Source organism: Campylobacter concisus (assembly GCF_003048835.2).
Taxonomy (GTDB): domain Bacteria; phylum Campylobacterota; class Campylobacteria; order Campylobacterales; family Campylobacteraceae; genus Campylobacter_A; species Campylobacter_A concisus_D.
Map to the genome: position 1 here is coordinate 1,724,553 of NZ_CP060705.1, position 230,686 is coordinate 1,955,238.

At 40.1% G+C, this 230,686-nt stretch carries 227 protein-coding genes, 9 tRNA genes, 3 rRNA genes and 4 pseudogenes (1 of these 243 running past the window's edge); 85 read left to right on the forward strand and 158 right to left on the reverse strand.

From position 1 onward, the window contains the following. Positions 1 to 77 precede the first annotated feature (77 nt). From CVT08_RS08670 to CVT08_RS08695, 6 genes are read right to left on the reverse strand one after another with little or no spacing between them, the layout of a single operon-like run. Positions 78 to 1,154 carry an epoxyqueuosine reductase QueH gene (locus CVT08_RS08670; RefSeq protein WP_107855753.1) on the reverse strand — a complete coding sequence of 359 codons (1,077 nt, stop codon included), beginning with the start codon at positions 1,152 to 1,154 and terminating at the stop codon, positions 78 to 80. A 26-nt stretch (positions 1,155 to 1,180) separates the two neighbouring features. Further along, the gene (locus tag CVT08_RS08675; protein ID WP_107860945.1) at positions 1,181 to 1,930 is read right to left on the reverse strand and encodes an ATP-binding cassette domain-containing protein; all 750 of its coding nucleotides are present in this window, start codon (positions 1,928 to 1,930) and stop codon (positions 1,181 to 1,183) included. Continuing rightward, a complete protein-coding gene (locus CVT08_RS08680; protein WP_107855751.1) occupies positions 1,927 to 2,607 on the reverse strand; it encodes an ATP-binding cassette domain-containing protein in 681 nt (226 codons plus the stop codon). The genes CVT08_RS08675 and CVT08_RS08680 overlap by 4 nt, the downstream gene beginning before the upstream one ends. Continuing rightward, positions 2,604 to 3,404, reverse strand: a complete 801-nt coding sequence (locus CVT08_RS08685) for an ABC transporter permease (RefSeq protein WP_107855750.1) — start codon at positions 3,402 to 3,404, stop codon at positions 2,604 to 2,606. Before CVT08_RS08685 ends, CVT08_RS08680 begins: the two co-directional genes overlap by 4 nt. After that, complete coding sequence (locus CVT08_RS08690; RefSeq protein WP_107855749.1) at positions 3,401 to 4,339, reverse strand: ABC transporter permease; 939 nt, start codon at positions 4,337 to 4,339, stop codon at positions 3,401 to 3,403. Before CVT08_RS08690 ends, CVT08_RS08685 begins: the two co-directional genes overlap by 4 nt. Before the next feature lie 12 nt (positions 4,340 to 4,351). Next, complete coding sequence (locus CVT08_RS08695; protein ID WP_107855748.1) at positions 4,352 to 5,884, reverse strand: ABC transporter substrate-binding protein; 1,533 nt, start codon at positions 5,882 to 5,884, stop codon at positions 4,352 to 4,354. A gap of 175 nt (positions 5,885 to 6,059) precedes the next feature. Here CVT08_RS08695 and CVT08_RS08700 point away from each other — a divergent pair, with 175 nt between their 5' ends. Continuing rightward, positions 6,060 to 9,380 (forward strand): DUF748 domain-containing protein, encoded by a 3,321-nt coding sequence (locus CVT08_RS08700; RefSeq protein WP_107855885.1) that lies wholly within the window; start codon positions 6,060 to 6,062, stop codon positions 9,378 to 9,380. Here the strand turns inward: CVT08_RS08700 and CVT08_RS08705 are convergent. Continuing rightward, positions 9,377 to 9,781 carry a hypothetical protein gene (locus CVT08_RS08705; RefSeq protein WP_103598422.1) on the reverse strand — a complete coding sequence of 135 codons (405 nt, stop codon included), beginning with the start codon at positions 9,779 to 9,781 and terminating at the stop codon, positions 9,377 to 9,379. The genes CVT08_RS08700 and CVT08_RS08705 overlap by 4 nt on opposite strands. Before the next feature lie 113 nt (positions 9,782 to 9,894). Here CVT08_RS08705 and CVT08_RS08710 point away from each other — a divergent pair, with 113 nt between their 5' ends. From CVT08_RS08710 to CVT08_RS08750, 9 genes are all read left to right on the forward strand, one after another. Further along, positions 9,895 to 10,098 carry a tautomerase family protein gene (locus tag CVT08_RS08710; RefSeq protein ID WP_107804964.1) on the forward strand — a complete coding sequence of 68 codons (204 nt, stop codon included), beginning with the start codon at positions 9,895 to 9,897 and terminating at the stop codon, positions 10,096 to 10,098. Next, on the forward strand, positions 10,095 to 10,592 hold the full coding sequence (bcp, locus tag CVT08_RS08715; protein ID WP_107855747.1) for a thioredoxin-dependent thiol peroxidase: 498 nt from the start codon (positions 10,095 to 10,097) through the stop codon (positions 10,590 to 10,592). Before CVT08_RS08710 ends, bcp begins: the two co-directional genes overlap by 4 nt. Positions 10,593 to 10,600: 8 nt before the next feature. Next, positions 10,601 to 12,319, forward strand: a complete 1,719-nt coding sequence (locus tag CVT08_RS08720) for a phosphoethanolamine transferase (protein ID WP_107855746.1) — start codon at positions 10,601 to 10,603, stop codon at positions 12,317 to 12,319. Positions 12,320 to 12,351: 32 nt separating this feature from the next. Next, positions 12,352 to 12,993 (forward strand): thiol:disulfide interchange protein DsbA/DsbL, encoded by a 642-nt coding sequence (locus CVT08_RS08725; RefSeq protein WP_087581387.1) that lies wholly within the window; start codon positions 12,352 to 12,354, stop codon positions 12,991 to 12,993. A 100-nt stretch (positions 12,994 to 13,093) separates the two neighbouring features. Further along, a complete protein-coding gene (locus CVT08_RS08730) occupies positions 13,094 to 14,008 on the forward strand; it encodes a branched-chain amino acid transaminase (protein WP_002939975.1) in 915 nt (304 codons plus the stop codon). Positions 14,009 to 14,024: 16 nt separating this feature from the next. Beyond that, complete coding sequence (locus CVT08_RS08735) at positions 14,025 to 15,137, forward strand: prohibitin family protein (protein ID WP_021088100.1); 1,113 nt, start codon at positions 14,025 to 14,027, stop codon at positions 15,135 to 15,137. 2 nt (positions 15,138 to 15,139) lie between these two features. After that, positions 15,140 to 15,874 (forward strand): bifunctional phosphoribosyl-AMP cyclohydrolase/phosphoribosyl-ATP diphosphatase HisIE, encoded by a 735-nt coding sequence (gene hisIE, locus CVT08_RS08740; protein ID WP_107855745.1) that lies wholly within the window; start codon positions 15,140 to 15,142, stop codon positions 15,872 to 15,874. Then, positions 15,864 to 16,394: a DUF2393 family protein gene (locus CVT08_RS08745; RefSeq protein ID WP_107855744.1), complete on the forward strand. Its 531-nt coding sequence runs from the start codon at positions 15,864 to 15,866 to the stop codon at positions 16,392 to 16,394. The genes hisIE and CVT08_RS08745 overlap by 11 nt, the downstream gene beginning before the upstream one ends. Next, positions 16,394 to 16,945 (forward strand): DUF2393 family protein, encoded by a 552-nt coding sequence (locus CVT08_RS08750; protein ID WP_103558977.1) that lies wholly within the window; start codon positions 16,394 to 16,396, stop codon positions 16,943 to 16,945. Before CVT08_RS08745 ends, CVT08_RS08750 begins: the two co-directional genes overlap by 1 nt. A 157-nt stretch (positions 16,946 to 17,102) precedes the next feature. Here the strand turns inward: CVT08_RS08750 and CVT08_RS08755 are convergent, their stop codons facing one another. From CVT08_RS08755 to CVT08_RS08765, 3 genes are all read right to left on the reverse strand, one after another. Continuing rightward, entirely contained in the window at positions 17,103 to 18,434 is a 1,332-nt protein-coding gene (locus CVT08_RS08755) for an acetyl-CoA carboxylase biotin carboxylase subunit (protein ID WP_004317853.1), read from the reverse strand. Continuing rightward, on the reverse strand, positions 18,434 to 18,886 hold the full coding sequence (gene accB, locus CVT08_RS08760; RefSeq protein ID WP_107855743.1) for an acetyl-CoA carboxylase biotin carboxyl carrier protein: 453 nt from the start codon (positions 18,884 to 18,886) through the stop codon (positions 18,434 to 18,436). Before accB ends, CVT08_RS08755 begins: the two co-directional genes overlap by 1 nt. 183 nt (positions 18,887 to 19,069) lie before the next feature. Further along, positions 19,070 to 19,234, reverse strand: a complete 165-nt coding sequence (locus CVT08_RS08765) for a hypothetical protein (RefSeq protein WP_196381002.1) — start codon at positions 19,232 to 19,234, stop codon at positions 19,070 to 19,072. Between the two features lie 234 nt (positions 19,235 to 19,468). On the opposite strand from CVT08_RS08765, the gene CVT08_RS08770 reads away from it, so the two are divergent. The 11 genes and pseudogenes from CVT08_RS08770 to CVT08_RS10280 all read left to right on the forward strand — a co-directional run. Continuing rightward, positions 19,469 to 20,557, forward strand: a complete 1,089-nt coding sequence (locus CVT08_RS08770; RefSeq protein ID WP_107855742.1) for a nicotinate phosphoribosyltransferase — start codon at positions 19,469 to 19,471, stop codon at positions 20,555 to 20,557. An 8-nt stretch (positions 20,558 to 20,565) separates the two neighbouring features. Beyond that, positions 20,566 to 21,051 (forward strand): chemotaxis protein, encoded by a 486-nt coding sequence (locus CVT08_RS08775; RefSeq protein ID WP_107855741.1) that lies wholly within the window; start codon positions 20,566 to 20,568, stop codon positions 21,049 to 21,051. Between the two features lie 124 nt (positions 21,052 to 21,175). Then, positions 21,176 to 21,991, forward strand: coding sequence for a menaquinone biosynthesis family protein (locus CVT08_RS08780; RefSeq protein WP_230855980.1), 816 nt, complete (start codon positions 21,176 to 21,178; stop codon positions 21,989 to 21,991). Beyond that, positions 21,988 to 22,257 carry a flagellar biosynthesis protein FliQ gene (fliQ, locus tag CVT08_RS08785; protein ID WP_223154231.1) on the forward strand — a complete coding sequence of 90 codons (270 nt, stop codon included), beginning with the start codon at positions 21,988 to 21,990 and terminating at the stop codon, positions 22,255 to 22,257. The genes CVT08_RS08780 and fliQ overlap by 4 nt, the downstream gene beginning before the upstream one ends. After that, complete coding sequence (locus CVT08_RS08790) at positions 22,254 to 23,051, forward strand: UDP-N-acetylmuramate dehydrogenase (RefSeq protein ID WP_107855739.1); 798 nt, start codon at positions 22,254 to 22,256, stop codon at positions 23,049 to 23,051. Before fliQ ends, CVT08_RS08790 begins: the two co-directional genes overlap by 4 nt. An 8-nt stretch (positions 23,052 to 23,059) precedes the next feature. Continuing rightward, a complete protein-coding gene (locus CVT08_RS08795) occupies positions 23,060 to 23,548 on the forward strand; it encodes an addiction module antitoxin (protein WP_107855738.1) in 489 nt (162 codons plus the stop codon). Positions 23,549 to 23,610: 62 nt separating this feature from the next. Beyond that, the gene (recA, locus tag CVT08_RS08800) at positions 23,611 to 24,708 is read left to right on the forward strand and encodes a recombinase RecA (RefSeq protein WP_107855737.1); all 1,098 of its coding nucleotides are present in this window, start codon (positions 23,611 to 23,613) and stop codon (positions 24,706 to 24,708) included. Beyond that, positions 24,708 to 25,958 (forward strand): phosphopyruvate hydratase, encoded by a 1,251-nt coding sequence (gene eno / locus CVT08_RS08805; RefSeq protein ID WP_107855736.1) that lies wholly within the window; start codon positions 24,708 to 24,710, stop codon positions 25,956 to 25,958. The genes recA and eno overlap by 1 nt, the downstream gene beginning before the upstream one ends. A 104-nt stretch (positions 25,959 to 26,062) precedes the next feature. Continuing rightward, positions 26,063 to 26,245 carry a hypothetical protein gene (locus CVT08_RS10375; protein ID WP_178140078.1) on the forward strand — a complete coding sequence of 61 codons (183 nt, stop codon included), beginning with the start codon at positions 26,063 to 26,065 and terminating at the stop codon, positions 26,243 to 26,245. A gap of 5 nt (positions 26,246 to 26,250) precedes the next feature. Then, positions 26,251 to 27,111, forward strand: coding sequence for an AMIN domain-containing protein (locus tag CVT08_RS08815; protein ID WP_107855735.1), 861 nt, complete (start codon positions 26,251 to 26,253; stop codon positions 27,109 to 27,111). Positions 27,112 to 27,185: 74 nt separating this feature from the next. Beyond that, a pseudogene (locus tag CVT08_RS10280) lies at positions 27,186 to 27,287 on the forward strand (tyrosine-type recombinase/integrase); the annotation flags it as partial. A 216-nt stretch (positions 27,288 to 27,503) separates the two neighbouring features. Here CVT08_RS10280 and CVT08_RS08820 read toward each other — a convergent pair. The 6 genes from CVT08_RS08820 to mobA form a co-directional block, all read right to left on the reverse strand. Continuing rightward, a complete protein-coding gene (locus tag CVT08_RS08820) occupies positions 27,504 to 30,494 on the reverse strand; it encodes a molybdopterin dinucleotide binding domain-containing protein (RefSeq protein ID WP_107855734.1) in 2,991 nt (996 codons plus the stop codon). A 12-nt stretch (positions 30,495 to 30,506) separates the two neighbouring features. After that, positions 30,507 to 31,244: a 4Fe-4S dicluster domain-containing protein gene (locus tag CVT08_RS08825; protein ID WP_107855733.1), complete on the reverse strand. Its 738-nt coding sequence runs from the start codon at positions 31,242 to 31,244 to the stop codon at positions 30,507 to 30,509. A 183-nt stretch (positions 31,245 to 31,427) separates the two neighbouring features. Then, the gene (locus tag CVT08_RS08830; protein ID WP_107855732.1) at positions 31,428 to 32,558 is read right to left on the reverse strand and encodes a glycerate kinase family protein; all 1,131 of its coding nucleotides are present in this window, start codon (positions 32,556 to 32,558) and stop codon (positions 31,428 to 31,430) included. Further along, the gene (locus CVT08_RS08835; protein ID WP_107855731.1) at positions 32,555 to 33,949 is read right to left on the reverse strand and encodes a GntP family permease; all 1,395 of its coding nucleotides are present in this window, start codon (positions 33,947 to 33,949) and stop codon (positions 32,555 to 32,557) included. The genes CVT08_RS08830 and CVT08_RS08835 overlap by 4 nt, the downstream gene beginning before the upstream one ends. A gap of 165 nt (positions 33,950 to 34,114) precedes the next feature. Beyond that, the gene (locus tag CVT08_RS08840; RefSeq protein WP_107855730.1) at positions 34,115 to 35,083 is read right to left on the reverse strand and encodes a phospholipase A; all 969 of its coding nucleotides are present in this window, start codon (positions 35,081 to 35,083) and stop codon (positions 34,115 to 34,117) included. Continuing rightward, positions 35,076 to 35,651: a molybdenum cofactor guanylyltransferase gene (gene mobA, locus CVT08_RS08845; protein WP_107855729.1), complete on the reverse strand. Its 576-nt coding sequence runs from the start codon at positions 35,649 to 35,651 to the stop codon at positions 35,076 to 35,078. The genes CVT08_RS08840 and mobA overlap by 8 nt, the downstream gene beginning before the upstream one ends. Positions 35,652 to 35,864: 213 nt before the next feature. Between mobA and CVT08_RS08850 the strand changes: the two genes are divergently transcribed. Then, positions 35,865 to 36,122, forward strand: coding sequence for a SemiSWEET family transporter (locus tag CVT08_RS08850; protein ID WP_107855728.1), 258 nt, complete (start codon positions 35,865 to 35,867; stop codon positions 36,120 to 36,122). A gap of 291 nt (positions 36,123 to 36,413) precedes the next feature. Here CVT08_RS08850 and leuC read toward each other — a convergent pair whose 3' ends face one another. After that, on the reverse strand, positions 36,414 to 37,679 hold the full coding sequence (gene leuC / locus CVT08_RS08855) for a 3-isopropylmalate dehydratase large subunit (RefSeq protein ID WP_107855727.1): 1,266 nt from the start codon (positions 37,677 to 37,679) through the stop codon (positions 36,414 to 36,416). A 555-nt stretch (positions 37,680 to 38,234) separates the two neighbouring features. Between leuC and CVT08_RS10525 the strand changes: the two are divergent. The 4 genes and pseudogenes from CVT08_RS10525 to CVT08_RS08870 all read left to right on the forward strand — a co-directional run. Further along, positions 38,235 to 38,765 (forward strand): annotated as a pseudogene (locus tag CVT08_RS10525) (cache domain-containing protein); the annotation flags it as partial. A gap of 759 nt (positions 38,766 to 39,524) precedes the next feature. Beyond that, on the forward strand, positions 39,525 to 40,049 hold the full coding sequence (locus CVT08_RS10530; RefSeq protein ID WP_103575376.1) for a methyl-accepting chemotaxis protein: 525 nt from the start codon (positions 39,525 to 39,527) through the stop codon (positions 40,047 to 40,049). A 74-nt stretch (positions 40,050 to 40,123) separates the two neighbouring features. After that, positions 40,124 to 41,446: an NFACT RNA binding domain-containing protein gene (locus tag CVT08_RS08865; protein ID WP_107855725.1), complete on the forward strand. Its 1,323-nt coding sequence runs from the start codon at positions 40,124 to 40,126 to the stop codon at positions 41,444 to 41,446. Between the two features lie 2 nt (positions 41,447 to 41,448). Further along, positions 41,449 to 41,790, forward strand: a complete 342-nt coding sequence (locus CVT08_RS08870; RefSeq protein ID WP_107855724.1) for a hypothetical protein — start codon at positions 41,449 to 41,451, stop codon at positions 41,788 to 41,790. A 120-nt stretch (positions 41,791 to 41,910) separates the two neighbouring features. Here CVT08_RS08870 and CVT08_RS08875 read toward each other — a convergent pair. Continuing rightward, positions 41,911 to 42,008 (reverse strand) — tRNA-Sec (locus CVT08_RS08875). A gap of 75 nt (positions 42,009 to 42,083) precedes the next feature. Here CVT08_RS08875 and CVT08_RS08880 point away from each other — a divergent pair. Continuing rightward, positions 42,084 to 42,659: a BON domain-containing protein gene (locus CVT08_RS08880; protein WP_107855723.1), complete on the forward strand. Its 576-nt coding sequence runs from the start codon at positions 42,084 to 42,086 to the stop codon at positions 42,657 to 42,659. Between the two features lie 2 nt (positions 42,660 to 42,661). Here the strand turns inward: CVT08_RS08880 and CVT08_RS08885 are convergent, their stop codons facing one another. Genes CVT08_RS08885 through CVT08_RS08895 form a run of 3 tightly spaced genes read right to left on the reverse strand, consistent with a single transcriptional unit; the run spans position 42,662 to position 46,433 of the window. Further along, positions 42,662 to 45,112 carry an efflux RND transporter permease subunit gene (locus tag CVT08_RS08885; protein WP_107855722.1) on the reverse strand — a complete coding sequence of 817 codons (2,451 nt, stop codon included), beginning with the start codon at positions 45,110 to 45,112 and terminating at the stop codon, positions 42,662 to 42,664. Then, positions 45,112 to 45,714 (reverse strand): ABC transporter substrate-binding protein, encoded by a 603-nt coding sequence (locus CVT08_RS08890; RefSeq protein WP_107855721.1) that lies wholly within the window; start codon positions 45,712 to 45,714, stop codon positions 45,112 to 45,114. The genes CVT08_RS08885 and CVT08_RS08890 overlap by 1 nt, the downstream gene beginning before the upstream one ends. 2 nt (positions 45,715 to 45,716) lie before the next feature. Next, a complete protein-coding gene (locus tag CVT08_RS08895; RefSeq protein ID WP_107855720.1) occupies positions 45,717 to 46,433 on the reverse strand; it encodes an MlaA family lipoprotein in 717 nt (238 codons plus the stop codon). Between the two features lie 156 nt (positions 46,434 to 46,589). On the opposite strand from CVT08_RS08895, the gene CVT08_RS08900 reads away from it, so the two are divergent. The 8 genes from CVT08_RS08900 to CVT08_RS08935 are packed head-to-tail and all read left to right on the forward strand — an operon-like array spanning position 46,590 to position 52,614. After that, positions 46,590 to 47,372, forward strand: a complete 783-nt coding sequence (locus CVT08_RS08900) for a TOBE domain-containing protein (protein ID WP_107714340.1) — start codon at positions 46,590 to 46,592, stop codon at positions 47,370 to 47,372. Next, positions 47,373 to 48,128, forward strand: coding sequence for a molybdate ABC transporter substrate-binding protein (gene modA / locus CVT08_RS08905; RefSeq protein ID WP_107855719.1), 756 nt, complete (start codon positions 47,373 to 47,375; stop codon positions 48,126 to 48,128). It begins immediately after the preceding gene. Further along, positions 48,125 to 48,514, forward strand: a complete 390-nt coding sequence (locus tag CVT08_RS08910; RefSeq protein WP_107855718.1) for a TOBE domain-containing protein — start codon at positions 48,125 to 48,127, stop codon at positions 48,512 to 48,514. The genes modA and CVT08_RS08910 overlap by 4 nt, the downstream gene beginning before the upstream one ends. Before the next feature lie 2 nt (positions 48,515 to 48,516). Next, on the forward strand, positions 48,517 to 49,374 hold the full coding sequence (locus CVT08_RS08915; protein WP_107855717.1) for a sulfate/molybdate ABC transporter ATP-binding protein: 858 nt from the start codon (positions 48,517 to 48,519) through the stop codon (positions 49,372 to 49,374). Continuing rightward, the gene (gene modB, locus CVT08_RS08920; protein ID WP_107855716.1) at positions 49,371 to 50,048 is read left to right on the forward strand and encodes a molybdate ABC transporter permease subunit; all 678 of its coding nucleotides are present in this window, start codon (positions 49,371 to 49,373) and stop codon (positions 50,046 to 50,048) included. The genes CVT08_RS08915 and modB overlap by 4 nt, the downstream gene beginning before the upstream one ends. Before the next feature lie 36 nt (positions 50,049 to 50,084). Continuing rightward, positions 50,085 to 50,582 carry a redoxin family protein gene (locus tag CVT08_RS08925; RefSeq protein ID WP_107855715.1) on the forward strand — a complete coding sequence of 166 codons (498 nt, stop codon included), beginning with the start codon at positions 50,085 to 50,087 and terminating at the stop codon, positions 50,580 to 50,582. Positions 50,583 to 50,591: 9 nt separating this feature from the next. After that, the gene (locus CVT08_RS08930; protein WP_107855714.1) at positions 50,592 to 52,148 is read left to right on the forward strand and encodes a class I SAM-dependent methyltransferase; all 1,557 of its coding nucleotides are present in this window, start codon (positions 50,592 to 50,594) and stop codon (positions 52,146 to 52,148) included. 1 nt (position 52,149) lies between these two features. Continuing rightward, positions 52,150 to 52,614, forward strand: coding sequence for a damage-inducible protein (locus CVT08_RS08935; RefSeq protein ID WP_107855713.1), 465 nt, complete (start codon positions 52,150 to 52,152; stop codon positions 52,612 to 52,614). Between the two features lie 2 nt (positions 52,615 to 52,616). Here the strand turns inward: CVT08_RS08935 and CVT08_RS08940 are convergent, their stop codons facing one another. Genes CVT08_RS08940 through CVT08_RS08950 form a run of 3 tightly spaced genes read right to left on the reverse strand, consistent with a single transcriptional unit; the run spans position 52,617 to position 55,872 of the window. Then, positions 52,617 to 53,432, reverse strand: a complete 816-nt coding sequence (locus CVT08_RS08940; RefSeq protein WP_107855712.1) for a 3'(2'),5'-bisphosphate nucleotidase CysQ family protein — start codon at positions 53,430 to 53,432, stop codon at positions 52,617 to 52,619. Then, entirely contained in the window at positions 53,429 to 54,706 is a 1,278-nt protein-coding gene (locus CVT08_RS08945) for a citrate synthase (RefSeq protein WP_107855711.1), read from the reverse strand. The genes CVT08_RS08940 and CVT08_RS08945 overlap by 4 nt, the downstream gene beginning before the upstream one ends. A 2-nt stretch (positions 54,707 to 54,708) precedes the next feature. After that, positions 54,709 to 55,872, reverse strand: a complete 1,164-nt coding sequence (locus CVT08_RS08950; protein ID WP_107855710.1) for a cation:proton antiporter — start codon at positions 55,870 to 55,872, stop codon at positions 54,709 to 54,711. Between the two features lie 115 nt (positions 55,873 to 55,987). Here CVT08_RS08950 and CVT08_RS08955 point away from each other — a divergent pair, with 115 nt between their 5' ends. Both CVT08_RS08955 and CVT08_RS08960 read left to right on the forward strand, forming a co-directional pair. After that, a complete protein-coding gene (locus CVT08_RS08955; protein WP_107855709.1) occupies positions 55,988 to 56,470 on the forward strand; it encodes a hypothetical protein in 483 nt (160 codons plus the stop codon). A gap of 8 nt (positions 56,471 to 56,478) precedes the next feature. After that, a complete protein-coding gene (locus CVT08_RS08960) occupies positions 56,479 to 56,643 on the forward strand; it encodes a hypothetical protein (protein WP_159070999.1) in 165 nt (54 codons plus the stop codon). 386 nt (positions 56,644 to 57,029) lie between these two features. On the opposite strand, the gene crcB is transcribed toward CVT08_RS08960, so the two are convergent. The 4 genes from crcB to topA form a co-directional block, all read right to left on the reverse strand. Continuing rightward, positions 57,030 to 57,383, reverse strand: a complete 354-nt coding sequence (gene crcB / locus CVT08_RS08965; protein ID WP_107855708.1) for a fluoride efflux transporter CrcB — start codon at positions 57,381 to 57,383, stop codon at positions 57,030 to 57,032. Then, positions 57,383 to 58,222 (reverse strand): biotin synthase, encoded by an 840-nt coding sequence (locus CVT08_RS08970; RefSeq protein WP_107855707.1) that lies wholly within the window; start codon positions 58,220 to 58,222, stop codon positions 57,383 to 57,385. Before CVT08_RS08970 ends, crcB begins: the two co-directional genes overlap by 1 nt. A 568-nt stretch (positions 58,223 to 58,790) precedes the next feature. Then, entirely contained in the window at positions 58,791 to 59,540 is a 750-nt protein-coding gene (locus CVT08_RS08975) for a hypothetical protein (RefSeq protein WP_107855706.1), read from the reverse strand. A 62-nt stretch (positions 59,541 to 59,602) separates the two neighbouring features. After that, positions 59,603 to 61,717, reverse strand: coding sequence for a type I DNA topoisomerase (topA, locus tag CVT08_RS08980; protein WP_107855705.1), 2,115 nt, complete (start codon positions 61,715 to 61,717; stop codon positions 59,603 to 59,605). A gap of 123 nt (positions 61,718 to 61,840) precedes the next feature. Between topA and CVT08_RS08985 the strand changes: the two genes are divergently transcribed. The 3 genes from CVT08_RS08985 to CVT08_RS08995 all read left to right on the forward strand — a co-directional run bounded on the left by CVT08_RS08985 (position 61,841) and on the right by CVT08_RS08995 (position 64,065). Further along, complete coding sequence (locus tag CVT08_RS08985; RefSeq protein WP_103598651.1) at positions 61,841 to 62,086, forward strand: AbrB/MazE/SpoVT family DNA-binding domain-containing protein; 246 nt, start codon at positions 61,841 to 61,843, stop codon at positions 62,084 to 62,086. After that, on the forward strand, positions 62,086 to 62,397 hold the full coding sequence (locus CVT08_RS08990; protein WP_107855884.1) for a type II toxin-antitoxin system PemK/MazF family toxin: 312 nt from the start codon (positions 62,086 to 62,088) through the stop codon (positions 62,395 to 62,397). Before CVT08_RS08985 ends, CVT08_RS08990 begins: the two co-directional genes overlap by 1 nt. Before the next feature lie 99 nt (positions 62,398 to 62,496). Continuing rightward, a complete protein-coding gene (locus CVT08_RS08995) occupies positions 62,497 to 64,065 on the forward strand; it encodes a flagellin B (protein WP_107855704.1) in 1,569 nt (522 codons plus the stop codon). A 242-nt stretch (positions 64,066 to 64,307) separates the two neighbouring features. On the opposite strand, the gene CVT08_RS09000 is transcribed toward CVT08_RS08995, so the two are convergent. The 8 genes from CVT08_RS09000 to dcd form a co-directional block, all read right to left on the reverse strand. Next, positions 64,308 to 66,296: a motility associated factor glycosyltransferase family protein gene (locus tag CVT08_RS09000; RefSeq protein ID WP_107855703.1), complete on the reverse strand. Its 1,989-nt coding sequence runs from the start codon at positions 66,294 to 66,296 to the stop codon at positions 64,308 to 64,310. Positions 66,297 to 66,305: 9 nt separating this feature from the next. After that, entirely contained in the window at positions 66,306 to 67,334 is a 1,029-nt protein-coding gene (gene pseI, locus CVT08_RS09005) for a pseudaminic acid synthase (RefSeq protein WP_103598648.1), read from the reverse strand. A 3-nt stretch (positions 67,335 to 67,337) separates the two neighbouring features. Further along, positions 67,338 to 67,796 (reverse strand): UDP-4-amino-4,6-dideoxy-N-acetyl-beta-L-altrosamine N-acetyltransferase, encoded by a 459-nt coding sequence (gene pseH, locus CVT08_RS09010; RefSeq protein ID WP_103598656.1) that lies wholly within the window; start codon positions 67,794 to 67,796, stop codon positions 67,338 to 67,340. Continuing rightward, positions 67,781 to 68,653 carry a UDP-2,4-diacetamido-2,4,6-trideoxy-beta-L-altropyranose hydrolase gene (pseG, locus tag CVT08_RS09015; RefSeq protein WP_107855702.1) on the reverse strand — a complete coding sequence of 291 codons (873 nt, stop codon included), beginning with the start codon at positions 68,651 to 68,653 and terminating at the stop codon, positions 67,781 to 67,783. The genes pseH and pseG overlap by 16 nt, the downstream gene beginning before the upstream one ends. Continuing rightward, complete coding sequence (gene pseF, locus CVT08_RS09020) at positions 68,654 to 69,334, reverse strand: pseudaminic acid cytidylyltransferase (RefSeq protein WP_103598646.1); 681 nt, start codon at positions 69,332 to 69,334, stop codon at positions 68,654 to 68,656. Positions 69,335 to 69,336: 2 nt separating this feature from the next. After that, positions 69,337 to 70,449, reverse strand: coding sequence for a UDP-4-amino-4,6-dideoxy-N-acetyl-beta-L-altrosamine transaminase (gene pseC, locus CVT08_RS09025; protein WP_107855701.1), 1,113 nt, complete (start codon positions 70,447 to 70,449; stop codon positions 69,337 to 69,339). Then, positions 70,446 to 71,441: a UDP-N-acetylglucosamine 4,6-dehydratase (inverting) gene (pseB, locus tag CVT08_RS09030; protein WP_107855700.1), complete on the reverse strand. Its 996-nt coding sequence runs from the start codon at positions 71,439 to 71,441 to the stop codon at positions 70,446 to 70,448. The genes pseC and pseB overlap by 4 nt, the downstream gene beginning before the upstream one ends. A gap of 215 nt (positions 71,442 to 71,656) precedes the next feature. After that, positions 71,657 to 72,217: a dCTP deaminase gene (gene dcd, locus CVT08_RS09035; protein WP_021092836.1), complete on the reverse strand. Its 561-nt coding sequence runs from the start codon at positions 72,215 to 72,217 to the stop codon at positions 71,657 to 71,659. A gap of 113 nt (positions 72,218 to 72,330) precedes the next feature. Here dcd and CVT08_RS09040 point away from each other — a divergent pair, with 113 nt between their 5' ends. Further along, a complete protein-coding gene (locus CVT08_RS09040; protein WP_107855699.1) occupies positions 72,331 to 73,173 on the forward strand; it encodes a DUF3737 family protein in 843 nt (280 codons plus the stop codon). 20 nt (positions 73,174 to 73,193) lie between these two features. Further along, a complete protein-coding gene (locus tag CVT08_RS09045; protein WP_107855698.1) occupies positions 73,194 to 73,754 on the forward strand; it encodes a YcxB family protein in 561 nt (186 codons plus the stop codon). A 77-nt stretch (positions 73,755 to 73,831) separates the two neighbouring features. On the opposite strand, the gene CVT08_RS09050 is transcribed toward CVT08_RS09045, so the two are convergent. The 7 genes from CVT08_RS09050 to CVT08_RS09080 form a co-directional block, all read right to left on the reverse strand. Further along, on the reverse strand, positions 73,832 to 74,641 hold the full coding sequence (locus tag CVT08_RS09050; RefSeq protein ID WP_159070998.1) for an SU10 major capsid protein: 810 nt from the start codon (positions 74,639 to 74,641) through the stop codon (positions 73,832 to 73,834). A gap of 530 nt (positions 74,642 to 75,171) precedes the next feature. Next, a 5S ribosomal RNA gene (rrf, locus tag CVT08_RS09055) occupies positions 75,172 to 75,290 on the reverse strand. A 133-nt stretch (positions 75,291 to 75,423) separates the two neighbouring features. Then, positions 75,424 to 78,328 (reverse strand): 23S ribosomal RNA (locus CVT08_RS09060). Between the two features lie 434 nt (positions 78,329 to 78,762). Continuing rightward, positions 78,763 to 78,838 (reverse strand) — tRNA-Ala (locus CVT08_RS09065). Between the two features lie 12 nt (positions 78,839 to 78,850). Then, positions 78,851 to 78,927, reverse strand: a tRNA-Ile gene (locus CVT08_RS09070). A gap of 94 nt (positions 78,928 to 79,021) precedes the next feature. After that, positions 79,022 to 80,532, reverse strand: a 16S ribosomal RNA gene (locus tag CVT08_RS09075). Together the 16S, 23S and 5S rRNA genes with 2 tRNA genes alongside form the textbook arrangement of a ribosomal RNA operon. A gap of 464 nt (positions 80,533 to 80,996) precedes the next feature. After that, positions 80,997 to 81,371, reverse strand: coding sequence for a RidA family protein (locus tag CVT08_RS09080; RefSeq protein ID WP_107856891.1), 375 nt, complete (start codon positions 81,369 to 81,371; stop codon positions 80,997 to 80,999). A 95-nt stretch (positions 81,372 to 81,466) separates the two neighbouring features. Here CVT08_RS09080 and CVT08_RS09085 point away from each other — a divergent pair, with 95 nt between their 5' ends. Then, positions 81,467 to 81,940: a cysteine permease gene (locus CVT08_RS09085; RefSeq protein WP_107856914.1), complete on the forward strand. Its 474-nt coding sequence runs from the start codon at positions 81,467 to 81,469 to the stop codon at positions 81,938 to 81,940. On the opposite strand, the gene CVT08_RS09090 is transcribed toward CVT08_RS09085, so the two are convergent. The 3 genes from CVT08_RS09090 to CVT08_RS09100 are packed head-to-tail and all read right to left on the reverse strand — an operon-like array spanning position 81,918 to position 83,916. Then, positions 81,918 to 82,457 (reverse strand): L-cystine-binding protein TcyA, encoded by a 540-nt coding sequence (locus CVT08_RS09090; protein ID WP_107856892.1) that lies wholly within the window; start codon positions 82,455 to 82,457, stop codon positions 81,918 to 81,920. The genes CVT08_RS09085 and CVT08_RS09090 overlap by 23 nt on opposite strands. Before the next feature lie 43 nt (positions 82,458 to 82,500). Next, the gene (locus CVT08_RS09095; RefSeq protein WP_021092611.1) at positions 82,501 to 83,061 is read right to left on the reverse strand and encodes a Fe-S-containing hydro-lyase; all 561 of its coding nucleotides are present in this window, start codon (positions 83,059 to 83,061) and stop codon (positions 82,501 to 82,503) included. Between the two features lie 9 nt (positions 83,062 to 83,070). After that, a complete protein-coding gene (locus CVT08_RS09100; RefSeq protein ID WP_107856893.1) occupies positions 83,071 to 83,916 on the reverse strand; it encodes a fumarate hydratase in 846 nt (281 codons plus the stop codon). A 157-nt stretch (positions 83,917 to 84,073) separates the two neighbouring features. On the opposite strand from CVT08_RS09100, the gene CVT08_RS09105 reads away from it, so the two are divergent. From CVT08_RS09105 to CVT08_RS09120, 4 genes are all read left to right on the forward strand, one after another. Next, positions 84,074 to 84,637 (forward strand): LemA family protein, encoded by a 564-nt coding sequence (locus CVT08_RS09105; protein ID WP_107856894.1) that lies wholly within the window; start codon positions 84,074 to 84,076, stop codon positions 84,635 to 84,637. A gap of 10 nt (positions 84,638 to 84,647) precedes the next feature. Continuing rightward, a complete protein-coding gene (locus CVT08_RS09110; protein ID WP_107856895.1) occupies positions 84,648 to 85,538 on the forward strand; it encodes a DUF3137 domain-containing protein in 891 nt (296 codons plus the stop codon). Between the two features lie 6 nt (positions 85,539 to 85,544). Next, positions 85,545 to 86,201, forward strand: coding sequence for a sugar transporter (locus tag CVT08_RS09115; protein WP_107856896.1), 657 nt, complete (start codon positions 85,545 to 85,547; stop codon positions 86,199 to 86,201). Positions 86,202 to 86,271: 70 nt separating this feature from the next. Continuing rightward, a complete protein-coding gene (locus CVT08_RS09120; RefSeq protein ID WP_159071002.1) occupies positions 86,272 to 86,409 on the forward strand; it encodes a hypothetical protein in 138 nt (45 codons plus the stop codon). 228 nt (positions 86,410 to 86,637) lie between these two features. Here CVT08_RS09120 and CVT08_RS09125 read toward each other — a convergent pair whose 3' ends face one another. Beyond that, a complete protein-coding gene (locus tag CVT08_RS09125; RefSeq protein WP_103559186.1) occupies positions 86,638 to 87,978 on the reverse strand; it encodes a hemolysin family protein in 1,341 nt (446 codons plus the stop codon). Positions 87,979 to 88,149: 171 nt separating this feature from the next. Between CVT08_RS09125 and CVT08_RS09130 the strand changes: the two genes are divergently transcribed. Continuing rightward, positions 88,150 to 89,463, forward strand: coding sequence for a sodium-dependent transporter (locus CVT08_RS09130; RefSeq protein ID WP_107856897.1), 1,314 nt, complete (start codon positions 88,150 to 88,152; stop codon positions 89,461 to 89,463). 39 nt (positions 89,464 to 89,502) lie between these two features. Here CVT08_RS09130 and CVT08_RS09135 read toward each other — a convergent pair whose 3' ends face one another. Then, positions 89,503 to 89,949, reverse strand: a complete 447-nt coding sequence (locus tag CVT08_RS09135; protein WP_107856898.1) for a DUF411 domain-containing protein — start codon at positions 89,947 to 89,949, stop codon at positions 89,503 to 89,505. 109 nt (positions 89,950 to 90,058) lie between these two features. Between CVT08_RS09135 and CVT08_RS09140 the strand changes: the two genes are divergently transcribed. The 5 genes from CVT08_RS09140 to CVT08_RS09160 all read left to right on the forward strand — a co-directional run bounded on the left by CVT08_RS09140 (position 90,059) and on the right by CVT08_RS09160 (position 93,212). Continuing rightward, positions 90,059 to 91,027, forward strand: coding sequence for a putative transporter (locus tag CVT08_RS09140; protein ID WP_107856899.1), 969 nt, complete (start codon positions 90,059 to 90,061; stop codon positions 91,025 to 91,027). Between the two features lie 410 nt (positions 91,028 to 91,437). Further along, positions 91,438 to 92,241: a M48 family metallopeptidase gene (locus tag CVT08_RS09145; RefSeq protein WP_107856900.1), complete on the forward strand. Its 804-nt coding sequence runs from the start codon at positions 91,438 to 91,440 to the stop codon at positions 92,239 to 92,241. A 2-nt stretch (positions 92,242 to 92,243) separates the two neighbouring features. Then, positions 92,244 to 92,726, forward strand: a complete 483-nt coding sequence (locus CVT08_RS09150; RefSeq protein WP_107856901.1) for a GNAT family N-acetyltransferase — start codon at positions 92,244 to 92,246, stop codon at positions 92,724 to 92,726. A 43-nt stretch (positions 92,727 to 92,769) separates the two neighbouring features. After that, a tRNA-Ser gene (locus CVT08_RS09155) sits at positions 92,770 to 92,857 on the forward strand. A gap of 37 nt (positions 92,858 to 92,894) precedes the next feature. Then, on the forward strand, positions 92,895 to 93,212 hold the full coding sequence (locus CVT08_RS09160) for a hypothetical protein (RefSeq protein WP_230855932.1): 318 nt from the start codon (positions 92,895 to 92,897) through the stop codon (positions 93,210 to 93,212). On the opposite strand, the gene CVT08_RS09165 is transcribed toward CVT08_RS09160, so the two are convergent. The 14 genes and pseudogenes from CVT08_RS09165 to CVT08_RS09230 form a co-directional block, all read right to left on the reverse strand. Beyond that, the gene (locus tag CVT08_RS09165) at positions 93,209 to 93,721 is read right to left on the reverse strand and encodes a chemotaxis protein (protein WP_107856902.1); all 513 of its coding nucleotides are present in this window, start codon (positions 93,719 to 93,721) and stop codon (positions 93,209 to 93,211) included. The two genes, CVT08_RS09160 and CVT08_RS09165, sit on opposite strands and share 4 nt — an antisense overlap. A gap of 96 nt (positions 93,722 to 93,817) precedes the next feature. After that, positions 93,818 to 95,933: pseudogene (locus tag CVT08_RS09170) on the reverse strand (TonB-dependent siderophore receptor). Beyond that, on the reverse strand, positions 95,930 to 97,012 hold the full coding sequence (locus CVT08_RS09175) for a PepSY-associated TM helix domain-containing protein (RefSeq protein WP_107856903.1): 1,083 nt from the start codon (positions 97,010 to 97,012) through the stop codon (positions 95,930 to 95,932). Before CVT08_RS09175 ends, CVT08_RS09170 begins: the two are co-directional and overlap by 4 nt. 613 nt (positions 97,013 to 97,625) lie before the next feature. Further along, positions 97,626 to 98,033: a tetratricopeptide repeat protein gene (locus CVT08_RS09180; protein ID WP_012140531.1), complete on the reverse strand. Its 408-nt coding sequence runs from the start codon at positions 98,031 to 98,033 to the stop codon at positions 97,626 to 97,628. Between the two features lie 133 nt (positions 98,034 to 98,166). Next, the gene (locus CVT08_RS09185) at positions 98,167 to 98,994 is read right to left on the reverse strand and encodes an ABC transporter permease (RefSeq protein WP_107856904.1); all 828 of its coding nucleotides are present in this window, start codon (positions 98,992 to 98,994) and stop codon (positions 98,167 to 98,169) included. Beyond that, positions 98,987 to 99,640, reverse strand: a complete 654-nt coding sequence (locus tag CVT08_RS09190; RefSeq protein WP_107856905.1) for an ABC transporter ATP-binding protein — start codon at positions 99,638 to 99,640, stop codon at positions 98,987 to 98,989. Before CVT08_RS09190 ends, CVT08_RS09185 begins: the two co-directional genes overlap by 8 nt. Before the next feature lie 9 nt (positions 99,641 to 99,649). Continuing rightward, positions 99,650 to 100,549 carry a NapH/MauN family ferredoxin-type protein gene (locus CVT08_RS09195; RefSeq protein WP_107856906.1) on the reverse strand — a complete coding sequence of 300 codons (900 nt, stop codon included), beginning with the start codon at positions 100,547 to 100,549 and terminating at the stop codon, positions 99,650 to 99,652. A gap of 2 nt (positions 100,550 to 100,551) precedes the next feature. Then, the gene (locus CVT08_RS09200) at positions 100,552 to 101,013 is read right to left on the reverse strand and encodes a c-type cytochrome (protein ID WP_107856907.1); all 462 of its coding nucleotides are present in this window, start codon (positions 101,011 to 101,013) and stop codon (positions 100,552 to 100,554) included. After that, positions 101,010 to 101,561, reverse strand: coding sequence for a c-type cytochrome (locus tag CVT08_RS09205; RefSeq protein ID WP_107856908.1), 552 nt, complete (start codon positions 101,559 to 101,561; stop codon positions 101,010 to 101,012). The genes CVT08_RS09200 and CVT08_RS09205 overlap by 4 nt, the downstream gene beginning before the upstream one ends. Beyond that, complete coding sequence (locus CVT08_RS09210; RefSeq protein WP_107856909.1) at positions 101,558 to 102,235, reverse strand: 4Fe-4S dicluster domain-containing protein; 678 nt, start codon at positions 102,233 to 102,235, stop codon at positions 101,558 to 101,560. Before CVT08_RS09210 ends, CVT08_RS09205 begins: the two co-directional genes overlap by 4 nt. Beyond that, positions 102,228 to 103,484, reverse strand: a complete 1,257-nt coding sequence (gene nosD, locus CVT08_RS09215) for a nitrous oxide reductase family maturation protein NosD (protein ID WP_107856910.1) — start codon at positions 103,482 to 103,484, stop codon at positions 102,228 to 102,230. The genes CVT08_RS09210 and nosD overlap by 8 nt, the downstream gene beginning before the upstream one ends. Continuing rightward, entirely contained in the window at positions 103,477 to 104,232 is a 756-nt protein-coding gene (locus CVT08_RS09220) for a cytochrome C (protein WP_107856911.1), read from the reverse strand. Before CVT08_RS09220 ends, nosD begins: the two co-directional genes overlap by 8 nt. Before the next feature lie 81 nt (positions 104,233 to 104,313). Continuing rightward, entirely contained in the window at positions 104,314 to 106,902 is a 2,589-nt protein-coding gene (gene nosZ, locus CVT08_RS09225) for a Sec-dependent nitrous-oxide reductase (protein ID WP_107856912.1), read from the reverse strand. A gap of 12 nt (positions 106,903 to 106,914) precedes the next feature. Continuing rightward, on the reverse strand, positions 106,915 to 107,733 hold the full coding sequence (locus tag CVT08_RS09230; protein WP_107856913.1) for an ATP-dependent protease: 819 nt from the start codon (positions 107,731 to 107,733) through the stop codon (positions 106,915 to 106,917). Positions 107,734 to 108,151: 418 nt separating this feature from the next. On the opposite strand from CVT08_RS09230, the gene moaC reads away from it, so the two are divergent. From moaC to CVT08_RS09245, 3 genes are read left to right on the forward strand one after another with little or no spacing between them, the layout of a single operon-like run. After that, positions 108,152 to 108,628, forward strand: coding sequence for a cyclic pyranopterin monophosphate synthase MoaC (gene moaC / locus CVT08_RS09235; protein WP_181001873.1), 477 nt, complete (start codon positions 108,152 to 108,154; stop codon positions 108,626 to 108,628). Then, entirely contained in the window at positions 108,603 to 108,869 is a 267-nt protein-coding gene (locus CVT08_RS09240) for an HP0495 family protein (protein WP_103567945.1), read from the forward strand. Before moaC ends, CVT08_RS09240 begins: the two co-directional genes overlap by 26 nt. A 9-nt stretch (positions 108,870 to 108,878) precedes the next feature. Further along, positions 108,879 to 110,117: a hypothetical protein gene (locus tag CVT08_RS09245; protein WP_107856738.1), complete on the forward strand. Its 1,239-nt coding sequence runs from the start codon at positions 108,879 to 108,881 to the stop codon at positions 110,115 to 110,117. A gap of 68 nt (positions 110,118 to 110,185) precedes the next feature. Here CVT08_RS09245 and CVT08_RS09250 read toward each other — a convergent pair whose 3' ends face one another. The 43 genes from CVT08_RS09250 to rpsJ form a co-directional block, all read right to left on the reverse strand. Continuing rightward, the gene (locus CVT08_RS09250) at positions 110,186 to 110,980 is read right to left on the reverse strand and encodes an undecaprenyl-diphosphate phosphatase (protein WP_107856737.1); all 795 of its coding nucleotides are present in this window, start codon (positions 110,978 to 110,980) and stop codon (positions 110,186 to 110,188) included. 58 nt (positions 110,981 to 111,038) lie between these two features. Further along, positions 111,039 to 112,949: a transketolase gene (gene tkt / locus CVT08_RS09255; RefSeq protein ID WP_107856736.1), complete on the reverse strand. Its 1,911-nt coding sequence runs from the start codon at positions 112,947 to 112,949 to the stop codon at positions 111,039 to 111,041. A gap of 107 nt (positions 112,950 to 113,056) precedes the next feature. After that, positions 113,057 to 113,956: a polyprenyl synthetase family protein gene (locus CVT08_RS09260; protein WP_107856735.1), complete on the reverse strand. Its 900-nt coding sequence runs from the start codon at positions 113,954 to 113,956 to the stop codon at positions 113,057 to 113,059. Further along, positions 113,953 to 115,062 carry a DUF7488 domain-containing protein gene (locus CVT08_RS09265; RefSeq protein WP_107856734.1) on the reverse strand — a complete coding sequence of 370 codons (1,110 nt, stop codon included), beginning with the start codon at positions 115,060 to 115,062 and terminating at the stop codon, positions 113,953 to 113,955. Before CVT08_RS09265 ends, CVT08_RS09260 begins: the two co-directional genes overlap by 4 nt. Then, entirely contained in the window at positions 115,059 to 115,373 is a 315-nt protein-coding gene (locus CVT08_RS09270; protein ID WP_107856733.1) for a YbaB/EbfC family nucleoid-associated protein, read from the reverse strand. Before CVT08_RS09270 ends, CVT08_RS09265 begins: the two co-directional genes overlap by 4 nt. A 3-nt stretch (positions 115,374 to 115,376) precedes the next feature. Continuing rightward, positions 115,377 to 115,724, reverse strand: a complete 348-nt coding sequence (gene panD / locus CVT08_RS09275) for an aspartate 1-decarboxylase (RefSeq protein WP_002941539.1) — start codon at positions 115,722 to 115,724, stop codon at positions 115,377 to 115,379. A gap of 2 nt (positions 115,725 to 115,726) precedes the next feature. After that, on the reverse strand, positions 115,727 to 117,010 hold the full coding sequence (locus CVT08_RS09280; protein WP_107856732.1) for a UDP-N-acetylmuramoyl-L-alanyl-D-glutamate--2,6-diaminopimelate ligase: 1,284 nt from the start codon (positions 117,008 to 117,010) through the stop codon (positions 115,727 to 115,729). Beyond that, positions 116,988 to 117,542, reverse strand: coding sequence for a histidine kinase (locus CVT08_RS09285; RefSeq protein ID WP_103574239.1), 555 nt, complete (start codon positions 117,540 to 117,542; stop codon positions 116,988 to 116,990). The genes CVT08_RS09280 and CVT08_RS09285 overlap by 23 nt, the downstream gene beginning before the upstream one ends. Continuing rightward, positions 117,529 to 117,804, reverse strand: a complete 276-nt coding sequence (locus CVT08_RS09290; RefSeq protein ID WP_103574238.1) for a NifU family protein — start codon at positions 117,802 to 117,804, stop codon at positions 117,529 to 117,531. The genes CVT08_RS09285 and CVT08_RS09290 overlap by 14 nt, the downstream gene beginning before the upstream one ends. A 136-nt stretch (positions 117,805 to 117,940) precedes the next feature. Further along, the gene (locus tag CVT08_RS09295) at positions 117,941 to 118,861 is read right to left on the reverse strand and encodes an ABC transporter substrate-binding protein (RefSeq protein ID WP_103647834.1); all 921 of its coding nucleotides are present in this window, start codon (positions 118,859 to 118,861) and stop codon (positions 117,941 to 117,943) included. A 74-nt stretch (positions 118,862 to 118,935) separates the two neighbouring features. Next, positions 118,936 to 119,628, reverse strand: coding sequence for an ABC transporter ATP-binding protein (locus CVT08_RS09300; protein WP_103647835.1), 693 nt, complete (start codon positions 119,626 to 119,628; stop codon positions 118,936 to 118,938). After that, the gene (locus CVT08_RS09305; protein ID WP_107856731.1) at positions 119,625 to 120,374 is read right to left on the reverse strand and encodes an ABC transporter permease; all 750 of its coding nucleotides are present in this window, start codon (positions 120,372 to 120,374) and stop codon (positions 119,625 to 119,627) included. Before CVT08_RS09305 ends, CVT08_RS09300 begins: the two co-directional genes overlap by 4 nt. Beyond that, on the reverse strand, positions 120,371 to 120,982 hold the full coding sequence (locus CVT08_RS09310) for a hypothetical protein (RefSeq protein WP_103647837.1): 612 nt from the start codon (positions 120,980 to 120,982) through the stop codon (positions 120,371 to 120,373). The genes CVT08_RS09305 and CVT08_RS09310 overlap by 4 nt, the downstream gene beginning before the upstream one ends. Positions 120,983 to 121,086: 104 nt before the next feature. Further along, entirely contained in the window at positions 121,087 to 122,073 is a 987-nt protein-coding gene (locus CVT08_RS09315) for a hypothetical protein (RefSeq protein WP_107856730.1), read from the reverse strand. A gap of 862 nt (positions 122,074 to 122,935) precedes the next feature. Continuing rightward, positions 122,936 to 123,292, reverse strand: a complete 357-nt coding sequence (gene rplQ / locus CVT08_RS09320) for a 50S ribosomal protein L17 (RefSeq protein WP_002941584.1) — start codon at positions 123,290 to 123,292, stop codon at positions 122,936 to 122,938. An 11-nt stretch (positions 123,293 to 123,303) separates the two neighbouring features. After that, positions 123,304 to 124,320 carry a DNA-directed RNA polymerase subunit alpha gene (locus tag CVT08_RS09325; RefSeq protein ID WP_021087222.1) on the reverse strand — a complete coding sequence of 339 codons (1,017 nt, stop codon included), beginning with the start codon at positions 124,318 to 124,320 and terminating at the stop codon, positions 123,304 to 123,306. Positions 124,321 to 124,334: 14 nt separating this feature from the next. Beyond that, on the reverse strand, positions 124,335 to 124,961 hold the full coding sequence (rpsD, locus tag CVT08_RS09330) for a 30S ribosomal protein S4 (protein ID WP_002941501.1): 627 nt from the start codon (positions 124,959 to 124,961) through the stop codon (positions 124,335 to 124,337). Positions 124,962 to 124,986: 25 nt separating this feature from the next. After that, positions 124,987 to 125,379 carry a 30S ribosomal protein S11 gene (gene rpsK, locus CVT08_RS09335; RefSeq protein ID WP_002941551.1) on the reverse strand — a complete coding sequence of 131 codons (393 nt, stop codon included), beginning with the start codon at positions 125,377 to 125,379 and terminating at the stop codon, positions 124,987 to 124,989. 22 nt (positions 125,380 to 125,401) lie between these two features. Beyond that, complete coding sequence (gene rpsM / locus CVT08_RS09340; protein WP_002941610.1) at positions 125,402 to 125,770, reverse strand: 30S ribosomal protein S13; 369 nt, start codon at positions 125,768 to 125,770, stop codon at positions 125,402 to 125,404. 3 nt (positions 125,771 to 125,773) lie between these two features. Then, on the reverse strand, positions 125,774 to 125,887 hold the full coding sequence (gene rpmJ, locus CVT08_RS09345) for a 50S ribosomal protein L36 (protein WP_002941545.1): 114 nt from the start codon (positions 125,885 to 125,887) through the stop codon (positions 125,774 to 125,776). Positions 125,888 to 126,076: 189 nt separating this feature from the next. Continuing rightward, positions 126,077 to 126,295 carry a translation initiation factor IF-1 gene (infA, locus tag CVT08_RS09350; protein ID WP_002848031.1) on the reverse strand — a complete coding sequence of 73 codons (219 nt, stop codon included), beginning with the start codon at positions 126,293 to 126,295 and terminating at the stop codon, positions 126,077 to 126,079. A 33-nt stretch (positions 126,296 to 126,328) separates the two neighbouring features. Next, positions 126,329 to 127,087, reverse strand: coding sequence for a type I methionyl aminopeptidase (map, locus tag CVT08_RS09355; protein ID WP_107856729.1), 759 nt, complete (start codon positions 127,085 to 127,087; stop codon positions 126,329 to 126,331). 1 nt (position 127,088) lies between these two features. Continuing rightward, positions 127,089 to 128,351 (reverse strand): preprotein translocase subunit SecY, encoded by a 1,263-nt coding sequence (gene secY / locus CVT08_RS09360; RefSeq protein ID WP_009295263.1) that lies wholly within the window; start codon positions 128,349 to 128,351, stop codon positions 127,089 to 127,091. After that, complete coding sequence (gene rplO, locus CVT08_RS09365) at positions 128,351 to 128,752, reverse strand: 50S ribosomal protein L15 (RefSeq protein WP_002941506.1); 402 nt, start codon at positions 128,750 to 128,752, stop codon at positions 128,351 to 128,353. The genes secY and rplO overlap by 1 nt, the downstream gene beginning before the upstream one ends. A 15-nt stretch (positions 128,753 to 128,767) precedes the next feature. Further along, positions 128,768 to 129,211, reverse strand: a complete 444-nt coding sequence (gene rpsE, locus CVT08_RS09370) for a 30S ribosomal protein S5 (RefSeq protein ID WP_002941646.1) — start codon at positions 129,209 to 129,211, stop codon at positions 128,768 to 128,770. Between the two features lie 15 nt (positions 129,212 to 129,226). Then, positions 129,227 to 129,583 carry a 50S ribosomal protein L18 gene (gene rplR, locus CVT08_RS09375; protein ID WP_107856728.1) on the reverse strand — a complete coding sequence of 119 codons (357 nt, stop codon included), beginning with the start codon at positions 129,581 to 129,583 and terminating at the stop codon, positions 129,227 to 129,229. Between the two features lie 10 nt (positions 129,584 to 129,593). Beyond that, positions 129,594 to 130,130, reverse strand: a complete 537-nt coding sequence (rplF, locus tag CVT08_RS09380) for a 50S ribosomal protein L6 (RefSeq protein ID WP_107856727.1) — start codon at positions 130,128 to 130,130, stop codon at positions 129,594 to 129,596. A 178-nt stretch (positions 130,131 to 130,308) separates the two neighbouring features. Continuing rightward, positions 130,309 to 130,704: a 30S ribosomal protein S8 gene (rpsH, locus tag CVT08_RS09385; RefSeq protein WP_035169968.1), complete on the reverse strand. Its 396-nt coding sequence runs from the start codon at positions 130,702 to 130,704 to the stop codon at positions 130,309 to 130,311. Positions 130,705 to 130,713: 9 nt separating this feature from the next. Then, the gene (locus CVT08_RS09390; protein WP_002941532.1) at positions 130,714 to 130,899 is read right to left on the reverse strand and encodes a type Z 30S ribosomal protein S14; all 186 of its coding nucleotides are present in this window, start codon (positions 130,897 to 130,899) and stop codon (positions 130,714 to 130,716) included. A gap of 1 nt (position 130,900) precedes the next feature. Next, the gene (gene rplE / locus CVT08_RS09395) at positions 130,901 to 131,446 is read right to left on the reverse strand and encodes a 50S ribosomal protein L5 (RefSeq protein WP_002941643.1); all 546 of its coding nucleotides are present in this window, start codon (positions 131,444 to 131,446) and stop codon (positions 130,901 to 130,903) included. Between the two features lie 5 nt (positions 131,447 to 131,451). Further along, a complete protein-coding gene (gene rplX, locus CVT08_RS09400) occupies positions 131,452 to 131,688 on the reverse strand; it encodes a 50S ribosomal protein L24 (RefSeq protein ID WP_009295260.1) in 237 nt (78 codons plus the stop codon). Beyond that, positions 131,688 to 132,056 (reverse strand): 50S ribosomal protein L14, encoded by a 369-nt coding sequence (rplN, locus tag CVT08_RS09405; protein ID WP_002941516.1) that lies wholly within the window; start codon positions 132,054 to 132,056, stop codon positions 131,688 to 131,690. Before rplN ends, rplX begins: the two co-directional genes overlap by 1 nt. Next, positions 132,056 to 132,307, reverse strand: a complete 252-nt coding sequence (rpsQ, locus tag CVT08_RS09410; RefSeq protein ID WP_002941511.1) for a 30S ribosomal protein S17 — start codon at positions 132,305 to 132,307, stop codon at positions 132,056 to 132,058. Before rpsQ ends, rplN begins: the two co-directional genes overlap by 1 nt. A gap of 1 nt (position 132,308) precedes the next feature. Then, the gene (rpmC, locus tag CVT08_RS09415; RefSeq protein WP_002941625.1) at positions 132,309 to 132,503 is read right to left on the reverse strand and encodes a 50S ribosomal protein L29; all 195 of its coding nucleotides are present in this window, start codon (positions 132,501 to 132,503) and stop codon (positions 132,309 to 132,311) included. Then, positions 132,490 to 132,915: a 50S ribosomal protein L16 gene (gene rplP, locus CVT08_RS09420; RefSeq protein ID WP_002941572.1), complete on the reverse strand. Its 426-nt coding sequence runs from the start codon at positions 132,913 to 132,915 to the stop codon at positions 132,490 to 132,492. Before rplP ends, rpmC begins: the two co-directional genes overlap by 14 nt. Positions 132,916 to 132,917: 2 nt before the next feature. Further along, the gene (gene rpsC, locus CVT08_RS09425) at positions 132,918 to 133,616 is read right to left on the reverse strand and encodes a 30S ribosomal protein S3 (RefSeq protein WP_002941650.1); all 699 of its coding nucleotides are present in this window, start codon (positions 133,614 to 133,616) and stop codon (positions 132,918 to 132,920) included. A gap of 1 nt (position 133,617) precedes the next feature. Next, positions 133,618 to 133,950 (reverse strand): 50S ribosomal protein L22, encoded by a 333-nt coding sequence (rplV, locus tag CVT08_RS09430; RefSeq protein ID WP_009295259.1) that lies wholly within the window; start codon positions 133,948 to 133,950, stop codon positions 133,618 to 133,620. A gap of 11 nt (positions 133,951 to 133,961) precedes the next feature. Further along, the gene (gene rpsS / locus CVT08_RS09435; protein ID WP_002941639.1) at positions 133,962 to 134,243 is read right to left on the reverse strand and encodes a 30S ribosomal protein S19; all 282 of its coding nucleotides are present in this window, start codon (positions 134,241 to 134,243) and stop codon (positions 133,962 to 133,964) included. A gap of 2 nt (positions 134,244 to 134,245) precedes the next feature. Beyond that, positions 134,246 to 135,079 carry a 50S ribosomal protein L2 gene (rplB, locus tag CVT08_RS09440; RefSeq protein WP_107856726.1) on the reverse strand — a complete coding sequence of 278 codons (834 nt, stop codon included), beginning with the start codon at positions 135,077 to 135,079 and terminating at the stop codon, positions 134,246 to 134,248. A 1-nt stretch (position 135,080) separates the two neighbouring features. Further along, positions 135,081 to 135,362, reverse strand: coding sequence for a 50S ribosomal protein L23 (locus CVT08_RS09445; RefSeq protein ID WP_002941535.1), 282 nt, complete (start codon positions 135,360 to 135,362; stop codon positions 135,081 to 135,083). A gap of 1 nt (position 135,363) precedes the next feature. After that, positions 135,364 to 135,978 (reverse strand): 50S ribosomal protein L4, encoded by a 615-nt coding sequence (gene rplD / locus CVT08_RS09450; RefSeq protein WP_021089209.1) that lies wholly within the window; start codon positions 135,976 to 135,978, stop codon positions 135,364 to 135,366. After that, positions 135,975 to 136,553 carry a 50S ribosomal protein L3 gene (rplC, locus tag CVT08_RS09455; RefSeq protein WP_002941563.1) on the reverse strand — a complete coding sequence of 193 codons (579 nt, stop codon included), beginning with the start codon at positions 136,551 to 136,553 and terminating at the stop codon, positions 135,975 to 135,977. The genes rplD and rplC overlap by 4 nt, the downstream gene beginning before the upstream one ends. Before the next feature lie 20 nt (positions 136,554 to 136,573). Next, positions 136,574 to 136,882 (reverse strand): 30S ribosomal protein S10, encoded by a 309-nt coding sequence (gene rpsJ / locus CVT08_RS09460; RefSeq protein WP_009295257.1) that lies wholly within the window; start codon positions 136,880 to 136,882, stop codon positions 136,574 to 136,576. A 353-nt stretch (positions 136,883 to 137,235) separates the two neighbouring features. Here rpsJ and CVT08_RS09465 point away from each other — a divergent pair, with 353 nt between their 5' ends. From CVT08_RS09465 to CVT08_RS09475, 3 genes are all read left to right on the forward strand, one after another. Beyond that, positions 137,236 to 138,330 carry an ATP-binding protein gene (locus CVT08_RS09465; RefSeq protein ID WP_107856725.1) on the forward strand — a complete coding sequence of 365 codons (1,095 nt, stop codon included), beginning with the start codon at positions 137,236 to 137,238 and terminating at the stop codon, positions 138,328 to 138,330. 79 nt (positions 138,331 to 138,409) lie between these two features. After that, on the forward strand, positions 138,410 to 139,264 hold the full coding sequence (locus CVT08_RS09470; protein ID WP_107856724.1) for an S-adenosylmethionine tRNA ribosyltransferase: 855 nt from the start codon (positions 138,410 to 138,412) through the stop codon (positions 139,262 to 139,264). Beyond that, on the forward strand, positions 139,264 to 139,818 hold the full coding sequence (locus CVT08_RS09475) for a ribonuclease HII (protein WP_107856723.1): 555 nt from the start codon (positions 139,264 to 139,266) through the stop codon (positions 139,816 to 139,818). The genes CVT08_RS09470 and CVT08_RS09475 overlap by 1 nt, the downstream gene beginning before the upstream one ends. Here the strand turns inward: CVT08_RS09475 and CVT08_RS09480 are convergent. The 6 genes from CVT08_RS09480 to CVT08_RS09505 all read right to left on the reverse strand — a co-directional run bounded on the left by CVT08_RS09480 (position 139,810) and on the right by CVT08_RS09505 (position 144,456). Then, complete coding sequence (locus CVT08_RS09480) at positions 139,810 to 141,387, reverse strand: DUF4153 domain-containing protein (RefSeq protein WP_107856722.1); 1,578 nt, start codon at positions 141,385 to 141,387, stop codon at positions 139,810 to 139,812. The two genes, CVT08_RS09475 and CVT08_RS09480, sit on opposite strands and share 9 nt — an antisense overlap. Positions 141,388 to 141,480: 93 nt before the next feature. Beyond that, a complete protein-coding gene (gene frr, locus CVT08_RS09485; RefSeq protein WP_021087228.1) occupies positions 141,481 to 142,038 on the reverse strand; it encodes a ribosome recycling factor in 558 nt (185 codons plus the stop codon). Beyond that, positions 142,028 to 142,987: a polysaccharide deacetylase family protein gene (locus tag CVT08_RS09490; RefSeq protein WP_107856721.1), complete on the reverse strand. Its 960-nt coding sequence runs from the start codon at positions 142,985 to 142,987 to the stop codon at positions 142,028 to 142,030. Before CVT08_RS09490 ends, frr begins: the two co-directional genes overlap by 11 nt. Before the next feature lie 2 nt (positions 142,988 to 142,989). Then, entirely contained in the window at positions 142,990 to 143,319 is a 330-nt protein-coding gene (secG, locus tag CVT08_RS09495; RefSeq protein ID WP_002941549.1) for a preprotein translocase subunit SecG, read from the reverse strand. 62 nt (positions 143,320 to 143,381) lie between these two features. After that, positions 143,382 to 143,765, reverse strand: a complete 384-nt coding sequence (locus CVT08_RS09500) for a thiamine-phosphate pyrophosphorylase (protein ID WP_107856720.1) — start codon at positions 143,763 to 143,765, stop codon at positions 143,382 to 143,384. Next, positions 143,758 to 144,456, reverse strand: coding sequence for a Bax inhibitor-1/YccA family protein (locus CVT08_RS09505; RefSeq protein WP_002941542.1), 699 nt, complete (start codon positions 144,454 to 144,456; stop codon positions 143,758 to 143,760). The genes CVT08_RS09500 and CVT08_RS09505 overlap by 8 nt, the downstream gene beginning before the upstream one ends. Positions 144,457 to 144,627: 171 nt before the next feature. Between CVT08_RS09505 and CVT08_RS09510 the strand changes: the two genes are divergently transcribed. From CVT08_RS09510 to CVT08_RS09530, 5 genes are read left to right on the forward strand one after another with little or no spacing between them, the layout of a single operon-like run. After that, positions 144,628 to 145,272, forward strand: coding sequence for a carbonic anhydrase (locus CVT08_RS09510; protein WP_021086289.1), 645 nt, complete (start codon positions 144,628 to 144,630; stop codon positions 145,270 to 145,272). After that, entirely contained in the window at positions 145,265 to 147,109 is a 1,845-nt protein-coding gene (locus tag CVT08_RS09515; protein ID WP_107856719.1) for a mechanosensitive ion channel domain-containing protein, read from the forward strand. The genes CVT08_RS09510 and CVT08_RS09515 overlap by 8 nt, the downstream gene beginning before the upstream one ends. 10 nt (positions 147,110 to 147,119) lie before the next feature. Continuing rightward, complete coding sequence (locus CVT08_RS09520) at positions 147,120 to 147,278, forward strand: hypothetical protein (RefSeq protein ID WP_002941615.1); 159 nt, start codon at positions 147,120 to 147,122, stop codon at positions 147,276 to 147,278. Between the two features lie 45 nt (positions 147,279 to 147,323). Next, complete coding sequence (locus CVT08_RS09525; RefSeq protein WP_103557782.1) at positions 147,324 to 148,418, forward strand: GGDEF domain-containing protein; 1,095 nt, start codon at positions 147,324 to 147,326, stop codon at positions 148,416 to 148,418. Beyond that, the gene (locus CVT08_RS09530) at positions 148,411 to 149,460 is read left to right on the forward strand and encodes a GGDEF domain-containing protein (protein WP_107856718.1); all 1,050 of its coding nucleotides are present in this window, start codon (positions 148,411 to 148,413) and stop codon (positions 149,458 to 149,460) included. Before CVT08_RS09525 ends, CVT08_RS09530 begins: the two co-directional genes overlap by 8 nt. Before the next feature lie 25 nt (positions 149,461 to 149,485). Here the strand turns inward: CVT08_RS09530 and CVT08_RS09535 are convergent, their stop codons facing one another. Genes CVT08_RS09535 through CVT08_RS09545 form a run of 3 tightly spaced genes read right to left on the reverse strand, consistent with a single transcriptional unit; the run spans position 149,486 to position 152,315 of the window. After that, positions 149,486 to 150,769 carry a TRAP transporter large permease gene (locus CVT08_RS09535; protein WP_107856717.1) on the reverse strand — a complete coding sequence of 428 codons (1,284 nt, stop codon included), beginning with the start codon at positions 150,767 to 150,769 and terminating at the stop codon, positions 149,486 to 149,488. Positions 150,770 to 150,780: 11 nt separating this feature from the next. After that, on the reverse strand, positions 150,781 to 151,323 hold the full coding sequence (locus tag CVT08_RS09540; RefSeq protein WP_107856716.1) for a TRAP transporter small permease: 543 nt from the start codon (positions 151,321 to 151,323) through the stop codon (positions 150,781 to 150,783). Then, on the reverse strand, positions 151,323 to 152,315 hold the full coding sequence (locus tag CVT08_RS09545; RefSeq protein ID WP_021089263.1) for a DctP family TRAP transporter solute-binding subunit: 993 nt from the start codon (positions 152,313 to 152,315) through the stop codon (positions 151,323 to 151,325). The genes CVT08_RS09540 and CVT08_RS09545 overlap by 1 nt, the downstream gene beginning before the upstream one ends. A 476-nt stretch (positions 152,316 to 152,791) precedes the next feature. On the opposite strand from CVT08_RS09545, the gene sodB reads away from it, so the two are divergent. Then, a complete protein-coding gene (sodB, locus tag CVT08_RS09550) occupies positions 152,792 to 153,409 on the forward strand; it encodes a superoxide dismutase [Fe] (RefSeq protein ID WP_103557778.1) in 618 nt (205 codons plus the stop codon). A 744-nt stretch (positions 153,410 to 154,153) separates the two neighbouring features. Here sodB and CVT08_RS09555 read toward each other — a convergent pair. Next, complete coding sequence (locus CVT08_RS09555; RefSeq protein WP_107856541.1) at positions 154,154 to 155,320, reverse strand: MalY/PatB family protein; 1,167 nt, start codon at positions 155,318 to 155,320, stop codon at positions 154,154 to 154,156. Positions 155,321 to 155,408: 88 nt separating this feature from the next. Here CVT08_RS09555 and CVT08_RS09560 point away from each other — a divergent pair, with 88 nt between their 5' ends. The 3 genes from CVT08_RS09560 to tpx all read left to right on the forward strand — a co-directional run bounded on the left by CVT08_RS09560 (position 155,409) and on the right by tpx (position 157,765). Beyond that, positions 155,409 to 155,864: a DIP1984 family protein gene (locus tag CVT08_RS09560; protein WP_021089206.1), complete on the forward strand. Its 456-nt coding sequence runs from the start codon at positions 155,409 to 155,411 to the stop codon at positions 155,862 to 155,864. Between the two features lie 218 nt (positions 155,865 to 156,082). Further along, the gene (locus CVT08_RS09565; protein WP_107856542.1) at positions 156,083 to 157,225 is read left to right on the forward strand and encodes a trans-sulfuration enzyme family protein; all 1,143 of its coding nucleotides are present in this window, start codon (positions 156,083 to 156,085) and stop codon (positions 157,223 to 157,225) included. Between the two features lie 9 nt (positions 157,226 to 157,234). Next, positions 157,235 to 157,765 carry a thiol peroxidase gene (tpx, locus tag CVT08_RS09570; protein ID WP_107856543.1) on the forward strand — a complete coding sequence of 177 codons (531 nt, stop codon included), beginning with the start codon at positions 157,235 to 157,237 and terminating at the stop codon, positions 157,763 to 157,765. Between the two features lie 6 nt (positions 157,766 to 157,771). Here the strand turns inward: tpx and CVT08_RS09575 are convergent, their stop codons facing one another. The 7 genes from CVT08_RS09575 to CVT08_RS09600 all read right to left on the reverse strand — a co-directional run bounded on the left by CVT08_RS09575 (position 157,772) and on the right by CVT08_RS09600 (position 160,435). Further along, positions 157,772 to 159,469 carry a nuclease-related domain-containing DEAD/DEAH box helicase gene (locus CVT08_RS09575; protein ID WP_230855933.1) on the reverse strand — a complete coding sequence of 566 codons (1,698 nt, stop codon included), beginning with the start codon at positions 159,467 to 159,469 and terminating at the stop codon, positions 157,772 to 157,774. Then, a complete protein-coding gene (locus CVT08_RS10285; protein WP_230855934.1) occupies positions 159,430 to 159,639 on the reverse strand; it encodes a hypothetical protein in 210 nt (69 codons plus the stop codon). The genes CVT08_RS09575 and CVT08_RS10285 overlap by 40 nt, the downstream gene beginning before the upstream one ends. Positions 159,640 to 159,849: 210 nt before the next feature. After that, positions 159,850 to 159,939 (reverse strand) — tRNA-Ser (locus CVT08_RS09580). A gap of 57 nt (positions 159,940 to 159,996) precedes the next feature. Further along, positions 159,997 to 160,152 (reverse strand): hypothetical protein, encoded by a 156-nt coding sequence (locus CVT08_RS09585; RefSeq protein ID WP_009295236.1) that lies wholly within the window; start codon positions 160,150 to 160,152, stop codon positions 159,997 to 159,999. 31 nt (positions 160,153 to 160,183) lie between these two features. After that, positions 160,184 to 160,257: transfer RNA gene (locus CVT08_RS09590), tRNA-Cys, on the reverse strand. A 7-nt stretch (positions 160,258 to 160,264) separates the two neighbouring features. Further along, positions 160,265 to 160,351 (reverse strand) — tRNA-Leu (locus CVT08_RS09595). 9 nt (positions 160,352 to 160,360) lie between these two features. Then, positions 160,361 to 160,435, reverse strand: a tRNA-Gly gene (locus tag CVT08_RS09600). Between the two features lie 103 nt (positions 160,436 to 160,538). Between CVT08_RS09600 and CVT08_RS09605 the strand changes: the two genes are divergently transcribed. The 7 genes from CVT08_RS09605 (at position 160,539) to CVT08_RS09635 (ending at position 165,700) form a co-directional block, all read left to right on the forward strand. After that, a tRNA-Ala gene (locus CVT08_RS09605) sits at positions 160,539 to 160,614 on the forward strand. 102 nt (positions 160,615 to 160,716) lie between these two features. Next, the gene (locus tag CVT08_RS09610; protein WP_107856544.1) at positions 160,717 to 161,457 is read left to right on the forward strand and encodes a spore coat protein; all 741 of its coding nucleotides are present in this window, start codon (positions 160,717 to 160,719) and stop codon (positions 161,455 to 161,457) included. 82 nt (positions 161,458 to 161,539) lie between these two features. Continuing rightward, entirely contained in the window at positions 161,540 to 162,664 is a 1,125-nt protein-coding gene (locus CVT08_RS09615) for a PepSY-associated TM helix domain-containing protein (protein ID WP_107856545.1), read from the forward strand. Between the two features lie 71 nt (positions 162,665 to 162,735). Next, positions 162,736 to 163,758 carry a ribonucleotide-diphosphate reductase subunit beta gene (locus CVT08_RS09620; protein WP_009494790.1) on the forward strand — a complete coding sequence of 341 codons (1,023 nt, stop codon included), beginning with the start codon at positions 162,736 to 162,738 and terminating at the stop codon, positions 163,756 to 163,758. Then, complete coding sequence (locus tag CVT08_RS09625; RefSeq protein ID WP_107856546.1) at positions 163,745 to 164,239, forward strand: hypothetical protein; 495 nt, start codon at positions 163,745 to 163,747, stop codon at positions 164,237 to 164,239. Before CVT08_RS09620 ends, CVT08_RS09625 begins: the two co-directional genes overlap by 14 nt. Beyond that, positions 164,240 to 165,007: a carbon-nitrogen hydrolase family protein gene (locus CVT08_RS09630; RefSeq protein WP_107856547.1), complete on the forward strand. Its 768-nt coding sequence runs from the start codon at positions 164,240 to 164,242 to the stop codon at positions 165,005 to 165,007. It abuts the gene before it with no gap. Positions 165,008 to 165,067: 60 nt separating this feature from the next. Then, positions 165,068 to 165,700 (forward strand): protein-L-isoaspartate(D-aspartate) O-methyltransferase, encoded by a 633-nt coding sequence (locus CVT08_RS09635; RefSeq protein ID WP_107856548.1) that lies wholly within the window; start codon positions 165,068 to 165,070, stop codon positions 165,698 to 165,700. Between the two features lie 17 nt (positions 165,701 to 165,717). Here CVT08_RS09635 and CVT08_RS09640 read toward each other — a convergent pair whose 3' ends face one another. Together CVT08_RS09640 and CVT08_RS09645 are read right to left on the reverse strand one after the other, a co-directional pair. Continuing rightward, complete coding sequence (locus CVT08_RS09640) at positions 165,718 to 166,200, reverse strand: hypothetical protein (protein WP_107856549.1); 483 nt, start codon at positions 166,198 to 166,200, stop codon at positions 165,718 to 165,720. A gap of 120 nt (positions 166,201 to 166,320) precedes the next feature. Next, on the reverse strand, positions 166,321 to 166,905 hold the full coding sequence (locus CVT08_RS09645) for a hypothetical protein (RefSeq protein WP_107856550.1): 585 nt from the start codon (positions 166,903 to 166,905) through the stop codon (positions 166,321 to 166,323). A 169-nt stretch (positions 166,906 to 167,074) separates the two neighbouring features. Here CVT08_RS09645 and CVT08_RS09650 point away from each other — a divergent pair, with 169 nt between their 5' ends. Next, positions 167,075 to 167,293 (forward strand): hypothetical protein, encoded by a 219-nt coding sequence (locus CVT08_RS09650; protein WP_103574159.1) that lies wholly within the window; start codon positions 167,075 to 167,077, stop codon positions 167,291 to 167,293. A gap of 24 nt (positions 167,294 to 167,317) precedes the next feature. On the opposite strand, the gene CVT08_RS09655 is transcribed toward CVT08_RS09650, so the two are convergent. The 5 genes from CVT08_RS09655 to CVT08_RS09675 form a co-directional block, all read right to left on the reverse strand. Beyond that, positions 167,318 to 167,701 (reverse strand): hypothetical protein, encoded by a 384-nt coding sequence (locus tag CVT08_RS09655; RefSeq protein WP_108700401.1) that lies wholly within the window; start codon positions 167,699 to 167,701, stop codon positions 167,318 to 167,320. Positions 167,702 to 167,806: 105 nt separating this feature from the next. Continuing rightward, entirely contained in the window at positions 167,807 to 168,397 is a 591-nt protein-coding gene (locus CVT08_RS09660; RefSeq protein WP_230855935.1) for a hypothetical protein, read from the reverse strand. A 206-nt stretch (positions 168,398 to 168,603) separates the two neighbouring features. Next, positions 168,604 to 170,178, reverse strand: a complete 1,575-nt coding sequence (gene recJ, locus CVT08_RS09665) for a single-stranded-DNA-specific exonuclease RecJ (protein WP_107856552.1) — start codon at positions 170,176 to 170,178, stop codon at positions 168,604 to 168,606. Between the two features lie 289 nt (positions 170,179 to 170,467). Continuing rightward, on the reverse strand, positions 170,468 to 171,073 hold the full coding sequence (locus tag CVT08_RS09670) for an outer membrane beta-barrel protein (RefSeq protein ID WP_107856553.1): 606 nt from the start codon (positions 171,071 to 171,073) through the stop codon (positions 170,468 to 170,470). A 160-nt stretch (positions 171,074 to 171,233) separates the two neighbouring features. After that, positions 171,234 to 172,868, reverse strand: coding sequence for a CTP synthase (locus tag CVT08_RS09675; RefSeq protein WP_107856554.1), 1,635 nt, complete (start codon positions 172,866 to 172,868; stop codon positions 171,234 to 171,236). 126 nt (positions 172,869 to 172,994) lie between these two features. On the opposite strand from CVT08_RS09675, the gene CVT08_RS09680 reads away from it, so the two are divergent. From CVT08_RS09680 to CVT08_RS09695, 4 genes are all read left to right on the forward strand, one after another. Further along, a complete protein-coding gene (locus tag CVT08_RS09680) occupies positions 172,995 to 173,210 on the forward strand; it encodes a DUF4492 domain-containing protein (protein WP_009295224.1) in 216 nt (71 codons plus the stop codon). Position 173,211: 1 nt separating this feature from the next. Continuing rightward, on the forward strand, positions 173,212 to 174,747 hold the full coding sequence (locus CVT08_RS09685; protein WP_107856555.1) for a cytochrome ubiquinol oxidase subunit I: 1,536 nt from the start codon (positions 173,212 to 173,214) through the stop codon (positions 174,745 to 174,747). Then, positions 174,740 to 175,864: a cytochrome d ubiquinol oxidase subunit II gene (locus tag CVT08_RS09690; RefSeq protein ID WP_107856556.1), complete on the forward strand. Its 1,125-nt coding sequence runs from the start codon at positions 174,740 to 174,742 to the stop codon at positions 175,862 to 175,864. Before CVT08_RS09685 ends, CVT08_RS09690 begins: the two co-directional genes overlap by 8 nt. 265 nt (positions 175,865 to 176,129) lie before the next feature. Continuing rightward, complete coding sequence (locus tag CVT08_RS09695; protein WP_107856557.1) at positions 176,130 to 177,896, forward strand: aryl-sulfate sulfotransferase; 1,767 nt, start codon at positions 176,130 to 176,132, stop codon at positions 177,894 to 177,896. 38 nt (positions 177,897 to 177,934) lie between these two features. Here the strand turns inward: CVT08_RS09695 and CVT08_RS09700 are convergent, their stop codons facing one another. The 6 genes from CVT08_RS09700 to CVT08_RS09725 form a co-directional block, all read right to left on the reverse strand. Beyond that, positions 177,935 to 178,288 (reverse strand): hypothetical protein, encoded by a 354-nt coding sequence (locus CVT08_RS09700; protein ID WP_021086308.1) that lies wholly within the window; start codon positions 178,286 to 178,288, stop codon positions 177,935 to 177,937. 69 nt (positions 178,289 to 178,357) lie between these two features. Then, positions 178,358 to 186,037: an Ig-like domain-containing protein gene (locus CVT08_RS09705; protein ID WP_230855936.1), complete on the reverse strand. Its 7,680-nt coding sequence runs from the start codon at positions 186,035 to 186,037 to the stop codon at positions 178,358 to 178,360. Between the two features lie 166 nt (positions 186,038 to 186,203). Next, positions 186,204 to 189,563, reverse strand: a complete 3,360-nt coding sequence (locus tag CVT08_RS09710) for a retention module-containing protein (protein ID WP_196381004.1) — start codon at positions 189,561 to 189,563, stop codon at positions 186,204 to 186,206. A 315-nt stretch (positions 189,564 to 189,878) separates the two neighbouring features. Continuing rightward, positions 189,879 to 194,318: a hypothetical protein gene (locus tag CVT08_RS09715; protein ID WP_196381005.1), complete on the reverse strand. Its 4,440-nt coding sequence runs from the start codon at positions 194,316 to 194,318 to the stop codon at positions 189,879 to 189,881. 159 nt (positions 194,319 to 194,477) lie between these two features. Next, positions 194,478 to 195,884, reverse strand: coding sequence for a hypothetical protein (locus CVT08_RS09720; protein WP_107856559.1), 1,407 nt, complete (start codon positions 195,882 to 195,884; stop codon positions 194,478 to 194,480). A gap of 173 nt (positions 195,885 to 196,057) precedes the next feature. Then, the gene (locus CVT08_RS09725; RefSeq protein WP_107856560.1) at positions 196,058 to 199,270 is read right to left on the reverse strand and encodes a retention module-containing protein; all 3,213 of its coding nucleotides are present in this window, start codon (positions 199,268 to 199,270) and stop codon (positions 196,058 to 196,060) included. A 361-nt stretch (positions 199,271 to 199,631) separates the two neighbouring features. On the opposite strand from CVT08_RS09725, the gene CVT08_RS09730 reads away from it, so the two are divergent. Next, positions 199,632 to 200,666 carry a type II asparaginase gene (locus CVT08_RS09730; RefSeq protein WP_107856561.1) on the forward strand — a complete coding sequence of 345 codons (1,035 nt, stop codon included), beginning with the start codon at positions 199,632 to 199,634 and terminating at the stop codon, positions 200,664 to 200,666. 92 nt (positions 200,667 to 200,758) lie between these two features. Further along, the gene (gene ilvD, locus CVT08_RS09735) at positions 200,759 to 202,432 is read left to right on the forward strand and encodes a dihydroxy-acid dehydratase (RefSeq protein ID WP_107856562.1); all 1,674 of its coding nucleotides are present in this window, start codon (positions 200,759 to 200,761) and stop codon (positions 202,430 to 202,432) included. A gap of 55 nt (positions 202,433 to 202,487) precedes the next feature. Here the strand turns inward: ilvD and CVT08_RS09740 are convergent, their stop codons facing one another. From CVT08_RS09740 to CVT08_RS09790, 11 genes are all read right to left on the reverse strand, one after another. Continuing rightward, positions 202,488 to 203,222 (reverse strand): hydroxymethylpyrimidine/phosphomethylpyrimidine kinase, encoded by a 735-nt coding sequence (locus CVT08_RS09740; protein WP_107856563.1) that lies wholly within the window; start codon positions 203,220 to 203,222, stop codon positions 202,488 to 202,490. Between the two features lie 84 nt (positions 203,223 to 203,306). Continuing rightward, the gene (locus CVT08_RS09745) at positions 203,307 to 203,843 is read right to left on the reverse strand and encodes a hypothetical protein (protein WP_107856564.1); all 537 of its coding nucleotides are present in this window, start codon (positions 203,841 to 203,843) and stop codon (positions 203,307 to 203,309) included. A gap of 149 nt (positions 203,844 to 203,992) precedes the next feature. After that, positions 203,993 to 208,147: an Ig-like domain-containing protein gene (locus CVT08_RS09750; RefSeq protein WP_107856565.1), complete on the reverse strand. Its 4,155-nt coding sequence runs from the start codon at positions 208,145 to 208,147 to the stop codon at positions 203,993 to 203,995. Between the two features lie 130 nt (positions 208,148 to 208,277). Then, positions 208,278 to 211,187 (reverse strand): retention module-containing protein, encoded by a 2,910-nt coding sequence (locus tag CVT08_RS10335; protein WP_159070990.1) that lies wholly within the window; start codon positions 211,185 to 211,187, stop codon positions 208,278 to 208,280. 270 nt (positions 211,188 to 211,457) lie between these two features. Then, complete coding sequence (locus tag CVT08_RS09760) at positions 211,458 to 211,640, reverse strand: hypothetical protein (RefSeq protein ID WP_107860949.1); 183 nt, start codon at positions 211,638 to 211,640, stop codon at positions 211,458 to 211,460. 60 nt (positions 211,641 to 211,700) lie between these two features. Beyond that, positions 211,701 to 212,390 carry a response regulator transcription factor gene (locus CVT08_RS09765; protein ID WP_107856982.1) on the reverse strand — a complete coding sequence of 230 codons (690 nt, stop codon included), beginning with the start codon at positions 212,388 to 212,390 and terminating at the stop codon, positions 211,701 to 211,703. Between the two features lie 3 nt (positions 212,391 to 212,393). Continuing rightward, complete coding sequence (locus tag CVT08_RS09770; protein WP_107856981.1) at positions 212,394 to 214,043, reverse strand: sensor histidine kinase; 1,650 nt, start codon at positions 214,041 to 214,043, stop codon at positions 212,394 to 212,396. 47 nt (positions 214,044 to 214,090) lie between these two features. Beyond that, positions 214,091 to 214,711, reverse strand: a complete 621-nt coding sequence (gene dsbI / locus CVT08_RS09775; protein WP_087583319.1) for a protein-disulfide oxidoreductase DsbI — start codon at positions 214,709 to 214,711, stop codon at positions 214,091 to 214,093. 8 nt (positions 214,712 to 214,719) lie between these two features. After that, positions 214,720 to 215,376 (reverse strand): thiol:disulfide interchange protein DsbA/DsbL, encoded by a 657-nt coding sequence (locus tag CVT08_RS09780; RefSeq protein ID WP_107856980.1) that lies wholly within the window; start codon positions 215,374 to 215,376, stop codon positions 214,720 to 214,722. Between the two features lie 143 nt (positions 215,377 to 215,519). After that, on the reverse strand, positions 215,520 to 215,789 hold the full coding sequence (locus CVT08_RS09785; RefSeq protein WP_107856979.1) for a type II toxin-antitoxin system YafQ family toxin: 270 nt from the start codon (positions 215,787 to 215,789) through the stop codon (positions 215,520 to 215,522). Continuing rightward, a complete protein-coding gene (locus CVT08_RS09790) occupies positions 215,782 to 215,979 on the reverse strand; it encodes a hypothetical protein (RefSeq protein WP_012140635.1) in 198 nt (65 codons plus the stop codon). The genes CVT08_RS09785 and CVT08_RS09790 overlap by 8 nt, the downstream gene beginning before the upstream one ends. 136 nt (positions 215,980 to 216,115) lie before the next feature. Here CVT08_RS09790 and CVT08_RS09795 point away from each other — a divergent pair, with 136 nt between their 5' ends. Then, positions 216,116 to 216,760: a ferritin family protein gene (locus CVT08_RS09795; RefSeq protein ID WP_107856978.1), complete on the forward strand. Its 645-nt coding sequence runs from the start codon at positions 216,116 to 216,118 to the stop codon at positions 216,758 to 216,760. 111 nt (positions 216,761 to 216,871) lie between these two features. Then, positions 216,872 to 217,162 carry a DUF5339 domain-containing protein gene (locus CVT08_RS09800; RefSeq protein ID WP_002940734.1) on the forward strand — a complete coding sequence of 97 codons (291 nt, stop codon included), beginning with the start codon at positions 216,872 to 216,874 and terminating at the stop codon, positions 217,160 to 217,162. 38 nt (positions 217,163 to 217,200) lie between these two features. Here the strand turns inward: CVT08_RS09800 and CVT08_RS09805 are convergent, their stop codons facing one another. The 11 genes and pseudogenes from CVT08_RS09805 to CVT08_RS09855 all read right to left on the reverse strand — a co-directional run bounded on the left by CVT08_RS09805 (position 217,201) and on the right by CVT08_RS09855 (position 226,141). Continuing rightward, entirely contained in the window at positions 217,201 to 217,389 is a 189-nt protein-coding gene (locus CVT08_RS09805) for a DUF2798 domain-containing protein (protein WP_103567131.1), read from the reverse strand. Positions 217,390 to 217,445: 56 nt separating this feature from the next. Next, the gene (locus CVT08_RS09810; protein WP_230855937.1) at positions 217,446 to 217,619 is read right to left on the reverse strand and encodes a tannase/feruloyl esterase family alpha/beta hydrolase; all 174 of its coding nucleotides are present in this window, start codon (positions 217,617 to 217,619) and stop codon (positions 217,446 to 217,448) included. 19 nt (positions 217,620 to 217,638) lie between these two features. After that, the gene (locus tag CVT08_RS10340; RefSeq protein ID WP_265094279.1) at positions 217,639 to 217,767 is read right to left on the reverse strand and encodes a hypothetical protein; all 129 of its coding nucleotides are present in this window, start codon (positions 217,765 to 217,767) and stop codon (positions 217,639 to 217,641) included. 7 nt (positions 217,768 to 217,774) lie between these two features. Further along, positions 217,775 to 218,455, reverse strand: a complete 681-nt coding sequence (locus tag CVT08_RS09815; RefSeq protein WP_107856976.1) for a putative quinol monooxygenase — start codon at positions 218,453 to 218,455, stop codon at positions 217,775 to 217,777. 45 nt (positions 218,456 to 218,500) lie between these two features. After that, positions 218,501 to 218,923, reverse strand: a complete 423-nt coding sequence (locus CVT08_RS09820) for a hypothetical protein (protein WP_225724096.1) — start codon at positions 218,921 to 218,923, stop codon at positions 218,501 to 218,503. Positions 218,924 to 218,938: 15 nt separating this feature from the next. Continuing rightward, entirely contained in the window at positions 218,939 to 220,375 is a 1,437-nt protein-coding gene (locus tag CVT08_RS09825) for a subtype B tannase (protein ID WP_107856975.1), read from the reverse strand. 39 nt (positions 220,376 to 220,414) lie between these two features. Next, positions 220,415 to 221,185 (reverse strand): SDR family NAD(P)-dependent oxidoreductase, encoded by a 771-nt coding sequence (locus tag CVT08_RS09830; RefSeq protein ID WP_107856974.1) that lies wholly within the window; start codon positions 221,183 to 221,185, stop codon positions 220,415 to 220,417. Continuing rightward, a complete protein-coding gene (locus tag CVT08_RS09835) occupies positions 221,182 to 221,823 on the reverse strand; it encodes an NAD(P)H-binding protein (RefSeq protein WP_107856973.1) in 642 nt (213 codons plus the stop codon). The genes CVT08_RS09830 and CVT08_RS09835 overlap by 4 nt, the downstream gene beginning before the upstream one ends. 29 nt (positions 221,824 to 221,852) lie before the next feature. Further along, positions 221,853 to 222,998, reverse strand: a complete 1,146-nt coding sequence (locus CVT08_RS09840; protein ID WP_107856972.1) for an iron-containing alcohol dehydrogenase — start codon at positions 222,996 to 222,998, stop codon at positions 221,853 to 221,855. 84 nt (positions 222,999 to 223,082) lie between these two features. Continuing rightward, positions 223,083 to 223,757, reverse strand: a complete 675-nt coding sequence (locus tag CVT08_RS09845) for an anaerobic ribonucleoside-triphosphate reductase activating protein (protein ID WP_107856971.1) — start codon at positions 223,755 to 223,757, stop codon at positions 223,083 to 223,085. Positions 223,758 to 223,858: 101 nt separating this feature from the next. Then, positions 223,859 to 226,141, reverse strand: a pseudogene (locus CVT08_RS09855) (ribonucleoside triphosphate reductase). A 328-nt stretch (positions 226,142 to 226,469) separates the two neighbouring features. Here CVT08_RS09855 and CVT08_RS09860 point away from each other — a divergent pair. Next, positions 226,470 to 228,455: an AAA family ATPase gene (locus CVT08_RS09860; protein ID WP_107856312.1), complete on the forward strand. Its 1,986-nt coding sequence runs from the start codon at positions 226,470 to 226,472 to the stop codon at positions 228,453 to 228,455. Positions 228,456 to 228,488: 33 nt separating this feature from the next. On the opposite strand, the gene CVT08_RS09865 is transcribed toward CVT08_RS09860, so the two are convergent. Further along, on the reverse strand, positions 228,489 to 230,686 hold the 3' portion of the coding sequence (locus tag CVT08_RS09865; RefSeq protein ID WP_107856313.1) for a ribonucleoside-diphosphate reductase subunit alpha. Its footprint extends 178 nt past the window's final position; only the last 2,198 of its 2,376 coding nucleotides appear in the window; the start codon falls outside the window, past its right edge; the stop codon is at positions 228,489 to 228,491.

Genomic DNA, 230,686 nt, shown 5'->3' on the forward strand with positions numbered 1-230,686 from the left:
TGTAACAAATTTATACTAAGAAAAAAATTATTAGCCTCTTTTAAAATCTCTGAAATTTAGCCTTAATAGGTCTAAATTTAGCCCTCTAAAACCAAAATTTCTTCGCTGTCGTTGTAAAAAACAGCCTTTGCGTAAATTTCATAGCTGCCCTTTTTGACCTCGTCTAGGATGATGATAGGATTTTGTGAAAACTCCCCGCTTATATTGCGGCGAAATTTCATCTCCGCTCTAAGCTCAAGCGGCTTTTTACAAAGCTCATCAACGCTTTTAAATTTGCTATTTGTAAATTTATTAAAGCGCTCTATACTCATAAATATCGTGCCCTCTTTTAGCTCATCGTCCATTTCGCAGTCAAGCTCCACATTTAGCTTTAAGCTCTCTCTTTTAAAGCCAGAGTAGAGCACAAAGTAGCTTGGCACCACGGCGCTTTGAAATTTTACGCTTGCGCGCAAAAGGCGGTAGTTTAAAAATCGCCTTCTAAAAAGGTGAAATTTCTCACCTCTCGCCTCGCACTCACGCACCTTTTTGTAAAGCGCAAGCCTAGCTTCTATGCTTCCATAAAGTGCTCTTGCGTGTAGTTCGCTCATTAGCTCACTTTGGGGCAAATTTTGCGAGTCACGCTGTTTTTTTAGCGCAAAGACGCAGCCGCAGTAGTTTTGGTGATAGAGCTTGTCTTTTTTAGCGAGGATAAACTGCTCGCTTGTGCCGCCATTTTTTCTATAATCAACCGCAACCACCTCCAAATTTGAGCCAGCCACCGCCTCATCAAGCGCCTTTTTAAGTTGAGAAAAGTCCTTTTTTGGGCTCATCAAAAGTGTCGTTGTGATCTTGCCTAGACCTAGTTCAAGCGCCTTTTTAGCAGAGTCTTTCATGCGAAAATCAAAGCAGTATTCGCACCTTTTGCCCTTTTCTGGTTCATCTTCAAGTCCTTTTGTGCCACCAAGCCACGCTTCGTAGTCGTATTCGCCACATATTAGCTTGATGCCTAGCTTCTCGCAGCTTCGCTTCACGTCCTCAAAACGCAGTAAAAATTCACTATATGGATGTATGTTTGGATCGTAAAAATAGCCTACTATTCGCTCATTTGGGTAATCTTTTCGTAGACGCCCTAAAAAGTAGTGGCTATCGACTGAGCAGCAGATATGAACTAGCAAATTTGACCTTTTTTGCTTGCATTATATCAAAGTTTGCCCTCATAAAATTTAGCCGCGTCGAGGTATTTTTTAAGGACATTTTGGCTTGTGATATCCTCAAATTTACCCCACGCCACTTGCTTGCCAGATTCGATTATTAGCACCTTTTGCGCTATCTTCATCGCACTTAAAATATCGTGCGTTATGAAAATTATGCTGATCTTTTCATCTAGGCTTAAAAGCAAATTTATGATCTTTTGCTTTGTTACGTTGTCAAGTCCGCTTATTATCTCGTCGCAGATTAAAATTTTTGGTTTTGAAAGAAGTGCGAGCAATATCCCAACCCTTGTCGCCTCACCGCCACTTAGTTGTGATGGATATTTGCCTAAAATTTCATCTTTTAAATTTAAATTTCCCATTAGCTCTTTAAGCTCATTTTCGCCAAAGCTAAGCTTAAGATATGATCTTACATGAGCGATCGCGGTTTTTACTTTTAGCGCTGGATTTAGGGCTTGTTTTTGGTTTTGCAAGATATATCTGATATCTTTTTTTAGCTCATTTTTGTCCGTGATCTCTTCATTATTTATATAAATTTTGCCCCCACTTTTTGGCTCGCTAAATGATATAAGCTTTGCAAGCGTGCTTTTGCCACTGCCACTTTGCCCCAAAATGGCTAAATTTTCGCCATCATCAAGCTCGCAACTTACCCCCTCTAAAAGGTGCAAAACTTCAGCTCTAGCGTTAAAATGCTCCTTAAAGCTTAAACTTTTTGAGACGTTTTCAAGCCTGATTTTCACGCATTTTCCTTTAAATTTAACCGCCCATCTCTCATCTGCCAAATTTCATCACTAAGATAGCTTGTCAGCGCCTCATCGTGCGAGATAAAGATGACGCTCATCTTGCCCTTTAAACTCTCTAAGATGCCCGCCACGTGGCTACCGCTAATGCTATCAAGCCCGCTTGTTATCTCGTCGCAGATTAGGATTTTTGGCTTTAAGCAAAGCGCAAGAGCGATCTGCACACGGCTCGCCTCGCCGCCACTTAGCTCGTATGAGTATTTGTGCCAGATGAGATTTGCATTATCTAGCCCAAACTCCCTAAAATAAGCAAATGCAAGCTCTTTATTTGATTTATTATCGCCACCAAGATAGGCGTTAAAGTGATCACCCACGTTTAAGAGCGGATGAAGGCTTGCAACTGAGTTTTGAAAGATGAGCGCAGCGACCTTTTTTCGGTGCTCTTTTAGCTCATTTTGGCTAAGTTTTAAGATATCTTTTTTATAAATGCTAAATTTATCCGCCCTCACTCTAAAATCATCATCAAAAAGCCTTATTAAACTCTTTGCAAAGAGCGATTTGCCACTGCCACTTGCACCCGTGATACCTATAAATTTACCCTCGCTCATGCTAAAATCAAGCTCACGCAAAAGCTTTTTATCCTTATAAAAAACGTTTAAATTTTTAATCTCTATCATATTTTTATATTGCCATTTTTTGAATTTGACGTGATGATCGAGGTTGCAAGGATGAGCAAAAAGAGCGTCACGCCAGGGAAAAGCACCATCCACCAAGAGCCCAGAAAAAGCGCCTCTTTGCTCTCATTTAGCATGATGCCAAGGCTTATTTTATTTGCGTCGCTACCCACGCCAAAAAAGCCAAGCGTGGCCTCCATGACGACCGCGTTTATCGCGTTTATGCCAAAGATGCTAATTATTAAATGCTTTAAATTTGGCAAAATTTCAAAGCAGATAAGGCTAAATTTACTAGCCCCGTTTATCACGGCTTGCTCGGCGTAGTCGCACTTTTTACTAAGTCTTAAATTTTGCATAAAAACTTTTGCGCCCTGCATAAAGGAGCAAATGGCGATGATAAAAGAGGTTATGAGCAGATCTCCGCTACTAAATGAGCTAAAAAGCATGATAAAAACGATGTTTGGGATACTTAAAAAGGCATCAAGTCCCTTGTCAAAAAGGCTCTCGCAAATCCTGCTCTTGCTTGTGCCAAAATACGCGTAGATGAGCGAGAAAAGCGTCGTTAAAAAGCCAGCTAAAAGCAAGATAAGAAGCGAGTTTTTAAGCGCGTAGGCCACTCTTATGAGATTGTCCCTGCCTAGGATGTCAGTGCCAAAGATATGCTCGCTACTTGGGGCTAAATTTACCGCCATAAAATCAGTGAAATTTGGCTCAAATTTAGAAAAAAATGGCGTCACAAAGGCAAATGTGACAAGCACCAAAAAGACAAAACAGGCTAAGAAAAATATGACTTTTCTCATAAATTTCTCTTATCTGCCAAGATAGCGAAAATTTTAGCCAGTAAATTTGCAAAAACGACAAAAACAGCCGTTAGCAAAATGGTCGCAAGTGCGACTGGATAGTCTTTAGCGATGACTGCATCAAGGCTAAGTTTGCCTATGCCCGGAAATGAAAAAATGCTCTCAATAACATATGAGCCAGCAAAAACGCCAGCCACAAGGGTTGCGAAATAATAGACTATATCGGTGCTTGCGTGCTTTATGGCAAAGAGATAAATTTTGCCCCGTCCCAAACCTCTAGCGTGAGCTGTCTGGATAAAGTCAGCATTTAGGCTTTGATTTAGCCTGTCTCTTACAAATTTCACGTTTGCGCCAAGGTGTGGCAAGATGATGGCAAGCGTTGGCAAGATGATAAATTTAGCCCCTACTCCGCTAGATCCTAGCTCGTTTGCGCCAGAGCTTGGCAGCACGTTTAGATAGACGCTAAAGATAGCTATTAGCACTAGTGCTACGTAAAAATGCGGCAATGAAGCTAGTAAAAAGGAGCTAAAATTTATAAAGATATCGGCAAATTTATTTTTATAAATGGCACTTAAAAGCCCCAAAAAAAATGACAAAAAAACTATCAGAAAAAACGAAGCAAAAAATAAGATAAGCGAGTTTAAAAGCCTCTCTTTAATGAGTAAAAAAACGCTTGCTCCACTTACAAAGCTAGTGCCAAAGTCCCCAGTGACAAAGTGAGCCAGCCACCTAAAATACTGCACAAAAAAGCCATCTTTTAGCCCCAAATTTTCTAAAATTTGCTCTTTTACAGCCACGCTCACCGCCTCACTTCGCAAAAACATCGCGTCAGTGACATTGCCTGGCAAAAAATATATGAGCAAAAATAGAAAAAATGAGATAAAAAACAGCAACCCAAGGCTTGAGATCGCTGTTTTTAAAATGGCTCTAAACAAAGTTTTTATCCACTATTTTACTTGCCACTCTCTTATGTTCCATAAAAATCCAGCCCCATGGTGGCCTAAAATTTGCGTCTTTATGCCTGAAATTTTGTTGTTAAAAACGAGCGGATAGTCAAGATAGGCTATAAAAATGTAAGGTGGATTTTCAAAAAGCGCTTTTAGAAATTCTTTGTAGTATTTTTTCCTAAGCTCCACGTCCTTTGTATATCTCGCGTTTTTTAAGGCAAGATCGACGTTTGCGTCCTTGTAGTGGCTAAAGTTCCAGCCATTTTCATTGACATCGATGTCGGCAAATCCGCCAAAAATTCTATATGTGTGAAAGTCTGGATCAAATGGGCTTCCCCAGCCGATCACGAAGCTATCTACCTTGCTTATGCTAAAGGCTGTTCTTGGCTTTGCGTAGGCTTTGGCTCTCACGCCAAATTTCTCAAACTCGCTGCTTAAAATTTTAGCTAGATTGATCCTTAAAACATCGTTATTAAAGGCGTAGATATCAAAGCCAAGCTCTTTGCCGTCCTTTTCAAAAAAGCCAGCCTTGTTTTTCTTAAAGCCGCTCTTTTCAAGTAGCTCCCTAGCCTTTGCAGGGTCGTAGCTAAATTTAAACTCGCTGTCATTTGCAAAGCTTTTTTCTATCGGATTATTCGCTACGCTTGCATATCCGTGAAATAAGCTTTTAACGATCTCATCTTTATTTACGGCGTAGTTTAGGGCTATCCTTACATTTTTATCTTGAAAAAGAGGATCTTCAAAGTTAAACATCAAAGCCCTATAATCCGCGCTTTTAAATTTAAGCAAGCTAAGTTTTTTATCATCTTTTATGAAATTTACCCCTGTTGGAGAGATGAGTGCGACGTCGATCTCACCGCTTTTTAGGCCCACAAGTCTTAAATTTTCATCGCCAACAATTTTAAAAAATACCTTTTTGATCTTTGGCTCGCCTTTATAAAATTTCTCATTTGCCGCAAATTCCAAGCTCTCATCCTTTTTCCATTTTACAAGCTTGTATGCACCAGTGCCGATAGGCGCGTCGTTAAATTTATCAGTTGCGATATCTTTACCCTTTAAAATGTGCTCAGGCAAAACGCCAAAGCTAAGCGCGTCAAGAAACGGCGGAAATGGCTCGCTAAGCGTGATCTTAACTTTATAATCACCCAAAATTTCAACGCTTTCTACCACCTCGTAGTTTGAGATAGCAGGGGCGTTTAGCTTCTTATCTTGAGCCGCTTCGATGGTAAATTTAACGTCCTTTGCGCTAAATTTCACCCCATCATGCCAAAACGCATCATCTCTTAGCTCAAAAATATACTCCAATCCATCATCACTCACCTGCCAAGACTTCGCAAGCTCAGGCACAAGCGCACTATTTTCATCGTGGCTCGTAAGTCCCGAGAAAACTAGCGAAAGCGTAGGATCGTGGTCCTCGTCATAAAGTGGGTTTATGCGAGGTGTTTGCTCCTCGATAGCGACTACAACAGCATTTTCATTTGCATAAGTAAAGGCAGAAAATAACAAAAACAATAAAGCCAAAAATCTCTTCATCACTCGCTCCTTTGTTTAAAAAATATTTGACGAATGGTAATACGAAATGCATAAAAGTATTATTAAGATAAATGTAAATTTAATGTATAGAAAATTTGAAATTTCTAACTATCTTTTAACCTTTTTTAAAGTAAAATCAGGGCTTATTTTAGCTGACAAAAAGGTAAATTTCAAAATGGATAAAAAGAAAAAAATAGCTCTGATCACTGGCATCTGCGTAGTTTCACTTTTGCTTATCTACACGCTACTTGGCTTTTTTGGTCTGCCTTATGCTATCAAAAATATCGCGCCAAAGTACCTAAAAGACTACAACGCAACGCTTTTTGTAAGTGATGCTAAATTTAATCCCTTTACCTTCGAGCTAAACGCTACAAATGCCGAGCTAAACACCACTTCGCCGCTTTTTAGCACGAAGCAGATCGACCTTAAACTAAAACCATTTTCTATCTTTAAAAAGCTAGTTGAGATAGACATTTTTAGGCTAGATGAGCCAAAAGTAAAGATCGCAAGAGACAAAAAGGCAAATTTTAACTTTAGCAATTTTATAAGCGAGGACAACGCAACTAGCGAAGATAACAGCACTAGCTCGATAAATTTCGCACTAAATAACGCAAAAATCATCAAAGGCTCATTTTCGTATAGTGATCAAAATTTAACAAAGCCATTTAACGTAAGTTTTGATGATATAAACTACGAGCTTAGCTCGCTAAATACAAAGAAAAATAGCGCAGGTAGTCACATATTTGACTCAAACTCAAGCCTGGCACACAAGATCGATCTAAATGGCGATATCAAGCTAAATCCACTAAAAATAGAGGGTAACGTCAGCATAAAGGACTTTAGCATAAAGCCAGTTGCGATAAGCTTCATCGACAATGACACGTTAAATCTCAAAAATGCCATTATAAACTTAAAGATAAACTACGCTTTAAATGCCGACGAGAACGCAACTAAGATAAATTTAAAAGATGGCTTTTTAAATGTAAAAGGGCTAAATTTAAACGAGGGCGAAAATAAATTAAGCCTTGGCGAGCTAGAGCTTCCAAAATTTGACATTGATAGCAAGATAGCGGATAAAACGGAGGCTGCGCTAAATTTAAGCGCTATAAATTTAAATGACATCTCTTTTAAAAGTGCTATCGCTGCGAGCGTAAAATCACTAAATTTAAATGAGATCTCGCTGCTTGCAAATTTAAATGAAAAAAGCGAACTAAACGCCACAGCCAAGCTAAAAAGCGTAGGTGCAAACGCTTTAAAAATAGATGAAGCAGATAGGAATTTAGCAAATTTAAAAGATATAAACGCTTCAAATTTAAATCTAAATTTAGTAAATAACAAAACCGCCCTAACGCTTGAAAAAATAGCACTAAACGGCATCAACGCGCCACTTAGCAAAAGTGCAAATGCAAATGTAGCAAGCGCTGGCGTGACAAATACAAGCTTTACAATGGATGGCAACAAGAGCCTTGCGAGCCTTGATGAGCTAAACATAAAAAACATAGAGCTTAAAGCAAAAAATAAAGATATAGCAAGCGTTGCTGATGTGGCGATAAAGAGCATAAGCTTTGATCTTTTAAAAATGGCTCTAAATATCGCTAGTGTCGATGTTAATAAGCCTAAATTTACTTCAGAACTAAACGACAATGGTCTAAGTGCTGTAAGTGAGCTAGGATTTGGCGAGCAGAGCACAAAACCTGCAAAAGCGGCAAAACACACTAAAAAAGTAGAGAAAAAGGTTGAAAATAAAAGCACTTCAAAAAGCAAAGAAAATGAGTTTAAATTTGATGTAAAAAATATAAGTGTAAATAACGCAGACATCATTTTAACGCATCTTTTTGAAGGCGAGAAGATCGCTCATAAATTTGATAATCTTTTTGTAAAAGTAGCAAATTTAAGTAGTGATTTTAGCAAGCCATTTGACGCAAAAGTGGCGATGAAGAGCTCGCAAAAGCTAAATTTGGATGTTGATTCGAAGATAAAGATCGAGCCACTTGATGTAAGCGCTAAAATCAAGCTAAATGATACAAATTTACCAAAGTATTTTGCCTATGCAAAGCCCTTTTTAGAGGCCGATCTAGCTAGTGGACAGCTCGAAAGTAGCGCTGAGATAAGCTACGCAAAAGATATCAAAGCAGACGCAAAAGTTAGCATAAAAGACATAAGGCTAAATGGCAAAAAAGCTGAAAAACTAATCGCCTTTAAAAGCCTAGATCTTGAAAAAATTTCATTTGCCAAAAATGACCTTGCCATAAGCGGAGTGAGCTTAAATTCGCCATTTATCAAGGCTCATCTAAGCAAAGAGCGTAAATTTAACCTATCTCAGATCGTAAAAGAGGATAAAAATAAAGCTAAAACTGAGGCAAAACCTGAGACCAAAAAAATAGCTAGCAAAAAAGAGGGCGAGCTAAAATTTAGCGTGAAAAATTTCTCTCTAAAAAATGGCGAGGTTGATTTCTCGGACGCATCGCTATTTATGCCATTTGCCACAACGATCTCAAAGCTAAATGGCAAGCTCACCGACATCGATAAAAAGCGCCCAAGCTCAGGCGAGTTTCAAGGTGTGGTTGGCAAAAATGGCTTTGCTCAGATCACTGCAAAGCTCTTTCCATTTGAGCTAAAGCAAAATACTGATATAAAGCTTGATTTTAAAGATATCGATCTAGTTAACGTGACACCTTATAGCGGGCAGTTTGTGGGCTATAAGATCAAAAAAGGCAAGCTAAATTTAAACCTAAACTATAGCGTCACCGACTCAAAACTAAATGGCTCAAATTTTATAAATTTTGACTCACTTACACTTGGAGAGAAGGTTGAGTCAAAAGATGCTGTAAATTTACCACTTTCACTTGCTATCTCGATACTTAGCGATCAAAATAATCAAATAAACATCGATCTGCCAGTTGAGGGAAATTTAGACGATCCTGACTTTAAATATGGCGGCGTCATCTGGGCTGCAGTGAAAAAGCTCTTTGCCGACATCACGCTAGCTCCATTTAGATTTTTAGGCAACGCCCTAGGACTTGGCAACAAAGATCTTAGCTCTATTGATTTTCTTGCAGGAAGTAGCGAGCTTATAAGCTCAGAAGCTCCTAAGATAGCTGATTTTATAAAGCTAACTGGCTCAAAACCTAAAATGAAGCTTAGTATAACGCCAACATACTCAAAACTCGATGAGAGCTTTTATAAAAACAAAAAACTAGATCAAAAGATCAATCAAATCATCGCTTCAAGCGGCAAAGACTACATCGCGGTTTTAAATGAGCTTGTGCCAAATTTAAAAGATAGAAGCGAAAAAGCCTTAAGAGAAGAGGCGCTAAAGGGCATCGAGGTCGATAAAGCAAAGCTAGTAGAGCTTGCAAATGAGCGTGCAAATGCGGTAAAAGAGGCACTTATAAAAGCTGGGCTTGAGGCTGGCCGCATAAATATGAACGATGCAACAAGCTCAGAGCCTAAGCAAAACACCTACACAAGCGTACTAATGGGAGTGGCGAACTAAATTTCATTTATTTCGCTGCTTCTTGCATTATAGACAAACCAGCTAAGAAGCATAAGCATCATAAATGCGCCAAAAATAAGGCTTGCGTAAAAATATAAGTTAAAATCAGCTCCGAGCAAATTTGCGTTGTGAAGGGCGATCATGACGCCAGCTAAAGCGATTAAGTAGCCAATTAGCTTGATGATGAAAATTTTTGGATTTACAATGATCAGCAAAAGGCCGCAAAGTATGATGCCAAGGGCTATTTGTAAATTTGAAACGTCAGCTTGAGCGCTTGAGCTAAGTGTTAAAAAGCCAGCTAAAAGTGCCATTAGTATCATTAAAACTGCATAAACCGCCCTGCTTCGTCCAAAGCCATACATAAAGCAAACAAAGCCCTTATTTTGCCTGTTATAATCCATTTTCGCTCCTTTTGGAAGTTTGCTTATTTTAATGCCAAATTCTTAAATAACGGCTTTAATCTGAAATTTCACTCATTTTGGCTAATATTTTGCATCTTAAAAAAGGAGTAAAAATGCCTTATGTTAATATCAAAATAGCAGGCCCAGAGCCGACAAAAGAGCAGAAAGATCAAGTATTTCAAGAGGTGACAGATACGCTTGTGAGGGTGCTTGGCAAGAAAAAAGAGGCGGTTATGATATTTTTAGAAACTCACGATGCTGGCAATATCGGCGTAGCAGGCGAGAGCGTAGAAGATAAGAGAAAGGGGATAAAATGAGCGAATTTAGTAAAGCGGACTTGGAAAGAAAGATAACACTTGAGGTTGGCGACAAGGCGCCAGAGTTTGAAGCGCTAAATCAAGACGGCGTAAAGGTCGCACTAAAGGACTTTATAGACAAAAACGTGGTTCTTTACTTCTACCCAAAGGACAACACTCCTGGCTGCACGACTGAGGCTTGCGAATTTAGCGCAAACTACGATCAGTTCATCAAAAATGACACCGTTATCATCGGCGTTAGTCCAGATAGCATGAAGTCGCATGCGGGCTTTATCGCAAAGCAAAATTTAAAGCACATCCTCTTAAGCGATGAGGATAAAGAAATTTCAAAGCTTTATGGCGTTTGGCAGGTCAAGAAAAACTACGGCAAAGAGTATCTTGGCATCGTTAGAAGCACCTTTGTGATCGGTAAAGACGGCAAGATAGCTAAAATTTACAAAAGTGTAAAAGCCAAAGACCACGCCGCAAAAGTGCTAGCTGATCTTGTGAAGTAAGGTAAAAAATGACTAATTTTTTTAACACGCTTATAAAAAGTCCATTTATAAATATATTTGTGGTTACAACGGTTGTGATGTTTGTCGCGAGTGTCTATAAAATTTACTTTTTTGAAGGCACTGACCGCATAGCTCTTATGCATATGGTAAGAAGTTTTACTACTATATTTTTATTAAATTTAGTCATAACTCACCTCATATACCTTATAACTCGTAGGCTTTTTAAGGGTGTTTATCTATTTTATGCGCTAATTATTTTTGTGCTATGCTTTATAAACTTTTTTACCCTAACAAGCCTAAAAACAGATATAAATATAGCAATAATCGATAGTGTAGTACATACAAATCCCAATGAGGCTAGTGAATTTTTTCAGACCTTTTTTGAGGTTAAATATCTGGTCATTGCCATACTACTAACTATCATTTTTTATGTGATGTTAAGATATAAAAAGGCTAATTTTAAGGATCTTGGTAGAAAAACTATCGTTATATTATCAGTTATTTATCTAGCTTTTGTAGCCATATTTTTTACCACATCAGTAATGAAATTAAAGTCAAACAAAGCAGATAAAACTATAAGTAAACTTTCAGAACATATCCTCATAAACTATGTCTTTATAGCTCAAAAATATCTTTTAGATGATAGCTTTTTAATTAGTAATAAAAAAATATTAGAGGACTACGACGAGTCTAAAAAAGCAAATCAAAATATAAAGACGGAGCACCAAGTGGCAAATATAGTCTTTATAATAGGCGAAAGCCTGCAAAGAAACGAGATGAGTGTTTATGGATTTGGCTTGCCAACTACACCGAATTTAACAGCGCTAAAACAAAGTGGCAATGCAATCATATACACAAATACTATCTCCCCAGATACTTATACAAACGGCTCTCTTGCCAAAGTTTTAAATTTTTCAAACTATGAAAGTAAAGAGCCTTGGAGCAAGAGCTTAAATATAGTTGATATGTTTAGTTTATCAGGATATAAAACATCTTGGATAAGCAATCAAGAAGGTGTAAGTGCTACCATATTATCGCCACACGCAAGTGTCGCTAAAAGATGTGACACTATATTTTTCTCAGATAAATTTGCTGCAGACTGGAACTATGCCGGTAAAAGTACAGACGGGGTACTCCTGCCTATAATTTTAAAAGAAAAACAAAACACCAATGGGCTGAATTTTTACACTATTCATTTAATAGGAAATCATTTCAAATATAAGTTTAGATATCCGAAAGAATTTAATAAATTTAGTGAAAATGATTTAAAAGCCAATCTAAACGACAAACAAAAACAGATTGTTGCACAATACTTAAATAGCGTACTCTATAATGACCACATAATAAACGAAATTTACAAATTTTTTAAGGACGATGAAACCTTAATAGTTTACCTTTCAGACCATGGTGAGACATTATTTAAAAAAGACAATGTATTAGAACACGGCATAACAAACCGCTTTGTTTTAGAAATTCCACTCATTTTTATAGGTACTGATAAATTTAAAGCAAGATATCCTGAAATTTGGCAAAAACTTGAAAATGCAAAAGATTATAAATTTATGAGCGATGACATCATTCATACTTTTGCTGATATTATTGGCGTAAAACCACTTGAATACAATGCCTCAAGAAGCCTAATAAGTGGTGAATTTAACGCAAGTAGAAAGCGTCTAATAAACGGCGTTGATTACGAAAGTATCAAAGACGTAAAACCACAATGGTAAAATTTGTCATAACAAAATTTAAAGGAGAAAAGATGAAGCTTATAAAAATGCTAATTTTAAGTGCGTTTTTTGCGCTAAATTTATCAGCACTGACTGAAGGCGTTGAGTATCAAACTCTAGCAAAACCGCTTAACGTGCCTAAAAACTCAGTCGTCAAGGTCTTTAGCTACGACTGCCCTCACTGCTATAAATTTGACCGAACTATCACAAGAAAGCTGATGGCAAAGCTTGATGGGGTCAAATTTATCCCATATCACCTAAGCACCAAAGGCAAGCTTGGCGAGACTACAAGTAAAATTTTCGCCGCTCTTATATCGATAGATGAGGCAAATGGGACTGATCTGCTAAGCGATGAGTCTAAATTTAAGCAAGCTAAATTTGCGATCTACAAAGCAAGGCACGATGAAAAAGATGACTTTAATGACGGCAAAGACAAGCAAAGATTTATCGATCTAGCGCTAAATGCGGCTCACGTGAGTAAAGACGAGTATGAAAAAGCGCTAAGCTCAGAGCGCGCAAAAGAGCTTTTAAACGAGTGGTTTGCCTCTTATGACGTAGCAAGTATCAGCGGTGTGCCAGCCTTTGTGGTAAGCGGCAAGTATCTGATAAATTTAAGCGCAGCATCGTCGATCGATGAGATGGCAAAGACGATAAAAGAGCTTTTAGATAAGTAACTTTAGCCTAAAATTTACGGACATTTTGGGCTTAGAAATGTAAATTTAAAGCAATTTTAGATAAACTCGGATCAAATTTCTAAAAAAGAAAGGTTTAATTATGAACGCTTCAGAATTCATCTGGATGGATGGAAAACTAGTAAAATGGGACGATGCAAAAGTACACGTTCTAACTCACTCTTTGCACTACGCTAATGCTGTATTTGAGGGCACAAGAGCTTATAAAACAAAAAAAGGTCTAGCTATTTTTAGACTCAAAGACCACACAAAAAGACTTTTAAGATCAGCAAAAATGACCGTTTTAAACGTGCCTTACACAGAAGAAGAGCTTGAAAAAGCGCAGATCGAACTACTTCGCGCAAACAAATATAACAGCAACGTCTATATCCGCCCACTTATCTTTTTAGGATACGGCGTGATGGGCGTAGCACACACAAAAGCACCGGTTCAAACTGCTATCGCTTCATGGGAATGGGGTGCTTACCTTGGCGATGAGGGTCTAGAAAAAGGCATCAGGGTTAAAATTTCAAGCTTTGCCAAACTAGCTCCTGCTGCTCAAATGAACAGAGCAAAAGCTAGCTCAAACTACTTAAGCTCTCAAATGGCAAACTACGAAGCAAAAGAGGCTGGATACGACGAGGCGCTACTTCTTGATAGCGAGGGCTTTGTAGCTGAGGGGCCAGGTGAGTGCTTCTTCATTGTTGAAAATGGCGCATTGATCACTCCACCAAATGACAACAGCCTACTTAGCATCACTCAAGATACAGTCATAAGACTTGCTCACGATCTTGACATCGAAGTAAGAAGAGAGCGCATCACAAGAGATCAGGCATACACAGCTGACGAGGCGTTTTTCACAGGTACGGCAGCCGAAGTAACACCGATAAATAGCATAGATAATCGCATCATCGGCAATGGTGCTAGAGGCGAAGTGACAAAGAGACTACAAAAAGCTTACTTTGACGTAGTTTATGGTCTAAACAAAAAATACGAATCATTTTTAACATATATTTAAGATTTAAAGGAACGAAATGCCCGCTGATTTAAATGATTATTTCAACAAAAAAAAGCCAGGTAATGACAATAGGGGCTCAGGTCAAAATAATGACAAAGAGCCACCTTTTAAAAAGGATTTTAAAATGCCAAATATACCAAGCGGCTTTGGCAAATTTGGTGCGCTAGCCTACATCATAATCGCCATTATCGCGATCCTTGCTATCACTCAGCCATTTAAAGTGATACACTCAGGCGAGGTCGGCATCAAAGCCACAGCGGGTAAATATGAGCCAAATCCTCTGCAACCAGGCTTTCACTTCTTTTTGCCATTTATCCAAAATATCATCGTAGTTGATACTAGAGTTAGGATCATCAACTACACTTCAGGCGAAGATATGGGCGAGAGCTTGCAAAAGTCTTATCAAGGAGCTGGAATTTTACGCAAAAACTCTATCTCAGTTTTGGACGCTAGAAATTTACCAGTTAGCATCGATATCACCGTGCAATACCGTCTAAATCCAGAAAATGCACCACAAACTATCGCATCTTGGGGTCTTAGCTGGGAGAGCAAGATCGTTGATCCTGTCGTGCGCGACGTGGTTCGCAGCATCGCTGGTAAATACACAGCCGAAGAGCTACCAACTAAGAGAAACGACCTAGCAAGGCAGATAGATGAGGGCATAAGAAAAGACATTGACTCACAGCCAAACAAGCCAGTCGAGCTCCTAACAGTGCAGCTTCGTGAGATCATCTTGCCTTCAAAGGTAAAAGAGCAGATCGAGCGTGTCCAGATCGCTAAACAAGAGGCTGAGAGGACAAAATACGAGGTTGAGCGTGCAAATCAAGAGGCTCTAAAACAAGCTGCCCTCGCAGAAGGTACTGCAAAAGCTGCTATCATCGAGGCAAAGGGTAAGGCTGATGCTATCAAGATAGAGGCTGACGCGACTGCGTATGCAAACAAAGAGATCGCAAAAAGTGTTGATCAAAATTTACTAAATTTAAAACAGATCGAGACACAAAATAGATTTAACGACGCTCTTAAAGAGAATAAAGATGCCAAAATTTTCTTAACCCCTGGTGGAGCTGTGCCAAATATCTGGCTAGATGCAAAAGATAGGGCAAAAGCTAGCTCAGTTAGCGAAAGGTAAAAATGAATAGCGTAGCAAAAAGTATAGACTGGCAAAAGGTTGGTGGATTGCTCCCGGTGGTGGTTTGTGATCACGCTACAAACGAGGTTTTGATGCTTGCTTATATGAACGAAGAAGCACTAAGCTTAACTCTATCTAGCCGCTACGCTCACTATTTTTCACGCACTAAAAATAGAATTTGGAAAAAAGGCGAAGAGAGTGGCAACACGCAAGAGATCAAGGCTGCATTTTTAGACTGCGACAACGACACCTTGCTTTTAAAAGTCGTTCAAAAGGAAGGCGCTGCTTGTCACACTGGGGCAAGGTCTTGCTTTTTTAACGAGATAAATTTAGAAAATTTAGAAATTTCAGATGAAAAAAGCGAGGTTAAAAAGCCAAGTTACGGCGTCATTGACGAGCTTTATCACGTTATAGAAGATAGAAAACTAAATGCAGATCCGCAAACTTCATACGTGGCAAGTCTTTTTAAAAAGGGTGAAAATCAAATTCTAAAAAAAGTTGGCGAGGAGGCTACAGAGCTTGTCATGGCGGCAAAAGAGCTTAGTTTTGCCAAGCAGACAAAACAAGATGAGCAAAAGGCAAAAAATGACCTCATATATGAAGCAGCTGATCTTTGCTTTCACGCGCTTGTGGCACTTTCAGCCCACAACATACATCCAGATGCCGTCAAAAACGAGCTTGCAAGACGTTTTGGCATGAGTGGCATCGAAGAAAAAAGATCGCGAGATGTTAAATAGCATCAAGCACAACATACTTTTCATACTTCAAAACGCCAAACTTATCGACTTTCTAGCCTATGGTTGGGTGTTTTTAGCATTTATATTTATCGTGCTTTTAGGAATTTTTGTTGCAATAAAATCATGGTGGCAGATAGGATTTTTATTTATCCTAGCTGGTTTTTTGGGACTTTTTGCAGGTAACTACTACGCAAACAAATATATAAATGAGAGCTTAAGACCTGTTAGCATAAGCAAAATAAACACAAAACAGCTTCAATATGTCGATGCGTTGATGGTTGATTTTAACATCACAAATAACTCAAACTACACATTAAACGTTTGCAAAATCGAGCTTGGCTTCTACCTTGGCTCAAAACAAAGCACGAGAAATTTTCTAAATTCACTCAATCCTTTTGCTAAAAAACGTATCATTTTAAATGAAGCGCTTTTGCCAAAGCAGAGTAAGCAGATAAGAGGATTTGTCAATGACTTTGCCTTCATTGACTACAATATCACCAAAAAAGCGGAGTGTTTTTGATGAGCTCAAACTACTTTACCATCGTTCATATCATCGTGCTTTTCGCGATCGCACTACTTTCTATTTTATTTCTTGTGCTCTCACTTAGAGCTGAGCGAAAGCTATTTTTATCGCTACTTTTTACAAATATTTTGGTCTCAACCACGCTTGCCATTTTTTTGATGCTAGTTCTTGATAAATACACCAAAAAAGGCATAGTCGAGGGCGTAAAAAGCGAGCGAGTGTTAAGAAATGAAAGCATCGTCTTTCGAGGTCAAGTAAGAAATGTCGGCAAATTTACCATTAGCAAATGCACTCTTACAATTAAGCTTATTAATCAGCCGCTAAATAAAAATGATCTTGGTGGCGAAGCGCTATTTAAACCAAGTGGGCTCTCATTTTTCTCATGGGTTTTTGGAGGCGATGAGGACGAGAGACCAAACACTGTTGCATACAAATTTGACGTAGCTCAAAATTTACCAAAGCAAAAAGCGGTGCCATTTACCGTAACTATGCCCTATCCGCCATATTTTAAAAATGGTATGAATATCACAAAACTTAGTTGCTACTAATAAATTTAGATAAATTCTTAGTATTTATTGCATTTTGTAGTTACAAACTGGCCAAATTTCTCTTAAATTTAAAAAGTTTAATACCTAAAAATTTGGCTTATATATAAAATAAAAAATTTTAAACCATTGCCTTATGGCTTTGGTTTAAAATTTAGTTTTAATGTCTTGAAAGATAGTTTGTATCGTAGTTGTTGCTTAAAAAGTCTTTATTTTCCATCATGGCGATGTGAAAATCTTTTGTTGTTTTTATGCCACTTATTATTAGCTGATCAAGAGCTACTTTCATCTTGTGAATGGCTCTATTTCTATCTGTGTCCCAAACTACGAGCTTGCCGATCATGCTGTCATAATACGGCGGTATAGAGTAGTCTTGATAGATGTGACTATCCATTCTCACGTTGCGGCCACCTGGACAGACATATTTTGTGATCTTGCCAGGGCACGGAGTAAAGGTGTTTGGATCCTCAGCTGTGATTCTGCACTCGATCGCATGGCCTTTTAGCTCGATGCTTTTTTGTGACGGTAGCTTTTCACCCTCAGCCACTTTTATCATAAGCTCGATGATATCAAGCCCACTTACCATTTCGCTAACTGTGTGCTCGACTTGAAGCCTTGTGTTCATCTCGATAAAGTAAAAGTCTAAATTTTTATCAACCAAAAACTCAAACGTACCAGCTCCCTCGTAGCCGATCGCTTTTGCCGCTTTTATGGCAGTTTCATGTAGCCTCTCTCTTGTTTTTTCATCAAGCAAGATGGCTGGACTCTCTTCGATCAGCTTTTGGTGACGGCGCTGCATAGAGCAGTCGCGCTCACCTATGTGAAGCACGTTGCCGTGGCTATCGCCGATGATTTGAACCTCGATGTGGCGTGGATTTAGGATATATTTTTCCATATACATTGTGCCATCGCCAAATGCACTCATCGCCTCACTCTCAGCAGACCAAAATGCTTTTTCTAAATCAGCCTCTTTTTCAACCACGCGCATACCGCGTCCGCCGCCGCCTGCAGCAGCTTTTAGTATGACAGGATAGCCTATCTTTTTAGCTAGCTCTTTTGCTGCTTTTGTGTCAGCCACAGCGCCGTCTGAGCCAGGGATGACTGGCACGCCAGCTCTTTGCATGACCTGTTTTGCCTTACTCTTGTCACTCATCAAAGCCATCGCAGCAACGCTTGGTCCAATGAATTTGATCTTGTGATGTGAGCAAATTTCAACAAAATTTTGATTTTCACTTAAAAAGCCATAACCTGGGAAGATAGCGTCTGCTTCGCTGATCTCAGCTGCGCTTATGATAGCTGGGATATTTAGGTAGCTATCGCTTGAGCGCTCTTTACCGATACAAATAGCCACGTCAGCGTATTTTACGTAAAGCGCGTCTTTGTCAGCAGTTGAATAAACTACAACAGCTTCTTTACCCATCTCCTTTATCGTTCGCAAAGCACGAAGAGCGATCTCACCGCGGTTTGCGATTAAAATTCTCTTTAATTCCATTAATTTTTCTCCACGCCAAATAACGGCAATCCAAACTCAACTGGCTGTCCGTCAGAGACTAGCATCTCAGTGATCTGGCAGTCAAACTCAGCCTCGATCTCGTTCATGATCTTCATAGCTTCGATGATGCCCACTACATCGCCTTTTCTCACTCTTTGACCTACTTTTACAAATGGTGCAGCGCCTGGGCTTGGAGCAGCGTAGAAAGTACCTACCATAGGAGATTTTATGCTATCTTTTGGCGAATTTGCAGCTGGTTTTACCTCTGAGCTAACGACAACATTTACAGGTGTTGGCGTTGGAGCTGCTGCTTGTGCCACTGGCTTCGCAGGCGCGCAATAATCTGCAAATTTCTCTAGCTCGACTTCAAAATCACCACTTTTTATCTTGATATGATTCATCTCCATACCATTAAAAAATTCGATAAGTTCTTTTATGTCTTCTTTTTTCATAGAAAAGTCTCCTAAATTTTTAATAAGCGCTTAATTGTAGCGAAATTTCATAAATTTAATTTTTAGCTGGCACAAATTTTGTGCTAAATCCTACTTTTTTCTAGCAAATTTATAACCCAAAACAAAATAAAACTAAGCATAACCAAAACAAGGCTTAAAGTGAGTGCCTGATCGCTTCTGCCATCATAGACTGCGTTCGTAGATAGCAAGTGAGATGGTGTCTGTTTCGCATATGATATTGCCACCTAAAATGAGCGTTATACCAACCTTGCCAAGCCCTCGCGAGAGCGCTAGGATAAAGGCTGCTGCCACAATATTTGCTGGGACGTAAAGTGCTTTATCTATCAAGACAAAACTACCAAATTCATCCTTGTACGCGTTTAGCTCAGTTTGATTGATAAAGTCAGCATCAACTTCGCCGCTTAATATATAGGTAACGACCTGTGTTACGCCAGCAACTGCTAAAATTTTATCCTTTAGCTCGCCCTCTAAATTTTGCTTTTTGCATAAAATTCACTAGCTCTTTTGCCTGCGCCAAATTTCGCTAAAATGGTATAATCTCGCAAAAACAAAAGGATAGACATGAACGAACTTGAGCTAAAGATGCAAGGCAAGATAGAGAGGCTAACAGATAAGACTTTTAGGCTAGATCCAAGGATCGGCGAGGGCTATTTCACAGCGAAATACTTTCTAAAAGTAAATGAGATAATTAAGCAAAACCTGCCTAATCAGCACGTGACGATGCAGTTTTTCCAAAGGCGTGATGATATCGTGCTTTGCGGTATCGACGAAGTTTTAGCGATAGTCAATAAATTTGCCAAAAATCCAAGCGAGCTTGAAATTTACGCGCTTGATGATGGCGATATCATAAATGCAAACGAGCCAGTTTTAAAGATAAGCGGCAAGTATGAAAATTTCGGCTTTTTAGAAAACGTGATCGACGCGACGCTTACTAGAAGAAGCTGCGTGGCGACAAACTCTAGAGACGTGATAAGAGCGGCAAATGGCAAGGTCGTCTTTAGCATGGCAGACAGACAAGACGACATCTGCACGCAGCCAGGCGACGGATATGCCTCATTTATCGGCGGCATCAAAAAGGTCGCCACAGACGCTCAGGGCGAGCTTACAGGGCTAAAAGGTGGCGGCACCATGCCTCATGCGCTCATTCAAATGTGCGGCGGAGACGTGGTGAAGGCTTGTCAAATTTATGCCAAAACCTTTGAAAACGAGCAGATCACGGCACTAGTTGATTATAACAACGATGTGATAACAGACGCACTAAAGGCTGCAAATGCCCTAAAGGAGAGACTTGGCGCGGTTAGAGTGGATACTAGTAAAAATTTGATAGATAGGTATTTTGAGGACAAAGATACGAGCAAATTTGACCCGCATGGCGTTTGCAAGGAGCTTATATTTGCTCTAAGAGAGGCGCTTGATAAAGCTGGCTTTAAGCACGTTAAAATAGTCGTTAGCTCAGGCTTTAACCCGCAAAAAATGAGCGAATTTGAGAAATTTAACACCCCAGTTGATATTTACGGCGTGGGAAGCTATCTTGTTAAAAATGATATTTGTGGCTTTACAGGCGATCTAGTCGAGCTAAACGGCAAAAATGAAGCTAAATTTGGCAGGAAAAATTTCGCTTCAGATAGGCTAAAAAGAGTGAAATTTTAGGAGAAGAAATGAAATTTATAAAAATTTTAACGTTTCTAGCGCTTTTGCTGACCGCCTGCTCCGCGGCAAACTACGCTAATGCCTTTGAAAAGGTTGGTATCCTTGAGGACGGCGTTTATCGCTTTAGTCAAAATGGTATCGGTGTCAAAAAAGACCTACTTGTAAAGGTGATCTCAGTGCAACATGCGGACAACTCACGCAAAAAGATCATCTCCATGCTAAATATCCCTAAAAAGTCTAAAATTACAGACTTTAAAACAAGCGATGCAGGCGTGATAGTCTGGCCATTTTACGAGTTTGATGGCAAATTTATAACGACAATAATCGTTGAAAATATAAAAAAAGAAGATAGCGATCAAAAGCTGATTAAGATGCTTGAACTTAAGCATCCGTTTTACTCAACGCTCCAAGCTCGAAGAAAAGGGGCTAAAGACGCCATAGACGTGAAATACGTGCTAAATTTCAAAGAGGCAAAGCTGGTAAAATCGTTTTAAAACCGCCCTTAAAACTTTATTTTAAATAAATTTCATTAAAATGGCGTAATCAAAAAAAGGATCATCTTTGCATAATCTAAAAACTATAAACGTCGCTCACTCGCCGGACGCTGACGATATTTTCATGTATGCTGCGGTCAAATTTGGCTGGGTTAGCAGTAAAAATTTAGCCTTTACATCAAAGGCGCTTGATATAGAAACGCTAAACGAAGAGGCGCTAAAAGGCACTTATGAGGCTACGGCGATCAGCTTTGCACTCTATCCTAAAATTTGCGATGAATTTGCACTTTTACGCTGCGCGGTGAGCTTTGGCAACGGATATGGTCCAAAGCTTATCAAGCTAAAAGATAAGCAGCTAAAGCGAAATTTCAAGGTCGCACTCTCTGGCAAAAACACGACAAATGCCCTGCTCTTTCGCATAGCCTACCCAGAGGCAAGGATCGTTTATAAAAATTTCTTAGAGATCGAAAATGCCGTGCTTAGCGGCGAGGTCGATGCTGGCGTGCTCATACATGAAAGTATCTTAAATTTCTCTGACAAGCTCTGCGTCGAGCGTGAAATTTGGGATATCTGGAGCGAGCTAAACGGCGAAAATTTACCGCTTCCACTTGGCGGTATGGCGCTTAGACGAAGTCTGCCGATAACTGACGCCATCGAGTGCGAGAGAGTGCTTAGCGAGGCCGTTAGGATCGCCACTTCGCACAAGCCATTTTTATCTCACATGCTAATGGAGCGAAATTTAATAAGAGTTGGCAAAGACGAGCTTAAAGCGTATCTAAATTTATATGCAAATGACGAGTCCATCAGCATGAACGAAACGCAGCTAAAAGCGCTAAATAAGCTCTATCAAATAGGCTATGATAAAGGCTTTTTTGAAAAGCCAATCGACGTAAACGACTACCTAATCCCAACTGAATACAACGAAGCAAGGTTTAGCTGATGCAAAGTACGCTTGTCTCGCTTGGAGTTGAAACCTTTAAGATCGCCCTTTATATCAGCCTTCCGATGCTGCTAAGCGGACTAATCGCTGGTCTTATCATCTCCATCTTTCAAGCGACCACGCAGATAAACGAAACCACGCTAAGCTTCGTGCCAAAGATCTTGCTAGTCGTCGTTGTCATCATATTTTTGATGCCTTGGATGATCTCGATGATGGTTGAATTTACCACTCGTATGCTTGATTTTATACCGGAATTTATCCAGTGACGAGGCTTGTTGATTTTTCTAAATTTACCTCTGTTAGGATCGGTGGCGTGCATGAAATTTTCGAGGTTGATAGCCTTGAAGATCTAAGCTCGCCTCACTTTTTAGGCTCTGTGATGATAGGTGGGGGCAACAACTTGCTTATCTCGCCAAATCCCCCAAAAATGGCGATGCTTGGCAAGAGCTTTGACTACATAAATTTAGAAATTTGTGATGAAAAAATTTGCCTTGAGATAGGTGCTGCGACAAAATCAGCTAAAATTTATAACTTCTGCAAACAAAACAATATAGCCGGCCTTGAGTTTTTAAAAAACATCCCTGGCACGCTTGGCGGACTTATCAAGATGAATGCTGGGCTGCTTAAATTTAGCATAAGCGACAATCTCACACATGTGCGTCTGGCTCGTGGCTGGGTGAGCAAAGATGAGATAAGCTTTAGCTACCGCCACAGCGGCATAGATGAGGCCATTTTGGGAGCTAAATTTAAGCTTCAAAGCGGCTTTGACGCGAGCATATCTGAAGCTATAAGCGCAAAAAGAGCAAATCAACCAAAAGGAGCTAGCTTTGGCAGCTGTTTTGTAAATCCAGATGGGCACTTTGCAGGGGCATTGATTGAAGCGGTGGGGCTAAAGGGGTATGCGATCGGCGGAGCGAAATTTAGCGAAGAGCACGCAAATTTTTTGATAAATTTTAACCACGCAAGCTTTGAAGACGCCACAAATCTTATAAATTTAGCAAAGGCTAGGGTTTTAGAGAAATTTGGCGTAGAGCTTAAGACTGAAGTTTGCATTTTATAAGGATAGTGATGAGTGAGTTTTTGAGCGAAGTTTTTACCCTTTCACTTTTGTTTATAGCTATCGGTTTTTACGCCATTTATAGGGCTAAAAAGGCACAAAGCGAGCATGAGAAAAATGTGGCTGATTACGATAAAAATCTGCTAAATTTCGCCAGAATTTTAGGCGTAAAAGATCATATCGACCTAGTTAAATTTGATGAAATTTTAGCGCAGGCCTTAAAAGAAAAACTAATTTTTAAATTTAATAAATCTACTACCAAAGAGGAATTTATCTCTTTTATAAAAGATGAAAATTTTAAAACCAAACCCCAAATTTCACAAAATCATATCGATGAAGCTTTTTTAAATCTTTGCGCAAGCTCGCTTATAGAGCCGCTTAAGCTTGCGATACTAAAAAATGAAGATCAAATTTATGGATTTTTGTTTGAAAAAGAGCAGCTTTTTGCTCTTATTGATAGCGCTGCGCTGCTTGGCGAAAATATTATAATTTGCGAGTAAATCAAGTAAAATTCATCTCTTTTTAGATAAAATCAAGTCAAATTTCAACTATAAGGTAAAAAATGGCAAAAGAAAAAGATAGTGACAAAAAAATAGCTATCCCAGAGAGCGAAGCGGACAAGAAAAAGGCGCTCGAGCTTGCGCTAAAGCAGATCGATAAAGCTTTTGGCAAGGGCACGCTTTTAAGACTTGGCGACAAAGAGGTTGAGGCGATCGAGTCGATACCGACTGGCTCGCTAGGACTTGATCTGGCTCTTGGCATAGGCGGCGTTCCAAAAGGCAGGATCATCGAGATCTACGGACCAGAGAGCTCTGGTAAGACCACGCTCACACTTCACATCATCGCTGAAGCACAAAAAGCTGGCGGAATTTGTGCGTTTGTCGATGCAGAGCACGCACTAGACGTAAAATACGCTTCAAATTTAGGCGTAAATACCGACAACCTTTACGTCTCTCAGCCAGACTTTGGCGAGCAGGCACTTGAGATCGTTGAGACACTTGCAAGAAGCGGTGCGATCGATCTTATCGTAGTTGATAGCGTTGCTGCACTTACTCCAAAGAGCGAGATAGACGGCGATATGGGCGATCAGCATGTTGGTTTGCAAGCAAGGCTTATGAGCCAGGCGCTTAGAAAGCTAACTGGAATTTTAAGCAAGATGAAGACAACTGTTATCTTCATCAACCAAATTCGTATGAAGATCGGTATGATGGGATATGGCACGCCAGAGACCACAACTGGAGGTAATGCACTTAAATTTTACTCATCTGTAAGAATAGACGTAAGAAAGATAGCTACACTTAAACAAAATGACGAGCCTATCGGCAACCGCACAAAAGCAAAAGTCGTTAAAAACAAGGTGGCACCTCCATTTAAAGTGGCTGAATTTGACATCATGTTTGGCGAGGGTGTGAGCAAAGAGGGCGAGATCATCGACTATGGCGTAAAACTAGACATCATCGACAAATCAGGCGCGTGGTTTAGCTACAAGGCCGAAAAACTAGGTCAAGGTAGAGAAAACGCCAAAGCCTACCTAAAAGAGCACCCAGAAATTTCTGACGAGATAGTAGCGGCGATAAAAGGCTCAATGGGGATAGATCACCTAATAAGCAGCAGCGCAAAAGACGAAGACGACGACACAAACGAAGCAGGAGATGAATAATGGTATTTATTGAAGATGTAGAAGCTCACGAGGTTTTAGACAGCAGAGGCAACCCAACAGTCCGCGCAACAGTTAGACTAAGCGACGGCACCGAGGCAAGCGCGATCGTACCAAGCGGTGCAAGCACTGGCAAGCGTGAGGCGCTCGAGCTTCGCGACAAAGACGAGAGATATGCTGGCAAAGGCGTTTTAAAGGCTATTTCAAACGTAAATGAAAAGATCGCAGAAGCAGTGATAGGACTTGATGCTTACAACCAAAAAGCAGTCGATGCGGAGATGCTTGAGCTTGATGGCACGCACAACTACTCAAATTTAGGCGCAAACGCTGTCCTTGGCGTATCTATGGCGGTAGCTCGCGCAGCTGCAAAGAGCCTAAATATCCCACTCTACCGCTATCTTGGCGGTGCAAACGCTAGCATCTTGCCAGTGCCGATGTTTAACATCATAAATGGCGGCGCGCACGCAAATAATAGCGTTGATTTTCAAGAATTTATGATCATGCCATTTGGCTTTAGCACATTTAGCGAGGCGCTAAGAGCTGCAACTGAAATTTACCACAAGCTAAAATCTATCCTAAACGCAGCTGGACACAGCACAGCTGTCGGCGACGAGGGCGGTTTTGCTCCAAATTTAAAAGACAACGAAGAGCCACTAAAGCTCATATCACAAGCCGTAAAAGAGGCTGGATATGAGCTAGGCAGCCAGATAAAACTAGCCCTTGACGTCGCTTCAAGCGAGCTTTACAAAGACGGCAAATACGAGCTTGAAGGCAAGAAATTTAGCAGCGACGAGCTCATTAGCTACTATGAAAAACTTTGCGAAAAATATCCGATATTTTCTATCGAAGATGGTCTTAGTGAGGATGACTGGAGTGGCTGGGCCGAGCTTACAAAAAGGCTTGGTAGCAAGGTGCAGCTAGTTGGCGACGACCTATTTGTTACAAATGAGAAAATTTTACGCGAAGGCATCGAGAAAAAGATCGCAAATGCGATCCTCATCAAGCCAAATCAAATAGGCTCAGTCACGCAAACTATGCAAACTGTCCGCCTTGCTCAAAGAAATGGCTACCGCTGCATAATGAGCCACAGAAGCGGCGAGAGCGAAGATGCGTTTATCGCTGACTTCGCAGTCGCACTAAACACTGGCGAGATAAAGACGGGTGCCACTTCAAGAAGCGAGCGCAACGCGAAATACAACCGCTTGCTTGAGATCGAGCTTGAGGCGGGTGAGTTTTTAGGGGATAATATTTGAGCGAAATTTTAGATGAATATGGCAAAGAAGATGGCATATTTCATAAAATCATAAAATTTGTTCGGCCGACATTACGCTACGTCATAGCCACCATTTGCGTGGCTATGTTTGCCTTTTACGTGGGCAACATGATGTTTGGCAAACGCTCACTTGATGTCATGCTAAGCCTTCAGAGCAAAAAAGAGAGGCTTAGCGAAGACGTGGAAATTTTAAAAAAGATGAATGCACGTCTGCAAAAAGATTATTTTGAACTACAAGGCCTTGAGCCAGACTCTAATAAAAAGTAGGAACGATGAAGAAAATTTGGTTAGTTTTATCTATATTTACAGCGAGCTTATGCGCTAGAGAAAACCCATTTATGCCTATTAGCGAGCTAAACACAAGCGTTATGACGACAAATGTCGTAGAGAAATATGACAGTTTCAACTCGCTCTCGTTTAAATTTCCAAGCGATGCGATGCTTTTGCTTGATGTCACCATAAGATACAGAGCAAATGACGGCAGCATAAAAGAAAAAAGACTAACCGATATAAACAAAACTATCGACTGGAACGATGAATTTGCCCTAAGCAAGATGAAAAATCCAGAACCAGTCGCAGCTAAAAAACTAGATGTTTCTGTCACGATGGCGGATGTACCAGCTCAAAAGGTTAGCACGCCGGTGATAATAGAAAAAAATGAGACTAAAATTTCAAACAAAGATAGAAATAAAAGCTCAGATGTGCCAACTCCAAACGTCGTGGTGATCGACCTTGGCACAAAAAAAGCAAAAGAGCCTGCTAAACCTGAGCAAAAGGTAGTCGAAGTAAAAATTGAGCCTACTACAAAGCCTGTTCAAGAGACAAAAAGCAGCGAAAAAGAGGTTAAATTTTTAGGATTTATCAGCTTTTTAACACATGAAAAAGAGCTAAATATCATCACAAAAGCTAAAAATTTAAAACATTTTGCTTACGAGAAAAATAAGATCGTACTTGACTTTGCAAAACCTCCAAGAAGCTTTAAAACTAGAAATTTAAAGCTTGAAAACAATACTTTTAAAAACGTCATAATCGGTTGGCATGACAAGTATTTCAGAGTGGTTTTAGAGCTTGATAAGATGCATAAATATAAGCTTGAAGCCGTTGGAAATGGATATGTGCTTAAGCTTTTATAGTTTTTGATGTTTAAATAGCCTGCCTTTTAAATTTCTCTTGGTCGTAATCAGAAAAAAGCTTAACACTAGTGTAAGAAGTCCTTGGGTATGCAAGCCTAAACACCTCACGAATTTACACGCACTTTGATAGTGATAAGCTAAAACTTGCTGCCAAAGTGGCTGAGGACTTGGCAAATGAGAACGCTCAAAGCAAACTAGCAATATTAAATTTAACCAATACAAAATTTAAAACATCAAATTTAACTATGAAGCCGTATAAATATGTGAGAATTTTTAGCTTATAAGCAGTCTAAAAGCTTGCCCTGCATATAAATTTACGCCGCACGAGCAAAAAGCCGTACGAAAATGAAATTTGGCGAGCAAATTTTACTCTGCTCGCCAAATTTATCAAACTAGCCTATCTTTCTTATCTTTGCAGGCAGTGCTTGTCTAGCACAAGTACCCACCAGCCAGTCATTTAGGCTAAATTCGCCATTTCTTTTTGGATCAAGAAGTCCAAGCTTGTTGTGATTGACCCCTTTTTCTAAATTTGCTATCCCAAAAGCTGGCTTTCCATCGACGATGTGCGTTCTTATACCAAACTCGTCATGGCCAAATCCATGCTCTATGCTGATAACCCCGCTAGCAACGCCGTCAGTTACAAATGCCTCGCCAACTTGCGCTCCATAAGGCGTAGTCACTTTGACCTTATCGCCTGAGCGAATGCCCTGCTCGTTCGCTACATCTGGTGCTATCCTTACGAAGTTGCTAGGATGAACGGCTCTTAGCCTTGGGCTAACAAATGTGTAGAAGTGCTGGATATTTGACTTTCTTGAGCTAACTGTGTATTTCCACTCAGAGCGTGGGAAAAATTTCTCAAGCGGCGTGCCGTCACTTGCTACTGGCAACATCAGACTTGGCACTCCTGGCATATATTCGCCCGTTACTGAGTGTCTGTGTCCGCCAAGTGGCTCATAGTAGATAGAAGCTGGCGTAGGCGCTGGCACTTTTACGGTTGCTTTATCGCCCTTGTACGCGCTCTCGTAGCTATCATATCTACCGCCTTTTGCTAGCACGTGCGCTACTTTTGGCTTCTCTTCGTCTTTTAGATAAGGATCGAGTTTTGTCATCACTCTTGATATCTTACTAAGCTTTTTATCCTCGTCGCTTATATCTTTCACACCCTCGCCGTCAAAGGCTAAATTTGCTAGTGCAGCTGCGTAATACTGCTCTTTTACGTCAAGGTCCATGAAATTTCCGTCTTTGTCTTTGAAGGCATTTTTACCAAAGCCTTTTAGACCAAGTCTCTTTGCTACGGCTATATAAAACGCCTCAACGTCGATAACGCCGCCGTTTTTATCCTTTGCCTGCTTTGAGCTAACGGATGGATAGCGCACGACTGAAGTTTTAGCGATCGTTCCCCAAAGAGAGTTTGGAAGCGCCCAGTTTTCTAAATTTACCCCGTCTGGCACGATGTAGTCAGCATAGGCGTTTGTCTCGTTCATAAAGGCGTCGATACCCACAAAAAGTGGTAAATTTTTACTATCTTTTAGCGCGTCTAAAACCGCTCTTTCAAGTCCGGCCTGGCCGTAAAGTACGTTTGTCATGTAGTTTATGAAAACTTTTACTTTGTATGGGTAGCCAGCCTTGTGGCTCGTGAGCGTTTCATTTACAAGTGGCATAGAGATAGGATACCATGGCTGAGTTGATGGATAGCCGCTGCCGCCAGCTGCTACTTTGCGCTTATACTCAGAGCTTGTTTCGTAGTATTTGCCTGATCTTGATAAATTTAGACCATTTGGCTTATAAGCGCCCTCAAAGCTCTCAAGGTCATATCTGCCCTTTAAAAACTCGTGTGTGCCGGCACTTGCATTGACGTTGCCACCTTTGTAGCCGTAAGTGCCCATTAGCGTATTTAGACAAAGAATCGCGTAGGTAGTCATACCAGCTTGCGTATGCATCATACCGCCATGCACGTTTGTGCTCACCTGTCTGCCATTTTTGGTGAAATTTTCGCAAAGCCAGATAATATCTTCAACGCTAACACCGCAAATTTTTGAGTACTCATCTAGGCTGTGCTTATAAGCTGACTCTTTTAAAAGCTGCATTGAGCTTTTTACTTCAACTTTTTTGCCATCTATTAAAATTTTACCTTTGTAGTAGAGTTTGGCTGGTTCATTTACCTTGTAGCTTTGTATCTTGCCATCTTGCGAGCAGACCTGCCACTCGTTATTGATAAGTGCAAATTTGCCGTAGTCTTTGTGGCCTTTTTCGGTGATGACTAGATGTGTGGCGTTGCACCAGTGTATCTCGCCTGCAAGTTTTGCTTGGTCTAAATTTGGCTGGATAAGGTAGTTTGTAGCGTATTTTTCATTTTCTATGATCCAGCGTATCATCGCCATGGCTAGAGCTGAGTCGGTGCCTGGCTTTATCGCTATCCAGCGGCCTTTGTCTGAAGAGGCGTATTTTACAGCATTTGTAACGCTTGGGTCGACCACTGCGTAGCTAAAGTCATCTCTAGTGCCTCTTGCGTAAGAGAGCATTTTTGCCTGTTTTTGGAAAGGGTTGCCACCATTTGACGGCGAAGTGCCCCAGTAGATAACAAATTTAGAGTTTTCATAGTCTGGTTTTGTGTGTGCAAAACCCTTTGCGTTGTGCGTGATCTTGCCACCGACCCTAAAGCCGCCACCGCAAATTCCGCCGTGTGAGTAGTGATTGATAGTGCCAAATGACTTTTTGACAAAGCGATCGACGATATCAGAGCGTCCGTCATATAGGTAAAAGCTTAAAAATTGATTACGCTTGGTGCCGTACTCTGGGTTTTCGCTGTCGATTAGCTCGTCGCTATATATCGCTCTTAGCCCGTCCACGTGTCCCTCACCAAAGAGATCTCCGCCCTCTACTACCTCTTCTACTAGCTGCTCAAAGCTTATGCTCTTCCACTTGCCCTCGCCTCTTTTGCCAACTCTTTTTAGCGGAGTTAGTATCCTTGCAGGTGAGTCTATCATCTCAGGCAATATCGCCCCTCTGGCGCAAACTGTGGCTCGCTTTTCATCTTCGCCGCTTAGTGTTGTGGCAAGCAAAGCGTCGTTTATCGATGTGTCAAAATTTGCCCAGTGTACGTTTGAGAGTGGATTGTATGGGTTGCCGCTACATCTTAAAACGCGGTCGTTTTTGTCATCTACGTGAAGTCTTATGCCACACTTTGTCGTACAGCCGTGGCACATTGAAAAGACAACGCTATGTCCGTAGTTGAGTGAAATTTTGCCGTCTTTTACGCTAAATTCAGGCTCTAGTGAGTTTGACTGCGGTTTGTAGTCGTCTTTTTCGCCGTCTGCTAGCACAGCGCTTGCGGTTAGTGTTGAGAGTACGGCTGATCTTTTTAAAAATTCTCTTCTTTGCATTGCTTATTTCCTTTACTGTGCTATCTCTTCGCTCCAGTTGATAACCTTTTGATATCCGTTTTCAAGCTCGAGTTTCTTATCGTTTTTAGCCAAAATTTCGCTGACGCCGTGGTAGAACACCTGTGGATTTGTATTTTTAGGGCTATCTATGACCATAGTCTCATGTGTGGCTAGAAATTTTCTGATATTTGAGTTAGGATCATTAAGATCTCCTATTATACGGCTACCGCCCACACAGCTCTCTACGCATGCTGGCTGAAGTCCCGCTCTTAGTCTGTGGTCGCAGAAGGTGCATTTATCGGCCTTGTAGGTATGCAAGCTAAGATATCTTGCGTGATATGGACAGGCCTCCACACAAAGCGCACAGCCTATGCACTCTTTTGTGTCGATCTTTACGATGCCGTTGCTTCTTTGGTAGCTTGCTCCAGTTGGACAAACGTCGATACAGGCTGGCTTGTTGCAGTGGTTGCAAAGTCTTGGAAGTGACGCAATGACCGCCATTTTGCCGCTCTTATCCTTTGCCTCGTACTCAGAAACGATGGTCCTAAAAGCACCTGGTTGAACGTCGTTTTCCAACATACAGCTCATAGTACATGACTGACAGCCAACACATCTTGTTAGATCTATCGCCATGCCGTAGCGAACGCCACTACCGCCAAAGTCCTTTGGTGCTGCTTTTAGCGCAGTCGTAGCGAAAAACAGTCCTGCAGCTGTGATGAAGCTGCGACGAGAGTTTAGGGTCTGTTGCATAAGAAATTCTCCTTTCTTTTTAGAAGTTTTTCTTATTTTAACATAGTAAATTTTTTTTCTAAAGTTTATTTTATATTTTTGCAAAATGTATTAAATTTTGAGAATTTTTGTAGCACTTTGTGAGTAAAATTTGGAGGTAAATTTAGAGAAAAAGATAGAAATTTAGCTTCTATCTTTTTAAATTTATGCTCTGTGATTTAGCATATAAAGGCGGATGACTTGCTCGGCAGTCATCTTTAAATTTCTAATGGCATTATCTTTTCGCATAGCTTCTTCAAGGCTCATTGGTTCATTTAGTATGCAAAAATACGCATCTATGCCGTGTTTATGGCAGTCTTTGGCGCACCTTTGCACGCTTCCAGCAAGCGCAATAACTGGCTTATGATGCCTCTTAGCTAGCTTTGCCACGCCTGTTGGAGTCTTGCCCATGGTACTTTGAAAGTCCATACGACCCTCGCCAGTGATGACAAGATCGGCCTTTTTGATCTCATCTTCAAGTGCGATGGTCTGCGTGATGATCTCGATACCAGGCCTAAGCTTTGCGCCCAAAAATGCAACAAAAGCAAAGCCAAGTCCGCCAGCTGCTCCAGCGCCCTTTTGCGTGTGAAATTTAGTGCCATTTTTCTCTTTTACAAGGCTTGCAAAGTGCTTTAGCCCATCATCAAGCTGCTTTACCATGCGACCATTTGCGCCCTTTTGTGGGGCATAGACGTAGGCAGCACCCTTTTGTCCGTAGAGTGGATTATCCACGTCACAGGCGATTAAGAATTCGCACTCTTTTAGCTCTTTTATAGCCTCTTCATCTGAAAAGTCGCAAATTTGAGCTAGATCTTCACCTTTACCCTCAAGCAAAGCGCCATTTTTGTCATAAAATTTAAAGCCAAGAGCGCTTAGCATACCTGTGCCAGCGTCATTTGTAGCACTTCCGCCAATACCTACGATAAATTTCCTAGCACCCTTGCTAATGGCATCTTTTATCATCTGACCAAAGCCAAATGTGCTAGTTTTCATAGGATTGCGTTCATTAGTATTTATAAGAGTAAGACCAGAAGCACTTGACATCTCAAGTATGGCAAGGTCATCTTTTAGAGCATATCTAGCTAAAATTTCAGTGCCAAGTGGGTTTTTGACGATGATATCTATAAATTTAGCATCAAGTGCGTCAGCCATAGCCTCCACGCTGCCCTCACCGCCGTCAGCTACTGGCTTTACTATAACATCACAAAAGTCTTCAAGGGCTTCTTTTATAGCAAGGCCCGCTTCAAGCGAGCTTAGCGAGCCTTTTAATGAATCTATCGCAACCAAAATTCTCATAAAAGCACCAAAGATAGTATATAAACGCTGATCATACCAACAACGCCCATGATAAATGTCATCGCTGTTTGTGTGCGGTAACCTTGATCTGCGGTCATCTTACTGAAGTTTGTTACGACCCAGAAGTAGCTGTCGTTTGCGTGAGATACGCACATCGCGCCAGATGCTATCGCCATGACACAAAGCGCAGCTGAGATTTCGCTCGTAAAGCCAAGTGTGTGCATGAGCGAGTTATCAGCGCTAAATGCACCCATGATAGAGGCTGTCGTGATGATAGCCACGGTCGAGCTTCCTTGAGCAGTTTTTAGCACGGCTGAGATGATGAATGGGAAGAAAATTCCTATCGCTTTTATAGTTGAGGCATTTTCTTTTATGAAATTTACAAAGCCAGCCTCAGTGATGACGTTGCCTAAAACGCCGCCAGCTGCGGTGATAAAGAGTATAGGACCTGCGATCTTTAATGATTCGTTTGTTATATGGTCAAATTCTCTCATCTTTTTAGTTTCTGCTAGTAAAAATACACAAAAGATCACGCCGATCGCAAGGGCGATGATAGGGTTACCTAAAAATAAAAATACTTTTGGTAAAAAAGAAGCCTTATCAAGCATGCTTTGCTTTGCCAAAACGTCGATCACAGAGCCAACCGCCATGAAAATGATAGGCATGATGATAGGTGCGATGCTTAAAAATCCGCTAGGCAATTTGCCAAATTTATTTAAAAGCTCCTCGTAGCTCGCTGTTATCGTAGCGTCAGCCTCTTTGTCGCTGATAGTTACGCTTTTAGCGATGCTTTTTGAAAAGAAATAGACAGCTACCAAAACAGGCACCGAAACTACTGTACCCATGATGATGACAAGAAGTAAATTTCCGCCAAGGCCAAGTGTGCCAGCAGCAGCTATTGGACCAGGAGTTGGCGGGATGAAGACGTGAGAAGCGTATAGACCGCCGCTAAGTGCTACTGACATAGCAACTGGGCTTGCTGCGATCTTTTTATAAAGTGCTTCGCGGATAGAGTTTAATACGACAAAACCACTATCGCAAAATACTGGTATGCCAACAACCCAGCCCATTATAAGCATGGCAAGCTCAGGGCGTCTTTGTCCGACTAGCTTTACGACCATGTCAGCTAGCTTTAGCGCAGCTCCCGTTTTTTCAAGCACTGTACCGATGATCGTTCCAAAGATGATGACGATGCCGATGCTCTTAAATGTGCCACTAAAACCAACGCCTATCATCGCTGGGATCTTGGATAGATCGATACCTGCGACGATCGCAAGCACCAAAGATATACTCATAAGTGCCAAAAATGGATGCACCTTGAACTTTGAGATCATAAGGATCATAAGGATGATTGCTATAACAAAACAGACAATCAAAGCTATACCGCTCATAAAAACTCCTTTATTGTGAGATTTTGCTAGTGATTTTAGCAAAATTTGCTTATATTTTTTCTAATATTTTTAAGTTTTTCTATTAGTTAAATTTTTTTCATTATTTATGTAAATTTTAGATTACCTGCCCAAATTTAGCCACTTTATAAGATTAAATTTTTAAGGCTATTTTAAAATAACAAAGCCAAGACCAACCTTATCTGTGTGCCTATCATAATCAATCAAGCTCTCGCCATATCCTGTAAAATACTGCAAATAGCCATAAACGCCGCTTGAAAATATCGGAAACATATATGAAATTTCAGCAGCACCTTTATTTGTTTTATCAAAATGTAAGTTATTTCTTAGCATTAGGCTAAAAATTTGATCATTTAGCTTGTAGCTAAGCCTTACGTCGCCGTGTCCGATGTAGTTTAAAATTTCTTTATTGTCGTTCTTTTCGCCGATCACGCTCCAAACTCTTGGTGAGACGCTAAAGTTGCCATAGACAAAGTCGCTTTGCACGTAGGCTCTGTTCCAGCTTCTTGATTTGCTGCCATCTCGTCCATTTGACTCATGCAAAAGGCCAAATTTTAGATTTTGGATGCCGATTTTCTCTAGATATTTTGGTGAGGCAAAATTTAAGAAAATTTCTGGCTGATAGTTTGTCTCGCGAAACGGCGATGACTTTTTAGTGATCTGCCACCACGAAGTCTGCGTATAGGCTGCCACTAGGCTCTCTCTAAGGCCAAAAACGTCGTAAAATAGCGGCTTTGCAAGGCTTATTTGAAACTTGGTCTCAACGCTCTTTCGCCCATCATCTGGCACAGTTTTAGCGTAAGTTACTGGAAAAAGGTAGTTAAATTTATAAAGTTCTATGCCAAGTGCGTTTTGCAGATGGTGTTCAGCCTTGTTTTCTTGTGTGATCTTAGCCTGCTTTACCTTTGCTTCTGGCGTCGCTGGCTCGGCATTTAGGCTAGCCTTGGAGGCTAAGCCTTGCGCGTTTATAGAGTTTTCGGCAATGCTTTTATAAATTTGCATAGCACCTTTTATGTCGCCACTTTGCTCAAGTGCTTGCGCCCTTTGAAACTCGCTAAGTTCGCTTGCTGCTAAAAGGCTAAAACCAAAAGCCAAAAATGGTATAAATTTAGGCATCTTTTTGCTCCTTTTTTTGAATTTCGTTTGCTATTTTGTATTCTTCCGGGAAATTTACGTTAAAAAACTGCTCTTTATCATCAAAATTTACTATCTTGCACTTGCAGCTTTTTCGTAAAAGTCCGATTTTATGCTCATTTTTTAGGTAAAGCTCATGCGCAAGCGGGGCTAAGCCTGGGCTAAAAAAGCCACAAAGCGAGTGTATATGCTCATCATCGCCAGCTACGACCATGTCAAATTCATCTTTAAATTTAGCTAGCTCATCAAGGCTAGAAGGCTCAAAAAATGGCATATCAGCTGGGATGATAAAGACGCTATGATCAAAGCTTTTAAGCACAGAGTAAAGCGCTAGCATCGGCGAATAGTCCTCGCTGCTCTCATCTTTTATAAGCTTTAGTGGCGGGCTAAATTTCTCAAATTTGGAGCTTACAAAAACCTCATCAAAAACTTTGCTAAATTTAGCAACCTGATAGTGCGTAAGCGTTTCAAAACCCCCAAATGGTAAAAGCGTCTTGTCCTGACCCATGCGTGAGCTCTTGCCACCTGCTAAAATGACGCAAGTTTGCATTTTTATCCTTTTAAATTTTAAAAATTACAAAAGTATAACCAAATTTTCTAACTCATCTTGTTTTAAATTTATTATCACTTGATAAAAGCTTTGCCTTAAATTTGTAAAAAAGCGCTTTTGTCAAAGCAAGGGTTGCTTTCTAGCAGATAAAATAATTTTTACCTCGCTAATCATAAAGCTAGAAAATAACGGCTTACTTTTAAAGGAGATCACATGAGCGAAAGAAATTTGCAAATTTTAGGTTGGATAGGTACGTGCTTACCAGTTGTTATGTATTTTTCATACATCACACAAATAATGGGCAACCTTGATGGCCATAAAACGCCTTTTATCCAGCCACTAGCTGCTGCGATAAACTGCACGATCTGGACAAGTTACGGCTTGCTAAAAGCTAAAAAAGACTATCCACTTTCTGCCGCAAACTTGCCAGGCATAATCTTTGGACTTTTGGCAACTATAACAGCGTTTTAATGCTAAAAATAGACGGTAAATTTGCAAAAATAGCAGGATCTATCGGTTAAATTTAATTTATACAAAATGCTTTTGAATTTCTTTGATTTTTACAGATAAAACCAGATATTACAACGAAAAATTTCACAAGAAAAACATTTCACCAAATTTGTCAAAAATATAAGGCAAAGTATCGTGAGATGGGTTTAAGGGTTGCGACGTAAAAATTTAGCAAAGATAAGACAATTCAGTCTATCGAGCTAAATTTTTACTAGCTCCGTTAAAAGCGCTCGCGAGACGAGCCGTTAAATTCTAAAGATCACGCGGATCGGCGATTTTGCCTGCTATCGCTGAGGCCGCCACAACAGCCGAGTTGGCCAGATAAATTTCACTCGTTCTATCGCCCATACGGCCGACGAAATTTCTATTTGTCGTTGAGATACAGCGCTCATTTGCACCTAAAATGCCCATATATCCGCCAAGGCAAGCGCCACAAGTTGGGTTGCTCACAACCGCTCCTGCTTCGATGAAAATGTCGATAAGTCCCTCTTTTTCAGCAGCTCTTGCAATCTTTTGCGTCGCTGGAGTGATGATGAGCCTTGTTTTGCGAGCTACTTTTTTACCTTTTAGGATCTGTGCTGCGATGCGAAGGTCGCTTAGACGGCCATTTGTGCATGAGCCGATAAATGCCTGATCGATAGCTAGATCGTCGCGAACCGCCTGCCTTACGCTCTTGCCGTTGCTTGGCAAAAATGGATATGCGATGACTGGATCAAGATTTGTAACATCGATCTCTAAAATTTTGTCGTATTTTGCGCCCTCGTCTGAGTAGAAAAATTTTGGTTTATCACGTAAATTTTTATCTTTTAAAAACTCTTTTGTGATCTCATCAACTGCGATGATACCGCTCTTTGCTCCAGCTTCGATCGCCATATTGCACATTGAAAATCTATCATCCATGCTAAGGCCCTCTATCACCTCACCGCTAAACTCAAGTGCCTTGTAAAGTGCGCCATCAACGCCTATTTGGCGGATGATCTCAAGGATGAGGTCCTTGCCATAAACGTGCTTATCAAGCTTGCCTTTAAAGACGACTTTGATGCTCTCAGGCACTTTAAACCAGTTTTTGCCAGTGATCATCGCATAAGCTAGGTCGGTGCTGCCCATGCCGGTGCTAAAGGCTCCAAGAGCGCCGTGAGTACAGGTGTGGCTGTCTGCGCCGATGATGACGTCGCCTGGGATTACTAGCCCTTTTTCAGGCAAAAGCGCGTGCTCGATGCCCATATCTTTTTCGTCAAAATAGTTTTTAAGGTCGTGTTTGTAGGCAAATTCGCGTGAAATTTTGGCTTGATTTGCGCTTAGGATGTCCTTTGTCGGGATGTAGTGGTCCATCACGATAGCAAAGCCGTTTGGATTAGCTAGCTTTTTAGCGCCACTTCGCTCAAACTGCTTAATAGAAATAGGCGTCGTGATGTCGTTGCCTATGATCATATCGATCTTACTCTCGATGATCTCTCCTGCGCTTACCTCTTTGCCAACGTGATCTGAGAATATTTTTTCTGTGATGGTTTGTTTCATAAATTTCCTTTAAATTTTGAGGCGATTTTAACGAAATTTGTATAAAAAGATATTTAGCTAGCGCTTTAAGTCACTATAAATTTGACAAAAAATTTATTCTAAAAAATTTGGGCGGATAAGATTTACAAGATAGCATTTTCTTTTTGTATATTTTAAAATTATAATTTAAGTAACTAAAATCAATTCAACGTCAAATTTAGCCCTAAATTTTATTCTAAATCACTAAAATACTTTGTTTATTACTTTGGATAATTAAATTAATAAAATTTAGCAAAATTTATCATAACAAGCGTTATTTAGCTACTTTTTGCCATTTTTTCTTAAAAATAAAAATTAAGAGATATTATTTAACTTTTATTATAAAATACGCCGAAAATTTTAAAAGGATTTAAGATGAAAAGACTTTTTTCTAGCTTGTCTAACAAGATAGCCTTTTTGCTGACAGCTTGGATGCTAATAGGCATAGGCATATTTTTTAGCATAAACTACTCAAATTCCAAATCGGAAAAAATTCAGTCCTACAACAATGTGCGTAAAACTGGTCTAAAATCGACGATGTATTTTGTCGATGAGTTTTTAAAGTCAAGACTTCACATGGTGCAAACCTTTGCAAAAGAGCTAGAGGATAAAAAGCTCTATGTTAGCAGGGACGATATAGCTGAGGCGCTAAAGGGTGCGTTTGTCATTTCGCCATTTGACGCGCTATTTGTAGGCTACGCAGATAATGGCAACGTCATAAAGACTGATCTTTTGAAAAACAACGAGCCATTTTTGATACCAAATTTTGACGGTCGCACGAGGGCTTGGTTTAAGGGTGCGAGCAGCAGCGGCAAGCCTGGATTTTCAGAGCCATACGTAGATGTCACGACAAAGAATTTAACCATCACAGCCTACGCTCCTATCTTTGATGGCAACCACAAGCTTGTAGCGGTAATTGGCGCAAATATTTTCTTAAACGGCCTTAGTGAAGAGCTTTTAGAGATAAAAACAACTAAGACTTCAAACATCATGATCGCTGATGATGCTGGCAAAGTGATAGTTCATCCTGATATAAATTTAGTCTCAAACGAAGATGAAACCTATAAAAACCTCATCAAAGAAAATATGAAAAACAGCATAGATGGCGACAAGGTTTCGCTATTTTTCCATAATGGCATGAGAAATGTCATCTACTGCCAAAACCAAAAGCTAACAGGCTGGAACGTCTGTATAGTGGCTGACGCTGATGAGTTTGTGGCTGAAATTCAAAGCGCTTCAAATAAGCAAATTTTGATGTTTAGTCTGTTTTTGATCTCAGTCATCATCGCTATCATCGTGGTCGTTAGATACTTCTTAAGGCCGGTTTTAACGATACAAAATGGACTAATCGAAGTCTTTAAATTTATAAACAACAAAACTTCAAATGTCGAGCCTATCAAGCTAAAAACCAGCGACGAGCTAGGCGTTATGGCTAGCATTATCAATGAAAATATAGAAAGCACAAAAGAGAATTTAAACAGCGAGCGCGAATTTCTAGCCAAAACACAAGAATTTGTAAGCAAGATAAAAGGCGGCGACTTTAGAGCAACGCTTGAAGCGACGACAAACAGCCAAGCACTGCTTAAGCTAAAAGAGGCATTTGGCGAGCTACGTGACGCACTAAAGACAAATATCGCTTCAAATGAGCATGACATCTTAAAAGCGCTAGAAATTTACTTTAAAAATGACTTTACTGCCAGGATAAACGACGAGGGCGTCATCGCAAAAGGTATCGACGCACTTGGCGATAAGATCGCGCAGATGCTAAAAAATAATGAAGAGATCGCAAAACTGCTAGAAGATCGTGCAAAGGCGCTAAAAGGCTACATGCAAGAGCTTACCACTAAGGCAAACAAGAGTGCGACTTCGCTCTCTGAGGGTGCGGCCGCGGTTGAACAGATGAGTGCGTCTATGAGGCAGGTAAATGCAAGATCAGATGATGTCAAAAGGCAGTCTGAGGAGATAAAAAATATCATCACCATCATCCACGACATCGCCGATCAGACAAATTTACTAGCCCTTAACGCTGCCATTGAAGCAGCACGTGCGGGCGAGCATGGCAGGGGCTTTGCGGTGGTGGCTGATGAGGTTAGAAATTTAGCCGAGCGCACACAAAAAAGCCTTGGCGAGATCGAGGCAAATGCAAATATCCTAACGCAAAACATCGACGATATGAGCGCAGCGATAAATGAGCAAACCATAGCGATCGCTCAGATAAACACGCTAGTTGCCGATATCGACAACCTAACAAAAGAAAATCTTGAAGTGGCAAACCAAACAAACAAGGCCACAAATGAGGTCGATGAGATAGCTGATCAGATCGTAAAAGAGGTCGCTAAAAACAAATTTTAGTGATTTTGGTCCTAGCAAGCTTGCTAGGACTCTTTGTTAAAACATTTTTGCAACATTTCTGATATAATCCTCACATGAAGTACGCACATTTAGTTCAAATAGCAAGTTATCTATCAAAATTTAAAAAGATAAGCCAAGCAAAGCGCGTAAGCGACATGGCTATACTTATCGAATTTAGCGGCGAAAAGATCATTTTTGATCTAAATAAGTCAAACTCTGCGATCTATAAAGATGACGAGCTAAAAGAGGCGAAAATTTATCAAGCGCCCTTTGACAACGTCCTAAAAAAGCGCTTTAACGCCTCGCATATAAAAAGCGTCGAGTGCCTAAAAGACAATAGAATTTTAAAATTTACTTGCACGCAAAGTGGCTCATATAAAAGCGAAAATTTCATCCTCTACCTTGAATTTACTGGCCGCTTTACAAACGCCGTGATAACTGACGAAAACAACGTCATCATCGAGGCGCTAAGGCATATAGATAATAGCTACCGAAAAATAGAAACTGGCGAGGTCTTAAAAGAACTTCCAGCCATCGTTATAAAAGAGAAGCCGTGCGAGCCTATAACTGACTTTGATGAGTTTTTTAAAAGTGAAGCCACTAGGATAAATGAAGCAAGGATAGCTAGCCTAAAAGAGGCAAAGCTTGCTAGCGTGCAAAAAAAGATAGATAGCATGAGAGAAATTTTAAACTCGCTTGAAGATAAAGATGAGCTTATGAAAAAGAGCGAGGAGTTTGCAAACTACGGCACGCTTTTGCTTGCAAATTTGGCAAATTTCAAGGGCTATGAGAGAGAAATTTATCTTAATGATTTTAACGGCAATGAGATAAAACTAACTCTTAGCGATACGCCAAAAAATAGCGCAAATGAATTTTATGCAAGATCGAAAAAACTTCGCGCAAAAGCCCTTGGCGTGGAGATAGAAAAGAGAAATTTAAGCGAAAAGATCGAGTTTTTAGAAGGGCTAAAGTCACTTTTAAAAGAGGCTAAAAGTGCTTACGAGCTTGAAATTTTAAGCCCAAAAAACAAGGCAAAACAAAGAGAACGCCAGATAAAAGATGTGAGCGAAAATGCTGAAATTTTTTACGTTAGAGAGTTTAAAATTTTAGTTGGCAGAAACGAAAAAGGCAATATAAATTTACTTGATCTAGCCAAAAAAGACGACATCTGGCTTCATCTAAAAGACGCCCCAAGCGCTCACGTCATCATAAAAACAAACAAGAGCAAAGTGCCAGAAGACGTGCTAGAAATGGCTGCTAAATTTTGCGTGGAATTTAGCGTAAAAGGGGCTGGCAGATATGAGGTGGATTACACCAAACGCGAAAATTTAAGGCGTGAAAATGGCGCGAACGTCACTTACACAAACTACAAAACGATCATCATAAATAAAGGCTAAAAATGGCGGTAACACCTTTAGGAAATAGCAACTTCATCAACCAAAACGCCCCAGTCGTCTCGCAGGTGCATGCAAACCAGCAAGCACGCTTTGACATGCAAGCGCTAATGGCATCTGAGCTAGCCACCCAGCAAAACGAGGAGATCAAAGAGGTGCGTCCGATGGAGGAGTCATACAAAATAGACCCTGAAAAAGAGCACGAGCGTCAAAAGAGTGAAGAAGAGGCGAGCGAGTTTGAAAATGAAGAGCAAAATGCAAAAGCTAAAGATGAAGAGGCCTTAAAGGACGAGCTTGATAGCGAAGAAGAGAGCGAAGAGCCACACATTTTGGATATAAAAATTTAATTTTTAAATTTAAAGACCATTGTTTAAATTTGCAACCTTCGTTTTTGAAATTTTACTAGCTAACTGCGCCTTAAAATCAAAAAAATCATTTAAAAAGTAGAAATTTAAAAGAAGTAAAAGTGGCGAGAGGATGAGAGAATCGAACTCCCCACCAGACGGTCAACCGCCCAGTCATCGGGTTTGAAGCCCGTGAGCATCACCAGATTACTTTATCCTCCGTGAGCGTTATTTTAGCAGATTTAGATAAATTTTAGCCCATTTTCTATAAACTTTTTAAAATTACAAAAGGATTTATGATTTCTAAATTTAGCGTTTTTGTATTTTTGGTCTTATTTTTTTGCTCTTGCTCCTCAGTCCTCACCCCAGCAACAGCGCCACTAAATGTATATGACGCATACTCTATTTCTCGCGATAAGCGCGGTATCTACTCGATCTCGCGTGATAAATTTATCCAAAGCAAGCTACAAAGCAAAATTTTGTTTTCAAAAGGACTTAGTAACATCGACATCGAGATAGAGGTCTTTTACGGCGATGCCTATCTCATAGGGCTTGTTGATAGCAAAGAACTTGAAGGTAAGCTAGTTGAGCTTGCCAAAAGCACGGACGGAGTGCGAAAAATTTACACCTATCTTAGGGTAAAAAAGAGCGAGTATCCGTGCGATAGCCTGAGCATTCTTGCAAATTTAAAGCAAAATCTCTTCAAAGATAGCGTCGTTGAGGGCACAAATGTGCGTGTTAGCATCGTTGGCTGTGACGTTGTTTTTAGCGGTGTGGTAGATAGCATTGAGCAAGAAAAGCACGCCATTTGGTACGCTAAGCACATTGATGGCGTGGTAGATGTCTATTCGTTTATCAAAGTTATCAAATAAATTTATACCTCGCGCTTTTTCACAAAACTAGCAATGAGACTTGGCAAGATGATGAGCGCACCAAGCAGCATAAAGACCATAACAAGATCAGTTAGCAAACCAAAATAAATAGTCGGTATAAAGTTGCTCGTTATCATCACGCTAAATCCAAGAAAAATGGTAAATGAGGTGTAATACATCGCGTATCCTATGCTAGCGTGTGCAGCCTTGATGCTTTCAAAAACGTCCTTTGTAAGCAGCTCCTCTTTGAAGCGGTGGATGTAGTGGATGATATCATCAACGCCGATACCTATACTAATGGCGGCAATCGTAATGCTCATCACATCAAGCGGTATGCCAAAAAATCCCATTACGCCAAAGAGCGTGCAAAGCGGGATCAAATTTGAAACAATGGCGATGGTTGCTAGCTTGATACTTCTAAAAACAAAGCAAAATATAACAAAAAGTATCGCAACCGTTAGTCCAAATGTATCAACCTGCGAGCTAAGTAAATTTTGAAGCATGTTGTTGTAAAGTACCATCATACCGGCCACTTCTATGCTCACGTTATCATTTTTGGTAAGCTTGGCAAGCCCAGCTCTAAGCTCTTTTAAAAACTCATTTCGCCTAAGCTCAGAGTCGCTATCGATGATCCTTAAACTAAATCTAAGCTCGTTGTTTTCGACGCTCACGTAAGGACTTAACAAGATGTTTTTATACTCAAGTGGTAGCTTCTCATACATCGCTGCAAGTAAAAAGTCATCGCTAACGCCGTTATTTAGCTCTTTTATCGCCTTTATGAGCGTTGCAAGAGAGCTTACGTTGCCTACAAATTTTTGCTGCGTCAAATGGTCGTGAATTTTCTCTGCGATCCTTGTGTGGTAGCTGTTAAACCAGTATTTTGCGCTCTTTGCGTCGTTTTCAAACTCACTTTCAAAGTCATCTTTTTCATCGCTTTTTTCTTGTTTTGGCTCGCTCTCTTTAAATTTCACTATCACATCAACTGGGATCGTGCCACCAAGCTTTGTGTCGATGACTTGCATACCTTGGCGGATCTGCGTACTCTCTTTAAAGTAGCCAATGAAGCTATTTTCAACCTTTATCTTGCTAATGCCATAGACGCCAAAGCAGACGACTAGCACGCAAACTGCGTAGATGATCTTTCTTGAGTTTAGGGCTAAATTTGCGCAGTATTTTGTAAATTTAAAGCTATTTTCAAATGTCCTAACAGGGGCGAGCTTTTTTAAATTTGCATTTACCGAGCCAAATAGCAAAAATGCAAGCACTAGTGAAACGCTAATGCCTGCACTCATCATGATACCAAGCATGATAACTGGCTTTATATCGGCACTCATTAATGAACTAAAGCCAATAACCGTTGTAAATATCGCCCAAAAAGATGGAGAAAATTTGTCACGAAGTGTCAGATAGATGAGCTGATTTTGGCTGTATTTTGGATGTTTTGCATAAAATTCTCGGTAGCTTACGACTAGGTGGATGACTGTTGAGATGGTGATGATGAGCTGAAGTGCGATGTAGTTTGAGCTAATGACCGTCACTTCCCAGCCAAACATACCAAAAATTCCAGTCGTAAAAATGGCACTCACTGCGCAGATAAACATCGGTAAGACGATCCATCTTGGCTGCCTAAAAAATAGCCACAAACTAAAGCTAAGAAGCGCTAGAACACTTAGGCCATAAACCAAAAGATCGCTCTTTATAAAACCTATCATATCATCAGCGATCATATTTGCGCCGCCTAAAAAGAGCTCATCGTTTGCGTTAAATTTAGCGATAGCTGCCTTTATGGCTTCAAGGTTTTTGTGATCGCTCTTTCTAAGCTCATCTCGGTAAGCTTTAAACTCAGCCACAAGCGCTTGAAATTTAAGCTTCTCCGCCTGCGTGATAGTGCCGTTTGACTCTTTTTGGCTAAGTAAATTTCGCTCATTTAAAAGCTCGTTAAATTTCTCATCTTGCTTTAAATTTAGCGCGATCGCCGTGGTTTTTAGATCTTTACTTATCAAATTTCCACTATAAATGGGGCTTTTTGCAAACTCAAGCTTTGCTTTTGAAATATTTATATCTTTATCGCTTAGCGTTGGCGTATGCTCTAAGATGCCTGTCACGCCGCCTTTTACGCTATTTAGAAGCGGCACGTTTAAGATAGAGATGACGCTGCTAACCATATCGTTTTTGGCAAGTTCGTCGCTTAAATTTTTAATAAGCTCTAAATTTTTAGGTGAAAAAAGATCATCTTTTGGGGTAAAAGCGACCACTAAAAGCCCTGGCGAGTCGTAGCGTTTTGCTATCTGTCTATAAGCTTTTAGATCTGGGTCATGTTCAAGCAGCAAGGTCTCAGCTGAAGCGTCGATGCTTAGTCTTGTGCTAAGGTAGCCAAAAACTACGCTTAGAACTAGCACAAGCGAAATAACAAGCTTGTTTTTGGCAATGATAAATTTAAAAATTTGTCGCATTAAGGATTAGTTTTATTTTGATCAGGCAAAACCGCTTCGTTTAGTTTTTGTAAAAGCGTATTAAAATCGCCATTGTTTAGCACGTCGCCAAACTGGCTTCTATAAGTTTGGATGATGCTCACACCAACGATATCAAGGTCATAAATGAGCCAGCCACGCTCTTTTGCATCGTAAAATTTATAGATAAATTCATAGCTTTTACCATCATTTACTAGCTCAGATGTGACCCAGTATCTATTTTTTTGTGGCTCACTCTCTCCAGTGATGTGGATCTGTTGGTCTTTGTAGCCTAAAAGCTTGTCGATGTATGAGCTTTTTAGCTTTTGCTCAAAAGCAGCGTCAAATTTAGCTTGCTCGTCGGCACTTAGGCTGTTGTAGCGCTTGCCAAGGCTGATCTTTGCCATCTGTTTGTAGTCAAAAAATGGATCAAGCAGAGCAAATATCTCTTTTGTCTTTGCCTTGTCGTCTAAATTTGCATTTTTTAAAACCTCGATCACCTTTGTTGCCTTTGCCTCTATCTCAGGCTTTATCTGCTCTTTTGACATAGCAAAAAGGCTAGTTGCTAAAAGTAAAATCGCCGCTATAATTTTAAAAATTTTCATACTTACTCCTTGATAAGTTTATCGCGTCTTTGCTCGTAAGCATCGCGTAAAAATGGATATAGATCGATCGCGTCTTTGCGTAGTTTTTCATAAGCGGTTGGATCTTGTGAAAAGCTATTAAATGCTCTATAAGATTTGATACCAAGCGATAAAAGCCTAGGATCAACGTAGCTGATAGGATCGGCAAAATAGTCGCCAACTAGGCCTCCAGTATCTCTTAAATTTGATGGTCCGATAAGTGGCCAAACGATGTGAAAGCCGCTTCCAAGCCCCCAGTAACCAAGGGTTTGTCCAAAGTCCTCGTTGTGAGCCTTTAGATCATAGTATTTTGCCCCGTCTGTTAGCCCTGCAAAGCCAATTATCGTATTTGCTAAAAAGCGCAAAGTCTCTTCGCCAGCATTTTGAAATTTAAACTGAAGCAGGTTATTTACAAAGCGCACTGGAAAAAGGAGGTTGTCAAAGAAATTTGCAACCATCGTTCTAGCTGTGGCTGGCACGACATAAGCGTAGCCTTTTGCTACTGGAGTTAGCATATTTATGTAGATAAAGTCATTTACATTTGTCATCACTCTGTTGTAGCCACTAAGCGGGTCAAATACATCTTTTTTTGCTTCAAATTCAACATCAAAGTCATCATTTTCATTGCCGTTAGTCGCGTTTATGTCGGCGCTGGCACAGGCTAAAAGCAGGCTACAAAAGATAGCAAGCAAAAATTTCATCATAAAACCTTAAAATTTATTTATAAAATGTGGCTTAGATTTTATCCTCTTGAAACTTTACAAAAAGTTAAAGAAAATTTGTAGTTTTAAGCTTGAGTATTAATATAATTAGATATACTTTGTAAATTATTATTATATATTTAGAAGGTTAAAATTTTGAAAGCAGATATAAATTTAGAGCTATTTCTAGGCGAAGATACGCAGGTTTTAGCAAAGCATATAGCGCTACTTAAGGCGATAAAAGAGACAAAAAGTATCACAAAAGCAGCTGAGGTTGTCGGCATATCATACAAAAACGCTTGGGACTGCCTGGATACCATAAATAACAAAAGTAGCAAACCGCTAATCGTAAGGGCTGATGGCAACAAGAAAAATAGCGGCTCAGAGCTTAGCCCATATGCTAAAAAACTGATAAAAATTTACGACGCCATCCTTGAGACACAAAAGGACTTTTTGCAAAAAATTTGCCAAAAGGTTGATTTTGAAGATGTTGATATCATAAACCTTCAAAGGATGAGTATGAATTTAAGCGCCAGAAACCAGCTCTCATGCGAGATCGTTAGTATAAACAGAGGCGCTGTAAATTCTGAGATAGTTGCAAAACTAAGCAATGGCAACACGCTTGAAGCCACCATAACAGTTGAAAGCGAGAAAAATTTAGGCCTAAAAGTGGGTCAAAAGGTAGTTTTCATCTTTAAAGCGCCCTCTGTCATTCTCGCAAAAGATCTTGATCTAAAAATAAGCACTAAAAATCAGCTAAAAGGCGAGGTCATCGAGGCAAAAATAGGCGCTGTAAATGCTGAGATCACGCTAAAACTAAGCGACGAGCAGACACTCACTGCCATCATCACAAAAGATAGTGCGATGGATATGCAAATAGGCGCTGGCGACACGCTTATAGCCATAGTAAAATCATCTCAAATCATAATAGGAGTATAAATGAAAAAGGTTTTTAAATTTCTATGTGTGGCAGCACTGCTTGCCGTAAATGCACTTGGCGCAGAGGTAAATGTCTATGCCGCAGCAAACACGACCTATGCGTTTCCTGAGCTTATAAAAGAGTTTAACAAGCTTCATCCAGACGCTAAGATCAACCTAACTCTTGGCGCAAGCGGTGGCCTTGTCACGCAGATACAAAACTCGGCCCCAGCTGATATCTTTATGGCTGCTGATATGGGCTTTGCGCAAAAGGCCTACGACACAGGCTTTGCAGTGGCTGCGCCAAAAGTTTATGCACAAGGCGCTTTGGCGATCTTTTCTATAAGAGGTGTGGATTTTAAAAAGGGTATCGAAGTGGTTCGCGGCTTAAAAGCGATCTCGGTAGCAAACCCAGAAACAGCACCTTACGGCAAGGCTAGCATCGAGGCTCTTAAAAATGCAAAAATTTATGATGAGGTAGAGAAAAACATCGTCTATGCTCAAAAAATTTCTGAGACGCTATCTCAGGCACTAAGTGCTTCAGACGTTGGATTTATCGCTGCTAGCGCGCTTTTTAGCGAGAAAATGGCAAATTATAAAGAGGGCGTTAACTACATCTTCGTTCCACAAGAGCTCTACACACCGATCGATCAAGGCATCGTGCTTTTAAAACGTGCCGAAAATAACGCTGATGCGAAGGCATTTTACGACTTTGTCCTAGGCGATAAAGCAAGAGAAATTTTCAAGAAATTTGGCTACAACGTCCCGACTAAATGATAAGAGCAAAGATCGTTCAAATTTCATCCAAAGATGGCGTCAGTTTTTTTGAGCTTGAGTGCCTAAATTTAGGGACAAATTTATATATGCTAGCCTTAAATGAGGCTAGCAAATTTGCTCTAAATGATGAGGTGAGCTTAAATTTCAAAAGCTCAGACGTCGTTTTATCAAAGGTCAAGCTTCAAGCTAGCTCTCTTGAAAATGAGCTAAAATGCGAGGTTGCAGGCATAACTCGTGGCGAAATTTTAAGCATAGTTAGCCTAAAGTGCGAGCAGCTTTGCTTTGAGGCGATCATCTCAGATCACGCTCTAAAAGGGCTAAATTTAGTGATAGGTGAGCAGCTCTTTGCCTATGTTAAATCAACAAGTATCCACATAAGCGCTTAAAAATGATAGAAATTTCTTGTAAAAAAGAGCTAAATGGCGGTGGCGGTAAATTTATGCTTGAGGCTGAGCTTGCCTTTGAAAGTGGCGAGTTTGTCGCACTTTATGGAGCAAGTGGCGGAGGCAAGACTACGATACTACGGCTCATCGCTGGCTTTGAAGCCCCACAAAGTGGCGCGATAAAGGTCGGAGATAAGATATTTTTTGACAAAAAGACAAATTTAGCCCCGCAAAGGCGAAATATCGGCTTTTTGTTTCAAGACTACGCCCTTTTTGAAAATATGAACGTCTTTAAAAATTTGCTCTTTGCAAATAATGATGAAAATTTAGCAAATAAACTGCTTGAAATTTGCGAGCTAAAGAGCCTAAAAAACGCCAAGATAGGCGAACTTTCAGGTGGTCAAAAGCAGCGCGTGGCACTTGCTCGTGCGGTGATGAGAAAGCCTGAAATTTTACTGCTTGATGAGCCACTAAGTGCCCTAGATAACGCCATGCGTGAGAAGCTGCAAGACTATTTGCTAGCACTTCATGATGAGTTTAAGATGAGCGTTATCTTAGTAAGTCACGACATAGCTGAAATTTACAAGCTTTGCAGCAAGGTTTTTGTCCTTGAAAATGGCAAAATTTCAAGGTCTGGCAGTGCGAGTGAGATATTTTTAAAAAGTGCAGGATCGCAGAAATTTGCATTTAACGCTAAGGTTTTAGAGATCAAAAAGCGTGACGCCATTTTTGTGGCAAGCGTGCTGATAAACCGCCAAATTTGCGAGGTCGTGCTAAGTAGCGCAGAAGCTAGTGGGCTAAGAGCTGGCGACACGGTGGTGGTTAGCACAAAAGCCTTTGGCGTAAATTTGGTAAAAGCATGATAAGCGAGCTACTATCTATCGACTACGAGCCATTTTGGCTATCTCTAAAACTCTCTTTTATCACGACATTTATCCTATTTTTCTTCTGCGTAGCGCTGGCATACTTTATGTCGCAAAAGAAATTCTTTGGCAAGGCATTTTTAGAGTCCATCATCTCGCTGCCTTTGGTGTTGCCACCAAGCGTTCTTGGCTTTTATCTGCTCATTTTTCTCTCGCCATACTCGGCCTTTGGTAAATTTATCGAAGAACTCTTTGGCGTGAGGCTTGTTTTTAACTTTACTGGCCTTGTTGTGGCAAGCTGTATCTACTCGCTGCCATTTATGTTTGGGCCCATTTATGCTGGGCTAAATAGCCTAAAAAAGAGCCTTTTTGAGGCGAGCTACAGCCTTGGTAAAAGCAAACTAACGACCATTTTTAGAGTGATACTGCCAAGTATCAGGTCAAATTTACTAACTGCAATCGTCGTTAGTTTTGCTCATACGATGGGCGAATTTGGTGTGGTTTTGATGATAGGTGGCAGCGTGGCTGGCGAGAGCAAGGTCGCTAGTATCGCGATATTTGAGGCGGTTGAGATGCTTGACTATACCAAGGCTCACATCTATGCACTTTTGATGCTAATAATTAGCTTTTTTGTTCTTTTTATCGTCTATTTCTTAAATTCAAAAAAAGCTTAAAGATATATAATAGATAAAAATTTTAAAGGATGAAAGATGATAAAAGTGCCTACAAGCATCTATCTAAGGACTTTAGACGGTAAAGAATTTGACTTTTCTGCCTTTGCAAGGAGCCATGACTGCGTAGTTTTTATCTATCCAAAGATAGGTGAGGATTTTGAACTTTTAAGCGAACAGCTGCAAAAAACTGCGGGCATGAAAGGCTGCACGAAGCAAGCGATAAACTACAAAAAACTTCTTAAAGAATTTAACGATCTTGGCTTTATGGTAGTAGCTATTGGCTCCCAAGATATCGCGGCTCAAAAGAAATTTGAAGAAGAGACTGCAACTGGCGTGATGTTTTTAAATGATAGCGAGTTTATGCTAGAGCGCGCGCTTGAGCTTCCGGTATTTGCAGCTTCAAATGGGCATAAATTTTACTTTCGTCAAACGCTTATCATAAAAGGTGGCAATATAAGGCGCGCATATATCGTTGATGAGCCTGAAAATGACGCTAAAAATATGCTAGAAAAATTGCAAAATAAAGAGTACTAGGAGGGTAAAATGAGCCAAAATAGCAAGATCGAAAAATCTTATGATGAACTAACTTATAAATCAGCAGCATTTGCGCAAAGCTCGCCTTATAAACTAGAGGCTTGCGCTACGCTACTTGGTATCAATCCACCGCCTTGCAAAAATGCAAAAGTTTTGGAGATAGGGTGCAGTTTTGGTGGAAATTTAATCCCATTTGCCGTAAATAACGAGAACGCAAGAGTAGTTGGCATCGATCTTAGCGGCGAACAGATAAGGCGCGGAAAAGAGATCGTAAAAGAGATAGGACTGCAAAATTTAGAGCTAATTCACGGTGATATCTGTGAGTTTAAAAGTGATGAGAAATTTGACTATATCATCGCTCACGGCGTCTTTAGCTGGGTGCCTGACTTTGTAAAAGAGGCTATTTTAAGGGTCGTAAGAGAAAATTTAAGCCAAAACGGCGTGGCATTTATATCTTACAACACTTATCCAGGCTGGAAAGTAAAAGATATATTACGTGATCTTATGCTACTTGCCGCAAAAGATAAAGATAGCACTGAAGAGAGGCTAAAGGCTGCTAAAGAGGCACTTTTGGTTTATAAAGAGGTCTTGCTAAAAAGAGATAATGAAGAATTTGAAAAATTTATGCCTATTAAGTCACTTATCACTTGGATAGATGATATTCTTAGCAAAGATGATTTTTATGTAGTGCATGAGTTTTTGGAGGATATAAATGATCCATTTTACTTTAAAGATTTCTGCGAAAAAATAGATAAATTTGATTTAGATTACCTTTGTGATATTGATATGAAAGATGTATTTGTGCCTGATTTTGGAAATGCTCTTGTGGATGACTTTAAAAATGTGCATTTTGCAGATCGTATACAAAGTGAGCAGTTTTTGGATATTTTAAATATGAAGCTTTTTAGGCAAAGTCTAATCGTTAATAAAAATGCTTTTGAGGTCATTAAGGCAAAACAGATAGGACCAAGTGATATAAATAAACTTCACGTTGTGGGGGATTTTATAAAAAGAGATGACGGATGGTATGATAGATTTCATATCATGCCACAAGATATATCTTGGCTTTGTGAGGTTTTTAACAAGATGTTTCCAGCGAGCATAAACCTCTCTCAAATTTTAGAAATTTTACCAGAAGATAAGCTTACAGTTTATAACGCTTTTGTAAGGCTTATAACTAACTCAGCAAGCGCAATGATAGTAAAAGATGAGCTAAAAGATATAGAGTATAGGCCAGGGCATTCAAGGCTAAATCCAAATTTGATAAATTATGTTAAGTATTTTTTAAAACATAAAGAAGAGACAAATATTGGTTTTGCAAATAGATTTTGTGTATCTGAAAGATTAAATTTGGTTGATTACTATATATTTTTACTATTAGATGGTAAAAATAATTTAGAAGACATTGCGTCTAAGGCTTTAAAATTTATAAAAGAAAATGACGTAAAAATATTTGAAGCAAGCGGCGAAGAGATAAAGAGAAGCAAGGTTGCATCGAATATATTAAACTATGTGGCAGGCACTATAAGAATAGCTAGCATGCTCTATTTGCTTGAGGAAATTTAAAATGAAAAGAACTTTATCTCTTATATTTTGTATATTTCTAGCAGGTTGTGCTAGCAAGCCAAGCGTGAAAAATCTAAATCTTAAAAGCAGCCTAAACTATGGTGGCGAAGAGCTTGCAAAGATACTTGAGCAAGATGATGCAGTGGCCTTTAGCAGCAACTTGCGTGAGGGCGTTTTCATCTACATAAGTAGTGCTAAAGTCGCAAACTATCTTGGCGTAGTAAGGGCTGAGAGACACGCTAAAATTAGCGTAAAAGAGCTAGGCAAAAACGATCTTTTGATAAAAAGCATAAATGATCTAACGCAAAGCTTTGATGCTAGTTTAGAGCGAGCTAGAGAGCTAAAATGTGGCACTTTAGTAATCAGGCTAAAAGATAAATTTCAAGATTTAGAAGCAGCAAATAAATTTTTAGAGCAAAACGAGAGCGCATTTTTAAAGATGAGTGGCGAGATAAGGTGCAAGTAGCCTTATCTACCCTGCTCTTTAAATTTACTTATAAGATTAAAAACTTCATCCTCTAAGCCTAAAGCATTTTTGGCAAAAGCTACGTAAAATGGGCTTTTTAGATCCGTTAGCTTGTAGCTTGGCTCGCATCTGTCGCTAGCGTTTAAGACCTTGCCACCGCTAAATTTCACTACCGCCTCGCCTGCAGCGTTGTCCCAAAGATAGCTAGGGCTAAATCTCACATATATTCCACCAAGCTCAGCTAAACGGCAAAATTTAATGGCAGATCCGATGCATTTTTGCTCTAAATTTAAACTATCTCTTATAAGCGTGGCCCTCTTCATCTCGCCTCTTCTGCTTGAAAAGATAAAGTTATTTAAGTTTTTAGTTTTTTCATTTAGATCGTGTCTTGCTACGACCTCATCATTAGCGCCTAAAATTTCTTTAAAAGCGCCGTTTTCATCAGCGTAAAAAAGCTCTTTGCTAACCGGGATAAAAATGACACCAAGCACCGGCCTAGCCTCTTTTATAAGCGCTATGCAAACGCAAAATTCGCCGTTTCTAGCTAGAAATTCTTTCGTGCCATCAAGGGGATCAACTAGCCAAAACTCATCTTTATCGCTATCTTGCAAGATGCTCTCTTCAGAGCAAATTTTTATCCCGCTTTTACTTAGCTCTTTTAGTATCACCTCATTTGCCGCTAGATCAGCGCTAGTTAGCGGCGAGCTATCATCTTTTAGGCAGACTTTGAGCGCCTTGCCATTAGATGAGTAAATTTTCATTATCTCACTCCCAGCGCTTATGGCCGCCTTGATGGCTAAGTTTAAAAGCTCGCTCATTTTGGTGTTCTGTTTGCCTCTCCGACGTAGAGCTGTCTTGGGCGGACGATCTTTATAGTGTCTTGCTCTTTTAGCTCGATCCACTGGCTGATCCAGCCTGGCGTCCTGCCGATGACGAAGATAACGGCAAACATATTATTTGGTATGCCAAGCGCCTTTAGGATGAGCCCTGAGTGAAAATCAACATTTGGATACAAATTTCTACTTACAAAGTAGTTGTCATTTAGCGCGATCTCTTCGATGCGGTTGGCGATCTTTATAAGCTCTGAGCTAATGCCGATCTCATCCATGAGCTGATCTCTCATCTTTTTAAGCACCTTTGCGCGCGGGTCAAAGTTTTTATAGACCCTGTGACCAAAGCCCATTAGTCTAAATGGATCGTTCTTATCCTTTGCTCTAGCGATGTATTTATCGACGTTTGCGACCGAGCCGATCTCTTCAAGCTGACGGATAACGCCCTCGTTTGCCCCACCATGAGCCCAGCCCCAAAGCGCGCCGATACCTGCGCTTATACATGCGTATGGGTGCGCGTGCGTAGAGCCAACAGTCCTAACAGTAGTCGTTGAGGCATTTTGCTCGTGGTCAGCGTGTAGCATAAAGACTGTATCAAGCGCCTTGATCTCGATAGGCTTAAGATCGACGTGCTCGTATGGGTAGCCCCTCATCATGTAGAGGAAATTTTCAGTAAAGCCACGATCTAAATTTGGATATATAATAGGAAGACCGCGTGAGTAGCGGTAGCTAAAGGCCGCTATCGTTGGGATCTTGGCGATGATACGCATAGCCATCTCGTGATACTCTTCAGGCTTGTCCATATTTAGGTGGTCTGAGTAAAAGGCACTTAGCGCTGAGACTGCTGCCTGCAAGATCGCCATAGGGTGCGCCTTGTCTGGAAATGCATCAAAGAGCTTCATCATGCCCTCGTGTATGAAGCTCCTTTTTTTGAGCTCATCTTTAAAGCTTGCGTATTGCTCATTAGTTGGTAGCTCTTTGTTTAAAAGCAGGTAGGCAACGTCTAAAAATGTCTTATTTTCAGCCAAATATGCGATGTCATAGCCCCTATACATGAGCTCGCCCTTTAGGCCGTCGATGTAGGTTATGGCTGAGCGGCACATCGCAGTTGAGGTGTAGCCCCTGTCAAAGGTAAACATCCCAGTGTCGCTAAAGAAGGTCGATATGTCGATAACATCTGGTCCCATAGTGCCTTTTAGGATAGGAAATTCATAGCTCTTGCCAGTTCGGTTGTCGATTAGTGTGGCTGTGTTTGATGACATTTTTACTCCTTGCTTTTTGATTGCATTAAAATTTTGATGATTATAGCTCCTATTATAGCTTGTGCGAGGCTTGCTAGGATGAAAGATGAGTAAGAATAGTCACTTATCTCGCCTGATTTGTGTGCGATAGTAGCAACTGCGATCAAAAGAGTGAGCGGCATAGACTGCGAAACTGAAAACAAAAATATCCCTCTAAAGCCAAGCTTGCCCAAAAAGAGCAAACTAGATACAACTCTCGTGCCAAGCATCGCTAAAAATATAAAAATAGCATCCTTTATCACTTCGCTAGATCCTAGGCTTGAAAGCTTGAAAGTCGAGCCTATGTGGATGAAAAATATCGGCACTAAAAAGCCAAATCCAAAGCTTGAAAGCTTGTGTGGCAAGTCCTTTTTGTGATCAAAAAATGTCGTGATAAACATACCTGCGATAAACGCACCAAAGGCGACTTCTAAATTTAGATATAGCATCAAGGCTATCATCGTGAAAAATACCGCGATACAAAGCCTGATGTCCTTCTCGTCCTTGTCGTAGTGTGGCATAAGCACCACTTTAAGTCCCGGATACCACCAAAAAAGCACGTCCAAAATTTTAAAACTAAGCACGCTGATAGCCAAAAACAGGATCAAATAGCCAATCGTTAGCCACAAATTTATGCTCGCTCCAAACTGCAAGTAAGCAGCGGTAAATGTTAGAAGCGTGATGCTTAAAAGCTCGCCGATAGTTGCTATTAGCATGCTTAAATTTAGCCACTCTTGCTGCTTGCCATATTCCTTAAATAGTGTAAATACCATACCAACGGCCATTATCGGGATGATGATGATGTAAAGCAGGCTAAGCTCAAGTCCTAGCGTCAGGGCCGTGGCTAGAGCGTAGATGAGCGCAAGGTAGATGAGCCCAAGGCGCAAAATTTTACGGTCGATGTTTATGAGCATCCTAAGATCGATCTCCATGCCAGCTAGAAACATCAAAAAGAAAAAGCCAACTTCGCTGATGAGCTTAAACATCTCGTTGTTGCTAACGACTCCGATGTAGCCGGCAACCGCTCCAAGTAGTATCTCAGCAGGAGCAACTGGTATGCGTAAAATTTTAGAAATATAAGGCGAAGCAAAGACGATAAATGCCAAAACGACAAGGATGCTAAGCTCGCTTGCTTGATGTAACTGCAAAAAGATCCTTAAAATAAAAATGCCTGATTGTATAAAAAGCTTTGTTATTTTTTGATTAAGCTAAGCGAAATTTGGGCAAAATGGTGGCTATTTTAGAAATTTGGAGTGAAATTTTATGCGTAAATTTAGCCTTTTTATTTTGCTGCTTTTTGGTGTCTTTTCTTTGGCAGATGAGCTAAGCTTGGTTGAGAGTTTTAGGTTTGATGGGAGCACATTTTATAAAAAGCAAGTGGTTAAAAACGAGAGCTTTTACTTTTTAAAAAATGAAAATATGGACGAGCACTTTGCCTCGTTTAAGGTAAAGTTTGACAAAGATGTCAAGACAAAAAGCGAGCTAGAAGAGCTAAAAAAGGCTCTTAAGCAAGATAAAAACGTGCTTTTTAGCGAAGAAAATGATCAAATTTTAGCTCTTATAAAAGATGAAACTAAGAGCAAAAATATAGAAATAATCCATTTTTTGCTTAAAAAAGATGGAGTTTTGATGCTTTCGTATGAGAGAATTTACGATCCAAAAACCTTGGCAGATGCGCTCAAACCAGTGCTTTTAAGCGAAGCTAGAAATTTTATGCTGCAGATGCCAAAGATAGAAGCTAGGTAGAGAGATGCATGTGGCGAAGCTTCGCACTGCATGGGGTTTTGTTAAATTTCTTGCAAATTTTAAAATTTATGAGCGAGCATATCACGGCTCTAAATTTAGTGCTAAACGAAGTGCGGCCTAAATTTAGTAGTCTGCTAAGGCGAGTGAGTAAAATTTTAAAATTTGAAGAATAGCTTTGTTAAATTGGATAGGTGTCAAGTAAATTTTAAAATTTCATGAACGAGTAATTTCGGCTCTAAAATTTGAGCTAAGCTGAAAGCGAAGTCAAATTTTAGTAGTCAATTCTTGCGAGTGAGTGAGATTTTAAAATTTGAAAAATAGCTTTATTAAATTTGTAAATTTCTTTTTATTCAAATTATTCAAAAGGGAGACAAGGGGACTTGAATTACGAAGCCGTCCCCTTATCCCCCTTTTTAAATCCCTCGTCTGCTTGCAGTTGCAAGATGAAGTCGAAGTAAAAATCCCTCGCATGTTCAAGGGGCATGCAATCGTGCTAAAAGCACTGCATGCGGTTATAAACTCTAGTGAATTTTAATTTTGCAAACAGTTTTACTTAAATTCATAAATTTTTACCAAGCAAAATGCCAAAATAGCTTGCGATCAGGCAAAGGCTTAAATTTAAAATTATATTTAAAAAGCCTTTTATGAGTTCGCCTTCTAGTAAAAATTTAACGCTATCAAGGCTAAAGCTTGAAAACGTGGTAAAGCCACCAAGTATGCCAACGACTAAGAAAACCCTCACGCTTTGGCTTAAATTTAGGCAAAATAAAACGCCGATAATGAAGCTGCCAAGCACGTTTACGCCAAGTGTGGCTAGCGGAAAGTGGCTAAATTTTAGCAGCTCGCCAGCTAAAAACCTGCACCCAGCTCCAATAAAGCCCCCAAGCCCTGCACAAAGTAAATTTACTAGCATTAGTGGCAGATACTTGCGAAGCTAAAACCGCGCTTTGTAAGCTCCTCGATGTCCTTGCTCGCCTTCTCGCCCTTTGCGGTGAGGTAGTCGCCTATCACGATCGCATCGGCGCCATTTTCGAAGATCTCGTACTGCCTCTCGCCCAATATCTTCTCCCTGCCACCAGCTATCATGACCCTAGTTTCTGGTAGCGCGCTTTTGGTCTCACGCACGATTTTTAGGGCTTCATCCGCACTAAGAGGTGGCTGATCAAGCCTTAGAGCGTCGCTTTTTATGAAAAAATTTATAGGCGATGAAAACGGCTCAAGCTCTTTTAGGCTCGCTCTAAAGCTCACCCTGTCGGCCTCGCTCTCGCCAACGCCGTAAATTCCGCCAGTGCAAAGCATGAGCCCAGCCCTTTTTGCGTCTAAATTTGTCTGATATCTCTCGTCCCAAGAGTGCGTTGTGCAGATTTTGGGGAAATATTCGCGGCTAGTTTCTAGGTTGTGGTTGTAACTAAAAACGCCAGCATTTTTGAGCTCACAAAGCTGCTCGTAAGTCGCCATGCCGTTACATGCGATGAGCATCAAATTTGGCACTTCTTTATGCACTGCTCTTGCTAAAGATGCGATGTAGTCGGTCTTTTTGTCATTTAGCCTGGCGCCACTTGTGACTAAACAAAAGCCAAGAGCGTGGTTTTTATAAGCCATTTTGGCCTCATCCACCACCTGCTGCACGCTTTTTTCTTTAAATTTCGTGATATCAGCGCCAGCTTTTGCACTTTGCGTGCAATAAGTGCAGTCTTCGCCGCAGTTTCCCTGCATGACGGAGCATATCGCACAAAGCATGATTGTTTTCATTTTTGATCCTTTTTTTGGGGCGTATTATAGCTTTGGTAGGTTTAAAATTTAAGTAGAGCGGCTTGTTATTTTGCAAAAACTCACGCAAATTTTAAAATTTCATGAACGAGTAATTTCGGCTCTAAAATTTGAGCTAAGCGATAAGCGAAGCCAAATTTTAGTAGTCAATTCTTGCGAGTGAATGGAATTTTAAAATTTGTAAGAATAGTTTGATTGAATTTGTAAATTCTTTTTATTCAAAAGGGAGATAAGGGGACTCGAGTTACGTTCTGCTTGCAGTTGCGAACCTGAGAAGCAAAGCCGTCCCCTTATCCCCCTTTTTAAATCCCCTGTCTGCTTGCAGTTACGAGACGAAGTCGAAGTAAAACCCCCTCGCACGTTAGAAGTGCATGCGATAGCGCTTTGCGTCGCATGCGTTTTATCATCATGCAAGTGTCAAGCAAATTTTAAAATTTACGAGCGAGCATATCACGCTTCCAAATTCAGTGGCAAGTGATAACGAGGCCTGAATTTGGTAAGTTGCTAAGGCGAGTGAGTAAAGTTTTAAAATTTGCTCTTAGAAATAAAACTATGTAAAAAATTTAAATTTTACAGGATCATCTTTTCTTATAAATTTACGCTCTCTCTCTTTTAAAAGCCCTGTTTTTAAATTTGGCAAAGCACTAAGCTCATCAAAAAGTCCAAAAAGTGCATGTTGTGGCGGCAAGCTAAGGTGAGTGAGGGATTTTAGAGATAAGATGGGCGAGTAGTCCTTGCTCTTTATCCTAGCCACCAAGATCACAAGGCTCGTAAGTCCTGGCATCTGGTGTAAAAACTCTAGGCTTTCTATGTGGATAAATTTTGGCGAAAGTCCGTCACCACTGATCTCTAAGCTCTTTAAATTTTGCAAATTTGAAAATACAGAGTAGTCACTTATCTTTTGAAAATTCTCCACAGCTAGGCTTTCAAGCGCGACAAGTTTAGCGATCGGTGCTATGCTTTTTACACTAGCACCAGAGCCTACAAAAAGGCTCTTTAGACTAGAAAGATCAGCCAGCGCGTCAAGGCTCTCATACGAGCCCCATTTTATGTGAAGGCTCTTTAAATTTCTTTGGCAGCACACCGCGTCAAAGAGCTCCTGAGGCATTTTGGTGCAAAAGTTAAGCTCGTCAAACGCCTCTTGCTCGCTTCTTAAAAAGTCGCACCACTCATCAAGCACGGCTCTTTTTTGCTTGGCGGTTTTATACTGTGGCGTGAAGCTGTCGCCTAGCTGCGTGCAGTTTATCACAAGGCTCTTTTGCCCTTTATACTGGCTAACTTCTACGATAGTTTCAGGCATTTAAAGTCCAAATTTATAAAAGCCAAATTTAGGCTCAAAAGCTTAAATTTGGCTAGAAGTTTTTAGTTTTCAGAAACTAACGTCTTTTTCTTGCACTTTGTGCACTCTATAAAAGTGCCTTTTTTAAGCTCTTTTTTGATCATATCGCCGCCGCACTCGTCGCATTTTTGCGCGACTGGCTCGTAGTTTGAGATGAAGTCGCATTTTGGATAGTTGGCACATCCATAAAATTTACCGCGCCTGCTAAATCTCTCTACGATCTCGCCACCGCATTTTGGACATGGCACGTCAAGCTTTTTAAGCTCACGTTTTGGCTTAGTTGCCACAGTAGTGCCTGCATCTGCGCTCTTTTCATTATCTTTTGCGACATTTCTTGAGTATTTGCATTTTGGGAAATTTGAACAAGCGATAAACTCGCCATATCTGCCCTTTCTAAGCACTAGCTCGCTTCCACACTCTGGGCACTTCTCGCCGATAGGAGTTGCTGTTTTTAGGCTTTTTATGCCAGTTTTTCCAGCGCTGATTTTTTCCATAAATGGATAGTAAAAGTCGCTTAGCACCTTTTGCCAGTCAGCCTTGTCAAGTGCGATCTCATCGAGCTTTTCTTCAAGATGTGAGGTAAATTCGCTATCGACGATGTTGCTAAAGTGTTCCTCTAAAACGCCTATCATGCTAAATGCGATCTCGTTTGGTATGAGCTGCTTTTTCTCGATCCTCACGTAGTCTCTTGATGTTAGTAGCGAGATGGTCGGTGCGTAGGTGCTTGGGCGGCCAATCCCTAGGCTTTCTAGCTTTTTAACAAGGCCAGCCTCTGAGTACCTAGCTGGTGGCTCGGTGAAGTTTTGCGTGCTTTTTATGCTTTGCAAACTCATCTCGTCGCCCTTTTTTAAATTTGGCAAAATTTTATCCTTATCAAGCTCGCCATAAACCTTGTAAAAGCCGTCAAATAGCACCTTTCTGCCACTTATCTTAAACTCGCCTTTTTCGCTTGCGACATAGACGTTTTGCGTTTGGCTCACACATGCGCTCATTTGGCAGGCTAAAAATCTATTGTAGATGAGCGTGTATAGTTTGAGTGCATCTTTTTCTAGAAATTTAGCTGCGATTTGCGGTGTGAAGTTTAAATTTGTAGGGCGGATCGCTTCGTGGGCTTCTTGCGCACCTTTTGAGCTTGTCGTGTAGCTTATCGCTTTGGCTGGCAGATACTCTTTGCCGTAGTTTTGAAGGATGTGCTCTCTAGCGGCTGCGACGGCCTCTTTGGCTAAATTTAGGCTGTCCGTTCTCATGTAAGTGATCGCACCCATGAAGCCCTCGTTTGTTTGCACGCCCTCATAGAGGCTTTGCGCGATCATCATCGTTTTTTTAGGGCTAAAGCCAAGGCGGTTGCTCGCACTTTGCTGAAGTGTTGAAGTCATAAATGGCGGGCTTGGCTGGATCTTTCTATCCTTGCTCTCGATCTCACGGACGCTAAATTTCTCATTTTGTAAATTTTCAATGATATATTTTGCGCGGTCTGGATTTTGGATGGTTAGCTTTTCGATCTTTTGGTTTTCAAATTTAACTAGCTCAGCGTCTAGGTCTTTTTTAAAAACGGTGTCTATAGTGTAGTATTCAACCGGCTTAAATGCCTGAATTTCACGCTCGCGATCAACTATTATCTTTAGCGCCGCACTTTGCACCCTGCCAGCGCTTAAGCCTTTTTGTATCTTTAAATTTAAAAGCGGACTTAGCTTGTAGCCAACGATGCGGTCGAGCAAACGCCTTGTTTGCTGGGCATTGACGCTGTTCATATCGACGTGTCTTGGGCTTTTTAGAGCGTTTTGTATGGCGCTTTTTGTGATCTCGTGAAAGACGATGCGAGGCAGGCTGGTTGGCTCTTTGCCGATAGCGTTTGCGATGTGAAATGCGATCGCCTCACCCTCTCTATCCTCATCGGTCGCAAGGTAAATTTCATCTGCACCCTTAGCAAGCTCTTTTATCTCTTTTACGATGGCGGAGTGATCACTGCTGATGCGATACTCTGGGGTAAATTTATCATCCTCTATCTTGATGCCAAAGCTCGTTTTTGGCAGGTCTCTGATGTGGCCTTTTGAGGCGATGACGTTGTAGCTTTTGTCTAAGAAATTCTTGATAGTCTTTGCTTTTGCAGGAGATTCCACGATGATTAAGCTTTTCATTTATATATAGCCTTTGAATTTTTTGGCGTAATTGTAGCAGAAATAAAATCGATTGAAACCATAAAATCTCTTTAAGTACTTTTAAATGTAATTATAATATGATTACACAAAAGGAGCAAACGCATGATAATAAATTTAATCCAAATAGGAAATTCTCAAGGCATAAGGCTTCCAAAGGCTGTTATAGAGCAGTTTGGATTTAAAAAAATTTCTCTTGAAATTTTAAAAGATGGCATTTTTTTAAGACCAGTAAAACAAAGCGATATAGACGAGTGGGATACTTTAGAGCTTAGAAAACTAGCACAAAGTGAAAAAATAGATAGTGGGTTTGAAGCTACCAACATAAGCGATAAAGAGTGGCAGTGGTGATGAGCAGATATGAAATTTGGTTTATAAGCCTTGATCCAACGATAGGAGCCGAGATACAAAAAACTAGACCTTGCGTCATCATTTCACCACCCCAGCTTGACTATCTACAAACTAGGCTCATTGCACCCATTACCAGCAAAGGCTTTGATGCGCCTTATAGGGTAAATTTTGAGTTGCTTGATAAAGAAGCAAAAATACTTTGCGATCAGATAAGATGTGTAAGTGTTGATAGATTTGTTTCAAAAGTTGGCGAGTTAGAGGGCAAACAGGTCGAAGAGTTAAAGGAAATTTTACATCAAATGTTTTTATGATATAAATTTTTTACTTCATCTATAAACTTTTTTCAAAATCAAGCGATATAGTTTTCGTGCGGCACGAAGTCGTAACATAAAAAATTAAAAGGATTTACAATGAGTTTTCGTATTAACACAAACGTAAACGCACTTAACACACACGCTAACGCAGTTAGCAACAACACTGACCTATCTAAGTCACTTGGTAAACTTAGCTCAGGTCTTCGTATCCAAACAGCTGCAGATGACGCTTCAGGTCTATCTATCGCAGATAGCTTAAGAAGCCAAGCTTCAGCTCTAGGTCAAGCTATTGCAAATGGTAATGATGCTATTGGTATCATTCAAGTTGCCGACAAAGCTATGGACGAGCAGTTAAAAGTTCTTGACACTATCAAAGCTAAAGCTACTCAATCAGCTCAAGACGGCCAAACAACTCAATCACGCCAAGCATTGCAAGCTGATATCGTTCGTCTAATGGAGGAGCTTGACAATATCGGTAACACTACTTCATTTAACGGTCAGCAACTACTAAACGGAACATTCTCTAATAAAGAATTCCAAATAGGTGCTTATTCAAACCAAACTGTTAAAGCAAGTATTGGTGCGACTACATCTGACAAGATCGGTCTTACACGTTTTGAGAGTTCAAAACTACTTACAGTTGGTGCAGCTGGTGCAGTTAGTATCACTTTCCTTAACGTAGATGGTGTAAATAACGTAAAAGCTCAAGCTGCTACTCTCTCGTTTGGTCTTGGTAAAGGTGTAGGTGCTCTAGCAGAGAACATCAACAAAGTTGCAAAAGAAACTGGCGTTCGTGCTACTTATGATGTTACTTGGGTAGGAAACAAAGCTATCGCTGCTGGCGAGATGAAAGATTTAGAGATAAATGGCGTTAAAATAGGCGACATTAGCGTTAAAGCAAATGACGAAAATGGCGCACTTATAAACGCTATCAATGCTGTTAAAGACCAAACTGGCGTAACAGCTTCACTTGACAAAGGCAAGCTAGTGCTTACATCAGTAGATGGTCGCGCTATACAAGCTAAATCAAAAGCAGATGCAGCTAATGTTGCAAACAACATGTCTGCTGTTTTTGGTTATGCTGGAGAAGGTAAAAATGCGACATCATTGGGAACAGCACTATCTACTATGTTTATCGGAAGATTAAACCTAGTAAAACTTGATGGACGTGACATTAAGATGGATACTGGCAACATCGGCAGTAAATTATCAGTGGCTTTTAGTGCTACTAAAACTGGTAGTAACGGTGGCGCTCAAGCATCTGTTTCTTTGCGTGAGATCAAAGGTCAGATAGATAAAACTCTAGCTGCTGCTATGGGCTTTACTAGGATGAACAATAGTGGTGCTATGACATCAAATCAAGCTGCTGGTGTTATGACACTTCGCGGTGCGATGGCCGTTATGAGTATCGCTGAGTCAGCTCAAAAAACACTTGATCAAATTCGTTCAGACCTTGGTTCAGTTCAAAACCAACTTCAAGCTACAGTTAATAACATCACTGTAACTCAAGTTAACGTAAAATCAGCAGAGTCTCAAATCAGAGACGTAGATTTTGCTAGCGAGTCTGCTAACTTCTCAAAACATAACATCCTAGCTCAATCAGGTGCTTATGCTATGAGTCAAGCAAACAGCGTTCAACAAAACGTAATGAAGCTACTACAGTAGTAGGAGCTGAGTGAAGTTTTAAATAGGGCTTTGTAGCAGTAGCAAAGCCTTAATGTGTTAATGCTTTTACAATACGCAAACCCCCAAGCCTCAAAGCCTAGCTTTGGGGCTTTTTAAATTTATAAGCAATAAAATCAATATGTAAAATAGTGTTTTGAATAAAAGCCTTCAAAGATAGAAACTTCAAAGGCATTTTATAAAATTATTTGAGATTTGGTTTGTCTATGTTTGAAAAGCTTGGCTTATATAAGTCCAAGCTTTTTAACTTCCTTAAGTAAATTTTTACTAGCTTTCTTTGTAGTTTTTATCTCAGCATCTAAACCGCCCGCTAGAGAAAATATCCAATACTTATGCATCTCAACCCACTCTGCTAGTTTATTTACCTTTTGCATAACTTCGTCACTAGATTCAACTGAAATTTTAGCAAGCTCAAGCTCTTGGTAATATACAGAGATCGACAAGATGTATTCGATATATCGTCTATATTGTTGTCTTCCTACGAAATTTTTGATCTTATCTATCTTTTTAGTTATAGATAATAGTTTCTTGAAATGCTTCTCGCCAAGTTCTCCTTTATCTCTTATCTCTATCATTTTGTCTATATCTGGAGTGATTTCTAAAAAGACCTCTTCAAGCTTTTGTTTTATCTCTTCTTCAAATTTGATCTTAGTTTGTATAAATTTATAGGCTTGCAAAAGCTCTTTTTTTACGGTCTTTTCACTAGGCAAGCTAATGTGAGGTAAATTTTTTATCTCTTTGCCGCGAGTAAGCTCCTCCATAACTTGAATAAAAGGCTTTTCTATGGTGCCTTTTATCATAGCTCCACCTTCTGTGCAGTTGTAGTTTTTTATACCTTTTTTATTTGTTGATTCAATGTCTGATTCATATTGGTTTTTAAATTTATCCCAAACATAAGTAGTTCTAACCTCGCCTACTCCGCCGTAAGCTGTAGTGTATAAATTTTCATCCGCTTGCGCAAAAGCATGACCTGTTGCGTGGCTTTTGCCATCTGGTGCAAAGGCTAGGTCTTGACCTATCAAGACTATATTTTTATGATCTAGAGTATAGGCTAGTTGATAGGCTTGATTTGCCGTGCTAAGTCCGATGCCAAGATAACCATGCTTGTTTAAACCCATACCGCGTTCAGCCTGTGGTCGAAACGTAAGCACTAGGCGTCTTGGCAAGATATTTTTTACACTTTGAGGATGCGTTAGCGATGCTACGATAAAGTATGCATCCTTATCTAAATTTCCATTTCTCTTTTTAAAAAAGCTTGATGTCTCTATAACCCTTTCTATAGATGTAACATAGTCTGGTTTGATGCCATGCTTTGCAAGTATCGGCAAAGAAGCATCTAGGCTGATAACAGTAACATAAGGGGCAAATTTCTTAAGTGTGTCAAGCTGTTTGTCCAAGCTTGGTCCAGTAGCTACTATCACAGCCGTATCCATAAGGCCTTTTCTTTTTTTTATGAGGTCTTGATAGACATAGCCCTTTATCAGCTGAGGCAGGTTTTCGGTGTTGTTTCTAACACCTTGAAGTAGGTCATCTACGCTATTTCCATGTGACGTAACAACCTGCGAAATAGCTCTTACAAAAAATTGATTAATTCTATTGTAGTCATCTGCAAATTTATCATAAAAAGGCGTGTGGATGTGAAAGTTATATGTCTTAGCATAGACTGAGTAAACCTGACCTATCATGAGCTGATAAATTTGCGAATAGGTTGTAAGCTCTGAATAAAATATGATAAGCCTTTCACTAAGTAGCTCTTTTGATAGATCGACTAAATTTAACGTGATGTAAAGTATCTCAAGGTCTGGTTCGACGACTATTATATGCTGATGAGTTTGGTTATAAAGCAAAGCTTTGTAAAATACTCCGTTGCCAAGTCCATAAAAAAACATCACTGGATAGCGCTTACACTCGGCACCAAGCCCTTCAAGCATATTTTGTATATCAGAAGCTGGCTTTTCATAGACATAAGATAGAGTTTTTTTGTCTATTATGTTTATATCGATCGGATCTTTGCCGATAAATACTTCATAGTTTTTTTGCTCGCCCAAAGAAAAGAGCCTAGTAGCTAAGATCTCGTCTTGAGAAAATAGCGCATTTAGGTTATTTCTAAAAACAGCATTTTCTATTTTATTGACAGTTTGGGCGTATTCTTTTGCTCTCTCTTCACTTTTTTCTTGTGGCGCAACGACACCATCATGAAATTTAATAGCCATTTTTCCTCCTTATAGATCCTCTTTTGTTAATCTCTCGCTAAATTTTATATCTCTTTTTGCTTTTTTGCCGATCAGCTCTTTTAAAAATTTAGGATGTAGGCCATATCCTGGGCGCACGCTCCTTACATTTTGCTCGCTAAAAATTTCACCTTTTTTTATATCTGCACTTGCATAAAGTGAGCGAGAAAATCTCCTGTTTAAAACCGCTTTTTCATCTAGCTCGTAGTTTACCCTACCCAAAAGCTCCTCAGCCTCTCTAACGCACTTTGTCATAAGAGCAAATTCGCTCTCATCAAGGCTAAATGCGCTATCAACGCTTTTTACGCTTTTATCAAGTATAAAATGTTTTTCAACTATCCTAGCGCCCAAACTAACCGCCACAACTGGAGCTGTCACGCCTAGAGTGTGGTCTGAAAAGCCAACCTCAACGCCAAATTTCTCTCTCATATCTGCAATGGTTTGCAAATTCATACCATTTAGCGGCGCTGGATAGCTTGAGGTGCATTTTAAAAGGGCGATGTCGCTATTGCCTGCATTTTTGCAAATTTGCACCACCTCTCTTATCTCTTCTTCGTAGGCTATGCCAGTTGAGATGATGATAGGCTTACCTTTTTTGGCTACAAACTCTACAAAATCATAATCCGTCACCTCAAAGCTTGCGATCTTGTAAGCTGGCGGGTTAAACTGCTCTAAAAAATTCGCATCGTCCTTGCAAAACGGGCTTGAAAAGCAGACAAGTCCCTCTTCTTTTGCCACTTTAAAAAGCTCAGCATGCCACTCTTTTGGCGTTAGCGCCTCTTGATAAAGCTCGTATAAATTTCTCCCATCCCAAAGTCCGCCCTTTATGACAAAATCATCTAGGTGCGAATTTAGAGTCAAACTATCAGGCGTATATGTCTGAAGCTTTATCGCGTCAGCTCCAGCGCGCTTGGCCGCCTTTATCGTATCTACCGCCGTTTTTAGGCTACCGCTGTGGTTGGCTGAGAGCTCTGCTATTATAAAGACCTTTTTGTCTGTATCAAAATTTCCTATTTTCATCCTCTAGTCCGTTTCATTTTTAAGCTCAAGATAGCTAAATTCATCATCTTTTGCGTAAATTTTAAAGCCAAAATTTTCATAAAGTGCGAGTGCTTTTTCGTTGTTATTATAAGCTTTTGCCTTTAGCGAGCCAACTTTTAATGTGAAAAATGCGTACTCTTTTATGAGATCAAGCAGCTTTTTGCCAACTCCTTTTAGCTCTGGGTTTTTATAAACGCCAAATTCACAACTTTCTTTCGTGATATCAACAAAGCTCACCACTCCGATAAATTCGCTTTCGTCCTTTACTAAAAAATAGATCTTATCTTGAATGCTCTTTAATCTCTCTAAAAAAGCAAAATGCTCCTCTTTACCAACGCTTTTGTTTTTCATAAATTTAGCTATACGCTCGTCGTTTCGCCACTTTAAGACCATCAGCTTTTGCTCGCCATTAAGCGAGGTAAAATTTATAAGTTCAAGCAAATTTCATCTCCCCAAAAAGCTTCATAGCCATTTTCTTTGAGCCAAGCAAAGATTTCTTTTTGATTATCAGCCACGCAAACAGCTTTAAAATTAGTTCCCAAAACATAAGCTTCATTTACGAGCGAGCTTGCTGTTATGATGAGCATTTTGGCTTCATTCATCAGCCTTGCTACGTTTTTACTATCTACAAAAAGACTAAAATTTTCGCTCTTACTTGATAACTCTTTTAGGGCGCTTAAGTTTTTATTTCCACTTGTTGTTATGACGGCTGTTTTTAGCTTTTTTAAGAGTAGCTTTTCTGAAATTTTAGCGCTTAGCCCAGAGATATCAGTGCCCCCAAGAATGATAGCGTAGTCGTAAATTTTCTCCCTTTTTACCTGCACTTCTTCGTAAAACTCATCTCTAACTAGCAAAAACTCGCTTCCACAAAAGACCTCACAGCCTTTTTCTACCAGCTCCTCATATCTTGCCTTTTGTGCATACAAATTTACGTTTAAAATATAGTCTGCAAAATGTTTTTCATAAGTATCATCAAATGATAAAATTTTAACGCCAGTTTTTTCTTTTATAGCTCTTTCGTCATCAAAGCTAAAGCCGTAGTGGTCGATTATTAGAAGCTTAAATTTATTATCTTTTATAAGTTCGCAAAGCTCATCTATCTCGCCACTTCTTAGGCTAAATTTAGGGTAGTTTATCTCATCAAAAATGTCACCTTCAAGCCTCAATGAAGCAAATGAGATGTCGCTAAATTTTTTAGCAAGCAAAAGGTCTCGCCTGATGTGCCCATGCCCTATCTTGCTGCTACTATCGGCGCGCACGAGCGTTTTTAGCAGGGGGAGTCCTTTAAATTCTTTCAATCAGATCTTTCCATTATTTATCAAATAAAGCTTTTTAGCAAACTCAAAATCCTCTAGCGTATCTATGTCGCAGACTAAATTTCTTGGCAGTAAATATGCCTTTGAGTGTGGCGCAAAGATAGCGCTGCACTCCAACCAAGCCTCTTTTTTACCAAAGTAAAATGCTCCAGCATCATGAAACGCAGGCTCTAGATCTTGCGAGCGCGTCTTTTCAAACTGCGGATAAAACATGCTAACTCTAGCATTTTCATCAAGTTTTATGGCTCGCTGGATAGGAAAGTCAAACGCAGTGGCTGAAAATAGAAATTCACACTCATCTTTTTTAAACTCGTCAGCAGCCTCTTTTAAAATTTCAGCCGTTATAAGCGGTGCTGTGGCATAAAGGCAGCAGACGTCACTAAAGCTAGAATTCGCGCGTCTTATCGCATCTTTTATCACGTCGGTGCTAGTTGCGTAGTCGTCGCTTAGGCTCGCCTCTCTAAAAAATGGCACGCTAGCCCCAAATTCTCTAGCCACATTTGCGATCATTTCGTCATCGGTGCTTACGATTACGTCGCTAAAAACTTTAGAATTTAGCGCAGATTCGATGCTATATGCGATTAAAGGCTTGCCTAAAAAGTCTTTTATGTTTTTGCCAGGTATTCTCTTGCTGCCACCTCTTGCTGGTATGATACAGATCATTTTTACTCGCTAAAGCTTTTTAGCACGTCAAAAAGTGTGCTTGCAACAAATTTAGCATCATCCACGCTCATTCCGTGATGGCACGGCAAGCTAAGCTCGGCGCTATAAAATTTCTCCGCATTTGGCAGTGAAATTTCGCCAAGAAGCGCTTTATAAAAGCTAAATTTATATGTTGGCTTATAGTGCACCTGCACACCAACGCCCTTTTGCAAGAGTGCTTCAAAAATTTGCTCTTTTTTATCCCAAAATTTCTCATCCAAAAGCACTGGATATAAGTGCCTTGAGCTAGTTGTATTTGCTGGAATTTTTATGATTTTAAAATATTCACACCCACTAAATTTCTCATCATAAAATTTAGCTATCTCGTTTCTTTTAGCGATAAAGTCGTCCAGCCTTTTTAGCTGGCTAAGCCCCAAAGCGCAGGCCACGTCTGTTATCCTGTAGTTGTATCCAAGCAGGCTCATGTCACTATCCCAAAGCTTTGTTTTAGCGATGCCATGGCTTCTATATAGCCTTGCTAGCCTTGCAAGCTCATCGTCGTTTGTAGCAAGCGCGCCGCCCTCAAGCGTGGTGATAGGCTTTACCGGATGAAAGCTAAATATACTAATATCAGCCTTAACGCCCACTTTTACGCCATTTTGCACGCTACCAAGGGCATGAGAGGCGTCGTCTATCACTTTTATACCGTGTTTTTTGGCTAAATTTATGATCTGATCTAGCTCCACAGGGTTACCGCCGTAATCAACCGCAGTTATCACCTTTGTCTTTGGCGTGATTAGAGCTGGAATTTTCTCTTCATCGATGTTGCCATTTGCTTTTATGTCGCAAAATTTGACCTGCGCTCCTGCCATCAAAGCCGCATTTGCAGTGGCTGCAAAGGTGATAGGCGTCGTGATCACTTCATCGCCAGCCTTTACGCCTAGGCTAAGATAGGCTACGTGCAGAGCCGAAGTGGCTGAGTTCATAACGACAACATGCTTTACACCAACATACTTTGCCAGCTCCTCTTCAAAGCTACTGACCTTTTGGCCACCTGTTAAGATGTCGTCTCTTAGCGCATCTGCTACTACCTTAATATCTTCTTCTGTGATCTGCTGGCGGCTGTAAGGTATCATTTGCCGTCCCCTATCATCTCAAGAAGGCCTGCTCTATCGAGCCAAATTTTATTTGTATTTGAGCTATATTCAAAGTCCTCGCTCACTGGTTTGCCCTTTTGATGAAGAGCATTTGTCGAGAAGTCCTGCGCCATTGTGAACTGAATAGACGGGCTTATCACGTAATAATCATCAAATTCATAGGTTAAATGCGCGTCATCTCTTGATATCATCATCTCATGCATCTTTTCCCCTGGGCGAATGCCGATGATCTTTATGCCAAGGTCTGGTGCAAGGGCTTTTGCAAGATCGACCATCGTCATCGACGGGATCTTTGGTATGAAAATTTCACCGCCCTTCATCCTTTCAAAGTTTTTAAGGACGAAATTTACGCCTTGCTCAAGCGTGATCCAAAACCTAGTCATCTTTTCGTGAGTGACTGGCAGCTCTTGTTCCCCTTGTGCGATCAGCTTTTTAAAGAGCGGCACCACGGAGCCACGTGAACCAACGACGTTTCCATATCTTACGACGCTAAATCTCGTCTTTTTCTCGCCTACGATGTTGTTTGCAGCGACAAAGAGCTTATCGCTGGCTAGCTTTGTGGCTCCATATAAATTTACAGGGTTGCATGCCTTGTCAGTTGAGAGCGCGATCACTTTGCTAACGCCGCACTCCAAAGAGGCGTCGATGACGTTTTGAGCGCCATCTATGTTAGTTTTTATGCACTCCATTGGGTTGTATTCTGCGATTGGTACGTGTTTCATCGCAGCCGCGTGGATGACGTAGTCTATGCCGTTCATCGCAGTTCTTAAGCGCTTATAGTCCCTCACGTCGCCGATGAAAAAACGCATAGCCTTATCTTTAAACATTTGGGCCATTTCGTACTGCTTTAGCTCGTCGCGTGAGTAGATAACTAGCCTTTTTGGCTTATATTTTTTTAACAAAATTTCGGTGTACTTTTTACCAAAACTTCCTGTTCCGCCGGTGATCAATATCGATTTGTTGTTAAACATTTTGCACCTTTTTGCTAGTCATTTTTGATTTATAAATGGCTAATTAGAGTTAATTTTTATAAATTTTTAAGCAAAAGCTGTGCCAAATTTAAAATTTGTTTATCAAAGCTTCGCTCTTTCTAGCTTCTATTTCGTCAAAATTTCGTTATTGTTTAGGGTTTTTATAAAAAGTGGGCGATAAATTTAGCCTTTGCAAGGTCGCAAAGGCATGAAAATTATTTTAAAATTCTAGGCAGCGTGATGCCTTCTTGAGCTTGGTATTTGCCGTTTTTATCAGCATAAGTCACCTCGCAAGGCTCATCACCCTCTATAAATAGCACCTGTGCGATGCCCTCGTTTGCGTAGATCTTCGCAGGAAGCGGCGTCGTATTTGAAATTTCTATCGTGATATGCCCCTTAAATCCCGGCTCAAAAGGCGTCACATTTACGATGATGCCGCACCTTGCGTATGTACTCTTGCCAAGACAGATCGCTAGCACGTTATCAGGCATGTTAAAGTACTCGACCGTGCGTGCCAAAGCAAAAGAATTTGGCGGCACTATGCAGACATCGCCCTTAAAATCAACCACATTTTTCTCATCAAAATTCTTTGGATCAACGACAGTTCCGCCGATATTTGTGAAAATTTTAAACTCATCGCCCACACGGATATCATAGCCGTAGCTAGAAACACCGTAACTAACGACACCACGCCCCACTTGCTCCTCGGCAAATGGCACGATCATCTTCTTTTCAACCGACATTTTCCTTATCCAAGAGTCTGCTTTTAAACCCATTTTTGCTCCTTTTTTAGGGCGATTATAACGCTTTGCGTCTTTAAAGTAAATTTAATGGCACTTTGCAGTAAAACTAGTATAATTTTGAGAGCAAAATTTCATAAAGGACAAAAATGCAAGAGAGAAATGCCGAAACTTTCACAGGAGAACGCGCGATGTTTGGGGCAAAAGGGGTGAAATTTACAAACTGCATCTTTGAAGATGGCGAGTCGCCGTTAAAACACAGCTCAAATTTAAAGCTAAACGAGTGCGTTTTTGCCTACAAATATCCACTTTGGTACGCAAGCGACATCACGCTAAATAGCGGCTATCTCGAGCCTCTAGCAAGAGCTGGCATGTGGTACAGCAAAAATTTAAGCTTTAAAGACGTGCTCATAAACGCTCCAAAAAGCTTTAGAAAAAGCTCGCAAATTTTACTAGAAAATGTAAATTTCTCAGACGCTAGCGAGACACTTTGGGGATGTGTGGACGTAAAGCTTAAAAATGTCTTTGCAAGGGGGGATTATTTCGCGGCAAATAGTGAAAATTTAGAGGTTGATGGGCTAAGCTTAGACGGCAACTACTGCTTTGATGGCTGCAAAAATCTTCGCATCACAAACTCAAAGCTCATATCAAAAGATGCCTTTTGGAACTGCGAAAACGTGCTCGCGCAAAACTGCCTCATCTCAGGCGAATACCTAGCCTGGAATGCAAAAAATGTGACGCTCGTAAACTGCACGATAAAGAGCTTGCAAGCACTTTGCTACGTAGAAAATTTGGTCGTAAAAGATTGCATTTTTATGGATACTAGCCTTGCTTTTGAGTATTCAAGCCTCAATGTTAGCACAAAAAGCACGGTAAAAAGTGTGAAAAATCCAAAAAGTGGCGTTATAAGAGCTGGCAAGATAGAGGAGATCATCATAGACGGCAGTTTGGTTGATACGAGCAAGATAGAGATCATCACGGATGAAATTTAGCCAAAATTTGAAGGGATAATATGCAAAATGAAAAATTTAGAGCGAAATTTAGTATAAAAAATGATGCTAAATTTAAAAAACTGCTACACGAAGTCTCGCGCACCGTCTATAAAAAGAATAAATTTGTATTTTTAATGAGGGCGATCGAGCTGCCATTTGCTGTGCTATGCGGAGTAGCTATGGTCGCGCTTTTTGACATTTCTGGGCACGAGTTAATAGTATATTCTGATATGGACGATATCTCTACTTTGGCAAGAAATTTAGCCATCGTTTTGTGCGTTGGCGTGATCTTGCTTTATATTTACGCGGCCGTAGTTAAGCCGGTTTTATTTACTAGAGCCATTTACTCAAACATCGATGTTGAGCGCGAACAAGAGATCGTTATATATGATGATGAGGTCTTGTTTGTCACAGCGACAAGTACGGTTCATTTTTCGTTTAGTGCATTTCTTGGTACTTGCGAAACTGATGATTTTCTAGCTTTGATCTTAAAAGAAGGCAGCTTCTTGCAGATCCCAAAAGAGTCACTAAATGAAAAAGCGCAAGAAATTTTGGAATTTCTAAAAGAAAAGATAGGCTGAATTTAGTGAAATATTTTTGGATGTTTTGAATTAAAAACCATACAAATTTACCATGCCAGCAAATTTGTTGGCTGTATTCAAACAAAATTCTCTAAAAACATAGATATTATTGCTTTAGCGATACCAAACATCAATCTTTCAGCGATAAATTTTAATATTAAAATAATTAATTGACGTCTAAAAAGATATCTAAATACTATTTTGTTGATAGCTGGCTTTAGATCAGCACCAATAAACACATCTTTTGGAGTTGTGCCTGCATCCCAAATGTTTTGAAGTAGTTGAGATAAGATAGTTTCAGTTAGTGCTGCTGGAGTGCCTTTCCAATCGCCTGAGCTATCAAATGCTACAACATTGCCACGCTTACCACTTGCAAATGCAGCCGCACCTTTAGCCAAGAAATAAAATAAGCCTGCCATTTCGCCAGCTGTTGCGTCAGTTCTAACGCTCGGTGCTTTAAACACGCTCTTTTTAACATCAGCATCACGACCAAGACCAAAAATAGCATACTCCATATCTAGCTTATGCTCTTTTGCTCTTTTAGCTGTCTCACGCTCTAGCTCTTTACCGCCATAAGTTGCCACTGCTTGCATACTTCTTGAAACGCTAACGTTTGAAGTAAAAATTTGCACTGCGTTTGAGGTTTTTTGCACGCTTGATTTGATCTGATCGTCAAAGTCAGAAATCTCTAGCTGTGCGTTTTTCTTTGGCGCAGCTAAGCTGTCAGTTAGCCAGGAGTGCTCTATGCCTTTAACACTTGAAGTGCCAATAAGTTTAAGTATAGGCGTCTCGTCAGCACCTATTAAAATTATTTTGTCATATACCGAAGGCTTTAGCCCTTCTCTTTTTGTTGCTGGGGCTTGAAACCCAGTTGTAGTTATTGCCATTTCTTTGCTCCTTTTATGCAATTTAATGGCAATTTATCATTAACGGCTGTGCCAAATCTACCCAATTTTGGCAAAGTTAGAATATTTTTTGTTTTTTTGAAAAGAGAGTAAGCCCTAAATATAGGGCTTTTTAATTATTATTGGAGTTTTTAGTAGATATATGGCTAATTTTTACACCTTGACTAATTTTATTTTTAGTTAGTCTATTTACCGCTTTAGCTTTTACTCCGTCGCTTATGTCTTTGTTTAATAAGACTTTCTTAACTAAGCCTACTACTTTATTACTACTATTGTCTATCGCATCAAGTAGCTTAAGCTTTGGGTTTTCAAACTTCGCAACTCATTTAAAAAATAATAAAAACATTGTTAAAATTCCAAAAAAAATTATATCAAATTTTATCAAGACATATACATTGGGGCTTTAATATAAAAAAATTAATCATTCATAACACTTATTTTGTACTTAGACAGAAAGTAACACTAATAAAAACTAGGATTAAAAATATAAGAACTAAGCAGACAAACAACAAAGCCCGCAACGACCTACTTTTCCAACATCCCAGTAAGGGAGAGTATCATCAGCCAGGACGAGCTTAGCTTCTTGGTTCGAGATGGAGCAAGGCGTTTCCTCGTCTGTATAGTCACGGGCAGTGTTAAATAAAAGATATATTATATAAATCTCTTATTTAACACTACTAAATAAAGTTAAAAGTCATAAACAAAGTTTTATAAAAACATATCTTATTAAGTTTTTACCCTTAACAAGGAAGTGATGCTTATTAAAAGATAAGCAGACGAGCTATTAGTACTGGTCAGCTAAAGGACTTTCATCCATTACACACCCAGCCTATCAAACACATAGTCTATATGAGCTCTTAAAAGAAGATTCATCTTGGAGTTGGCTTCCTGCTTAGATGCTTTCAGCAGTTATCACATCCCAACATAGCTACCGAGCGGTGCCCTTGGCAGGACAACTCGTACACCAGTGGTTGGTTCGACCCGGTCCTCTCGTACTAGGGTCAACTCTCCTCAATCTTCTTACGCCCACGGCAGATAGGGACCGAACTGTCTCACGACGTTCTGAACCCAGCTCGCGTACCGCTTTAAATGGCGAACAGCCATACCCTTGGGACCTGCTCCAGCCCCAGGATGCGATGAGCCGACATCGAGGTGCCAAACCTCCCCGTCGATGTGAGCTCTTGGGGGAGATCAGCCTGTTATCCCCGGGGTACCTTTTATCCTTTGAGCGATGGCCCTTCCACACAGAACCACCGGATCACTAAGACCGACTTTCGTCTCTGCTTGACGTGTATGTCTCGCAGTTAAGCTGGCTTATGCCTTTATACTCTACGAACGATTTCCAACCGTTCTGAGCCAACCTTTGTAAGCCTCCGTTACATTTTGGGAGGCGACCGCCCCAGTCAAACTACCCACCAGACATTGTCCTACTTGAGGATAACTCAAGCTAGTTAGCTATCAGAATAAAAAAGAGCGGTATCTCAACAATGGCTCACCATAAACTGGCGTCTATGGATCAAAGCCTCCCGCCTATCCTGCACATTTTTATCCCAATAGCAGTGTCAAGCTGTAGTAAAGGTCCACGGGGTCTTTCCGTCTTGCCGCGGGTAGGAGGAATTTTCACCTCCACTACAATTTCACTGGATCCCTCTTCGAGACAGCTCCCATCTCGTTACGCCATTCATGCAGGTCGATATTTAATCGACAAGGAATTTCGCTACCTTAGGACCGTTATAGTTACGGCCGCCGTTTACTCGGGCTTCGATCAAACGCTTCGCAGAGCTAACGTCATCAATTAACCTTCGAGCACCGGGCAGGCGTCACACCCTATACATCCTCTTACGAGTTAGCAGAGTGCTGTGTTTTTGGTAAACAGTCGGGAGGGACTCTTTGTTGTAACCTTCAATGCTTACGGAGTAAATCCTTCACAAAGTTAGGCACACCTTATACCGAAGATACGGTGCTATTTTGCAGAGTTCCTTGAAGAGAGTTCTTCCACGCGCCTTAGAATACTCATCCCACCCACCTGTGTCGGTTTACGGTACGGGCAACTATAACTAAACTTAGAAACTTTTCTTGGCTCGACAGTATCAAGGATTTACGATTCATTCCGAAGAACTTCACGCACCTGTAAGGCCTCGGCTTAAAGGAGTTCGGATTTGCCTGAACTCCAACCTGCACCTTTCGACCAGCACTACCATCCGCTGGCTCCTCTAACTCTAAGCGTCCTTCCATCGCACATTATAGTTGGCATTGGAATATTAACCAATTTTCCATCGCATACCCCTTTCGGACTTTGCTTAGGACCCGGCTAACCCTACGATGACGAGCATCGCGTAGGAAACCTTGGGTTTACGGCGTTGGGGATTCTCACCCCAATTATCGCTACTCATGCCTGCATGCTCACTTGTATTCGCTCCAGCACTCCTTACCGGTATACCTTCAACGCAAATACAACGCTCTCCTACCACTTAGTAAAACTAAGTCTAAAGCTTCGGTACTCATTTTAGCCCCGTTATATTTTCCGCGCAGAATCACTAGACCAGTGAGCTATTACGCTTTCTTTAAAGGATGGCTGCTTCTAAGCCAACCTCCTGGTTGTTTAAGTAACTCCACATCGTTTTCCACTTAAATGAGATTTAGGGACCTTAGCTGTTAGTCTGGGTTGTTCCCCTCTCGACGACGGATTTTATCACTCGCCGCCTGACTGCCATGATTACACACTAGGTATTCGGAGTTTGATAGGGTTTGGTACATTGGTGTATGCCCTAGCCCATTCAGTGCTCTACCCCCTAGTGTTACTACATGACGCTATACCTAAATATATTTCGGAGAGAACCAGCTATCACGATGTTTGATTGGCCTTTCACCCCTATCCACAAGTCATCCCATAGCTTTTCAACGCTAGCGGGTTCGGTCCTCCGCCGGTTCTTACACCGGTTTCAACCTGCTCATGGATAGATCACATCGTTTCGGGTCTGCAACGTCTGACTAAACGCCCTATTAAGACTCGCTTTCGCTACGGCTCCGGGTTTCCTTAACCTCGCCAGACATCACAACTCGCAGGCTCATTATGCAAAAGGCAGTCCATCACCCTGATAAATCATAGGGCTCTGAATGATTGTAAGCAAATGGTTTCAGGTTCTATTTCACTCTGATCACCTCAGTTCTTTTCACCTTTCCCTCACGGTACTTGTGCACTATCGGTCTAGTAGTAGTATTTAGGGTTGGATAGTGGTCTACCCAGCTTCAGACAGAATATCACGTGTTCCGCCCTACTCAGGATACTGCTAAGTAAAACAAAGCTTTCATATACGGGGGTATCACCCTCTGTGCCTAACCTTTCCAGGTCGTTCTATTAGCTAAGTTTAGTCTATATTGCAGTCCTACAACCCCACTAGTAAACTAGTGGTTTGCCCTCTTACGCGTTCGCTCGCCGCTACTAGCGTAATCTCTTTTGATTTCTTTTCCTGAGGGTACTAAGATGTTTCAATTCCCCTCGTTCGCTCCGTTATACGGTAACTAATATCTCTATTAGTTGGGTTGCCCCATTCAGAAATTCCCGGATCAAAGCCCCTTGACGGCTCCCCGAGACTTATCGCAGCCTGGCACGTCTTTCATCGCCTCTACTAGCCAAGGCATCCACCACTTGCTCTTTGTAGCTTACCTTTTCTATATTAGATTATTCTAATTCGCATCACTTCCTTGTTAAAGATAACTTTATGTTACTACATTTAAATTCTAGCTCTCAAGACGGAAAGCATTGACTACTATTTAGATAAGTTTTAAATCCTAAATAGATTGTGATGTCAAACTTTTGCATTAAATGCAAAGAGAATAGAAATTTAAATCTTTAACAAGTCCTGTAAAATTGTTTTTAAAACTTGCTTGTGACTATTAACAATATTAATTAAAAGAACATTTAGACTTCGCAGACTAGCAAGCTAGTCTTTACGACCAAAGAGTTACACCCTTTGGAAACCCCTAAAGCACAAAGTTACTTTCGACAACTTTGTCATCAATAAAGATTAAGTACGCTTAAAAGTCTAAAGTAAATGTTTCTAAAAACACTTAATATAGACTTTTTCTGTTAAACTATTTTATGGTGGAGAATAGCGGGATCGAACCGCTGACCTCCTGCGTGCAAAGCAGGCGCTCTCCCAGCTGAGCTAATTCCCCAATTAAATTCTCTGGTGGGCCTAACAAGACTTGAACTTGTGACCTCACCCTTATCAGGGGTGCACTCTAACCAGCTGAGCTATAGGCCCCTATAGGTCTATCAATCTTTCAAAACTAAACAAGGATGATTGAGAATATCTTTCTTATAGATATCTTGTGAGAGAATATCTATATGTACTCTAGAAAGGAGGTGATCCAACCGCAGGTTCTCCTACGGTTACCTTGTTACGACTTCACCCCAGTCGCTGATTCCACTGTGGACGGTAACTAATTTAGTATTCCGGCTTCGAGTGAAATCAACTCCCATGGTGTGACGGGCGGTGAGTACAAGACCCGGGAACGTATTCACCGTAGCATGGCTGATCTACGATTACTAGCGATTCCGGCTTCATGGAGTCGAGTTGCAGACTCCAATCCGAACTGGGACATATTTTATAGATTTGCTCCATCTCGCGATATTGCTTCTCATTGTATATGCCATTGTAGCACGTGTGTCGCCCCGGACATAAGGGCCATGATGACTTGACGTCGTCCACACCTTCCTCCTCCTTACGAAGGCAGTCTCATTAGAGTGCTCAGCCGAACTGTTAGCAACTAATGACGTGGGTTGCGCTCGTTGCGGGACTTAACCCAACATCTCACGACACGAGCTGACGACAGCCGTGCAGCACCTGTCTTAACATTTCTGCAAGCAGACACTCTTCTATCTCTAGATGATTTGTTAGATATCAAGTCCGGGTAAGGTTCTTCGCGTATCTTCGAATTAAACCACATGCTCCACCGCTTGTGCGGGTCCCCGTCTATTCCTTTGAGTTTTAATCTTGCGACCGTACTCCCCAGGCGGTATACTTAATCCGTTAGGTGCATTACTGCCAAGACTAGCTTAGCAACAACTAGTATACATCGTTTAGGGCGTGGACTACCAGGGTATCTAATCCTGTTTGCTCCCCACGCTTTCACGCATTAGCGTCAGTTGAGTTCCAGCAGATCGCCTTCGCAATGGGTATTCCTGGTGATCTCTACGGATTTTACCCCTACACCACCAATTCCATCTGCCTCTCCCTCACTCTAGATTATCAGTTTCCCAAGCAGTTCTATGGTTAAGCCATAGGATTTCACAAGAGACTTGATAATCCGCCTACGCGTCCTTTACGCCCAGTGATTCCGAGTAACGCTTGCACCCTCCGTATTACCGCGGCTGCTGGCACGGAGTTAGCCGGTGCTTATTCGTTAGGTACCGTCATTGTTCTTCCCTAACAAAAGGAGTTTACGCTCCGAAAAGTGTCATCCTCCACGCGGCGTTGCTGCTTCAGGGTTTCCCCCATTGAGCAATATTCCCTACTGCTGCCTCCCGTAGGAGTCTGGACCGTGTCTCAGTTCCAGTGTGACTGATCATCCTCTCAGACCAGTTATGCGTCATAGCCTTGGTGAGCCATTACCTCACCAACTAGCTGATACAATATAGCCTCATCCTACACCGAAAAACTTTCCCTATCTAACTTATGTCAGACAGGAGTATAGAGTATTAGCAGTCGTTTCCAACTGTTGTCCTCTAGTGTAGGGCAGATTAGCTATACATTACTCACCCGTGCGCCACTAACTCATAAGAGCAAGCTCTTACTTGTCCGTTCGACTTGCATGTATTAGGCACGCCGCCAGCGTTCACTCTGAGCCAGGATCAAACTCTCCATATTAACCTTCTTTAGCGTAAAGCAGAGCTTTACTAAGAAGCAACACTAAAGACTAGGATTGCTAATGCAATCTAGTAATAATGTTTTTACTAAAATTGCTTTTTAGTATTTATTATGAAGTTTTTAATCAAAAAAACTTTTAGTTTTTATATTAGTTTGTCTAATCTATTATTTAATCATAATAGACTGGCTCAATCGATCACTTGTTTAGATTTCAAAGATTGACTAATAGTTTAACAATTGTAAGTTAAAAGAACAACGATAAGAAAAAGGCTTTATTAACGTTGAAGTTAAAGGTGGTTTCTCGTTTCGTGAGCTGGAATTATATATGAGGGATGCTTAAAGATAGTTGAAATAATTGCAAAATATTTTATAAAATCAAAATTTTTTAGACATAAATTTGGAGAGTTCTGCTCTCCATCTTATAAAGATTAATTATATGTGATATAACTTTTTCACGATATGTGTCAGCAAGCTGCGATAACCTCAATTTCTACGAGTGCATCTTTTGGCAAAGTCTTCACAGCTACCGTGCTTCTAGCTGGATATGGCTCTTTGAAAAATTTAGCGTATGTGACATTTACCTTGGCAAAATCTGCCATATCTGCTAAAAAGATCGTAGTCTTTACAACATTATCAAAACTAAGTCCAGCCTCAGCCAAAATGTTTTGCAAATTTGTAAGTGACTGATGCGCTTGAGCCTCTACGCTACTACCTGCAAACTCGCCCTCTGGTGTGACGCCAAGCTGACCTGAGATAAATAAAAATCCATTCGCGCTAATCGCCTGAGAGTATGGTCCGATCGCTTGTGGAGCGTTTTTTGTTGAAATTTGTTTTTTCATATCTTCTCCTTTAAATTTTGGCAAAATCCTACTATAAATTTCTAAATTTTTAGGCACCAAAGGCTATAATGAGCAAAAATTTCAAAAGGACAAAGATGCAAATAACCCTTGCACCAAACGAATTTTTAGATGACTACGTGCTTGGCGCTCAGCTTGCCAAAAACGCCGGCATCTCATCAAACGCCTATCTCTTTTGGAAAAATGCGATCAGCGCTAAATTTGAAAACTCACGCATCGTTTTTCTTAGAAAAAAGAGCGTCCCAGAGAAATTTAAAAGCGCACTAGAGACTTGCACGCCATTAAATGGTCTTGTGCCAACTGGCGTCTTTTGTTCATTTACCTCGCTTGCTCCCTCACACCTTGTGGCAAAAAATGGCTCTAAAATTTATGAGCTTTTTGAATTTCATGAAATTTGCGGTATCAAATTTTTAAATTTAAAGAAATTTTATGATGATTTAAAGCTTAACTACTCGTATAGGATTTACATCGAAAAGTGCAAATTTTTCTCGCCAGCACCCTTTGAAAAGCGCATAAAACTAACTGATACTATGTGTCTTGGCTACTACTAGCCACCTCGTAAACGATCAGCGCCTCGGTTTTGTAGCCCCCTATCCTATCTTTATATAGCAAAATTTCGTCGTTTTCTCTTTTGGCGTAAATTTTAATGTGAGCGGAGTTTGTGCTCTCATCGTAGTCTTCATATATAAATTTAAACTCTTCGCTACTCAGCGTGATAAACTGCAGCGCCTGAAACGAAACAGCAAAGACCAACTCCTCGCTAATGCCACTTCTTCTAAATTTATCAGCTAATTTCACAACAAATGACCCCACGTCGCTAAAATACTCTTCAGGGCTCTCATACTCGCTTTCAAAGACCACTATCTCATTTAGCGACCACTCATTTTGCGTCTTATTTTCTTCAAATTTCTGCCTTTTTCTTATGGCAGCTTTTAAAAATATCCCTTGTGGTTTTGAGATAAAGCCCTTGTTCAGAATTTGCTTTAGCTTTAAATTTCTAATTTCACTTTTGGTGCTCGTAAAAAATTTAAGTAGTGGCTTTGCTTGATCGTTGCAAAAACTTTTCATTTTGGGAGAAATTCCGCTAGCTTAGGCTGCTAGCGGATCAAATTTATATTTTTTTATAAGGTGCTTGACCGACTTCGTAGAAGTTATTGCCCTCGCAGTCGATAGCGACTATCGCTGGGAAGTCCTCTACTGTGAGTCTTGCAACTGCCTCTGGTCCTAGCTCTGGATATGCCAAGACTTCGTATTTTTTGATACTTTGGCTAATGACCGCTCCGATACCACCGATAGCGACCATATAAACACAGCATGATTTTTTCATAGCCTCGACTACGGCGTCGTTTCGGTAGCCTTTACCGATCATGCCATTTATACCAACTTCATTTATCATAGTTGGTGTGTATTTGTCCATTCTGCCGCTTGTTGTTGGGCCTGCTGCGCCGATAGCTTGGTTTGGCTTGGCTGGAGTTGGTCCGACGTAGTAGATAGTCTCGCCCTTTAGCTCAACTGGCAACTTCTCGCCACGTGCTAGAGCCTCTGTTAGCGCCTTGTGAGCGGCGTCACGAGCTGCGATAATAGTGCCTGAGATTAGGACATTGTCGCCTGCTTTTAGGCTTTTTACCACCTCTTTATCAAATGGTGCTGTTATTCTTTTAACTTCTGACATGTTATCTCCTTAAAGCTCGGCGTCTGCGTGGCGTGCAGCGTGGCAGTTGATATTTATGGCTACTGGTAGGCCTGCGATGTGAGTTGGATACCACTCGACATTTACTTTTATAGCAGTTGTATCGCCGCCAAGTCCTTGAGGACCGACGCCTGTTTGGCTAGCGAGCTCAAGAAGCTCATCTTCAAGTTTTGCATATCTTGCATCGGCGTTTTTGCTATCTACTGGACGAACTGCAGCTTGTTTAGCTAGAAGTGCTGCTTTATCCATAGTGCCACCTATGCCAACGCCTATCGTCATTGGAGGGCAAGCGTTTGGTCCAGCGTATTTTACAGCCTCTAAAAATACCTTTTTAACGCCCTCTATGCCATCAGCTGGCACAAGCATTTTTAGTATTGATTTGTTCTCACTACCAAAGCCCTTTGGAGCGACTTTTATCTTTAGCTTATCCCCTGGCACGATCCTAGTGTGGATGACCGCTGGGGTGTTGTTTGTAGTGTTTTTTCTCTCAAAAAGTGGCTCAGCAACGACTGACTTTCTAAGATAGCCCTCAGTGTAGCCCTTCGCAATGCCTTCATTTATCGCATCTTCGATGTATCCGCCCTCTATATGCACGTCCTGGCCGATCTCAACAAAGACAACAGTCATGCCCGTATCTTGGCAAATAGGCGCTACGCCCTCTTCTGCTAGCTTGGCATTTTGCAAAATTTTGCCCAAAATGTCTTTGCCAAGAGATGAGCTCTCAGTGGTTTGAGCTTTTGTAAAAGCAGCCTTTAGATCTGGCGTAACGACGTAACAGGCTTGTTTGCAAAGCTTTGCAACAGTCTCTTTTATATCTTTTACGTTTACCGTTCTCATTTATCCTCCTCGTAAAAAACAATTTTTAATTATATAAATTATATGTAAAATTTAAGATTAAATTATAATATTAAATTTAACCACCAACCTCGGTGTTTAAATACTCTTAAGCAACTTTGGATAAACTACAACAAACTTAAATTTCAAAGGAAAAGTTATGAATTCGTTAGTCATCGTGATACTTGTTATCGCAGTCATTTTTGTCTTTTTCATCAGCCTTTACAACTCACTTGTTGCAAAGCAAAACCAAGTAAAAAGCGTGGAGGCTGGCATCGACGCGCAGCTAAAAAGAAGATATGACCTCATACCAAATTTAGTAGCCACTGCAAAAGAGTACATGGTGCATGAAAAGGGCTTGCTAGAAAACATCACTGCCCTTAGAGAGAGTGCTAGAAGTGCATCAACAAATGAGGAGAAATTTGAGCTAAATAACAAAATTTCAGGCTTGCTAAATGGCCTTAGAGTGAGCGTAGAAAACTATCCTGATCTAAAAGCAAATCAAAATTTACTTCACATCCAAAGCACACTAAACGAGGTTGAAGAGCAAATTTCAGCCGCCAGACGCACCTACAACTCAGCTGTTGAAATTTACAATAACGCCACACAGATGTTTCCTTCAAACATCGTAGCTTCAATGTTTGGCTTTCACAAAGATGTATTTTTTGATATCCCTGAAAATGAAGCAGTTGCTCCAAACGTCGGTGATCTTTTTAAAAAATAAGGCATAAAAAATGCAAGCAGACGAACTAAAAGGCATCGATCTAAGCGACCTTGACGAGCTTGAAAAAGAGCGCCTTGCCATGGGGCAAAAAGCCTTTAAAATGATCGCTTATGGCTTTCTTGGCATCATAGTTGTAAGTGGTTTTTTGGCGTCACTGCACCTTGGAAATTTATTTTTCTTTTTGCTAATTGGCGGAGTTTTTTATCTTGGCAAGACGATAAATGGGCTAAAAAACGAGCTTGTAGCAAAATTTAAACAAAAAGTAGTTGGCGTCATCGTAAAAAACTATGGTCTAAATTTCAACGCAAATAGCGGGCTAAATTTGAACGATTTTTTAAAAATTTATGACGCTGATGTAAATAGACACTACGCAGAGGATATGATCTACGGACAGATCGATAACACGCAGTTTAAGCTTTGTGATTTTTATGCGGCAAAAGAAGTAAAGGGCGAAAAAAGCACTACTACAACAGTGAAATTTCAAGGCATTTTGCTAAAGGCTGAGTTTAAAAAAGAGCTAAACGCCACGATCTATGTCTGCGACAAAAAGCGAACATCTGATCTAAGAAGCGAGGGCGAGCAAGCGACGATGGATAACCCTAAATTTAACGAGCTTTTTAAGACCTACACGACCGATCAGATCGCAGCTAGATACGCTCTAACGCCAAAGCTGATGGAAAATTTAAGCAGATTAAGAACTAAATTTAATGCCCCACTCTCGGCAGTGTTTTTAAAAAATGAAATTTTTATCGCGATCGACCTTAGAAAGGATAGCTTTGAGCCTGATCTTAAAAAGCCGATAAACAGCAACGAGAGCGTGCAAAACTACATCTCAAGTATCAGTGACTTTTCACAGATCATGCACGATCTGGAGCTAAATAAAAACATCTGGAAGAGCTAAATTTAAATGTCAGAAAAGAAAAAGCTCGAAGAGGGCGACATATTTTACGTCTATAATGATTACTACAAGAGATATTTCTTTGGCAAAATCTTAGTTGATATCATGAACCGTTTTATAAAGCGAGCAAATGAGGGGCTTCTTTGGCCGCTTGATTTTTTTAGTGACTGCTACTTGGTTGCTGTTTATAAAGATATAGCAGACGCTCCAGTGCTAAAAAGCCGTGAATTTATCATTCCGGGAAGCTTCATCTACAAAAGCAGTTTCAACCGCAAAAATAAAGACGCTATAAAGTGGGTCTATTATGATCACGAAGATATCAACTACCAAGAGTTAGAATTTCCAGAGTATATCATCAGTAGCAATGATAAAATTTGCCTAGAACGAGGAGAGCTTAGCATACCAACTGGCTTAACTCGCGCGCAATATGAGAATGAATTTAACATTACTGGCAGCAAAACTGGCGGCATAAACTACTCAAATGCCCTGCTTTTACAAGGCTTGCCAGCATATAAAGAGAGGATAGATTATAGCGATCTTCGTCTTTTACCAGAGCTTCGTAAAAAGCTCTATGAGATGATAGGCGAGGACCCAGACACGCCCTACTACGAGCTAGCATTAAAGCACGGCAAAGATCTAGCACGCTTTTATCAAGATAAAAACTAGACTACAAAAAAGCTATTAAGAGGCGTTAAGGTTTAACAAAAGAAAATTTGACTCTCTTGTTGCAGCCTAGATGAGCGCGATAGAGAAATTTATAACAAATTTTTTTGGTATTGCGTCTGAGCCAAGGCTAACTAGCTTTAGTAAATTTAAATATCACAAACAAGATCGCTCAAATGGCTACTTTTGCAAGCAGATGATAAATTTTTAAAACTCGCAAGCCATTTTTAAAATTTATAACCAAATTTACGAAAAAGGTGGTGGTGATGTTTTTAGAGAGCTATTTAAAAAGGTGGTGTCGCTTTAAATTTTGTGGTTTTAAAAGTTAAATTTAAGGGCTTATAGCCTTTAAAAAGTGCAATGCCACTTAAATTTGCTCTATTTTTTATGATTTTACGAGGTTAAATTTAATGGCCAAAAAAGCCATTAAATTTACAAACTAAGCCTGAGCTGGCTCCTCTTCTTCTTTTATCTTTTTTCTAACTTTTACGCGTGAGATGCTAGCTCCATCCATCTTTCTCACCTCGTAGTAGCAGTTTTCATCCTCGATCTTGTCGCCCACAACTGGCAAACGACCGATAAGATTAAAAACATATCCGCCGATCGTTACTTGATCGGTCTCTTCATCAAAGCTTATGCCAAGGACCTCTTCAACGCTCTCTAAGTCGTATCTGCCTTGAAATTCATAGATATTTTCGTTTATCTTTTTATAGTGCTGATCGACCTCATCGTGCTCGTCATTAAAGTCACCAAGCACCTCCTCCATGATATCTTCCATCGTAAGAAGTCCAGCCGTGCCGCCATACTCATCGACGACAAGCGCAGCTGAAATTTGCTCTTTATTCATCATCACAAGCACCTTTGAGATAGAAAGGCTCTCAGGCACGATGACAAATTTACGCACGATCGCGTCAAAGCTCTTCTCTTTATCCTCGCTAAAGTGCAGCTGCAAGATATCTCTAATGTGTATCATGCCCAAAATGATATCTTTTGAGCCGTCTATATAAGGGTAGCGAGTATATTTTGACTCAAAAACGACTTGTAAATTCTCTTCAAAGCTCTTTTGCTTATTTATGCAGATCATATCGCGTCTTGGCGTCATGATCTCTTTTGCGACCGTGTCACTAAAATCAACTGCATTTTTGATAAGCTCAGTCTCAAAACTATCAAGCACACCGCCCTTTAAGCTCTCGCCAACGATGATCTTGATCTCCTCTTCAGAGTGTGCTAGCTCATTCTCTTTTGCTGGCTGGATGCCTAAAATTTTAAGTCCAAATGTAGCTAGGATATCAAAAAGCTTTATGATAGGCGAAAAAAGTATCCAGAAAAAGTGAAGCGGACGAGCGATTTTAAGCACTGCTGATTCTGATTTGGCTATGGCGACTGACTTTGGCACAAGCTCGCCCATAACTACGTGAAGTAGCGTGATAAGCGTAAATGCGATCGCAAAGCCGACTGTATGAACTAAGATATCGCTAAGGTTGAAAACATTTTTAAGTGGGGCTTCTATGAGCCTTGCGACTGCTGGCTCACCGATCCAACCAAGGGCGAGTGAGCTTAGCGTGATGCCAAGCTGAGTGGCACTAAGATAGGTATCAAGCTTGTTTGACATCTCAAAAGCAAGCTGGGCATTTGGCTTTTTCTCTTTGATAAGCTCTTCAAGTCTAGACTTGCGAACCTTAACAAGGGAAAATTCCGACAAAACAAAAAATGCGTTTAGTAAAATGAATATAATGGCAAGTATTACCATTAAAAGCGAGTTATCGCTACTGGGGTACAATTATGATCCTTAAGAGTTAAAAATTTTGTGCTGATTATAGCGAATTTATATTTAGCGGTCAAATTAGCCACGCCCAAAAGTAACAACGTTTCTTAAATTTAAGATTTATAAAAAGTTCTTAAATCATATTTTGGTAACATTATTTTCATCACTAAATTTATGGATTTTACAATGAGCAAAAAGAATTTTTCATCACGCTGGGCGTTTATACTAGCCTCAGTTGGTTCAGCCGTTGGTATGGCAAATGTTTGGGGCTTTCCTTACAAGCTTGGCACAAATGGTGGTGGAGCATTTTTGCTCATCTACGTTTTTTTTGTAGCTCTTTTTTCATACGTTGGCTTAAGCGCAGAGTATGCGATCGGCAGACGCGCAAAGACTGGCACGCTAGGATCATATAAATTTGCTTGGCAAAGTAGAAATTTAGGCGTCATCGGCAGTATCGTCGGCTGGCTCCCACTTGCTGGCTCACTTTGCATAGCCATCGGCTACGCTGTCATCATCGCTTACGTGCTAAAAGCCCTTACTCAGGCGCTTACTGGCTCGTTTATGAGTGTTGATACAAATGTTTGGTTTAACTCATTTGCACTTGCCGAGTACTCAGTCCTGCCATATCACTTTATAGTGATCGTTGGCACGCTTCTTACGCTATTTTTTGGGGCAAAAAGCATCGAAAAGACTAATAAAATAATGATGCCGCTATTTTTCGTGCTATTTGCCATTTTGGCTATAAATGTCGCGATGCTTCCAAACGCATTTGAGGGGTATAAATTTCTATTTATCCCTGACTTTAGCAAGCTTGAAGATCCGATGGTATGGGTCACTGCGATGGGTCAAGCCTTTTTCTCGCTCTCTATCACGGGTTCTGGCATGATAGTTTATGGAGCATATCTTTCAAAGGATGAGGACATCGTAGAAAGTGCCAAAACTACGGCATTTTTTGACACACTTGCAGCCCTTGTGGCGGCCCTTGTTATGATCCCAGCGGTCTTTGCCTACGCTATGGATCCAGCTGAGGGTCCAAAGCTACTTTTCGTAACGCTTCCTAAAATTTTACAAAATATGATCGGCGGTCAAATTTTTGCGATCATACTATTTACCGCGGTCATCTTTGGCGGTATCACCTCGCTTCAAAATATGTTTGAGGTGGTCGCTGAGTCGCTTATGCATAAATTCCCACACCTTAGTAGATTTTGGGTGCTTGCGCTACTTTGCGTGGTTTGCTTTGGCTTTGGAGCGTTTATGGAGCCTATTAGCAGCTGGGGACCTTGGATGGACTTTGTCTCTATCTACATCATCCCAATCGGCGCAGTCATCGGCGCAATATCTTGGTTTTGGATCATTAAAAAAGAAGAAATTTTAGACGAGGTAAATTCAGGAGCGAATAAAACTTACGGCTCATTTTGGTATTTTGTAGGTAAATTTATCTATGTGCCGATAGCCTTTTTGCTCTGCATCATCGCCATTAGCAAGGGAATTTCTTTTTAACTTAGCCCATCAAAAGACGAGCTAAGTCTAAATTTGAAGTTATTTTAGCTTTTTAGAGCCGATGTAAGTAGCAAAGACCTCTTGTGAGCCATCTTTTTTAAAGAGTATGACGTCGTATTGCTCGGCTTTGCCGCCTTGCTCCATACCTTGACTCTCCATAGGCATTCCAGGCACTGCGATACCAACGGCATCTTTTGGTTTAAGCTCCAGCAGGCGCTTGACCTCATCAGCTGGCACGTGACCCTCGATGACGTAGCCATCAACGATCGCTGTGTGGCAGCTTGAAAGCTCTAGTGGCACGTGAAATTCTTTTTTAACCTTGACCATATCATCTACTTTTATGGTCTCTTCGCTAAAGCCAGCTTTTTGCATAGCATTGGCCCAGTTGCCACAACAACCACAAGTTGGGCTTTTATAGACCTTCATATCGGCCGCAAGCGCCAAGGTCGCACAAAGGCTAAGAGCTAAAAATGCAAATTTCTTCATCATTTTCCTTTACGTTAAAATTTGCAAAATGATATAGTTTGGGTTTAAATTTTATATAAATGCTTAAACCTTGCCTGCTATAATTGCCAAAATTTACAAAAGGCACTTTATGTTTTCATCATTTTTTAAAGACAAAAAATGGGCGCTTTGGGCTTACGGCGGAGCGCTATTTATCATCTTACTACTTGTCTATCAAACGCATCTAAACGTCCGCATCAACGAGTGGTATAAAAATTTCTACGACATCGTGCAAAACTCAAAGGATCACAAAGTAGATGAGTTTTGGCGCGAGATATTAAATTTCATAAAGATCGCCATGCCATACGTCGTAACCTACACGGTGATATCGTTCTTTGCGAGTCACTGGGTCTTTCGCTGGAGGGAGGCGATGACCTTTAAATACCTCAAATTTTGGCGAAATTGCCAAAACGACATCGAGGGTAGCTCGCAGCGTATCCAAGAGGACGTCTACCGCTTTGCTAAGATCATGGAGAGCCTTGGTGTGCAGGTTTTAAAGGCATTTATGACGCTCATCGCCTTTATACCGGTGCTTTGGGAGCTAAGCAAGAGTGTGAGCCTACCTTACATCAAAGATATCAATGGCTCGCTGGTTTATATCGCTCTACTAATTAGCATCGGAGGCCTCATCGTATCGTGGTTTGTAGGCATAAAGCTACCACATCTTGAATACAACAACCAAAAAGCAGAGGCGGCCTTTAGAAAAGAGCTAGTTTATGGCGAAGATGATAAGCTCAAATTTTGCCAGCCAAACGTCATGCTAGAGCTTTTTACAGGGGTCAAGCTAAACTACTACAAGCTATTTTTGCACTACGGCTACTTCAACCTTTGGCTCATCTCGTTTTCGCAAATTCTTGTCATCGTGCCTTACATCATCATGGGAAATGGCCTATTTAGCGGCTTTATCACACTTGGCGTCCTCGTACAAGCTAGCAACGCCTTCTCTCAGGTCAGAGAGAGCTTTAGCGTCTTTATCAACAACTGGACGACGATAACGGAGTTAAGGTCGGTCAATAAGCGTTTGAGAGAATTTGAGAGAAATATAGACTATAAAGCGTAGGGGTTAAAATTTATATATCAAAAAACTCAGACAAATTTTAAAATTTCATGAACGAGTAATTTCGGCTCTAAAATTTGAGCTAAGCTGCAAGCGAAGCCAAATTTTAGTAGTCAATTCTTGCAAGTGAATGAAAGTTTAAAATTTGTAAATTCTTTTTATTCAAAAGGGTGACAAGGGGACTCGAGTTACGAGGCCGTCCCCTTATCCCCCTTTTTAAATCCCCCTATCCCCTCGCACGTTAGAGGTGCATGCAATAGCGCTTTGCGCCGCATGAGTTTAATAAAATCTATCAAATTTTAAAATTTACAAAAGGCCAAAACCAATGCAAAAATTAAATTTCACCCCTCGTTTAACAATACATATCCAACACAAGCTATAATACGCCAAATTTTAATCCAAAAAGGATAAAAATGAAAAAAATTTTACTTACGTTATTAACAGCCAGCATGCTTATCACCGGCTGCACGAGCGTCACAAAGTCAGGCGTCGTGGGCGCAGATCGCAAGCAGTTCATGTTAGTATCTTCTGAGGCGATGGAGCAAAGCTCGGCTCAAGCTTACGTCAAGACACTAACAGCCGCTAGAAGCAAAGGCGAGCTAAACGTCGATCCGATCCTCACAAAAAGAGTTCAAGAGATCGCAAAAAGGCTGATCGTTCAAACTGCCGTTTTTAGAGAAGACGCCCTAAAATGGAAGTGGCAAGTAAATGTCATCAACGAAGATACTCTAAATGCTTGGTGTATGCCAGGGGGCCGGATCGTCGTTTATAGCGGCATCATCAAAAAGTTAAATTTAACAGATGCGCAGCTAGCAGCTGTCATGGGTCACGAGATCGCCCACGCGCTTAGAGAGCACAGCAGGGAGCAAGCGAGCACCGACCAGCTCAAAAACATCGGCATCTTCGCAGTTGCAACTGCCACAGGACTTGGCGACCTTGGCGCAAGCGCTCTAAATTTAGCCAGCCAATACACCATTTCTCTGCCATTTTCTCGCTCACATGAGACCGAAGCCGATCGCATCGGCACTGAGCTAATGGCAAGAGCTGGGTATGATCCAAAAGAGGCGGTCGAAGTTTGGGTTAAAATGAGCAAGATGAATGTTGGCAAAATACCTGAAATTTTAAGCACTCACCCATCAAACGAGAGCAGGATCAAAGACCTAAAAGAGGTCGCGGCCAAGCTTGAGCCAGTATATCAGGCGGCAAAAAGGGGCTAGGCTTGATCTTACGGGCAAAGCCAAGCGATCTACCTGCGATCACGCAAATTTATAATGACTACATTTTAGACAGAAGTGCGACTGCGGATATGCGCCCAGTTAGCACAAAGGAGCGAGAGCCTTGGTTTAACGCCCACGGCGGCTCGCGCCCTATCTTTATCTACAAAGAAAATGATGAAATTTTAGGCTACTGCTCACTAAGTGACTTTAACCCCAAGATCGCTTACGATATAAGCGTAGAGATAAGCATCTATGTCGCTAAAAAAGCTCTTAAAAAGGGTATCGGCAAGCAGCTTTTAGCCCACAGCCTAAATGAAGCTAGAGAGCTAAATTTAAAAAATATCATCGCGCTAATCTTTAGCAAAAACGAAGCAAGCCTTGAGCTATTTTTGAAATTTGGCTTTAAAAAATGGGGCGAACTGCCGGGCGTTTGCCTAATGGATGGCGAGTACAAAGATGTCGTTATCTTGGGGCTAAAGCTTTAAAAGCCAAGCATTAAGCAAATGAAGATATAATCACCTTCTTTTTGGGTAGATGTCCGAGCGGTTTAAGGAGCACGCCTGGAACGCGTGTGTGGGGCAACTCACCGAGAGTTCGAATCTCTCTCTACCCACCATTTTTTAAACCTATCAAATTTACTTAGTTTTGAGGACATGCCAAATGAGCTTGCAAGGATCAAGATAAAAAAGGCGATCGCAGAGGCTTCGCTTAAATTTCAAAGCGAGAAATTTTGCAATGAGGAGAATTTCTTGTTTCAGAAACTCAAAGAAGTTTGGAATTTCGAGCTTTCAAATGAAAATTTCGAGATCAGCGACGAGGTCAGGCAGACCTATTTTGAGATCCTAAATGAGCAGCGAAAGGCGCTTTGTGAGCTAAACAAAGACCCAAAGATCGACGAAGAGGTCATTAGGACGTTTTTATATCACATCGACCTTGAAGAGCAGAGGTGGCAGCCGAATAGCGAGCACTAAAATTTTCTCCCGACACTACAACTTACCGCACCGCAAAATCTCTTGCCAAATTTGGCCTCGACGATGAGCACGAGAACAAAAAATATCTTCTCATCGTTCATGCGTGCGATCTGGCGTAAAGTCTGGCTGGGACTATTAAATTTAACATCATTTTCGCGCAAACTCTTGCAAAACAGGGCCTCGTCAAAGCCAAGCATGCGTGAAATTTCACTGATAGTGTAAGGCTCAAGCGAGGCGATGATGCGGTCCATGTTGCAGATCGTTGGATTTTTGCGGTGCGTGGTGACATCGATTATCTCATTTATGAGCTTTACTAGCTTTCTTCTGCGGTTAAAAAGGTGCAAGATCACGGCACAAACGATCAAAGCTCCTGCAAATTTGTGTGCGCTCATCATCCACTCATTATACTCGCCCATGGCGAAATTTAGCCCAGTAAATGCAAGCAGGCAGATCCCACAGGCAAGAGCACAGACGATACAAAATTTATATATCACTTCCGCTTTAAGCAATGCAAATTCCTTAGTTTTTTTGAAATTATACACCTACTATGCAAAAAATGAATGGCGCCAACTAGAAATTTAGCTGGCGCATTAGAGTAAATTTAGCTAAAACTTATAGTTAAAGCTGAGATTAAAGGTGCGTGGATCGCCATAAACCATCTTGTTTGCACCAATGCCCTCGTAGTATTTTTTATTAAAGAGATTGTCGATATTTAGCTGCACGTCAAAGTTTTTAGCAAATTTATATCCAAACATCAAATTTGCCAAGGTGTAGCCCTTTTGCGTGATCTCGCTTGCGCCCTTACCAGTGTAAATTTTACTCTTATACATAGCCCCAGCTCCTACTCTAAAGTCCCTAAATTCATACTTTGCAAATAAATTTGCCGTGCTTCTTGATGAGTCGGTGGCATATTTCTCACCTTTGGCATCTTTTGCGTTAAAGTGCGTTGCGCCAAAGCTTAGGCTTAAGTTTTTAGTGATCTCGCCGTTTAGATCTAGCTCGACACCCTTACTTGTCACGCCCTTGCCAGCTTCATATATGTCGGCATTTGTCGCTGGATTTTTCTTGCCAGTGTTTATGCCAAGCTTGTCTTGCACGATCTTAAAGACGCCAAGACTTGCTTGAAGCGCCCCGTCAAGATACTCGCCTTTGATGCCCACTTCATAGTCTTTGCCTTGGATAGGATCAAGATATTTGTCATTTGCATCTTTTACGGTTTGAGGTTTAAATATGCTCGTGTAGCTAGCATATAGAGTGTGGTTTGCTCCGATGTCGTAAGTGACGCCAAGATATGGCGTGATCTCATTTGTGAAATTTCTATTGCCTTTACCACCCTCGATCTCGTATTTGTAGTAACTCACCCTGGCACCTAGCAAAAATTTAAGCTCATCGGTGATTGATAGTTTATTTGCCGCGTAAAATGCCTTTTGTATCGTTTTGTCTTTATTGTTTTGATCTTCGTAAGGGAGTTTTGGATCATCAAGGTGTAAATTTTTAAAGTCTATCCTACTTCTAGCCGTATAAGCAAGCCCAGCTGGCGTGTTCTTTTGCACCAAGTAGCTACTTACCTTATCACTACTTTTTTTATAGTTGTTATACATCGCGCCAAAGACAAACTCATGAGATAAATTTGCTATCTCGTAAGGGATATTTGCGTATGCATCGACGTTGTGGATGTTCTCCTCTCTTTTGTTTGCATAAATGTAAAGATCACTTATATTGCCAGTACCGTCTAAATTTACCGCTCCACCGTAGTAGAGTAAATTTGAATCAGTGTTTGCCCGTCTAAATGAGTAGCTTAAATTTAAGCTCGCTTCATTTTCAAAGTAGTGCTTAAAATCAGCGTAAAAATCAAGTGTTTTTATATCCCACCTAGTCCAAGGCTGAGAGAAAATTTCATTTTTACTAAAATTTGTCCTAGAGCCATCTACGTAAAAAGCTGGCATGCCACCCCACCTACCGCCGTGGCGTCTTAACTCTTGATAAAACGCACCAAGACTAAGCCATGAGTTATCGCCTATGTCGCTATCGACTACGCCGTAAATCGCGCTATTTTTGCGGTTATAATAATCCATATAAGAGTGCGACTTCTCATGCATAAAAGAAAGCCTTGCTCTAACGCTTCCGCTCTCATTTACTGGCGTTTGCACATCGCCATTTATGCCGTATCTATCGTATGAGCCAGCACTTATGCCAAAATTTCCTTTTAGCTCCTTTGAGTCTGCTCTTTTTCTTATGAAATTTAAGCTTGCAGCTGGATTGCCAGCGCCTGCAAGTAGGCCATTTGCCCCTTTTACCACCTCAACTCTTTCATAAGGCAGCAAGCTCATATCATTTGCGCCAAGACTAAAGCCGCCAAAGCTAGGCATCGAATCAAGCAAGTAATAATCTATCTTAAAGCCACGAGCCGTCGGATACACGCGTTCGTCCCATTTGTTTAGCGTGACGCCTGGGATATTTCTAAGAAGCACCTGATAGTCCTTAATGCCTTTGATCTTTTAGCCTTGCTTCTGTTAGCACAGTTAGCGACTGGGGCGTTTGACGAGAGGTTAAATTTAGCCTAGTTGTGCTCTTTACAAGCTCTTTTGCAAAGTAGTTTGCATCATCTCTTCGCTCGCTCTCCACGACATCGACCGCTTCTAAAACCTTCTCATTTTCACTAGCGTAAATTTGAGGCAATGCCAAATTTAAAGCAACTAAGCTAAGTAAAATTTTTTTCATTTTTTTCTCCTTTTAAATTTTCTAAACCACAGATAAAGCCCTGATATACTCAAAACTAACGGCGAGATGCCCACTATAAACCAGATAAATTTTGTAGTTTGGTTGTAGTTTCCAAAGTGCGATCTCCTAAAGGCTGAGAGGATTTTCTCGCTTAAATTTGCATTTTTTATGTCTAGGACGCTAACTAGTTTGCCGCTTTCTTTGTCGTAGGTGATCACGCTTGAGTATTCGTTATGCAAAAAGCTTTGCCATATCACGTAGCCAAAGATGCGGATGTTTGCCCCTTGCATGAAAGGCAGCGATATGAAGTGTGGCTCAAAGCCTTTGATCTCCTTTTTCGATCTAGCGACCAGCTCATCAAGGGATAAACTTTTGTTATAAATTTTTGCGTCTATTACGAAGTCGTTTTTAAACTCTGGCGTGCGTGCCATCTGAAATTCCCACCAAGCGCCGCTTATGCAAATGAGCAGTAAAACTGGCGTGCAAAAAATTCCTATTATCTTGTGGATGTCGTTCATGAAAACATTTAGCCCATTTACGCGCAGTCTAAGCAGAGTTAGCCAAAATTTACGGTAGATCACAAAGCCGCTAATGCAGATAAAAAATGTAAAAATAGCTGTTAAAAAGAGGATGATATTGCCACTTTTTCCAAGAAGAAGCTCCTCATGGATATGCGCTAAAACCCCGAAAAATCCCTCATCGTGCGCAAGTGGCTCACTCTTTATCTTGCCGCTAAAAGCATCAAAATAGATAAATTTCCACTCTTTTTTACTGTCATTATGCTCGATTAGCCAAATTTTGTCACACTTTTTAGGGTTTGCATCGATATTTATACCAACCATCTCGTAGCCGCCAAACTTGCTTGCGATGATATTTCTTAGCTCATCAAAGCTAATCCTTTTGCTTAAATTTTCTTTGTTTAAATTTACATTTACGATATTTGGGATAAAAAGGCTGTTTAGTTCGTCTTTATAAACGAGGATCGCACCGCTAAAGCAAACTACAACAAGTGGAATAAAAAAGAGAAGCGACAAATATGCATGCACCTTGTAAAAAAGCTTTAAATTTAAAAATTTCAACCTTTTAGCCACCTTTTAAAAGTTATTTTTGATAATAGATCGCAATTTTATAAAATTTTTCCTTTTATAATTTTTAAAACCATTATCAAAATATAATTTTAAAAAGAAAGTGACGTTTGTGAAATTTGAGTTTAGAAGGGTAAGAAATTTGATTTTAAAAGATATAAAACTCCTCTTTGTGTGTGCGGAGAAGCCAGAAAAGGGGGAAGCAAAGTCTTAACCGCTACAAAAAGGAGGGTCCGTTTAGGACGATGAAATGTTATTATTTAAATATAAATTTTAATGAAATTTTTAGTTAATAAAAAAGAAATTCTGCGTAATACTAAATTAAATCACTATATTTAGGTATTTGCTAGAAAAATTTATCTTTTAAAAAGGTAAAAATGTATGCTTTGTATAAAAGAAAAATTAACATTTGAAATTTTATTATGCCTAAACGTGTTTTATTCAAAAGTTCTATCAAATTTTAAAATTTCATGAACGAGTAATTTCGGCTCTAAAATTTGAGCTAAGCTGTAAGCGAAGCCAAATTTTAGTAGTCAATTCTTGCGAGTAAATGAAAGTTTAAAATTTGCGAATTTACTTCGTCATAGATATAAATGTTAGATAAATTTCAATTCTTAGGCACAAGCTCTAGGACGTTGCAAGCTCGTTTGCTGCCCATCTTGCAAGCCTTATCAAGAGCATTTGCAGATAGATCAAAGCTCTGCTCTACGCCGTTTCCTTGCAGATATTTTGTAGCTAGCTCGTAGCAAGCTTCACTGCTACCATTTTCACAAAGCGACTTAAAGACTTCGTAAGATTTAACCAGATCTTTTTCAACGCCAAGACCTCGCCCTAGCATGTCAGCATATAAAAAGCAAGAAGTTTTATCTTTGTTTTCGCACTCGCTTGAAAGCTTTTTAGTAAAGCTCTCGCAAGCTTTTGCGTCACTTTTGTTGATGCAGTTTTGCATATTTTCATCCCAGTTTGCGCTTAGAGATAAAACGGCAAAGGCTAAAAATAAAATGGATTTTTTCATAAATTTCCTTGAGAGAGATAAACCCCCTTTGGGGGAAAGGGGGTCATTACAAAAAGGAGGTTTCTTGTTGGACAAGTGGAATAATACAAGCTTCGTCTAAATTTAAAACCAACTCTTATTTAACAAAAAACAATCAAACAAGATCTCTCTTGCTAAAGCCCAAATAGCCGCAAACTAGCAAGATTACGCCAAGCACCAAAGGATAGATGATCGCATAAGCTACGAAGGTCGCTTTTGAAAATGTGCCTAAGATAAAGTAAGAAGCAGTGCCTATCACTGCTAAATTTGGATCAAAAAGGCTAAGTGCGGCTATCCTAAAAAGCTCGATCGGATTTAACATCGCGATAGAGTAGATGACGTACTCATCGACTGAGCTTCGCATAAGCAGCCCAATAAGCACTAGGTCGATAAAAGCTAGCATGATAAGCCAGAGCAAAAACGCCACGCCTTGGCCTGTTTCTTGGTTTTTGATAAGGCTTGAGATGAAAAAGCCAAGCGATAAAAAGACGATACTTAGGCTAAAAAGCAGGCCAAAGTAGAGCACCAGCACGCCCCAAGGTATCGACACGCCCTTTATAAAGCCAACCACCACGCAAAGCAAAAGCGAGAACAAAAGCGGCACAAAAACGACAAATGTCCGCCCAAGCGCCTTGCCAAAGTAGTACTCTTTAAGGCTTAGCGGGAAGCTTAGCACGTACTCAAGCAGGTTTGTGTCCCTGTCTTGATTTATACTTCTAACGGTTGAGATGAGGATAAATATCGGCACGATGATGACGCAAATTTGTATAAACAAAAGTAGCGCCCTTGTTAGCCCAGAAAAGCCAAGCACACGAGAGTCCGTCACTCCGCTAAATAAAAATCCTATCATCAAAGCAGAAAAAAGAAGCGCATAGATCGCAAACCACCTTGAGCGAAACGACTCTTTGACGTCTAGTTTTGCTATTAAAAAAAGGTTATTCACTCTTGCTCCTTAAATTTTCTTCTTTTATGATCTTGCCAAGGTCCATATAGACGCATCTATCGAGCAAATGAGCGATCTCATCTATGCGGTGCGAGATAAAAACTAGCGTCTTTTTTTGCGTGAAGTTATCAAGCAAATTTTTAAAAGACTCTCTTGCTTTTACATCTAAATTTGCCGTTGGCTCGTCAAACATCAAAATTTCACTATCTTTGGCAAATGCGATGGCTATTAGCATCTTTTGCTTCATACCGCCAGAGAGTTTGTAAAAGGACTTGTTTAAATTTGCATGCAGGTCAAGCTCTAAAAGCTTGCTAAATTTCTCTATCTCTTCAAATTTGACATTTGAGCTTTTGGAGACAAATTCGCAAAGCTCACGCAGGCTAAATTTAAGTGGCGGTGGGGTTTGCGGCACAAATGAGATAAACTTTAGCGCCTCTTTTCTATCTTTTAGGGTATTTACGCCTTTTATCGCGACACTTCCGCTATTTGGCACAAACTCGCCCAAGATGATACGCATGAGCGAGCTTTTGCCAGCTCCATTTTGCCCAAGTATCGCTATCTTTTCGCTAGCTTTTACATTTAGACTGACGCTATCAAGTATCTTTTGCGAGCCAAAAATTTTCGTTACTTCTTTTATATCTATCAAAAAAATTCCTTATATGAGTTTCTTAAAGCCATTGTCAAATTTAAGCGCATCTTGGTGGCACACGTCGATACACCTGCCACAAAGCGTGCAGTCAGCCCCTGCTATCCTAAAGAGCTTTTTACTATCGTCAGTTTTTGCCCCCTTTTTTGTCATAAAAAGCACGTGTGGCACTAGGCAAACATCGGTGCAAACTAAGCAGTGATCGCACTTTTCTTTATCCCAGCTGACCTTTATCGCATTTGGCTTTGCTAGTAGCGAATAGCTCGCTCCAACAGGGCAAACATACCTGCACCATGCCCTGCGCGAAAAGAAAATTTCAACCACAAGCATAGCCACGACTAGCCAGATAGCGTGAAAGTAGCCGTAGATGATAAATCTTGAAAATATCCCAACGACGTTAAAAATTTCAAAGACAAGACTTGAGCTAGCAAAGCTAAGAGCCAAAAACAAAATGGTAAATATGTAGCGCCACTTTGTGTCAAAAACTCGCGGTTTTACTATCTTTTTTGCACGCAAATTTTCATGTATTTTCTCAGCTATCTCGCTTATAAGTGAGTATGGGCAAACCCACGAGCAAAAGCCCCTGCCTCCAAAAATAATGTAAAAGGCTAAGATGCTAAGCGAGCCGATTAGTAAATTTACATGAATTTCATGCGTTGCCAAAAAGACTTGCAAGCTCATAAAAGCGTCTGCTAGGTGAAAGCCAAGTATCCTTGAAGCGCTGATGTCACCCTCTAAAATTTGCACATCGACCCTGTATGAGAGCACAAATAAAAGATGGACTAGCACGATGGTGAAAATGCGCCAAAAACGTATGCTTGGGCGCTTTTTGCCATCTTTTGTAGTCGTTATTAGCGTGCTTAGAAAGCTTACGTTTCTAACGGTCGCACGAACGTTATATTTATCCATTTTTACTTTTTAAATTTAGAAATTTCATCAGCAAGGCTGTTTAGTTCGCTGTCGCTAACGTTTGTTAGCAGTCCCTTCATAAGCGTGTTTTGCACCTTGCCAGCTTTATAATCAGCTAGTTTTTTTAGCAGATCTTCTTTGCTTAGATGAGTGATGTCAGGCGCTACTATGCCTTTGCCATTTGCGCCGTGACATGGTGCGCAAGAGGTAAGATACTGCCTACTAACGCCTTCATTTTGTGTCTTAGCCACACTTAGGCTTAGCTCTTTTACCTTTTTTAGCTCGTCTTCGCTGGCAAATTCCTCGCTAGACTTTGACTGCTCTTTTGAGATATTTTGCTCTACTTTTGGCTGAACGCTAGCTTCTGCTTTCTCCTTTTTAGGCGGAGTTTGGCTTAGCATAAATACCATGATGCCACATATCAGCACCGCTAAAATGATCGTTATGATTTTTCCGATTTTCATTGTTTGCTCCTAAACTGCGCATTAAAATCGCTTATCTCTTTGGCTAGCTTTCTAATCTCACTCTCATCCATCTTTTTAACAAGATCACGCATTAGCACATTTACCTTCTCTTTGTTTTTATAAGCGTTTATCATCTTGAAAATTTCATCCTCGCTCTTTGTTAAAAGAGATGGTCCGATGATGCCATTTGCATAGTCATCGTGGCAGGCTGAGCACTTAGTGATGAAGTCTTTGCTAAGTCTGCCCTTTATAAGCCTTAAATTTATACTTTGAAGCGGGCTTTTTACCATGGCAAGCGCTCCGATCTGGCGACTTACGTTATTGTCTTCAAGACCAAATTTGACGCTTTTTTCGCCGTGCATATCGTATTTTATAAATTCATTTTGCTTATTTATGCTTTGGTTATCTTCATTTTTTTCGACCTTTATGCTAGCACTTGTCGCTACCTTTGCGCCTTGCTCACTAGCAGCCTCTTGCGCTTTGTCCTCGCTCTTTTCACAGCCGACAAATATCAACGCAGCAGCTATTAAAGGTATTATTACTCTCATTTTTTCTCCTTGTAAATTTCATCATAACTCATCTTTGGGGCGATATTTATGATCTTTGCTGGGCAGACCTCAGCACAAACACCACAACCCACACAGCCATTTTTTATGAGCGGCAAATTTGTCTGGCTCATCACTATCGCGCTATCGCCAACTGGGCAAAGCGTGACACAAAGATCGCAAATTTGACCGATCTTGCCTTTTATCTTATCTTTTAGCGCCTCTTCTCTGTCGTTATAAGCTTTGCGATCAAGTAGATGCTTAACGCCAGCTTCGCTTAAATTTTCTCTTTTCACGCTCAAACAGGCTGCCGTGCCACTTAAAACTGCAACGCCCATTTTGACGTCACCCACGACCTTTGTCGCGTGATCGAGCGCACCGCTAGGACAGGCTAGCACACATGGGAAAAGATCACACAAGTAGCAGCCTCGCTCTTTGGCGTCGATGTGAGCTGAGCCACTTGAGTAGCCATCTTCTATATCAAGTAAATTTATACTGTGATAAGGGCATACTTGCACGCACTGACCACATTTTACGCAAAGATCATCAAAGTCATCAACAGCACCTGGTGGTCTAAGATAGAGCTTGTCGCCACTACTTTTTGGCAAAAACTTGCCTATGGCGTATCCAGCCACTGCTGCGGCTGAGCCAATTATCATAAAATTTCTTCTATCCACGTTTTGACCTTAAAGCGTTGAAATTTGAAGCATCGAGCGGTTTTATCCTAGGCGAATTATCTTCAAGTAGCTTTATCGGCTCAGAAAATGGAGCTAGTTTGGCTAAGAAATTTAAGACACTAAAGACGCTTGAGCCGTAGAAAAACTGCAAATTTGGATAGTACTGCCAAAGCTGATCGATATATGAGAGATGCAAAAATGGCGTGTCGCCGTAGCCATCTTTATCTCTATCAAAGCTCTCATACTCATCATAATAATTCTTACTCCACCTATTTAAAAGCATCTTTTCGCCCGGAGTGTCATTTACGACGATGTCCATGTTGCCGATAAAGTCGTTGTTTTCAAAGATGCTTGTGCCTTGCGTAGCGTGAAAATAAACGCCAACCACGTTGTGTAAAATTTTATTGCCCATAAAATTTATCGTCGATCCTGGCTGAAAGGGCGAGTTATCAAGTAAGATGCCACGCGCATTATAGATAAGTGTGTTGTTTTCTATCGTAAAGTCAGACACGTCCTTTAGTCCGATGCCGATGCCAAAAGCGCCGTCACTATCCATAACGAGGTTGTTTTTTATATTTGAGCCAGCTGAATACATAAAAAACATACCAACAGCGTTGCCGATAAATTCGTTATTTTCGACTAAATTTTGATTAGCATACATGAAGTGAAGCGAGTATCTGCTGCCAACTGCCTTGTTGCTTAGAAATTTATTGTGGCTTGCGTACCATGCGACCATGTCACGGCTGTCGCGGATATTGTTGTGCTCGATCAAATTTTCATGGCTATACCAAAGTCTCACCGCATCGCCTCTAAAGCCAAGGCTAGCGCCCTTTTTTGAGGTGATGTTGTTTTCAGTGATCTTTGAGCTACTGCACTCTTTAAAATCAATCCCAAAAAGCACGTCGCTTATGTCGTTTTTAGAAATTTCTACGTTATTTGCCTTATCACAGCCTATGCCAGCGTCAAGTTCGCCAAGGTCGTTGCCACTGCCACTTATCTTTAAATTTTTAAGTGTCACATTTGAAGCGATGATCTTTATAACGCTGCCTTTGCCGCTCCCTTTTATATGGGCATTTTTGCCCTCACCGATGATGCTAAGAGGCTTATTTATCGTTATACCACCTTCATAAACAGCGTCCCCTAGCTTTATCACATCGCCAGGACTTGCGTTATTTATCGCATCTTGAAGGACGTTTGCAAAGCCAAAAAGTGGCAAAAAGGCAAGGGCAAATTTAAAAAATTTACGCATTTAGCTCTTTTTTCTTTGAAAAGACCGCAAGTATGCAAAGCACGCTCATCACCATCATCACCCAAAAGCCGATGGTCGGATAAGAGTGGGTCGTAAAGTGCGCCACGCTACCATCGCCTAAAACGGTTGGCATAAATGGCTTTATCTTAAAGGCGCCCCACTCTTGCATATTGTGTCCGTACCAATATAGCCAGCCCACAAATGCGCTCATAAATAGCACAGGTGCGATGATAGTTGGCACCATGAGAAGCGAGTTAAATTTACCGTCATAGTATAAAAATGCAAGCATGCAAAGTGTTGCTATTAGTAGATAATAAGGCGCGATCGCTCGCTCGACATTGCCGCCATGTTCCATAGGATACATGCCGATGTAGTGGTTTATCGTGTTCATCTCGTGCACGTCGCCGCTATATCCATCTACGTGAAAATATACTGGGATGCCATCTGGAAAGGCTGCCTTTGGGTAGTTTGGCGCTTCAAGAGATACGTACCAGATAGGAAAAGATGGCGTGCCAATCTCTGCTTTTTGCTCGATCATCTTATGAAGATCACTTGCCACCTCTTTTGGCAAAAGGTGGTTTTTATACTGAAATGAGCTATAAAGATCGTAGATAGTGTAGCTATAAGATGGTAGCTCATCGCCCGCGGCTATACGCTCTTTAGCTCCATGCCAGCCAAGAACTGGCAGAGTAAAACAAACGCTCATGATGATAAGTGCAACAATGGTATAAATTTTATATTTACTCATAATCTCTCCTTTAAATTTTAAAATTTAGCCTAGCAAAAGTTAAATTTTAAAATTTAAAAGGGGCAAAGATGCCCCTTAAAACTACATACCTGCGTTTTCGTCTATCCATTTTAGATACTGGATTATATTTTTGATCTCTTCGTCGTTCATATGCTGATTTGGCATTCTAAGTTTAAAGAAGTCAATCATCGCTTTAACGTAGTCATCGTTATAGAATTTAGCAGGGTCTTTGATGAAGTCTGCTACCCATTTTTCGCCGTTTTCGTGTCTTAGCAAGACGCCAGTTAGGTCTGGACCTGAGCTTACTTGACCGATAACGTGGCAACCATTACATCCGCCTTTTAGATAAGCCTCTTCACCTTTTGCAGCAGCTGGGCTCATCGGGGTTGCGATCTCTTTAGCTAGGTTGTTTTTAGCTCTTAGACCAACGTCAGCAGTTTTTACCATGTATTGCCATACTTGGTACTCCCAAAGGATAGCGCCATTTACGTCGCCTTTTTTGTAAGCTTCGTCAGCTTTAGCTTTTACCTCTTTGATGTGGCCGTATTGATCAAGTGCATCATCAACCAAAGCTTTTACTTTTGGATATTTCTCATAATGTTTCTCTTTTAGGTATTTAACAACCTCCTGGATAACATCATCAGTAGCTTTGTTAGTTGCGATTACTTTATCGTACTCGGCTTTTAAAGCCTCTGGACTTAGAGTTTTTAGCTTGCTATTTTTTGCAGATTCATATTTTTTATTTGGATCTTTAACAAGCAAATAACCCATCATCTCAAGGTGAAGTGCTGAACAAAACTCGGTGCAGTAGTATGGGAAGACGCCTTCCATATCAGCTACGAAATTTACTGAAGCAGTTTTGCCAGGCTCAAGTGAAGCGTGGATGTTGTAAAGGTCGATGCCAAAGCCGTGAGTCTCATCTTGCGCGCGCTCTAGGTTTGTTAGGTGAATTGTTACATTATCGCCTTTATTTACCTCGATGTGCTCTGGGTTGATGTGACTTCTGATCATTGTTGCATAGACAGTTACGTTTTTGCCGTTTCTCTCAACTCTTTCTTGACCAGCTAGTGTTGCAAATGGGCTTGCCTCGCCTGTTCTTGAGTTTGTACCCATGTTGTAAGTAAGCGCTGGAGTTAGTTTGCTAGCAGCTATTGAAACAACATCGTGTGGCTCACCAAGTGGGATCGGCATATCATAGATTAGCTCCATTTTTGGACCATTGATGTCTATTAATTGGTGGTTTTGTGGATGGAGTGGGCCAACTGGGTTGAAGCGATCGATTGAAAGTTTATCAAGTGCGATTGCATATTTGCCAACTGGTTTTGCTGATTTGCCCTCCATTGTGTCAAGGTGACCGATGTTGTAATGAACATTTATCTTGTCAAGCACTTTTAAATTTTTATAGTCCCATTTTACGATTTGACTATCAACGTAAAGTGAAGTATAAAGTACGCCATCTTGTGAGTCAAATGATGTATGCAGTGGTCCAAGGCCAAGTTCGACTTGTCCGTGCATTGACTTTTCTCTATCTAAGATAGGTATGCCGTATGGGTCAGTGCCAGCGTACTCTTTTTTGTCGATTAGCTCTTTGATCTTTTTAAAGTCATAAACTGATGCGTGAGTATCAAGCTTACCACCAACGATGATGTATCTGCCATCTGGTGTTACGTCACAACCGTGCGGGCTCTTTGACTCTGGGATCAAAAATAGTGCTCCAGCTTTAACAGCAGCCTCTATCGTGATCACTCTGTGACCATTTACAACTTTGTAGTTTTTCTTATCCTGTGCAAGTTTTTCTAAAATTTGCCAGTTATAAACATGTAAGAAGTCAGTATCATTTCTACTAGCACCTGCCTCAAATGGAGGAAGACCTTTTTCGATACCGCCTGTATACATCTCGCTATTTATTGAGTTTGTAAAGCCCCAGCCGTAGCTCTCGCCCTTACCAGCGTCGCTTAGGTCTTGCCAGTATGGAGGAAGCTCAAGTGAGAAAGATGCTTTCTCGTCAATCTTGCCTTTTGGATAGTCAAATTTCCAAAATGTCACAGCGCCTCTATAGACAGCTTCGTAGTCGTCCATTGAGTGGTAGTTGTCATCAAGTGGAGCTGCGTACTGGCTAGCTTCGATGACGTACTCGCTGTTTGGAGTGATGAAGCTACCACCGTGCTCACTCTTCATGATAGGGTTTACGACCATTTGAGTTGTCTCAAAGTCTTTTAAATTTATGACAGCGATCCTTGGGTTTGCCTTGTCGTTGATAAATAGATAATCACCAACATACTCACCATTTTTCTCAGTGAAATTTGGGTGGTGCGTATCGCCCCAAGTTATCTCTTTGCCCCTGATGTTGCCTTGTTTTAAAACAGCTTTTGACTCATCGTCGTAGCCATATCCTTGCCAAGGCTCTGGGGTGAAAACGCCGATGTATTTATAAATTCTCATCGACGGAACGCCATAAACTAGCACTTGACCACTCTGCCCGCCAGATGAAAAGACGATGAAATCATCTTTTTTACCGCTTGGCTGGTAAGTCTTAGCAGCTGCAAGGACATCTTTTTCGCTTAGCCCGCGCTCTTTCATGACTTTTTCAAGGTCACTACTAGCAGCACAAGCAGCAGTTAAAGATAGCCCAAGCAGTGCAGCACTTGCGACACAAAATAACTTTTGCATTTACTCTCCTTTTTAAAATGAATTTATCTCTAAACTCTTTGTCTTATTGCCTAGATCCACGCCAACAAGCACGTTTTTATCTATAAAAATTTCTTTTATCTCGCCACTAAAAAGCTCTTTTTTGCCCTTTAGCTTGAAGCTTTTGTCAAATTTATAGATCACTCCGTCCTCGCTAGCTACTAAAACCTCATCTCCCACACAAGCAAGAGCTGAAATTTTAGATCTTAAAACTTGCTTTTTAGCTCCACTTTTAAGATCTAAAATTTCTCCATTTTTAAAGCCTATAAAAATTTCATCATCGCTAAATTTACAAGCGCTCACTGGTGCAAAGCCAACGCTTTTTTGCTCTTTTGCGTTAAGCTTGCTATCAAGCAAAAACGCCTTGCCATTAAAGCTTGTAAAAAACACTCCCTCACCAAGCGGTAAAAAGCTAGAAATTTTATAAACATTGTTAAAATTTTTTGATATAAATTTTTTAGAACTCTTGTCAAAAATGGCGATCGTTACGACATTTGCCATATCGCAAGCGACGTAAATTTTCTCTTTATCTAGCAAGATATTTGAAACCTTACAGCCAACATTTGGCAGAGCAAATAAAAATTCCTTCTCGCTAGCTACCTTTACGATCTCGTTGTTTAAATTTGCAACGTAAAAAGAGCTCTCATCAAAAGCACATCTTTGATCTTTGTAAATTTTCTCCTTTAGTCCTAGGCTTTTTGTCTCGCCATCTTTTACAAAGATGATGTTTTGACTATTTTCATCGATGAAACAGCCCTTACCCTCGGCAAAAAGCGCTATCAAAGATAAGCTAAGACATAGCAGAAATTTCATTATCTAGGTTACTTTCATCGTAAATTTAAAATTAACAAAAATATACATATTCATATCTTAAAAGCAAATTAGAAGTTAATTTATTTTCTTAAGCTTTTAAAGAAAAATATCAATAATTTTTTTTAAATTTTGCTATTTACAATAAATAGACTTTGGAATTTAATGGATAGAAATATATTTTTAATAAAATTTATTATATATGAAAATACGTATTTTAGGCTTTTTTTGCATTAAAAATTTAAATTATAAATATTTCTTTAAAAAAATTATTTAAATTATATAATTATATTAAGAAATGAAAAATTTCTCTTGCGTTTTGAGCAAAGCTTAAATTTTAGATTTTTGATATTTTTTTGCTTAAATTTGCTGATAACTTAAATTTGTTTAAATAGGCTATAATCCACCAAAAAAAGGAGAGATAATGCTAACACATTTAGATGAAAAAGACCGTCCAAAGATGGTCGATGTAAGCCCAAAAGATCCAACTAAAAGAGTAGCAACTGCTAGTGGGATCATCAAAATGAGCAAAGATGCTTTTAAGGCGATCAAAGAAAACACAGGCAAAAAAGGACCAGTCATCCAAACAGCCGTTGTCGCTGCGATAATGGGCGCTAAAAAGACAAGCGAGCTAATACCTATGTGCCATCCACTGGCCATTTTAGGCGTGGATTGTGACATCGAGGAGCTGCCTGAAATTTGCGCTTTTAAGCTTTTTGTAAGCGTAAAGATAGAGGGCAAAACAGGCGTCGAGATGGAGGCGCTAACAGGCGTAAGCGTGGGACTTCTTACTATTTATGATATGGTAAAAGCCATAGATAAAGGTATGGAGATCGGAAGCATCGTACTAGAGAGCAAAACAGGAGGCAAAAGTGGCGAGTATATGCGATCTAAATAATAAAAAACCAAAGATCGACTACCCAACGCACTGGGAGTACAAAGTGATCTTTGATGCGAGTGATGAGGCAGAGGCAAAGGTGAAAGATATAGTAAAAGATAGGGAATTTAAGCTAGTTTTTTCTAAATTTAGCAAGGATAAAAAATACGCGAGCTATGATCTGGCGGTGCTAGTTTTGAGCGAAGAAGAGAGACTGGAGATATTTTCAGCCCTAAAACACGAAGCAAAATACGTTTTATAAGGTAAAAATATGGATAAACTTGAGCAAAATTTACGTGATTATAAAGATAGCGAAGGGCTACTAACTAGCATAAAGGCTCTTTGCAACGACTTTTTTAAGGACGTCTCAGACAAAGATGAAAACGCACTGCCTGATCTTTTGAAGCAAAAGATGAATGAGCTTTATGACAAGATGGACAAAGAGAGCCTCATAAATGCTAAAAATCTAAAAAGCGCTATGGAGGGGATAAATCAAGCTCTAGTTAGTGGCGAAGAGAAGGAGCTTTATGAGCTATTTGATAAAAGAGATGAGATAAATAGAGCCATCGAGACAAAGCGTGAAGAGATAAAAAATAGGCTAAAAATTTCATTTGAAGCGGCTGAAGAGGTCGTAAAAGATAGAAATTTTGGCGAAAAAGAGGAAATTTTAGAGCTTTTAAACAATGCGATCATTAGAGAAACGAGAATGCTTGGCATCTTAAAAGAGAGCGCTCAAATCGCATTTTTAACGACGCTTGAGGGTGCAAAGGATGTAGAAGAGACCGCTGGTGCGATAGCTAAAAATATGACCTATTCTGCGATAAGAGGTGGGGAGTTTAGCAAAGAGCGAATGTTTGAAATTTCAAAAAATATCATCAGTGCAGCGGGAAATTTAGCAAATGAGGGGCATATCTTTGCAAAAGAGCTCATAAAAGGCGCGATAAATGGCACGAGAGATGGCATTTTAAGAGCTATTGAAAAGCTAAAAGATGAGGCTAAATTTGCTCCAGACGAGCTAAGGCTAAACTCACAGCTTTTAAATTTAAAAGCTGTAGATGAAGAGTTTATAGCGCTTCTTAAAGAGCTTGAAAACGAATTTGATGGCGTAGCTAAAAGCGAGATTGAAAGCGTGATAAATAGCGAGCTTGACACAAATCTAGCAAAATTTAAACGCATAAGTGATCAAGCGATAGAGCAGATCAGCTCAAGGCTTGAAGAGCTAAAATCAAACGGCGTTGCTAAGCTTATGAGCGAGGCGAACAATAAATTTGAAGCCCTAAAGCAAGAACTAAATGACAAGAGCAAAAAGCTAAAGCTAAATTTTGACGCTAATGATAAACTTGAAGGCCTCAAACAAGATATCGCGGAGTTTGAGAAAAAGGCGAACGACAAGCTTGAAGATATCAAACAAATGGATATAAAAACAGAAGCTAAGAAATTTGGCGATAGAGCCTATCAAGCCGCAAAAGACTTTTTAAACGTCATAAAAAAAGATAAAAAAGAGGAGTAAATTTGCCAAGCTTTTTGGCAAATTTATCATTTTGGCTAGGTCTTAGCCTAGCCTTTTATAACTTAAATTTATAAAAATAGATAGAGCAAAAACGCACCCAAGATCAAGCGGTAGATGACAAAAGGTAGCATCCTGATCCTTGAGATGATCCCCATAAATAGCTTCACGCAAATATAAGCACTAACTGCACTTATGATGACGCCAAGGGCGATGTCACTCCAAGGCAAGGCGTTTGGATCTTTTATAAGCTTGATACTCTCAAGTCCGCCAGCTAGGATGATGACTGGGATCGACATCAAAAATGAGAAATTTGCACTGCCTTTGTGGCTAAATCCTAAAAATAAGGCTGCTGTCATCGTTATACCTGATCTTGAGACGCCAGGGATGAGCGCCACAGCCTGCGCTAAGCCTATGATAAGAGCAAATTTTATGGTCATTTCATATTCACTCTTGTTTGTCGAGCGAAGATCAGCAAAGTAAAGTGCGATGCCAAAGACGATCGTAGTAACAGCGATCACAACGCCGCTTCTTGCGTACTCTTCGATTACGTTGTTAAACAAAAGTCCAAAGATGCCAACTGGGATAGTGGCAAATCCAACGCACCAGACAAGCAGGCTATCGCCCACCATCTTTCGTTGCGCGATCGAGGCAAAAAAGTCACGAAGTAGCTTGAAAATCGTATCTTTAAAATAAAAAAGTATCGCGCTTAGCGTACCAACATGCACTGCCACGTCAAAAGCAAGCCCTTGATCTGGCCAGCCAAGTAGCTTTGGTACCAAGATGAGATGAGCTGAGCTTGAAATAGGCAGAAATTCGCTTATGCCTTGCACCAAGGCTAAAACGATAACGTGAGAAATTTCCATAAAATGCCTTTTTTGATTGTAGATTGCAGTTGGGGATTTTACTCCCCAAAGTTAAATTTTATATAAGTTCGCTAGCAAAATTTGCAAGCTTTTGCGGAGTAAATCCGAAGTGATCAAATAGCTCGTTCGCCTTGCCGCTAGCGCCAAAGCTGTTCATACCATAAACTGCGTCGGCAAATTTATACCACTCATAGCCAGTTGCGGCCTCAACTGCGATGATCGTTGTGTTTTTATCTAAAATTCTAGCCACATACTCAGCTGGCTGCTCGCAAAGTAGGTCAAAACAAGGCGCTGATACGATATTTACGCCGATACCTTGCTCAGCTAGAAGTGCGGCTGCTTTTACGCAGAGTGAGACTTCGCTGCCACTTGCTATAAATGTAATCTTCGCATCTTTTGCCGAGCTTAGCAGATATGCGCCGTTGCTAACCTCGCCAAATTCGCCTTTTGCAAGTGGCTCAAGCCCTTGGCGGCTAAGCACAAAGGCACTTGGAGCGTTTAAATTTAGCGCTACTTGCCAGCTAGCTGCGTTTTCATTGCCATCAGCTGGGCGGAAAGTGTAGAAATTTGGCATAGCTCTAAATGTGCTAAGCTGCTCAATCGGCTGATGTGTCGGACCATCTTCGCCAACGCCGATGCTATCGTGTGTGAAGACAAAAAAGTGCTTGATGCCCATTAGCGCTGCTATCCTCGCACTTGGCTTTAGATAGTCGCTGAAGATGAAAAATGTCGCTGAAAATGGCAAGAAAAGACCGTATCTGGCGATGCCATTGTTGATAGCTGCCATGGCGTGCTCTCTGATGCCGTAGTGGATGTTTTTGCCATTTGGGAAGTCGCCCATGCCCTTTAGCTCGGTCTTGTTTGATGGAGCAAGATCTGCACTACCACCGATAAAGCCAGGAAGTTTTTTAGCTATCTCATTTAAAATGACATGGTTTGTATCTCTTGTGGCTAGCTTTTTATCGCTAAAGTCTGGAAATTCGAGCTTGCTAAAGTCTGGATTAAGAAGAGAATTTAGTAAATTTTTGCCTTCAATGCTTAGTGCCTCAACCTTTTTGTTCCACATAGCCTCTTCAAGATCGCCCTTTTCAACTGCACCTCTAAATCTTAAAAGCACGTCCTCGTCAATGGCAAATTTCTTCTCAGGATCAAAACCAGCTGCAGCCTTTGCCTTTTTGATGATCTCCTCGCCAAGTGGCGCGCCGTGGCTGTGGTGTGAGCCCTCAAGCTCCATTGCGCCGCGTGCTATGTGCGTGTTTGCGATGATGAGATATGGCGACTCTTTCTCGCTAGCTTGCTCAAGCGCAAATTCGATCTGGTTGAAGTCATGTCCGTCGATGCGTGCGACCTCCCAGCCCTGCGCTTCAAATCTAGCCTTGACATCCTCGCTAAATGCTATCGCTGTGTCGCCCTCGATCGTGATGTTGTTTGAGTCGTAGATGAGCACAAGGTTGTCTAGTCTTAAATTTCCAGCCACAGAACATGCCTCGTAGCTTATGCCCTCTTCTAAGTCGCCGTCGCCACAAAGGCAGTAAATTTTATGATCGATTATTTTATTATCTGGCTCATTTAGCACGTTTGCAGCGTATTTTTCTGCCATGGCAAGGCCAACTGCATTTGCTACGCCTTGACCGAGTGGGCCAGTAGCCATCTCAACGCCTGGAGTGTGAATTTCTGGATGTCCTGGGGTGTTTGAGCCAAGTTGGCGGAAATTTTTAAGCTCATCTAGGCTTAGATCGTAGCCAGTTAGATGTAAGAAGCTATAAACCAAGCTTGATGCGTGACCACCGCTAAAAACGAGCCTATCTCTGTTTAGCCATTTTGGATTTTTAGGGTTATGTTTTAAAAAGTTGCTTAAAACCACCATGATATCAGCTAGGCCCATAGGAGCACCTGGGTGTCCGCTGTTAGCGTTTTGCACCATATCAGCGCACAAAAATCTTATAGTATCGGCTTGTTTTTTTAGCATATGATCTCCTTTTATTGCGTCAGATTATACAAAAAAGTGATTAAAACTTGCCTTGCATTTTTGCCCAAAATGTCTAAAAAGTGATATAAATTTACTAAATTTACGCGCTATCTTAGATGCTTGTCTGTAAGCTCTAAGATCATCTTTGCTATGCCAGCATCTATCTGTTTTAGCGCCTCTTTTATCTCGCTAATTAGCTCATCTTTTTTCTTTTTTGCACCCTCTAAACCAAGTAAATTTGTAAATGAATTTTTCGCTAGGTCGTTATGCACGGGTTTTCCAGCGGCCGCCTCGTCACTTGTAAGGTCGATGATGTCGTCTTGTATCTGAAAAGCAAGCCCAAGCTTTAGACCGATATCATAAATTTTCTCGCACTCGTTTTCAGCTAAATTTGCTATTACTGCGCCCATTTTGAGGCTAGCAGCGATGAGCTTTGCGGTTTTGTGGATGTGTAAAAATACTAGCTCATCAAGGCTTAGCATCTTGCCAGAGAGTCCAAATTTAGCCTTTGCTCTTTTGATATCCTCTTTGTTTGTATTTTCAAAAAAACAATCCAGCGCCTGACCTAACACTATGCCGCTAACGCCAGCATTTTCGCTTAAAATTTCTACGCATTTTATACGCGTATCAGCTGGTAAATCGGCACGTGAAATTTCATAAAAAGCATGCGTATTTAGCGCATCTCCTGCAAGTATCGCAGTCGTCTCGTCGTATGTTACGTGAAGCGTTGGTGTGCCACGTCTTAGGCTTGCGTTATCCATCGAAGGCAGGTCGTCGTGAATGAGCGAGTATGTATGCATCATCTCAAGCCCCAAAGCCACTCTCATCGCCTTTTGCGTGAGGCTTTTATCAACGTTTTCTACCACACCAAGAAGCAAAAGCGCCCTAAAGTGCTTGCCTCCAGCCTTTAGCATAACGCCAAGCGCCTCCTCGTAGTAAGGGTGAAAGCTAGACGCCTTTGGCAAATTTGCGTTTAGAAATTTTACAAACTCCTCAAGCAGGCTCATTTTGGCACTCTTGCAAAGAACTGAAAGTCATTTCTACTAAATAAAAGCACGAAATTTTGCAGGTCGCTTATCTTTTCTAAAAGCTCCTCGCGGTTGCTTACGCTCTCTTTGTTGTAGCCTAAAATTTTATCGCCGATCTTTATGCCAAAAATTTCTGCATTTGACTTTGGCTCGACCTTAGTAACGACTAAATTTTTATCGACCGTGATACCATAATCCACCAAAACTTTATCATCAAGCAAGCTCTCAGGCGACTTTGGCATGACGTTTAAATTTGGTAGATCAAGGCTTGAAGGGGCGTCAATGTCGAGGCTTTGGTTAAATTTCACATCCCCGCTTACTGGCACTTGAAAGAGTAGCTGCTCTCTGTCACGTTTTACAATGATGTCCAGTTTTGCGCCCTTTGGAGCAAAAAGCACCATCTCGTTTAGCTCTCTTAGGCTCTTTGGCTTGATGCCATTTATCGTAACAAGCTCATCATCAACCATCATCATCTTGCCACGGCCCAGTGGATCAACAAGCCCTACAAAAAATTTATCCTCTTTTTGCAAGAACTTTACGCCGATATCGCCGTAATAGACGTCATCGTAAGATACAAAGTGCTTTAAATAGCGGTTTGGTATAAATTTATCAGCTCCAACAGCTATGCCTATCATCTTGCAACAAGGCGTGTTTATCTCGCCAGTCGCGTTATACTCGAAGCTTAGCGTGTCAAAGTCGCCTAAATTTTGCCCTAAAGACTTGATGTGACCCATGACAGTGTTGTTTGCGTCATTTAAGATGCCAACCCAAGTGCTCTTTTTGATACGCTCTTCATTAGTCTCATCAGCCATCACAACAGGGCTTAGCTCCTTGCTAGAGCGGACCAAAAAGAGCTGCAAATATGGGTCAAATTTGACATATTCACCAAGTGGCGCTCCGTCACTTTTTGGCACTGCGATCAAATTTTTCGTGATAGCCACGCCAAAGTGTTTATTAACTGAGACGATTGAGTTTTTGTTCTTTTCAAAGCAGGCGTTAAAGTCCTCTTGCGTAGGCCTAGGATCGGCGTTTAGGCAAAGCGCTGATAGCAAAAAAGCAAGGGCAAATTTATATTTTAGTCTCATTTTATCCCCATCGAAGCAAGACCGCCAAGCATCCTTGAAGCGGTGTTTTTCTTATCGGCCTCAACTGATTTTAGCACGTCATTTACGGCGCTTATTAGCAAAATTTGCATGCTCTCTTTATCTTCAAGCAAGCTATCATCTATGCTGATATCAAGTATCTCGCCGCTGACGTTTGCTCTAACGCTCACTAGCCCGCCGCCACTTTTTGCGCCAAATTCTTTATTTTTGCTCTCTTCTTCCATCTGTTTGGCTTGCTTTTGCACATCTTCAAGCATCTGCCCCATCTTTGAAAAGTCAAATCCCTCAAACATCGCCTACTCCTTTATGATCTCGTTTTTGTTATTTACATGCACGATGGTTGGCTTAAATTTCTTAGCCTTTTTAAATTTCATACTAGCATAAGCCACGATGATGACCACGTCGCCAACGCAGACCTTTCTAGCAGCCGCGCCGTTTAGGCAAATTTCGCCTTTTTTGCCCTTTATCACGTAGGTGGCAAATCTCTCGCCATTATTTACGTCTAAAATTTCAACCTTTTGATTTTCTATCAAATTTGCAGCCTTTATAAGCTCCTCGCCGATACTGATCGAGCCAACGTAATTTAAATTTGCGTCTGTTACGACGGCCCTGTGGATCTTACTAGCTAAAATTTCTATATTCATTTTTACCTCTTTAAAAGCTCAATTACAACTTCTTTGTCGCTAAATGGGTGCTTGACGCCCTTTATCTCCTGATATGGCTCGTCGCCTTTGCCAAGTATGACAAGCGCCCAGCCAGGCTCTAGCTTGCTAATAGCTAGCACGATCGCCTCTTTGCGGTTGGCGTTTCGTATCAAATTTTCATTTTGGCTCATGCCAGCGCAAATTTCGTCTATTATGCTCTCTGGTTCTTCACTTCTTGGATTGTCACTTGTGACGATGCAAATTCTTGCGTATTTTTGGGCTATCGCTCCCATTTTAGGGCGCTTTGTCCTATCTCTGTCGCCGCCTGCGCCAAAGACCGCGATCAAATTTAGATGTCTAAGCGAGTTTAGCACCTTTTCTATGCCATCTGGCGTATGAGCAAAATCCACAATGACTAGCGGATCGGTGCTAACGACCTCCATCCTACCGCTCACGCCTTTAAATTTACTTATCGCCTTTGAAAGTGCGGCCGCTTCTGGGCGCTCAAGCAGGCAAACGGCGCCAAGAGCGGCGATTAGGTTGTAGAGATTAAACTCGCCTTGAAGGCTTGAGTCTATCTCCACATCGCCATTTGGCGTCTTGATAACTGCGTCTATGCCGTCTTTTAGTCCATAAACTATCGGCGCAAAGCTAGCTGGCTTTTTGATCGCGTATGTGTAGGCGTTTTTTGGGTTAAATTTAACTCCACCATCGTCAATATTTATGAGCTTTACGCTCTCATCGTCAAAAAAGCTTGATTTTACTCTCGCGTACTCCTCCATGCTCTTGTGGTAGTCTAGGTGATCTTGCGTTAGGTTTGTAAAAATTTTAAGAGCAAATTTTAAGCTCTCTATGCGTTTTTGAGCGATCGCATGCGAGCTAACCTCCATCACGAAGTACTCACAGCCCTGCTCGCTGGCTACTTTTAGGTATGAGAGCGTCTTTAAAATGGCACTTGTCGTAAGCGCCTTGTCATCTATCTGCTCGCCCTCTATAAAAGCTCCTCTGGTGCCACTTAGCCCGCATTTTTTACCTAAATTTCGCATGGTTTCGTAGATAGCCGCAGCCGTTGTGGTCTTGCCATTTGTCCCTGTGATGCCAACTATCTTTAAGCTTTCATCTATTTTTAAAAGCTTTTTGCACTCTTCAAGGGTGATTATCTTTGCGCCATTTTTTACTGCGTCCTCTGCAAATTTCGCATTTGCAGTGGTTTGCACAAAGTATGCACCCTGCTCGCACTCGTTTGAGTCATCTGTTATGAAGCTATTTTCTACTAATATTTTCATCGTTTTGTCTTTTTTGTATCTCTTTAAAAAGCTGATCTATACGCTCGTCGCCGCCAAACATCACCGCCGCACTCTCAAGGTAGTTCATGCTCATATCGATGAAGTCATTTTTTATCAAATTTCCTAAAAACTCCAAAAAATCATCTTTGTTTGAGATCATCACTTTAGTTGAGAACATGATGTTTTCAAAGACCTTTTTAAAGCTGCCGTCCTTATAAACAGCCCTTTTAAAGTCCTCGTAGCTGATCGCGTCTTGCTCTTCAAAGTACTCGCTCTCCTCGTCTCTGGACTCTAAAATTTTTAAAATTTCCTCCACGCCCTCGTCGTCCTCGCCGGCTCTTACCTTCGCCATGTAGTAGTCAAACAAGAGTTTTGCCTCCTCGGCATTTTCCTCGCCAAGAGAGCAAATTTGTATCAAAAATAGCAGATCCTTCTCGCGTGTCTTTTCGTAGGCTAGCGAAAAGTAAAAGATCGCATCTTTAAATTTAGAGCGTTTAAAGTGCTTTATGCCTACTTTTTTATAATCTATCAATGTTAAATTCCTCGCCTATTGGGACGTTTATGACCTCAAGCTCTGGGTGAATGTCTATGCGAAGCTGCCTTTCGATGCCGTATTTTAGCGTGGTCGTGCTGGCCGCGCATCCGTGACAATGTCCTGTGAGTCTTACGTAAATTTTGCCGTTTTTTATGCCAAGTAGCTCCATGCCGCCGCCGTCATTTTCAAGCATAGGCAGCACCTTTTGCAAACTCGCAGTCACTGGTTTTAAAAGCTCTTCATCACTAAATGGGATCATATTTTTTCCTTAAATTTTTTAGCTATTATAGCAGATAAAGTGCAAACAAACTTTTTCTAGGCTTTTGCTGTGGGCGTTTTGGCTTTAAATTTTGGTGGTTTTTTGTGGAGAAAAAGGGCAAATTTGCCCTTTAAGTTTAGTTTAGTAGAAGTGATTTTATATCGATTTTATGTTCAATCATCTTACTTTCAAGCATAAATTCTTGCGTAGCTTCAAGCGCTTTTATATCATCAGCAGTGATCTTTGAGCTAAAGTCGTACTGAGGATACATGCTCTTTACCGCCTCTATGCTAAGTCCAGTCTCTTCAGCTGTAAATTTAAGCGCTTCGTCCTCGTTTGCTTTGATGTAGGCCAAAATTTCGTCCTGAGCCTTTTTAAATTTCTCAACTACATCTTTGTGCTTTTTATAAAACTCCCCGCTTGTTGCCGTGACGATAACTGGAGTGATGACGCCTTTGCCAGTTGTCACTACGTTTAGGCCTGATTTTTGAGCGTTGTAGGCCGCTGGTCCTGCAAGAAGCGCTGCATCGACGCTGCCGTTTTCTACTGCAGCTTGCGCAGCTGGGATACCCATAGAGATGAACTCTACGTCGTTTATGCTAAGTCCTCCAAGAGCTAGGTATCTAACCAAAAGCTCGTTTAGGATAGTGCCTTTTGGGCCTGCTACTTTTTTGTCTTTTAGATCTTTTGGCGACTTGATGTTTTTATCTTTAGAAAATATGACAAAGGCCTCTGGCGCCCTTGAATAGGCGCTTATGATCTTTATATCAGCCTTATTTGCAGCTGCAAGTATGACCGAAGTGCCGCCCACGCAGTTTAGAAACTGGAGCGAATTTGAAGCGAGCGCTTGCGTCTGCTTCGCACCTGAAGTGATCTCAGAGTACTCAACTGGCACGCCAAAAGACTTCGCATAAAAGCCTTTAAATTTATCAACGATCGAAGGGACGTTTAGCGGCGATTTGACGTAGGTCATGCCGATCTTATCTAGGCCATCGCTTGCGTTTGCGACTAGACAAAGCAAAGAGGCCACACACAAAACCTTAAAAAACTTTCTCATACTTACTCCTTTTAAAAATTTCAAGATTATATAATTTTTTGCTTCATTTTGGTTTTAATTATCATTTTATTTGCCTAAATTTCACTCAAAATTTTGCGTTTTACGGCTATTAGCTCCTCGCTTAGCAGATCTCTTGGCCTTGCTAAATTTGATAGATCATAGTTTGACTTTATACCGCCCTTTTCAAGCAAGATGATATCATCCGCCAAAAATAGCGCCTCATCGATGTTGTGAGTGACGAAAAGGATAGTTTTACCGGCTTGTATCTTTAAAATTTCAGTCTGCATGCTAGCTCTAGTAAATGCATCAAGTGCGGCAAATGGCTCGTCCATAAGGATCAAATTTGCCTCATATGCAAGCACCCTTGCAAGCGAAACGCGCGAGCTCATACCGCCAGATAGCTGCGAAACGGCGGCAAATTTAAAGTCACTAAGCCCTATCATAGATATCAAACTATCGATCTTTGCAGCCTCTATCTCCTGCTTTTTAAGTGGGAAAACGATATTTTCATAGACGTTTAGAAAGGGCATGAGGCGAGGCTCTTGAAAGACAAAGCCGATCTTTGCTTGCTCTTTAAATTTTATCTCGCCAAGGCTAATGCTCTCAAGGCCAGCTATAAGGCGTAAAAGCGTCGTTTTGCCACAACCGCTTCTGCCGAGTATGACGGTGATCTTATCTTTTTTTATGCTTAAGCTTAGTTCCCTCAAAACGTCGATACGCTTCTCACCGATATAAAAATGCTTGGATAAATTTGAAATTTCTATCATTTATCGCCTCGCAAAAGGCTAAATTTCGCTATCAAAAGCGAAAAGAGCCTATCTATGAGCACGCCGCAAACGCCGATCGTAAAAATGCCGACAAATATCCTGTCCGCTCGCGAAAGCTCCTCTGCGTCAAGTATGAGGTAGCCCAGCCCGCTTGACGCCGCTATCATCTCAGCTCCGATGATCGCGCGCATAGCGTAGCCAAAGCCTATTCGCATGCCGACAAAGATATCTTTTAGCGAACTTTTTAGGATGATCTTGTAAAAAATCTCAAATTTGCTAAAGCCAAAAATTTTACCAACCTCGATAAGCTTTATATCACAGCTCGTTAGCCCCTTTTGGATGCTAAGAAACATCGGGAAAAACGAAGCTAGGATGATAATAATGATCTTTGGCGTCTCGTTTATACCAAACCAAAGCACCAAAATGGCGATCAAACTAAGCGGCGGGATATTTCTAAAAAACTCCAGTATCCACTCGTAATAAACACTGATCTTTGGCAAAAGTGCCGCTATACCGCCAAGCACGAGCGCTAGGGCAAACGAGAGCGCGTAGCCTGCAAATATGCGCTTAAAGCTGATGATAGTATGCGTGGCGAGCTCGCCGCTTAGGCTCATGCTATACATCGTCTTAAAGGTCACAATGGGGCTTGGCAAGATATACGGCGTGAAAATTTCTAGCTCGCAAACGACCTGCCAGATGGCAAAGATCGCTAGGATCAAAATGCTCTTTTTAAAAATTTCCCTCACAGCCCGTCTCCGTTGTGACAGCCGTTTTCGCAGTATAAAAGCTCGATGATCTGGTAGTTTTTAAGCTCGCTAAATTTATATGAAAGGGCGTTTTGTATCTTTTCTACGCTACCAAGACTTAGTGTTTTTACGCCCAAATTTGTAAAAAAGCCAGGCGGTATCGGGCTTGCCCCTAGCCTTTTCATCTCTAAATTTATCTCGTTTTGCTCCCTAAAACTCTTCCACGTCAAAAATGTGGTTCGCTCTAAATTTAGCCCCCTGCCAAGCTCTGCCAGATCCTCACAGGGCGTCGTCACGTAAAGCCACTCGTCCTCTTTTAGCTTTGAGCTAAGCTCAAGCGCGCTCTCTATCAAAATGGGGCTTAAATTTGAAATGAATGCGGCTTGTTCTTTGAAATTTGCCCTGATGAAATTTACAGCCCTCGGACAGCGACTGTCAATAATAAGTTCCTTTTGCGCAAGAGCGTTTTTGTATGCGTTTTTTACGCTTTTAACGTGGTCTTTTTCGCACTCTACTACGCTAAAACCTTTCTCTTGCAAAATTTCTTTAAGCGCTGCAAAGTCGTAGATGTTTTTTACAACAGGATTTAACCAAACCACTTTTTTCATTAGAGCTCCCGTCAAATTTAAAGCAAAATGTAATAATTAAAATCAAAATTGTATCACTTGAAAGTAAAAAGATGGCTTTGGATGTTAAATTTACAAGAAAACGGCTAGACTTTTACGTCTAAATTTCGCTTTTTCTGGCTTTTCTCCATTAGTTTTAGTATATCTATGCCACTTTTTTCAAGGCGCATTAGCTCCTTAAGATAGGCAAATTTCTCATCTTTATTTATATCATATGTCGCTAGTTTCTCGCTTCGGCCGATCACCGAGGCATAGACCTTGTTGCCGTCAAGCTTGTCCGTGTTTTGCACATTGTAAAGCGACAGCACGCCCTCTATTACCTCTTTAAATTTCGCCCCGCTCTTCATGCCAGCCTTCATCAGCGTTAAAAATCTCTGCCTGCTCTCCTCGTCAGTGAAATTTATACTTTGCATTGTCTCATATTCGATCGGTGGCTTGTTCGTGCTAGTTAGCATTGAGATAGCCTTCTTGCCTATTGTAATGCTCTCCACGCCGACCCTCTCGCCAAGATATTGCCTCAGCGCATAGTCCAGCCACCTATCTTTAAACTCTTCAGTGCTTAGGTCCTTGTCAAGTATCTCAAAGCCCTCCACGTGGCTCTTGTGTCCAAGTCCAAGCAAGGTGCCGCTATCATCTTTTGACGTGTACTCTTTTGCGAAGAGATCGACGTTTGTTGGATAGTATCCGATGATCGATTCATAAAGCCTTCCAAAGCCAAGTGCCCCAGTCTGGCTAACAAAGCTTTTAAGCTCATCTATCTCGTCTTGGCTCATTTGCTTGTCATATCCCATGAGCTTGCCCCAGATGCTTATCTTGCCATTGGCGGCTATGCCTGTGAGCGAGTTATCTTTAGCAAATTTTAGCGGCTCATCATCTTTGTTAAATTTACTCTCATTTGTCTGGTTTAAATTTATCTGATCGCTGCTTTGATTGGTGAATTGAGCTAATTTTTGAGATGATAAATTTAAGGAAATTTCGTCTGTGCTAGGCCTGATATGGCTAGCGCTTTGCTCCCTAATATTTTGAAATCCACTATATAAATTTACATTAGCTCCATTTACGCCACCTATCATCTCAAATCCTTTGTAAGATAGTTTAAACAAATATCGTCTCTTTAAAATAATGTTTGATACAAAAGCAAATTTAGAAATTTATGGAGCTTTTTGCTTTTAAATTTAGGCTGTTTGAAGCTGGCTAATTTTTAGATATTTTATTATTTTGCTATTTTTTGAAATTTACCTGCGCCATTTTTATTGAATTTGACCAATATATTTGGTTTTGGCTGTAAGTCATATATTTAGAGCAAATTTACACCATCTCTGCCCTCGTAGCCACATTACCAAGCCCTTCTGCAACCTATCAAAGTGAGAGTTTTGCAGCTTTTTGGATTGTAAATTTGAAATTTGTTTTTTGAATAATTTAAATTTGAGATAGTTTGTCTGGATGATTTGCCCTGCTTTTGGTTTTGCATTTTAAATATATAGCCTTAATCATAAAACTTCGCAAAATAGCTTATAAATTTAACCTAGAACCACTCAAAATACAAATAACCCACCTAAAGCAAATATCACAAAAAACAGAAATAAAATTTAAAAATAGCTGGCTCTAAATTTAGAAATTTATGTCGTCGACTTTGAAATTTAATGGATAAATTTGAGTTAGAAATTTATGACTTCTTTTTGGGGATTTTTGGCATAAATTAAAGAGTGTCTGCTCACTTTTTGTGCTTTAAAACCGCTATAAATTTACTTACACCAACTATTTTAACCTATCGTAGCAGCTCATCTAAAAGCCACGAAATCAATTTTATAATGCTTCGACTTGTAAATTTGCCACAGTCCAAGATGGATAAATTTAAAGCAAAAACTTTTTAAAAAAATAAACGTAAAAAGATAAATTTAGAAAGAAAAGAGAGCCAGAGAGGCTCTCTGGGGATTATTCAGCTACTAGCTCTATATAAGCCATCTCAGCTGCGTCGCCTCTGCGAACGCGAGTTTTGATGATCCTTGTATAGCCACCGTTGCGCTCTTTAAACTTTGGAGCTACTTCAGTAACTAGCTTATTTGTAGTCTCTTTGTCTTGCAAAGAAGCAAATACTGCTCTGTGAGCGTTAGAGTCGCCCTTTCTAGCTCTTGTTATCAGCTTTTCAACATAGCTTCTAAGCTCTTTTGCTTTTGGTAAAGTTGTCTCTATCTTTTCGCTTTTGATGATAGCTATCGCTAAATTCTTAAGCAATGCAGATCTATGAGATGACGTTCTACCAAGTTTGCGATATCCGTGTTTATGTCTCATCTATTGTCCTTTTATTCTTTTGCACTCATTTGTGATTTTAGCTCGGTTATTTTCTTTCTGAGTTGCTCTTTGCTATCTTTTAACACATCGACACCAACTGGATAGCCTATCTCTTCCATAACCGCTTTTATCTCTTCAAGAGATTTTTTACCTAAATTTTTAAGCTCTTTAAGCTCGTTTTCGTCCATCAACGCAAGCTCACCGATAAATCTAATCTCAGCCTTATCAAGGCAGTTAAAGCTTCTAGCACTTAAATTTAGATCTTCTACGCTAGAAAGTAGCTTTGAGAACTCGCCGCTTGCGCTTGAGCTAGCAACTGGGGCGCTAACATCAATATCTAAAATTCCTTTAAATACTGACATTTGTTGATACATAGCTTCTAAACAATTTTTAAAAGCTTCTACTGGACCAACTTGACCATCTGTTGTAATCGTAAATACGATTTTCTCGTAGTCTGGATCATCTTCAACCAAGACGTTTTGTATATCGTAAACTGCTTTTTTAACTGGTGTAAAGAAAGCGTCAAGTGCGATAAAGTCGTCTTCGATCTCTTCTCTAATCTCTTCACTAGGAACATATCCGATACCTTTTTGGATGATAACTGAGAAATTTAACTCAGCATCTTCGTTGATAGTCGCAAGATATGCATCTGGATTAACGATCTCAACTAGATCGTTATTTAGGTCAGCTCCAGTTATCTCTTTTGGTCCCTTAAAGCTATACTCTATAACTTCACGCTCGCTGCTGCTTTTTAATTTAAATCTGATCTTCTTCAAATTTATAATAAAAAATGCCACGTCTTCAAGCATGCCACGCATACTATCAAATTCGTGACTAACGCCTTTTATCTTTACACCGATAGGAGCAAAACCTACCGTACTTGTGTAAAGAAGACGGCGTAGTGGGTGAGCCAAAGTAACAGCATAACCTGCTTCAAAAGGATATGCTGTAATGTTAGCGACGTTTTCGCTAACACTTTTAACTTCTATTTCAGTTGGCATATAAGCTGATGTAGTAATCTTTCTCATCTTTATACCCTCTATTATTTTGAGTAAAGCTCTACTATAAATCTTTCCTCAACAGGAATGATAACCTCTTCTCTTTCTGGATTTCTAGTGAAAATTCCAAATTTTTTCTCTTTTTCCACATCTACCCAAGCAACGATGCCAGTTTGAGCTGTAAGATCGATCGCGCGAACGATTTGTGGATTGTTTTTAGATTTCTCAGCAACTTCTACTTTAGAGCCTGGCTCCACTCTGTAAGATGGGATATCCACTCTCTTGCCATTTACTAAAATATGTCCGTGAGTTACAAGCTGGCGAGCAAAACGACGAGTCGTTGCAAAGCCCATTCTGTAAACAACATTGTCTAATCTCTGCTCTAGTAGTTGAACCAAAAGAGCACCAGTGTTGCCCTCGCGGCGTGCTGCTTCTTGGAACAATCTTCTAAATTGTTTCTCTGAAACACCATACATAAATTTAGCTTTTTGCTTCTCGCGAAGTTGTAAGCCATATTCACTTATTTTTGCTCTTCTTTGTCCGTGTTGTCCTGGTGCATAAGGTCTTTTTTCTAAAGCGCTTTTACCAGCAAGTCTTCTTTCGCCTTTTAACGCAAGAGACACACCAAGACGTCTTTCTAATTTTTCAACAGGTCCTGTATATCTAGCCATAATAATTTCTCCTAATTTTCTCTAATTATACGCGGCGGCGTTTTGGCGGTCTGCAACCATTGTGTGGTAAAGGTGTGATATCTTTGAAGAAAGTTACTTTTATGCCTTCAACACCACCTACACTCTTAACAGCCGTTTCACGTCCGCTACCTGGACCTTGAACCTTGATGCCAACTTCTTTAATGCCGTGTTCTTTTGCTTTATTTAAAGCATCTTCTACAGCTTGTTGAGCTGCATAAGGAGTTGATTTTTTACTACCCTTAAAGCCTAAGCCACCTGCACTACTCCATGCAATAGCATTTCCCATTTCATCAGTTACAGTTACCATAGTGTTGTTAAATGTTGCACTGATATAAACGATACCTTTGGCTATGCTTTTTCTAACTACTTTTTTCTTAACAATTTTTCTTTTCGCCATTTATTATCCTTTAACCCTTGCCTTACTTAGTAGCCGCACCGACAGTTTTACGTCTGCCTTTTCTGGTTCTAGCATTAGTTTTAGTCTTTTGACCACGAACAGGAAGACCCTTTCTGTGGCGAAGACCTCTATAACTTCCAAGATCCATAAGAGCTTTGATATCCATAGCAACTTGTTTTCTCAAATCACCCTCAACGATATGGTGCTCTTGAATTTCTTTACGGATAGCTGCTGCTTCGTCTTCGCTAAGCTCATAAACTCTCTTGTCGTAAGAAATTCCAGCTGCGTCAAGGATTTGACGAGATTTATAAAGACCTATACCATAGATATAAGTCAAACCATACTCTATTCTCTTTTTGTTTGGTAAATCTACACCTGCAATACGTGCCATGCCTTATCCTTGTCTTTGTTTATGTTTTGGATTTTCGCAGATAACACGAATTATGCCACTACGTTTGACAATTTTACATTTGTCACACATCTTCTTTACAGAAGGACGAACTTTCATTTTAGTCTCCTAAAAATTTATTCCACTTTTTTAGGGGCTGCATCAGGTTTAAAGAAAGAATTTAAACCAACTATTTTCAAAATAAGTGGGGAACTTTGAAAATAATTCTTCATACAGCTTTTCGCAAAGCTTGGATTTTATCCAAAACCAGCTTTAAATTTACTTAGCATATTTGCCAAGAGCCTAAATTTACTTATATCTATAAGTGATCCTGCCCTTGTCTAGGCTATATGGCGTAAGTTCTACTTTTACGCGGTCGCCAGGCATTATCTTTATATAATGCATTCTCATCTTTCCGGCGATATGACATAAAATTATATGTTTGTTGTCGAGCTCAACTTTAAAAGTTGCATTTGGCAGTGCTTCAACAACATTTCCATCAATCTCAATGACATCGTCTTTTGCCACAAATTCTCCTTTCTTTAAATTTTTCTCTAAATTTCACGCTTGACTTAAAATTTCAGCTTTGCCATTAACTATCGCCATACAATGCTCATAATGGCTAGTTCTCAAACCATCTTTTGAGGTTACTTTCCAGTTATCGCTTCCTAAAACTGGTGTGCCATCTTTTTGGCAGATCATCGGCTCTATACAAAAAACCATTCCCTCTTTTATCTTTGGTCCAGCTTTTGGGTTGTTTCCTTCAATATAATTTGGAATTTCTGGCTCTTCGTGTGGCCTTTTGCCTATGCCATGACCGCAATATCCGCGCAAAGGCACATAGCCTCTGCCTAGTATAAATTTCTCAAGCTCGTAGCTAATCTCTTTAAAATGCATACCAGCTCTTATATAGTCAATCGCAAAATAAAGCGCGTCTTTTGAGCAAGCGATCAAAGCCTCGTCCTCTTTTGAAATTTTACCAACCCCAAAAGTCCTAGCCGAATCGCCAAAATAACCATCTAAATTTGAGCCGATATCAACACTAACGATATCGCCCTCTTTTAGTTTGTACTCATTTGGAATTCCGTGAATTACCACTTCATTGACGCTTATGCAAGCTGCATTTGGAAAGCCGTAAAGCCCTTTAAAGGCAGGTTTTGCTCCAGCAGTTCTTATCATATCTTCGCAAATTTTATCTATCTCAAGAAGGGAAATTCCGGGTTTTATGATCGTAGAAACGTGATCAAGTGTTCGAGCGACGATCTTATTCGCCGCTCTCATTTTCTCTATCTCAGCTGGTCTTTTTAGCGTGATAGCCATTTTATAGACCTACTGCACTTAGAGTTTGGTATTTGTTTGTATAAGACTGAGCCTCTATACGTCTCATCGTATCAAGTGCTACTGAAACCACGATAAGAACTGATGTACCACCAAAATAAAATGGTACGCCCATAGTCTTGACAAGTACCCAAGGTAGTGTTGAAATGATACCTAAGTATAAAGCTCCACCTAAAGTTAGTCTGCCAGCTACTTCGTTTAGATAGCTAGCAGTACTTTCGCCTGGTCTAACACCAGGGATAAACCCGCCTTGTTTTTTCAAATTTTCACTTATATCTTTTGTATTAAACACGATAGATGCATAGAAAAACGCAAAGAAGATGATAAATAAAAATGTTAAAACATTAAACATATAGCCATTTGGACTTAAAAAGTCGTTGATAGCCTGGATTACTGGATTTGTGCTAGCCTGCAAAATAGTGCTTGGAAACATCAAAATCGCACTAGCAAATATCGGTGGGATAACGCCACTTAAATTTACTTTGATCGGTATATAGTTCATTATACGTTTATTTTGATTTTCCATTATCACTTTTCTTGAGTAAGAAATAGGGATACGTCTTTCACCCATCTCGACAAAGATAATAGCACCAATGGTCGCTAGAATAATCACCAAAATAGCAATTACTGTTAGGAAATTCATCTCAGAAGTATTTACCAAATTTACAGTTCCGCCGATCGCACTAGGTATGCCAGAGACGATGCCCGCAAAGATGATAAGACTTATACCATTGCCTATACCGCGCTGCGTGATCTGCTCACCTATCCACATAAGTAGCATAGTGCCTGTTAGCATAGATACAGCAGAGATCGCGATAAATAAATTCATATCTATCATGATAGCTTGCTCGCCACCACGACCGCTTAAGCTTTGAAGTCCGATAGAGACGCCGATTGATTGAACAAGAGTGATAACGATGGTTGCATAACGTATGATTTGCATATATTTTTGCATACCGTCGCGCTCTTTTTTCATCTGACCTAACTTTGGAAATGTCGCTGCTAGAAGCTCCATGATGATCGAAGCTGTGATGTAAGGCATAATACCTAGAGATATGATACTTAAACGCTCAGCGGCTTTACCGCTAAACATATTAAATAGACCCAAGGCGTTGCTATTGTTTGAATTGAAAAATTCTTTAATTACGTCGACATTAACACCAGGAACTGGCACATAAGCCAGTATCCTGTATGCGAACAAAAATGCCAACGTGATCAAAATCTTGTTGGTCAGTGTTTTATCCATTATTTTGTTCCGCTAACGCTAACGTTCTCGTCTTTGATCTTTGAAGCAAGAGCTTTTGCGCTTGCACCGATTAATTTTATCTTAGTAACGCTTTTTGAAATTTTATGAACGCTAGCTATTGTTGCTATTGAAATTTCCGCAAGCTCTTTTATAGCTGCGATCTTTTCAACATTGATAACATAAGGTTTTTCAAATTTAGAAGCAAAGCCCACCTTTGGAAGACGTCTTTGAAGTGGTTGCTGTCCGCCCTCAAAACCTCTTTTTTCATTGTAGCCTTTTCTTGCTCTTTGACCTTTGTTACCTTTGCCGGCAGTTTTGCCATTGCCACTGCCTTGACCACGACCTATTCTTTTAGTTGCATGAGTTGAACCTGCAGCAGGTGTTAATTTTTCTAATGCCATCTTAACTCCTTTCTCTTAGCTTTTTAGCAAACTAAGTGCTTTTATAGTAGCACGAACGACGTTTGCTGAGTTGTTTGAGCCAAGTGATTTAGTAAGGATATCCTTAATACCTGCAAGCTCGATAATAGGACGCGCACTACCGCCAGCGATAACACCAGTACCTTCGCTAGCTGGGCGAAGTAGCATTCTACTTGCGTTGTATTTTACCTCTACATCGTGAGGGATAGTTGTGCCCTTGATCTTAACGTGGATAATATTTTTAAATGCGTCATCAATCGCTTTTCTCATCGCATCTGGTACCTCTTTAGCTTTGCCATATCCAAAGCCAACTAGGCCATTTCTATTACCAACAACAACTAAAGCTGTAAATCTAAATCTACGACCACCTTTAACAACCTTTGTAACCCGACCGATATCGACGATTACTTCTTCAAATTCTTCTCTATTATATTTTTCCATCGATTTTCCTTTGGGTTATAGCTTGATGCCATTTTCTCTTAAAGCTTCAGCAAATGCTGCGATAACGCCATGATACAAATAACCATTTCTATCAAAAATTGCAATATCTATCTTCTTAGCTTTCAAAGCCTTAGCAAATTCTTTAGCTAAAGTGACCGCACCTTCTTTATTTGCTTTTATGCCTATTTTTCTACCATCAACTGCAGCTAGTGTAGTAGCTGTAACATCGTCAATCGCTTGAACATAAAGGGTTCTGTTTGATTTGAAAATAGAAACTCTTGGGCAAGTTGCAACACCAGAAATTTTACCTCTGATTCTTCTTTTTCTCTTAATTCTAAGAGCGATTTTTCTTTTTAGTACTTTTGCTGTCATTTACCGCCCCTTACTTCTTAGATGTCTTGCCCGCTTTGCGGATGATACGTTCTTCTAGATATTTAACGCCCTTGCCTTTATATGGCTCAGGTGGTCTAAATCCTCTAACTTGAGCAGCCACTTGACCTACTACTTGTTTGTCGTCACCTTTGATAGTAATAACGTTTTTATCAACGCTAGCTTCAACGCCTACTGGTAACTCATAATTGATAAGGTGTGAAAAACCAAGAGAAAGCTCTAAAATTTTACCTTTTGCAGCTGCTTTGTAACCAACGCCGTTGATCTCAAGCTGGCGAGTAAAGCCATGAGTGATACCAGTTACGATGTTGTTAGCAAGTGCTCTATATGTTCCCCAGTAAGCTCTGCTTTGGCGATCTTCGCCCTTTGGAGCAAAAACTATATGACCATTTTCTATCTTGACATCAACGTGACCTTTTGTGTCAAGCTCTTTTAAGTGATTGCCCTTTTTAAATTTTAGGACATTATTTTCAACGCTAACGTCTACACCACTTGGGATAGCGATAGGCTGTTTTCCAATACGTGACATTTTTTTCCTTTACTTGTCTAGGGTGTTCCTACATTTACGAATAAACACCACAATGCCGTAAATTTGATCGTCAAATTTGACGAAACCTGACTAAATTTAGCCTGGGCGAAATATAAAATTTCACCTAGCTAAAGTTAAATTTCTAAATTTAAAACAACGCCAAAACGCTGCTTTACTATTACCAAACGGTGCAAAGAACCTCGCCGCCAACGCCAGCTTTACTTGCTTCAATACCGCTCATAACGCCTTTGCTTGTGCTAACGATAACTGTTCCGTAACCATTTTTAAAACGCTTAATGTCGTCTTTGCCTTGATAAACACGGCGACCAGGTTTTGACACCCTTTTAAGCTCGTTTATAACGCTTCTGCCGTACTCATCATACTTTAAAACTACATTTATAAATTTCTTGTTACCTTCTTCGATAACGTTGTAGCTCTCGATATAGCCTTTTGCTGCAAGGATAGAAAGAGTAGCCTCAACAACCTTAGAATGAAGCAATTTAGCAGTCTCAAGTCTTCTCATACTTGCATTTCTAATGCGTGTTAATCCATCTGATATTAAATCGTTCAACATTTCTATTCCTTACCAACTTGCTTTTTTAAGACCAGGTATTAGGCCTTCGTTAGCCATTTTTCTTAGGCAAACACGGCAAATTCCAAAATCTTTATAAACAGAGTGCGGACGACCGCAAATTTGGCATCTAGTATAGCCGCGAACCGCAAATTTTGGCTTGCGTGCAGCTTTTGCTATCATTGATTTCTTTGCCATTTTACTTTCCTTTTGCAAACGGCACACCAAAAAGCTCTAGCAATTTGAATGCCTCTTTATCATTTTTAGCCGTAGTAGCAATCGTAATATTCATACCATGAGTTCGTAAAATTTTATCATACTCAACCTCTGGAAACATTAGCTGCTCGCTAAGACCAAAGTTATAGTTTCCACGTCCGTCAAAACCATTTTTTGGAAGACCACGGAAGTCTTTAACTCTTGGAAGAGCAACGCTGATTAGCTTATCTAAGAAAGCATACATTTGCTCTTTTCTCAAAGTTACTTTGATACCAACAGGGAAGCCTTCGCGAACTTTAAAGCCAGCAACTGATTTTTTAGCATCAGTTATAACCGCTTTTTGTCCAGCGATAAGTGAAATGGTATCAGCCATATTTTGAAGCACTTTCTGATCTTTCGCAGAGTCTCCAGCGCCTACACTGATCACGATTTTCTCGAGCGCAGGGATAAGCATTGGATTTTTGATGTCAAATTCTTTTACGAGAGCTGGTTTGATAGTTTCGTTAAATTTATCTTTTAATCTACTCATATCTCTTATCCTTCAACTTTCGCGACGTTTGATATGTCAATTGGCATCTCTTTATTTACGTGACCACCATTTGGAGTTTTTTCGCTTGGTTTGATAGCTTTTTTAGCTACTTTGCATCCCTCAACTATAACCTGACCTTTTTTTGCAAGAACTGCTAAAATTTTACCAGTTTTGCCTTTATCGTCACCAGCGATGATCTTTACAGTATCGCCTTTTTTGACTTTAAATTTTACATTAGCCATTATAAAACCTCCGGAGCTAGCGAAACAATCTTCATAAAGTTAGCATATCTAACTTCACGTCCAACTGGTCCAAAAATACGAGTGCCGACTGGCTCTTTTTTGCTATCAAGTATAACAGCTGCATTCTCGTCGAAGCGGATTAGCGAACCATTATCTCTTTGAACCTCTCTTTTAGTTCTCACAACAACAGCTTTTACAACCTGTCCTTTTTTGATCTTACCATTTGGAAGAGCTTTTTTAACAGAGCAAACTATGATATCGCCAAGTGTAGCGTATCTTCTTTTGCTGCCGCCAAGAACTTTTATACACATTAACTCTTTTGCGCCGCTGTTATCAGCAACTGCAAGTCTTGTAAAACTTTGAATCATTACTCAACTCCCTTTGCCAATACAGCTTTTAAGCGAAAATTCTTGCGAGCTGAAAGTGGCCTGCACTCAACCGCAACAACTGTATCGCCTGCTCTTGTCTCATTTTTCTCATCATGAACTAAATACTTCTTAAAGCGTTTTACAAATTTATGGTATCTTGGGTGCATAACGCGTCTTTCTACCAAAATAGTAGCTGTTTTATCTCCAGCTTTTTGTAAAACAACACCTTGAATTTCTCTTTTTAATGCCATTTTACGCCCCTTGTCTTGTTGCACTAATTGCAGTGTTGATCTGAGCTATCTCTTTGCGAACAGCACTAATCTCATTAGGGTTGCTTAACTGCATAGTTTTTAGCTTTTGTCTCAATGTAAATAAAAGCACCTTTTTCTCTTTTAGCAACGCGTTTAATTCTGCAACGCTCTTATCTTTTAACTCAGTATATTTCATTTTCACTCTCTCGCGTTACAAATTTTGATTTGAAAGGAAGTTTGTGTAGAGCCAAAGTTAAAGCTTCACGAGCCAACTCTTCGTCAACACCAGCCATTTCAAATATTATACGACCAGGTTTAATGTTCATAACCCACTCTTCAACTCCTGCCTTACCTTTACCCATACGAGTTTGTAGAGGTTTTTTAGTAAGTGGCTTGTCAGGGAAAACCCTAATCCAAATTTTAGCCTGTCTCTTTACGTGACGAGTTAGAGCTTGACGAGCAGCTTCTATTTGGCGTGAATTTACTCTACCAGCCTCAACAGCTTTAAGTGCAAATTCGCCAGTTGCCAAAGATGCTCCACGAGTCGCATAACCACGGTTGCGACCTTTCATTTGCTTACGAAATTTCGTTCTTTTAGGCATCAACATAATTATTTACCTCTTCTTGCTCTACGTGTTTTCTTAGGTGCCTCTTCTTCAGTTTTCTCAGGTTGAACACCTTTTTGAAGAACCTCACCTTTAAAAATCCATACTTTAATACCTATGTTTCCATAAGTTGTATGAGCCTCAGCTACACCGTAATCTATCTTTGCTCTAAGAGTATGAAGCGGAACGCGACCTTCTAGATACCACTCGGTTCTTGCCATCTCAGCGCCACCTAAACGACCAGCAACTGAAATTTTGATACCTTTAGCGCCTGATTTTTGAGCACCTTGGATAACTTTTTTCATAGCACGTCTAAATGCGACACGCTTTTCAAGTTGCATAGCTACGTTTTCAGCAGCAAGTTGAGCTGAAGCTTGAGCTTTTCTTTCTTCTTTGATATTTACATTTACTTCTTTGCCGATAAGTTTGCTAACTTCGTTCTTTAGGTTTTCAACATCTTGACCTTTTTTGCCGATGATGATACCAGGACGAGCTGCAACTACGGTTACACGAAGTTTTTTAGCCGTTCTTTCGATTAGAATTTGGCTAATTCCTGCATAGTAAAGTTTTTTCTTTAAAAATGCACGAATTTTGTAATCTTCACCGATATTTTCAGGAAGACTTTGTTTGGTTGGAAACCATCTAGATTCCCAGTTGCGGTTAATTCCTAGTCTAAGACCTATTGGATTTACTTTTTGTCCCATATTATGCTTCCTTCTTTTCAGGTTTAGATACTTCTACCATTACATGAGAAGTAGGTTTGCGAATTTTGCTCGCTGTTCCTCTTGCTCTTGGTCTAAATCTCTTTAATACAGGACCAGCATCAACGCGGCAACTAGTTACTACAACCTCTTCTGGTTCAAATCCGCCATTTGCTACTGCTGAGCTAATAGCGTTTGCTATAAATTTAGCACCACGATTTGGCATAAACTGCAAGCTTGCAAGTGCTAGCTCGGCATTCATACCTTGAACTTCTCTTGCTATAAGTCTTGCTTTTGTAGGAGAAAGTCTTACGAATTTTATAATTGCTTTACTCATATCATCTCCCCTTACTTGCCGATTTTCTTTTGCACTGAGCCTTTATGACCCTTAAATGTGCGTGTTGGAGCAAATTCGCCAAGTTTATAGCCTATATGATTTTCTGTAACATATACAGGAATAAAGCTCTTGCCATTATGAACGTTAAATGTTAGTCCAATCATTTCAGGTACAATCGTGCTACGTCTTGACCAAGTCTTGATTGGTTTGTTATCGTTTGCATTTTTTGCGGCAATAACTTTTTTCATTACATGATCATCTACGAAAGGACCTTTTTTGAGTGATCTTGCCATCTCTATTTTCCTTTCCTTCTTGAAATTATAAGCTTATCGCTAGCTTTTTTACGGCGAGTCTTAGCACCTTTAGTTGGTTTACCCCATGGAGTAACTGGGTGACGGCCTGAATTTTTCTTACCTTCACCACCACCGTGTGGGTGATCAACTGGGTTCATAGCAGAACCACGTGTTTGTGGGCGGATACCGCGGTAGCGATTACGTCCAGCTTTACCTATAGTGATGTTAGCCCAGTCTTCGTTGCCAACTACACCGATACTTGCCATACACTCAGCTAGTACTTGTCTCATCTCGCCACTTGGCATTCTTAAGATAACATACTTCTCTTCTTTACCCATTAGCTGAGCATAACCGCCAGCTGAACGAGCTATCTGAGCGCCTTTACCAGGTTTTAGCTCTACGTTATGAACGATAGTACCAACTGGGATAAATCTTAATTTCATAGCGTTGCCTGGTTTAATGTCTAGTGAGGCCTCATCGATAGATGCGATAACGTCGCCAACATTTAGGCCGTTTGGTCTAATGATATAGCGTTTTTCGCCATCTTTGTAAGCTATAAGAGCGATACGGCAGTTTCTGTTTGGATCGTACTCGATCGCTTCAACTTTACCTTCTATACCAAATTTGCGACGTTTAAAGTCGATGATACGATAAAGTTTTTTTGCACCTGCTTCTTTATGTCTTGAAGTTATACGACCATTGTTGTTTCTACCGCCAGATGCAGGTAGTTTAACAAGCAAGCTTCTAACGCTTGGTTTAGCTGTTATATCTTCAGAGCTTAGTCCAGTCATATATCTACGACTAGGTGTATATGGTTTATATGATTTTATAGCCATCTTACGCCTCCGTATTTTCTAGGCTTACGCCCTCAGGTAACTTAACGTAGAATTTCTTTATCTCGTCACGTTGGCCTGCTCTTCCTCTAAAACGCTTAACCTTGCCGCTAATTCTAAGTGAATTTACGCGAACAGGCGTTACTCCAAAATACTCTTGCAAAACCGCTTTTAAGCTGTTTTTTGTAACTCTTGGTGAAGTTTGGATAACAACAACGCCTTGTTCTTGAAGGCCTAGAGTTTTTTCTGTATAAATAATTGTTTTGATATCAGTTATATCCGCCATTTTAGCCCTCTTTTGTTATAGTTTTTAGTGCAGCTTTTTCAATAATAACCGAACTAAATGTAGAGACAAGATAAGCATTTACCTCATTTGCATCTACTACATAGCAGTTTGCTAAATTTCTAAAAGCAAGTAGTGTTTTATCGTCTAGTAAATCTTTAACGATAAGCGCGTCTTTTACTTTTAAATTTTTGATGATATTAGCTGCATCTTTTGTCTTTCCAGACTCGATTGAGATGCTATCTACTGCGAAAATTTTACCATCTTGTGCTTTTGCTGCCAAAGCGTACTCAAGAGCTAGTCTTTTTTGTTTTTTATTGACTTTTTGAAAATAGTTTTTCTCGTTTGTTGGACCAAATGCAACTGCACCGCCTACCCAAACGTTAGTTCTAGTCGAACCTGCTCTTGCACCACCACGTCCTTTTTGTCTCCATGGTTTTTTACCACCGCCGCTTACAAAAGCACGGCTTTTAGTATGAGCCGTATTTGCTCTTATACCAGCAAGGTAAGATTTTACATAAAGATATAGGTTGTGCGGATTTACTTCAGCGTAGCTTGCAGGAAGCTCTAACTCGCCTGAATTTTCAAATTTATCGTTTAATACGTGAATTTTACTCATTTTACAATCCTTATTTTACCCATTGCACCATTGTGACCAGGAACGCAACCTTTTACAACTACGATGCCATTTTGAGCGTCAAAGCTTATTAGCTCGTTTTTAACAGTAACTTTCTCATTACCCATGTGTCCTGCCATTTTCATACCTGGTTGAACACGACCTGGCCATTCGCAGTTACCAATTGAACCGTGGCGTCTGTGGAAACGTGAGCCGTGGCTTTTTGGACCACCACCGAAACCATGTCTTTTTACCACACCTTGGTAGCCTCTACCTTTTGAGTTAAAGCTAACTTTTAAAATTTTAGCCTCATTTAATGGTGTAAAGTCTAGGTTTCCAACTTCGCTATTAGCTACTTCAAGCGTAGCAAATTTGTTAAATTCTGCTGTCAGATTGTATTTCTTTTGCTGACCAGCGATAGCTTTGTTGTTTGCTTTAGTGTGGGCATACGCTACGATAGCACGTTTGTTTTCGTCGATCTCACATACTTTAGCCTCAACTAGCTTAAGTAGTGTAACTGGCGTACTCTTCGTGGCAATCGTTCTACTCATGCCTATTTTTTCTACAATATATTCCATACTCTTATCCTTTTGTCCGCTTATTTCATCGCACGAACTTCGACATTAACTTCTGGAGCTAGGTCGAGTTTTGTTAGGCTATCTACAGTTTCTGGAGTAGCAGCTACGATGTCAAGCATACGAGCGTGTATTCTCATCTCAAACTGCTCACGTGAGTCTTTGTTGATGTGTGGAGATTTTAAGACTGTATAGCGTTTGATCTTTGTAGGCATTGGTACCGGGCCACGAACGTCGGCACCTGTTCGTTTGACAGCTTCTACGATTGCTGCAACAGTGCGGTCTAGAACTCTATGGTCGTAAGCTTTTAGCTTTAACCTGATTCTTTCCATGTGTTTTCCTTTAAAAAGAACTTGTCGCAAACTCGCGACCTCTTTACATCAAAATAACCCGCATAGGATCAAGCGATCGTACGAGCAAGACATAGGTCTTTCGTAAAGAGATAGGGATTTTACAAAAAAGCTATTATAGTTGTCAAGAAAAACGCTATTTTTTGTTGAATTTTGATTAATTATTTCCTTTTTATAAGGAAAGTATCTTGTTGATAGAGGTTTTATTTTTTAAAATTTTTATAAATTTTTAGTATGAAAAATTATTTCTTACCTCTAAATTTTTAAAATTTTAGGCGATATTTTCCTTTCTAAAAGGAAGTGGCTATAATGTCCAAAATTTAAAAAGGTCAAATTTGAAAAGTTTAGAAACGCTCTATCAAGCACCCATTAAAAATGCTAAATTTATCCCCAGAAAATATGAGATCATCTCGCCAAAGACACTCATCATTGGCGCTATTTCAAGTGGCAAAACAGCCCTTATTTACGAGTTTTTGAGCCACTATAAAAGCGAGGAGAGACTTTATATAAATTTAGACGATCTAAGGATAGATAGAGTCTCTCTTTTACTAAATTTAAAAGAGTTTTTAGAAAAAAATGCCCAGATAAAGGTACTCGCAGTTGAAAATTTACAAGGCGCTGATCTTATAAATTTAGACTTTTTAAATGAGCTCACACTTGAAAACATCATCCTTACAAGCAAGGAATTTTCACTCTCGCTTGATGGCTTTGCACGCATAAATTTAAACTATCTCGACTACGAGGAATTTATACTATTTTTTAAGAAAAATTTGGACCAAGACCTGCTTTTTAGCTACTTTTTGGCTCATGGCAACGAGATAGCAAGCGCCTTTTTGGACTCCAGCGAGGTCACAGCTCACTTGCAGCAGCTCTTAAGAGCAAATTTAAACGAGCAAAGCATCGCTATCTTAAAAGAGTGCGCAACAAAGTGCCACGACACGATAAGCGCCTTTGGGATTTATAAAAACCTAAAAGAACAGATGAAAATTTCAAAAGATAGCGTTTATAGCGCGATAAATTTGCTAAATGAGAGCGGATATGTTGAGTTTGTGCCAAATTTAGATGAGAGTAGCACGAGTAAGAAAATTTACTTTACAAATTTCGCACTTCGCAATGCTTTGTGCCTAAAAAAGGACTTCCTCGCTGTCTTTGCAAATGTCGTTTTTTGTGAGCTACTTAAATTTAAAGATGAAATTTACTATACAAAAGAAATTGATTTTTTCCTTAGCAAAAAGAAGCTTGCGATCATCTGCGTCCCATTTTCTGCGCCTGAGATCATCTTTTTGAAATTTAAAAAACTCCACGCGAGCCTAAAAGAGCTGGGCGTTAGTAAGCTTCAAATCATCAGCGTCGCAAACCAAGCCGAACAAAGCATCGAGGGGATAAAATGCGATATCTTGCCATTTTCTAGGTGGAGCCTTGGTTTGTAAATTTACACCCTTTGTTTGGTTATTGTTTTAAAAGCACAGAAATAAAAAAGTTATAATCAAAAAAAACGAAGGACGGAGCATGAGAGCATTTTTTGGGATCTTATTCATCGCTGCAAGCCTTTTTGGCTATGAGATAAACCACGAAAACTGGGCTAAATTTTATAAATTTAGTGGCGATGCAAATGGTGTGAAATTTGAAGTTTATATGAACTATTTTAAAGACGAATTTGAAAATTTCAAACAAACCAAGAGCTTTAAAGTCCCACCTAAGATAAGCGGCCACATCTTTTTTGACGGCGCAAAATACGACTATGAAAAGGGCTCTTTTGAGCAAAATGGCAGTGAAATTTCTTCAATAAATGCGGTCTCAGACAAGATAAATTTAGACGTTAAAAACGAAAACGGCGAGCTAAAAGGTAAGATAATCGTCAAAAACAAAGCCTACAACGCCACAGTAAAAGAAGAAAAAGAGTATGAAATCCTAAATATCGGCATCCAAATGACCGAGTCAAACGGCACGAGATATGAGGCGATCACTAACGACATCTTCGCTAAAGACTCAGCCAAAAAGTATAAAAACAAGCTTCTTGCAGAGTTTTACGACCTAAAAAGCGAGCGCAAAAAATGGCCAAACAACCAGTATGAGAGCCTAAAAGAGATCTACTACATCAACGACAAGATCAAGAACGTTTGCACCTATAAAAACGAAAAAATAAACTGCGAGGTGATCTCGCTTGCAACAAACAAAAAGCTAAAACTAAAGCAAATTTTTAAAGATATAAACGACAGCCACCTAAAAGCGATCCTTGCAAATGCTGGCGTGAGCGACAACTTCGTGCTTTCGCCGCTTGGCCTTACATTTTTAAACGAGGAGCAGATCAGCGTCCCACTTGATGAGCTAAGGCCATACTTTAGCGATGAAGTCGGGCTGTAATGGCTAAAATTTGTGGTATCGATGAGGCTGGACGTGGGGCGTTAGCTGGACCACTAAGCGTGGCTGCTTGCGTACTAAATAGTGAAATTCCTGGCCTAAACGACTCCAAAAAACTAACCGCAAAAAGGCGCGAAGAGCTCTTTAAAGAGATCACAAAAAGCTCAAATTTCCTCATCGCCTACTTCTCAAACGCCCAGATAGACGAGCTTGGGCTAAGTGAGTGCCTAAGGCGAGCGCTCAAGCTTTTCAAGGCGCATTTTGAGGGCTTTGAGATCATTTACGATGGAAATTTAGACTACGGCGTGGGTATAACCACGATGATAAAGGCCGACGGCAAGGTAGCTAGCGTAAGTGCAGCCAGCATCCTAGCAAAAGTAAGCCGTGACCGCTTGATGAGTGGCTGGGATAAATTTTATCCCGCATACGGCTTTGCAGGGCACAAAGGATATGGCACAAAGTCGCACATAGACGCCATAGCTAAATTTGGCTACTCAGACTTTCACAGAAAAAGCTTTATCATAAAGCCAAAACTCACGCAGGGCCCGCTATTTTAGCTTGGCATCCTCCATATAAAAAAGCACGCTTGCGTCGTAAAATTTATAAACTCCGTTTTCTTGCACGATTTCCATAGAGCGCAGAACAAAGACCCTTTTGCCTACTTCAAGGATCAAAAGCTGCTCTTTTAGCTGCTCAAATACCTCAGCGCCAAAGTCGCCGTCTGGCTTTAAATTTAAACTTGCAAGCGCCTTTTCTAGGTGCTTTTGCATATCTATACTAACTCTTTCATTATCTAGCTGTATAACAAGATCATCGCCATTTGTGCTGCTTGAAGCTACGCTTTTTATGGTCGCCTCTTTGACGTTTATGCCGATATTGCCTGAGTTAATGCTAAATATCTGCCACTTTTTCTCCGAGATACTCTCTAAATTTGATATAAATTTTTTATTTTCTAGTGCAAATTTATCGCCGTTTTCTACGAGATAGTCAAATTTATCTTGCAAAAAGTAGAGCTTCTCTTCGCCGATCTTGCTCACATCACCACTTAGCGTGCCATCGCTACCAAGCAAATTTAGCGACCTTAGCTCTCTTAGCAAAAGCTCTTTTTGAGAATTTATGGTAAGCAGCTTCGTATCAAGGACAAAATGGGTGAAAAAAATGCCAAATACCATAAAAAATGCTAGAAATTTATAAGGAAAATCCCTAAAAAATATCATCACAAAATAGCTCAAATTTGCAAATATCACGCAGGCGATGAGATATATCCTAGACTCGCTTAGGCCGTACTCACCGACTCTGTGCATGACGCCCCACCAAAGCAAAACGCTAGGCAAGATGACAACAAGTGGCAAGAGCCTGAAAATTTGATCATAAATTTGGCTTTTGATAAGTAAATTTAGCCCTCTTAAAACAAAGCCAGCGATCAAGCAGGCAAGCACGATATAGGCCACTCCACCGCGTGGTAGCTCAAGCAAAACAAGCCTATAAATGCAGTATAAATTTAAAAGCACCACATAGATAATGAGCAGGGGATTTAGGATGAAATTTATGGCGATCTTGATGAAATTTAAGAGCCTATACTCGCTAAATTTGCTCTCAAAAAAGAGAAACAAACATGGCAGACCAAAAGAGGTCAGCGTCAAGTAGAGCCTTTGCGTCCTGTGGCTGGTTAAGAGCTCTAGACCAAAAAGGTAGTTAAGCCCTGCGCAAACAGCCACAATGCCAAGAAAAAATAGGTGAAAGAGGGCAAATGAGATGAGTAAATTTAATAGTCTTGCCAGGCTCTGGCTTATAAATTTTTCATTATCTTTGGCGAAATTTAAAGAGAATAAAAGCACAAAAGCCATGAGATAAAGTGCCACAAGATCGCTGGCATGACCGCTTAGCTTAAGGCCAAAAAAGTAAAGGCTAGCTCCAAATATCAAAAAGTATAAAGGGAGTAAAATTTGCCTTTTATTTAGATAGATAGTGACCAAAAGTAGCGGCTCAAGTAGCCAAAAACCTCTATACTCATCCACTATCTGGCTGGGGCTGAGAAAAATGGTAGGCAGACTAAACGCCAAAATGGTAAGTAGCAAAATTTTTTTATCAGCAAATGCGGCTTTTAGCTCGGTGATGATGTGCAAGATTGTCCTTTAAAGGATGAAATTTAGCCACATTGCGTGGCTAAAAAGTGAGGGTTTAGAAATTTGAAAGGGGCGCAAATTTCTAAATGAAATTTATACTTTTAAAAGCTCAGCTTCTTTCTCTTTTACGAGAGTGTCGATCTTTGCGGTGTAGGTGTCAGTTATCTTTTGAACCTCATCTTGACCCTTTTTGCTCTCGTCTTCAGTTATGGCCTTGTCTTTTTCAAGCTTTTTGACCTCGTCGTTTGCGTCTTTTCTCACGTTTCTTATGCTAACTTTTGCCTTTTCGCCCATAGCTTTTGCGTGTTTTGCATTTTCTTGGCGTTGCTCGACGGTCATCGGTGGGAAAAATAGCTTAACGCTCTCGCCGTCGCTGTTTGGATTGACGCCGATATTTGCAGCTTGGATAGCTGATGAGATCGCTTTTATCATGCTCTTTTCCCAAGGAGTGATAGCGATAGTCGAAGCGTCACTTGTAAGCACGGTGGCTACTTGATTAAGCGGAGTTGGCGAGCCATAATAATCAACCATAACGTTATCTAGGATGTTGATATTTACCTTGCCAGTTCTTAGCGTTGTAAAATCGCGTTTTAAAGAAGCGATCGCCTTTTCGCAACCCTCTTTTTGGGTATCGTAAATTTTATTTAGCATTGGTGTCCTTTATTAGAAGTTTTGTGCTTCTGTGATGATCTACTTTTAGCGACATTAACACTTTGCGTTTATCAAGTGGTGGGTTAAATTTACACTCAAAAACGCCATTTGTCATAGGTACTTTTTTAAAGCCGTCAAAGCCAGTCATGAAAAAACTGCCCTCACTTGCGTTTGTGTCGGTCTTGATGATGAGCTTGTCGATCGCATTGTTTTGCGGATAGCCCTCTGGAAATATCCACTGGGCATTTAAAAATTTGCTATTAAAAGTTAGTGCTATCTTTGTGCCGTTCATCACTGGCGTTCTGTAAAGATCATAAACATCGCTTTTATCTGAAACTGCGCCTGAGTTTTGATTTAAAAGTGCTAAAAAGCCAAATTCTTTTGCCAAAGAGATAACTCTACTATCGATCTCGCCGTAAGGGACTGCAAAGTATTTTGGCTTATAACCCATGTGTTTTTCAAAGGTCTCAACGCCCTTTTGAAAGTCCTCTCTTAAGGCCTCATCACTAAGTTTAGTCATCCTTGGATGAGCGTATGAGTGGTAGCCGATCTCGCCGTAAGCTTCTAGCTCTTTGATCTGATCAAAGTCTAAATAATCACCATATTTGTTCGCGCTTGCCTCTACATAGACCATCAAAGCAAATGGGTAGTTATACTCTTTAAAAAGCTCAAGAGCGTTATTGTAAAAGCTTTTGTATCCATCATCAACGGTGATAACGATCCAGTTATCAGGGATCGGCTCGCCAGCATTTACCGCATCGACAAGCCTTGATAGCTTGACAACTTCGTAGCCATTGTTTTTGAAGTATTCAAACTGAGCTCTTAAATTTTGAATAGAAATATCTGTGCTAACGTGCCTTGGATCGTCAAAGCGGTGATAAACTAGGATGTGAGCGTCTGCCAAAGCAAACGTTAGCGTCAAAAGTGACGCTAAAAACGTTTTTATCATTGTTATTTTGCTGGATTTTGTGGTGCGCTAGGAGCCGCTGGCACGTCGTTTGATTTTGGTATGACTAGAGATTTGCTATCGACGCTATCAACGATAGAGCGTTTTAGATCTTTGTTGTAAAAATATCCAAGTGCAAGTGTGTTTAGGATAAATAAAACGCCTACCACAAAGGTAAATTTAGCTAAAAATCCAGCTGGTCCTTTTGCTCCAAAAAGGCTCTCGTTGCTTCCACTGTATGCTCCAAGACCGATAGATGAGCTCTTTTGGAGTAAAACTGCGATCGTGATAACGACAGCTAGAACAAATTGTAAGATTAAAAATATTAAACTCACGAAATTTCCTTTAAATTTTTTAAATAGTTTGCGATTATACAAGAAAAGATTTAAATTTTTAGTTAAAGTTCTTTTTCAAGCTCATAAAGCTCGTATCTTATGCTTTTAAAAAGCTCGGCTCGCTCTAAATTTACAAGCTTAAAGCACTCTTCAAGCACGCGAGCGCTCTCCTGAGCACGCTTGAAATTTGCAGTGATGATCTCGTCTAAATTTGATCTTTCTTGCTCGCTTTTTGTGCTGGTTTTTAAGACATCATTTTGTGAATTTCTAAATTTTAAAAATTCTTTTTGTGGGATCTTTGTCTTGTGGCGGAGGGACTTTATCTTATAGGCGAGCTTAGCGTCATCAAAGACATATCTTTTTATATCTTCAACGACACGAAGCCCTTCTTTTAGCCTATTTAAATTCGCATCTATCACTCGGTAGATGCGCTCGTCATTAGTCATTTCTATTAAAAATGCCTAAAATTTGTAGTAATGATGTAAATAAATTTACAAAATCAAGATACAAAGCAACTGCACCCTCAACTGGTGTCTCGTAGTTGCCACGGATGATATTTTGTGTATCAAAAAGTATGTAAGCACTAAATAAGATCGATGAAATACTTGCGATTACAAGTTGAAACATCGTGCTTTTAACGAAAATGTTGATGATCGCTGCTACAACGATAACTATCAAAGTTATAAATAGCATCTTGCCCATCGTTGTAAAGTCGCGTTTTGTATTCATCGCAAAGACGCTTAATGCACCAAATGCAACTGTTGTCAAACCAAATGCCTGAGCTACGATACTAGCGCCACTTGGCATAGCAAGGATCGCTGAAAGTAGCGGAGTTAGCGTAAGACCACTTACAAATGTAAATGCAAAAAGAAGTATTAAATTTAATCCCTCTTTGCGTTTAGCTGCCATTAGACCAAAAAGTAGAACAAACTCAAGTATCACAAGTCCCCAAAACAAAAATCTATTTGCCGCAAAAACGCCAGCGATACTAATGCCTACATAAGCGCCAGCTGTAGCTGAAAGTAGTGATGCTGCAAAAAGTTGATAAGTTTGTTTTATAAAAGTGCTTAGTGAGCTTTGAGAATACGCAAGCTCTTCTTGATTTTGCTTGGCGTAGTTTCTATCATACAAACTCATTTTTTCTCCTTATGAATTTTTGCGATGAGTTTAGCCTAAAATAATTAAACAATATATAAAAAGAAGTTTAATAAAAAATATTAGTTTAAAGTTCGTTTTAGAGAGCATTTTTTTGATTAGATAAAAGTTGCTATAATCGCGATAAAAATATAAAAAATGGAGATAAATTTTATGGATGATTCAATACTTGAAGGTGCAGTAAAATTTATGGAAGATGGCTTTTTAGAGCATGAAGAGCTCTTTAAAAGCTTACAACACAAACAAGATCCACACACGCTTTTCATATCATGCGTGGATTCAAGGGTCGTGCCAAATTTGATAACAAACTGCCTGCCAGGCGAGCTTTTTATGGTGCGAAATATCGCAAACATCGTGCCACCTTATAGGGTGAGCGAAGAGTTTTTGGCGACCACTTCGGCGATCGAGTATGCGCTTGAAGTTTTAAACATCAAAAACATCATCATCTGCGGGCACTCTGACTGTGGTGGATGCGCGGCACTTTATGTGGATGAAAAGAAGCTAAAAAATACTCCAAACGTTAGAAACTGGATCAGGCTAATAGAGCCTATCAAGCGAGAAGTGCTTAAATTTACAAGCGATGATCCAGCCAAAATGGCGTGGCTAACCGAGAGGCTAAACGTGATAAATTCGATCGAAAACATAATGACTTATCCAAATGTAAAAGAGGAGTATGAAAGTGGTAAGCTTCAAATTTATGGCTGGCACTACATCATAGAAACTGGCGAAATTTTTAGCTACGATTTAAAAGAGGGCACGTTTAAACTTCTAGCGGACAAAAGAGGCGAAAATGCGTAAATTTCTAACCATCATCCTGCTTTCTTTCATAACTCTTTTTGGCGCTGATAACAACGTAACGCAAGAAGACGATATCATCAGCATAACAAATCAAATTCAAACCCTAAACAGCCAGATAAACATCATAAAATCTCAGCAAAAAGACCTAAACGCTTCAAAGATCGATAACTCAAATTTGATCACTCTTCAAAAGAAAAAGAACGCCCTTTTAGAGAGAATTCCGACCTATGTTATGCAGATCGAAGTCACACAAAGCGATATCAATAAATATAATCTGCAAAAAGAGGCGCTAGAGAAAAAGGTCGCAAGACTTGAGAAGCAGTCAAACAAGGATGCCTACATCCAAAGTGCTATCGAGCTTGAGAAGATGAAGGTAGACTACGCCTACTACTCAGCGCTCATTAGCCTTGAGGAGATATTTAAAAAGGGTGCTAAGGCAAATTCTATAAAAGAAGTGATAGATAATGGACTTTTAAATTTACAGACAAATTCTTATGTAAGTATAAAAGATCTAAAAGACTCACTAAATGACACTTCAGGCTCTTACGACAGCGCCTTTTTTGACCTTGAGCTGAAAAAAGAGAGTGAAGAAGAAATTTTAATCTATCTTAAAAATAACGCCGATCTTCTAAGCTCAAGCATGCTCTTGTCTGAGCTAAATTTAGTCGATGCAGTCGAGTATATAAACAAAACAACAGCCATAAATTCAAGCAAATTTAACATCGGCAAGATCGTTGTTATCGTTGCGATATTTTTATTTTTCGTCTCGCTAACTAGAATTTTAGCCAAGCTCACCTACTGGGTGATGTCACTCGTCGCTTCAGGCGAAGGGGTAAAAGAGGTTAAAAATCAGATCGTTGATATCATCAAAAAGCCGATCTCAGCACTTCTTATCATCTATGCGCTAAATATCTGTATCGGCATTGGATTTTATCCAGTGCCAGTGCCTCTAACGGTAGCAAATATCTTTTCTATCATATATATAGTCGCATTTTCATGGCTTGTCCTCACCATACTAAATGGCTACGGCATCGCTATACTCGACAAGATCGCGCAAAAAAGCAAGCGTAAAGAGGTGATAAACCTAGCGTTAAAAGTGATCTACGTGATCGTGCTGATCATCACACTTTTGCTGATCCTTCAAAAGCTTGGCTTTGATATCTCAGCACTCATTGCCTCACTTGGTATCGGTGGTCTTGCTGTTGCCTTCGCTGCTAAAGACATCATCGCAAACTTCTTTGCATCTGTTATGATGCTCTTTGACAACTCATTTTCACAAGGCGACTGGATAGTTTGTGGCGACATCGAGGGCACGGTCGTTGAGATAGGATTTAGAAAAACAACAGTTAGAAGCTTTGATAACGCCCTTATCTTCGTGCCAAACTCAAAGCTAGCGAGCGATCCTGTTAGAAACTGGACCAGAAGAAAGGTCGGCAGACGCATAAGAATGGTTATTGGCATCGAGTATGGACCAACTACAGAAGAGATCAAAAAATGTGTAAATGACATCAAAAATATGCTGATAAATCACCCAGATATCGCTAAAAGCGAAGATATCGCGGCTAATAAAAGAGGCCTAAAATATAGACAAAACATAGTCTCAGTTGATGACTACGCTGGATATAAGTCAAATTTATTTGTCGTGGTTGATGACTTTGCTGATAGCTCGATAAATATCCTAGTTTATTGTTTTGCCAAAACTATCGTTTGGGGAGAGTTTTTAGATGTAAAACAAGATGTAATGCTAAAAATTATGGATATTTTAAAGCAAAATGGTCTAAATTTTGCATTCCCAAGCCAAAGCTTGTATATCGAAAATATCAAAGATAAAATTTAAGGAGAGAAAAATGAGTGATGATTTTGACTACGAAGAGGTAGAAGAAGACTACTCTGAATTTAACGATGAGGACGAGGATAGTAGCGATAGCTATGACTATAACTACGACGAAAATGACTATAACTATGAAGATAGCGATGAGGATGAGGATAGTTACGACTCGTATTAAAATGGTCTAATTAAATTTAATGGATGAAATTAACGGAGAGAATGCTTGGTACAGGAATTTATAGAGCAAGATAGCTATAAGGCTATCGATGACATTTACAAAACGATATTAAACGTAGCGATAGTAAGTAACGCCTTTGTCTTGATCGTGCTTTGCAGTTTTTACTTTGACTTAACGATCATTTTTATCTGTTTTTTATTTCTTTCTATTAGCACTGCTTTAAGGATTAGATTTAATATCAAATACAGATTTTTAATCTCTGCCATCTTTCAACTAAATGTCATCACCGCAGTTATCGCTGGCGTTGTTGGCATGGGCTGGAGCTCTAATATATGGATAACACTCCTTGGCGTTATCTTTATAAACTACTTTTTGGCTTTTAACCAAAGGCTTCTTACCTACTCTGTCTGCCTTCTTGAGCTATTTGTCCTTTTGTGGCTATATCTTACATATAAAGATAAAGTAGTTGGGATAGACTCCATGGTACAAATAGGCTCAACCTGTATAAGCGTTTTCTTTACTTTTTACTTGGTCTTTAGACTTTCGTTTTTCTCTGATGCGATCACATCTAGTGGCTACAAACAGATCAGCGAAGAGAAAGAGGAGATAGAGAGAATTTCTAAGTATGACTTTTTAACTGGTCTTTTAAATAGACGCTCGATCGAGAGAACACTTAGATATGAGCTAAAAGAGCTTAGAGAAAAAAGCAGTGACGCAAATTTAGTCGTTATGCTAGGAGACATCGATAACTTCAAAAAGATAAATGACACCTACGGACACGACTGGGGCGATAAGGTCTTAAAAGAGATCGCAAGAGCTTTACAAGATACTTTTAGAGAAAATGACCACATTTGTAGGTGGGGTGGAGAGGAATTTCTAGTCATCTTGCCTGAAGTTAAAACTGAAGACGTAAAAAAGGTCGAAACCAGACTTGGCACAAGGATAGCGCAGGTAAAACTGCCTGATAAGAGCTCAGTAACCATGACCTTTGGTCTGGTTCTTTGTGCAAATGGCGTTATAACTGATATCGACACAGTCATAAACAAAGCTGATAAAAAGCTATATGAGGGTAAGAAAAATGGCAAAGACCGCATCGAGTATGAGATCATGAAGGCAAATAAGGACAAAGACAATGCCTAAAATTTCACTTTATATCTCACAAAAGATCATCGTCTTTTCGCTCCTAGCTGTACATACTTTTTACCTAGTTATATTTTGCCTCATGGGCGAAGAAATTTTGGCTGTGGCAAATATCCTATCTGTTAGTATATATCTTTTTGCACTAAAGATACTCTTTGATAGCGAAGAAAACAACAAGATCGTGATGTTTATCTTGCAAGTAGAAATTTTACTTCATGCCTCACTTTGCGTCTTTATCCTTGGACTGGGCTGGGGCTTTGAAATTTTATTTTTAACATCGACAATTAGCCTCTTTTTCTTATCAGTTAGCTTTAAAATGTTAAGCAGACTTATCTCTTTGCTAGATATCGCGGCATTTTTGCTTTTTTATCTAGTGATAGATATACCAGCAAAAGATGATACTTTATATAAAGAGATATTTTTTGTATTTAACCTGACTGCATCTTGCGTGTTTGCCGTCCTAACATCATTTTTGCTAGAGAGCTCAAATTTATTTATATTCTTAGGCATCTTAGAAGAGAAAGAGTCTGCTAAGGCTGTCTTTAACCACGACCCACTAACTGGGCTTTTAAACCGCGCTTCGATGCAACAAATTTTTAGACAAAAGAATTTATTTGACGGCAATGACTTTGCTATCGTGATGTGTGACATCGACAACTTTAAAAAGATAAACGACACCTACGGACACGGAGCAGGCGATGAAGTGCTAAAGAGCCTTTCTAAAATTTTCAAAAACGCTTTTAGAAATGAAGACAGGGTTGCAAGATTTGGCGGCGAGGAATTTCTAGCTGTTATATTTGATGTTAAAAAGGCAAAAGCAGTTAGCATCTTAGAGCGTATCAGAGAGACACTTAATCAAAATGTCGTTGAATTTGAAAACAATAGGATCATAGCGACGATGACATTTGGTGTCGTGGCACATAGTGGCAACACTGAGGTAAATATCGAGCGTATGATCAAGCAAGCTGACGAGCTACTTTACGTTGGTAAGCGAAATGGTAAAAATATCGTTATGAGTGCGGATTATGATCCAAGAGGATAAATTTAGAGGCCTGGGCCTCTAAATTTTAATGTCCATACATTATGTTTGGTAGCCAAAGTGAAATTTGTGGTATATAAGTAACCAAGATAAGACCAAAGAACAAGGTTAGCGTCCATGGCAAGCACGCCATGATAACCTCTTTTAGGTTCATATTTGTAAGACCGCTTGCGACAAATAAATTTAGTCCAACAGGCGGAGTCACCATACCTATCTCCATATTTACAACCAAGATAATACCAAAGTGAATAGGATCAACGCCAAGCTGCGTAGCTATCGGAAGCAAGAGCGGCACCATGATCATGATAACGCTTGAAGGCTCCATAAACTGACCCATGATAAAGAGCAATATATTTACAAATATCAAAAATCCTATCATGCCGATATTTGCGTCAAGTATCATCGAAGCGATCGCTTGCGGGATCTGCTCGCTAGTTAGCAAATAAGCAAAAACAACGGCATTTGCGATGATGAAAAATATCATAGCTGTTGTAAGGGCTGAGTCTAGGCAGATATCCCAAAGATCTTTTATCTTTATATCTCTATAGATAAAAAGTGAGATAAATAGCGCATAGACCGCGCTTGCCGCAGCAGCTTCTGTCGGAGTGAATATGCCTCCATAAATTCCACCAATAACCACAACGACGATTAGAAGTGCCCAAAATGCTTTTGCAAATTTCTGCACTCTTACTTTAAATGGCTCAGCCTTAGTCGCTTTAAAGCCAAGCTTTTTTGCACCGACGTAGGTCTGAGCAAGCATCATGCCACCAAGCATTAGACCTGGCACAACGCCTGCCATAAAGAGCTTACCGATGCTAACCTCTGCCGTTACGCCGTACACGATCATAACAACTGAAGGCGGGATCAAAATTCCAAGCGAGCCAGCCGTAGTTATGCCGCCCACTGCGTACTCTTTTGGATAGCCAGCCTCTTTTATCGCTGCAAACATAATTGAGCCAATAGCCACAACTGTCGCAGGCGAGCTTCCAGAGACTGCAGCAAAGATGATGCAGGCAAATATCGCACTCATAGGAAGACCGCCTGGCAAGTGTCCGACCATAGACTTTGCAAAGTCGATGATACGTCTTGCTGAGCCGCCTTTACTTAGTAAATTTCCAGCCAAGATAAACATAGGGATCGCCATTAGCGAAAATTTATTGATACCATCAAAAATTAGCTGCGGGATCGTAGCGATGTCGATATCTGTAAAAAATATCATCGTTAAAACAGTACTTGTACCTAGCGAAACCGCCACTGGCACGCCTATTAGCATCAGTGCAAAAAGTAGGATAAATAAAAATGCTATTGTCATCTTTTTTCTCCTTAGTCTTTGACTACGCTACCGTGAGCTAGCTCGTGCGCTTCGTTATTTACTACTTGTACTGCAGGTGTAAGAGCCACTTTGATAGCCTTTTCAGCCGAGCGGTAGCTAGCTGTGACGAAGGCTATTGGAAGCACTAGCATAGGGACCCATTGAGGTATGCCAAGGTCTATGATCATCTGCTCGATCTCGTGCAAAATTTTAAGATAATCAACCGAATAAACCGCGATAAATATCAAAAAGGCAGTTGTTAAGATGTGCGAAAAGAGTAAGCACGCCTTTGCAAGCACTGGTGGAAATTTCTCCACCAAGATAGTTACGCTTACGTGGATGCCCTTGTTAAAGCCATACGCTGCGGCAAAAAACGCCGACCAAATGAAGAGGTAGTTTGATAGCTCGCTCGCCCATGACCAGCTTTTATCAAAAAAGTATCTAGCCACGACGTTGGCAAAGGCTAGTAGCGTTCCACTAGCTAGCCCTAAAACGGCGATAGTTTTATTAAGCGAGACTATCAATATATCAAGAGCGTTAATGAAATTCTTCATTATTTTGTCTCGATTGTCTTTTCTATAAGCTCTTTGCCGATGACATCGTAAAATTTAGGATAGATAGCCTGCATAACTTTTTGCCATTCAGCTTTTTGTGCGTCGTCGATCTTGAAAATTTCTAGCTTTTTAGTCTCTGCTATATATTTTTCAAGCTGAGCTATGACGTGAGCGTCCTCTTTAGCTGTCTCTTCTCTCTCGTAAGCTGTAGCTTCGCTTAGAGCTTGTTTTACATTTGCCTTTAGATCATCTGGTAGTTTGTTCCAAAATTTATCACTCATAACAACTAGATAGCCTAGATATCCGTGGTGAGAAAGTGTAAGTGAGCTTTGAACCTCGTGAAATTTAGAGTTATAGAAATTTGAAAGTGGGTTTTCAGTAGCATCAACTACGCCTTGTTGAAGCGCAGAATAAACCTCTGAAAATGGTAGAACTTGTGGGTTGCCACCGATCGCTTTGATCTGCTCTTCAAGTACTTTTGAGCTTTGGATTCTAAATTTTTGTCCTTTTGCATCTTCTGGAGTGAGGATAGGTTTTTTGCTTGAGCTAAAGTGCTTAAATCCAGCATCCCAGTAATCAAGCGCTACAAAGCCCTTCTTAGTCACAAGGCCTTTTAGCTCCTCGCCAACTGCACCGTCTTGAACCTTGTGAAGGTGGTCTGCATCCTTAAAGATGAAAGGTAGGTCAAATAGCTGAAACTGCGGCACGATAGGTGTAAATTTAGAAAAACTTGGAGCTGCCATTTGAACGTTGCCAAGCTTTAGCGCGCCAAAAACTCTATCATCATCAAGTAGCTGAGCTGATGGGAAGACTTGAACTTTTATCTTGCCGCCACTTAGCTCCTCAGCACGCTTTGCAAAAAAGTCAGCCGCCTTGCCCTTTGGCGTAGAAGCTGCGACAACGTGAGCAAATTTGATCGTATAGACCTTATCAGCACCAAATGCTAAGCCACTGATGGCACATGTAAAAAGTAAAGCTTGTAAGAATTTCATCTTTCATCCTTTGTAATAGTTTTGATAGGTGCATTATAAATTTCAAAAATAAAAATTTAGAAATTTTGTTTCATAAATTCACATATCTTTATTTTTATATGTGTATTTTTGTAACATTTTTGATCTAAAATGGATAGTTTTTGCTTTGTAAATTTAACGTAAAAATTTATTTATCATTTTTATAGAGCATATTTGTTACTTTTCTACACATATTTTTATATTATTTTTTACATTTAGAGAAAATTTAAATTTACTTTTTCTCTTTTTACAAAAGCCAAATTTGCTCTTTTTAGGATATAAATTTCACTCTTTTTAACCACAAATTTATAAAGAAAAATTTGCTCATCTTTTATAAATGAAAAAAAGTAGCTTTTATAAAAGCCCTATTTTTTTGGGTTAAATTTTTAAGAGATTTTGTTTGTTAATCTTTTGTGGCTATAATGCGAGATAACAAATTTTATTATTAAGGAATTATTATGTTTGAACTAAGAAAACTTCCGTTTGACGCAAATGCCAATGCAGTAGTAAGTGCTAAGACCTGTGAATACCACTATGGCAAGCACCACGCGACCTATGTTGCAAATTTAAACAATCTCATAAAAGATACAAAATTTGCTGACGCATCATTTTATGAAATCCTAAAAAATAGCGAAGGCGGCCTTTACAACAACGTCGCTCAAGTTTATAACCACGACTTTTACTGGGACTGCATCGCTAAAAAAAGCGAGATGTCTGGCGAGCTAAAAGCTGCGATCGAAGCAAATTTCGCAAACTTTAAAGAGGAATTTTTAAAAGCAGCTACAACGCTTTTTGGCTCAGGCTGGGCGTGGCTTGTATTTGATCCAAGCAGCAAAAAGCTAGAGATCGTGCAAACTAGCAACGCAAAAACTCCAGTGAGCGATGGCAAAGTGCCACTTTTAGTCGTTGATGTTTGGGAGCACGCTTATTACATCGACAACTTCAACGCTCGCCCAAAATACCTAGAGACATTTTATGAGAACATAAACTGGGAATTCGTAAGCCAAGCTTACGAATGGGCGCTAAAAGAGGGTCTTGGCTCAGTTGAGTTTTACACAAAAGAGCTACATAAATAATATCTGGCGGGATCTCCCCGCCTTTAAATTTCTACTTTTATTCAAATTTAACTATCAAATTTATCATTTTAAACGAGAGCGTAAATTCCCACTTTAGCAAATGACCTTTTTATAAATTTACAACCAGCATAAGCTAGCTCATCTTTAAATTTCTGTTTTTATATAAACTTTAAAATCATCAAATTTATTAGCAAAATCACTTTTTGAAAGATATCAAATTCTCGTTTTGGCAAGCAGCTTCTTTTAAATTTAACGCTAGTGCGAGATATCTCGCTTTCAAGTTGATAAATTTAGCAGCAACGGGTGCGATATTTACTATTTCAAAAAGGGCAAAATGTTTCTTATGGCGGTCTGTTCTATTTTGATAAGCGACTTTTTCTAAGTTTAAAAGTCAGCGCAACTATCTCACCTTTAAATTTATGTTTTTCCAAATTTAAACTACTAAATTTATGAGCGAAAGCTACTTAATTCCCAAACGCGACCAAGACACTCCTTTAACGCACTAGCGCATGCTGGAGAGATACCAAAAATAGCAAAAAACTGGCTTTACTACCTGCCCTATTACGACCAAATAACTTCCTGCTTAAATTTAAGGCTGTCAAAGAACCAACGTAGGCTATCCAACCTTAAATTTATCAGCAAAATTTTTAAAAGTGGAGGCAATATCTGCTACTCTAAAATATCCCAAGTAGTTTTTTGTATCAAGCAAAGGCGGCTTAAATTCCAAAGCCACCCAGCCAAAATTTATCTTTTTGAAGTATATAAATTTATACCATTTTGCAAGCGTTTTAGCCCTTCAAGCACCCTCTCACGCTGCGTTGCGATATTCATACGAAGGAAAAATCTATCTCCTCTGTAAGCGTTGCCGTCATTTAGCCAAAGTCCAGCTTTATCACGCAAGAAATTCATAAACTCACTCGAATCCTCGCAAAACGCACTGCAGTCAAGCCACAAAAGATAGGTCGCGCTCGATGGCAAAAGCTTCACTGGTAAGCCTTGTTCTTTTATGAAGTTTGCGACGATGTTTTTGTTTTCAAAAAGATACTCTCTAAGCTCATCAAGCCACGCCTCGCCCTCGTTAAAAGCGGCGATTGCGGCGATGATCGCAAAGGCATTTGCCTCGCCGACCTCATCGTAGTTGATAGCAGCATTTAGTCTTGCTCTGATCTTTTCATTTGGCGTGACGACGGCTGAGCTTTGAAGGCCAGCTATGTTAAAGGCCTTTGTTGGCGAGATGCACGTGATGGAGTTGTTTTTGCACTCCTCGCTCACGCTGATAAATGGCACGTAGTTTAGTCCTGGATCAGTTATGTCGCAGTGAATTTCATCGCTGATAACCAAAACATCGTGCTTGTAGCAAAGCTCGCCTATCTTTTTAAGCGTCTCTTTGTCCCAAATTTTGCCTATTGGATTGTGAGGATTACATAGAAGCATCATGGTAGTTAGCGGCTGAGCTAGCTTTGCCTCGAGGTCGTCAAAGTCGATCTCGTAAGAGCCATTTTTATAAACAAGGTCATTTGATAAAATTTCACGGCCGTTGTTTTTTATGCAGTTAAAAAAGACGTGATAGACGGGCGCTTGCACTAAGATTTGATCTCCTGGGCTGCTAAATCTCCTAATAGCAGTCGAGATGGCCGGTATGACACCAGTGCAAAAGCACATCCACTCGTTCTCTAAGCTCACGTTGTGACGTCTTTGCCACCAGCTCTTTATCGCCTCGTTCCACTCTTTTGGGATGAACGAGTAGCCAAAGACGCCGTTATCAAGGCGCTTTTGCAAGACACTTAAGATCTCAGGTGCGGCCTTAAAGTCCATATCTGCAACCCACATCGGCAAAACGTCATTTTTCATACGCCATTTTGATGAGTTTGTGCCTTCTCTGCTTACTAATGTGTCAAAATCGTACTTCATAGCTTTTCCTTAAATAAAATTTTAAATCAATTATAACCCAAAAGATACTAAGATGATTTAAAAATTTAATACCCAAAAAGGAAAAATGATGAAACTAGCTCAGGCTCTCATCCTAAGATCTGACACGCAAAAGCGTATCGAACAGCTAAAAGTTAGGCTACTTAGCAACGCAAAAACGCAGGAAAATGAAAGTCCAAGCGAGGATCCAAAGCTTCTTTTAAAAGAGCTTGACAAGCTAACAAGCGAGCTTTTTAGGCTCATTTGCTCTATAAATTTAACAAACTCAAGTGCTAAATTTGATGGCATGAGCCTAACTGAGATGATCGCTAAAAAGGACGCTTTGACGCTAAAAGCAAACGTGCTTAGGGAGTTTGCAACGAGTGCTAGTCAAAAGGTCGATCTTTACTCAAATAGCGAGATCAAAATTTTAAGCACAGTCGATGTTAGCGCGCTTCAAAAGCAAGTGGATGCGCTTTCAAAAGAGATCAGAGAGCTTGAGATGAAGCTTCAGGAGGCAAACTGGTCGGTTGATCTAGTAGAGTAAAATTTATGGTAAAAATTTAGCCAAAAGCGAGTAAAAAACCATACATTGGCGGCTTGCGAAGACCAGGCAAAAGCTTAAATTTAGTCTTAGCAATCTTACAAATGTAATTTTAAAAAGCACTTTTACTACCACTTACTGGTTTGGCTATATTTTGGGTGGGTTTGGGGAAAATTAATCTTTATCATGTAAAATTTCGTAAAATTTTAAAAAGGAAATTTATGAAACTAGATACTCTCATCGTAAAAGGCATCGAAGCTAAAAACAACCCAAACAAAGCGGTCGTTCCTCCAGTATTTTTAGCTAGCACCTTCGTGCAAGATGACCTTGAAAATTTTCAAGAATTTGCCTACTCACGTGGCAACAACCCTACAAAAAAAGCATTTGATGAAATTTTTGCTAAAGTCGAAGGTAGCAAATACGCATTTAGTTTTGGCTCAGGCATGGCAGCAACAGCAGCCGCACTTAGCCTTATAAAAACGGGGCAAAAAGTCCTGCTAAATAGCAACGTCTATGGTGGCACATATAGGTATGTCACGACTGTTTTTGAAAGCCACGGCATAAAGAGCGAATTTATAGATGATCTAAATTTTTTAAGCGAAGACGACATAAGCGACGACGTGGCAGCTATATTCATCGAAACTCCCTCAAACCCTCTCTTAAGAGTGACTGATATCGCTAAGATCTCAAAGATCGCTCACAAAAAGGGCGCTCTAGTCATCGTGGATAATACATTTTTGACGCCTTACTATCAAAAAGTGCTTGAGCACGGAGCTGACATCGTGGTATATAGCGCTACAAAGTATATCGGCGGACACGCTGACGTGATCGCTGGTATCGTCACGCTAAACGATGATGCTTTGGCTGAAAAGATCAAATTTGCTAAAAACACGCTTGGTGGCATCATCAGTCCGATGGACGCATACTACCTAATACGTGGGCTTAAAACGCTTAGCGTTAGGTTTGACAGGCAAACGCAAAACACACATAAAATCATCAAATTTTTAGAGAATAATGACGCCGTTAGCGTGGTGCATTTCCCTGGCTCATACAGCGAGCAAGAGGCCAAGATGCAAGCGGCTCAAGCAAGTGATATCGGCGCACTTATCTCATTTGAGCTTGATGAAAAATATGATGTAAATAAATTTGTAAAAGCGCTAGAAATTTTTGATCTAGCAGTGAGCCTTGGTGGCGTAGAGAGCCTTATCTGCAGGCCTGCTACGATGACGCACGAGGCATATCCAAAAGAGGTGCTAGATAAGATCGGCATAAAGCAAAATTTGCTTCGTCTAGCCATCGGCATCGAAAATGTCGATGATCTAATAGCCGACCTTGATCAAGCGTTTAAAAAAGCTAAAAGATAAGGAGAAATCATGGCAACTACAAAATTTAAAGGCAGTGATGTAAATTTAAGCGGAAACGAGCTATTTGTCGGCTCTTATGCACCTGAAGCAAGAGTGGTCGCGCAAGATCTTAGCGAATTTAGCGTGGGTGGAAACAACGGCATCGAGGTGCTCGTCTGCTTGCCTTCACTTGATACTGGCGTTTGCGCAGCAGAGGCTCGTAAATTTAACGAAAAAGTAGCTGGCAAACACGGCATTAGACTTAGCATCATCTCAAACGACCTGCCATTTGCGATGGGGAGATTTTGCACGACTGAGGGCATAGCAAATTTGCGCGTGGGAAGCGACTTTAGATACGGCGAATTTGCCCAAAACTACGGCATGCTGATGAGCGATGGGGCGCTAAAAGGCTTGCTTGCAAGAGCGGTCTTTGTCATCAAAGATGGCGTCATCATCCACAAACAAATCGTCCCAGAAGTGACAGAAGAGCCAAACTACGACGCAGTTTTTGACGCGATAAAACAAAGCGGCGGATGTGGTTGTGGCTGCGGCTGCCATTAAAATTTACTATGCAAATAGCCCAGCTATGATGGCAAAGAGCTGACTACCTGCCACCACTAGCTCGCCAACCTCTTTTACATCTCTTAAAACTGGCCTTATAGAGGCTAGTTTTAGGCTTGATTTTTCTTTTATTTGTTCGCTTTTCTTTGGCAAGTCTTGCGTGATGCTTGCGTATTTTTTAATAACCTCTATCACCTGCCTTATCTCATCTGGCAAATTTTCATCCAACTTTTTAGGCAGCGAGATGTATAAATTTTCACGGCTTCTAGTTAGCAAGACATAAATTTTTCTATAAAAAAGCTCCCTTTCATTTTTATATATGGTCTGCAAAAACGGCAAAAAGTTGTGGATGATGACATTTTGCGCCTCAAGACCCTTGATCGACTGAATAGTCAAAACCTCTACATTTTTACCCTCTGGTAAGACGCTCTCTTTTATGGCATTTACAGCGACCTTGCTATTACTTAAAACGACACTTGTTTCGCTATCTGGTAAGGCTTTTATGCACTTTTTAAGCTCCGCAAATTCATCAAGCTCAGCCACTTTTATGCTGCCATCTTGCAAGATGCACTGGATGTCTGAGATGAAGTCTTGATTTAGATAAAAGCTCTTTTTGTAGTAGTCATTTATCGCTGAATCCTTTTGCAAGATCTCAAATGCGCACCTAGCGATGTTTGAAGGTGTTCGGTAGACGTTTTTTAGGTTTTTCACGCGCCCTCTCATGTCGATACGCTCAAATTTTGGATGGTGAAAGATATCGGCGATGTTGTTCATCGTGTATGTGTAAAATTTCTGCGCCTCGTCGATGAAAAATATACAGTCCTTGATCTCTTCGTAGATGACACGCATAAAGCCAGCTGGCATGTCCTGAGTCTCGTCACAAAGGACGTAGTCGATCGGATGCTTTGCAAGGTGGGCTTTAAATTTCGCTCTAAACTCTGCAAGTGCCTCGTCGGTTTCGTAAGTTTGATACTTTTGGCTGATATTTGTATTTTCATCCATGCCAAGCTTTGCCTCGTCAAATTCTATGCGTTTTAGCAGCGAGATGATCGGATAAACGGCGATATTTTTGTTTATAAATTTATCGCCAAAGCTTGATTTGATATTTTGGGCCAAATTTTTATTAAAACAAAGCACGAGAAATTTCTCATTTTCGTCACGCTCAAGCCTATTTGCGACAAAATTTGCAAGTATCATCGTCTTGCCAGTGCCTGCAACGCCTCTGATCACGCGAAAACCGCCGGTGTAGCCATTCATGATACTAAGCTGCTTGTGGTCAAAAAACATCACCTCATCTTTCGTGATTATCGGGATTATCTTTTGTTTTAGCCTGCTTTGATTGACAAGCATTTCTGAAATTTTAAGAAACTCTTTTTTGTTTGGTAGCGTGCTTATAGAGGAGTTAAAAAATTTAGCAAAGATATCCTCATCTGTTAGATCGTCCTTGAAAAAGGTGTGATTTTTTAAATTTAGATAGCTTGGATTTTTGGCGTAAAATTTACTAGCCTCGGCCTTGCTAATGGAGGGGAAAATAACCCTGTATTCGACATTTATAGGCACTTTTTTGAGTTCTGACTCTATCTTTGTAAGAAGCATTCTTTGATAAATTTTTACCTGTTCGTAGGGGTTATTTTCGTCTAGTTGCTCAAGATCATCCCAGTTTTTCACCTCGATGACGTAAATTCCAAGCACTGGATGGAGCAAAAGCAGGTCGATCTCTCTAGATGAGCCAGCAGGATCGTCAATGCTCGCCTTTGGATGAGATAGTAGTTTTCATCGCCTTTTTGGTTTAAAATTTTACCGATAGCCTCGAGCACATCGGCCTCACCCTGCTCACCTTTAAATATCTTACTAAAAATGCTTTTTATGTTCATAAACCACTCCTTTAAATTTTTAACAACTTTGCTATTTTATAAATTTTAATCTTAGAGTTTAAAACCGTACATTGTTAGAATTTAGTTTTAGACTAAATTTAAGCCTTACGGGTGAATTTAAAATGAATTTTTATGGTAAAAATACAAATTTATAAACTGAAGAAATAAGAAAATAATTGAAAAATTAAAAAAGTGATTTTAAATTTGAAGTGGCCGGGAGATAGGGATTCGAACCCCAGGAGGCTTTCACACCTCAACGGTTTTCAAGACCGCCGCTTTCGACCGCTCAGCCATCTCCCGATTAAAGATTTGTGATTATAGCCAACTTTGCTTAAAATTTGCTATAACCACTAAGAATTATTCTGTTTTTTCTTTGACGTAACTAGCGCCGCTATTAACCTTTTCTTTAGTCCATTCTTTAGCATTATGCGTATCTTCTTTTACGCCGTGCCAAGTGTTTGAACAACCTACCGCAAAAAATGCCATGCATACTATTAAAAGCAATTTTTTCATTGTTATCCCTTTATGTAGTTATTTTTGAAGTTGGAGGCGACACCCGGATTCGAACCGGGGATCAAAGCTTTGCAGGCTCATGCCTTACCACTTGGCCATGTCGCCGTTTTGGTGGTGCCCGAGACCGGACTTGAACCGGTACAGTAAAAACTACCGAGGGATTTTAAGTCCCTTGCGTCTACCATTCCGCCACTCGGGCAAAATTTAATGGAGCGGGAAACGAGATTCGAACTCGCGACCCCAACCTTGGCAAGGTTGTGCTCTACCCCTGAGCTATTCCCGCATTAAAGATTGCAATGTTACCCAAAAGTTGCTTAAAAATTTATTTTATAAAAACGACTTTCAAAAAAATGTAAGCCATAAAAAGATAAAATACCAAATCTTTTGGGGTTATAGCTCAGCTGGGAGAGCGCTTGAATGGCATTCAAGAGGTCGGCGGTTCGATCCCGCTTAACTCCACCATGAATTTAATCTCTTTTTTGCTAACAAATATTTTCACGTTTTTCATGAAATTTTACGTCAAATATATGTAAAAATTTAGAATTCTTTCGCTACATTAACAAAATGCAAAATTTAAAACAATATGTAAATGAAATTTTAAAAGATCATAACGACGAGCGTGTTTTTAGCTTTGAATTTGATGGGCAAAAATTTTGGTTAAAACGCATTGAAAAGAGCATCGAAGGCAGCTTTTTAACTAAAATTTTTAAACCAAACCCTTATAAATCTTTTGCTGCCGAGATAAAAAAGCTTGAAATTTTAAACGAGGCAAATGCCCCTGCTCCAAAACTCGTGCTAAAAAGTGATGAATTTTTCGTTATAGAAGATGTTGGTGAGCCAGTTGCTAGGCTATTTAAATATAGCACCGATGAAAAATTTAAGCATAAAATTTTACTAAAAGTAGCCCGTGCATTAGCTGGACTTCACGCACTAAATTTCGCGCATGGACGCCCAGCACTTAGGGATATTGCCATAAAAAATGACGAGATAAAATTTCTTGATTTTGAGTCAAAATTTTTTAGCGATGATCTAGAGCTTAGAAAGTGTCGTGATCTGCTAGTTTTCATCCACGAGCTCTACCGACAAAAAATTTCAAACGAGCTTGTAAAGGAGGCGATTGATGAGTACATTAAGGCTAATGGCAGCGAAATTTACGAGCACTCTTTGCGCTTAATAGTGAAATTTAAACCACTTTACTACCTGCTAAGGCCGTTTAAATTTTTAGACAAAAAAGATCTAAATGCAGCTATTTCAACATTTGAGCTTCTTTTGCCAGCCGCAAAATCCAAAATCACATCCAGATAACTAAAAAATAATCTTATAAATTTTATCTCTCCTTAACAAAAAATAAATTAATATTCGTTATTAAAATCTAAAAAGGAGATATATGCTTTTTAAGCGTAACAAAATCATTTTCAACATCCACCTAATAATCGGTCTGATCGCGGCTATACCGCTACTTGTCATGACGCTTATGGCGCCATTTGCCTCGTATAGAGCCGAGATAAAAGAGGCTATAAACGACAAATATATAAATTTAGCGCCCAACGAAAAGTCAAATTTAAGCCTAAGCGAAATTCTAGCCAAGGCAAAAGGCGAGATCAAATTTGACACGCTTGAAAATGTACAAATCGGCGGCGAAAACAAAGCTTATAGCATCAGCGTCACCAAAGACAAAAAACTCCGAAATTTCTTCATCGATCCGCGCAGTGGCGAGGTGATCAGCGAGGACTGGGGCGAAAAAGCTCGCGTAGTGATCCTAAGTCTGCATAGAAATTTAGGCCTTGCCCTGCTTGATAGTAAGGTCCCAGCCAATATCGGCAAGCAAATAGTCGCCATTAGCTCGATCATCATGGCACTGCTTGCCATCAGCGGCCTCATCCTCTACGCACCAGCGATCAAGCGAAATTTCCTAAATTCGCTAAAAATCAAGCCAAACGCAAAGGGCTACGCCTGCTTTTTCAACCTCCACACGAGCCTTGGCACCTACGTAGCGATCTTGCTTGTAGTGATGTCGCTAACTGGTCTTTACTGGTCTTACGGCTGGGTTAGAAGCAGTGTAAATAGCATATTTTTCGAGCTAAAGCCAAGCCAAGCACAAAGAGCAATGCCTCAAAGAAATTTAACCCCAATAAGCGATGAAAAATTTAAAGAGATCGAGTCTGCGGAGCAAATTTTTAAAGAAAATGTCACGCTAGAGCTAAAATCACTCACGATAAACGTGCCTGAAAACAACCAAAGCACCTACACTATAAACTACGAAACTAGCGAGAGTCAGGTAGGCAAGCTAAAGCTTGACGCTGGCGCTGGCAAGATAAAAGAAAATAAGCTTGTTAGCAAGGCTGAAAGTATCCCAGAGGCTAAAAAGGCTGGGCGAAAAGTGCTTAGCCTGCATACTGGAGAGATGTTTGGCGAGGTTGGTCAGGTCGTTTTTGCCGTCTCTTGCGTGATCGCCGTTTTACTAATAATAACTGGCTTTTTAATGACCATAAAAAGGAGCAAAGCACTCTAAATAAAAGTAAATTTTTACCTTGCTTTGGGTAAGATTTTAAGAAATTTTTACCACAAACAAGAGAGAAATTTATGAACAGAAAACGCATTTACAACCCAAGTTCAAATGAAAATTTGACCGACAGAAGAGTCTTTAACGGCAACCCACACGGCATTTTAAATTTCACCAAGGCAAAATACGAGTGGGCGTTAAAGCTTTGGGACCTCATGGAGGCAAACACCTGGTTTCCAAAAGAGGTCGATACCACAGACGACGTGCGTGACTACGCCTACAACCTTACAGAGGCCGAAAAACGCATGTACGACCTAGTTTGGAGCCAGCTCATCTCGATGGATAGCTTTCAGACGAACAACCTAGCTGACAACATAAACCCTTACATAACAGCACCAGAGATCAATGCCGTGCTAAGCCGCCAAGCCTACGAAGAGGCAAACCACAGCAAGTCTTACGCCGTCATGGTCGAGGCGATCTGTGACAACACCGACCTCATCTACGAGATGGAGAAGCACGACGACGTCTTGCGCGAGAAAAACGACTACATCTCAAGCGTCTATGAGGAGCTTGCAGGCGAAGTGACTGATGAGAAGCTACTACTGGCGATGGTGGCAAACCAAATTTTAGAGGGCATTTATTTTTACAGCGGCTTTACGGCGATCTACGCTCTAGCTCGCGCTGGCAAGATGCTAGGCTCAGCGCAGATGATCCGCTTCATCCAACGCGACGAGATCACGCACCTGCTTTTGTTTCAAAACATGATAAATTCAGTCCGCAAGGAAAGGCCTGACCTTTTCACGCCTGAGACTGAGGCGAAAATTTATGATATGTTTGAAAAAGCTGGAAATTTAGAGATAAAATGGGGCAAATACATCACCCAAAACCAAATAATGGGCTTTACTGATGATATCATCGAGCAGTATATCCACTATCTCATCGACCAGCGCCTAGTTGCGATCGGCCTAAAACGCAAATACAACGTCGCTCATCCGATCAAATGGGTCGATGACTTTGCGAAATTTAACGACCAAAAGTCAAATTTCTTTGAAGCAAAGGTGACAAACTATAGCAAGGGAAGTATCAGCTTTGACGACTTTTAAAAATAGTATCTTATCCCTTGCCTGCGTGCTTTTGGCTGGATGTGCTAGCAGTAGCAATGAAAGAGCCATTAGCATAGCAAATAAGGATTTGCTAAATAGTTTTAACCCTTACATACTTGCTAAAACTAACGAAACTAAAGATGCCGTCACCTACCAAAGCATGCCAGCTGGCGATGTCTGGCCAAGTCTGGCGCCTATTGGCTCTGCACTTGTTGTTGATGTTTTTAAAGAGATAAACAAAGCGTGCAACTTCAAATATAGCGACCTAAAAGAGACCAGGATGGTATATTTTGACGATAAAACATCGTTTTCTTACGAAGTCTGGGTCTTTAACGATCCGCTCTCGCAGCGTGATGACAAGATCACAGCCATAACTGTTTTACTAAAGCCAACTCCTGAAATTGGCGGGACGGATATGGATTTTAGAATTCCAGAAAATTGCCATGCGCCAAAGCAAACTATATTTGTATTTGGAAAATAAATGAGCGAAAATTTAAACCTAATAAGCCTAACTTTAAAGGCAAAAAATGCTACCGAGCGGCTAGAGGAGCTTGCAAATTTAGTTGAGGCTGCGCCAGAAAACTCTCTCCTGCTTGCAAGCGAGCTTTGCATAAGCGGCTATGATTTTGACGGCTTTTTTGCTGGGGCGAACAAAGCTATGCTTGGTGGCATGATAGGCAGCTTTGATGCGATGCTGCTTGAGCGCTTGCAAGAGGCGCTTAGCCCAGATAAATTTCTTGGTTTTACGCACCTTAGCAGCCTAAACAAAAGCGCAGGGCTCGCTCAAATTTCAAATTTAGCCCCACAGCAGGCAAAAATTTATAATGAATTTTTGCTTCTTAACTCAAATAACGTCTTTCATTCACAATTTAAAGCCGAACTTTTTCGGCCAAATTTAGAGCATGAGATTTTTGCCGCCGGCGAGGTGAGCGATATAAATGCATTTACATTTAAAGGGCTAAAGCTTGGCGTGCTGATATGCTTTGAGCTGCGTGATAGCAGGCTTTGGGCAAAACTAAGAGGGTGCGACATCATCATGGTGCCAGCCATGTGGGGCAAGGCTAGAGAAGAAGCCTACCTTAGCCTTTGCAAGGCGCTAGCCATCGCAAATAACTGCTACGTCATGATCTCAAGCTCGCTAGATCTTGAGACCACTGGGGTCTTTTTGCCAGACGGTACGCTAGAAGCAAGCGCGGTTTTTGACGCAAATTTGATCACACAGATAAAGAAAAATTTAGGGCTTTTATAAATTTTAAGATAAGCTTTAAATCGTATAATAACGATTTAAAATTTGTTTAGGATAGAAATTTTGACCCAATTAGAAGCGATAAAATGCCAAAATTTAGCTAGCGACATAGCCGACGAGATCACGCTAAGTCCGCTTTTGTTTGACGCTATATCAACAACCGAGCGTGAAATTTTCGTGCCTATCCCGGCACACGCTTACAAGCTTGACGCGCAGCCAATCCTTGGCAACCAGTGGATCAGCTCGCCCCTAACGGTAGCAAAGATGACGATGGCACTAGAGTGCGAAAATATGGATAACATCCTAGAAATAGGCTGTGGCAGCGGCTATCAAGCAGCGATACTAAGCAAGCTCGCGCATAGAATTTTTAGCGTCGAGCGCATAGAAAAGCTAGCCATGGAGGCAAAAAAACGCTTCGAGGCGCTAAAGATCAAAAATGTGCACGTAAGATATGATGACGGCAACAACGGCTGGCGAAGCTATGCGCCGTTTGATAGAATTTTACTCTCTGCTGCTGCTGATGAGATCTCGCCAAATTTGTTTAGCCAGCTAAAAAATGGCGGTATCTTGGTCGCTCCGATGAAAAAAGATGGTAAGCAGTTTATCGCTAAATTTAGAAAAGATGAGAGTGGAAATTTAGAAAAAGAGTTTTTAGACGAGTGCCTTTTTGTGCCACTTCTTGAGGGCAGAGAGTAGAGGTTTTACCTCTACAACTACCACCTAACCAGCCACTCACCGCTAGGGTGCTGCGTAAATATAAGATCATCAAATTTTGTAGTCTCTTCGCCATCTGCTGTGATAAATGTAACGCTAAAACTAAATGCATTTTCGGCGATAAATTTCACATTTTCTATACTCAAGATATCGACGCTGTCACTACAAGTGCCACTAGCCCTTTTTAAATGGCTATCATCTCTTCTTAGTGCAGGTGCCCTTGTGCCTGCTTCCATAAATTTATCATTTTTATTAGCCTTATAGCATGCCATATTTGCTAAAAATTCCTGCATCCTAGGCTTTGCACTATCAAATTTGGCTTGATACTCTTTTGGCACCTTAATGCCTAAAATAGCGCCTGGCACCGTCTGACCAATTAAATTTCTACTTTTTGTTAGTGTTGGCTCGCTTTTTGGTTCGCAAAAGGCAAGGCTACTAAAAACAGCACAGAGCACAATGGCAAGAAGCGATTTGGTTTTCATTTTTCTCCTTTTTAAATAAGAGCCATTCTATCTTGTGCCACTTAAAAGTTGCTTGAGTTATAAATTTAAAGAATAAATGTGAGTTTTTAGGAGAGGCAAAGCCTAAGCCTTGCCATAAATTTAGAATTTATAAGTGTAGCCTGTGTAAATCCCAACACTTGTATCCCTTAGCTGAGCGCCGCTATTTTTCTTATAAAATGTCTTATCAGCTTTTAGACCAAACTCTAGTGCGTTGTGAGCGTCAAATGAGTACTGACCGCCAGCTTTTGCGCCAACTAGCAAGCCTTTGAAATTTTTCTTGCTAGTTTCGTTTTCAAAGCTTTGTCTAACACTTAGATAGCCAAGACCAGCGTATCCGCCAAGCACAGCTTTAAAGTTTTCAGTGATGTTTGGAGTGTAGTCAACGCCTGCTAAAAGCTTATGTTTGCTCCATTTTGCGTCTGCTTCACCAGCATTTTTTCTAGCTTTAAAGTCGTAGTAGTAGCCGCCATACGCTCTATAGCTATCAAAATCATAACCGCCATAAAAACCAAGTCCGTAGTGACCTTTGTTGAAGTTATTTTTCTCGCTTTTTGCGATATTTTTAGTTTTTATCTTTGAGTTGAACGAATAATCGCCTTCGCCACCGACAAATGCACCTTGAGCAAGTGCAGCTGAACTAACTAAAGCTAAAACCAAGCTTGATTTTACAAGTAAATTTTTCATACTTCTCCTTTAAAAATTTTCGTGATTTTACTATTACGCGTTTAATCTATATGAAATTTAAATTTAACAAAGCCCTATTTTTCGCTATTTTTAGCCTTTAAAATTTAAATTTATTTATATTTACTATTAAATTTTAAAATTAGAAGAAATTTTCATCAAAGGAGAGAAAATGGCACTAGATAAAGAGCTAGTAAATTTCAGCGAAGAGCATGAGCTAAATGCGATTCTTTCAAAATTTGGCAAATCACAAAGCCAAAAAAATAGAGCAACACTTGGCGAGCTTGGCAAAAAATGCAAGGAAAAACTTGCTAAAAGAGTGCTAACTCAAGATGAATTTGGTGAGTTTGTAAAAGCTCATCTAAAAGAGCTTGAAGACAAAAAAGCTTAAATTTCCTGGGGGCAACCCCAGAATTTACCTGCAATCCTCTTTTGTCAAATTTATCACAGTAAAATTTTTGCCGTTCTCATAGCTATATATCCACGAAGCTTTATCGATAAGAGGATTTTTACTACTACAAAAGTCCTCTTTTAGCATTTCAGTCTGCATCTTTTTAAACTCCTCTATCTGATCTTTAGTAAATTTACTAAATTTAATATCCTCGCTATCATTTATAACAAAGGTGGTTTTTAGGGTCTCATTTTCACATGTAGCACCCATTATTACGCTATTTTCATCGACTCTTGTGGGAGCTGGCTCATCGATCATGCTTACAACAGCTTTAATAAATGCGTTATTACAATCAACCGCAAACGTAGAGGTCAAGAGCATAGATAGAGACAATATTATTTTCTTCATTTTGTATCCTTTTTGGAAAGTATATTAAATTTATTTGAAAATAGTAAAAAGATAAATTTACGCCCAAACTAGGGCGCAAATTTCTTAAGGAGGGAATGTTTAATATTAAAATTTATAAGTGTAGCCTACGTAAAGACCGATGTTGCTCTCTCTAACTTTGCTAACATCGTCTGCTTTGTAGAAAGCGTAGTCAGTCTTCATGCCAGCTTCTAGGATGTTGTTTTCATCAAGAAGGTACTCAGCACCAAATTTAGCACCTAAAACCAATCCTGTATCATAGAATTTTTTATTCACATCGTCTCTTGTGATCGTAAGTCTTGATACGCCAGTGTAACCGCCCGCAACAAGTTTGATATCTTTGGTGATGCTTGGAGTGTAATCAATTCCAGCCAATAAGCTGTGCTTTTTCCATTTAACATTAAATTTGTCATCAGTGTCATTGTCTACTTGCTTTTTTGTTTGAAAACTATAAAAATAAGCACCGTAAGCTCTAAAACTATCAAAGTCATAACCAGCTTTTACACCGCTGTTAAACTGACCTTTTCTAACGGTTCCGCTCTCGCCGTCTGTTGTTTTCTCTTTCCACTTTGACGCAAAAGAGTAACCGCCCTCGTAACCAATAAATGCTCCCTCTGCCATAGCAAATGAGCAAACCGCACATGCAATCATGCTAGCTTTCAAAAATGAACTTTTCATTTTCAATCCTTTAAAAATATAATGTAAATGTAATTTTACGGATTTTATTTTAAAATATTATTAATTTATAATATTAAATAAGCATTGATAAATTTATTTTATTTATATAGTACGTATTTTAGGGATTTATAAAGATAAATTTATAAAATTTTTAATTATTAAAAAATAACACCTAGTCGTTAAATTTCAAACAACTAGGCAAAATACTATAAAATTTCTCTTATTAAAAGCTGTGGTGTCACAAGCCCACGAAACGAATTTTTAGATACGCAAAAGATGATATCCACTATCTCACCCACCCTAACGTGCCTTGTGAAGTTAAAAAATAGTGCCTCAAGCGTTTTGTTGTCTTTTTGCAAGATAAGTTTTAAGTGGTTTTGATCCCTGCCTATGAGCCTCTCATTTTTCACGACGGCATTTTCTATCTTAAAGACTGGGCGTGGATTTTTCTGTCCGTATGGCTCGTAAAATTCCAAAATTTCAAGCAACTCAAAGTCGATCTCGCTTGGCATTATGTCGCCAAGTAGCTCATCTGAGCTTTTGCACTCTTGCATATTTAGGCATGAGCAGCTTTTATTTATCGCCTCTTTAAATTTTTCCAAATTTTCAGGCGCAAGCGTTAGCCCTGCTGCACCTTTGTGACCGCCATAGCTTGTTAGCAGATCTTCGTGGCTTGCGATGAGTGATAAGATATCAAGCTTGCCAACGCTTCTAGCACTGCCTTTTGCGCGGCCTTTATCGATGCTAAAGACGATAGCTGGCTTTGCAAAGTGCTTTGCCAGGCGGCTGGCCACGATGCCTATCACGCCCTCATGCCACTGCTCGCCCCAGGTGATGATGACCTCATCGTCCTCTTTTACGTCCTTTAGTGAGCACTCAAAGAGTTGGCGCTCCTCCTCTTTTCTGGAGTTGTTAAACTCGATAATCGTATCAAGGTAGTCGTAGGCCTCTTCGATGCTCTTTGCACGCAAGAAGTTAAATGAATTCATCGCATCGTCCATGCGTCCGGCTGAATTTATAAGAGGCGCTATAAGAAAGCTGATATCATCACACTCAAATTTATCCTTGCCGTAAAACTCTTTTATGACGCAAAATGCCGAGCGTTTCGAGGCATTTAACTTGCAAATACCCATGCGAACAAGCATCCTGTTCATATCTCTTAGCTCCATCATATCAGCGATTATCGCGATGGCTAAAAGCTCTAGAAATTTACTCATATCATAGTTTAGCTTGCAAACATCCTTTAACGCTCCAACCAAATACCAAGCCACTTCAGCACCGCAAATTTCGATATTTGGGAAGTTACAGTCTTCTTGTTTTGGATTGATGATAGCGTAGGCTTCTGGTAGAACGGCTGGTGGCATGTGGTGATCTGTGATGATAAGATCAATGCCTTTTTCTTTGCAGATGCTAGCTGCTTCATTAGCCGAGATGCCGTTATCGACGGTGATTATTAGACTTACATCGCTTACGAGCTCGTCGATGATCTCTGGGTTTAAGCCGTATCCATCCTTAAAGCGGTTTGGGATCTTTACTAGGTAGTTTTTTACGCCAAGATCATCAAAAAACTCGGCTAAAATCACACTTGAAACCACGCCATCAACGTCATAATCGCCAACAATAGCGATATGTTCATTTCTCTCGATCGCCTCTTTGATGCGATTAGCGCCTTTGTAGATATCTTTTAGGGCGCTTGGCGTTGGAATTTCACTAAGTTTTTTGTGTATGTCGTTACAAAATCTACGTGCTAGTAAATTCCTAATATCCTCTTTAGTTAACATAGCTTTGGCAAGGACTTTTTGATGCCCTACCAACTTTGACTAATGCTATTTGCTCACTTAAATTTACGCCTAAACTGCCAAAATTTTGGCAACAAAAATGTTTTTTTTTCATCGTAATCTTTCGTCTTTATTTTGAATGCTTTGATTATATCTTTTTGAAATTTAATTTCTTATAATTTTCATTGAAAGTAAGATTTTTAGGGCAAAAAACTTTTGTTAAATTGATACTCTTTATAAATTAGCCATTGTAAATTTGAAGTAAAAATAAGGGGTCCTAAGACCCCAAGAATTAAAATTTATATGTGTAGCCTAGGTAAGCGCCAATGTCTGTTGCCTTTAGATCTTTTGCATAGTCTGCATCGTACCAAGATCTATCAGCTTTTACACCAAATTCAATAGCGTTGTGTCCATCAAAGCTATACTCAGCACCAAGTCTTGTACCAAGTAACCAGCCTGATTGTGTAAGATCGTATGTGGCCCAAGCCTTGTTATTTTTAACATGTGACTTTAGGTTGATCACTGAAACACCAGTGTAAAGACCAGCTATTAGTTTAAAGTTATTAGCTATAGTTGGAGTGTAGTCACCACCTACTACAAATTTATGTGTTGTCCACTTTGTATCAAGGTTACCGCTGATATTAGCAAGAGCTCCGCTTTTGTTATCTTTAGCCTCTGTATGATAGAAATACCCACCATAAACTCTAGCTACTCCAAAGTCATAACCGCCTTTGATACCGATATTTGGCCTGCTGTCCTTTGCACTAATGCCATCTTTAGCTTTTAGCTTTGAGCTAAAATCATAGCCACCCTCAACTCCGACAAATCCACCTTGTGCCAAAGCAAATGAGCTAGCAAGCGAAAGTGCCAAAACACCTTTTAAAACGCAATTTTTCATTTTTTCTCCTTTATAAATGATTGCGTAAGCATTGTATGTTTAGCAAGATTAAAAAATACTTAAATAATTTAAATTTTATCAATAATATATTTACTTTTATTTTTAATATAAATTTGAGAGAAATTTAAAGAGAATTTGGCAAGAAAACTTGCCAAATTTATCATTTTACGTGATTAGCCAAGCTTGCTTTTATAAAGCCAAGTATTACAGGGTTTGGTCTAGTTAGGCGACTAGTAAATTCAGGGTGACACTGCACGCCTACAAACCACGGATGTCCTTTTAGCTCGACTGCTTCTACTAGTCCGTCGCTTTCGCCACTTACTATAAGGCCAGCCTTTTCAAAGACCTCTTTGTATTTTGGATTTGCCTCGTAGCGGTGGCGGTGGCGCTCTTTTACGCTCTTTGCGTTGCCATAAATTTCAGCCAAAAGCGTCTTTGGCTTGATGTCGCAGTTGTAAGCACCTAGCCTCATAGTGCCGCCAAGTGGGCTTGTGTGCGTTCTTATCTGCTTTTTGCCGTGAGCATCGATGAAGCTATCTATTAGATATATGATAGGATTTTTGCACTCTTTATTAAATTCCATAGAATTTGCATCTTCTAAGCCCAAAACATCCCTTGCAAACTCGATCATCGCTAGCTGCATACCAAGGCAAATTCCAAGATATGGGATCTTGTTTTCACGAGCAAATTTTATGGCCTGCATCTTGCCTAAAACGCCTCTTTCGCCAAAGCCGCCAGCTACCAAGATGCCATCCACATCTTTTAAAAGCTCATTTACATTACTCTCCTCTATCTTTTCGCTATCTATCCAGCGTAAATTTACCCTAGCGTCTAAATTTGCTCCAGCATGGATGATGCCCTCAGTTAGGCTCTTATAGCTCTCTTTTAGATCGATATATTTGCCTACAAAGGCGATTGTTGTTTCGTTTGTTGGGGCGATGATCCTTTTTACTAGGCTATCCCAGTTTGCCATGTCTGGTTTTAGCTCACTAAAGCCTAAATTTTCAGCGATCGGCACTAGAATGTCTTGCTTTAAAAATGAAAGTGGAATTTGATAGATACTTGCGCTATCTAAGCTCTCTATGACGCAGTTTTTCTCCACACCACAGCTTGCTGCGATCTTATCTTTTAGCTCGCGGTTTAGTGGCATTTCAGATCTGCAGATGATGATATCTGGGCTTATACCGATGCGTCTTAGCTCGCCTACACTATGCTGAGTTGGCTTTGTTTTTAGCTCGCCAGCTACTTTGATAAATGGCACGAGTGTTAGGTGGATATTTAGCGCTCTTTTTTTGCCAACTTCTACTCTTAAGGCTCTTATCGCCTCTAAAAATGGCAAGCCCTCGATGTCGCCAACGGTTCCGCCTATCTCAACGATGAGCACATCTTTGCCCTCGCCTGCTTTTTTTATGCGGTCAACTATCTCGCCAACGATGTGCGGGATAACCTGAATGGTCTTTCCAAGGTAGTCGCCACGTCGCTCTTTTTCGATGACCGAGCTATAAACTCTGCCTGTTGTGAAGTTGTTATCCTGACTTAGGCTCTCATCTAAAAATCTCTCGTAGTGCCCAAGGTCTAGGTCTGTCTCCGCGCCATCGTCTGTGACAAAGACTTCGCCGTGTTCTAGCGGGCTCATCGTACCAGGATCTACGTTGATATATGGGTCAGCTTTTAAAACACTTACCTTTAAGCCAGAATTTTTAAGTAATGTCGCGATAGACGCAGCTGCGATGCCTTTTCCAAGTGAGCTTAAAACGCCACCTGTGATAAAAATATACTTCGTCTCTTTTGCCATCAAATTTTCCTTAACTTTAGTTATTTTTTAATCTGCCGATTATACCCCTTAAATATTTAGTAAGGCATTAATCGTGCAATTTTTAAAAATTATTCTTTAAGTTTTTTTGTTATAGACTTCGACATCATGATTAAAAACTGCTTAAAAAACATCGCCTCTTTATATATAGACGGCTTTAAAAATATGAAAATAGGCAAGAAACTATGGCTTCTCATAGCGATAAAGCTTATCATTATGTTTGGGATATTAAAGGTCTTTATCTTTGATGAAACTCTTAATACCAAATTTCAAACCGACGAAGAAAAAAGCGAATTTGTAATTCGTAATTTAATAAAGGAATAAAATGTCTGAGATGGATTTTGTTGATTGGTCTAGGGCTCAGTTTGCGCTGACTGCCATTTACCACTTTTTGTTTGTCCCGCTTACGTTGGGGCTAAGTTTTATCATCGCCATTATGGAGACGATATATGTCAAAACTGGCGATAAGGCCTGGCTTGAGATAACGAAATTTTGGCTAAAGCTCTTTGGTATAAATTTCGCTATTGGTGTAGCTACTGGTATCATCATGGAGTTTGAGTTTGGTACAAACTGGGCGAATTATAGCTGGTTTGTCGGCGATATCTTCGGCGCTCCACTTGCGATCGAGGGCTTGCTAGCATTTTTCATGGAGAGTACTTTTTTTGCCATTATGTTTTTTGGTTGGGAAAAGGTTAGTAAGAAATTTCACCTACTTTCAACATGGCTTGTTGCGATCGGTTCAAATTTAAGCGCACTTTGGATCTTGATCGCAAATGGCTGGATGCAGTATCCAATAGGCATGAAATTTAACCCAGACACAGCTAGAATGGAGATGCAAAATTTCTTCGAAGTTGCGCTAAATCCACTTGGTATCACTAAATTTTTACACACAGTAACTAGCGGCTACACTATCTCAGCTCTTTTTGTGATAGGAATTTCTGCTTGGTTTTTGATAAAAAAACGCCACATCTTGCTAGCTAAAAAAAGCATCGTAGTTGCTAGCGCATTTGGTCTTATCACTTCGGCATTTTTGCTACTTAGCGGTGATGAGAGCGCATATCTTGCAGCTCAAAAGCAGCCTATGAAGCTAGCAGCCATGGAGGGACTTTATAAAGGCGAGAAAAATGCTGGACTAGTTGCAGCTGGTATTTTAAACCCAGCTAAAAAGCTTGACGATGAGAGCGATGCCTTTTTGTTTGAGATAAAAGTACCTTACGCACTTGGTATCATGGCAAACAGAGAGCTTAACTCATTTACACCAGGCATAAATGACCTACTTTATGGCAACAGCGAGCACAATCTAATAAGCGTAGAAGAGAAGATGGCAAAGGGCAAAGTAGCTATCGAAGCTCTTAAAAACTACAAAGAGGCTAAAAAAACAAATGACGAGAGCTTGATGAAAAGCTCACTTTCAAATTTAGAGAGCAACCTAAATTTCTTAGGATATGGCTATCTTAAAGACGCAAAAGAGGCAGTGCCACCAGTTGCGCTTACATTTTATAGCTTCCACATCATGGTAGCACTTGGTACATATTTTATAGCTCTTTTTGTTATCACTCTTTATCTAAATCTCTCAAGAAAATATAAATTTGAAAACATAAGAGCATTTTTGTGGATCTGCCTCTTTACCATACCGCTTGGCTACATCGCAGCTGAGGCTGGCTGGATAGTAGCAGAGGTCGGCCGTCAGCCTTGGACGATACAAGATCTAATGACCGTTGGTGTTGGAGCTACAAATTTATCTGACTCAAATGTCAAAATTTCATTTATATTATTTGCTGTTTTATTTACGGTCTTGCTGATTGCCGAGATCAAAATCATGCTTAAGCAAATAAAGATAGGATTTAACGACCATGCATAGTTTAAGCTTAGAAAATTTACAAATTTATTGGTGGTTTATAGTTAGCCTTCTTGGCGGACTTTTGGTGTTTATGATGTTCGTTCAAGGCGGTCAAACGCTCATCTTTAGCCTTGGCAAAGACGAGCTTAAAAAAGATATGCTCATAAATTCTATCGGTAGAAAATGGGAGCTTACATTTACAACGCTTGTTATGTTTGGCGGTGCTTGCTTTGCGGCATTCCCGCTATTTTACGCTACTAGTTTTGGTGGTGCTTACTGGGTTTGGCTGGCTATTTTATTTTGCTTTATCGTCCAAGCTGTAAGCTACGAGTACCGCAAAAAGCCTGATAACTTCTTGGGCGCTAGAACTTATGAAATTTTCCTTTTCATAAATGGCTCGCTTGGCGTTATCCTTATCGGCATGGCGGTTAGCACATTTTTTAGCGGTAGTGATTTTGTGCTAAATGAACACAACTTTGTCGAGTGGAAGACTCCATTTCGTGGTCTTGAAGCTTTATCAAATCCTTACTTGTACTTGCTTGGCATAGCGATGTTTTTCCTATCTCGCATAGGCGGCTGCTTATATCTTATGAACAACATTGCTGATGGTGAATTTATACAAAACGCTAGAAAACAGCTACTTGTTAATACCGTGCTATTCTTGCCATTTTTCTTAGGATTTCTTGCGTGGATACTTACAAAAGATGGCTTTGCATATGACGCAAACGGCGTAGTTAGCCTTGTGCCTTACAAATACGCTATAAATTTGATCGAGATGCCTATCGCTGGCATATTGCTTCTTGTTGGCGTGCTTTTGGTGCTTGTTGGAATTTTCCAAGGAGCATTTACAAAAAGCATTCGCGGAATTTTTGCTTACGGCGTTGGCGTTACGCTAGCTGTGACTGCACTATTTTTGATAACAGGACTAAATGGCACAGCATTTTATCCGTCATTTAGCGACCTTGCTAGTTCGCTAACTATCAAAAATGCAAGCTCAAGCCACTACACACTTGGCGTTATGTCCTATGTTAGCTTGCTAGTGCCTTTCGTGCTTGCCTATATCGTCGTAGTTTGGAGAGCGATAGATAGCAAGAAGATCACGCAAGATGAGATCAAAAACGATCATCACGCATACTAAGGATAAAAGATGTTAGAAGCAGGAATTTTTTTGATACTTTGGCCAGTAACGCTATTTATTAGCTACAAATTTGTTCTCTTTTCTCTTAAGAAATTTGACGCAAATAACTAAAATTTAGGGGCTTTTGCTCCTAAATTCTTCTTTTTATTTTTACCTCTTAAAACGACTTCTTTTATAAATTTACTTAAGCCTATTTTCATATAAGCGTTAGTTTTGTGTGAAATTTGGGGAGTAAGATATCATTAAATTTCACAAAGGAGCGAAAATGAGCAAGAATTTCTTAGGTTCTGTTGCCCTTGCGGCTGTTTTGGTGAGTGGTTTTGGCTTTAGTGCTCCACTAAACGCTGGTGTCTTGGCTCATCAAGTAAAGGTTCAAGGAGAGCTTGGCTCAGTCTTTATAAACCCCTACGACGTATCGCCGCTAACTGCTATCATCGATAGAGCTGGCAAAGATATCAAAGATATCCACGTCAAAGTAAAAGGCAAGCCAGATGGCGGTATCGATATCGACTACAACGTCTCAGAGCATGCCTTGCTTACACATGACGGCGTGCCTATTTGGGGACTTTATCCTGACTATCTAAACGAGGTCGAGCTTAGCTACACATTTAACGGTGCTAAAAAGGTTGAGACATATAAAATTTACGCCCAACCTATCGTCACATATAGCCGTGATTTTAGGTTCTCACACATGCAAAAAACTCGCGTCAAAAAGGTCGATCCTGCCTTTAAAAATAGGCTCTATCTCATAAACAACACAATAACAAGCGTCTATAAACCGCTTGATTGGAAAAATGGTGGAGCTGCTAGCTGGAACGACTTTACCGAAAACTACATCGTAGATACAAAAGGTGAGGTGAGATGGTATCTTGACTATCAGAAATTTTACGACCGTAGCGAGAGAAGAGTGATGGATGGGGGTATGATGATGGGCTTTCATCAGCTAAAAAACGGCGATATCAGCTTTGGCATGGCTCAAAGATATCTTAGATATGATCTAATGGGAAAAGAAATTTACAACCGCCCACTACCTAGAGGCTACATCGACCTAAGCCACGAGGTGATGCCACTAAAAGATGATCACGCACTTCTTAGAGTAGCAAAATACAACTATCATCACAAAAATGGCAAAATTTCTCACACCATAAGAGACCACATCATCGAGGTCGATAACACTGGCAAGGTGGTCGAAGAGTGGGATCTAAATGAAATTTTTGGCAACAACGTTTATCGTAGCAACCTCATAAAAGCACTTGATGCTAGGGCTGTTTGCCTAAATATCGACATGGACGCAAAAGAGATCAAGATAAGCGACGATCAGCCATTTGGCGATGTCACCTCCACTGGCACAGGCAGAAACTGGGCGCATGTAAATTCTATCTCATACGATGAGAGCGATGATAGCATCATCCTTTCGCTTCGTCACCAAGGCATCGTAAAGATAGGACGCGATAAAAAAGTAAAATGGATATTAGCCTCGCCTGAGGGCTGGAGCGAGGACTTTAAAACAAAAGTGCTAACTCCAGTAGATAGTAAAGGCAACAAGATAAAATGCGAAAACTCAAAATGCGAGGGCGAATTTGACTGGTCATGGACTCAGCACACCGCATGGCTAACGCCAAGATACGAAAACAAGGGCGATATAAAGCATATAAGCGTCTTTGACAATGGCGATGCTAGAGGCATGGAGCAACCAGCACTTAAAGAGGAGAAATACTCCCGTGCAGTTGAATATAAGATAGATGAGAAAAAGGGCACGGTTGAGCAGACTTGGCAGTTTGGTAAGGAGCGTGGATTTGACTTTTACAGCGCGGTTACTAGCAATGTCGAGTGGCAAAAGGATAAAAGCACCTACTTTATCTCAAGCTCAAATGTAAATTTACTTCGCCCTGACAAGACTATCAAAATGGTCTTAGTCGAGATCGACCCGAAGACAAATGATATAAAATTTGAGATGGATGTGGATTCTGCTTCAAGAGATGATGTCGCTTATAGAGCGATGGTTATCGATCCTGAAGTGTTTAATTACTAGTTTGAAAGTTTGGTGTGAGACCCCCTCTCACACCATTTTTATCGGATATTGTTTTGAAATTTATAAATTTCTTCTTTGACGCTAGTTAGGTCAAAATTTATCGCTCGCTCTAGCTCTAGCAAGCTTACATCTTTATCTATCTCAAGAGCCATCGCTATCTCATTTAGCTCTTTTGCTTCCTCATTTGCGAGGATCGCACTCTTAAAACTAGCCTCATCTATCTGGCCAAATTTTAAAAAGATCGATTTAAATTTATCTTTTAAAATTTCTCTACTTAGCTTTTTATCTTCTAAAGCCTTCTTCGTGCCACCATTTCTGTTACAGGTTCTAAATATAAAATCTATTGTTTCATTTACTTCATCGAGTAAATTTTTTGTCTTCTCGCTTTGCATACAAACTCCCTTCACCGCAAACAAATTCAAAGCAAGGCAGACTTTATCCGCCCTGCTTATATTTTTAGACTAGATAACGTGGATCTCGTCTTTGATTTGAATAGTTACGGTGTTGTTTGTATATGTTGTGTAACCATCTTCTGAAGCACCTTGATGCCATCCATTGCCTTTAACGTCCTCTTTTAGATCGACTACATCACCTTTATCGCCTGTGATTTTTAGCGTATGTTTATCATCAGTCATATCTAGGACATCCTTGATGCCAACTTTTAGAGTAGTGTTTTTAGCACCAGATATATCAAGCTCTTCAAAATTCTTAGCATGATATGAAACATGTTTTAGATCTATAGTATCTTCTGGGCTAGAGATGATTAGCTTATCATAGCCTTTGCCTCCATCAAGAGCACCTTTGTCATCTACGCCGCCTATAACGTGTGCTGCTTTGATGGTTAGAGTATCATCGCCATTGCCTAGATCTATCTTAGCTTTGTCTATAGCATTGCCTTTGATAGTTACACTATCGTTGCCATCACCAGTTGAAATTCCAACTTTGGTAAATATAGTATTTGCTACTGTATCTCCTACTATCACAGTGTCATTACCTGCACCTGTGATGATCTTAGCACCATTAGCAACATCGTCTTTGATCTCTATATAGTCATCGCCTTTGCCAGATATAACAGTAGAGTGGTCAAGATCTGCAGCCACAGTTAATCTATTATTGCCATCACCTAGATCTATCTTAGAGTCCATGTTTATCCAGCCCCAGCCATTACCACTCTTATGGATATTTACTACATCATCGCCAGAGCCAAGTGTAAATTCTGATTTATGAGTTATAGTTTTGACATCTATCTCATAGTTATCATTGCCATTTATCTGTGGTTGCAACTCAGTAGAAGCTTTTAGTACTGGTCCATGTCCTTCTAGCAATAAACCTGTATCATTATCTCCATAGATAGCTTCAGCATTGATCTTTATGTTTTTAACAGGATCAGCTGGCTTATCGCTAAAGTCAAATACTAGATCTTCACTTGCTTGTTTGCCCATATTTCCAGCTTCATCTACCAAATAAGCTTTAGCACTTAGGTTAAAGCCATTAGCTGTTTTACCAAAAGGTATTAACTCTTTTGATGGATAGGTAATGTTTGCAACAGAAGTTAGATCCACATATCCTCTCTTAAGATCAAGCTCTGTAATGGTTACTGGTTCTTTAACAACGCCTTTATTCCATGCTCCAACATTTGAATGAACTTCATAATATAACTTATCACCAACTTTAATTAAGCCTTGATCAACTGCCTCTTTTGAGAACCTAGCGCAGCAATATATAACGTTATTTTCGTTAGATATATTATCGCTCCAACTATATTTACCATCATGGTTTTTATCGCCAAGATAATCAATCCTTAAATCAACTATCTTAGTATCAACTGTTACATTAGCTACACATTCAGGGCTAGTGTTACCAGCTTTATCTACTGCTTGGTATGAGACTATATGCTCACCATCGCTAAGAGGATTAGTGATCTTATAGTTCCAAGAACCATTTTCATCAGCTTTAGTTGTAACCACATTCTCGTGATGCTCACCATATTTTATGATGATTGTAGATCCAGCCTCAGCTGTGCCTTTTAGAACTGGAGTGTTATCATTTGTAAATTTGTCTTTAACGTTTCCAGTAAAATCAACAACATCATTGGTTTTTACATTATCTTCAATACTATTCAAAGTTACCTCAGGCTTTGTAGTATCAACTGTTACTGTGATTAGGCTTGAAGGCTCACTCTCTTTACCAAACACATTTTTAGCAATTGCTTTTATCTCATAGTCGCCATCAGCCCATGGAGAATTCTCTTTTGGTTCATAATGCCAACTACCGTTAGCATCCACTGGGATATTATCAGCGATTATTGTATTGCCATTTTTAAGAGTGATGGTTGTACCAGCTTCAGCTTTACCCATTAACGTAGGAGTATTGTCGTTTGTTATAGCTATAACTCCTTCCAAGACATTACCAGTTGTATCTCCAGCGTTTATGCTGATTGGGTCCTTTGGATCTATACCATACTCGTTATCTAGAACTGCTATGATAGTTGGAGCTTTTGGAGCAAAACCTACTATTTTTACTGCATCCATAGAACCTTCACTTACATTACCTGCATCATCAACTAGTCTATAAGACGGAGTTTGGAAGCCTCTTGATTTTGGCATATCGATACTAAATTCATCTCTTTCTATAAAGCCTTTAGCTATATCTTGCGCAGTTACTTTAAAGATATCTGTCCAAGTTTGAGCATCGCTTCCAAGAATTTGAACCCTATCGCCTGCTTTTACAGTATTTTCTGGGATGTCGATAACCCATTTAAGCTTGCCATCTTTTAGAGCTGAAGCATCAGTTATGTCTATCTTCTTATCGCTATTTATATCAGTTGTTATCTTAACTGTTGGAACGCCGATAGTTGTATCAACATCTACACTTGACCACTCTGATACAGCGCTTCTGTTGCCTGCTCTATCGGTTGTTTGAACTTTAAGAGTATGTGCTCCATCTTCTAGTGCAGCATGTACTTTGCCGCCCCAGTTTAAATTTGCCTCAAATGTATATTCCCAGTTGCCGTCTTTATCAGCTGTAACTGTTACTTCTTTGCCATCTTTAAATACTAGTTTATCATCTACCATTATCTTAACGGTTGAGAATGCCTCAGCTGTACCTTTTAGTGTTGGCAAGTTGTCATTTGTAAGAGCATTTTTAACATTACCTACAACACCACCAGCAACATCATCGATGATCTCAGTTATAACTGGCTTTGTGGTACTTATATCAACATTTACAGTTGCAACATTTGATGGATCGCTAACATTACCAGCTTTATCAGTTGCGATAGCTACTACATTGTACTTACCTTCAGCAAGTGGAGATTTCGGAGTAAATTCCCAATTGCCATCACTATCTACAACAACTTTTTCAGCGATAATATCGTTACCATTTTTAAGAACGATAGTTGAGCCAGCCTCAGCTTTGCCTTTAAATGTTGGTGTAGTATCATTTGTAAAGCCGTCATTTACGCCAAGTACATTTCCGTCATTTTCAACACCACCCCACCAGTTATCTTTTACTGCGGTGATGACTGGAGCATCGATATGAGTATCAACATCTATGCTTACTAGAGCAGAAGGTTGGCTGTTATTGCCAGCTACATCGGTCGCTTGAGCTTCAAAGTTATGGTGTCCATCGCTTAGTTTAGGTGTTGTAAATTCCCAGTTACCATCTTTATCAGCTACTGCAGTCCAGTTGCTGATAACTTCACCATTCTCAAATCTATAACTACCTCTACCATCAATCTTGATCTCAACAGTCGCAAATGGCTCAGCTGTGCCTTTTAGAGTTGGAGTGTTGTCGTTTGTTAAGCCACCTTTAACATCGCCATTTACTACACCACCAGCCACATTATCAATGATCTCAGTGATGACTGGTTCATCAGAGTGAAGATCGATCTTGATAGTTGCAGCATCTGAAGGAGCGCTTACTTTACCAGCTGCATTTTTTGCAGTTGCTGTTATACTGTAATCACCCTGAGCAAGTGGAGTTTTTATAGTAAATTCCCAGCTACCATCAGTTTTTACAGGGATATTATCAGCGATAACATCGTTACCATTTTTAAGAGTGATAGTTGTACCTGGTTTTGCAGTGCCTTTAAATGTAGGCGTGCTATCGTTTGTTAAGCCACCTTTAACATCTTCGTTAAATTTACCGCCCCTTTGATCATCAATTACTTCTGTAATAACTGGAGCTTCTGGAGCTTTAGTATTCTCACTATCTTCACCTATCACCTTGCTATCCTTGCCTGGGTTGTTAGGGTTATTTGGATTGATGATCTCTGCTGTTACATTGTTATCTTTACCTGGGTTTAGATCAACTGGGATATCAATCTTGCCTTTATCGATGTCATCTTGGTTGATTGGTTTTTCAGTCTTTTTGCCATTGTCATCAGTAACAACTACTTTATCACCTGGTTTTACTGAACCATCTTTTGGTATAGTAACTTCTACTGTTGTTTTACCAGCATCATTGTCATTAGCTTTGTTTTCATCATCAGAAATTTTGCCATCTTTGTTTGTATCTTCTGGGAATTTAATTTCTGGGTTGCTTGGTTTTCTGCTAAATTCGCTGTCAAGTTGTACATTAGCATGTATAGCTGTGCTTTGGTTACCAACTAGATCGACTATTCTATAGCTTGGGCTTTCAAAGTGTTTTCCTGATAAAGTTGCTTCGTATTCAAAGCTTTTACCTAGATCGTCATTTGATAAGACTTTTTCGATTTTCCATTTACCATCTTTTCCAAGTACTTGAAGAACATCACCTGCGCTTACAGTGCCATCTTTTGGTATCTCTACTTCCCAGTGGATCTTACTATCTTTTAAATTCTTAGCTTCTTCTACGCTTAGAACTCCATTGTGATCTGCATCTTCTTTGATAGATACTTTTGGAGCACCGATAGTTGTATCAACTTCTAGTGCAGAAGTTGCTTCGCTAGTGTTGCCAGCTGCATCTGTTACTACTGCTTTTATAACATGAACACGGCCAACAAGATCTGCTAGTGGCTCTTTATAGTCGCTTGGTTTAAATTCCCAGTTGCCATCTTTGTCAGCTGTGGCTCTACCAAACTCTTTGTTATTATCATAAAGAATGACTTCTTGATTTGCATCAGCTGTACCTTTTATAGTTGGCTTATTGTCATTTGTGTTAGTGCCTGCAACATTACCTTTATATACACCGCCTTCTACATTATCAATGATGCCTGTGATCTTAACATTTGGAGCTGTAAAGTCTGAGTCTACACTACCAGATACTTCTTTGCTAGCATTACCAGCTTGATCAACGATCTTAGCTGTTACGCTTGAAGCTTTACCATCAACTACTGGTACTTTGATCTCTACATATCCAGTTACTCTGTCATTGTAAGTAATAGTATGTGTTTTTTCCTCACCATTTACAGTGTAGTGGATCACATCATTTTCTTCAGCATCACCTGGGACAGAAATTTGAGCTTTTGTGCTAGCACTATCGCCATCTTTGCTATTTTCAGCTTTATTTAGCTTGCCATCTTTTGGATTTACATCTTCAACAAATGTAATTGTTGGTTCTGATGGAGCTATTAGATCAGCATTAACTACTACAACCTCTGAGAAGTCTGAGATATTTCCTGCTTTATCTTGTGCTCTTGTAGTATATTTATACTCACCATCTCCTAATTCAGGTAGTTCAAATTTCCAACCACCATGATTATCAGCTGTGACTGTTCCTATAGCTGTTTTATCGCCATTTAGCTCGCTAATCTCATATATAGTGATGACTGAATCAGGCTCAGCATATCCTTCAAGAGTTGGTGTGCTGTCGTTTGTTAGAGCAACTTTTGTTTTAACATCTAAAACGTTGCCAGTTTGGCTATCTACATTGTCATTTACAGCATCTATTACAGGAGCATCTGCAAATGTATCAACATCAAGTGAAACTCTATCAGATGTTGATTTATTGCCTACTTTATCTGTAGCAACTGCTTCAAAGTAGTGTTCTCCATCACCCATAGCCTCAGTTGGAGTAAAGCTCCATTTGCCATTAGCGTCAGCTACTGTTTTACCAACTAGAGTTTTTTCTGTAGTTGTGTAGAAGCTTTCGTAAATTTCTACTGTTGCGCCTGGTGCTGCACTACCTTTGAATGTTGGTAGATTATCGTTTGTTAGACCATTTTTAACATCACCATTTACTACGCCACCAGTTACATCATCGATGATCTCATCAATTGTTACTTTAACAGTGCTTGAAGCCTCACCTATCACCTTGCTATCCTTGCCTGGGTTATTAGGGTTATTTGGATTGATGATCTCTGCTGTTACATTGTTATCTTTACCTGGGTTTAGATCAACTGGGATATCAATCTTACCTTTATCGATATCATCTTGGTTGATTGGTTTTTCAGTCTTTTTACCATTGTCATCAGTAACTACTACTTTATCACCTGGTTTTACTGAACCATCTTTTGGTATAGTAACTTCTACTGTTGTTTTACCAGCATCTTTGTCACCAGCTTTGTTTTCATCATCAGAAATTTTGCCATCTTTGTTTGTATCTTCTGGGAATTTAATTTCTGGGTTGCTTGGTTTTCTACTAAATTCGCTATCAAGTGAAAGGCTAGCTTTTGATGAGTCACTAACATTGCCAGCTTCATCAGCAAATCTATACTCTGGAGTCTCATATTTTCCATCTTTTAGTTTGTTGATACCAACGTTAAATGTAGCTTCAAATCTACCATCTTTGATCATCTCGTCAGTAATCTCAACAAATTTAACCCAATTACCTTTGCCATCGATTGATTGGATCACATCGCCAGCTTTTACGCTACCATCTGTTGGGATGTCGATAACCCAGTGAGCTTTGCCATCTTTTATAGCAGCTACTTCAGCTACACTTAAAACACCGTCATTGTTTGTATCTTCTACAAATCTAACTTTTGGATTGCCTATTGTTGTATCAACATCTACGCTTGCTTCTACAGATTTAGCGCTATGTCCTAGTTTATCAGTCGCTTCTACGACAAATTTATGCTCGCCGTCGCCAAGTTTAGTTCTTGGTGTAAATTCCCAGCTACCATCAAGACCAGCTTTTGTAGTACCTGCTATCTTACCATCAACAAATACTTTTATATCTGCACCAGCTTCAGCGCTACCTTTTAGTGTTGGGGTATTGTCGTTTGTAACTTTACCTTTAACATCGCCATTTTCTACGCCACCAGCTACATTATCAACGATCTCTTTGATCTCTGGTATGTTAGTTGCAGTATCAACTGTTAAGCTTACAACGTTTGAGTTTTGAACTGGGTTTTTGACATAGTCTTGCATACTAGCTTCAACAGTATAGTCACCATCATTTAGTGGTTTATCTACTGTGATAGACCAGTCGCCAAGGCTATCTTCTACATAAACTTCGCCACTCCATACTACCTTGCCACTGCTATCTTTTACGCTAACAGTTACAGTTGAATAAGGCTCTGCAAAGCCGTTTATAGTTGGAGTATTGTCTTTTGTAGCACCTTCGTAAGCACCATTTAGAGCGTCATCACCGTTGTCATCTGTTACGCTAGTGATTACTACTTTGCCTGGATTAGTATCTACTTTTATAGTTTCAATATCTGAAGTGTTTTTATTGCCTATCTTATCAGTTGCCTCTACATAGAATGTATGATCGCCATCGCTAAGTTTAGTTCTTGGTGTAAATTCCCAGCTACCATCAAGACCAGCTTTTGTAGTACCTGCTATCTTACCATCAACAAATACTTTTATATCTGCACCAGCTTCAGCGCTACCTTTTAGTGTTGGAGTGTTGTCATTAGTCCAATTATTTTTAGAGCTTATATCGCCTGTATCACCTTCAACATCATCAATGATCTCTTTAATGACTGGTTTGTCAGTTGCGTTGTCTATTGTAAGATTTACAACGTTTGAGTTTTGAACTGGGTTTTTGACATAGTCTTGCATACTAGCTTCAACAGTATAGTCGCCATCATTTAATGCTACTGGTACGTCAATATGCCAATCACCAAGGCTATCTTCTATATATACTTCATCGCTCCATACTACTTTACCGCTACTATCTTTTACGCTAACAGTTACAGTTGCGTACTGCTCGCCTGTACCCCAAATAGTTGGAGTATTGTCTTTCATAGCACCTTCATAAGAGCCATTTAGCACGTCATCACCATTGTCATCTGTTATTCTAGTGATTACTACTTGACCTGGATTAGTATCTACTTTTATCCAAGAAATTTCTGAGTTCTCGCTTACGTTGCCAGCTTCATCTGTTGCGATAGCATGTGATCTTGGTCAGTTGCTAGTTGCATCTCCCCTCTTTTCATTCTTACCTCTGCTTTCTACCATCTACATAGACATCAACGGTTGCACCAGCCTCAGCACTACCTTTTAATGTTGGGGTATTGTCATTTGTCCAGCCAATTCTTTCGTTTTTCACGTTGCCTGTATCCCCTTCTACATTATCTATAATTTCATTAATTACTGGTTTAGAAGTATGAAGATCTATTGTTACAGTAGCTACATTTGATGCATTGCTTACATTGCCAGCTTTATCTGTTGCAGTTGCTGTTATGCTGTATTCACCTTCAGCAAGTGAGCTCTTTGGTGTAAATTCCCATGATCCATCAGCTTTTACAGGGATGTTTTCAGCGATGATATCATTGCCATTTTTAAGAGTTATGGTTGAGCCAGCCTCAGCTGTACCTTTAAATGTAGGAGTGCTATCGTTTGTAGTACCACCTTTAACGTCTTCATTAAATTTACCACCCTTAACATCATCTATTACTTCTGTGATAACTGGAGCTTCTGGAGCTTTAGTATTCTCGCTATCTTCACCTATCACCTTGCTATCCTTGCCTGGGTTATTAGGGTTATTTGGATTGATGATCTCTGCTGTTACATTGTTATCTTTACCTGGGTTTAGATCAACTGGGATATCAATCTTACCTTTATCGATATCATCTTGGTTGATTGGTTTTTCAGTCTTTTTACCATTGTCATCAGTAACTACTACTTTATCACCTGGTTTTACTGAACCATCTTTTGGTATAGTAACTTCTACTGTTGTTTTACCAGCATCTTTGTCACCAGCTTTGTTTTCATCATCAGAAATTTTGCCATCTTTGTTTGTATCTTCTGGGAATTTAATTTCTGGGTTGCTTGGTTTTCTACTAAATTCGCTATCAAGTGAAAGGCTAGCTTTTGATGAGTCACTAACATTGCCAGCTTCATCAGCAAATCTATACTCTGGAGTCTCATATTTTCCATCTTTTAGTTTGTTGATACCAACGTTAAATGTAGCTTCAAATCTACCATCTTTGATCATCTCGTCAGTAATCTCAACAAATTTAACCCAATTACCTTTGCCATCGATTGATTGGATCACATCGCCAGCTTTTACGCTACCATCTGTTGGGATGTCGATAACCCAGTGAGCTTTGCCATCTTTTATAGCAGCTACTTCAGCTACACTTAAAACACCGTCATTGTTTGTATCTTCTACAAATCTAACTTTTGGATTGCCTATTGTTGTATCAACATCTACGCTTGCTTCTACAGATTTAGCGCTATGTCCTAGTTTATCAGTCGCTTCTACGACAAATTTATGCTCGCCGTCGCCAAGTTTAGTTCTTGGTGTAAATTCCCAGCTACCATCAAGACCAGCTTTTGTAGTACCTGCTATCTTACCATCAACAAATACTTTTATATCTGCACCAGCTTCAGCGCTACCTTTTAGTGTTGGAGTGTTGTCATTAGTCCAATTATTTTTAGAGCTTATATCGCCTGTATCACCTTCAACATCATCAATGATCTCTTTAATGACTGGTTTGTCAGTTGCGTTGTCTATTGTAAGATTTACAACGTTTGAGTTTTGAACTGGGTTTTTGACATAGTCTTGCATACTAGCTTCAACAGTATAGTCGCCATCATTTAATGCTACTGGTACGTCAATATGCCAATCACCAAGGCTATCTTCTATATATACTTCATCGCTCCATACTACTTTACCGCTACTATCTTTTACGCTAACAGTTACAGTTGCGTACTGCTCGCCTGTACCCCAAATAGTTGGAGTATTGTCTTTCATAGCACCTTCATAAGAGCCATTTAGCACGTCATCACCATTGTCATCTGTTATTCTAGTGATTACTACTTGACCTGGATTAGTATCTACTTTTATCCAAGAAATTTCTGAGTTCTCGCTTACGTTGCCAGCTTCATCTGTTGCGATAGCATAGAATGAGTGCTTGCCGTCGCTTAGTTTGCTAGTTGCATACTCCCACTCACCTTTTTCATTAGCTTTTACGCTACCTGCTTTTCTACCATCTACATAGACATCAACGGTTGCACCAGCCTCAGCACTACCTTTTAATGTTGGGGTATTGTCATTTGTCCAGCCAATTCTTTCGTTTTTCACGTTGCCTGTATCCCCTTCTACATTATCTATAATTTCATTAATTACTGGTTTAGAAGTATGAAGATCTATTGTTACAGTAGCTACATTTGATGCATTGCTTACATTGCCAGCTTTATCTGTTGCAGTTGCTGTTATGCTGTATTCACCTTCAGCAAGTGAGCTCTTTGGTGTAAATTCCCATGATCCATCAGCTTTTACAGGGATGTTTTCAGCGATGATATCATTGCCATTTTTAAGAGTTATGGTTGAGCCAGCCTCAGCTGTACCTTTAAATGTAGGAGTGCTATCGTTTGTAGTACCACCTTTAACGTCTTCATTAAATTTACCACCCTTAACATCATCTATTACTTCTGTGATAACTGGAGCTTCTGGAGCTTTAGTATTCTCGCTATCTTCACCTATCACCTTGCTATCCTTGCCTGGGTTGTTAGGGTTATTTGGATTGATGATCTCTGCTGTTACATTGTTATCTTTACCTGGGTTTAGATCAACTGGGATATCAATCTTACCTTTATCGATGTCATCTTGGTTGATTGGTTTTTCAGTCTTTTTGCCATTGTCATCAGTAACTACTACTTTATCACCTGGTTTTACTGAACCATCTTTTGGTATAGTAACTTCTACTGTTGTTTTACCAGCATCATTGTCATTAGCTTTGTTTTCATCATCAGAAATTTTGCCATCTTTGTTTGTATCTTCTGGGAATTTAATTTCTGGGTTGCTTGGTTTTCTGGTGGTTTCTGGATTGATAGTATTACCAGCGCCTGCTGTATCGTCATCACTGCCGCCACGACCACTATCTAAACCGCCGCTTTTGCCCTCAGCTGGACCTGCAAAAGATGCAGCGCCTAAAGGATTGATCGCACTAGTGCTAGCACTTATATTTGAGTAGTGTCCACCTTGTTCAAAACTAGCACTGCCAAGGCTAACGCCATCACCAGCACGACCGCCGCTTGTACCGCCAGCTGCTGTTTCCTCTAAGTCGCCTAAATTTGCGCCATTTAATAAGGCTTTTTGAAGTGCTGCTACTTGTGAATCACCAGCAGTTGCCCTTGGATCGAGGCTTAGCGTATCTTCGCCGATCATTGATAGCTCTTTTCCATTATTTGTTGCTATCACAACCTTAGAATCAGCTGAAGTTGTTTTTACACTCTCACCTTCATACAGGCTATCGCCAACTTTTAGTACTCTTTGGTTACCACTTTTATCTACCGCGATAACCTCAGCAGAACCTGATATAGACTTAATTGTGCCTAGTTTCTTTGCCATGTTAATTCCTTTAGGGCTAAATTAATTTTGGCATTATTTTATAACTATTAGGAGAAATTGTAAATTGTACCAAAGTACAATATAGTTACATTTCTTTATTATGTGTTACATTTATAGAATTTTTTGTAGTTATTAGGTGATATTTATATAACACTTATATAAAATTTAATTTTCGTGTAAGAATTGATTAATGATATTTTAAGTTATAAATGTTTTTATTTGATTGTACTAAATTTTAAAAAAATAACAGAATTTAATAAAAAAGATTTGTAAATTTATATAAAAAGAAATTTAGACCCAAAAAGGGTCTAAATTTTAAAGATCTACGTGGATATTTGCTTTTACATCGATATAAGCTGTAGTTGCATCGTAATGTGCCTCATATCTTTCAAAGCCCTCTACTGCGTTAGCAGCAGATTTACTAAAGCCTTCAAGTTTTACTCCGCCACTTGCTTGAGTTATTTGAAGCAAATTATTACTATGTTCGTGTCCGACATCAAGCATATCAGCTATATCAAGAGCTTTTAGAGTGACCTTTTCATTGCTAGTAACCTTTAACTCTTCAAAGCTCTTAACCTTTGTAAAGTCTATCTGACCATCAACCAAAAGCGTATCGTGATCATAGCGACTTCTATTGTCTGAGTATCCACCAAGAATGCTAGTGCCACCCTCAAGCTTCATATCTTTAGATATAAAGACACTATCACTGCCATCCGATAGATCTATTTTAATATTAGTTAAGCTTCCAGATCTTAGCTCCAAATAATCTTTTGCATTTTCATGTCCACTCAAAATCCAGTTCGCATGGTGTTCAGCTGGCAAACCACTAGCTGATGCGTGAGTATCTTCAACTACCACATGCATTTCATTTATAAAAGCCATGATATCTACATCTTTTAGGGTAGATGACTTTAAATTTATATCTGTATGATAAGTATCTCCAAATGAAGGGACTCTACTGCCTCCATTTAGTTCTACGTTATCAAGGTTTGAGCTATCTATATTTATAGTACCTTTTGATGATCCTGCATAGATCGCACTTTTTTCTGCTGATGTTGTTGAGTTAATGTCGGTGTATTTGATATTTATAACGTCTTCATCGCCTTTAATTAATTCATTACCAACCCATTGTATGGCACCATTAAACTTATTAGTATTAGTGCTTATGTCAATATCTGTCATTTTTACATGATCAGCTTTTGTACCTGTTATATTTAAGATATCGCTGTTAATGCCAAGATAGATGGTCTCTTTGTTAAAAACTCCACCATTTATATTTATGACATCATTGCCAAAGCCTGTATTGATCTCAACTTTTTCGTGCGTTCCGCCATTTATATTTATAGTATCGTTTCCGTTATAGGTGTTGATAGTGACATTATTTAAATTTGAGCTCTTGATATCAATTTTATCTTTTCCAGTATTAGTTCCAATATCAAGCCAATTTAAATTTGAACTATTGATATTGACCTCATTGTCTCCGGATATACCATATAATACTTCACCAAAATAGATCTTACTAGGTTTTTCTTCTTCTCCTTCTTCTCCTTTTTTATGACTTACAGTTGCATTGTTGAAATTTAAGACATTATCTCCATTTTTAAAAAACTCTACATCAAAGCGTTTGTCGTTGTGAAATTCGCTATTTACAGTTGTTATATGGTCATTATCTATGATACCACCATTATACGTATATTTAGCGTTATCTATACTAAATTCTAAGATGACACTCTCGCTGTAGTAGTGATTATTTTCAACGCCCTTATCTGCATCTTTAAATAACTTTTCTTTATCCCATTGATAATAAAATATTCCACTATCTTCATCTTCAGATAAAAGCTTGCCTTCATTTAGCTCTTTATCGTCTATTACATTTGCACGAACAACTACTTTGTTGATATCGCCCGCTCTTAGACCTTTTATGACGCCACTACTATCTAGATCTATCCAGTTTTCATTATCGAGTGAGTACTGAATTTTATCGTAGTCTTTGCCGTAAGTCGCCTTGCCACTAAATTTAAGCTTCACATCGATTTTTTGATCCACATCAGCCTCTGCTACATCACCCCTTAGCTCAAATATTAAATTGTTATGTTCCCACATATTCGTTATTTCAGGGTCTTCGATATTAAAGCCTTGTCTGCCATATATGCCTATGTTTTTTACATATTTTGAGTCATATTCATGTATATATTCTGGCTCTGGATCAGGCGTTGGCTGTGGAGTTGGCTCAGGTTTTGGCTCAGGTTTAGGTTCTGGTTTTGGTTCTGGTTTTGGCTCTGGTTGTGGAGCTGGAGCTGGATTTACAGGCTCGACTGGCTCAATAGGAGTAGGCTCTGGCTTAGCATCAAGATCGACATTGATACCATCTTTTACATCTATATAGCCTTTCTCCGTATAAGATCTACCGTTATTTTGAAAACTAAAGTCGGCCTCATATCTTGTAAAGCCTTCTTTTAAACCTCTTCCATACTCTGAAAGCTTAAAGCCTGCTAGCTCTACCCCGCCAGCTGCCTCTGTGACTGTTAAGATATGTTTGCTATCACTATTTTTAATGTCAAGCATATCATATAGCTCTTCTAGTTTTAGGCTGACCTTCTCGTTGCCAGTCACTTGTAACTCTTCAAAGCTCTTAAATTTATTAAAATCAACATTGCCATCAATCACAAGCGTATCGGTCTCGTAGCTAGTGCCACCATTTATCGTAGTGTATCCATTAAGCTTCATAGCTTTTGAGACGACGACTTTATCTCCGCCGTTACCAAGATTAACAGTCATATCATTTAAAGTGCCTGATCTTAGCTCTAAAGTATCATCTGTATCTGCAAAATTCCACTTTGTAGCATTTTCTGGGAAGTTGCCATTTACCTTTGTATCTTCAACTACTACGTGAGTTTTGTAGATAGTGTTGAGATTTACATCATCAAGAGTAGATGATTTTAAATTTAGATCGAAATTTAGTGGATTTCTATTTACGTCGGTACCTGTGTTGGTCTCTGTGCCTATGTTGATGCCCTTTAAAGTTGAGTTTTCAACATTTACGGTATTGTTTTTTGATTCGGCGATGATGTGGTTGGCTGAATTTTTGTATGTTGAGTCGATATCAGCGTATTTGATATTTATCTCGTCTCTCTCACCTGAGCCGGTTCTTAGGTACATATCTGTCATTTTTATATGATTATCTTTTGTACCATTTAAATTTAATACATCATTTCCGCTATCAAGCGTGAAGCCACTTTGATAAGGATCGGTGCCTATGTAAGTTCCGCCGTTTAAATTTACAGTATCGTTGTCTGCGCCAGTTTCGACGTGAAGTCTCTCGTGTCTTCCGCCATTTATATTTATGATGTCATCTCCGCCTTGGGTGTTGATATTTAGCCAGTTTAAATTTGAGTTATCGGCATTAATTACATCTTTTCCATCGTTGTAATATACATTTTCACCAAATTCTATAGCACTAGCCACGTCGCCAGCTTTATGGCTTATAGTTGCGTCTTTGAAATTTAATGTATTGTCGCCGTTATCTTTAAATTTAGCGTCAAAAGATGAATTATTGTGAAATTCGCTAGTAACTGTGACGTTGTGGTCGTTATCTACTATATATTCGCTATTTGTAGCCTTCGCACTGCCGACGCTAAATTCTAATGTCACGCTCTCTTTAAAGTCGCCATTGTTTTCAACGCCTTTGTCTGCATCTTTGAAAATTTTATTTGTAGGGTCAAATTTACCCTCATTTTGATCGTGATCGTTTGCCACAGCAACACGCACACTTACATTGTTGATATCGCCTGCTCTAACGTCCTTTATCACGCCGCTATCATCTAGCTTTTGCCAAGTTTTACCGCCATCTAGTGAGTACTCTGCATTTTCATAGTCTTTGCCAGCAGTTGCCTCTCCACTAAATTTAAGCGTCACATCTACCTTTTTATCAGCATCAGCCTGCGCTACTTCACCTTTTAGGTTGTATTCTAGGTATGATTTGTCATCTGAGCTTCTTGGGTCCGAGCTCTTTTCGTAGCCAAATTCTGACTTGTTTTCAACCGAGATGTTTTTGACTATATCTTTATTTTCATCAGGTTTAGGTTCTGGTTTTGGCTCTGGCTGTGGTTTTTCAGGCTCTGGAGTTGGCTCAGGTTTTGGTTCTGGAGTTGGCTTCTCTGGCTCCACCGGCTCAACTGGCTCAACCGGTTTAGGCTGCGGAGTTGGAGCTGGATTTTCTGGTTGTGATGGCTCAACTGGGGCTACAGGTGCAATGGCAGAATTTATATCACTATCTGAACCATCAAAAACATCACTACCGCCACCTTTTACCTCTTGGTTAGTTAGTTTTACAGCGCCAAAAGTATCTGAAAGTGATCTAAAGCTAGCTGATACATCAGAGCTTTCATGACCGCCATGCTCAAACCTTGTCTCGCCAAGGCTCACGCCGTCACCGCCTCTGCCACCGCTATTGCCACCAGCGGCACTCTCTTCGAGATTTGCTAAATTTTCACCTTTTAACAGGGCTTTTTGTATGGCTGCTACCTCTTTGTCTGAGCTAAGGTCGTTATTTAAATTTAGAGTTTCGCCATCTTTTAGCTCAAACTCTTTGCCGTCGTTTGATGCGATAGTTACCTTTGCGCCGTTTGCTTTAACAACATCGCCCTCGTATAAACTATCTCCCGCGACAACAACTCTTTCGTTGCCATTTTTGTCTATAACTACTACTTCCTTGGAGCCAAGAATGTTTTTGATAACACCTACTTTAACAGCCATCGCTGCCTCCTTTAAAATCAATTTGACACATTATAAATATTTCTTTTAAATATAAAGTAATGTAAATATGATGTTAATTCATAAGATTACGCTGTTGCAGTGGGTTTTAAAATTAAATTTTTGATAAATATAAGCAAGACCCCAAAAAGGGATCTAAATTTAAAGATCGACGTGAATGTCTTCTTTTATATCTATATATACTGTACCTTGACGATCACTACCGTCTGCTAAGTGCGTATTATAGGCACTTTCATATCTATGGTAGCCATTTTCTGCTCCGCTAGTTTCGCTAAAACCATTAAGTTTTACGGTCCCATGCGCTTCACTAAATTTAACTACATTAGAGCCATTGTCTAAAATGTCACTTAAATGAGCCACATCATTGCCATTTAATGTCACATAAGCACCGCTCGTTACTTTTAATTCTTCAAAGCCAGAGACCTTTGAGAAGTCGATATTATTATCAAGCACAAGAGTATCATAGCCCTTGCCACCAAATATTTGAGTATTATTATCTATATCTGTTCTTGTCATAGTTAAACTAACTGTATCGTCGCCACCACCTAGATAAAATTTAGAATTTTTTATGATAGCTGATGTCACATTTAAAGTATCATTTTGATTATCTGAGAAGTAAAATTCGTTATTTTTACCATGAAATTCTGAGTCGTCTATGTGCATATTGACTTTGTTATTTCTGCCGTCAAATTTAACGTCACCCATAAATTTTGGCCCAAGAAAATTCATATCAAAAAGCGGCGTGTGGTCTAAATTTGCATGCGAGCCTTTTATATCTATCTCGCCGTCTCCGCCACACACTTTTATGTTCATAGTGGTCTTTTCGCCGTCGTTTGCTTCGATAGTAGTGTGGCCGTTAAAGATAGTGTTGTCCATATTTAGCGTATCTACTTCGTTTGGATTAGTAAAGCCAGAAAGAGAAATTTTTGTTTCACCAAAAAAGCCCACCCAGTCGGTGTTTATAGTGTCATTTCCTCCGCCAAGCCTTATATCCGCACCGTTTTTGATCTCAGATCTTTGGATATCAACCACGTCGTTATCTAGCCCTGTATGAATGGCAGCATTTTCCATAGTCGCACCATAAATTTTCACGCTATCTTCGCCGTCATTTGTATATAAAAGCGTGTGATCTTTTATGCCGACATTGTTTCTTATCTCTACCAAGTCATTGCCAGCTCCTGCGTCAAATCTCAGCCCTCTAACCTCGATATTATCGTGAATTATTAGCTTATTATCGCCATCTCCTGCATCTATCTTGGCATCATTTACAATAGATCTTGTCATATCGACTATGTCGTTGCCATTGTCAAAACGCACATCGTTTGCGCTCGTGGTTGCGTCTGCGATGTTTAAAATTTGATCCTGCGCTTTTGGCCTTGCATCTGCCACCCTTCGTCCGTATAGCTCAGCAAGAAAATTCTTGGGCTCAAGTATTTCAAGCGACTTTACCTCCTCTATGATCCTCACGTGAGGGTCATTTTGCCCGCCATTTTGGCTCACTCCGCCGCTTAAATTTAACCCCTCTTTCTCAGCTACTTCTACGCTCATATTAATCCTTTCTTAAAAAAATTGACTTTTGGATTTTAATAAGCGTTTTTAAATCACATTGAAATATAAATTATATTGATTATCAAAAGAAATGCCTAAATTTAGGCTTTTTGTATAAAAAATTTTATTAAATGAAGCAAGGGGAGTTTAGACCCAAAAAATGGGTCTAAAATTTACATTGAAGGATCTATAGTAACATCTTTTATTGTAAGAGTAAATGTCTGACTGCCTTCACTTACGCTATATACGTGGTTTCCATTGCTATCTACTGTACCAGCACTTGCTATTTCAGATGATCCTTCTATAAATTTGCCAACAAATTTATCACCTTTTACGAATAGCGATGTTGCACCTTCACCACCGACATTTTTTATGAAATTTGCGATATCAGACGCATGGTGGAATGTAAAGTCCTCATTAGCGTCTGACATATCAAGCACCTCAAACCCACTTATCTTGCCGGCATTTGTCGTGTTAAACGAGTCATCGTGGATTTTTAGCGTATCTATGCCGTCGCCTCCATTTATAGCAGTGCCATTTAGGCTTACATCCTTGCCAAGATCGACTAAGTCGCTGCCGTCGCCACCTGAAAGGTAGGTGTTAGTTAGTGTTACATTATCAGCTATATTGATAGTGTCGTTGCCTTTGCCTGAGTTGATGTTTGATGCATCGTGGTCATGCGCAGCTTCGCCTGCAGCTGGACTTAAATTTACATTTGATGTACCAGTTAGATCAGAGTTGATATTTATCGTATCGTCTCCACCTTGAGTGAAAATTTTAACATCAGTATTATCATGAGTGCCAGCTCCGATAGTCACGCTATCGCCGTCATCTGCGGTATTTATAGTAACTCTTCTAAGCTCGGCGTTATCGATAGTTACGGTTTTTACGCCAGCATTTCCAACGCCTGCACCCTCTATATTTGTATCAACTATACTAGTAGCTCTTGCGACATTTAGCGTTACATTGCCGTTTTCAAGCATAATGTTTGAATCAACCATAGAAACATCACCATCGACATTTACATGGTCATCTCCGCCGTTTGTGTAAATGATAGCCTTGTCAAATGAGCTATTTCCAGAGACGTTAATAGTGTCATTTCCGCCGCCTGCACCGATATATGTGCTATATCCATCGTTTGAGATCATGGTGACATCTTTTAAATTTATCTCATCATCACCATATCCAGTCTCAATGGCAGCGTTGTTAAATTTAGCGCCAGCAACATCTACACTATCTCTATCGTCACTTATTCCAGCATCAGCTGAGCTAGTATTTATCTTAGTGTTTGAAATTTCAGCGCCTCTTTCGATAGTTAGTGTGTCGCGACCTTTGCCCATCTCTATGTAGTTTGAGTGAATTCCAGCTTGGTTAGCTACCGGATTTGCCACGTGAGCTGGTGAGCTTATAGGGTCATTGTGTGCGGCGCTATTATTTTTTATTTCAGTGCTACCTTTGATAGTTAGGATATCATCGCCCTCGCCTGTGTAGATATCCATGACATCTGCTTTAGTATCTTGAAGTACGATCTTATCATTGCCATTGCCACTTTTTATTTCAGAGTTATATATACCTGCGCTGATGAAATTTAGCATATCGCCTGTATCTGAATCGCCTGTATCGATATCAACTCTACTAATACTTGCGTCAGTAACATTTATAGTGTCGTCGCCCTCGCCTGTTTTTATAAAGCTATCAGTTCTGCTTCCTGCATACTCGGTTAGATCAGTTGTTCCGTTATTAGTAACATAAGAATACATATCGCTTTTAATATTTACGGTGTCATTATCAGCACCAGTATCTATTTTGGTATTTTTTATAAGCTGATGATTATCGCTTTTTTCGATATTTACAGTGTCGTTGCCACTTCCTGTTTTAAACAAGACATCGTCCAAAATCGTACTGCCAAGGCTTGGGCCAGAATCATCTTTTATAGTAAATACATCATTACCATCGTGGCTTGTAAATCTTGTACCTGTTACGACAGCTCCATTTATATTGAGTGTATCTTGATTTTTCTCTCCACCAGCGTTTCCAAGGTCTATCCTAGTATTTTCTACAACAGCTTCTCTTTCTATGTTAAACACATCGTCGCCATCGCCCATTTTTATAACATCATTAGCATCTTTGTTTAGCCAATTTACACCACTTGAAAAAACAACTTCCTCTTTGATAGTTATAGTATCATCACCATCTTTTGTATCTATGATGGTTTTCATACTATCGCCATTGTCTGGATCAGAATTTACAAGAGCAGGGTTTAAACCCTCTGTAGTCGCATCTATATTTTCTGTGATATTTACATTATCATCATTATCAATGATCTTGCCCTCAGCCTCGCCAGATGTGATAGCAGCGTTGTTTGTAGTCACGCTAAGAGTTACGCCCTCTTTATAAACGCCGTAGTCTTTTATGCCAGGAGCGATATTTGCGCCTAGATCCTCGCTGCTTGCGCCCTCGTTTTGGTTGCCAGCTGTTTGACCGTAGTCGTCAATAACCTGCACTCTAACCTTTACATTTGCGATATCACTTGGTGCCACACCACTTATCGTGCCGCCATTTTGTATCGCAGTCCAGCTATTTCCGCCATCAAGTGAATACTCCATAGCGTTTGAGTAGTCTCTGCCTGCACTTGCACCACTTAAATTTAGCGTTAGATCAGTAGGTGTAGTTGAGCTTGTAGCAGCCGATAAGCCTAGATTATAGACTAGATACTCGTTTGGAGTTGCCTCTCTTGCCTCGCCACTACCATCAAGTGATACACTTAGTGCAACAGGTGTAGCTGGAGTGACTGGAGTTGGTGGCGTGACAGGTGTTACTGGAGTTACTGGTGTAACAGGGGTAGTTGGATTTGTTGGGTTTTGCGGTGCAACACTATCGCCTTCGCTATTGTCGTTATTATCAGCATAACCGCCGATTGGGCTATTAAAAGAGTCAAAAGCTTTGTTTGCATCGGTTAAATTTCTAAAATTTTCATTGATATTTGCGTAGTGACCACCCTCAGCAAAGCTAGCAGCGCCTAGACTTACGCCATCTCCACCAGCTCCACCAGCTGCTGCGTTACCACCGGCTGCTGTCTCTTCAAGATCTGTGATGTTTGCACCATTTAAAAGAGCATTTTGAAGTGCTGCGACCTCTGGGTTAGCACTTTGTGCGTTTGCTACCTCTTTTGGATCAAGCGAGATAGTATCTTCGCCTACTACTGAGACCTCCTTGCCGTCATTTGCAACGATGACTACCTTCGCATCAGCTGAAGTTGTCTTTATGCTCTCGCCCTCGTACAAGCTATCGCCAACTTTTAAAATTCTCTCATTTCCACTTTTATCAACTGCGATCACTTCAGTTTGACCTGAAATTGATTTTATACTTCCTAGTTTTGCTGCCATGTTCATCCTTGTTAAATTTTTTCTCGCATTTTAATGAATTTTATAATTCATGTATATTGTACCCAGGTACAATAAGGCCCTTAAATTCGGCATATGTGACACATATATGACAAATTTACATTATCAATTTATATATGATTTTGATCAAAATGAGGCAAATTTCATTTTATCTATCTTATCTTTTAAGAGAGAGTTAAATTTAACGTGTGCTTTTTGTGATAAAATGAGCAAAAATAATATTTTTTAAATTTATAAAAATATTTTAGAAATTTATTTGAGCTACTTTATTTTTTGTCTATTTGCTTGGTTTGGTATTACGAAAATTTAAAAATGCGTAAAATTTCTTACTAGGAGGATAGCTATGAAAAAGCTAGTTTTACTAATCTGCATTCTAGTTGCTTCGCTCTATGCAAAGCCAAACGTCGTCATCTTAGCCACAGGCGGCACTATCGCAGGAAGTGCTAGTGGCGCGACAAATGCCCAGTACGACGCAGCCCAACTTGGCGTCGATATCCTCATCAAAGCCGTGCCAGAGATAGCAAATTTAGCAAATGTAAAAGGCGAGCAAGTCGCCAACATCAGCTCAAACAACATGACTGATGAAATTTGGCTAAAGCTTGCAAAACGCGTAAATGAGCTACTTACCAGCAAAGACGTGGATGGCATCGTCATAACTCACGGCACCGACACCCTCGAAGAGACCGCCTACTTCTTAAATTTAGTCGTCAAGTCAGATAAGCCTGTAGTTTTAGTGGGAGCCATGAGAAGTGCCACATCTATGAGTGCTGATGGTCCGCTAAATTTATATAACGCAGTAAGCGTGGCAGCTAGCAAAGAGAGCGCAGGTAATGGCGTTTTAGTCGTGCTAAATGACGAGATCAACGCCGCTAGAGAGGTTACAAAAACAAACACCTCATCAGTTGATACATTTAAGTCAAGAAACACCGGCGCCATCGGCAGAGTCTATTATGGCAAGGTCGTTTACAGCACAAAAAGCCTCAAAAAACACACTGCAAATAGCGTCTTTGACGTAAGCAAGCTAGAGACCTTGCCAAGGGTTGATATCATCTACTCACACGCAAATGACTACGGCGATATCGCAAAACACCTGATAGATGTTGGCTCAAAGGGCATCATCCACGCAGGCACAGGTAACGGCAGCATCCACAACAACGTATTTACCGTGCTTCAAGAGGCAAATGCCAAAGGCATAAAAATAGTAAGAAGCGCGATCGTCGGCAGCGGCTACGTGGATAGCAGTAAAAAGATGGATGATAATGGAAATTTCATCACCGCAAGCGATCTAAACCCACAAAAGGCTAGAATTTTACTCATGCTAGCCCTCACAAAGACGAGCGACACCAAAGAAATTCAAAAATTCTTTGACGAATACTAAATTTTACTTGGCTGCCCTGTGCGGCCAAGCTTTAAAATTTTTGATACTTTAGATGTGATAAAATCCTATCAAATTTTAAAAAAGGATCAAATTTGAGAAGCGACATAATCAAAAAAGGCTACACAAGAGCCCCACACCGCTCACTTTTACGTGCGACTGGGCTAAAAGACGAGGACTTTAATAAGCCATTTATCGGCGTTGCAAACAGCTTTATAGAGATTATCCCTGGGCACTTTTTCTTAAACAAATACGCACAAATTTTAAAAGATGAAATTCGCAAAAATGGCTGTGTGCCGTTTGAGTTTAACTGCATAGGCGTGGATGACGGCATCGCGATGGGGCATAAGGGCATGCTATATAGCTTACCTAGCCGTGAGATCATCGCAAATTCTATTGAGACTGTGATGAACGCTCACGCGCTTGATGCGCTTGTTTGTATGCCAAACTGCGACAAGATCGTCCCTGGCATGGTTATGGGCGCTTTAAGGGTCAATGTCCCAACCATTTTTGTAAGCGGCGGCCCTATGAGAAAAGGCCACACAAAAGATGGCAGGCCGATCGATCTTGCGACTGCGTTTGAGGCGGTTGGTAAATTTGAGACCAAAGAGATAGACGAGGCCGAGCTAAGAGATATCGAGTGCAACGCATGTCCAAGTGGGGGCAGCTGTAGCGGTATGTTTACGGCAAACTCTATGAACACGCTTTGCGAAGCGATGGGCATAGCTCTCCCTGGCAACGGCACTATACTTGCACTAACCCCTGAACGCGAAGAGCTCATCAGGCAGGCTGCTCGCAGAATTTGCCAGATCGCCCTTGATGAGAAATTTAAGATAAGAAACATACTAAATGAAAAGGCGATCCGCAACGCACTTGTCGTTGATATGGCGATGGGTGGCAGCAGCAACACCGTCCTTCACATGCTAGCCATCTCAAGAGAGGCTGGCGTAAATTTAGATATAAAAGAACTAAATAAGATCAGCCAAAACATCGCTCACATCGCTAAGATCAGCCCAAGCTTGCCAAATGTGCACATGGAGGATGTCGGCAGGGCTGGCGGTATGAATGCAGTGATAAAAGAAATTTCACGCAGAGATAACGGCATGTTAAATTTAGACAACCTAACAGTTAGCGGCGAAACTTTGGGCGAGCGCGTACAGGCCAGCGACATCAAAGACGAAAGTGTCATTCATAAGGTGGAAAATGCCTACTCGCAAGTTGGCGGACTTGCCATTTTGTTTGGAAATTTAGCCGAGCAAGGCTGTGTCATCAAGACAGCTGGCATCGTTGGCGAGCGTAAATTTAGCGGCAAAGCGGTCTGCTTTAACTCACAAGATGAAGCGATAGCTGGAATTTCAAGCGGTAAAGTAGATAAAGGCGACGTCGTCGTCATCCGCTATGAAGGCCCACGTGGGGGACCAGGCATGCAAGAGATGCTAAGCCCTACTTCGCTCATCATGGGACGAGGACTTGGCGCAGACGTAGCGCTCATCACGGATGGTCGCTTTAGTGGGGCTACAAGAGGTCTAAGCATCGGCCACGTAAGCCCAGAAGCAGCTGAAGGCGGTATGATAGGCTTGCTAAAAGATGGCGACATCATCGATATAGATGTCGATAAATACGAGATAAACGTTCGCCTAAGCGAAGCCGAGATCGCAAAGAGAAGAGCGGAATTTAAGCCAGTCGATAAAGCACTAACCTCTCGCTGGCTAAGGCAGTATCAAAAACTAGTCACAAACGCAAGCAACGGCGCGATATTAGAGGCGTGAAATTTAGTTTAAATTTTAAAAACATCAAATTTAAGCCTAAATTTTAGGCTTAAATTTACTTCGCTCCGTGCCAAAGTAGGCGGTTTTTGCCTAGCTTTGTGTCGATACTCTCTTTTATAATGGAGCAGATATACTCTTTTGAAAGCCCTATAGCCTCCTCTAGGCTCTTGCCCTTTGCAAGGTAGCAAGCAAGCGCCGTTGAGAAAGTGCAACCAGTCCCACTCATCACAAGCGGACTAGCAAGTGGGGTTTTGAAATTTTGCAGTGAGCCATCTTTTCTATAAAGCGTATCTATGCTATTTCCATCGCTCACTCGCTTTTTCACGATGATATCGCAAGGCAGATCTTTAAAATTTCCACCAAAAAGGACGTTTGCCTCGTCTAAATTTGGCGTGGCGACGGTGGCAAGCGCCATTAGCTCTTTTAGCTTCTCTACTGCGCTATCTTTTATGAGCTTGTGGCCGCTCTTTGAGACGCAGACTGGATCAAGCACGATTTTTGCCTTTTGGGTGAGTAAAAACTCATGCACCACGTCCATTATCTCCTCGCTAAAGAGCATGCCGATCTTTATGGCATCAAAGCTAAATTCCTCCGCAAGCGTGCAAAGTTCATCTTTAACAAAGCTAGATTCAAGACAAACTACACTTTTTATCGCGTCTGTGGTCTCAGCAACAAGCGAAGTGACTGCCGTTGCGCTATAGCAGTTTAGCCTAGCGCATGTCTTTATATCAGCCTGAAGTCCTGCTGTGCCGCTATTGCAAGAGCCTGCGATAATTAAAATTTTCTTCATCGTTTTCCTTTTGTAAATTTTGGCTTATTATAAGAGATATTAGTTAATTTTTAGGATAAGAAATTTGAGCCAAGAGGCTCAAATTTATGAAAGTTTGTTTAGATCGTTATCGATCTCGATATATATCGTAGTTGCGTCAAAATTTGCATGCTCATAAGATTTATCTACTTTTAGCTCATTTGAGTCAGATAAAATCTCATCATTTGCGCTATGTTTGTCTGCTAAATTTTCACTGTCCTCAAGGCTATTTGAGCTGTTTTCAGTCTCATTTGTCTGCGTTTTTGCAAACATATCTTCTACTTTTTCATTCATCTGATCAAGTATCTCTGCGTAGTTTTCTCCAAGAAGCGCTCTAAAAAGTGCGTCAGTATCGATGCTGTTTTCAGCACTAGTATCAGCACTTACCACACTACTATCAAGCCATATCGTATCATATCCATTTAGTGATATGTCGCTGCCATCCACTGCAGTGATAGTCGCGCTCGCACTTTGACTCTCACCTTTTATACTCTCTCCGATATAAACCTCATCATCTACGTTTAGAACTCTTACACGGTCGTTTTTATCTATCGCTACAACATCAGATGTGACGCTTTTTACCTTGCCGGCTACAGCTGCCATCTTTATTCCTTACTTTTATTTTTTGATTTATTCTAGTGTTTTTTATTAAATTTGTATATTGTACTTTGGTACAAAGATGGTTTTAAAGGCGTTTTTTAGGAGTAAAAATAGGAATTTAAAAGAAGAATTTGGGCTAAAAAGCCCAAATTTTATACAAGTTGTTTGTTTATATCGTTATCGACATCTATATAGATAGTTTTTGGAGTGTCTGAGCTTGTTTGACCCTCATATCTTGTATATCCATGCTCAACACCACTTTGATTTGTAGCCTCAGTAAATCCTTTTAATGAAACGCTATCTTTGTTGTCGCCGCTTATTTTTAAGATAGTATTTACATCATCAGTGATGCTAAATACATTATCTGCTTTTAAATTTAGTAGCTTAACATCTTGGTTGTCATTGCCATGCTCATCCATGCCAAGCTGGATCTCTTCAAAATTCTTGATCGCATTAGTTAAAGACTTATTATCTATCTTATCAAAGTCGATAGTGCCATCCTTTGCCACTGGACGCATGATAAGCGTATCTGTGCCCTCTCCGCCATCTAGACTTTGAGATAGAGCTGCTCTTGGATTATCAAAGGTAAATACAACCTTATCATTGCCAGCGCCAGCATTTACTAGATCGCCTTTGTTTGCGCCAGTATAGCCACTTCTGCCAGCGTCGATGTAGTCGTTACCACTTCCTGTGGTTATGACGTCGTTGTTATCGCCAGTGATGATTACGTTTTTGCCATTGCCTGTGCGAATTTCATTTTCACCGCGTCCTGCGTGTATGATGTTATCGCCATTTCCAACATTGATGATGTCATTGCCTTCACTTGTTGTGATGACATTGTTATTGTCGTTATTGTCTGCAACTACTCTTGTATTTTTAGCGATATCAGAAATTTGTAGATAGACATCGCTTGCTTTTACATTGCCGTTAAACACTGCTTCGAAATTTCCATTGTCATCAAGCGTTACAGAATTTGCAGTTATGATGTGTCCATTTGCATCTCTTAAAGTGATGCTATCTTTTAGAGCTATGCCTTTTACTGCCTCTTCAAAGTGCTCTTTTAGTGTGTAGCTTGCGCCAACTCCATTTTCACTTAAATTTCCACTCCATGTGGTTTTATTTGCCGCTGCATCGTAGTGTAAATTTGAGTCATTTATCGTTGCAGCTGTTGCGTCGATCGTAAATTGAATAGAGTTGTGAAGTAGCTCATCACCGCCTTGATACTTACCATCGATAGAAATTTTATAAACGCCATCAGCCATCTTGCCAGCGGCATCAAGTCTGTTGTTATAGCCTGTAAGTCTATTGTAGTGATCAGGCGTTACATTGCCTATTGGTTTTTCTATCGCTTGAGATAATAGCTCTCTTGAAATACCTGTATCAACGTTAGTTGCTACAAATCTAACATCGCCAGTGCCCCATGTTATGCCTCTACCACTATTTAAAAACTCACTTACAGTTTGATTGTCGCTAGCATTGCCTGCAGTTGCATCTTCTGGGATCACAGCTCTTAGGTATGGCACAGCGTCATTTGAAACGATCCTTGAGCCATCAGCTCTAAAGCCGTTCTCACTCATATCCATAGTACCCCACAACTTCTCAGCTGAGCGGTTATTTGCATTTGTAGTTGTGTCGTTGCCGTTTTCAAACTGCGTCATAGTTGGAACTAAAATTTCATTTACATGAGTATATTTTGTGCCAGCCTTATCAGTCATCTCAACTTCTATTTTATCGCCTAGTTTTATCTTATGATCGTACTCAAAGCTTAATACACCATTGGTTGGTTTAGTTGTGCCAACAGAGATTATGTTAGTAGTTCCGTCAGCAGTTACGATTTTTATACTCTCGATCTTATCGCCATCCTCATAGTTTTTGAGGTTAAATTTAAGCGTATGGTGTAGTCCCTCGCCATCATTTTCGATGATCTTGATGTTTTCTATAGTAACTGGCGTCTTATCAACTACAAATTCACTAACTATCGTGCTCTTGTCGCCATTTGCAAAGATAGCAGTTGCTTTGATGTTATAGTTACCATCCTCTAAGTTATCAGATGTGACTTCAAATTTACCATTTGAAAATTCACTTTGGCTAAGCTCTTTTGTAAAGACTTCATGTCCATTTTTGTCAAGTACAGTGATGACCGCTTTAGTTGCACTGCTATCTATGCTACCTGTAAATGTCGGGGTCTTATCACTTAGTACTGGTAGTGGCGCATTAGATGAAAATTTATCAGTTTGAGCGATATCATCAGTTGTAAATTTATAATATTTAGTTGCGTCATTTATACCTGTATTTGTATTCTCACTTACATTGCTTGCGTCATTATCTATCGCGTCTATTAAGTCTGTAGCGACATTTATCTTAGTTGATGTTGCATGCGCCTCGTTGCCTACAAGGTCGCTAACTTTAGCTGTGTATGTCGCTTTTGGATCGCTAGTTTTAAACTCAACTTCATATTTGCCATCTATCACTTTGGCTGTATGGCTCTCGCCTGTGCTTGATGTCACAGTTACGATCTGTCCATCTTCTACATTATCCACAGTTCCTGTGATCTTTTGAGTTACTTTATATACATTTCTTGTTACTGTATCTACGTAGCTGTCAAAGTCGGTTGAATTTAGTTTTATGCCACTTGCCTCTGAGCCAAGTATGCTCTCAGGTCCGCCATCTTTTGAAACTGTTAGTTTTAGCTTGCCCCAATAGATGTAGTTTGCATAGCTCATATCAAAGTCGTAGTATCCTGCTTTATCAACGTGTAAAGTTGTAACTGTGGCTCTATTTTCTGAGTGGATAGTGTCATAATCGACCATAGTAACGCCATCAACCTTAAATCTCACGCTATCGTCAGTGCCTTTTGCGTCAAATTTATAGTCCCCTGGCTCAAGATACATAGTGCCTTTTAAATTTACCATCGCACCAGCTGTTGTGTTTTTGCCATTAGGAGCATCTCTTAGGGGATGAATATCGCTACCTTTTGCATTGTCGATAAAATACTCAAGTGCTTTTAAATTTGGAGCTACCCACTCGCCATTTGGAGTTACTTTGTTACCGTCAAGATCGATCTTGCCTATCATATTGTGAGCGCCGTCAAGTCCTGAGACTGTTCCTGCGTCGTTATCAGTGTTATCCCTATCTCCACCTTTACCTTGTTGGAAATTTAACTCTTTTGCTTTAAAGCTTGCCCAAGGTTTGGTGTTATTCATATAGTATTCGATAAAGTCATTTTGCTTCATACCTTTATGAGCATATTCTGTATTTTCAAAACCGCCAGGTATTTTATTTTTAAAGTCTCTTAGCTCAGTGCCACTAATGCCTGGTTCTTTAATGTGGTTAAACCAAAAACTTCCTTTTAGTCCGCTACTCATCTCAGACTCTTTTACAAGGCTCATCTCTGTTTCAACGTTTATAGTTATTTTTGCAAGCGTATCAAGTACAAAGCTACCACTATCAGTTGCAGTCTTGCCATCTCTTCCTGTAGCTGTTATCTCTACTTTATAATCGCCATCATGGCTACCATTTACACTTAACTCATTAGTTGTGAATTTAAATTTACCATCAGCATAATCGCTTGGATTTAGAGTTTTTGTAAAGACTTCGTGTCCGTCCTTGTCAAGCACGCTAACAACCGCTCTTACAGCAGCTGGATCTACTGTGCCGCTTATAGTTGGAGTAGCGTCATTTGTGCGAGGTACGCTTGGCGCGTCTAGGCTGTAATCGCCTTGTATAGTTCCAAAGTTATCATTTAGTGTTTTGATATCAACACTGATTGGAGATATGACTGGTGAGACAGGAGTTACATTGCCTGCGTCATTGCCGTCATTGTAGCCGCCGATTGAGTTCTCTGGAGTTTGAAAAGCCCTGCTTGAATCAGGTAAATTTCTATAATCATCAGTAATGTTTGAGTAGTGACCACCCTCTTCAAAGCTTGCAGCACCTAAGCTTACACCATCTCCACCAGCTCCAGCTGCTGCGTTACCACCAGCTGCTGTCTCTTCAAGATCTGTGATGTTTGCACCATCAAGAAGTGCTTTTTGGATAGCGCTTACATCAGCTACGCTATCGTCACCAAAGCTCTCATTGTGAGCTACGCTCTTGTCTAAATTTAGGGTATCTTTTCCGATGATCGCAATGTCTTTGCCATCGTTTGCAGTTATGACTACTTTTGAGTCAATATCAGTTGTCTGTATAGTCTCACCAAGAAAAATTTCATCGCCTACTTTTAACACTCTTTGTGTGCCGTCCTTTGCAGTTGCGATTACACTTGATCCTTGTGAGATGCTTTTTATAACGCCTATCCTTGTTGCCATATTGTTTCCTTATTTAAAAATTTTGAACGTATTTTAATATCTTGAAAGAGCTTTGTAAATTGTACTATGGTACTAAATTTTGAAATTTTGTAAGAATTTGCCCTAGTTTTGGGAGACTAGGGCATGAAATTTAAGAGTGTAAGACTATTTCGTCTTTTATCTCGATGGTAAATGTCGTACTATCATATGTAGCTGAGAATTCTCTGTATCCTTCAGAATTTACGCCACCTTTGCTAAAGGCTGACATATCTACTTGATCGCCACTTTCGCCATCTATCCTTAGAGTGCGGTTAGTGCCGTTGCCATTTGTGATATTTAGCACGTCATTTATAGTTAAATTTAGTGCTACATTGTTTTCACTGCCACCAAGAGTAAGTTTTTCAAAGCCAGCTACCTTGCTAAAGTCGATATTTCCAGCAAGATCTAGCGTATCAGTGCCTGCACCACCTTGGATGATGATGCCGCCATGCTCCAACTTGCCAGGCCCCCCTTGGAAAGTCATAGCATCGTCATTAACAACTGCATCTTTTCCTATATGTATGATGTCGTTGCCACTACCTAGGTTAATAGCACTTACGCCAGGGCTATACATACCGCCCCCTGCTTTTTCTAGACCGCCATTTAAATTTACAACGTCATTACCATCACCCATTTCTATGCCAGCATTTTTAAGAACAGCACCTTTTTCGATATTTAATGTATCGTCTCCTTTGCCCATTCCTATGCCAATACTGTGACTAACGAGGTTATTATCGCTACTCGTATAAGTACCACCAAGCGTAGTGCCTGCACCAAATGTTATAGTGTCGTTGCCTTCAGCAGTATCTATGCTTAAGCCACCGGATTTGTTTTCGCCATTGAAATTTATGGTGTCATTGCCATTTCCGGTATCTATATCGGCATAGCTTGAAGCGTCAGCCTTGCTTAGGTTGTTACCACCATTTAAATTTATCGTATCGTCGCCGTCTCCATATCTGAGGCCAACCCTATTTGTAGCAACTAAATTTGATATGTTTGCAACCGATGAGACGCCGCTAAATGAACCAATACTAGCTTGATCTACTGTAATATCATCTATAACGATATCTTTAGATGAAAAGTAGTTAGCCCCACCAGTGTATGATCCACCTTTTACTTCAAGATGATCTTGTGCTTTAGCTGTGACGTGATCTCCTATGATATTAGTAAGTTTGACATTTTGCACACCAAGATTGACGTCTGCGGCGGTATTTACACCAAAATTTATCTCTACATTTGTAAAGTTAGAATTTGAAAAATCAATATTGCTAGTTTCGCCAGCTTTTGTGTAGCTAGTTGCTGTATCTAAGCGAACGTTTTCTAGGGTTATGCCATTCCCTTTAGCGGTGTTTTCTCCAGCGTTCATATTGATAAATACATTTTCTACTTTGACACCATCTTTGAAATTTAGAGTATCTTCGCCATCGCCCATAGATACAGTGTTATCATTTCTCCAGTCGTTGGCTTGACCGATAATATTTGCATTGATATTTAGCTCATTAGTACCTGAGGCATCATGTGCGTTGTAGTTTGGATCATTTGTTGTTGCACCAAGATTAATTGAGGCTTTTTTCATAGTTAGATCAGCATTGATATTTACCACATCATCGCCACTATAAAGATCTATCCTTGTACTATTAGCATTTGAGCCACTATTTGCTGTGCCGCTAATAGTAACCTCTTTATCAAAATTTACCACGTCGTTACCAGAGCCGGTATTTAAGTGTAAATTCTCTAAATTTGCTTTTATGCTGACCGTATCATCGCCATCATTTGTATTTAAACTGGTGTAGTTTGCGATATTTCCTTTGATGTCTTTATTTAGCTCGATGTTGTCGTCGTTGTCTATGATCTTGCCTTCAGCCATATTTGCATTAGTTGTTGGTAGCAGATAACTACTACTTGGCGTGACGCTTAGTTTCACACCCTCTTTAAATACAGCAAAATTATCAACCATATCAGTTTTTTGTACGTTGTCGATAGTCATACCTTGAGGGCCAGTGTTCTCACCTTCGTTTTGGTTGTGATGTAGTGGGCCTTTTGTAGTATCTTGTCCGTCGTCGTCAAGCACTTTTATCCTTACTTGCACTTTTGAGATATCTTCTACGTTTACGCTTGGTATTGTGCTGTTAGCATTTAGAGTTACCCAGCTGCCAGCAGCGCCGTTATTTAGCGAGTACTCGATCAAATTTGCATAGTCCTCGCCTCTAGTGCCGCCCATGAAATTTAGAGCAAGGTCTGTTGTCTCGCCACTTGGGCTAACTGGTGTGCCACCAAGGCCTAGTTTATAAACAAGATAGTGTCCGCCCTCGCCGTTCGCTCCAGCGCCGCTCTCTCTTGCCTCACTGTTAGCTGGATCTAAGCTAGTAGTGATCTCTACTGCACCAGGGCGAGGCGTGATGACTGGAGGATTAGCAGGTGAAGGAGTACCTGGGGTTACGGTGACGCCAGGAGTACTTGGTGTGCTCGGAGTTGGTGGCGTTACTGGGATGCTTGGAGTGACAGGTGTAACTGGTGAGATAGGAGTTGTCGTATCTGCATCTGTACCTGCATCGTTATAACCACCTATTGAGTTTTCTGGTGTTTGAAAAGCTCTATTTGCGTCGGTTAAATTTCTATAATTTTCATTGATATTTGAGTAGTGGCCGCCCTCGGCAAAGCTTGCAGCACCTAAACTCACGCCATCTCCAGTAGCGTTGCCACCTGCTGCGTTGCCACCTGCTGCAGTCTCTTCAAGGTCTGTGATGTTTGTGCCGTTTAATAGGGCTTTTTGAATAGAGGCTATCTCTGGGTTATCACTAAGTGCATTTGCCTCTTTATCTAGGCTAAGACTTTCGCCGTTTTGTAAGCTGACTTCTTTACCGTCATTTGCTGCGATCACTGCTTTTGCAGAGCCGTCAGCCTTTAAGGTTTCACCTTCAAAAATGCTATCGCCCACTTTCAAGACTCTCTCGTTGCCACTTTTATCAACGGCTACGATTTCGCCACCTAGGATATTTTTAATAACTCCTAACTTTTGCATCTTAGTGCCTCCCTTTGGATTTTATTGATCTATATCAAGATTTTAGCTAAGAAAAAAATTTAGTTATATTGTACTTTGGTACAATACCCTTAAGAAAAGCCTAAGTTTAGGGGTTAATAATGTGTAAATTTTTTACAAATGTGTGAAAATTTTTATATTTATCTATATAAATTTTAAAATTTTAAGTTTTTGTTCATCAAAATGGTATAGTAGTTGATAAAATAACCCAAAAATGTCACAAAATTTTTTTCATTTTAAACGCATAAATTCTTAATCAAAAAAGCCTTTATCTAGCCTTGTTATCACTAAATTTAGCTCTTTTATATCAAAATGTTTTTTATTTATAACTATCATAAATTTATCTCCACTTGTGACATAAATTTTCTTAAGTTTATCTATCAAATTTTGCAAATTTTCATCTCTTTTTCTATAAATTTTAGCTAGTAGTGACATAAATTTATCACTACTTTTAAAATATTATTAGATAAAAAAATTAATTTTGCTATTTGAAATTTATGCTTTTTCGCTCTTGGCGACTAAGATATACCCACTCTCACTGATGTTTTTAAATTTCACGCCAAGCTCGCGTTTTAGGCGAAGTACGACATTTTGTATAGCAGCCTTGCTTACTTCAGTGCTCTCATAGACAAATTCCTCTATCATCTCGTAGGTGACAAGCTTGTTTAGGTTGTAAGCAAATAGCCAAAATATCTTATTTTGCAAGAAGCTAAGGTATAGCTCGCTGCCGTTTTTATAAATTTTCTCTCTTTTTAAATTTATACTCACCTCATCACTTAGGCGCACTAGCTTCTCATCTCGCTCGAAGCTTAGGCTTATCAGCATCGATCTAAGATCTTTTATATCGATAGGCTTTTTCAAAAACAAGGTCGCCCCCTGCTCATAGCTCTTGATCAAATTTTCATCGCTATCATACGAGGTAAAGACGATAAATTTCTGATGAGGTTTTAGCTTTTTTATCTCATTCATCATCTCAAAGCCATTTAGCACTGGCATGTGAATGTCGCTCATCACGATGTCAAAGCCCTGTTTTTTAAATTTCTCCAGCCCATCTTGCCCATCTTTTGCGCCAACTACCTGACCACAGTATGGCTTAAGTCCAGTGATGATGAGCTCCCTTGCCATCTCGTCATCTTCAGCTACTAAGATAGATACTTTTTTTAAAATTTCTAGTGCCTCTTGCATCTTTTAACCCTTTAAATTCTTATCAAAGCTTAGCTCAAAAATCGTTGGCTTTAGGTTGTGCGCAAGCGTGATGTCGCCATTTAGCTTCTCACGCGCGAGCTTTTTAGCGAAGTAAAGTCCTATGCCGTTTCCTTGCTTTTTAGTCGTATTTAGCCAGGTAAAAATTTTCTTACTCATCTCGTAGCTCACGCCGCCGCCACTATCGTAAACGCCGATGTAGCACTTATCTTCAAAGCTTCTAAATTTTAGCTCTATCACGCGTTTTAGCGGCTCATCTTTGTAGCTCTCAACTAGTGAGTCCTTTGCGTTGTGGATTAGGATTAGTAAAATTTGCTGGATGATGTTTTCTATCTGGCAAACCTTCATCTCTTCAAATCCGCTAAATTTCACGCTTACATTTGCACGGCTAAGCTCTGTGTGCATAAGTGTTATTAAATTTCTAACGCTTGTTTGGATGTCAAATTCGCTCACATTTTCAGCGCTTTTGTAAAAATTTCTAAAAATTTCGATTGTTTTTGAAAGAAGCTCGATCGAGCTTTGCCCTTTTTTTAATAAATTTAAAAGCTCCTCATCGCTTAGATTGCCCTCTTTTTTTAGCATTATCGCCGAGCTTAGCATCAGTTTTAGCGAATTTACTGGCTGGATGAACTGATGACTTATGCCGCTTATGAGCTCTCCAGCCTCGCTCATCTTGGCTCTGTGTGCCAGCAAGGTCTCGTACTCATCTTGCACCTTTTTTATCTTGTTATACATGAAGTTGTGCAGGCTGTTTGCCAAAAATGCAAGTGCGACGAAGGCAAAGAGTAAATTTAGGGCGTTTTTTAGCGCCTCTCTTGTCATGGCTAAAATTTCTTCTTCGTTGTTTGTGCCAGCTCCGATAAACCAGTTCATCGTCGGTATCTCGGCTACTTGGATCAAATTTTGCCCTATCTTTAGACTAGTGATGTCCTCATCTTTTAAAAATAGCTCCTTAAATTTCTCCTCGATCTCTCTTTTAAGCGTCGCATCAGCCATTGATGTGAGTATCTCGCCGCTGTGAGTTACTAAAAATGAGTAAGAATTTGGCGCAAGGCTAAAGTTTTTGATGCTATCAAAGATAGTGCCTATGCGCACGACACCGCAAAGTGCCGCCTCAAATTTCGCGTCTTTTTCAACTGGCACGCATAAATTTAAAGTTGAGTCTTTTAAAATTTTGTGATTTTGCATGAAATTTACGCTTGGGGCATTTGTATTTTTTGTCTCGACATACCAGATAAGCCCCGCTCGCTCGCGCTTTGACATCACCTCTTCTGAGATCTTTTGCCCATCTACAAAGATCTCGCCATCCTCTCTTAAAAGCTGCATGAGATCAAATTCTTTTGCATTTTCTTTAAAGAGCTTTATGAAATTTGCCACCCTAGTATCGTCATCAATGATGCCAGAGTTTTGGATAAATTTTGACGCACGGATGAGTGAATTTAAGCGCTCATCAAGCCAAATTTGAAAGTTGCTAACGATGTTTTTACTAACTGCGATGTTGTTTTTATCAGATAGCTCGATGATCTTTTCTTTTGCATTGTTGTAGCTGTTTAGCCCAAGAAGCACGACAAAGAGGCTTGCTAGCAAGATGATCGCATAAATTTTAATATTTTGTGATTTTAAATTAATACCCATGCGCGCAGTATATCCTAAGTTAGCCCAAAAATAGGGCTAACTAAAATTTATTTTTTAAAAGATAAGAGCTTTGAAACAAGCATAAGTGCAAGCACAACAAAGCAAATGCCAAAGCCAAGCAGCGTGCAATCCGCCATCGACATAAATTTAGAAGACGGCACAAGATACCAGCCATCTGCGTAAAGATCCACTATGCTCTTTTGCAAATCGCTTAGCACCGCGCCATCAGGCACCATAGGGCTGTCATAGCCGCAGTCGCCTGTTGGCATAAACCAGTCAGGCGCCCACTTCTCAAGTGGCAAGCCAAATGGATAGTGTGGCTCAGTCGAGCAGCCCTGCACGCCAAAAGGATCGTCGCCATGCACCGCGTCGTGGATTTTGGCTAGCTTTACGCTATACATTATGCCCTGCACCGCTCCCCAAAAGGCAAAGACGTAGCCAACTAGAGCAAAGAGCAAATTTTTAGGGTTTATGATAGCGATCACACCGCCAAGCGCCATACATAAAAAGGCAAAACGTATATAGACGCACTGCTCGCAAGGAGGCATATAAGCGTAGTTTTGAAAGAGCGAGTGCGCGATAACGACAAGCGCGACGCTTACAAAGACTAGGATCGCCCAAGAGATGCGTGAGTCTTGAAATTTAGCCATTTTTTTAAAAAAGCTCATGTGGCGCCTTATTTTTTAAGAAGCTCTTCGATGAGTGCTGCCATGCCGTCAAGCGAGCTGATTGATTTTGTCATGATGAGATATTTGCCATTTACGACAAATGCTGGCACGCCTTGAATTTTAGCCACGTCATAGCTCTCATCCCACTTTTTAAGTAGCTCAGTCACTTTTGGATTAGCCAGCTCTTTTTCGTAGTCTGCTTTGCTAACGCCAGCAGCCTCAAGTCCAGTCTTTAAAAAGCCCTCAACGTCTTTGCCATCGCCCCAGCGCTCTTTTTTGTCGTGATAAGCCTTGTAGTAGGCAAATTTAGCCTTTTTAAATAGCGAATTTTCATCAAATAAACCAACTCCCTTTGCCTCGTCCATAACGATAAGAACGGCAAAAACCTTGCTCGCAACCTCGCCATAATCGCCCTTTGTCTTTAGGTGAAATGGCTCGTATTTTAGGCCAGGAATTTTCTCAACTACCTTTGGAGTGACGCTCTTGTCGTACTTATAGCAAAATGGGCAAGCGTAGCTGAAAACTTTAACTAGCGTGTTTTGTCCGACACTTAGTGGCTTTTCGAGCTTGACGTAGTCCTCGCCCTCGCTAAATGCACTAGCGCTGATCGCTCCAGCTACCGCAACGGCAAAGATAGCCTTACTAAATTTAGATAGAAAACTCATGATGATCTCCTTTGTATGATTTATTTTGAGTTATTCTACAACCAAGCTCAACCGCACTTTTAACGCTAGAATAAATTTTGGCTGAAATTTATCTTTTTTAAATTTATGATGATGGATTTGGTGATTTTGTTTTTTTATTAAATTTACCGAAAAAGCTCGCTGTGGCTTCCTACTTCAACGCATGTAAGAAGTAAAATTTCGTTTTGTTTTTTATATATCAAGAGCAAGTCTGGCTTAACATGACACTCTCTAAAGCCTTTATAGCTTCCAATAAGAGCGTGATCTTTATATTTTGATGCTAATTCCTCGTTATTTGCTAATTGCCAAATGATATCTTTGGTTAGTTTCTTTTCGCTTTCATTTAGCTTTTTAAAAGCTTTCTTAAAACTCTTTGAATACTCTATCTCAAGCATCAAGGCTCTTTTCAAATTCTTCAAATGTTTTAAATCTCTCTACTTCGCCATTTTCGATCTCTTTGATAGCTTTGTCAAGCCTTGAGACCTTATCTCTTTGCTCAAATTCTACATTTGCCTGCCTAGCCATCTCTTTTATAAGCTCGATAAATCCATAGTCAGCATTTTTAAAATCAATCGTTGTAGTCATCTTATGCCTTTAAATTTTTGTCTTATTATAACTTCAAATTTATAAAAATAATATACGTTATCAATAAAAATTATTATTTACATATTTTAATTATTTGGTTATAATCCGCTCAAATTTTATCAAAATAGGAGTCAAAATGAGACAGTACGAAACATACAAATGCGAGAAATGCGGCAACGAGATCGAGGTTCAAAAAGTTGGCGGTGGCACATTAACCTGTTGTGGCGAAGAGATGAAGTGCGTGACTGAAAATTTAACAGCGATAAATTTGATGAAGGCATTTGCTGGTGAGTCACAAGCTAGAAACAAATACGAGCTTTACGGCGACCTAGCCAAAGAAGCAGGCTATCACGCGATAGCTAGACACTTTTACGAGGCAGCTGAGAACGAGAAATGGCACGCAAGGGCTGAATTTAAGAAATATCACGAGATGATGAACGATCCGATCGATAAGATGGATAAAAATTTACTTGACGCTGCAGCTGGCGAAAACTACGAGCATACGACGATGTATCCAGACTTTGCAAAGATCGCAAAAGAAGAAGAGCTAAGAGATGTTGAGAGGCTATTTAACGCGATCGGCAAGGTTGAAGTTGAGCACGAAAGAGAGTATTTAGAGCTTAAAAAGATGCTTGATGAAGAGGGCTTTTTTGAGAGCGACGAAGAGGATATCTGGGTTTGCGAGGTGTGCGGACACGTTCATAGAGGCAAAAAAGCTCCAGGCGCTTGCCCACTTTGCAAAGCTCCAAAAGAGTATTTTAAGCGCGAATTCTTAGGCTAAAAAGCCAAAAAATTTAGCCAAGGCGCTTGTCTTGGCTAAATTTAATAAATTTAAATCTATTTAAAATAAAAAAGTTATATAATCTCCTTAAATTTTCACAAGGAGAAAGAGATGAAAAAATCACTTTTAGTTTTAGCTACTCTTGGCTTTGCACTAAGCCTAAACGCTGCAGATCTTACAGATACTTGCAAGTCTTACTTCTCAGACATTGACAAAATGGTCGAAGCTTACAAACAAGCTGGTCAAGAGCAACAAGTAAAAATGTACGAAGATCAAAAGAAACAATCAATGGATCAACTAGCTTCTTTACCAAAAGAGCAACAAGACGCTACTTGCAAACAAGCTAAAGAGATGTTTGCTCAAGTAATGGATCAAATGAAAAAACAAGGTCTTTTAAAATAAAACTCCATGTGGCTAGGCTCTCTAGCCACACTTTAAATTTAACTCTCTTTTTTACATAAATTTTGCGTGATCTTTGCAACAGACGGCGAAACTAGCAAAAGCACAGGATATGCCACCACAAAGGCTTTTACATAAGCAGTTAGCCAAATTTTCACAAAACCATCAACAAAGCCAAGATTTAGATACGTGAGCACAAATGACATAAAAAACGCCATAAAAGCTGACATTATAAACGCAAAAACATATCTATAAAATTTTACTGGTATCAAATTTCCACCTAAATTTATTTACAAACAAAGCTACTTGCCTTGCTCGCGTCACCGCCTACGTATGTAGCCACCTTTGGATAGGCACACACTAAAAACTCCTTGCCAACGTAGGTCTTGCTTTTTGCTAGCATGCTCTTTGGCGCTTCGCCCTTTTCGTGCCACGCCTCAAGCGCACCAAGCGGACCCACATCTATGCCGGCGCCGCTCTCACACCGCGTCTATCATCTCGTTATGTAAGATTTTCACATCTTTTAAACTCTCACATCCTGCCTTATCAAGGGCAAAAGCCGTGCTGCCAATGAGTGCTAGTGCGCAAAAAAGTAAAAATTTTTTCATAGCTATCCTAAAATTTTACCTTGCTAAATGAGGTCTCGTTTTTTAAACCAAAGCCATCAAATTCATCTATTAGCCCCGCTCGCTCTTTGGCGTAAGCCTTGTAGTTTTCGCTGTGGCGGTAGCTTTCAAAGCTAGCTTCGTCTTTGTAAATTTCAACCAGCACCCACTTGTTAGGCGCGTCTTTTTGACTAAAGGCAAACTGCGCGTAAGCTCCCTCATCTACGCTTTTTTGCATATATTTTTTCACTAGCTTTTCAAATTTCGCATCGCTCTTTGCCTTAAGGCTTAAATTTGTGATGTGAAAGTAGCTATCTTTTAGGCGCTCTGGGGTTAAATTTTTAGAAAACGCAGCCCGTTTTTTCAAGCTTATAGCCTTTTTGCTAGCCAAAATTTCAGCACTTGCACTTGTAAATTTCTTATAGTGCGCTGAAGCTACGTGCTTTTTATAAGCCGCCTCGTCCTTGTAAAACTCGAGGACATAAAACAGCTCTGGCTTGCTCTTTGCGCTCGCAAAAAATATAGCCTGCGTACCTGGCTCGCTCTTTGAGCTTAGTATATTTTCCCTGCCAAGCTCTTTTAACAAACTCTTGTTATTTGGCGTAACAAGCAGCTCCTGCAAGCTCACTTTAGCCTCCGCCCCAAAGGCAAAAGCTGCCAAAACTGCTAGTAAAAATAGCTTTTTAAACATCAAATTCCCCTTATCACTTCGCCTTTTTCATATCAGCCTTAGCTTTTATCTCTTCTGCTCTGCGCCTTTTAGATCGATCTGTGCTTTTTCAAAGGCTTTACGTACTTTTTCTAAGCGGTTAGAATTTTTGGTGCTAGGGTCATCAGCATAAAATTTCTCTGCCTCTTCAAGCTCGTATTTCTTTTTGCCGTAATTCATTTGAGCGTTTTCTAGGCGCATAGTGGCATTATCCCCACCAGCTAACTTAGCTCTTGAAGTAACCTCTCCAGTAACTGGGTTGCGTCCAATAGTTAAATCTAAATCACGTTTAGCTTGCTCGGCGGTTAAATAACACTCTTTTTTTCCACCCATTAGTGTTCCAGCAATATTGCGAGGTCTATTTTTAGGGTCAGAGCAATCTACTTTAGCAAAAGCACTTAAAGAGAAAGCACTTAAAACTAACGCTATAACTAATACTTTAATTTTCATTTTTTCTCCTTGAAATTATTTTTCTAAAACTCTTTTTACCCAAGCAAAAAGCTCGTCTAGGTCGTAGTCGCCGCCGTGTCCTTGCCCCCAAACCGCTTCAAAATCAACCTCTTTGCCAGCATTTTTAAGCGAGAGAGCAAGCATAGCAGGCACGGCAAGGGCTAGGTCGGTGTCGTTTGTGCCCTGCCTTATGCGGTAAAATTTCGCCGCCTCTTTGTTTGCGGTGTAGTTCATCGCATTCATCATCTTTATGACGCTAGCCTCCGCCATCTCGCCCTCGCTTCGCTCTTTTGCAAATTTAGTAAAGTGCTTTGCAGGCGTTTTGCTGTCGCCAAAAAGGTCGTTTTCAGCATTTTCAAGAGCTAGGCCGTCAAAGGCAACTGGCGCTTTGGCACGTTTTAGCGAGGCGATGAAGTCTTCTAGCTCAAACGTATATCCAAGCGAGCATCCCTGCGTGTCAAGAGTTATAAATTTAGGCGTGAGCGTGCTTTTGTCGCTGCTTTTTGTAGCGGTAAATGCCCTTTGAAGCAGTGAGTTTATATACTCCTTGAAGCTACCCTCGCCATTTTCATCAAGGCTTAGCGTATGGCCTTTGGCATCTTTTAAATTTAGCGAGTTTAGATAGGCTGGGAATTTACTCTTTAGCTCACGTGAGAGCTCTTTTTGCGTGGCGTTTAGCTCGCCTGTGATCATCTTTGGCTTTTTGCTCCTGTCGTTAAAAGAGCCCGCGTCAAGACTTGCAAAATCAATCCTTTCAAATTTATCCAAATCCCCAAACATCCACTCATACGCCTCGTCCTCATGCTCTAAATTTGTAACAGGGCAGTAGGCTGAGACGGCATAAATTTGATCGTCCGCCTTTGCAGCGCCTAGCTCGTCAAGATATGGCTCATACTCTTTTGCGTTTGCGCTAGCGCCAAGCAGTGCCGACATCGCGCCGCCTGCACTCGTGCCGTTTGAGATGATCTTATTTGCGTCGCCTGGCATAAATTTATCGTTAAATTTAAGATATCTAACGGCCGCTTTTAGATCGACTATCGCAGCTGGGGCTTTGCCGATGAAGCGCTCGCCATCTTTTAGCGTCCTGCCTCTAGCGCCAACGCTAGCCACGACGTATCCTCTAAGAAGCGCTTCAAGGGTGGCATTTGGCTTTTCGTTTTTGGTTTCTGGCTTTTGCGGTTTGGCTGGCATGTAGCCGCCTATGCCGTTTGGCATAAAGATAGCCGTAGTTTTATCGTCAAATTTACCCTCTGGCACATAAAAATTTAGCACCTCATAGTCGCTCGTTGGCTTTGCCACATAGACTATGCCCTCATAAGCTCTAAATTTAAGCGTTCTCTCGCCAACTTGCACGCTTTTTAGCTCAAATTTCTTTTCATCAAATTTAAGCTCGCCACCAAAGCAAACACCTACTAAACAAACCCCTAAAATAGCAACTCTAACGCATTTCATGATCTGCCTTTTTATTTTGTCCTACTTTTGCTTTAACGCCTAGTTATCTTTTGGCTCGTATTTAACAGCATAGTCAAATTTTGGCTTACTTAGGCTAAACTCAAAGCTATCTCTATCGACCGAGCCAACGCAGTAATGGCTATCATAAAGGCGAAGCAAAAACTCCGCCATCTCTTCACTCGTGTGATACTTTTTAAACGCCTTGTCGTAGTCGTAGCTCTCTTTGCTAGTTGCCACCATGCCAAATTCTGTCTTTGTGGCAGCTGGGGCCAGCACTTTTGCTTGCATCTTTGCCTGCTTGTCCTGTGCTAGCTCGTGGTAAAGTCCCTCGCTAAAGGCACTTACGAAAAATTTGCTAGCGCAGTATGTGACGGCGTTTGGCACGATCTTGTAGCCGCCTATCGAAGAGATGTTTATAAGCTGCGTATCTTTGTCTTTATATTTTTTCGTAAAGAGCGTTGAGAGCGTGACAAGTGAGATGATGTTTAAATTTATCATCTGCGTGATTTTTTCTAAATTTTGCTCACCGACCTTGTTGTAGTCGCCAAAGCCAGCGTTGTTTATAAGCGCTTTTAGCTCAAATTTTTCTAATTTTTGCCAAAGCAAGAGGGTATTTTCTTGTTTTGAAAGGTCGCAAATTTCTATCATGACCTCTACATCTGCAAATTTAGCTATCTCGCTTTTTAAATTTTCTAAAAGCTCCCTGCGTCTTGCAACAAGGATCAAATTCTCCCCGCGCCTTGCAAATGCCTTTGCCGCCGCCGCTCCTATGCCTGAGCTTGCCCCAGTGATCACTATATATTTTTTCATTTTGTAAATTCCTCCGGACTATAAATTTTTACACCTTCATTGTGGTCGTCTTGCGCTACTTCCACGATCACTTTAGCGATATCAGCTGCCTTCATCGGACGATACTCGTCAAAAAAGCCTTTTGGGATAAATTTAAACGCCTTTATCGCCAAATACTCACCTAGTCTAAATTCTTTCCTATCAGCCTCGATAAGTGGCAGCCTAGCGATATGAAATGAGCTATATCCAAGCTCTTTTATCTTTGCTTCTGCTTGACCTTTTGCCTTTAGGTAAAACGAGCCTGACTTTCTGTTTGCCCCTGCAGCCGAGAGCAAGACAAAGCGTTTTGCACCGCACTCCAAGCCAAATTTGGCGAAATTTATCGGATAGGTCACATCGACTTTGTAAAACTGCTCTTTGTGCTTTGCCGCCTTCATCGTAGTGCCAAGCGCGCAAAAGACGTCATCAGCGATAAATGGCACCTCATCTTTAAAATCATCAAAATTTACTATCTTTACTTCAAGCTTTTCATGAGTAAATTCTAACTCATGCCTAACGAGAGCGACCACCTTGTTATAGTGCTCACTCTCGCATAAATCTTTTAAAATTTCACTTCCTACAGCGCCGCTGGCTCCTGCTATAAGGGCGACTTTTTTCATGTTTATCCTTTGTAAATTTTGGATAAATTCTATCTCGCTAAGGCAAAAATTTCGCTTATGGCCTCTTTTGTATAAATTTGCTCCAAGCCCCTGCTCTTGGCGTAGTCATAAACTAGCGCCATGATCTCGTCTAAATTTGACTCATCAACGCCGATCTCTATGAGGCTTGTTGGTGTGCCGATCTTGCTAAACCACTCTTTTAGCTTCTCTATCGCCACGTCTGCGTCATCTACGCCAAAAATTTCTTTGCTAAAGCGCTTAAATGCCTTTAAATTTCTACTCTTATACCACTTCATCCAAGCTGGCATAACCACACTTAGCCCAGCCCCATGCGCACAATCAACCACCGCACCTATGGCGTGCTCGATCATGTGATTTGGATATGAGTAGCCAGCCGTGCCGACGTAAGTTAGTCCATTTAGCGCCATCGTAGCAGCCCAGGCAAACTCGCCTCTAGCGTCGTAGTTTTCAGGCTCTTTTAGTAAAATTTCAGTCGTTTTCATGACCGTTTTGATATTTGCTTCGATGTATAAATTTATGATCTCAGGCTGGATGCTCGCCGTAAAGTAGCCCTCGATGCTGTGAGCGATGATGTCTGAGGCTGAATAGACCAAGTACTCCTTGCTAACGCTTGCTTGAAGAAGCGGATTTATCACCGATACTTTTGGGTAAAGACAAGCGCCGTGCATGGCAAATTTCTCTTTTGTGGCTTCATTTGTGACCACTGCGCCGCCGTTCATCTCTGAGCCAGTTGCAGCAAGCGTTATGATGTCAAAGATCATAAGTGCTTCTTTGGGACAATTGCTAGTAAAAAAGTCCCAAACGTCGCCGTTATATCTAACTCCAGCAGCCACCGCCTTGGCGCTATCAAGCACCGAGCCACCGCCTATGGCTAGCACGCTATCGACACCTTGCTTTTTAGCTAAATTTATAGCCTCATTTACCTTGCTTAGCACTGGGTTTGACTTCACGCCGCCTATCTTGCAAAACTCGATGCCATTTGCGCTTAGGCTCTTTGTGGCAACGTCAAAAAGTCCGTTTTTCATGATCCTATCGCTGCCGTAGATGATGAGCGTCTTTTTTACGCCAAATTCTTTCATGTATTTGCCGATGTTTTGCTCTTTGTCTTTGCCAAATTCTATTTTAGTAGGGTTTAAAAAGCTGAAATTTTGCATAGTTTTCTCCTTGTTTGCTTTTGTGATTTGGGATAAATTTTAGTTAAATTTTCTTATTTTTAGCTATTTTTATCTGCGCTAAATTTAGAAATTTCTTAGTCTGATAGGTAGTTTTGATGTGATCTTATCTGGATCGAAGCTATTTTTTGGATCGCCCAAATTTCCAAAATTTTCGCCAGTGTTAAAGAATTTTTGTAAGAAATAATCCCCTCTATAGCCAAGCTCGTAAAGTAGCCCTGACATCTCAGAGATATCCTTTTCGCTTAGCAAGTCCGCATGCACGGTCGTTCTAACTTCAAATTTAAAATTTATCTCTATGAGATATTTTAGCGTGGCAGCAAATTTCTCATATAAATTTGAGCCAGTGATGCCGATAAATTTCTCTTTTGGAGCTTTAAAATCAAGCGCGATGTAATCAATCAGCTCCTCATCTATCGCCTCTTTTAAGACGTCACAATACGAGCCGTTAGTATCTACCTTTAAGCTAAAACCGCGCGCCTTTACCTCGCGTGCTAGCCTTAAAAAGAGAGGGTTTGCTGTGCATTCGCCACCGCTAAAGACTATGCCATTTAGCTTGCCGACCCTGCGGTCTAAAAAGTCGCAAACTTCACTAAAGCTTATAGTGCCATTTGACTTTACGACCTCGATGTTGTAGCAGTATCCACAGCGCATATTGCACCCTGCAAACCAAATGACAGCTGCCACTTTGTCTGGATAGTCAAGCGTCGTAAATGGCGTTATACTAAAGACTCTTTGCAAGTTTTTGACCCCTTTTTTAAATTCAAAGGCACAAGGGGCGTGCCTTTGGCTTGCATTTTAGTTTATTTTTTTAAATTTATTCTTGTTTTTTGGCAAGAAATTTATCTCTTGCAGCAACTCGCGTATTCGTCAAATTTTATTCGCTCTTTGTGCTCACCTTTTTTGCCGAGGTTAAAGCTCTCAACTGGTCTGTGATAGCCCATAACACGAGTATAGACCACGCATCTTGTGCGTTTATCTTGCACTTTTTCTAAAATTTCTTTTTCTGTCATTTCCTCTCCTTATTTGGATTTTTTCTTCTCTTTTTCTATAAGCTCTGCATCACAAAGTGGGCAAAACTCATGCTCGCCAGCTATGTAGCCGTGTTTTGAACAGACGCTAAATACCGGCGTTATCGTGATGTATGGGAGTTTGTAGTTTGAGATTATACTCTTTACAAGCTCTTTGCAAGCTTTAGCCGAGCTTATGCGCTCTTTCATATATAGGTGAAAGACGGTGCCGCCAGTATATGCGCTTTGTAGCTCATCTTGCAGATCAAGCGCTTCGTAAGCGTCGTCTGTGAAATTTGCAGGTAGCTGGGTTGAATTTGTGTAGTAGATATTATCGCCCTCGCCTGCTTGGATGATGTCTGGATAGCGCTTCTTATCCTCTTTAGCAAAGCGGTAGGTAGTGCCCTCAGCTGGTGTGGCCTCAAGGTTGTATAAATTTCCACTCTCTTCTTGAAAAGTCCTTATCTTATCACGTAAAAAGCCAACCATCTCAAGGGCAAATTCTCGTCCAAATTTAGTTGAAATGTTCTCTTTGTCGCCAGTAAAATTTCTAAGTAGCTCATTCATGCCATTTATGCCGATCGTGCTAAAGTGGTTGTTAAAGTGCTTTAGATACCTAGCTGTGTAAGGATAAAGCCCTCTATCATACATCTCTTGGATAAATTTACGCTTCTTCTCTAGGGTTGATTTAGCTAGGTCTAAAAGATAGCTTAGTCTGTTGTAAAGTGCGACCTTATCGCCTTTGTAGTTATAGCCTAGGCGGGCTAAATTTATAGTCACAACGCCTATCGAGCCAGTCATCTCAGCGCTTCCAAAAAGACCGCCACCTCGCTTTAAAAGCTCTCTTAGATCAAGCTGCAATCGGCAGCACATAGAGCGCACGTGGCCTGGTTTGTAGGCGTTTTCGTTTTCTATCTTGTTGCCATTTTCGTCGTAAGTGTATTGCGAGCCGATGAAATTTTGAAAGTAGCTTGAGCCCATTTTTGCGGTATTTTCAAAGAGCACGTCGGCTACTTCACTATCCCAGTTAAAATCCTCTGTGATATTTACAGTTGGTATAGGGAATGTAAAAGGCTGCGAGCACTTGTCGCCAGCTGTCAAGACCTCGTAAAATGCCTTGTCTATGCGTGCCATCTCAGGCTCGAAGTCCTTGTAGGTCATATCGATCAAATTTTTCCTGCCACGCTCGTTTGCTTTTTTCAAAATTTTCTCATCTTTTACATTTGTAAAGAGGTGTATGTCATCGCTCGTTGGTATCTGATCTCTTAAGTCGCTTGGGCATGTGATGTCTATGGTTACGTTTGTAAATGGACTTTGTCCCCAGCGCGCAGGGACATTTAGGTTAAAAATAAAGCTAGTGATCGCCTTTTTGATCTCGGCGTCGCTTAGATCGTCTTTGAAAACGTAAGGCGCAAGGTAGGTGTCAAAGCTAGAAAACGCCTGAGCACCCGCCCACTCGCTTTGCAAAATTCCTAAGAAATTTGCCATCTGATAAAGCGCCTCTCTAAAGTGCTTTGGTGCCTTGCTCTCGACCCTGCCACGAACGCCGTTAAAGCCCTCATTTAGCAAGGCTCGCAGGCTCCAGCCAGCGCAGTATCCTGTAAGGCAGTCAAGATCGTGGATATGGTAGTCGCCGTTTCTGTGCGCTAACCCCTCTTCTTTGCTATAAACAGCGTCTAGCCAGTAGTTTGCTATGACTTTGCCGGCGGTGTTGTTTATAAGGCCTGCGTTTGAGTAACTTGTGTTTGAATTTGCAGAAATTCTCCAGTCTGTGCCGTTTATATACTCATTTATCGTTTGGGTTGAGTTTATATAGGTCGTATCTTCGTTTAGGCCTAAAATTTGCTCGCGTTGGAGCTTGTGAGTGTGGCGGTAGAGCATGAAGCTCTTTAGCACTTCAAAATGTCCGCCATCAAATAGCTCTTTTTCTATCGCATCTTGGATGTCTTCGACTGTTATCGCACTTGATTTTTGAAAGATATCTTGGACTACATTTGTAAAAACTTGCTCGTCATAAGCTTTATTTTCGCTGGCAAATGCCTTTTTTATAGCATCTACTATCTTGTATGCTACAAATTCTTGCCTTGTGCCGTCTCGCTTTAAAATTTCACGCATCACTTGCTCTTTTCTGATTGTTTTTTTGATATGGAGTTCAAAAGTATAGGACAAGAAAGCTTAAAAGATAGATAACTATTTTCTTTTGTTTAATAATATTTATCAAAAAATATAAAATTTTAGAGAGTTTTATTAAGTATATTTTTACGTATTTTAGGCATTTTTAACTAAAATTTTATTATTTTTACTTAAATAATTATTTTAATTTTAGTTTTTAAAAATATAGTATTAAAAATAATGAGATCCTAAGGAAGACTTAACGATATAAATTTTAAAATGATCTTAATCATATACTAATAAATGATATTTTCATATAAAGGCAGTGCACATGGTTATTGGGCTTTATTTAAGACACATAAAAGCATATGAAGGTATAAACTTTATTCCTATAGGGTATAAGTTAGATTTTAACTTTATAAGTTATATTGGTAAAAATGGAATAGGCAAAAGTTCTATTCTTGAAGGATTTGATAGCTTCTTTAATGAAAAAATCTACAACATTAATAAAAATGCAACTTCACCTGGAGAAAGAAATAAACCATTTTTTGTTCCAATTTTTTTAATTAAAAAATCTGATTGTATTTTTCCTGCTCATTGTATAAAAGATATAGATAAACTTAATGATTTTTTCTGGAATATAAAATCGTTATCCGGAAGTGCTGATATTAAAGGCTTTAAAAATATTAGGGATGATTTATTAAAACAAGGTATAACTAAAGAAGAGTATTATCTGCTAATGATCGGTGAAGAATTTATATCAAACAGTAGCCCAAAAATATCTTTTGGAACCTTCACTATAGCGCAAGAATTTCTCAGTAAAGTACTTGATAATAAGAATATAAACATAACAATATCAATATCAACAGAAGAAATTCAAGAGCACAAGAGTGAGCTCGCCAAAAAATATAATAAAATTCTACAAATCATAAAAGATCATTACTCATATATATATTTTCCAGTCGAACTTAATATAGAAAATTTTACAAAAATAGAAACAACAGAAATGCAAAAAGTTTTTGGAAAAAAACTAAAAAAAGAAATAGAAAGTATGTTGTCTGGTATTAAGCTAGATGGTACAAATGGAATTAATCCAAGGTTAGATAATTTTATTAAAGAAATACAAAATAGCCTACGTAATAATTATGAGTATAAAACAGGACAGCAAAGAAATAATAAAATAACAAAAAATGACATAGTAAATAAAATAATTGAAGCATATTTTCAAAAAAGAATTTTGTATAAAAATAATAAAAAAATTAGTGAATTAAGTGCAGGAGAAAAAAGACAAGCCCTGATAGACATAATATCCGCATTTCTAATAAAAACAGATAGAGATTCAGCAACAATTATAGCAATAGATGAACCAGAAAATTCACTCCATACTTCTGTTTGTTATGAGCAATTTGATAGATTGAATAAAGTTTCAAAAAATTGTCAAGTGTTTATTACTACTCATTGGTATGGATTCTTGCCTATCCTAAATGAAGGCTTTGGTCATTTTTTAACAGAAAAAGAAACAAAAACTAAAACAGAAAAAGAAACAAAAACTAAAAAAGAAATTCTTTTTGACACCTATGATTTATATGACTATAAGGCAAGAGTAAAAAACGATATACAAAAAAGTAAAAATGAAATTCCTCATGATTTTAATTTAAAAAGTATAAATGATTTAGTTCAAGCCATATATTACTCGCTATACTGTGAAAAACCGTATAACTGGCTTTTGGTAGAAGGCGTGAGTGAAAAAATATACTTTGAATATTTTTTTAAAGATGAAGTGAAAAATAATTTAAGGATTTTACCTCTTGGCGGAAATACAAAAGTTTCAGAAATTTATGAACACTTAGAACTGCCTCTAAAAAAAGAGGATGACAAATTAAGAGGAAAAGTATTTTGTCTAATCGATACAGATAAGATAAGGCATAAAGAGTACATTAAAGATGGAAATAAGCACTTAAAAATTAGAAGATTATGCAATATTGGAAACGATGAAACACGATTATATACACTTGAAAATTCAGATACTACTCAAACTGATATAGAACAATCTTTAAATCCTATAATTTTCAAAGAAACAATGGAAAAATTGGATAAATCAAACAAATATCAGATAAATATACAAAAAAATAATGGAAATACAAGTTTTATTGATAATTTAAAAAGTATTGATTTAAAAAATTATTTTGAAGAAAACGAGGGATCAAATAAAATTAAATTTGCTGAAAAATATGTAGAAATATCTAAAGAGAAGGAAAATAATGAAAAATTTATTCCAACCTGGATATTAGAAATAAAAGATTTTTATAAAAAATAAAGCATCAGTTGGAGCACCGATGCTTTATTAGCATTACTGACACCCCTCACATTCGATCGAGCGGTCAGCTACGTCGTTTAGCTTTTCGCTATCTGGTGACTCAGAGCGTAGATAGTAGGTTGATTTTAGTCCAAGCTCCCATGCAAGCGTGTAAATTTCACTTAGATATCCGCCGCTTGCTTTGTCTAGGCTCATAAAGATATTTAGACTTTGACCTTGATCGATCCATTTTTGGCGGATCGCGCCTGCTTTTATCAAAATTCTCTGATCAAGCTCATAAGCTGGCGTGTAAAACTGCCAAGTATCAGGGCTTAAATTTGGCACGACATTTGGGATCATACCACTTAGGTTGTGCTCGAACCACTTGCGTTTATAGACTGGCTCGATGGTCTGAGTAGTGCCAACAAGGATCGAGATCGAGCTAGTTGGAGCGATCGCCATTAGGTAGCCGTTTCTCATGCCGTCGCGCTTAACCTTCTCTCTTAGCTTGTCCCAGTCGCAGACATTTTCGTCAAATAGCCCACCTTTGTCGTTTAAAAGCGCTTTTGCGTTCTCGTTTGCGGTGTCTATCGGCATGATGCCTTTGCTCCATTTTGAGCCTTCAAATTTTGGATAGATGCCCTTTTCTACGGCTAAATTTGAGCTAGCATAGATGGCGTTGTAGCTTATGTTTTCCATTATGCTATCAATGAGCGCCAAGTGCTCATAGCTGCCCCATTTTACGTTTTTCTCAGCTAGCATTTGCGCTTCGCCCATGACGCCAAGGCCGATCGAGCGAGAAGCAAGGTTTGTGTGTTTTACCTTTTTGTGCGGGTAGAAATTTAGGTCTATAACGTTATCAAGCATCCTGATAGCTATCGGTACGACACGCTCGATGTCCTCTTTGCTGTTTATCTTGCTTAAATTTATACTTGCAAGGTTGCAAACTGCCGTTTTGCCCTCGATGCTCTCTTTTTCTACGATGAAAATTTGCTTGCCTTTTAGGCTATCAAGCGCACTAAGCTTTTTGGCTTTTTTAGTTATGCCACTATCGACCGTGACGTCTTCTTCTTCGTCAAATAGCTCCTCGCCGCCATCTTCATAAGTGATCTTGATCTTATAGTAGTTTGGTGCTGTGTTTTGGAAAATTTCGGTGCATAAATTTGAGCTTCTGATGATGCCTTCGTGGTCATTTGGATTTGCTTTGTTAGCATTGTCTTTAAAGCATAAAAATGGCATGCCCGTTTCAAAATAGCTAGTTAAAATTTTCTTCCAAAGCTCTTTTGCAAGGATGGTGTTTTTCTGGATATTTTCGTCGTTTTCATACTCTAAATATCTCTTCTCAAACTCCTCGCCGTAAAGGTCGCAAAGGTCGCTTACTTGAGCTGGGTCAAAGAGGCTCCAGCGGCCATTTTCTTTGACACGCTTCATAAATAGGTCGTTTATCCAAAGTGCAGGGAAAAGCTCGTGCGCACGGCGTCTCTCTTCGCCTGAGTTTTTACGAAGATCGAGAAAATCGCTCACGTCCATGTGCCAAGGCTCGATATAAACAGCGATCGCGCCCTTTCTAGTGCCTAGCTGATCGACCGCTACTGCGATGTCGTTTGTCACTTTTAAAAATGGTATGATACCGCCAGCTGCGTTTTTGTGTCCGTCGATACTGCCGCCCATCGCACGTACCTTGCTCCAGTCCCAGCCGATACCGCCGCCAAATTTTGAAAGTAGCGCCATCTCTTTGTAGCTATCAAAAATGCCCTCGATATTATCAGGCGTGCTGCCTACGTAACAGCTACTTAGCTGGTGGCGTGTAGTCCTTGCGTTTGAGAGCGTTGGGGTGGCTAACATCACTTCAAATTTAGAGATGAGATCGTAAAATCTCTTAGCCCAGCCTTGGCTGTCTAACTCGTTTTGCGCAAGAAACATAGCGATCGCCATAAACATGTGCTGTGGCAGCTCGATAGGCATACCGCTCTTGTCTTTGATGAGGTAGCGATCATAAAGCGTCTTGATACCAAGGTATGCAAACTGGAGGTCGCGCTCAGGTTTGATGTATGCGTTTAGATCCTCTAAATCGTACTTCTCTTTTAGCCCAGGGATGATGCGGCCTACTTTTTCGCCCTTTGCGAGGTAGTCTTTTAGGTGGTTGTAACCGTTAAAGCCAGTCACTTTGTGATAAAGGTCGAACAAAAATAGCCTTGCAGCGACAAATGTCCAGTTTGGGCGGTCGATGTCGATCTTATCAACTGCTGTTT

Coding starts and splice junctions, on each gene's coding strand:
- CVT08_RS09180 (WP_012140531.1), bottom strand. CDS start 98,033: ATGAAAAAATCCATTTTATTTTTAGCCTTTGCCGTTTTATCTCTAAGC.
- CVT08_RS09520 (WP_002941615.1), top strand. CDS start 147,120: ATGAGTGATGATTTTGACTACGAAGAGGTAGAAGAAGACTACTCTGAA.
- CVT08_RS09105 (WP_107856894.1), top strand. CDS start 84,074: ATGAATTCGTTAGTCATCGTGATACTTGTTATCGCAGTCATTTTTGTC.
- CVT08_RS08865 (WP_107855725.1), top strand. CDS start 40,124: ATGAAGTACGCACATTTAGTTCAAATAGCAAGTTATCTATCAAAATTT.
- CVT08_RS09205 (WP_107856908.1), bottom strand. CDS start 101,561: ATGAGAGTAATAATACCTTTAATAGCTGCTGCGTTGATATTTGTCGGC.
- accB (WP_107855743.1), bottom strand. CDS start 18,886: ATGAAAAAAGAAGACATAAAAGAACTTATCGAATTTTTTAATGGTATG.
- map (WP_107856729.1), bottom strand. CDS start 127,087: ATGGCTATCACGCTAAAAAGACCAGCTGAGATAGAGAAAATGAGAGCG.
- CVT08_RS08730 (WP_002939975.1), top strand. CDS start 13,094: ATGAACGCTTCAGAATTCATCTGGATGGATGGAAAACTAGTAAAATGG.
- CVT08_RS08930 (WP_107855714.1), top strand. CDS start 50,592: ATGAGCCAAAATAGCAAGATCGAAAAATCTTATGATGAACTAACTTAT.
- topA (WP_107855705.1), bottom strand. CDS start 61,717: ATGAAAAGCTTAATCATCGTGGAATCTCCTGCAAAAGCAAAGACTATC.
- CVT08_RS09545 (WP_021089263.1), bottom strand. CDS start 152,315: ATGAAATTCTTACAAGCTTTACTTTTTACATGTGCCATCAGTGGCTTA.
- CVT08_RS09650 (WP_103574159.1), top strand. CDS start 167,075: ATGGCACTAGATAAAGAGCTAGTAAATTTCAGCGAAGAGCATGAGCTA.
- CVT08_RS09130 (WP_107856897.1), top strand. CDS start 88,150: ATGAGCAAAAAGAATTTTTCATCACGCTGGGCGTTTATACTAGCCTCA.
- CVT08_RS09835 (WP_107856973.1), bottom strand. CDS start 221,823: ATGAAAAAAGTCGCCCTTATAGCAGGAGCCAGCGGCGCTGTAGGAAGT.
- CVT08_RS08695 (WP_107855748.1), bottom strand. CDS start 5,884: ATGAAGAGATTTTTGGCTTTATTGTTTTTGTTATTTTCTGCCTTTACT.
- mobA (WP_107855729.1), bottom strand. CDS start 35,651: ATGCAAACTTGCGTCATTTTAGCAGGTGGCAAGAGCTCACGCATGGGT.
- nosD (WP_107856910.1), bottom strand. CDS start 103,484: ATGCGTAAATTTTTTAAATTTGCCCTTGCCTTTTTGCCACTTTTTGGC.
- CVT08_RS09110 (WP_107856895.1), top strand. CDS start 84,648: ATGCAAGCAGACGAACTAAAAGGCATCGATCTAAGCGACCTTGACGAG.
- CVT08_RS09140 (WP_107856899.1), top strand. CDS start 90,059: ATGTTTTCATCATTTTTTAAAGACAAAAAATGGGCGCTTTGGGCTTAC.
- CVT08_RS09645 (WP_107856550.1), bottom strand. CDS start 166,905: ATGAAAAATTTACTTGTAAAATCAAGCTTGGTTTTAGCTTTAGTTAGT.
- CVT08_RS09260 (WP_107856735.1), bottom strand. CDS start 113,956: ATGAGCCTGCTTGAGGAGTTTGTAAAATTTCTAAACGCAAATTTGCCA.
- CVT08_RS09220 (WP_107856911.1), bottom strand. CDS start 104,232: ATGAGTAAATATAAAATTTATACCATTGTTGCACTTATCATCATGAGC.
- hisIE (WP_107855745.1), top strand. CDS start 15,140: ATGAATAGCGTAGCAAAAAGTATAGACTGGCAAAAGGTTGGTGGATTG.
- CVT08_RS08840 (WP_107855730.1), bottom strand. CDS start 35,083: ATGCCTAAATTTATACCATTTTTGGCTTTTGGTTTTAGCCTTTTAGCA.
- CVT08_RS08995 (WP_107855704.1), top strand. CDS start 62,497: ATGAGTTTTCGTATTAACACAAACGTAAACGCACTTAACACACACGCT.
- CVT08_RS09295 (WP_103647834.1), bottom strand. CDS start 118,861: ATGAGAAAGTTTTTTAAGGTTTTGTGTGTGGCCTCTTTGCTTTGTCTA.
- rplN (WP_002941516.1), bottom strand. CDS start 132,056: ATGATTCAAAGTTTTACAAGACTTGCAGTTGCTGATAACAGCGGCGCA.
- CVT08_RS09145 (WP_107856900.1), top strand. CDS start 91,438: ATGAAAAAAATTTTACTTACGTTATTAACAGCCAGCATGCTTATCACC.
- dcd (WP_021092836.1), bottom strand. CDS start 72,217: ATGGGTTTAAAAGCAGACTCTTGGATAAGGAAAATGTCGGTTGAAAAG.
- CVT08_RS09690 (WP_107856556.1), top strand. CDS start 174,740: ATGCATAGTTTAAGCTTAGAAAATTTACAAATTTATTGGTGGTTTATA.
- CVT08_RS09660 (WP_230855935.1), bottom strand. CDS start 168,397: ATGAAAAGTTCATTTTTGAAAGCTAGCATGATTGCATGTGCGGTTTGC.
- CVT08_RS08750 (WP_103558977.1), top strand. CDS start 16,394: ATGAGCTCAAACTACTTTACCATCGTTCATATCATCGTGCTTTTCGCG.
- CVT08_RS09670 (WP_107856553.1), bottom strand. CDS start 171,073: ATGAAAAATTGCGTTTTAAAAGGTGTTTTGGCACTTTCGCTTGCTAGC.
- pseF (WP_103598646.1), bottom strand. CDS start 69,334: ATGATCTGTATCATACCAGCAAGAGGTGGCAGCAAGAGAATACCTGGC.
- CVT08_RS08880 (WP_107855723.1), top strand. CDS start 42,084: ATGATTTCTAAATTTAGCGTTTTTGTATTTTTGGTCTTATTTTTTTGC.
- CVT08_RS09800 (WP_002940734.1), top strand. CDS start 216,872: ATGAAAAAATCACTTTTAGTTTTAGCTACTCTTGGCTTTGCACTAAGC.
- CVT08_RS09720 (WP_107856559.1), bottom strand. CDS start 195,884: ATGAGCGTAGAAGTAGCTGAGAAAGAGGGGTTAAATTTAAGCGGCGGA.
- CVT08_RS09230 (WP_107856913.1), bottom strand. CDS start 107,733: ATGAAATTTCTGCTATGTCTTAGCTTATCTTTGATAGCGCTTTTTGCC.
- CVT08_RS08990 (WP_107855884.1), top strand. CDS start 62,086: ATGAGCAGATATGAAATTTGGTTTATAAGCCTTGATCCAACGATAGGA.
- CVT08_RS09045 (WP_107855698.1), top strand. CDS start 73,194: ATGCAAAATGAAAAATTTAGAGCGAAATTTAGTATAAAAAATGATGCT.
- rpmC (WP_002941625.1), bottom strand. CDS start 132,503: ATGAAATATACTGAGTTAAAAGATAAGAGCGTTGCAGAATTAAACGCG.
- CVT08_RS08910 (WP_107855718.1), top strand. CDS start 48,125: ATGATAAGAGCAAAGATCGTTCAAATTTCATCCAAAGATGGCGTCAGT.
- CVT08_RS09245 (WP_107856738.1), top strand. CDS start 108,879: ATGGATAAACTTGAGCAAAATTTACGTGATTATAAAGATAGCGAAGGG.
- CVT08_RS09530 (WP_107856718.1), top strand. CDS start 148,411: ATGCCTAAAATTTCACTTTATATCTCACAAAAGATCATCGTCTTTTCG.
- crcB (WP_107855708.1), bottom strand. CDS start 57,383: ATGCTAGTAAATTTACTTTGTGCAGGGCTTGGGGGCTTTATTGGAGCT.
- CVT08_RS09535 (WP_107856717.1), bottom strand. CDS start 150,769: ATGACAATAGCATTTTTATTTATCCTACTTTTTGCACTGATGCTAATA.
- CVT08_RS09085 (WP_107856914.1), top strand. CDS start 81,467: ATGCAAATAACCCTTGCACCAAACGAATTTTTAGATGACTACGTGCTT.
- CVT08_RS08725 (WP_087581387.1), top strand. CDS start 12,352: ATGAAGCTTATAAAAATGCTAATTTTAAGTGCGTTTTTTGCGCTAAAT.
- rplD (WP_021089209.1), bottom strand. CDS start 135,978: ATGAGTAAAATTCACGTATTAAACGATAAATTTGAAAATTCAGGCGAG.
- CVT08_RS09765 (WP_107856982.1), bottom strand. CDS start 212,390: ATGCAAGAGGCACTAGAAATTTTAAAAAAAGTATCTATCTTAGTAGCT.
- CVT08_RS09805 (WP_103567131.1), bottom strand. CDS start 217,389: ATGTCAGCTTTTATGGCGTTTTTTATGTCATTTGTGCTCACGTATCTA.
- rpsJ (WP_009295257.1), bottom strand. CDS start 136,882: ATGGAAAGAATCAGGTTAAAGCTAAAAGCTTACGACCATAGAGTTCTA.
- CVT08_RS09540 (WP_107856716.1), bottom strand. CDS start 151,323: ATGAAGAATTTCATTAACGCTCTTGATATATTGATAGTCTCGCTTAAT.
- CVT08_RS09820 (WP_225724096.1), bottom strand. CDS start 218,923: ATGAAAATTAAAGTATTAGTTATAGCGTTAGTTTTAAGTGCTTTCTCT.
- CVT08_RS09830 (WP_107856974.1), bottom strand. CDS start 221,185: ATGAAAAAATATATAGTGATCACTGGGGCAAGCTCAGGCATAGGAGCG.
- bcp (WP_107855747.1), top strand. CDS start 10,095: ATGAGCGAATTTAGTAAAGCGGACTTGGAAAGAAAGATAACACTTGAG.
- CVT08_RS09515 (WP_107856719.1), top strand. CDS start 145,265: ATGCGTAAATTTCTAACCATCATCCTGCTTTCTTTCATAACTCTTTTT.
- rpsQ (WP_002941511.1), bottom strand. CDS start 132,307: ATGGCATTAAAAAGAGAAATTCAAGGTGTTGTTTTACAAAAAGCTGGA.
- CVT08_RS08830 (WP_107855732.1), bottom strand. CDS start 32,558: ATGAGAATTTTGGTTGCGATAGATTCATTAAAAGGCTCGCTAAGCTCG.
- recJ (WP_107856552.1), bottom strand. CDS start 170,178: ATGTTAACTAAAGAGGATATTAGGAATTTACTAGCACGTAGATTTTGT.
- rpsK (WP_002941551.1), bottom strand. CDS start 125,379: ATGGCGAAAAGAAAAATTGTTAAGAAAAAAGTAGTTAGAAAAAGCATA.
- CVT08_RS09815 (WP_107856976.1), bottom strand. CDS start 218,455: ATGTTTAAAAAGCTATTTTTACTAGCAGTTTTGGCAGCTTTTGCCTTT.
- CVT08_RS09200 (WP_107856907.1), bottom strand. CDS start 101,013: ATGAAAATCGGAAAAATCATAACGATCATTTTAGCGGTGCTGATATGT.
- CVT08_RS09745 (WP_107856564.1), bottom strand. CDS start 203,843: ATGGCAGCTGTAGCCGGCAAGGTAAAAAGCGTCACATCTGATGTTGTA.
- CVT08_RS09825 (WP_107856975.1), bottom strand. CDS start 220,375: ATGAAATGCGTTAGAGTTGCTATTTTAGGGGTTTGTTTAGTAGGTGTT.
- CVT08_RS08890 (WP_107855721.1), bottom strand. CDS start 45,714: ATGAAAATTTTTAAAATTATAGCGGCGATTTTACTTTTAGCAACTAGC.
- rpsD (WP_002941501.1), bottom strand. CDS start 124,961: ATGGCTAGATATACAGGACCTGTTGAAAAATTAGAAAGACGTCTTGGT.
- CVT08_RS08915 (WP_107855717.1), top strand. CDS start 48,517: ATGATAGAAATTTCTTGTAAAAAAGAGCTAAATGGCGGTGGCGGTAAA.
- pseC (WP_107855701.1), bottom strand. CDS start 70,449: ATGATACCTTACAGCCGCCAGCAGATCACAGAAGAAGATATTAAGGTA.
- CVT08_RS09100 (WP_107856893.1), bottom strand. CDS start 83,916: ATGAGAACGGTAAACGTAAAAGATATAAAAGAGACTGTTGCAAAGCTT.
- rpsM (WP_002941610.1), bottom strand. CDS start 125,770: ATGGCACGTATTGCAGGTGTAGATTTACCAAACAAAAAGAGAATAGAG.
- CVT08_RS10530 (WP_103575376.1), top strand. CDS start 39,525: ATGCAAGAGCTTACCACTAAGGCAAACAAGAGTGCGACTTCGCTCTCT.
- CVT08_RS08775 (WP_107855741.1), top strand. CDS start 20,566: ATGAAATTTATAAAAATTTTAACGTTTCTAGCGCTTTTGCTGACCGCC.
- CVT08_RS08735 (WP_021088100.1), top strand. CDS start 14,025: ATGCCCGCTGATTTAAATGATTATTTCAACAAAAAAAAGCCAGGTAAT.
- CVT08_RS08985 (WP_103598651.1), top strand. CDS start 61,841: ATGATAATAAATTTAATCCAAATAGGAAATTCTCAAGGCATAAGGCTT.
- CVT08_RS09135 (WP_107856898.1), bottom strand. CDS start 89,949: ATGAAGAAATTTGCATTTTTAGCTCTTAGCCTTTGTGCGACCTTGGCG.
- CVT08_RS08925 (WP_107855715.1), top strand. CDS start 50,085: ATGATAAAAGTGCCTACAAGCATCTATCTAAGGACTTTAGACGGTAAA.
- CVT08_RS09790 (WP_012140635.1), bottom strand. CDS start 215,979: ATGACTACAACGATTGATTTTAAAAATGCTGACTATGGATTTATCGAG.
- rpsS (WP_002941639.1), bottom strand. CDS start 134,243: ATGGCAAGATCACTCAAAAAAGGTCCTTTCGTAGATGATCATGTAATG.
- CVT08_RS09265 (WP_107856734.1), bottom strand. CDS start 115,062: ATGAGACTAAAATATAAATTTGCCCTTGCTTTTTTGCTATCAGCGCTT.
- CVT08_RS09280 (WP_107856732.1), bottom strand. CDS start 117,010: ATGAAAATATTAGTAGAAAATAGCTTCATAACAGATGACTCAAACGAG.
- CVT08_RS09560 (WP_021089206.1), top strand. CDS start 155,409: ATGAAACTAGCTCAGGCTCTCATCCTAAGATCTGACACGCAAAAGCGT.
- CVT08_RS08720 (WP_107855746.1), top strand. CDS start 10,601: ATGACTAATTTTTTTAACACGCTTATAAAAAGTCCATTTATAAATATA.
- CVT08_RS08825 (WP_107855733.1), bottom strand. CDS start 31,244: ATGCAACAGACCCTAAACTCTCGTCGCAGCTTCATCACAGCTGCAGGA.
- pseI (WP_103598648.1), bottom strand. CDS start 67,334: ATGAAAATAGGAAATTTTGATACAGACAAAAAGGTCTTTATAATAGCA.
- CVT08_RS09610 (WP_107856544.1), top strand. CDS start 160,717: ATGCAAAATTTAAAACAATATGTAAATGAAATTTTAAAAGATCATAAC.
- CVT08_RS09640 (WP_107856549.1), bottom strand. CDS start 166,200: ATGAAAACCAAATCGCTTCTTGCCATTGTGCTCTGTGCTGTTTTTAGT.
- CVT08_RS09770 (WP_107856981.1), bottom strand. CDS start 214,043: ATGGGTATTAATTTAAAATCACAAAATATTAAAATTTATGCGATCATC.
- CVT08_RS09300 (WP_103647835.1), bottom strand. CDS start 119,628: ATGATAGAAATTTCAAATTTATCCAAGCATTTTTATATCGGTGAGAAG.
- CVT08_RS09675 (WP_107856554.1), bottom strand. CDS start 172,868: ATGGCAAAAGAGACGAAGTATATTTTTATCACAGGTGGCGTTTTAAGC.
- CVT08_RS09730 (WP_107856561.1), top strand. CDS start 199,632: ATGAAAAAGCTAGTTTTACTAATCTGCATTCTAGTTGCTTCGCTCTAT.
- CVT08_RS09475 (WP_107856723.1), top strand. CDS start 139,264: ATGGCTAAAATTTGTGGTATCGATGAGGCTGGACGTGGGGCGTTAGCT.
- pseB (WP_107855700.1), bottom strand. CDS start 71,441: ATGTTTAACAACAAATCGATATTGATCACCGGCGGAACAGGAAGTTTT.
- CVT08_RS10285 (WP_230855934.1), bottom strand. CDS start 159,639: ATGAACATAAAAAGCATTTTTAGTAAGATATTTAAAGGTGAGCAGGGT.
- CVT08_RS09290 (WP_103574238.1), bottom strand. CDS start 117,804: ATGATCCCATTTAGTGATGAAGAGCTTTTAAAACCAGTGACTGCGAGT.
- CVT08_RS08700 (WP_107855885.1), top strand. CDS start 6,060: ATGGATAAAAAGAAAAAAATAGCTCTGATCACTGGCATCTGCGTAGTT.
- rplX (WP_009295260.1), bottom strand. CDS start 131,688: ATGGCTAATGTAAAATTTAAAGTCAAAAAAGGCGATACTGTAAAGATC.
- CVT08_RS09325 (WP_021087222.1), bottom strand. CDS start 124,320: ATGAGAAAGATTACTACATCAGCTTATATGCCAACTGAAATAGAAGTT.
- CVT08_RS09500 (WP_107856720.1), bottom strand. CDS start 143,765: ATGACTAATGACGAGCGCATCTACCGAGTGATAGATGCGAATTTAAAT.
- CVT08_RS09565 (WP_107856542.1), top strand. CDS start 156,083: ATGAAACTAGATACTCTCATCGTAAAAGGCATCGAAGCTAAAAACAAC.
- rpsE (WP_002941646.1), bottom strand. CDS start 129,211: ATGGAAAAATATAATAGAGAAGAATTTGAAGAAGTAATCGTCGATATC.
- tpx (WP_107856543.1), top strand. CDS start 157,235: ATGGCAACTACAAAATTTAAAGGCAGTGATGTAAATTTAAGCGGAAAC.
- CVT08_RS09000 (WP_107855703.1), bottom strand. CDS start 66,296: ATGGCTATTAAATTTCATGATGGTGTCGTTGCGCCACAAGAAAAAAGT.
- CVT08_RS09655 (WP_108700401.1), bottom strand. CDS start 167,701: ATGAAGAAAATAATATTGTCTCTATCTATGCTCTTGACCTCTACGTTT.
- CVT08_RS09585 (WP_009295236.1), bottom strand. CDS start 160,152: ATGAAAAAATTGCTTTTAATAGTATGCATGGCATTTTTTGCGGTAGGT.
- CVT08_RS08895 (WP_107855720.1), bottom strand. CDS start 46,433: ATGAAATTTTTGCTTGCTATCTTTTGTAGCCTGCTTTTAGCCTGTGCC.
- nosZ (WP_107856912.1), bottom strand. CDS start 106,902: ATGCAAAAGTTATTTTGTGTCGCAAGTGCTGCACTGCTTGGGCTATCT.
- CVT08_RS09620 (WP_009494790.1), top strand. CDS start 162,736: ATGAACAGAAAACGCATTTACAACCCAAGTTCAAATGAAAATTTGACC.
- rplC (WP_002941563.1), bottom strand. CDS start 136,553: ATGGAATATATTGTAGAAAAAATAGGCATGAGTAGAACGATTGCCACG.
- CVT08_RS10375 (WP_178140078.1), top strand. CDS start 26,063: ATGTTTGCCTTTTACGTGGGCAACATGATGTTTGGCAAACGCTCACTT.
- CVT08_RS08770 (WP_107855742.1), top strand. CDS start 19,469: ATGAACGAACTTGAGCTAAAGATGCAAGGCAAGATAGAGAGGCTAACA.
- modA (WP_107855719.1), top strand. CDS start 47,373: ATGAAAAAGGTTTTTAAATTTCTATGTGTGGCAGCACTGCTTGCCGTA.
- CVT08_RS08835 (WP_107855731.1), bottom strand. CDS start 33,949: ATGAGCGGTATAGCTTTGATTGTCTGTTTTGTTATAGCAATCATCCTT.
- CVT08_RS09710 (WP_196381004.1), bottom strand. CDS start 189,563: ATGGCAAAGAAACTAGGCACAATTAAGTCTATATCAGGTTCTGCTGAG.
- CVT08_RS08820 (WP_107855734.1), bottom strand. CDS start 30,494: ATGCAAAGAAGAGAATTTTTAAAAAGATCAGCCGTACTCTCAACACTA.
- CVT08_RS08870 (WP_107855724.1), top strand. CDS start 41,449: ATGGCGGTAACACCTTTAGGAAATAGCAACTTCATCAACCAAAACGCC.
- CVT08_RS08795 (WP_107855738.1), top strand. CDS start 23,060: ATGAGTGAGTTTTTGAGCGAAGTTTTTACCCTTTCACTTTTGTTTATA.
- rplO (WP_002941506.1), bottom strand. CDS start 128,752: ATGGCATTAGAAAAATTAACACCTGCTGCAGGTTCAACTCATGCAACT.
- CVT08_RS08960 (WP_159070999.1), top strand. CDS start 56,479: ATGTGGCGAAGCTTCGCACTGCATGGGGTTTTGTTAAATTTCTTGCAA.
- CVT08_RS09760 (WP_107860949.1), bottom strand. CDS start 211,640: ATGTCACTACTAGCTAAAATTTATAGAAAAAGAGATGAAAATTTGCAA.
- CVT08_RS08940 (WP_107855712.1), bottom strand. CDS start 53,432: ATGAGCGAGCTTTTAAACTTAGCCATCAAGGCGGCCATAAGCGCTGGG.
- recA (WP_107855737.1), top strand. CDS start 23,611: ATGGCAAAAGAAAAAGATAGTGACAAAAAAATAGCTATCCCAGAGAGC.
- CVT08_RS09740 (WP_107856563.1), bottom strand. CDS start 203,222: ATGAAGAAAATTTTAATTATCGCAGGCTCTTGCAATAGCGGCACAGCA.
- CVT08_RS09315 (WP_107856730.1), bottom strand. CDS start 122,073: ATGATAGGTGGCGTAAATGGAGCTAATGTAAATTTATATAGTGGATTT.
- CVT08_RS08745 (WP_107855744.1), top strand. CDS start 15,864: ATGTTAAATAGCATCAAGCACAACATACTTTTCATACTTCAAAACGCC.
- rpsH (WP_035169968.1), bottom strand. CDS start 130,704: ATGTTGAACGATTTAATATCAGATGGATTAACACGCATTAGAAATGCA.
- CVT08_RS08885 (WP_107855722.1), bottom strand. CDS start 45,112: ATGCGACAAATTTTTAAATTTATCATTGCCAAAAACAAGCTTGTTATT.
- rplE (WP_002941643.1), bottom strand. CDS start 131,446: ATGAGTAGATTAAAAGATAAATTTAACGAAACTATCAAACCAGCTCTC.
- CVT08_RS09090 (WP_107856892.1), bottom strand. CDS start 82,457: ATGAAAAGTTTTTGCAACGATCAAGCAAAGCCACTACTTAAATTTTTT.
- CVT08_RS08945 (WP_107855711.1), bottom strand. CDS start 54,706: ATGTCATCAAACACAGCCACACTAATCGACAACCGAACTGGCAAGAGC.
- CVT08_RS09715 (WP_196381005.1), bottom strand. CDS start 194,318: ATGGCTGTTAAAGTAGGTGTTATCAAAAACATTCTTGGCTCCAAGGAA.
- CVT08_RS09630 (WP_107856547.1), top strand. CDS start 164,240: ATGAGCGAAAATTTAAACCTAATAAGCCTAACTTTAAAGGCAAAAAAT.
- CVT08_RS09050 (WP_159070998.1), bottom strand. CDS start 74,641: ATGGCAATAACTACAACTGGGTTTCAAGCCCCAGCAACAAAAAGAGAA.
- frr (WP_021087228.1), bottom strand. CDS start 142,038: ATGCTAAATAAAATTTACGATACCCAAAAAGAGGGTTGCGAAAAGGCG.
- CVT08_RS09160 (WP_230855932.1), top strand. CDS start 92,895: ATGCCAAATGAGCTTGCAAGGATCAAGATAAAAAAGGCGATCGCAGAG.
- CVT08_RS09795 (WP_107856978.1), top strand. CDS start 216,116: ATGAGACAGTACGAAACATACAAATGCGAGAAATGCGGCAACGAGATC.
- CVT08_RS09840 (WP_107856972.1), bottom strand. CDS start 222,998: ATGCAAAATTTCAGCTTTTTAAACCCTACTAAAATAGAATTTGGCAAA.
- modB (WP_107855716.1), top strand. CDS start 49,371: ATGATAAGCGAGCTACTATCTATCGACTACGAGCCATTTTGGCTATCT.
- sodB (WP_103557778.1), top strand. CDS start 152,792: ATGTTTGAACTAAGAAAACTTCCGTTTGACGCAAATGCCAATGCAGTA.
- CVT08_RS08815 (WP_107855735.1), top strand. CDS start 26,251: ATGAAGAAAATTTGGTTAGTTTTATCTATATTTACAGCGAGCTTATGC.
- eno (WP_107855736.1), top strand. CDS start 24,708: ATGGTATTTATTGAAGATGTAGAAGCTCACGAGGTTTTAGACAGCAGA.
- CVT08_RS09750 (WP_107856565.1), bottom strand. CDS start 208,147: ATGGCAACAAGGATAGGCGTTATAAAAAGCATCTCACAAGGATCAAGT.
- CVT08_RS08755 (WP_004317853.1), bottom strand. CDS start 18,434: ATGGAATTAAAGAGAATTTTAATCGCAAACCGCGGTGAGATCGCTCTT.
- CVT08_RS09270 (WP_107856733.1), bottom strand. CDS start 115,373: ATGTTTGAGGGATTTGACTTTTCAAAGATGGGGCAGATGCTTGAAGAT.
- rplQ (WP_002941584.1), bottom strand. CDS start 123,292: ATGAGACATAAACACGGATATCGCAAACTTGGTAGAACGTCATCTCAT.
- CVT08_RS09120 (WP_159071002.1), top strand. CDS start 86,272: ATGAGCGCGATAGAGAAATTTATAACAAATTTTTTTGGTATTGCGTCT.
- CVT08_RS09445 (WP_002941535.1), bottom strand. CDS start 135,362: ATGGCGGATATAACTGATATCAAAACAATTATTTATACAGAAAAAACT.
- rplV (WP_009295259.1), bottom strand. CDS start 133,950: ATGAGTAAAGCAATTATAAAATTCGTAAGACTTTCTCCTACAAAAGCA.
- CVT08_RS08780 (WP_230855980.1), top strand. CDS start 21,176: ATGTATGCTGCGGTCAAATTTGGCTGGGTTAGCAGTAAAAATTTAGCC.
- CVT08_RS08935 (WP_107855713.1), top strand. CDS start 52,150: ATGAAAAGAACTTTATCTCTTATATTTTGTATATTTCTAGCAGGTTGT.
- dsbI (WP_087583319.1), bottom strand. CDS start 214,711: ATGAGCTTTTTTAAAAAAATGGCTAAATTTCAAGACTCACGCATCTCT.
- CVT08_RS09195 (WP_107856906.1), bottom strand. CDS start 100,549: ATGGATAAATATAACGTTCGTGCGACCGTTAGAAACGTAAGCTTTCTA.
- rpsC (WP_002941650.1), bottom strand. CDS start 133,616: ATGGGACAAAAAGTAAATCCAATAGGTCTTAGACTAGGAATTAACCGC.
- rplP (WP_002941572.1), bottom strand. CDS start 132,915: ATGTTGATGCCTAAAAGAACGAAATTTCGTAAGCAAATGAAAGGTCGC.
- CVT08_RS09780 (WP_107856980.1), bottom strand. CDS start 215,376: ATGAGTTTTCTATCTAAATTTAGTAAGGCTATCTTTGCCGTTGCGGTA.
- CVT08_RS09490 (WP_107856721.1), bottom strand. CDS start 142,987: ATGATAAAAACGTTTTTAGCGTCACTTTTGACGCTAACGTTTGCTTTG.
- panD (WP_002941539.1), bottom strand. CDS start 115,724: ATGAATATAGAAATTTTAGCTAGTAAGATCCACAGGGCCGTCGTAACA.
- CVT08_RS09860 (WP_107856312.1), top strand. CDS start 226,470: ATGGTTATTGGGCTTTATTTAAGACACATAAAAGCATATGAAGGTATA.
- CVT08_RS08705 (WP_103598422.1), bottom strand. CDS start 9,781: ATGGATTATAACAGGCAAAATAAGGGCTTTGTTTGCTTTATGTATGGC.
- CVT08_RS08975 (WP_107855706.1), bottom strand. CDS start 59,540: ATGCCTGAAACTATCGTAGAAGTTAGCCAGTATAAAGGGCAAAAGAGC.
- rpmJ (WP_002941545.1), bottom strand. CDS start 125,887: ATGAAAGTTCGTCCTTCTGTAAAGAAGATGTGTGACAAATGTAAAATT.
- CVT08_RS09725 (WP_107856560.1), bottom strand. CDS start 199,270: ATGGCAGCAAAACTAGGAAGTATAAAATCAATTTCAGGTCAAACTGAA.
- CVT08_RS08850 (WP_107855728.1), top strand. CDS start 35,865: ATGAGCGAAAGAAATTTGCAAATTTTAGGTTGGATAGGTACGTGCTTA.
- CVT08_RS09310 (WP_103647837.1), bottom strand. CDS start 120,982: ATGAAAAAAGTGGTTTGGTTAAATCCTGTTGTAAAAAACATCTACGAC.
- CVT08_RS09250 (WP_107856737.1), bottom strand. CDS start 110,980: ATGGAAATTTCTCACGTTATCGTTTTAGCCTTGGTGCAAGGCATAAGC.
- CVT08_RS09510 (WP_021086289.1), top strand. CDS start 144,628: ATGGATGATTCAATACTTGAAGGTGCAGTAAAATTTATGGAAGATGGC.
- rplB (WP_107856726.1), bottom strand. CDS start 135,079: ATGGCTATAAAATCATATAAACCATATACACCTAGTCGTAGATATATG.
- CVT08_RS09080 (WP_107856891.1), bottom strand. CDS start 81,371: ATGAAAAAACAAATTTCAACAAAAAACGCTCCACAAGCGATCGGACCA.
- leuC (WP_107855727.1), bottom strand. CDS start 37,679: ATGAAACAAACCATCACAGAAAAAATATTCTCAGATCACGTTGGCAAA.
- CVT08_RS10340 (WP_265094279.1), bottom strand. CDS start 217,767: ATGAAAAAATTTTTACTTTTTTGCGCACTAGCACTCATTGGCAGCACG.
- CVT08_RS09615 (WP_107856545.1), top strand. CDS start 161,540: ATGCTTTTTAAGCGTAACAAAATCATTTTCAACATCCACCTAATAATC.
- CVT08_RS09505 (WP_002941542.1), bottom strand. CDS start 144,456: ATGAGTTTGTATGATAGAAACTACGCCAAGCAAAATCAAGAAGAGCTT.
- CVT08_RS09695 (WP_107856557.1), top strand. CDS start 176,130: ATGAGCAAGAATTTCTTAGGTTCTGTTGCCCTTGCGGCTGTTTTGGTG.
- CVT08_RS08685 (WP_107855750.1), bottom strand. CDS start 3,404: ATGAGAAAAGTCATATTTTTCTTAGCCTGTTTTGTCTTTTTGGTGCTT.
- CVT08_RS09470 (WP_107856724.1), top strand. CDS start 138,410: ATGAGAGCATTTTTTGGGATCTTATTCATCGCTGCAAGCCTTTTTGGC.
- CVT08_RS08955 (WP_107855709.1), top strand. CDS start 55,988: ATGCGTAAATTTAGCCTTTTTATTTTGCTGCTTTTTGGTGTCTTTTCT.
- rplR (WP_107856728.1), bottom strand. CDS start 129,583: ATGACAGCAAAAGTACTAAAAAGAAAAATCGCTCTTAGAATTAAGAGA.
- CVT08_RS09700 (WP_021086308.1), bottom strand. CDS start 178,288: ATGCAAAGCGAGAAGACAAAAAATTTACTCGATGAAGTAAATGAAACA.
- CVT08_RS08710 (WP_107804964.1), top strand. CDS start 9,895: ATGCCTTATGTTAATATCAAAATAGCAGGCCCAGAGCCGACAAAAGAG.
- CVT08_RS09040 (WP_107855699.1), top strand. CDS start 72,331: ATGCAAGAGAGAAATGCCGAAACTTTCACAGGAGAACGCGCGATGTTT.
- CVT08_RS10335 (WP_159070990.1), bottom strand. CDS start 211,187: ATGCAAAAGTTAGGAGTTATTAAAAATATCCTAGGTGGCGAAATCGTA.
- tkt (WP_107856736.1), bottom strand. CDS start 112,949: ATGCTAAAAAAACAAGCCGATACTATAAGATTTTTGTGCGCTGATATG.
- CVT08_RS09390 (WP_002941532.1), bottom strand. CDS start 130,899: ATGGCAAAGAAATCAATGATAGCAAAAGCTGCACGCAAGCCAAAATTT.
- CVT08_RS08680 (WP_107855751.1), bottom strand. CDS start 2,607: ATGATAGAGATTAAAAATTTAAACGTTTTTTATAAGGATAAAAAGCTT.
- rplF (WP_107856727.1), bottom strand. CDS start 130,130: ATGTCACGTATTGGAAAACAGCCTATCGCTATCCCAAGTGGTGTAGAC.
- CVT08_RS08970 (WP_107855707.1), bottom strand. CDS start 58,222: ATGAAAACAATCATGCTTTGTGCGATATGCTCCGTCATGCAGGGAAAC.
- CVT08_RS09115 (WP_107856896.1), top strand. CDS start 85,545: ATGTCAGAAAAGAAAAAGCTCGAAGAGGGCGACATATTTTACGTCTAT.
- CVT08_RS09680 (WP_009295224.1), top strand. CDS start 172,995: ATGATTAAAAACTGCTTAAAAAACATCGCCTCTTTATATATAGACGGC.
- CVT08_RS09785 (WP_107856979.1), bottom strand. CDS start 215,789: ATGCTTGAGATAGAGTATTCAAAGAGTTTTAAGAAAGCTTTTAAAAAG.
- CVT08_RS09685 (WP_107856555.1), top strand. CDS start 173,212: ATGTCTGAGATGGATTTTGTTGATTGGTCTAGGGCTCAGTTTGCGCTG.
- CVT08_RS09555 (WP_107856541.1), bottom strand. CDS start 155,320: ATGAAGTACGATTTTGACACATTAGTAAGCAGAGAAGGCACAAACTCA.
- secY (WP_009295263.1), bottom strand. CDS start 128,351: ATGGATAAAACACTGACCAACAAGATTTTGATCACGTTGGCATTTTTG.
- CVT08_RS09095 (WP_021092611.1), bottom strand. CDS start 83,061: ATGTCAGAAGTTAAAAGAATAACAGCACCATTTGATAAAGAGGTGGTA.